Here is a 223608-nt window from a genome sequence, read left to right as displayed (position 1 = left end):
ACGTCACCTGACGGTCGTTGGAACCCATGGCGGTGGCCTCGTCTATGAGGCTATGATCGGCAGTACGGCGCGCAAGATCCTTGATGCGGTCCCGGGCGATGTCCTCCTCGTACCCGATCCCGCCAGGCGCAAGGTGAACCCGGCCGGATGACGCTGGCGATCGTTTCCAGCCTCATGGGGCTCGCCGCCCTGATCGCTGGTGCGGAGTGGCTGGTGAGGGGAGGCTCGGCGCTGGCCGCGCGGCTGGGCGTTTCGCCGCTGCTCATCGGCCTCACGATCGTGGCGCTGGGAACGAGCACGCCCGAACTCGCCGTCGGGATCGAGGCGGCGCTCCAGGGAAACGGCTCGCTCGCGGTTGGCAACATCGCCGGCACCAACACCGTCAACATCCTCCTTATCCTCGGCCTCAGCGCGATGCTGCAACCACTTGCCATTCGGATGCAGACGCTGCGTCTGGAACTGCCTGTCATCGTCATCGCGTCGGCCGCGCTACTCGTCTTTGCCTGGGACGGTGTGCTCTCGCGCCTTGAGGGGCTGTTTTTGATCACGATGGGAATGGCCTTCACGCTGACCGTCATTCGCGTCGCCCGGCGGGAAAGCATCACGGTGAAGCTGGAGTTCGCGCGGGAATTCGCGGCGCCGCGCTTTTCCCGCCGCCACGGTTTCTCCGCAATGGCGATGCTGGCCATCGGCCTCGTCGTGATCGTCGTGGGCGCCAACTGGCTGGTGGATGGTGCGGTCGCGCTTGCCCGGTTGTGGAACGTATCGGACGCCTTTATCGGACTGACGATCGTTGCGATCGGTACTTCCGCTCCTGAACTCGTTACGACGATCATTTCGACGATTCGTGGCGAGCGCGACATCGCGATCGGCAATCTGATCGGCAGCAGCGTTTACAATATTCTGGTGATTCTCGGCGCGGCCTGCCTGTTTCCGTCGAACGGGATCGAGGTCAGCGCGCAACTGATCCGGGTCGACATCCCGGTCATGTTGGGGGTCGCGCTGGCCTGCATTCCCGTATTCATCAGCGGACGCCAAATTTCGCGGTTCGAGGGTGGAATGTTTGTGAGTGCCTACTTGCTATATCTTGCCTATTTGATCAATGATCGGATTTAACCGATAAGGAAAGCGCGAGGGCATCTTTTGACAACGCCGCGATTTTCCCGCCTTTCGTCTATTATCCAGTGATTTTGGGTCGCAGGCGGTGGCTGCTGCTGTCAGGTTGCTAACGCGGGTCTTTCGATCCCGGTAGAACTTCGCACCCTTTCGATCGGAGCCTTCGCATTCGTGGACCCGCGATAGCGTAACGATTAGGGAAATCCCGGATAGACCCGAGCCCATCCGGGTCCCTCAATGGCGGCCATGATGAACATCGCGACCCTCACCCTGAACCCGACGATCGACGTCGCCTATGAAGTCGATCATGTCTACCACACCCGTAAAATGCGGACGAAGACAGAATTCTATTCGCCGGGTGGCGGGGGAATCAACGTGGCCCGTGTCTATGTCCGGCTCGGCGGGAACGCGCGGAGCTACTATCTTTCGGGCGGTGCAACCGGCCACGCGCTCGATGGTCTGCTCGACCTGCACCAGCTGGTGCGCAACCGTATCCCGATCAAGGGGCATACCAGGGTGGCCACCGCAGTGCTCGAGCGCGAAAGCGGGAAGGAATATCGCCTCGTTCCGTCCGGACCGATGGTCGAACCTGCAGAATGGCGGCAGTGCCTCAATCAGCTCCAGACGGCACAATGTGACTATCTGGTCGCGAGCGGTTCGCTCTCACCCGGCATTCCGGATGATTTCTATGGCCAGGTCGTCGCGATGATGACGGAACGCAATATACCGGTCGTGCTCGACAGTTCAGGCGCTGGCCTGCGCGGAGGCCTTGAGCAAGGCGGCGTCTTCCTCGTCAAGCCCAGCATTGGCGAGTTGCGCCAGTTCACCGGTCGGGATCTTCCCGACACGGAGTCGGTGGGACGGGCGGCCATGCAGATCGTCGGGGGCGGTCATGCGCAATATGTGGCGGTGACGATGGGGCACGAGGGCGCTCTCCTTGCCTCGGCCGAGCGCCAACTCCTGCTTCCCGCAGTGGACATCGAGGTCAGAAGCGCGGTCGGCGCGGGCGACAGTTTCCTTTCGGCGATGGTCTTTGCTATCTCCTCAGGCTGGGAGATCGAAGAAGCGTTCCGCTTCGGCATCGCGGCAGGCGCGGCGGCCGTGATGAATCCGGGGCACGATCTTGCGCGACCCGAAGACATCCGGCGGCTCTATTCGCAGGTCCGTGCAGCCTCCTGAACCTTGCGTTGAACTTGAGCGTACTCCACCGACCAGTTCATGATCGTGGTTCCCGGTCGCGAAATTCGCGACCGGTTCGGCGCACTGCCGGTCAAGTGTTCGGCTGTTTCGATTTCACGGCGTATTATTGTTTCGCTTGATCGGAGAACTGATCGAAGGCCTCGACCGCCTGCGCGGCATACATGAGGCTGGGGCCAGCGCCCATGTAGAGCGCCATGCCCATCGTCTCCATCACTTCATCGCGCGTGGCGCCATGCTTGACGGCGGCCTTCGAATGGAAGGCAACGCAGCCGTCGCAGCGGATGGCGACCGAGATGGCAAGAGCGATCAGTTCCTTGGTCTTGGCATCGAGCGCCCCGGCCTTGGTGGCCGCAGTCGCCATGGCGGAAAAGGCCTGCATCACGTCGGGCGTGCCGAGCCGCACTTCCTTGATGGCGCCATTCAGCTCGGTCGCCATTTTCGGCCAGTCCTTGTGCATATCGTCTCCTGTAAAGTTCAGCGTCCGAGAAGGGCAAGCAGTCGGTAAGCCGCGACGATGCGATCGCTTCGCGCGCGAGCTTCGCTGACCGCTGCGGCGGTTGCCTCGCGTTCGGCATCGAGCAGATCGAGCTGGGGCTTCATCCCCACGCGAACCTCGTGGCGCACGCTGTCGCGCGCCTGTCCGGCGGCAAGGGCTTGCTGGGAAGCAGCCGCTTCGACCAGGGCGGCCGAGCGCACCCCGGAAAAGGCGCTGATCGTCTGTTCATCGACGGCGGCGCGTGCGGCGCGCATACGCGCATCGGCGGCCCTGACCGCACTATCGGATTCGGTAATCTTGGCTGAGACTCGCCCGCCCGCGAATATCTGCCAGCGCGCCCGCACGCCGACCGTGGCGGCATCGGAGCGATAATCGGGAAAGAACTGGTCACGCACCGTCGAACCTTCGGCGAAGGCGCCGATCGTGGGCAGGCGTTCGGCCCGCGCGCCCCGCGCGCCGGCCTGGGCGGCATCCAATGCCGCTTCGGCTTGCGCCAGCGCCGGGTTGTTCCCGCGGGCGCTGTCGAGCGCTTCATCGAGCGAGGCAGGCAGGACCGGACTTGCCGGAATGGGCTGGAGATCCTGCGGGGCAAGGCCAGTGAGGTTGGTGAATCGCGCATCGGCCGAGATGGCAAAGCCGCGCGCGCCTTCAAGGGCTGCCTGTGCTTCGGCAAGGCGCGCCGCCGCCTGCGCAACATCGGTGCTGGGGCTTTCGCCTGCCTTGAAGCGGAGCCGGGCCTGGCGCTGGATCTCCTCCATCTGGCCGACCATCTGTTCATAGAGCGCTATCATTCGGTGCGTGGTCAGCACGTCGCCATAGGCTTGGACCGTCGCGACAACGATCTGGCTGCGGGTCATCGTTTCACCGGCGCGTGCTGCTTCGCTGCCCGCTTTCGCCTGTGCGATCCCGGCGCTGACCCTGCCGCCCATAAAGAGGGGCTGTTCGATAGTGAGCTGCGCCGCGCGCGGCGTGACGTTGGCCGCCGGAAGCCCGAAGAAACCCTGCGGATCGAGTCGTCCATAGCCGATCGTCCCGCTCAGCGTCGCGGTTGGCAGACCCTGGCCGCGTGCTTCCCTGATCCGGGCGTCGGCCGCATCGGCATCGGCCCCCGCCGCCTCGATTTCCGGCGCGTGGTTCACGGCGGCCGCAATGGCTTCTTCAAGCGTCGTTGCCTGCGCGGGCATGGCGACACTCGCCAGCAGGCCGGCGAGCAGGGGGAGGGGGATCGTCCGCCTGAGCGTCATTTGAAGGCGGTTCCCGGACGGACGCCGAACGCCTTGAACACCATCGCAGCCGGGCAGAAACCAGTGAAGCTTGCCTGAAGCATATTGAGGCCGGCAAAGGCGGTGAGCGCGATCCACCAGGGATGCACGGTCAGCGACAGGACGACGCCGAGCAGTACGACACAACCGGCGAACGCCATCACGGCACGATCGAGAGTCATCAGTCTCACTCCTTCGCTTGGGAAACCAGAAGCCGGGGCATCAGAAACGCAGCTTGCGGATGCCCATCGCGTGCATGGCGAGCTTTTCGTAGAAGGGCTCGCTCTCGCCCTTGCGGACCTTGCGCAGGAAATATTTCTCAAAGCCGACCTTGGCCAGATGGACCCATTTGCCGCTGGACGACCAGTTGACGTTGCGCGGCGGGATCTGCGGCTGGGCGACGAAGGCGACGCCTCCGTCGCCAAAATCGGCGAGACACACCGCGTTCCACGTCGCTTCCGCCGTCGGCTCCTGGCCGTCGAGAACCAGCGAGAGATTGGCGGCGATCGCCGTGACCATGGATTCGATCATGAAACCGGTCTTGGGCACGCCCACCGGAACCGGCGTCGGGCCGGTCGGCGGGATGGCGACACAGACACCGAGCGCGAATATCTCGGGGAAGGCCGGATTGCGCTGGTGCTTGTCGACGATGATGAAGCCGCGCGGATTGGCCAGCCCTTCGATATTGCTGACCGCGGGGACGCCCCGGAACGCAGGGAGCATCATCGAGAAGCCGAAGGGCAGGTCGTGCGTCTTCTTCACCGCGCCGTCCTCGCCGACTTCCTCGACGTGCATGACGCCGGGCTCGACCTTGGTGACGCGGGCGTTGGTGATCCATTTGATGTGGCGATCACGCAGCTCGCTCTCGAGCAGCGACTTGGTATCGCCGACGCCGTCGAGCCCAAGGTGGCCGATATAGGGTTCGGGCGTCACATAGATCATCGGCACCTTGTCGCGGATCTTGCGCTTGCGCAGTTCGGTGTCGAGGATCATCGCGAATTCGTAGGCCGGGCCGTAGCAGGACGCGCCCTGCACCGCGCCGACGACGATCGGGCCGGGATTTTGTGCAAAGGCATCGAACGCATCGGCGGCGGCTGAGGCGTGGGGCGTCTGGCAGATGGAGAGGGTATGGCCGCCATGCGGACCCAGCCCCTCGATCTCGTCGAACGCGAGTTCCGGGCCGGTAGCGATTACAAGATAATCGTAATTGATGGATGAGCCGTCATTGAGTTCGAGTCGCTTTTCGCCGGCATGCAGCCGCTTCGCGCCGACCGAGGTGAAGCCGATCTTCTTTTTGGCGAACACGGGAGGGAGGTGGACCTGGATGGCTTCAGGCTCGCGCCAGCGCACGGCGACCCAGGGATTGGACGGGATGAAGTTGTAGGTATCGCTATCGGATACCGTCATCACGTCGGCGCGGTCTTTGACGGCAGCCTTGATCTCATAGGAGGCGATCGTGCCTCCCAGACCCGCGCCCAGCACCACGATCAAAGGCTTGCCCATCTGCGATCCTTCCATGTCTCAATGGCATTGACGAATATCATCATTACACGTTATATGCAAATAACAAAGTTGAGGAAGCTGCCATGTTCGGATTCAAGAAACGTGATGCCCACCGTGAGATCGGCCCCGCCGAGCTGGACGCCATGCTGAAGGGCGGCAAGGCGCTCCTGATCGACGTGCGCGAGACAGGCGAGTTCGCCGCCGGCCACATACTGGGCGCAATAAACATGCCACTGTCGGGCTTTTCACCTCGTAACATCCCTGATCCCAAGGGCCGGACTGTCGTGCTGCAATGCGCGGGCGGAAAGCGCTCGGGCCAGGCACTCGATCAATGCGCGGCGGCGCAGAGCGCGATCGACACCCACCTCGCTGGCGGGATCGGTGCGTGGAAAGACGCCGGCTTCCCGGTCGTTGGTGATTGAGAGCCTGAAAGAGAACCAAAAAAGAGGGGTATCGGCGGCATGATGAGCGGCAGGGGCAAGTGGCTCTGGTTGGCGGGCGCCGCGCTGGCGCTGTCGGCATGCGGGAGCAAGCCGGAGCAGGAGCAGGCGGCGGCGACGCTACCCGCCGGGGAAACTCTGCGGCTCGCCGCAACCGAAATCCCGGACATGAAGGTAGTCGGCGCGGAGATCGCCACGCGCGACCAGGCCGAAGTGCTCGCCCGCATCCCCGGCATCCTCACGTCGCTTTCCGTCCGTGCCGGCGACACGGTGCAAAAGGGCCAGCGGATCGGCATGATCGTCGATTCGCGGCTCGGCTATGAGACAAGCGCCTATGGCGCCCAGACCGCCGCCGCCCAGGCCGAAGCCGCGCGGACCAATGCCGATCTCGCCCGCATTCGCGATCTCTATGGCCAAGGCGTCTATGCCAAGGCGCGCCTGGATCAGGCCGTTGCGGCCGCGCGCGCGGCCGATGCGCAGGTTGCTGCCGCTCGGGCGCAGCAGGGCGCAAGCGTCAGCGTCGCGGGGCAGGGGGCGGTGATCGCCCCGGCGAGCGGTCGGGTGCTTCGCGCCGATATTCCCGCCGGATCACCGGTGGCGCCGGGCATGTCGATCGCGACGGTTACCGCGGGGCCGCCGGTGCTGCGGTTGATGCTGCCGGAGTCGGTTGCCGGACAGGTCCATCCCGGTGCGCGCGTGATCGTCAATGAAGCGGATATGCCGTCCGGGCAGCGCGAAGGCAGTGTGGCGCAGGTCTATCCCGCGATCACTGGCGGCCAGGTCCGCGTCGATGCGACTTTGCCTGGGCTTTCCACCCAATTCATCGGCCGCCGCGTGAGCGCGTCGGTCGAGATCGGCACGCGCAAGGCGCTGGTCGTGCCGCGCTCCTTCATCACCACGCGCTATGGCATGGATCAGGTGCAGATCGTCGCGGAAGGCAAGCGGCTCAGCATGGTGCCGGTCCAGATCGCGCCGACGGCCGATCCCGCCCTGGTCGAGATATTGAGCGGTGCGGCCGCCGGCGACGTGCTGTTCGCCCCCGGTAAGCCGGCCAAGGCTCCGCGGCCATGAATCTCGGTGTTTCCGGTCGCCTCACCAGGGCCACTATCGCTTCCCCCCTGACGCCGCTGTTTCTGCTGGCGGCGATCGCTGTCGGTCTGCTGGCTCTTCTTTCCATCCCAAGGGAGGAGGAACCGCAGATCAGCGTGCCGATGGTGGACATTCAGGTGATGGCGCCCGGCCTGTCCGCCGCCGATGCGACCGAGCTGGTGGGCATTCCGCTCGAAACCATCGTCAAGAGCGTCGACGGGGTGGAGCATGTCTATACCCAGGCGCAGGACGATGGCGTAATGGTGACGGCGCGCTTCCTCGTCGGGTCGAACCCGGAGGATGCAGCGATCCGCATCGAGGAGAAGCTGCGCGCCAATTGGGATCGTAAGCCGGTCGGCATCCCCGATCCCAAGGTGACGGTGCGCGGCATTAACGACGTTCCCGCTGTCGTCCTGACCCTTGCCCCCAAGCCCGGCGCGGCAGGGCAGTGGAACGATGCCAGCCTCTACGAACTCGCCGCGAAGCTGCGCACCGAGATCGCCAAGGTCGACAATGTCGGGATCAGCTTCCTCGTCGGTGGCCGCCCCGAGGAAATCCGCATTGCGCCCGATCCGGCCAGGCTCCGCCAGTATGGCGTGCCGCTGGGGAGCGTGATCGAGGCCGCGAGCCAGGCCAATCGGTCCTTTCCGCTGGGTAATATCCGCGAGGACGGCAAGGCGGTCGGCGTCACGGCGGGCCGCACCCTGTCATCGGCGCAGGAGGTCGGACTTCTGACCGTGCGCTCTGCCTCCGGCTCGCCCGTCTATCTGCGCGACGTTGCCAGCGTAACGCAGGGGCCGCGCGAGGATCAGGCGCGGGCGTGGCGCTGGGCGAAGGAGGAAAACGGCAAGTGGCATAGCGCCCCCGCCGTCAGCATCGCCTTCGCCAAGCGCGCCGGCGCCAATGCCGTGGTGGTGTCCGATGCGATCCTCGAGCGCGTCGAGAGCCTGAAAGGCAAGCTCATCCCCGATGACGTCACGGTCGCCGTCACCCGCAACTATGGCGAGACGGCGAACGAGAAGGCCAACGAGCTGCTGTTCCATCTGGCGCTGGCGACCGTCTCCATCGTCGTGCTGATCGGCTTCGCGATCGGGTGGCGCGAGGCGGGCGTGACCGCCGTGGTCATTCCGACGACGATCCTGCTGACCATGTTCGCCTCGAACCTCATGGGCTACACCATCAACCGCGTCAGCCTGTTCGCGCTGATCTTCTCGATCGGCATCCTCGTCGACGACGCGATCGTCATGATCGAGAATATCGCGCGCCATTGGGCGATGGACGATGACCGCAACCGTACCCAGGCCGCGATCGAGGCGGTGGCGGAGGTCGGCAATCCCACGGTGGTCGCGACATTGACCGTGGTTGCGGCGCTGCTGCCGATGCTGTTCGTTTCCGGCCTGATGGGCCCCTACATGGCTCCCATCCCGGTCAATGCGTCGGCGGCGATGATCTTTTCCTTCTTCGTCGCCGTGGTCATTGCGCCGTGGCTGATGATCCGTTTTGCCCGCAAGACGCTCGGCTCTGGCCACGGCCATGACGAGAGCGGCGGCAAGCTGGGGCAGCTCTATGCCCGTGTCGCGCATCGCGTCATCGATACGAAGAAGTCCGCCCGCAATTTCCTGATCGCGGTGGGCGTGGCGACACTGGTCGCCTGCTCGATGTTCTATTTCAAGGCCGTTACCGTGAAGCTGCTGCCCTTCGACAACAAGTCGGAGGTTCAGGTCGTGGTCGATATGCCCGAAGGCACCGCGCTCGAAAACACGGGCCGCGTGCTGGAAGATGTTGCCGGCGTGGTGCGAGGCTTGCCCGAAGCGACGGCGATGGAGGCCTATGTCGGCACATCGGCGCCGTTCAACTTCAACGGCCTTGTCCGCCATTATTTCCTGCGCTCGCAGCCCGAGCAGGGCGATGTGATGGTGACGCTGCTGCCCAAGGGGGATCGCAGCCGGTCCAGCCATCAGATTGCGCTCGACCTGCGCCAGCGGCTGAAGGCGCTGCGCTTGCCCAATGGCGCATCTATCAAGGTGGTCGAGACGCCTCCAGGACCGCCCGTCCTCGCGACCCTGCTGGCCGAGGTCTATGGCCCCGACGAAGTCACGCGCCAGAAGACAGCGTCCGAGCTGGAAAAGATCTTCAAGTCCGTCCCCTTCATCGTCGACGTGGACAACAGCTTCGGCGAGGCGCGCCCGAAGCTCCGCCTCGACGTGCAGCGCGACCGGCTCGATTATTACGGCCTTTCCCAGCGGCAGGTCGCCGACAGCATCGGTATGCTCATGGGGAGCCAGACTGTCGGCTACGCGCCGCGCGGCGATGGCCGCAGCCCACTACCGATTACAATCGCGCTGGAACAGAAGGACCGCAGCTGGACGCAAGCCTTGTCGAGTATGCCTGTCGCACAGACGCCGGGCGGCCAGCTCATCGACCTTGGCGCGGTGGTCGAAGCGCGCACCGAGACGGGGAGTCCTGCGATCTTCCGCCGTGACGGTCGATATGCCGACATGGTCACGGCCGAGCTGGCCGGAGCCTATGAAGCGCCGATCTACGGCATGATCGAAGTGAACCGCGCGGTCGATGCCTATGACTGGGCGGCCAAGGGCCTCCAGAAGCCGGAAATCCGTCTCAACGGTCAGCCCGAGGATGAGAGCGTGCCGTCCCTGCTCTGGGATGGCGAATGGGAGATCACCTGGGTCACGTTCCGCGACATGGGCGGCGCCTTCATGGTCGCGCTGCTGGCGATCTACATCATCGTCGTCGCGCAGTTCAAAAGCTTCCGCCTGCCGCTCGTGATCCTGACGCCGGTGCCGCTCACGCTGGTCGGGATCGTCATTGGCCACATGCTGTTCCGTGCACCGTTTACGGCAACCTCGATGATAGGGTTCATCGCGCTCGCCGGTATCATCGTGCGCAACTCGATCCTGCTGGTCGACTTCATCCGCCATTCGGCCACGCCGGACAAATCGCTGCGCGACGTGCTGCTGGAAGCCGGCACGATCCGGTTCAAGCCGATCGTTCTCACGGCCGCCGCGGCGATGATTGGCGCGGCCGTGATCCTGACCGATCCGATCTTTCAGGGTTTGGCGATCTCGCTGCTGTTCGGCCTTGCGTCCTCGACGCTGCTGACCGTGCTGGTTATTCCGGCCATTTACATCGTGCTTCGAGATGATGGGAAACCCGCGACCAGATGATGCCGCTTGAGACGCCCCTTGCACAACTCGCCGAGCACGCCGCCCATGCGGCGAGCGTGCTGAAGCTGCTGGCCAATGAACAGCGTCTGCTGATCCTGTGCCGGCTGACCCAGGGCGAATTCTCCGTCGGGGAGATGGTGGAGTTGTGCGGGCAATCGCAATCCAGCGTGTCCCAGCATCTGGGGAAATTGCGAGAAGGGGGTCTGGTCAAGACCCGGCGCGAGGCGACGACGATCTACTACAGCCTTGCTGACAGCGACGTCCGCAAGTTGATCGACATGCTCTGCGATCGCTTCGGTCCCGGTGCTGGACAATCCTGAGAAATCCGATGCGACGCGCCGTCCTTCCGCTCCTGTCCATGGTCTCTCTCGGGGCTTGCGCCTCGAATGAGCCGCCGTCGGATCCGGCGGTGATGGTGCAGGAGGCACAAGCGCGCTCCGATATCCTGGCCGACCGCTTCCAGAAGGAATTATTGAGCGCGCTGACCGCCGCGATGGCGGCGGATGGTCCGCAAGGCGCGATCAGCGTCTGTTCGAGCATAGCGCCCGCGCTCGCCGCGCAGATCTCCGAGGAAAGCGGAGCGACCGTCCGGCGCACGGCGCTGCGCACGCGTAATCCCGCTGCCAGTCCTGACGCTACCGAACGCCGCGTCATGGAGAGCTGGGCCGCCGCGCCGTTTGGCGTCGACGGCAAGCCCAGGCGCTGGTCGGCGTATGAGGGCGGGCAATATCGCTATATGCGCGCCATACCGACCATGCCCATGTGCCTCGCTTGCCATGGCGAGAATGTCGCCCCGGAGGTGATGGCGGCGATCCGCGCGCATTATCCCGCAGATCAGGCGACGGGTTTTGCTTCCGGCCAGCTTCGGGGCGCCTTTTCGATCCGGTGGGAGGAGGCAGCCCTGGCGCGTGCGATCAAAGGCGGGGAGGGCGCGCAGCGAGGTCTGCACCCATGACGATCTTGCGCGCGCTTGCGCTGGCCCGATTTTACAGCGCTGCGGCAGCTGTCGCCTACCGCTCAGCGGCGCCGTGATCGCCAGAGTGCTTTGCCATCAGGTTCGGCCCGGCAGCATTCGGCGCAAGGTATCATCCTTGACGATGTAATGATGGAAGAGAGCGGCAAGGGCGTGAAAGCCGATCAGGAAATATCCGATGGTCCCGACTGTCTCGTGCCAATCCTTCATCTGTCCCGCCAGGGCTTTGCTCTGGCCGACAAGAGCCGGCAGTTCCAGACCGAAGAATGGAATCGGCTTGCCCGACGCACTCAGGATCACCCAGCCCGCCAAGGGCATCGCCAGCATGAACGCGTAGAGTGCGAGATGCGTCGCATTGGCTAAAAGCGTCTGCCATGACGGCGGTTCCGGCGTGATCGGGGGGGTGCGCTGGCTGAGGCGTGCCAGCAGGCGGATGATCGCCAGCGCCAGAACGGTGAGTCCGAGTATGAAATGCCAGGTTTTCAGCCCCTCGCGGATGTCGGTTCCCTTGGGATAGTTCTCCCGCAGGAGAATGGTAGCGTAAACGACCGAGATCAGCAGCACCATGAGCCAGTGCAGAGTGATCGACAGGGAAGAGAAGCGGTTACGGATATCGGTTGTACTCATGGCGAACCTCCCATCAATTTTCATATTGCCAGCGAGATGAGAAAAATGCCTTGATCCTTCTCAAGAAGCTTTGCGCCGAACAACCGCAATAACCGGTCAGCTGCGCTTGCGGACAAATTCCGCACGAAGCACCAAACCTTTGATGCCTTCATACCGGCAGTCGATTTCCTGCGGGTCATCCGTGAGGCGGATCGACTTTATCAGCGTTCCCCGCCTCAGAGTCTGGCCGGCGCCCTTGACGACCAGATCCTTGATCAACGTGACCTGGTCGCCGTCGGCAAGCAGGTTGCCCACGGCATCGCGGACTTCGATCCGGTCCGCGGTGGCGCGCCGTTCCTTCAGTTCGGATGCAGCCATCCATTCACCGGATTCTTCATCGTAGACATATTCATCTTCGCTCATGGAGTTCTCCATCGGTCAGGAATGTGCGTCAGGCACCGAACAGATCGCGTTCAATCAGCCAGGCGCGCATTGCCAGCAATGCGGCGACGAGGGCAGCCACGGCAAAGGCTCTGGCGTCGAGCGTGATCCACGCAACAGCGCCTGCAAGCCCGCCAATAAGGAAGACCAGCCAAAAGGATGCATGCAAGCCAAGCTGGCGATAGTTCGCGTGATGCCGTCCGCCGGCCAATGCCTCCCCGAACCGCACGACCTGCGTGGAGGGCGAAATAGCCTCCTGCAGGTCGGGATCATCCCTCTCAAAAGTGCAATGAGCACTACCCATGGCCATCGCGATCAGCACGGCCGGGATGATCGCCAGATGCGAGAGGAATGTCAGATAGGCGGCGGCCAACGCGATTGCGGTACAAACGAGCGCGATTGTGCGCCGGTACCGGCCTAGCCAGTGCGTAATCAAGGTCGTGAGGACCACACCCCCCACGAAGCTGAAGATCATTCCGCCCACAAATTTCGTGATACCAAAGCCACCGGGAAGGCTCGTGCCCAGAACAGTGGCGTTGGCCTCGGGCGAGGCAAGGAAGACGTGCCCGAATGCCAGAAAGCCGGCTGCATTGATCGCGCCGGCAAGGGCCGCCAGCATGGCGGCCAGTTGGACCAGCGCGCGCTGCGCTCTGCCGATATCCAGGGAGCTGGGCCGTCTGCCTGTCCGATCCGGTTCGCTCATGCTCGCCTCTTACGCATCCTGGCTCGGCAATCGCTCGATCACGAGTGCAATGCCTTGTCCGCCGCCAATGCACATGGTCACAAGCCCGTAGCGGCCGCCAATACGCTCGAGCTCGTAAAGCGCCTTGATGGTGATGATGGCGCCGGTTGCCCCGACGGGATGCCCAAGTCCAATGCCGCTGCCATTGGGATTGACCTTCTCGGGCGGGAAATCGAGCAGTTTGGCGACCGCGCAAGCCTGCGCGGCAAAAGCCTCGTTCGCCTCGATCACGTCGATGTCGTCAAGCGATAGTCCGGCCCGCTTGAGGGCGATGGGCACGGCTTCGACGGGACCGAGCCCCATCACTTCGGGGGCAACACCGGCATGTCCCCAGCTTACAACCCTGGCGCGGGGTGTCAGGCCGTGTCTCTCGGCGGCGGCGGCGGAAGCCAGCACCAGAGCCGCGCCAGCGTCGTTGATGCCGCTGGCGTTGCCCGCCGTTACGGTCCCGCCATCCTTGCGGAAGATGGGCGTGAGTGCGCCGAGGCCTTCGCTGGAAACGTCGGTGCGCACATGCTCGTCGGCCTCGAACATAAAGGTGCCGCTACGGCCCTTGACCTCGACGGAAACGATCTGCTCGCGAAAACGGTCTTCCTGCTGTGCTCTTGCTGCCCGGCGATGGCTTTCGGCCGCCAGCGCGTCCTGCTCGGCCCGGGTGATGCCATGACGTTCGGCAACGTTCTCGGCAGTGACCCCCATGTGACCTGCACCGAACGGATCGCTCAGCGTCGCGTTCATCGCGTCGATCATCATTTCATCGCCCATCCTGCGCCCCCAGCGCAGGCCCTTGAGAACGTGTGGGGATTGGCTCATGCTCTCGACACCGCCAGCAACGGCGATGTCACACTCGGCCAATGCGATCATTTGGGCGGCGGAAATAATCGCCTGCACACTCGATCCGCAAAGGCGGTTCAGGGTGAGCGCCGGGGTCCGATCGGGAATCCCCGCCGCGATAGCGGCAATTCGCGAGACATATGCATCGCTGGGTTCGCTTTGAATGACCTGGCCAAGGACAACATGCTCGACATGGCCTGGTTCGATTCCGGCCCGCTTGATGGCTTCGGCAATGACGATGCGGCCAAGCTCCCACGGCGCGACGTCCTTAAGGCTGCCTCCAAAATCCCCGATAGCGGTGCGCACACCCGACAGGATCACGACGTCGTTCAAATTTCCTTCCTTTCGACAATATGTTCGCCCGAACCGCAGCAGGGTGCGCCGATCAGTGCGGCTGAGTTTTGGGCGCTTCGAGCAAGCTGACCGCGAGCGACTGGGCGCTGGCGAAGTCCGCGGCATAGAAAAGCTTGTCCGAACCAGCTTCCAGGTGAACGCGCGCAAGCATCGACTTCGGTTGCGGCTGCACGCCGGACAACACGACCGTTGCGCCGGCGACGCGCGCTTGTTCGATGAACTGTTCGAGCGCCTGGACGCCGCTTGCATCGAGCAGGGGAACGAGCCGCATGCGCAGGATGATGACTTTGGGCGACTGACCGACGCGGCGCAGCGTATCGAGCAGTTCGCCTGCTACGCCGAAGAAGAACGGGCCGGTGATCCGGAACACCTCGACACCCTCCGGCAACGCGTCGCGCTGGTGAACGTCTTCGGAATCGAGATCGATGTCCTGCCGGCCGCTGCTGTCGACCTCGACAGCCTCGCTCATGCGGGCCATGAAGAGGAGCGAGGCCAGAGTTACGCCGACGCCGATTGCGACGGTGAGATCCACCAGTACCGTCAGGCCGAATGTCAGTAGCAGCACGGCCCGGTCGCTGTTGGGCATGTGCAGCAAGGCAATGAACCGCTCATATTCACTCATGCCCCAGGCGACCATGAACAGGATCGCGGCAAGCGCGGCCATGGGTACGAATGCCATCAGGTCCGTGGCGAACAGGATGAACAGAAGAAGGAACACGGCATGCATGATTCCGGCAACCGGGGTTCTGGCCCCGGAGCGGATATTGGTGGCGGTACGCGCAATCGCGCCCGTCGCGGGTAGCCCACCGAACAGGGCGGATCCGATATTGGCGACGCCCTGGCCGATCAATTCCTGGTTGGAGCGATGCCGCGTTCCGGCCATGCCATCGGCGACGACGGCCGACAGCAGGGCTTCGATGCCGGCGAGAAATGCAATGGTGAATGCCGAAGGCATCACCGCATTGATCTTGGCGAAGGTGAATTCCGGCAGGGACGGCATCGGCAGGCCGGAAGGAATGTCCGGGAAGCGGGAGCCGATAGTGTCGACCGGGAGCTTGAGCAGAGCGACGGCGAGGGAACTTACCACGACCGCGATCAGGAACCCGGGCAGTCTGGGCGCGAGTTTGCGCAGCACGATGATGGTCGCAAGTGCTCCGACCCCGACGCCTAGAGTTGCCCAACTGGTGCTCGGCAGAGCGGCGAGATAGGACTGCCATTTGGGCAGGAACTCAGCCGGGACCTCGGTCATCGAGAGCCCGAGGAAGTCCTTCACCTGACTCGAGGCAATGATAACGGCGATCCCCGCGGTGAATCCGGTGACGACCGGATGGGGGATGAATTTGATCATCTGCCCGAGGCGAAACGCACCGGCGGCAATGAGGATGATGCCTGCCAGGAGCGTCGCGATCAGCAGCCCATCATAGCCGTGCTGGGCGATAACATTGAAAATGACGACGACAAAGGCGCCCGTGGGTCCGCCGACCTGGACCCGCGATCCGCCGAGCGCGGAAATCAGGAACCCCGCCACCACGGCCGTGACAAGCCCCTTGTCGGGAGAAGCGCCGCTGGCGATGCCCAGGGCCATGGCAAGAGGCAGCGCGACGATCGCGACCGTCAGGCCCGCTATGGCGTCGGCGCGGAAGGTCTGAGCGGTGTACCCTTCGCGCAAGGTCGTGATGAGCTTGGGCGTATAGGCTTTCGCGCTCACCTGACCGGTTCCTCCGCCTTGTCATAGAGAAGCGACTGCCCCTGGCCGCCGGACTTTCCCGCGGTCGTTTCGCGCAGACGCACACCGCGGCCCACGCCCGTGCTGGGCGCATTCTCGCCCAGCAGTTCGATGCCTGCGCCTTCCAGCGCGGTGATCACCTTGACCAGCGTGTCGACCACACCGCGCACTTGGCCATCGGATGATTCCATGCGCTGGATGGTCGGCAGGGAGAGGCCGGCCAGCGCGGCGAGCTGGCGTTGATCAAGTCCGAGGAGGGCGCGCGCGGCGCGCATTTGCTGCGACGTGATCATGTTGGCTCCATGATGTTTAATACATCAAATATCACTCTTAACAAATTAGGAGGGAGTTGTATATGTGCATTGTACCGGATAATCGATCACACGCGCTTTGTCGGGGTGAGGTATTTCCGCGTCTGAGAAAGCCGATGGTCTTGAGGGCTGCGACCTTCGAGCCTCCAGATCGGAGATGAGCAAATGATCGTGGAGAAAAAGCACCGCCGCAAAGGTGCAGGTCGACAGGCGCCGCCATCGGATGCCCCGGCGGCGGCGAGTCCGGTGTCGCAACCCGATCGTCTTCGGCGCCCGAAGCTCAGGCTGAAACTTCCCGTCGGAACAGGTTCGGGCGACGCCCGATCCGCCTGCTTCCTTCCAACCCGATCCGAAAGGCCACACAGCAAAATCACGCAGATCCCCGCAGCTTTGGACATCACGGTCAAATCCGGTGGGACGCTTCACGAAAATCTCGATACGCCCGAACTCGTCGAGATCGCCTTGCGGCGCGGTGAAGGCCGCCTGTCCGAGCATGGCGCCTTCGTGGTTGAAACCGGAAAACATACCGGCCGTTCGGCCCAGGACAAATTCATCGTCCGTGATGAGGTCACCAGGGATGATGTCTGGTGGGGGGCTTCCAACAAGCCGATGTCGGAAGAAGCCTTCGCCAATCTGCGCGAGGATTTCCTCAAGCATCTTGCCGCACTCGACGACGTCTTCGTCCAGGATCTGTTCGGCGGCTCGCAGCCGGAATTCCGTGTCGGAGTCCGGGTCGTCACGGAACTGGCCTGGCACTCGCATTTCGTGCGCACCATGCTGGTTAGGCCGACGGCGGATGAACTCACGCATTTCACGGCGGATTACACCATCATCGACTTGCCCGGCTTCCGCGCCGATCCCGAACGCCATGGCTGCCGGTCGGAAACCATCATCGCGATCGATTTCACCCACCGGCTGATCCTGATCGGCGGCACCGGCTATGCCGGCGAGATGAAGAAGGCGGTGTTCTCGGTGCTGAACTATGTGCTGCCGCAAAAGGGCGTCATGCCGATGCATTGTTCGGCGAACATCGGTCCCGATGGCGACACCGCGATCTTCTTCGGCCTCTCGGGCACCGGCAAGACCACTTTGTCCGCTGATGTTTCGCGCACGCTGATCGGCGACGACGAGCATGGCTGGTCGGACAGCGCCGTCTTCAATTTCGAAGGCGGCTGCTACGCCAAGATGATCCGTCTCTCGGCCGAGGCGGAGCCTGAAATCCATGCGACCACCCGCCGCTTCGGTACGATCCTCGAGAATGTCGTCATGGATCCGGAAACCCGCGCACTCGACCTCGACGACGCCTCGCTCGCCGAGAACAGCAGGGGCGCCTATCCGATCCACTTCATCCCCAATGCCTCCGCCGAGAACATGGGGCCGGTGCCGAAGAACATCATCATGCTGACGGCCGATGCCTTCGGCGTGCTCCCGCCCATCGCGAAGCTAACGCCCGAACAGGCGATGTATCATTTCCTGTCCGGCTACACAGCCAAGGTCGCGGGCACCGAACTCGGTGTCACCGAACCCGAAGCGACGTTCTCGACCTGCTTTGGCGCGCCGTTCATGCCGCGGCATCCCAGCGTCTACGGCAATCTGCTTCGCAAGCGTATCGCCGCGGGGAATGTCGATTGCTGGCTGGTCAACACCGGCTGGACCGGCGGCCAATATGGAACGGGATCGCGGATGCCGATCAAGGTGACGCGCGCACTGCTCAATGCTGCGCTTTCCGGGACTCTCGAAGGCGCACAGTTCCGCACCGATCCCAACTTCGGCTTCGTGGTCCCCGTTGCTGTAGAGGGTGTGGATTCGAGTATTCTCGACCCGCGTTCCACCTGGGCTGATGGGGCCGCCTATGACGGCACGGCGCGTTCCCTGGTCGACCGCTTCAAGCGCAACTTCACGCAGTTTGTCGCTCATGTCGACGAAAGCATCCGCGCGGCGGCCCCTCCCGGATGGTTCGATGCCTGACCTCATCCGGTTCCCCTTTGACAAGTTTCACGAAAAGCCAGAATCCATGCCCGCTCATGAACAGGGATCGGTAACCGGCAAGCTTGTCTTGCCGGTCACAGGTTGGGCCGCGATCCTGCGCGGGTTGCGCGGGCGATGCCCCCGGTGCGGCGAGGCGCGCCTGTTCATGCGGTTCCTGAAACCGATCCCTCATTGCCCGCAATGCGGCCAGGACTGGACGCATCAGCAAGCTGATGATTTCCCGGCCTATGTCTCGATCTTCGTGACGGGGCATCTGATGGCGCCGCTCATTATCGCCGTGACCAGTCGCGCGGAAATGTCCGTGCCGATGTTGATGGCGATCCTGCTTCCGTTGGCGTTGCTCCTGATGGTCGGGCTGCTTCAGCCCGCCAAGGGAGCCATCATTGCCTTGCAGTGGTGGTTCGGCATGCATGGGTTTCGCAGGGAACGCCCGGGAGCAATTCCGGACGACGCCGATACATGATCTTCAGCTTCGGCCGTGGCCAGTCTCGAGATTGACCAGGGTATGAGGCTGTCGGGCCGATGCGCGACTTCTCAAATTCAACTTTTTGCCGGAGAACTTTGTCTTGCCTCAGAGCAAAGTCCTGACGCGTTACGTGAACGCCATTTCAACGGGTCAGCTGCGCCCTGACGACGCCCAGCGGCAGGTCGCTCTGCGTTTCGGCAAGGCGGTTGCGGAATTGGAAGCACAGGCGCGCCGTCAGGGCCTCCTGTCGCGTTTCGTCAGGCGCAAACCCGATCCCGTGCGGGGAGTCTATCTCTGGGGAGGGGTCGGCCGCGGCAAATCGATGCTGATGGATCTCTTCTTCGACTGCGTCGAGATCGCCGGGAAACGGCGCGTCCACTTCCACGAGTTCATGCAGGAGGTGCATGACCGGCTACGCTCCGAACGCGCCAAGGAGACCGGCGATCCGATATTGCCGGTCGCCGATGCCATCGCGGCCGAAGCGCGGCTGATCGCCTTCGACGAAATGATCGTAACCAATTCGGCTGACGCGATGATCCTGTCGAGGCTGTTTACCCGGATCATCGGACATGGCGTTACCGTGGTCGCTACATCCAACCGGCCGCCTCAGGACCTCTACAAGAACGGCCTCAACCGCGAACATTTTCTGCCATTCATCGCGCTCCTCAAGGATCGGCTCGATGTGCTCACCCTGGATGGGCCGACTGACTATCGCATGCAGCGCCTTGGAGGGTTCCAGACCTGGCACGTGCCCAATGGCGATGCGGCGACGGAAGCCCTGAGCCGGGCGTTCTTCCGGTTGACCGATTTTCCGGTCGAGGACCGGGAGCATGTTCCCTCCGAAACACTGGCAATCAAGGGCGGACGAGAACTGTTCGTGCCCAAGTCGCTGAAAGGCGTGGCCGTCTTCTCATTCAAGCGGCTATGCGGCGAACCGCGCGGCATTCCCGATTATCTTGCATTGGCCTACCGCTATCACACCGTGATCCTGGTCGGGATCCCCGTTCTCGACGCAAACCGGAAATCGGAAGCGGCGCGATTCAAGACACTGATCGACGCCTTCTATGAAAATGGCGTCAAGCTGCTGGCTTCCGCCGATCGCGAACCCGACGCGCTGTATTGCGCGGCAGACGACGCCTTCGAGTTCGAGCGGACGATCTCGCGCCTCAACGAAATGGGATCGCAGGACTATCTCGCCCGCGGTCATGGAGTGAGCGACGAGGTCGCGCTCGCCGAGGTTCAGCGTCCATCGAGAACACAAAGGCTTATGGAATGATTCCGAAACCGGATCTCAAGCCGGCAGTCCGAAACAGCGATGTCTATCTGAACAGACGTGATGTGTGCCTCGCCGAGGCGAAGGAAATGTACGAGAAAGCGCAGCTGTTCGAGGAACGCCAAAGGCGCTGACGCCGACAGGTCATGCCTCGCGCCCTCTGTCGATGCCATCCACCGTCGATTACGGATCCCAAAAGCAGCCTGTGCCTGAGTGATCGCGATTGAGGGAGGCCGTCACGAACGGCGATCGCGTTCCCGCTCCAGGCATTGCCTGAAAGCTGGAAGGTGGCGCTCGCGCGAGGCGGCCTGCAGGTTTTCCATCACCTGGCGCGCCGCGGGGTCGTCGACCATCGGGATCAGCCGGTCGTAAAGCGCGATATTCTCGATCTCGCCCTGGACCGCGCTTTCGCAAGCCTGCGCGAGAGAAGCTGGTGCCGCCACTTTCCCCGTCCATGGATCGGGCGGTACGTCGATGCCCAGCCGGGCAAGCTGGCGCTCAAGTGCGGCGGCATGGCGCTGTTCGGCCTCTATGATGTTGGAAAAGGGCCGGACAGGGCCGAACTTTTCGATCACGGCGGCATAGGTCGCCTCCGCCTTCCGCTCGTCTTCGAGCGCATCGAGGAGGATGTTTGCCAGCTTTGACGTAGCCAAGGTCTCGTCCTTTCAATGGCGGCAGTTCGCTAACGGCCCCGGCCTCGCAGAGATTGCGCGGCCGGGGCCAGTCGTTGAGCGTGTCTTACTCTTCGAGCAGGGCGCGCAGCATCCATGCGGCCTGCTCATGCACGCCGATCCGTTGGGTGAGCAGGTCCGCGGTCGGCTCGTCGCTCGCCTTCTCGACCAGAGGGAACAGCGTGCGCGCCGTGCGGGCGGCCGCTTCATGCCCCTTGGCGAGGATGTCGACCATGTCGAGCGCCTTCGGCGGCACTTCCGGCGCGTCGGGCAGGGAACTGAGTTTGGCGAACTGCGCGTAGGAACCGGGTGCGGGCTGTCCGAGCGAGCGGATGCGTTCGGCGATCGGGTCGATCGCGTTCCACAACTCGGTATATTGCGTCATGAACATGGCATGGAGGCTGTTGAACATCGGCCCGGTCACGTTCCAGTGAAAGTTGTGCGAGGTCAGATAGAGAGTGTAGGTGTCCGCCAGGAGGCGGCTCAGGCCTTCGCAAATCGCAACCCGATCTTCCTCGCCGATTCCAATATTCACTTGTCTGGTCATGGTCTTCTCCTTGATCGAAACTCTACTTCAGATCGCGTAGTCCCGCGAGCAGGGCGGCCCGCGAGATTTCACCGACATGGAGCGCACGGATCACGCCTTTGCTGTCGACGAACAGCGTCGCGGGAAGCCCGGCCGAGCCGGTCGCGGCAGCTATGCGCAGGTCGCGGTCGAGATGGACGTGCGCCGCTTCAAGGCGCTTGCTGTCCAGCCACGCACGTACGTTGTCTGCATCCTCGCCCTGATTGACAAGCAGGATCGGCACGGCCGAGTGTGCCGCTTCTACGACCATCATCGGCATTTCACGCTGGCACGGCGGGCACCAGGTTGCCCAGAGATTGACGACGAACGGCTTGCCCCGGCGATCGTCGAGCAGGCTCGTTCCGCTGTCCAGCGACTGGAGAACGATTCCTTGCGGTAGAGGTCGCTGCGCCGAGGCAAGGGCCGCTGCCGTGGCGCCGGATGTGACCGCGACGCAGCCCGCGAAGACGAGTGTCAAAGGTGCTAGGGCGCGAGATCGCCGTAGTGACACGCCCAGCACGATTGCGGCAGTCACCAGACCGGGGAGCGGCGAGAAACCTCCTTGCCAGACATAGAGGATGGTTGCGGGTTCGATGGCGAAGGCATGCCAGTTCTGCGCCACAAAACCCGCGCGAGCTGCAACGAGGCCAGCGAGCAATGCCCGCCACGCGGCCGTATCGCAATCCGCGCCGCGACGGCGGCCTATCCAGTTCGCCGCCGCCAGGAAGGCGATGATCCCGAGAATCGCGAACAGCCGTTCCAACGCGAGCGCGAGAGGGCCGATGGCAATCATGATCCGTCGCGGTCAGGCCGCAATGTCCTCATCGGGATCGGCGTGGAATTCATGCCACATGCCGTTGAGGATACCGAACCCGACGGCGAGGCCCACGCCCAGAATCCAACTGAAATACCACATGGAAAGTCGTCCTTTCAGTAATAGTCGGGGTTGGTGTCGACATCGCGCAGCGTGATGCGGCCGAACAGGACCTTGTAGACCCAGGCGGTGTAGAGCAGGATGATCGGCAGGAAGATCACCGTCACGGCCAGCATGATGAACAAAGTCACATGGCTGGACGAGGCGTTCCAGACCGTCAGGCTCGAGGCCGGGTCGATCGAACTGGGCAGGATGAACGGGAACATCGAGAGGCCCACGGTCGCGATGATGCCGATCGCGCCGATCGATGAGCCGCCAAAGGCCAGAACCTCGCGGCCCTTGCGGATGCCGATCCACGCCAGCAGCGGCCCCGCGAAGCCGAGGATCGGGGCGATCAGCATCCAGGGATGGGCGCCATAATTGTTGAGCCAGGCCCCCGGCGCCGCGACCGTTCCCGACAGCAGCGGATTGGACGGGCCGAGCGGATCGGCCGCATGGGTCAGGCGGAAGCCCATGCCCATTTTCGCGACCATGACCCCGCCCAGCGCGAACAGCAGGATCGACGCGACCGCCGCGACCTTGCCGAAGGCGCGCGCGCGGTCATGCACGACGCCGCGTTCGATCTTGATCGCAAGCCAGCTCGCGCCGTGCAGCACGATCATGGCGACCGAGAGCAGCCCGGCGACCAGCGAGAACGGATGGAACAGGCCGAGCAGGCTGCCCTCGTAGAAGGAGCGCAGATCGCTATCGAGCCGGAAGGGGATGCCGGTCAGGACATTGCCGACCGCGACGCCGAACACCAGCGCAGGCACGAACCCGCCGACGAACAGCGCCCAATCCCAGCGCGAGCGCCATGTGGCATCGGGCTTCTTCGAGCGGTATTTGAAGCCCACGGGCCGCAGGATGAGCGCGGCGAGGACGAGGAACATGGCCAGATAGAAGCCCGAGAAGCTGACCGCATAGACGAACGGCCAGGCCGCGAAGATCGCGCCGCCGCCGAGGATGAACCAGACCTGGTTGCCTTCCCAGGTCGCGCCGATCGAGTTGATGACGAGACGCCGTTCGGCGTCGGTCTTCGCGACGAAGGGCAGCAGCGCGGCGGTGCCGAGGTCGAAGCCGTCGGTGAGAGTGAAGCCGATCAGGAGGACGCCCATCAGCAGCCACCAGATCAGCCGGAGCGTTTCATAGTCGATGGGAGGTGCCATGACCTGTTCTCCTTATTCGGCAGGGATGGGCGCGTAGCCGCTGTGGGTTTCGGGGGATGGCGCCGGAGGCCGATGCTGGTCCGGTCCCTTGCGGATTGCCGCCAGCATCAGCCGCACTTCGATGACGGCGAGCGCGCCATAGATCACCGTGAACCCGATGATCGTCGTCCAGAGCTGCGCGACGGTCAGGCTCGAGGCGGCAAGGAACGTCGGCAGAACGCCATCGATCGCCCAGGGCTGGCGGCCGATCTCGGCCAGGATCCAGCCAAATTCGATGGCGATCCACGGCAGCGGGATGACCCAGACCGCCGCGCGCAGGAAGGTGCGGCAGAAGCGGCTGTCGCAGTTCAGCTTGCGGATCGAAGCCATCCAGAAGGCGGCGCCGAAGAAGGCGATGAAGAAGAAGCCGAGGCCGGCCATCACCCGGAACACCCAGAACATCACCGGGACATTGGGCACGGTCGACCATGCGGCCTTTTCGATGTCCTGGGGCGTGGCTTGCCGCGGATCGGCGACGAAGCGTTTCAGCAGCAGGGCATAGCCAAGATCGGCCTTGGCTTCCTCGAATGCCTCGCGCGCGACCATGTCCTTCTGGTCCACCTTCAGCTTTTCCACCGCATCATAGGCCTTGATGCCGTTCTCGATGCGGTCCTGCGCCCTGGCGACCAGTTCGAAGATGCCGGAGACTTCGCCCGTCAGGCTGCGCGTGGAGATGAGACCGAGCACATAGGGGATCTTGACCTCGAAATAGGTCTCGCGGTCGGCGACGCTGGGAAAGCCGACAACGGCAATGCCCGCGGGCGCGGGCTCAGTGTGCCACATGGCCTCGAGCGCGGCGAGCTTCATCTTCTGGTTATCGGTCAGCGCGTAGCCGCTTTCGTCGCCGAGCACGACGACCGACAGCGACGAGGCAAGGCCGAAGGCGGCGGCGACCGTGAAGCTGCGCCGCGCGACCGCGACCCACTTGCCCTTGAGCAGATACCAGGCCGAGACGCCCAGCACGAAAACGGAGGCGCAGACATAGCCCGCGCTCACCGTATGGACGAACTTCGCCTGCGCGACCGGATTGAACAGCACCGCCATGAAGTCGGAGACTTCCATCCGCATCGTTTCGGGATTGAAGCGCGATCCCACCGGATTCTGCATCCAGCCATTGGCGACGAGGATCCACAGCGCCGATAGGTTCGAGCCGAGAGCCACCATGAAGGTGGTGAGCAGATGCCCGACCCTGGACAGCTTGTCCCATCCGAAGAACATGAGGCCCACGAACGTCGCTTCGAGGAAGAAGGCCATCAGCCCTTCGATGGCGAGCGGCGCGCCGAAGATGTCGCCGACATAATGCGAATAGTAGGACCAGTTGGTGCCGAACTGGAATTCCATGGTAATGCCGGTAGCGACGCCCAGCACGAAGTTGATACCGAACAGCTTGCCCCAGAAGCGCGTGACGGTGCGCCAGATCTCACGGCCCGTCATCACATAGATGCTCTCCATGATGACGAGGATGAAGGAGAGGCCGAGCGTCAGGGGGACGAACAGGAAATGGTAGAGAGCCGTCAGGGCGAATTGGAGGCGTGAAAGCTCGATCACAGCCATGTCCATGGCAAGACTCCTTGCGTTCCGGCCCGGCTTCCATGGGTGTCCTGAGTCGGTTGAAAAGATTATGATTATTCGTTACTCGTAATTGAGTATATGAGCAACCCGTTAGATAGACAGGCTGCGGCCCTTTTCTGGATCGGCGACAGCGGCGCGGCGATCCTCATGGCGGCGGCGCTGGCCGGAGCCGTGGCATCAATGGAGCAAGGGGCGGGGCAGGGCCATCTTGCGCTTGCCGCGGGCGGACTGATAGCCGCCGCCCTGCTTCGCGCCGGGATGCAGATCGGTGCGACCAACGCCGGCGAAGCGGCTGCTATGCGCGTCAAGACGAACTGGCGCCAGCGGGTGTATCCAGGCATTCTCGTCGCCGCGCCGGGGGATCGCCGGATGCTGGGCGAGGCGGTCGCCGATGCCGTCGACCGGATCGAGGACCTGGGCGGCTTCCATGCCCGCTTCCTGCCGCTGCGCCGCGCCGCGGTCCTGTCCCCGCTCATAATCGCGATTGCTGCCGTATTTGGGAGCTGGGTCGCCGGCGTGATCATGCTCGCGACGCTGATTCCCTTTGCCATGGGCATGGCGCTCGCAGGAACGGCGGCCGCGCGGGCCGCCGCGCGCCAGCTCGATGCGCTGAGTCGCCTGTCGGGCCTGTTCGTCGACCGGGTGCGCGCGCTCCCGGTGATCGTCGCCTTCGCCGCGCAGGACCGTATCGGCCGCCACCTTGCCGACGCTACCCGCGAGGTCGCCGCGCGCACGATCGATGTGCTCAAGGTCGCCTTCGTGTCGAGCGCGATCATCGAGTTCTTCGCGGCGCTGTCGGTGGCGCTGGTCGCGCTCTATTGCGGCTTCAACCTGCTCGGCATCCTGCCCTTTCCGGCTCCCGAAAAGCTGACCCTGGGCCAAGCCCTGTTTGTTCTTGTCCTCGCGCCGGAATTCTATCTTCCCATGCGCCGCCTTGCCGCCGCCTATCACGACAAGCAGGTCGGGGAGGCTGCGGTGGAACGCCTTGAAGCGCTCGCGCCCGCTTCTCCGCCCGCGCCGAAACCCGCGATCGAAGGGCCGCCAGCGCTGCGCTTTGACGGCGTGGTGATCGACTATGGCGAGACGGCCATCGGTCCCTTCACGCTGGATATCCCGGCGGGCACCAGCCTTGCCCTGCGCGGAAGCACCGGGGTCGGCAAATCGAGCCTGCTCCATGCGCTGCTGGGGCTGGCCCCCATTGGTGGGGGACGGATTCTGGTTGACGGCCGGGATGCGGCCGAGGTTGCGCTTCCCGGCCATGTCGGCTGGGCGGGCCAGACGGTTGCGTTCGTCCCGGGCACGCTGGCCGACAATATCCGTCTTGCGCGTCCCGATGCCGACGATGCGGCAGTCGAAGCCGTGGCCCATCTGGCAGGCCTTGGGCCGATGATCGAAGCGCGCGGACAGGGATTGGCCTTGCCGCTCGATCATCGCGGGTCGGGCCTGTCCGGTGGGGAACGCCGGCGCGTCGGCATCGCGCGCGTGTTGCTCAAGGACGCGCCGCTCTGGCTGCTCGACGAACCGACCGCGGATCTCGACGCGGGATCGGCGGCCGACATCGCCGGGATACTGGCGTCCGCCGCAAAGGGCCGCACGGTCCTGATAGTGACGCACAGCGCCGAGCTGGCCGCGATCGCCACCAAAGAAATGGTGCTTTCATGAGCCGCGCGGATATGGACCTGCTGCTCGCTGAAGCTATCGGCCCCGAACGCCGCGCCTTCCGAATCGCGGGCTTGCTTGCCTCCGCTGCGACAATCGCCGCGGTCCTGCTGCTGGGCCTGTCTGGATGGTTCATCACCGGCGCGGCACTGGCCGGGCTGGGCGGCGTGTTGGCCGCGCAGGGTTTCAACTACCTGGTGCCGAGCGCGATGATCAGGCTGCTCGCGATCGTAAGGACGACGGCGCGTTACGGCGAACGGCTCTATGGCCACCGCGCGGCCTTGATGGCGCTCGCCGCGGTTCGCGCGCGCCTGTTCGACCGCATCCTGTCGGTGCGCGACGTGCGGGCCGTATCGGCGGGCGATGCCGTGACGCGGCTCGTGCAGGACATCGGCGCGCTGGAGGACAATCTGGTCCGTAAGCCGGCATTGCCCGCCGCGTTCGCCGGCGCTGCCATCGGCCTTGCCCTTGCGTGGCTGGCCAGCCCCTGGACGAGCCTTGCCTTGCTGGCGTTGCTTGCCGGTCTTGTCCTCTGGGCGCATCTGGCGACCCCCCGCCTGCTGGCGAGCGCCGCGACCGATATGGCGGAGGCGCTGGCGCGGCTCAAGGCGAGCATGGTGGACTATGCCGCCGCTTCGCCCGAAATCCTTGCCTACGATCTCGCTCCGGCGATCGGGCGAAGCCTCGCGGTCGAGACGGCCGAGTTGGACAGCGCGCGACCTCGGTTCGCGCGCGGCGAAGCGATCATCGATGCGGGCCTCGTGTTGGGTGGGGGCATCGCCATGGGCGCGATGCTGATCTTCTCCCATGCCTCCCTGCCGGTGACGGTCCTTGCCGTGCTGGCGGCGGCGGGCGCGATCGAAGCGCTTTCCGGCTATGTGCGCGGGGTGTCGCGCGGCGCGCTGGTCGCGGCCGCCCTCTCGCGATTGGAGGGCATGGCGGGTCAACCGTCTGCGCCTGTCCGAAAGGCGACGGCATCCATGGCGCCCGCGCGGACCATTGCCTTTGACCGGGACGGCATGAATATCCGGATCATGGCGGGCGAGCGCTTGGGGATTTCAGGCAAATCCGGCAGCGGCAAGACCAGCCTTCTGGAAACGCTCGCTGGTATTCGGCCCGCTGGCGAGCATTGCGGCATTGCTCTTGATGACCAGCTTCTTGCTTCCCTGCCGTCCGAGGACGTGCGAGCGGCATTCGCGCTCTCGCCCCAGGATGCCCAGCTCCTGTCGGGAACCATCCGCGACAATTTGCGTGTGGCGCGCCCCGGCCTCAGCGACGAACGGCTTTGGGCGGCGCTGGAAGTCGCCTGCCTCGCTGTCGATATTCGCGCGATGCCGCATGGGCTTGACCAATGGGTCGGCGACGGCGGAGCGCGGTTGTCGGGCGGCCAGCGCAAGCGGTTGTCGATCGCCCGCGCCTTGCTTGCCGGCAGGCCGTGGCTGCTGCTCGACGAGCCGAGCGAGGGGTTGGACATGGCGACGGAGGCGCGGCTTGCGGGCCACCTCGACGCGTGGCTTCGCGAGACAGGGACCGGAGTCGTGGTGGTGAGTCATCGACCGATTTTCTTGAGTCTCGTCGGCAAGGGTCGAACAATCAACTTGAAGGATCGCCGCTAATATAGGGATATCTGTAGCTGGCCTGGGGGCGGATCGATTTGGCGCGCGTAATCAAATCCATTCAATCCACGTCGCGCATAAGGAGGAGCCTATCTGCCGCGTTCATACTACCGTTCCCGATCGATTACCTTGCCGTGGAGTGATCATTTGATATCGCTTGATATGGAACTGCTTCGTTCGCTTGCTGCGGCGCTCGCGGTAGGCGTGCTGATCGGTATCGAGCGAGGCTGGCGGCAGCGCGAGGCAGCGGATGGCAGCCGGGTCAGCGGTTTGCGCACCTTTGGCCTGCTCGGTCTTGCCGGCGGCCTTGCCAGCCATATGCCCGAAAGCCTTGCGGCGGTAATCGGGCTGGCGGTCACTGCCAGCCTGGTTCTTGGATATCGCAGCGAACAAGCCCGCACGGCCAGCCTGTCCATCACCAATACGTTGGTCGGCATTATCACCTTCGCCTTGGGATATATGGCCGGGCAGGGCCTGGTGAGCGAGACGCTGGCCGTCGCGGCGGTAACCACCTTGATCCTGACGCTCAGGCAGCAATCCCACGCCATGCTCAAAGGGATGAGCCACAAGGAGGTCGAATCGATCGCCACGTTCGCGATCGTCGCGTTGGTCATCCTGCCGCTGCTGCCGGATGCGAGCTACGGCCCCTTTGAGGCCTGGAACCCGCGGCAAATCTGGATGGTCGTCGTCGTCGTGCTCGGACTCTCCTTCGCCGGCTATGTCGCCAGTCGTCGGCTCGGCGCGGACAAGGGGGTCATGATAACCGCTTTGTTCGGGGCATTGGTATCGTCCACGGCGGTCACTGTTGCCTATGCCCGGCGTTTGCGCGCCAATGATGGTCCGCAAGGCCCCTTGATTGCTGGTATTGCGCTCGCCTCGCTCGTGATGTTCGCGCGCGTCCAGATACTCTCTTTTACCCTCATCCCCTACGCCAGCACATCGCTCGCGCTTGCAATGGTTCCGGCTTTCGTCGTCGGCGGTCTGACAACCCTTCTGGCGCTACGCTCCAAGGTGGATGGTGATGGCGCCAGCGAGGTGAAGCTGGGCAATCCGCTGGATTTCGGGCCGGCGCTTCTGCTGGCGGGCGCGGTTGCGTTGATTGCTGTCCCGGCACGTTGGGCGCTCGCGCGGTTCGGCGATCAGGGCATTGTCGTTGTGCTTGGCCTTACGGGCATGTGGGATGTGGACGCAGCCGTACTCACGCTCGCGGGGCTGCCTGAGGATATGCTGAAACCCGACACGGCCGGACTGGTGCTTGCGGTGCCCGTGCTCGCCAACACGATGTGGAAGGCTGTACTCACGCTGGTACTGGCAGGGCCATCAAAGCAAGGCTGGAAGGCGTCCGGCCCACTCTTCGCATCAGTTCTGGCATCTGCTGCCGGTATCGCCGCGCTCATGGTGTTTCGCTAGGAGCGATGAGCGGGCAGCTCGTGACTGGTTCGAAGCTGGTTCAGGTCCATTCCTGAGCGGGGATGCGCGCTTTCGTTGCTGGCCGTGAATTTGTGGCGACGCAGAGCCATGGCCGGCTATTGTCGTAAGGGCCGAACGCGCGGCATCCGGCCCTTGGGCAGATCAGGCGGCCTGCGACAGGGCTTCGGCGATCTGATCCTTGATCGCGAGGCGGCGCTTGCGAAGTTCGGTCTCGTGATCTTGCGAGGTCGGTTCGATATTGGTTTCAGCCACGTGGATTTCGTCATTCACGACATCATAATCGAGAAGAAGCTGCGCGAAGCGAGAGTCCGAAGCCTTCAAGGCGTGAATCTTGTCCATCTGACCGGGGAATTCCTCGCTCAGGGTGTGGGGGGTATTCGACATAATTACTCCTTTGATGAAACTATGATATATAGCGAATTCGCGGGTGGCCGCACCCGTTTATGTCTGGGGCTGGTCACTTTGTTTTCGCCGATCAGCTCGATCGGCTCTTACGATGCTCGCGATAGGCCTGATAGGAATGCAGAATCTCGGCCATGCGGGCGAGTGCCTCGCGCCGGCCCGACGCGCTCTCGATATTCTGCAGTTCTTTTTTCAGATGGGTCGAAAAATCCGCATAGTCATTCTGCCAATCGCGGCCGACAGCCTCCTGTAGTTCCGGCTTTCCGGTCTTCAGGCGCTTGGACGGGGCGCGTGACGGCAGTGAATAGGTTTCCCCGATCTTCGGCGTGACAATCGATGCCGCGGCATCGTCCGCCTGCATCAGGCGGCGGAACGTCTCGATCGAGCCCTCTTCGCCGTGTCCCAGGAACAGGCTGCCATCGATCGGCTTCCGCGCCCTTATCCAGCGCTGCAGATCCTTCTGGTCGGCATGCGCCGAATAAGTGTCGATCCGCCGGATCTGCGCGCGCACCGCGACGTCCTGCCCCCAGATGCGCACGCGGTTCGCGCCATCGAGGATTGTCCGGCCAAGGGTGCCTGCGGCCTGGAAACCGACGAACAGGATCGTCGATTCACGGCGGCCGAGATTGTACCGCAGATGGTGACGGATGCGTCCCGCTTCGCACATGCCGGATGCCGCCATGATGATGGCTCCGGACATGTCGTTGAGCCGCATCGATTCCATCGTGCTGGCAGTGTAGTGGAACGAGGGGTGACGGAAGATTTCACCCGAGCCCATGTCTTCGAGTTCCCCGGCATGTTTGGCGAACACCTCTGTCGCGCGGGTCGCAAGTGGCGAATCGATGAACACCTGCGGATGCGCCAGGCGTCCGGTGTTGATCAGGGTCGCGATATCGAGGAGCAATTCCTGGGTGCGTTCGAGCGCGAAAACGGGAATGACGAGGTTGCCGCCGCGCGTAAGCGCTGCATTGATCTCGGCTTCCAGCAAAGTCCGGCGCTGCTCGATCGTCACGTCCTCGCGGACGCGGTCGCCATAGGTGCTCTCGCAGAACACATGATCGAGTCCTGCCGGACCCTCGGGATCGGCATGAAAGGCCTTGTGGTCTGGACCCAGGTCGCCGGAGAAGAGCAAGTGCACGCCACCGACCTCGATCTCCACGGATGTGGAACCCAGGATATGGCCCGCATTCCACAAGCGCGCCCGAAAACCGGCGGCAGGTGCGAACCAGTCGTGCAGCGCTACTGTCTCGACCTGTTCATAGGCCGCTTTGGAATCCGCTTCGGTATAGATCGGTTCGATCGGCTCCTCGTCCCGGCGATCCTGCCGTCGATTGCGGCGCTCCGCATCGCCCTCCTGAATTCGTCCGGCGTCGGGCAGCATGTAATACAGAAGGTCGCGGGTTTGCGGTGTCGCGAAGATCGGCCCGCGATACCCTTCCGCCGTGAGCCTGGGCAGCAGGCCGCTATGGTCGATATGCGCGTGCGTCAGGACAACGGCGTCGATCTTGCGCACGTCGAACGCGAAGGGGTCGCGATTGAGTGTTTCCAGCGTCCGGGATCCCTGGAACAAGCCGCAATCTATGAGGATCGTCTTTCCGCCATGGCGTAGTTCCATGCAGGAACCAGTGACTGTGCCGGCAGCGCCGTGGAAGGTTATGGTGGGTACGCTACTCATCGGTCCTCTCATTCTCTCGCCGGCGGTCCAATAGGCTGGTTATGCGCGGGTCGCAGGCCAATCATCTGTAAACTCGCCGATCTTCGTCTGTCCTTACGTATGGTTCCGAATTTGATCGGTGAAGCCCGGATCGATAGTGGCGCTGAGATTGATTCCATGGAGTTCTTGCAAGGACGTGGGCGACGTCCGCGAACTGGTTGAGCTCAAGCAGGGAAAATGGAGGACGATGCCGCCCTCGAAGGCCAGACCTCGCTTCTTGACCGCGAAATTGCTCCCATGAGCCGGGCGCTGGAGCGGATCAGGCGAGGCGCTTACGGCGAATGCTTGCAGTTATGGTATTCCACAAGCCTCGAAATGCTCTCTAACGTTGCAGCGATGATGTTCAGAACTTTCTTGGAAGACATCGTCCAGGACAATATCGTCACAAAATCTTGGCGAAGGTAGCGACCGATCCCTGGGGAAAAGGTCGCTTTGTTTTCGCGGCAGTGTCTCCTCTATTTATCGGAGTTCCCGCTAGAGCGCATAGCAATTTCGCTGTTCCCTCCATATTGGCCGATACGATGCTATAGAAAACGAGTTTCGCATCGCGGCGCGTCTGAACCAGTTCCGCCTTGCGCAAAATTGCGAGTTGTTGGGACAGGCCCGGTTGACCGATGCCGGTGAGGGCTTCGAGTTCGCCTACAGACTTCTCGCCATGTTCGAGGAGCGTCCGCAGGAGCTTCAGGCGGACGTCATGGGCGATCGCCTTGAGGACGCTGGCAGCCTCTTCAAGCTGCGTATCGGTGAAAGTCATCACTTGCCTGTCTTCCCATGCTTGTCGGGCTGCGTGCGGTGGAACCAGCAGCCATCGCCCGCCGCATCGAGCGCACCGTGCTGGTCCTGATAGGGCGGAAGAAGCACGTCATCGCCGGGATGCCAGCCTTCGGGGGTCACTATGTTGTCGTTGTCGACCCGTTGCAGCGCGGTCAGGACTCGAAGCAGCTCCTCCACCGATCGCCCGATGGTGGCTGGATAGCAGAGCTTGGCGCGGACAATGCCTTCGGGGTCGATGAAGAAGGTCGAGCGCAGCGTGGCCGCGTCGGGGGCGTTGTCCGCGAGCATTCCATAGGCGCGGCCGATCACCATCGAGGGATCTTCGACGATCGGGAAAGCGATGGTCACGCCGAAATGCTCGCGGATCGCCCTGATCCATCCGAGATGGGAATAGAGGCTGTCGACCGACACCGCGACCAGGTCGCAGCCGAGCGCCTTGAACCGATCGCTGGCGCGCGAGAGGGCGACGAATTCACTGGTGCAAACCGGCGTAAAATCGGCGGGATGAGAGAACAGCAGTACCCAGCGGCCGCGATGGCCGGACAGGGTCATGTCGCCCATCGTCGTGCGGGCGCGGAAATCAGGCGCGGGATCGCCGATCTGGATAGGGGAGCACACGGCATTGTCGTCTGCGTTCGAGTTCAACTTTCTCACTCCTGCAGAGAGGCAAGTCTTGAACCCTCTCCCTTACACGGTTACATCATGCGGGTAAACGATTAAGCGGTATTGGCGTTCCACAGGAGAGAAGCGCATGTCCGATGTCCCGCTGGTAGCCTGCCCGGTTTGCGCGAGCATCAACCGCGTTCCTGCAGCGAAGATCGGCGCGGCGCCAATTTGCGGGAAATGCGGAATGCCGCTTTTCCAGGGACAGCCGGTCGATGTCGACCAGGCGGCATTCGATCGGCATGTAGGTCGCGGAAGCCTGCCGGTTCTCGTCGATTTCTGGGCGAGTTGGTGCGGACCTTGCCGCGCCATGGCGCCGGCGTTCAAGGCGGCCGCTGCGGAGCTGGAGCCGCATGTCCGGCTCCTGAAGGTCGATACCGAAGCTGAGCAGGGTATTGCCGGGCGCTACCGCATTCAGTCGATTCCGACGCTGATCCTGTTCAGGGGTGGCCGCGAGGTCGCCCGACAGGCCGGGGCGATGGACCGTGCGCGACTCGTCGCCTGGACAAGGCAGGCGCTCGTCACCGCCTGATTCGGGGTGTGATGACCCCATACTTAGCATAAACGATGCTTTGACGTGTTCGCGCCTCTGGTCCCGTGCGCTGCGAATCCGGCCTAATTCGGCCGATTGCAGAAGTGATTGAAAAATCCGATCAAAGGAATTAGATTTATCGTGTTATCACGATTAATAGAAATGTGTATTCAATGTCTGTCACTCACTCAGTCATAGGAGACGATAAAATGACAGACCAGGTCACTCCCTCCATGCCGCGGATCAACGAACCGGCGCCTCCCTTCAAGGCCAAGACGACCCACGGCGAACGCTCGCTCGACGATTACAAGGGCAAGTGGCTCGTTCTCTTTTCCCACCCCGCCGACTTCACGCCGGTCTGCACGACCGAATTCATGGGCTTCGCCAAGGCCGCCGACCGCTTCAAGGCGCTCAACTGCGAGTTGCTGGGCCTCTCCATCGACTCGGTGCATTCGCACATCGCCTGGATGCGCAGCATCGAGGAGAAGTTCGGCGTCGAGATCCCGTTCCCGATTATCGACGATCTGTCGATGAACGTCGCCAAGGCCTTCGGCATGATCCATCCCGGTGCCTCGGACACCTCGGCCGTTCGCGCCACCTTCATCATCGACCCCGAAGGCATTGTCCGCGCGATGGTCTATTATCCGATGTCGAACGGCCGCTCGGTCGATGAATTCGTCCGCCTGCTCACCGCGCTCCAGACGTCCGACGCCAACAAGGTGGCGACGCCTGAAAACTGGCAGCCCGGCGAGCCGGTGATCGTGCCGCCGCCCGCGACGGCCGAAGCCGCCAGGGCCCGCAAGGACGAAGGCTACGACTACACCGATTGGTATTTCAGCAAGAAGACCCTCTGAGGCAGCTGGGCCGGCTTCGCGTCCCAAGTGCGAAGCCGGTACGCCGGGCCAGACAGGAAAGGACAAGGCCATGGCCGACCCGCAAATCCGTGAAGCCACCCGCATCGTCGAGGCCGCGAGCAATGCGCGGCCCGCCGTCATCCGCAGCTTCTTCGACGAGGACACGTTTACCGTGACCCACGTCATCTCAGATCCCGCCACGGCCAAGGCCGCGATCATCGATAGCGTGCTCGATTTCGATCCGGCTTCGGGGCGCACCTCCTTCGCGTCGGCCGACAAGGTGATCGACTATATCCGGAGCGAAGGGCTCGAGGTCGAATGGCTGCTGGAGACGCACGCCCATGCCGACCATCTGTCGGCCGCGCCCTATCTTCAGGAGAAGCTGGGCGGCACGCTGGCGATCGGTCGCCATATTCTCACCGTGCAGGAGGTCTTCGGCAAGATCTTCAACGAGGGAACGCGCTTTGCTCGCGACGGCTCGCAGTTCGACCGGCTGTTCGATGACGGCGACCGTTTCAGGGTCGGCTCGATCGAGGCGATCGCGCTGCATGTGCCGGGCCATACGCCCGCCGACATGACCTATGTGATCGGCGATGCGGCGTTCATCGGCGACACGCTGTTCATGCCCGACTACGGCACGGCCCGCGCCGACTTCCCGGGCGGCGATGCGCGCACGCTTTATCGGTCGATCCGCCGCCTGCTGTCGCTCCCCGATCAGACCGGCCTTCATCTTTGCCACGACTACAAGGCCCCCGGGCGCGACACCTATGCCTGGGAAACGTCGGTCGGCGAGGAGCGAGAGCATAATGTCCATGTTCGCGACGGGGTGAGCGAGGACCAGTTCGTCGCCATGCGCGAGGCGCGCGATGCGACGCTCGGGATGCCGCGCCTCATTCTGCCGTCCATCCAGGTCAACATGCGCGGCGGCCACCTGCCCGAGCCGGAAGACAATGGCATGCGCTACCTCAAGCTGCCGATAAACGCGCTGTAAGGCCATGGCACTCGAATCCATCCAATATCTGCTTGGTGCCGGATCGGGCTCGCTCGTCGGATTCACGCTGGGGCTGGTGGGCGGTGGGGGCTCAATCCTCGCCGTCCCGCTCATGGTCTATCTGGTCGGCGTCGCCTCGCCGCATGTCGCGATCGGCACCAGCGCGCTGGCGGTCGCCGCCAATGCCGGGGCCAATCTCGTTCCCCACGCGCGCCAGCGGACGATCAAATGGCGTTGCGCCGGCATGTTCGCCGCTGCTGGTGTCGCCGGCGCCTATGCCGGATCGACACTCGGTAAAGCGTTCGATGGACAGAAGCTGCTGTTCCTGTTCGCTCTGCTGATGGTCCTGGTTGGCGGGCTGATGCTAAAAAGCCGGGGCGATCCCGGCAATCCCGATGTCCAATGCCGGCGCGAGAATGCGCCCAAGGTGATCGGTTATGGGGCCGCCACTGGTCTCTTTTCCGGGTTCTTCGGCATCGGCGGGGGCTTCCTGATCGTGCCGGGACTGATGGCTTCGACCGGGATGCCGATGCGCAACGCCGTCGGATCGTCGCTGGTCGCCGTCACCGCTTTTGGTCTGACGGCCGCGCTCAACTATGCCCTTTCCGGCTTGGTTGATTGGGGGCTTGCTGCGGCGTTCATCGCCGGCGGCGTCATCGGCGGCCTTGTGGGCGCGGCGCTCTCTTGGCGGCTGTCGGCGCACAAGGGGGCGCTCAATACGATATTCGCACTGCTGATCTTTGCGGTTGCCGCCTACATGCTGTGGCAAAGTACCGCCGCGATCCTGGGCTGATTCTTGAAACGACGATGGGAGTACATCGATGAACGATGCTGGCGAGAACAGGGAAGGTTTGGCCGCGCACGATTGGGCCGGCCAGGCGGGCATGCGTTGGCTCGCCCAGCTCGACCGCTTCGAAAGCATGATCGAGCCGATCGGCAGGGCGTTGCTTGCCCAGGCCGCATACAACGCCGGCGAAACGGTGGTCGATGTCGGATGCGGCGGTGGCTGGACCACGCGGCAGATCGCCACGGCCGTCGGCAACACCGGATTTGCGCTCGGCCTCGACATCTCACCCGATCTGGTGGGGATGGCCAGGGAACGGGCACAGCGCGCGGGCCTTGCCAATATCCGCTTCGAGCAGGGCGATGCCGCGACGACGATGCTGGAGGAAGCGCCGTTCGATCGGCTGTTCTCGCGCTTCGGTTCGATGTTCTTCGCTGAGCCTTATCCCGCTTTCGCCAATCTGCGCCGGATGTTGCGCGATGGCGGGCGGCTCGACATCGCTGTCTGGGCGTCCATCGCTGACAATCCGTGGCAGCTTAGTGTCATGGGCATCATCAAGGAGCATATGGACCTGCCGACGCCGCAGTCGCGCGCGCCGGGACCATTCGCGCTCGGCGAGCAGGACTATGTGATCGACCTTCTCCAAAGCGCGGGTTTCTGCGAGGTCAGATTCGATGCCTGGACAGGTGAGCAGCGCGTGGGCGGCCCCGGCAGTGATCCCGAGAGCGCCGCTCGCTTCGTGCTTGAGGGGATGCAGATCGGCGATCTTGTTCGACAGAACGGGGCAGAGGTACGCAAGGCCATTCACCAGCATCTTGTCGAGCTGTTCGAGCGCCATTGCGATGAGAATGGCGTTCATATGGGGGCGAAGGCCTGGCTGGTGAGCGCACGGGCCTGAGAGCATTCAAGAAAAGGGTGATAATATGGCGCGCAAGAAGCTATCGCTTCGGCTTCCGGGGAAAGGTTCATCCGATGGTGACGCTGCCAATTCCGAGGAAATAGCGGCGGCGCTCGCACTGATCGAGACGCATGGGCAACGTGCCGGACAGGCTCTTGTCGATGAGGCGCAGGCTGCCATCAAGGCTCGCGACGATCACCGTGTTTTGTTTCTGGAACGTGTGCGCGTCGCCCTATTGACGATCGAGCCATCCTCGTCCGCCATGCGGCCTCAATGAAAGCTGAATGGTATCGTAAAGACCAACTGCTCGCTTTCCACGCCCATAGGCGGTGTTGGAAAAGGAGCAGCATTGCGCACCGTGCGGAGCGCCAGGCGATCGAGCGCGGCATTCCCGCTGCTGCCGGCCAGCTCGACGGCAATCAGCGCGCCGTCAGCCCCGACGATGAAGCGGACCGTTGCGACCCCGTCGAGGTGGATCCCCGCGGGCTTGCGCGCGGCTATTCGCGCCCAGAGCTGGCGCTGATAGGCCGCAAGCGCGGACTGTTTCTTATCATCCTGGGCTTGCGGCGGCGCGACCTCGGGTTCCGGCGCGGGCGGTCTGCTTACCGGCGCGACAGCGAACGGAGAGGCGATTGCTGGAGCAGCGGGTATAGGCGACGAAGCTGGTCCGCCTCTTTCTCCCGTCGTAGCCAGCTCGGGCGGGTGCGCAGGGCGCCGCTCCGGCGATAGGCGGGCCTCGTCTGTCCGCGATCGCGACAACGTTGAAGGCGGTGGTGACGGTGGCGACGGGGTAAACAACCGGAAGCGGCTCACCTGCACAGGCTGCGTCATTCGCAGCCGTCCCGATAGATTGGCATTGAGCGCCACTAGCACCAGCAGGCAGCATGACGCGGCGGCAAGGCCCGCGCCCAGGCGCTGCGACCAGGCCGAGGGCTGGCCATAGCCTGCCCTCGGCTCCTCGTTCATGTCGTGCGAGTTCGGGAGCATGGGCGCTCAAAACGCAATCGTGATCCCGGCGTTGACCGATCGCCCCCGGCCCGGAACCGGGCGGCGCACGCCGGTCGCCTTCAGATCGCCGAGCGACATGCCGCTAAGCGGAGCATAATAGGCCTTGTCGAACAGATTGTCGGCGCCGAGCGTCAGGCGAACCTTGTCGATGCGATAGGCGAGCTGGACATTGAGCAGCGCGTAGCTGCCCGTCCGCGGTTCGTTGCGGGTCGGATCGGCGCGATCCTTTTCCGTCACGATGTCGAGGTCAATCCGGGTTTCGAGGCCGCCGATCCGATGCTCGAGGCTCAGCGCCGCATTGAACGGCATCTGGTGATAGAGCGGTGCGTGGTCGGTCAGATTCTGGCCGTGCAGCCAGCTCGCGCGCGCGGTCAGACGCGCGGTGCCGGCCGACGACGATGACCATAGCGGCACGGCGCCCGATATGTCGATGCCGTAGATCTCTGCCTTCTGGTTGGCGAACTGCAATTGAACGAACCCGGTCGGACTGCCCATCATGTCGGTGAAGTCCGCCAGCTTAAAGGCGTCGATATATTCGTCGACATGGGTGTAATAGGGCGCGATCTTGAACGACCAGCCATCCTTGCCGCCTCCGGAAATGGCCAGGGCGGCGCTCAGCGTATCGGCCTTTTCGGGGCGAAGGTCGAGGTTGCCGACATAGCCGTTCCCGTCGCCGAACCACCCGATCATGCGGCTCGCCATGCTGCCCCGGCCCCAGCTATAGCGCTCGTAGATATTGGGCGAGCGAACCTTGCGGGCATAGCCGATCTCGATATCCGCCCCGTCCGAAAGCGCGTAGCGGACCAGCAGGCTGCCGCTCCAATTGCTGTCGTGGCGCTTGCGGTCGGCCTTGTTGAACGCCGCTGCCGCCATGACATCGGCCATCTGCATCATGCCGGTGCCATAGGGCGCGACCTTGCCGGTGTTCATCCAGACCTGATCGTTACGGATGCCGGCGATGAGGGAGAAACCGCTATCCCAGCGCGTTTCCCACTCGAGGAAGGTGCCGAGCCGATCGCGCTTGGCCCCGTTGACGTTGATGAACGCATTCGGCCCCATCATCATATTGCCCACAACGGGCGGCCAATAGTCGTTGAGCCATTGATGCTGGAATTCGCTGCCCAGGCGCAGCGTGCCGCCGCCGAGCAATATATCCGCCTGGACGGTATAGCTCGCGCTGTGGACCTCCGTGTTCATCGGCATCCCGCCGGTCGCGGTCCCGCCCTTGTCGGCGAGGAAGTTCATGACGTGGTCGGTGTCGCGCCAGCTCGCCCGCACATCGAGATTGCCCCAATCGAAGACGCCGGCATAATGGCCGTTCAGGAACCACGACTTGTTGGACGTCATGTCCATATATTGGTTCGGGAAACCCTCATAGGGCGCGAAATGATAGCCGCCTTTCAGCTCGATCAGGCCGTTGCTGACTTGCGCTGCGAGATTGAGGCTGTGGTCGGTCTTGGCATATTCGCTGGATCGCACGACGCCCAGCGAGCCGCCGCCCTTGAAATTGTCGGCTTGAGTGTAGGAGCCATTGTAAGTCAGGCTGACCTTGTCGCTCGCGGCCGTCACTGACAGGGCGCCGCCGAACCCGTCGCCATTGCTGCGATAGAAGGCCGAGGTTTCGCCGGTCAGCAGCGTTTCCCCTTGCTTAGCAAAGCGGGGCGGAGCGCTCTCGACGCGAATGATCCCGCCGATGCTGTCGCCGCCATAGCTGACTGGCGAAACGCCGGTAATGACGTCGATCGCGCTCACGGTTTGCGGATCGGTGTAGGACAGGGGCGGATTCATATCGTTCGGACAGGCCGAGGCAATCGCCACGCCGTCGACCAGCACGGTCAAGCGCTGCGCTTCAAGGCCCCGGATCACCGGCAAGGTCGAGAAGCCCCCGGCCCCATAGCCGCTGACGCCGGGTACGCTTTGCAGGATCGCTGCGGTATCGCTCGAGCCGACCTGAAGGTCGCGCAGGCGCGAGGGGGAAAGCCGCTCACCCGAAACCGTCGACCCCGCCTCGCTCGCCGAGCTAACGTCGACCTCTGGCAGCGGCGTCCCGTCCTGGGCGAAGGCTCGCGAGATGGGGGCGCCCGCCAGCACAGCGACGAGTGCGGGAAAAGCGAAGCTCCCGGCGAGGCGAACCTTGAAAGTTGGTTGCTTGCTGGTGGAGCGAGCGAAGGCAGGCATGGTGGTTGCCGCGCAATGCGCGGAATCAAGCATAATCGTCATGTCGGAATCCAGATTGAACTAACCCGCTGACGCGGGAGAAGTGCGGGTCTTGGCTGGAATGGCCTCCTGATGAGATGGTTTGGTTGCTTGACCAACCTTCAACCAGGAGACCATCCCATGACTGACGCCACAGCAGCGGTAAGCCCGCTGCGTCGTCGTATGATCGACGATATGAGCCTGCGCAACCTGTCGCCTGCAACGCAGCGATCCTACATTCACGCGGTCAAACGGTTCAGCCAGTATCACGGTCGTTCGCCGGATCGGCTTGGGCTGGAGGATGTCCGTGCATTTCAAGTCTATCTGGTGTCGCAAGGCGTTTCATGGGGCGCGCTCAACCAGACGGTCTGCGCGCTTCGTTTCTTTTATGGCGTGACGTTAGACCGAGCGGAGATCCCAGAGCGGATCGCTTATGCGCGCACACCGCGTAAGCTGCCGGCGATCCTGAGTGCCGATGAGGTGGTTCGCTTTCTCGAAGCGGTATCATCGCTGAAGGCGCGCGCTGCGCTGACGACGGCCTATGCCGCAGGCCTTCGTGCCTCGGAGGCGGTGAGTCTGAAGGTCGCGGATATCGACAGCGACCGGATGTTGATCCAGGTCCGCCATGGCAAGGGTGCCAAGGATCGCGCGGTCATGCTGTCGCCGCAGTTGCTGGGGGTTTTGCGGACTTACTGGCGACTGGCCCGTCCCGAAGAATGGCTGTTTCCCGGACGGGGCGACAAGCCGATTGATGTACAGGTCCTTCATGCAGCTTGCCGATCGGCGACCAAGGCCGCAGGCCTGATCAAGCGAGTCAGCGTGCATACGCTGCGCCACAGCTTTGCAACTCATCTACTCGAGAGCGGTACGGATATCCGGATTATCCAGGTTTTGCTGGGGCACGGCAACCTGTCGACGACGGCTCGCTACACCCATGTGGCGACAAGCACGATCGCAGGTACGCAGAGCCCGTTCGATCGCTTGACCCTTGAGGTGGTACCACCGGCCTGAGCTGCACGGTGCGCTCCAATCTGGAGGTGGCGGATATTTTCCGCCGCCATGGCCACGCTTATCGCGAAGCTCATGATGGTCATATCGGCCGCGTGGAACGCCGTGTCATGTCGGCGATCGAACTGTGCCGAACTGCTGCACTCGGTGGTCATGTCGAGACTTGCGAGGACTGCTCACATACCCGCGTCGCTTATAACTCCTGCCGTAATCGGCACTGCCCCAAGTGCCAGAGTGCAACGCGCGAACGGTGGCTTGCCGACCGCCAGGCCGATCTACTGCCGGTGCCATATTTCCATGTCGTGTTCACGGTGCCGGGCGAAGTCGCCGAGATCGCGTTCCATAACAAGGCTGTGGTTTATGCGATCCTGTTCGATGCCGTCGCGGCAACGCTCAAGACCATCTCTGCCGATCCCCGGCACCTTGGCGGCGAGATTGGGTTCCTGGCAATTCTGCACACTTGGGGTCAGGCGCTTACCCATCATCCGCATATTCATTGCCTTGTCCCTGGCGGCGCGCTTGCTTCGGATGGACGGTGGCTCGGTTGCAAGCCCAACTTCTTCCTGCCCATCCATGTTCTCTCACGCCTGTTCCGCCGACTGTTCCTCGAACGGCTTAAAGCGGCGTATATGGCCGGGCGGTTGCGCTTCTCCGGCAAGCTGGATGGGTTTGACGATGCCAAGACCTTCGCCACCGCAGTCCGCAGGCTGTGGCGCAAGAACTGGATCGTCTATGCCAAGCCTCCATTCGGATCGCCCGAACATGTCCTCGCCTATCTCGGTCGTTACACGCACCGAGTCGCGATTGCCAACAGCCGCCTAGTCAGCGTCGACGACACGAGCGTAACCTTCCGTTGGCGCGATTACCGTCATGGCAACGCATCCAGGCTAATGTCGCTCAGTCCATACGAGTTCATCCGCCGCTTCCTCATCCACAGCTTGCCGGATGGATTCCATCGCATCCGACACTATGGCTTTCTCGCCAATGGCTGCCGCCGCGTGCGTCTCGCCACGATCCGGAAGCTCTTGATCCTTACCGAACCGACCGTGCCGATCGCGGGCGAGGTCAGCAACACCACAGCGCGACTGCCACACTTTGACCCAACCCGGTGCCCTTGTTGTGGCGGCAATTTGCGCATTGCTGCCACGTTACCGCGCTTGCGTATCGGTGACCCGCAGCCCTGGCCCGATACATCATGATCACAAGAGATCGACAGAACATCAAACACAGCAGCGTTGCGGCAGCGGTGCCGACAAACGCCATGATCTCCTTTGTCCGGTATCTCACAAGCCAATCCGCCGGGCATATGCGTCGAGCTGAGGCCAGCTTATACTGCAGATCTGAGCGACGATCACCGCAACCTTTGCCGAGAATTAGGCGCTGCAACCACTGGCGCCAGGGCTTTGGACCATCCAAACCAAGACCGCAGCGTTCAGTGCTCTTCCACTAATCCCATAGGTTGCGCGCGCGTCAGCGGGTTAGCTCAATCCGGCTTCAATGAGGTCGCGCCGCTTCACGACGCCAGCGTTGCGCCTGCGCGACCTCACAGAAACCTCCAGATTCACATGCGGCGCCCCGGCGAGGGGCGCCCATCAACGGGGAATGTCGAAGGAATCAGGTGGTGGGAGGACCGATCGCCGGCGGGCGCAGATAGGTGCCGCGCCGGAGGACTAGGCGGTTTGGACGCCGAAAAACCGTTGCGAGGATGAAGGCGAGGGCGACGGCTAGGAGCAGCGCATCGACGGCCGCGAGCGATGGCGAGGACAGGCCGGTAAAGGCGCAAGGCGCTTCCGCCTTCTTGTGCTCGTCATGGTCCTGCTCGCCGCCTTTGCTCGGCAACTTGATTGCGATCTTCTGAGGCCCTTGCCCCGAGCACAGCTGGACCAGGATCACGCCATTCGAGACGACCGGCATGAAACCCGCCGGCACCAACGCCTTCACGAGCAGCGCAGCGCCTAGCAGGAGCGCGCACAGCCAATGGTGCCGGACAAGGAATTTGCGAGCTTCGGTCACGCAGCATCCTCTAAGTGCAGGCTCGTTTCATGTCGAGAATGTTTGCTTGCCGTATGTTAGCTAGTCGTGCCCCGCTTCATCTGGTGCCCAGATGCTGTGGGAATCGATCTGGATCTTGAGCAGAGCACGATCGGCTTCGGAGCGCGCCTCGATTTCCATTCGGCGCGCGTCATTGGCCTGCCGGCGGGCATAGAGCATATCGGAGAGGTCGATCTGCCCGAGTTGGTAACCGCGCACCGTCCTTTCGGCGGCGTCGCCGGCGCTGCGCGCCGAAGCGTCGGCATTGCGCCAGGCATCGAGCCGGGTGTGCGCGTTGGAAAGGTCGGCATTGGCGGTCGCCTCGATGCTGCGCTGCACGGCCGCGAGTTCCATGCGCGCGGCATTGGCCTCGGCTGACGCCTGATCGGCTGCGGCTCTGCGATAGCCACCGCCGAGCGGGATTAAAGCCACCACGCCCGCGCCGGCTTCCGCGCCGCCGCGCTCGCTGAACAGGCGGACGCCGAAGCTCGGGTCTGCGATGCGATCCGCTCGCACCCGACGCGAAGTCACGTTCAGACGCTGCGCTTCCTTGTCGGCGGCGCGGATCTCGTGACTGCGCTCGATTACCAGGTCGCGCATCGCTTCCAGCCCCTGGGCGGGCAGCATGGGGTCGGCCAGTTCTGGTGGTTCGGAGGGGAGCGGGATTTCCGGAAAGGACGCTGCGAAGGTCACGCGCGCCTGTTCGCGCAGCGAGAGTGACGATGCGGCCTGCGCGCGCGCCTGAGCCAGCGCCGCCTGCGCCTGGTCGAGGTCGAGTTGGGCGGCGTCTCGCAGCGTGACCCGCCGCTTTATGGCGGCGATTGCCTCCTCCAGCCCGCGGACGCTGTCGAGATCGTTGCGATAATGGCTTCCCGCAGTGAGCCAGTCGTGCCAATAGCCGGCCAGCAGCAGCGCGGTTTGATGGCGGACATCCTCCATCTGGTTTTCCGCGACCTCAATGCCGAGCGCACCGGCTTCGCGGTCGAGCGCGGCCTTGCCCGGCAGGCGGAATGGGCGGCTGATTGTCGTATCGAATTCGTCGAACCCGCCTTCGCGATCGACGGTTCGGCGAATGTAGCTGCCGCTCACCGTCACTTCGTGGGGGCCTTTGCGCAGCATATCGCCGCGTGCCCGTGCGGCTTCGACGCGCGCAATTGCGGCGGCGACGCTGGGGTGATTGTCGAGCGCTTCGTTGACCTTGTCGGCAGGCGGCAGATCGGTATGCTGGGCCAGGGCAGGCGCGGCCGTCAGAAGGCCGAGAGCGGCGAGTACGATCCGCATCAGGCGATCCTTCCATGATCGAGCAGGGGCGTCGTGCGCCACCGGACCGGCAGATCGCGCCGCGCGTCTTTTACGGTGCGGAGCAGGTCGGGCACCGCGTCCGCGCTCACGATCAGTTCGAGCGTCGAACGCTTCAATTCGCCCGACACGCGCTCGGCGGTTCCCGCATCGCCAAAATCGCGACCTCGCACAGCTTCCCCGCGGACATGGATTGGCGTGGGGGAGACGGCGCGGATCGCGTCCACGAGAAGCTCGGTATCGCGGGTGGCGCAATGGAGGGTGAACAGCAGGTCAGGCATTAGCGGCCTCCCCGGCGCTTTCCCCGAAGCGCTCGAACAGGATCGGCAGCAGGACCAGCGTCAGCAAAGTGGAGGTAATGAGGCCGCCGATCACCACGATCGCGAGCGGCCGCTGGATCTCGGACCCCGGCCCGCTGGCGAACAGCAGGGGGACGAGGCCGAAGGCCGTGATGCCGGCAGTCATCAGCACCGGTCGCAGCCGACGCTGCGCGCCCAGGCGCACGGTCTCGGCCATACCCACCCCGTCGGCGCGCAACTGGCGGAAATAGGCCACCAGCACCAACCCATTGAGCACGGCGATGCCGAGCAGGGCGATGAACCCCACCGACGCCGGGACCGAGAGATACTCGCCCGACAGCCACAGCGAGATCAGCCCGCCGACCATCGCGAAGGGGATGTTGGAGAGGATCAGCAGCGCGGCGCGCAATGAGCGCAGCGCCGCCAGCAGGACGAGGAAGATCAACACCAGCGCTACGGGCACCACCATCATCAGCCGGGCCGATGCGCGCTGCTGGTTCTCGAACTGACCGCCCCAGACGATGCTGTAGCCTGCCGGTAGCCGTACCTTGGCGGTGACCTGCGCCTTCGCCTCATCGACATAGCCGACCAGATCGCGGCCGGAGACGAAGGCCTGCACCAGCGCGAAGCGCGAGCCGTTCTCGTGATCGAGCTTCACCGGTCCCTGCGTGCGCTCCACCCGCGCCATGTCGCTGACACGCGCCAGCGTGCCATCGGGCGTGCGCAATTGCAGGTCGGCGAAACGGGCCGGATCGCTCCGGATGCCGTCGTCACCGCGAATGACGATCGGAATGCGTTTCTGACCTTCGGCCACGACCCCGGACCGCACGCCCTCGACCTGTCCGCGCAGCGCGTCCTGGAGCTGGTCGACCGGCATCCCGAACCGCCCCGCTGCCGCGCGGTCGATGTCGAGTTGGAGATAGTCCACATTGTCGTTGGCGACCGTCAGGACCTCCGATGAGCCGTGGATGCCGGACAGGATATGCTGGATCCGACCCGCGAGCTCGGCGAGCGTTGCGGTGTCAGGCCCGAAAATCTTGACCGCTAGATCGCCGCGCGCGCCGGTGAGCATCTCCGAGACGCGCATCTCGATCGGCTGGGTGAAACTCGATTGGATACCGGGCAGGCCGTCCAGCGCCTTGCGCATTTCCCCGACGACGAAATCCTTGTCCCCGCGCCATTGCGAGCGCGGCTTCAACTGGACGAAGCTGTCGGTCTCGTTCGGTCCCATCGGATCGAGACCGATCTCGTCGGAGCCGACGCGGGCGATCACGTCCTCCACCTCCGGCACGGTGCGGAGCGCGCGCTGCACCGCCATGTCGCCGGCCACCGATTGGTCCAGGCTGATCGAGGGCAGCTTGGTAAGCTGCACGATCACCGAGCCTTCGTCCATCGTCGGCATGAAGGTCTTCCCGGCCGCGCCATAAGCGAGGCCCGCCAGCACCAGCCCGGTGGCGGAGAGACCATAGACCAGCTTCTTGTGCGCGAACGCCGCGTCGAGCAGCGCCTGGTAGCGTGGGCCGATCTGCCGCATGATCCATGGCTCACCATGATGGCCGCTCCTGAGGCTGAAGGAGGCAAGGACCGGCACCAGCGTCAGGGCGAGCAGCAGGGAGCCCGCGAGCGCGAAGACGATGGTGAGCGCGACGGGCGCGAACAGCTTGCCCTCCAGCCCCTGCAGCGAAAGCAGGGGCAGGAACACGAGCGCGATGATGACGATGCCCGCCGACACCGGCACGATCACCTCGCTGGTTGCGCGGAATACGTGGTTGAGTCGGGGCGTGTCCTCGCCCTGGGCATGGCTCAGGCGCTCGACGACATTCTCGACCACCACCACCGCGCCGTCGACCAGCATCCCGATCGCGATGGCGAGCCCGCCGAGGCTCATGAGGTTCGCGGACAGCCCCATGCCGCGCATGAACAGGAAGGTGATGAGCGCGGCCATCGGCAGGGTCGCCGCGACGATCGTGGCCGCACGCCAGTCGCCGAGGAACAGGATCAGCAGCACGACGACCAGCACGGTCGCTTCCAGCAGCGCCTCCTCGACCGTGCCGACCGCGCGCCCGATCAGATCGGAGCGATCGTAGAAGACATGGATCTGCGTGCCTGCGGGCAAGCTGTGCTGAAGCCCGGCAAGCCGCGTCCGCACGCCATCGACCACCGCCCGCGCATCCGCGCCGCGCAGCGCGATCACCAGGCCCTCCACCGCCTCGGCCTTGCCGCCGCGCGTCACCGCCCCATAGCGGGTGAGGCTGCCGGTGCCGACTGTGGCGACGTCGCCCAGGCGGACGATGCGGCCGTCCCGGCTGGCGATGACCAGCGTTTGCAGATCCTCCACGCTGCGGATCGCGCCCACGGCTCGGACGATCAGCGATTCCTCGCCATCGGTCAGGCGCCCCGCGCCGTCATTGCGATTGCCGCTTTCGATCGCGGTGCGCAGATCGGAGATCGAGAGCTTCGCGCTCGCCAGCGCCACCGGATCAGGCCGGACCTCGAAGGTACGAACATAGCCGCCCAGCGCGTTCACGTCCGCGACGCCGGGCACTGTGCGCAGCGCCGGGCGGATCGTCCAGTCGAGCAGTTCGCGTTTCTGCTGGAGAGACAGCGGCCCTTCGATCGTGAACATGTAGACGTCGGACAGGGGCGTCGAGATCGGCGCGAGACCGCCGGTCACGGCAGCAGGCAGATCGCCCGTCACGCCCGCCAGCCGTTCGGCGACCTGTTGGCGCGCCCAGTAGATGTCGGTGCCGTCGGTAAAGTCGATGGTTATGTCGGCGATGGCATATTTGGCGCTCGAGCGCAGGATCGCCTGGTTGGGAATGCCGAGCATCTCCGTCTCGATCGGCGTGATGACGCGGCTCTCGACCTCCTCCGGCGTCATGCCGGGGGCTTTGAGGATCAGCTTCACCTGGGTCTGCGCGATGTTGGGATAGGCATCGACCGGCAAGTTGACAAAAGCCCAGACCCCGAGCCCGGCCGTGGCGGCGGCAAGGATCAGGACGAGCAGACGATAGGACAGCGCGGTGGCGACAAGCGAACGCAGCATCGGGAGAGCCTATTGCGCGGTGGCGAGCGCCTTGAGCGCGCTCGTACCGGAAACCACCACCTGTTCACCGGGCCTGATCCCGGAGAGCAGCACCGTGCGGCCATCACTGCCGCTGCCGCCGGTCACGGCGCGCACGGCAAAGCCGCCGCGCGCGGTCACGAACACAACCGGCTTGCCGTCGATCATGGTGACCGCCGTATCGGGCACGCTGACCGCGCCCGCCGGCGCCGGGCCGACGATGACGATGCTGGTTGCGCGCCCCGCGACAACACCGGGTCCGGCCGGAATCTCCGCCTTGAGGCCGGCCGAACGGGTCGCGGGATCGATGGCCGTTCCCACCGCGACGATCCGGCCGGTGAGGTTGGGAAGTAGCCGCACGCTCATGCCGGGGCGCACTTGCCCGATCAGCCGTTCGGGCAATTGGCCGACCACTTCATAGCGATCCGTCGCGTCGATCACATAGGGCGCGGTGGTGCCGTCCACCGGATTGCCGGTCTGGATGGAGGCGCTGGTGACGCGACCCGCGATAGGAGCCGTCAGCGTATAGGAGCCGCTGGCGCCATGACCGCCCACCATCGCCAGGATGCGCGACTTTTCCGAAACGTCGGCGCGAGCCTCGGCTGCGATGGCATTGGCTTCGTCAGCGCGCGCGCCTGCGATGATGCCTTCGCGGCTGAGCAGGGAGAGCCGCGCGGCATTGGCCTCGGCTACGCCACGCCGCGCGTTCGCGCGGCTGAGGTCCGCGCCGATCGTCAGCACGTCGCGGCTGGCGATGATCGCCAGCGGCTGGCCCCGCCGCACGCTGTCGCCCTCGACCACGAGAGTCCGCAACACGGTGCCGGGAAAGGTCGCGGCCACCGCCACCCGGGCGTTGGCGGGAGGCTCGATCATCGCGGGGATGGTGGCGAGCGCCGCATCCGCGGCTGCCGTCGCGGGCATAAGGCGGATACCCATCTGCGCGGCGCGGCGCGCATCCACCGCCAGGATCCCATCTGTCGGTTGGGCGTTGCTTGCCGGCGCGGAGTTGCCCGTCTCGACCGGTCGACTGGCGAACCACCACAGGCCTGATAGAATCAAGGCGATCGTCGCGGCGCCCGCAATGAGGGTGTATCGTCTGGACATGCGCTCGGGCTAGGGAGCGTTCCTGACCGAACCCTGACGGGATATGAGGATTGAAGATCAGGTCGCGGGAAAACGCAGCACCAGTTCACGGTCGGCCGGATCGGTCTCAAGCGTGCCGCCATGGGCCGCCATGATCCGGTCGACGATAGCGAGGCCGAGGCCGGCGCCATCCTTGCTCGCATGGTCGGCGCGGCGGTGGCGTTGCACAAGGTCGCGCAACCTTTCGAGCGCCAGCCCAGGGCCCTCGTCCCGCACGCCCAATAGCGCGTGGGGGCCGGCGAAGACCTGGATCGTGCCACCAGCCGGCGTCACGCGCGCGGCATTCTCGATCAGATTGCGCAGCGCTGCCGCAATCGCTTCGCGCCTGCCGTTCACGACCGCAGCCTGACCGCGGGTATCGAACGCGATCAGCTTGCCTTGTGCGATGATCCCCGGCGCCACGGCGCTGACGACCTCGCTCGCCACATCCGCGAGTGACACCTGTTCGGGAGCGGTCTGGGCGGCCTCCGCCGCGTCGATCTGCGCGAGCAGCATGAGTTGGTCGATCAGCCGGCGCATGGCCGCCACGTCTTCCTTGAGGCGCGCGGCGTCGTCATAGTCAAGCCGGTCGAGTTCGAGAGACAGGAGGGCGAGCGGCGTGCGCAACTCGTGCGCGACGTCGGCGGCGAACGCTTCCTGCCGCCGCGCGGCCTGATCGAGCCGCGCCAACAGATCGTTGACCGCATAGACGAAGGGTAGCGCCTCGGCGGGCATTTGCGACGCATCGATGCGGAACCCTCGTTCGTGGCCCTGTGCAGCCTCGATCCGGGCGGCGGCATCTTCCAGCGGTGCGAAGGCCTGGCGGATCACTCGGAGCACCATGATCGCGACGGGAACGAGCAGGACGACAAGCGGCAGAGCGACATGCTCAAGCATTTCCTTGATCGCGCGGATCATCGCCGCGCGTGCATCGAGATGTGTGAAGGTGACACTGTAGAAGAAGGCGACCGCCGCCAGCAGCAGAACGGTGCCCGCCACACCAATCAGGCCCAAACCGCGTTTGAGGCGCCGTGAGATGGAGCGCTGCACGGTCATGCCTTCCCGTCCTTCAGCATATAGCCGACACCCCGAACGGTATGGAGCGCGCCGGCCACGCCCGTGTCTTCGAGCTTGCGGCGCAGACGCGAAATGGCGGCTTCGACCGCATTGGGGGTCACCGGATCGTTGAAGCTGTAGAGCGCGTTCTCGATCACTTCGCGATGGACCACCGTGCCGGCTCGCCGCATCAGCAGTTCCAGAAGGTCCGCCTCGCGGCGCGAAAGGTCGATCTCGCGATCGCCAATGCTGGCAGAGCGGCTTGCCGTGTCGAAACGCAGCATGCCGACTTCGATGACGGGCTGGGTTCGAACGCCAGGCCGGCGCAGCAGGGCGCGGATGCGCGCGGCGAGCTCGTCGATCTCGAAGGGTTTGACGATATAATCGTCTGCGCCGGAATCGAGACCGGTGACGCGATCCTCCAGCGCCCCACGCGCGGTCTGGATGATGGCAGGCGGCATCTGCTGATATTTTCGGCGGCTCGCGAGCCAGTCGATCCCGTCGCCGTCGGGCAGGCCGAGGTCGAGTATGATGGCATCATAGCTCGCGCTGCCCATCGCAGCGTCGGCTTGTGCGAGATCATGGGCAACATCGCACACGAAGCCCCGGCGCTGAAGACCGTCGGCGATCAGTGCCGCCATTCGCTCATTATCTTCGACGATGAGAAGGCGCATGGGTTTAATGTAGACTTTCCACCAGGAACGAAAGGCAAGAAGGATTGAAGCTTTCTACCAGACCATCAACCGATGTTTTCAATCCCTTTCCTCGTGCGAACCGTGATGGGAATGGCGTTGCTGCGGCGCGAAGGCGGTCGGATCCACCATGACAATGGCGATGATTGCCAGAACGATCGCTGCGGCACCAAGTAGAGCCGCAAACAAGCCTGGTCCCCGAGCCTCACGCACATTCGGATAGAGGCTGTTCTTCTTGCGGCCGCTGATCATCGCGCGAACAAGGTTTTCGCCGGTGAGCAGCGACATCAACAGCACGGCGCCGACATGAAGCCCGATCAAAGCAAGCAGGCTGTAGGCGAGGGTTTCATGAAGGTCTTTGTCCATGCCGCCTGCCGCAACGCTGCTGCCGCTCCAGATGACGATTCCGGTCAATCCGATCAGCGCCACGACTGCGATCGCGCCCAGTGGATTATGACCCACGGAACGTCGAGGATGGCCAGCTAGAAGGTCGCGTGCATGGGTGGCGATTGCTGTTGGCCGAATGAAATTCACGAACCGGGCATGCTCGCCTCCGACGAAGCCCCAGATCAGACGGAACGCAAGCAAGGCAGCAGCAGACCATCCTGCGACCATATGCCACGATGCGATCGGACTATCGTCGTCGGAAGAGAGAAACGCGATCGAGATCGCTAGGACCAGCAGCCAATGGAATAGCCGTAGCGGCGTGTCCCAAACCTTGAATGTCCTTGTATATTCAGAATTTGTCATCACGTTCGCCTTTCCAGCTGGAAGGGCTACGGGTGTTCACTGACCGAATCCTGACGATGTGAGCAGCGTGGTTCAAACCACTGTTCCGAACAGCCTCCCGATGCCCGCGGTCGCAGCCAGGGCCAGCGCGCCCCAGAATGTGACCCGTAGGATTGATTTCATGGGGCGGGCGCCCCCGGCCCAGGCGCCAAGCGCGCCCAGCAGTGCGAGAAACAACAGGGTTGCCGCGACCTCGATTGCGACGAGGCTATCATGCGGAACGACGGCGACCAACAACAGGGGCATGAGGGCGCCTGTGCTGAAAGTTGCGGCGGATGTGAGCGCGGCCTGGATAGGGCGGGCGGTCACGACTTCGGAAATGCCGAGTTCGTCGCGGGCATGCGCGGCCAGCGCATCCTTTGCCATTAGTTCGTCGGCTACCTGCCGGGCCAGTTCCTCATTCAGACCGCGTTTGACATAGATGTCCGCCAGTTCCTGATGCTCGAGCACCGGTTGAACGGCGAGTTCACCTCTTTCCCGGGCGAGGTCGGCATTCTCCGTGTCCGCCTGAGAGCTGACCGAGACATATTCGCCGGCGGCCATCGACATGGCGCCTGCCACCAGCGCCGCCATCCCTGCGACCAGGATATTGGCCTTGCCCGCGCCGGAGGCTGCGACGCCGACGATGAGGCTCGCGGTCGAAACGATCCCATCATTGGCTCCCAGCACTGCCGCGCGTAGCCAGCCGATGCGTGACACCGCATGGCGTTCGGGATGGGATCTTAGTCGGCTCATGGTGTCCTTCGTAAAATGCCGTGAAAAAGTTCAACAGTCTTTCCTGACGAAACCCTGACGATGATTGGTAGCCGGCATAGCTCAGCAATCCCTACTTGAATCGGTCTACATTTGTCGCACCACGCTGAAATCGGCACTCGGTGAAGGGGCCGTCACGCTTGAATCCATAGAGATTGGAGAGACCCGGCCTAGTTCATGTGATCATGGCCTCCTGCAGGCGGCTCATGAGAGGCAGCGCCAATTCCAGATCATCCGGTTCGACGGCTGCCTCCAATATGGTTTCGACGTGCATGACGGCTATGTTCACAGCTTTGGCCTTCGCATGACCGCGGGGATCGATTTCGGAATCCGTCTTCTTGCGAAACTTCGGGGTGAAGAGACTGCAAAAATTACGTAACTCGCGATCGAATATGATCCAGCCCCCCGTTCGATACGGGTCGTCCACGTAATGCGAGTCCTGAACTAATCGCGACAGCGCGTGCGATTATGGGTGAGGATGCGGCCTATCAGGCCGCTTTGATCGCTGCGGAACGTCGCGTATGAGTGAGAGGCGCGTTAGAGGGGCTTACAAGCCGCATCAGCTTCCAGCCCAGGAAATAGCGGAACGGGAGCCGAACTGGGCAAGGATAACTTGCACTGCGTCGCTCAATAACTGCGGCAATCCCCATTCGGATAACGGAAACCGAGCGTATATTGCGAGATGAAGTGATACGGCCTTCCGCTCGAACATGATCGCCGTCGCTGGACAATGGAAGCCGTGGACCGAAAGGGAGGTCCACGAAATCGTAGCCCGATCACGGGAAAGGAATTATCTTTCCCGATTGCTGACCCACATGCTTGCCGTTTTTCGCTGGCGGATGATCGAACAAGATTGGCGGCGCCTCCTCTCGCTGCTTGCTCCGTCAAAGTGAGCGGTTTCGCGCGGGCATCGTCCCCAGTCTACCGTTTCGGCGCCTTTGGGCGCTGCGCGCGGATTTCCGCCAGCAGCACGCCAAGATATTTCTCAGCTTCGGCAGCTTCGCTTTCGGGATAGGCGGCCGTCATGCGTCCGCTCCAATAGCCATAGTCGACTGTCGTCAGGCTGGAACGCCATGGTTTGCCGTCGCGATAGCCGGTGAAAGTTCCGCGATAGGCCTTGAGGCGGCGATTGGTTGGGATCGTCGCCGGTCCTTCCGACACGATGGTCGGCGCGGCAAAATGGGACATCGTAGCCTGACGCATGATCATATAGTGGTCGCGTGGCGACATCTGGTCGATATGGACCACCGCCATCCGCACCACGATGCGATCGTCGCCGGTGCCGAGTGGCCGGTCGTAGCCGATGGCGATATACTCGCCGCCCGGATCGAATGCCCGTTCCCTGAGGCGGGTAAAGCCCTCGAATTCCTCCGGGAAGCGCAGGCCGCTGGCCACGTGGACAAGAGTTGTGCCGTCCGGCGCCAACTCAAATCCGTCGGGTACCGCGATTGCCGTGGCGTCGGCCGAAGGCGGCGCAGCGGGCGCGGTTTCAGCCAGTGACGGAGCCGCCGAGGACAGCCCCAGCAGGATGGCGGCGGCAAGGGAAACTGGAACGCGCAATGATCGGGACATCGAAGTCAAATCCTCTGGTGAGTATGTCGTAATTAGGCCGGTCTTCGCAATTATGGCAGGGGGCTGTTTGGAATCAGGCGGTAAGACGCTGCGATGGACGCGAAGTCGGGATTGCGCAACGTCATCGTTCGTTTGTATCCGCTTGGGCATCCTCGCCCGTGAGCACGGTCAGGGATGTGCCTGTACTCCCGCTTTCGAGGGTATCGGCCGTGACGATCAGCGTGCTTCCCGGTTTGAGCACCGACAGCAGGCCCCGTCTGAAGTCCTCGGGAAGGATTAGCCGCTCCCGGTCCTGCCGCGAGACTTCCCCCGTCTGTGCACCGCCAAATACAGGGAGGAACATCCAATGCGTCCCGTGTTCGTCGATGGAGGCGAGGTTGAAGGCCTGAAGGCCGGAGATCTTGCCGCGGATGGCGACAGGCGCCGAATCGATTTCGATGCCGTTTCGCAACACCACGGCGCGCTGGTCCGCCGCGCTGACGATTATGGAGATCGGCCCTGTGAGTGCTTTCTCTGGCTGCCAGACCGTCAAAAAGGCATTCCCGAACGACGAGCGCCGGGCCGTATCCTGCAGGATACGGGGAGCTGGGGCAAAGCGCGGAATCTCGCTTGCCTGCGTGATGATGACCGTCAGGCCAAGCTGCGTGACATCATAGAGGTGCTCGGCGAACGTCAGGGGAAACCGGATGCATCCGTGCGAGGCGGGATAGCCCGGAAGATTGCCGGCGTGCATGGCAATCCCGTCCCAGGTGAGGCGCTGCATGTAGGGCATCGGCGCGTCATTGTAGAGGTTCGATCTGTGCGCGACTTTCTTTTGGAGGATGGTGAAAACCCCGGTCGGCGTTTCGTGGCCGGCTGCGCCGGTGGAAACGGTCGAGATGCCGATCAGGACGCCGTTGCGATAGACATAGGCCCGCTGCCTGGCGAGGCTGACGATGATGACCACCGGACCATCGGGAGCCGCTTCGGGCGCCCACAGGAACTCTCCTGGCCGTAACGCTTCCACGCTCGCCGCGATCGATCCTGGATCAAGCGCCATAGCGCGGATCGGAGCGGCGGTCAGGCAGAGCGCGGCAGTCATGGTGCCGGCAAGAAGCGTTCGGCGCGAGAAGCGTGTCGATGGTGCGTGGGATGCGCCGGCCGTTGCCACGGCAGTGAGCGTCGGGGTTCGCAATATGATGTCTGGTGTTGTGATTTTATCCATCCTCTTCTGATCAGGCCATAATATCGGTCTGCTTCGCGACGGCCAGCGAATCCTTGCCGAAGAACATTTCTGTCCGTCCTGCAAATACACGGCGACACGTTCCTTGGTTGGCGGACCACTGCTGATATGTTGCGTCGATATGACCCCGCGAACGATTCTGTTTCCAACCGATTTTAGCGGTCGCTGCGACCGAGCCCGCGACCGCGCGATACAGCTGGCGAGCGAGTGGCGCGCACATCTGGTTCTTCTCCACGTTCAGAGGGATCCCGATCCCGCAGACATGCTCGACGGACTGCAGGCCGCCGAGAGTCGCCTTCATGCCCGCTTGCGGGCGGAGGTGGCGGACCCGGATATTCCGGTCGAGACACGCCTCGCCACCGGCGCCGTCTCGCAGGCGGTGCTGGAAGCGTCAACCGCATGCGGGGCGGATCTCATCGTGACCGGCATCTCGCGCCATGACGATATCGGGGATTTCCTGATCGGCACGACCGTGGAGCGCATGATACGCCATGCTCATGCGCCGGTGCTTATCGTGAAGGAAAAGACCCAGCACCACTATCGCCGGGTCTTGGTCGCAACCGATTTCTCCGGCTGCTCGGCCCAGGCGCTTCGCACGGCCATGGCCGCATTCCCCGCTGCCGAGATCACTCTCGTTCACGCCTATCACGTGCCGCTGGAGGCACTTCGGGGCCGGGAAGGGCCGGCAGCTGCGCTGCAGGCCAGGATAGCCTATGATCTGGATGCCTTTCTGGACAGGACCGATCTGCCCGCCGACGCACGCGACAGGCTGGATATCAATGTCGACTATGGCGAGGTTTGCGAGGTTGTCCGCAATCATGTGAAGCTGAGCGAAACCGACCTGGCCGTGATCGGAACGCACGGTCGATCGGCCCTGACGGTGGCGGTGCTCGGCAGCACGGCGCGGGCGCTGCTCAGCCGTCTCGATTGCGATGTCCTGCTCGTGCGCCAGCAGCCGCAGGCGGATGCTGCCGTCTGATCCGGATCGTCATCCTTGCCTGCCTGGGCTTCGTCGCGGCGTCGATGCTCGCGACTTGGGTCTACGGCCTGTTCGCCAGTCGCGCGCAGGGGGAGCCTTCCTACGCACTGTCGATCGAACGCGGCCGGACGCCGCTCGATCAGCGTATCGGCGCCACGACGGATGCGCACCCCGGTGAGAGCGGCCTGCTTTTGCTGGACGAGAATCTCGACGCCTTCGCGGCACGTGGATTGTCGGCGCGCAAGGTCGAGCGCTCGCTCGATCTGATGTATTACATCTGGCACGACGATCTGACCGGCCGCCTTCTTCTGGCCGAGGCCCTGTCCGCGGCCGATCGCGGCGTCAGGGTGCGGATCCTGATCGACGACATCGGCACCAGCCATACATCTGATGCGATGATCGCCATGGCGCATCATCCGCATATCGAGATCCGTATCTTCAACCCGACCCGGGCGCGGCAGGGCGGCTTGCGGCGCGGCATCGAAATGATGCTGCGCGCCTTCAGCGTGACCCGGCGCATGCACAACAAGGCCTGGATCGCTGATGGCCGCGTTGCCATCCTTGGCGGGCGCAATATCGGCGACGCCTATTTCGATGCCGCGACGCAAACCAATTTCCGCGACATGGACGTGCTGGTGATGGGGCCAGCCGTCGCCCAGACGGAGAAGATCTTCGACGATTACTGGAACAGCGGCCTGGCGTTGCCGGTCGATAGGCTTTCGCCCTTGAAAGATCCTGGCGCGGCGCTGACGCGGATCGCCGCCGAATTGAGCAACGCTGCCAATGAGGCTGCCGCGCGCCCCTATCTGGAGCGCATCGCCAAACGGCTCTCGCTTCTCGATCCCGAGACCACGCGGCCCGACTGGACTCGCGCCGCCCGCGTGATCGCCGATCCGCCGCGCAAGGTGCTGGGCAAGGAGGGCAAGAACTGGCTGATGCACGACCTGCTGCCGGTCTTCGATGCGGCGCGGGAAAGGCTTGAAATCACTTCGCCCTATTTCATCCCCGGCGAGGAAGGCACGGCGGCGCTCGCCGCGATTGCGGCAAAGGGGGTTTCGGTCTCGGTCCTGACCAATTCTCTTGCGGCAACCGATGTCGCCGCGGTCCATGGCGGTTATGCGCGCTACCGTGTTCCGCTGCTCGAGGCAGGGATCAAGCTCTGGGAATTGCGCCCCGAGCATCAGGAGCGGGACTTTTCCCTGCGAGGATCGAGCCGGGCAAGCCTGCACACCAAGGCTTTCACTGCCGACGGGCATATGGGGTTCATCGGCTCGATGAACCTGGATCCTCGTTCGGCTTCCCTCAACACGGAAATGGGCGTCCTCTTCGAGTCCGAGGCCCTGGCCCGGAAGATGGCTGCCATCTGGCAGCGCGATACCGCGCCCTCCCGCAGCTATGAGGTCTGTCTGACGTCGGATGGCGACGTGGCATGGGCCGGGAGCCGGAACGGCGTGCCCGTCCGATACGACCGGGAACCGGAAGCCTCGTTCTGGCGCAGACTAACCGCACAGGCCATTGGCCTTCTGCCGCTGGAATCGCAGCTTTGACCCAAGCAGGCTTTCGGCGCCGTCTTCAATTTTGCGTGTTGCCGACGAATGGACCGTCTGCGACGGGGACCTGTTTCCTTGAGATCATGCGCTTGAGCGCGGATCGTTGTCGGAGCGCAGAAATCTGCTCCAGTCGATCTGGGCGAGCGCAGCAAGCAGGATGATCATGCCGATCTGCATCGCGATGCCCCACGGACTGGTGAGGCGCTCGGTAAAGACGTCACCCAGGCTCGATTTGCGGATCACGCCTGCTGTCGCGGCATAGATCGAATAGGAGACGAGACGCCCGACGAAAAACGCTGCTGTGAACTTCCCCAGCCTGATACCCGCAAGGCCGGCCGCTTCGAACAGTTGCGCCGAGGGAAGCGGAGAGAGCGCGAACAACGCGAGCCCGAAAATCGCGCTTTTCGGTCGGTCCTCGACGACTTTTTTCGCTGCTTCGAGGTTGCGCTTTTGTTTCGCGGGCAAATAGTCCTTGAGAAATCGAAAGCCCCAGGCAAGCAGCAAACGTCCAAGAGCGGCCGCGAGCGCGCCAATGAACACGATCAAGGCGACAGGCAGATCGGTCGTCAGGCCATAGAGAACGATGATCGACCATGTCGGGGGACCGAACGCGGGCAACAGGTTGATACCAAGGACGATCAGGAAGAGAATCAGGCACGCGGTCATTTCGCCTTCGGCGTTATCGCATTTGCGCAGGGTCAGCGAGCCGGATGGGAGAGGTGTCTTTCAGCCTGTCAATCCATGCGTCTACTTCTCGACGCGCGTCCAGATCTGCGACCGGCACCCGATGCGCCCGACGAGGCAGCCGTTCGCCTCGAGCCTGTTGCTGTCGAGTACCGTGACGCGCCCGGTGAAGGTCCGGCCGATATCGGGCACGAAAACGCGGCCGCGCCACACGCCGGGCTGCTCCTGCTCGAAATCACGAAACAGCTGTGCGCCCACCAGAGGATCCGGGCTGCCCTTGCGCGCATCGGCTTTCGCCTTGTCGTTAGCCCAGACGACGACACCGCACATCCTGTCGTCGCACGGTTGCGCGCGGATATGCACACTGTTTGCAGGGTTGCGCCAGATAGTCCCGGAAATGCTCGATGCCGGAGCATTTCCGACCGTTGCCGCCAGGATGAGCAAGACCGAAAGCGGTTTGTATCCTCCGATCATCCTGGCGTTTCCTTTGTTGTTCGGGGCAGGGCACCCTTGCCGCACTAAGTCTATAGCTTACCGATGCGGCGCAGACCCATGGCGAGGATGATGAGGAAGGTTCCTCGCAGCAGGAAGCTCAGGCCGACCGCCAATGCCAGGAAGGCAAGTCCGGTCGCGGGATCGCTGAACAGGAGGAGACCGCCCAGAACAGTGTCGAGAACGCCGAGTAGCAGGCGCCAGCCCCGGTCATGCGCAGACTGGAATGCGCCGACGATTTCGAAAACGCCGATGATGAGCAACCAGGCGCCGATCAGCGCGACGAGCGTCAAGGCCCCGGCGAAGGGATTGAAGAAAGTGATGGCGGCCGCGACGAGGCTCAGCACGCCGAGGAGGATCTCGATCCAGCGTGCGCGCCGGGAGAGCGAGGACAACCCGGCCGCGATAGCCAGTATTCCGTATATGAGGAGCGCCACGGCAAGGAAAACACCTGTCGCGAAGCCCGTCGCGATTGGGTTGAGGAGCGCAAAAACGCCGATCAGGATCACGAGCAGCCCATAAGCCAGGACCCAGCCCCAACTGGTCTCCAATGCCGGGTCGGCCATACCATAGGGGCTGGAATAGCGCCTCGATTGTGACGGCATGTGAAGGGCTCCTTCTTGGTGACTCGGAACTTTTGCTGTGAGCGTGTCGACTATTGCCAGAGTGCAACCTCAAGTCGAGCAGGAAGCGCTGATGTCGCAGGAGGCGTCGCTCAAGTGCGTGATGTGCATGAAGGCGGGTTTCAACGCACCAGTGCCACGCCCAGACGAAAACGGGTCGTATGGCGATCATAGTCGAGCAGATTCTCGCCATAGCCGATGAAGCTCTGGCCGAAGAGATAGAAGTCGGGTCCCCCGCCCAATAGCCGCGAGAGCGGATAGGAAAAATCGGCGGCGAGTGCGCCTTTGCCGCTGGAGACGCTGAACCGCGTGGATGTCGTAAGGCGTAGGCCGTCATCTTTCCCGACTTCCAGGAAGAGCGAGCTATTGCCTCTGTAGCGGCGGATATCGGGATTGTCGGATTTGTCGCCGACAAGGAGGGAGAAGCGCGGAGCTACCGACAGGCGATAGCCGCCGCCGAGCGGGAAGGCGGCCATCGGCGCCACATAGAGCGTGTTGAGGCTGCGGGAATCGAGACCGGAGCGACCGTTGGATTCATGGCGAAAGCCGCCCTGTGCGCTCAGCGAGATGCCGCGTGTCAACGTAGCTGAAGGGGTCAGGTAGAAGAGTTCCGGCTGATAGTCGATGTTACGAAACGGCGAGGAATCCGCGCCAAGATCCCAGAACATGCGCTGGGTATAGGCAAAATGCAGTCCGTCGCGCCAGGAAAGTGGCAAGCCCTGGGCGCGTCTCGTTCCGAAAATCTGATATTTGAAGCTGATCTGGATGCGTGCGGCGCTGTCGGTGCCCGGACCATAGACAGCATAGATCGGTTCATAGGCCGACAGGTTGGCGAAAAAGGCGTTGCCCGCCGACCGGTCCGAGGGAGGCGGCACAGCCTTGTTTTCCAACCCCGGCGCGTTGGGAGGCCCGGATTGCGCGGAGGTGTTCGTGGCTATTTGCGCCCCTCGGTCCGCGGGCCGCAATGCCAGCGTGATCTGCCGCGTGCCCCATGCGGGAACGGAGATCGCGGCGCCTTCCAGCGACAGATTGGTCCTCCGCGCAAGCCGGTAGGTCGCGCGCGTGAAACCGCCAGGTGGAATGATCGGGTTTGGAGGCGTCGTCGCCATGCGCTCCAGCCAGGCGGTGCGAGAGACGCCGCTCTGCTCCACCTGCGCTTCGATGCGGTCCGGAAGGGCCATGCCCTGCGGATCGCCGCTGTCATTGAGCAGGCGCAGATCGACTAGGACAGCGCCGGTTTCGTCCTCCTGCCCGGCATCGCTGATCAGGATTTCGACGGGCGATGCGGCATGAGCCGCGGCAGGGACGGCAAGCGCGATGGTGGCAAGGCTTATCGCGCGCCTCATGATGGATTCTCCCCCAGCACGTGCAAGGTGTGGAGCGCGATCATCCGTTCCTCGTCGGTGGGAATGACGCGCACCGCGACATGGCTGCCGGGCGTGCTGACAAGCGGGGCGCCGGCAGCGTTCGCCTGTTCGTCGAGTTCCACGCCCAGCCATGCGAGGCGTGCGCAGATACGCTGGCGCATCGCGGCGTCGTTCTCTCCGATCCCGGCGGTGAAGACGATGCCGTCCAGCCCGCCCATCGACGAGGCGAGCGCGGCCGTCTCGCGCGCGGCGCGCCAGGCGAACAGCGCCATGGCTTCTTCCGCTTCCGGCGCATCGCTGGCCGCGAGCGCCCGCATGTCGCTCGACAGGCCGGACACGCCGAGCAGGCCGGACTGCCGGTAAAGCATGTCCTCCACATCGGCCGCGCTCATGCCCATGCGGAGCTGAAAGTGCAGGATCACGCCGGGATCGATAGTGCCGCAGCGCGTGCCCATCACCAGGCCGTCGAGCGCAGTGAAGCCCATGGTCGTATCGACGCTCCTGCAGTCCCGCATGGCGCAGAGGCTGGCCCCGTTGCCCAGGTGCGCCGCGACCACGCGGCCCGCGGCCAGCGCCGGGTCGATCTCCGCGAGACGCATTGCGACATATTCATAGGACAGGCCGTGAAAGCCGTAGCGGCGGATGCCCTGATCGTGGAACTTGCGCGGGATGGCCAGGCGCGAGGCGACGTCCGGCTTGTCGTGGTGGAAGGCCGTATCGAAGCAGGCGACCTGCGGCAGGTCGGGTTTCAGCTTCGCGATCGCGCGGATCGCCGCGAGGTTGTGCGGCTGATGCAGCGGGGCGAGGGGGCACAGCGTTTCCAGCCTGTCCAGCAGGTCGGCATCGACCAGGCGGGGCGTGACGAAGTCCAGGCCGCCATGCACCACGCGATGGCCGATGGCGATCACGTCCCGCCCTTCCAGCGGATGGTCTCCTGCCCAGGCGAAGAGGTCCATAAGCAGGTCGGCATGGCTGAGCGCGGCGCCGTCCGGCCAGTCCCGCTCGATGAGCGTTTCCCCCGTCGCGGAGCGGGCCCGCAGGCTGGGCGCGATGCCGATCTTCTCGATCTTGCCGCCTGCCGAGAGCGTCAGCCCGTCCCGGCCATCGAGCGTGAACAGCGAGAACTTGATGCTGGACGAACCGGAGTTGATGGCGACGACGGCTTTCATGCGCTCGCCGCTCCCGGCAGGCCGGGCGCGGCCTTGGTGGCGGCGCGCGCCATCAGCACCGCGACCGCGCAGGAGGCGAGGCGGGTGCGCAGGCTGTCGGCCCGGCTGGTGAGGATGATCGGCACGCGCGCGCCCATCACGATGCCCGCCGCGTCCGCGCCGCCCAGGAACGTCAACTGCTTGGCCAGCATATTGCCCGCTTCCAGGTTGGGCACGACGAGGATTTCGGCCTTGCCCGCCACCAGCGAGACGATGCCTTTCTCCTTGGCGGCGGCTTCGCTGATCGCGTTGTCGAAAGCCAGGGGCCCGTCCAGAATGCCGCCCGTGATCTGCCCGCGATCCGCCATCTTGCACAGGGCGGCAGCGTCCAGCGTGGATTGCATCGCGGGATTGACCGTCTCCACGGCGGAAAGGATCGCCACTTTCGGCTTCTCGATGCCGATGACATGGGCAAGGTCGATGGCGTTGCGGATGATGTCCGCCTTTTCATCGAGCGTCGGGGCGATGTTGATCGCGGCATCCGTGATGATGAGCGGCGTCGGATGGCCCGGCACGTCCATGATATAGGCATGGCTGATCCGCCGTTCGGTCCGCAGGCCCGTGGCGGAGCGCACGATGGCGCCCATCAGTTCGTCGGTATGGAGCGAGCCTTTCATCAACAGCTTCGCTTCGCCGCCGCGCACCAGGTCCACGGCCTTTGCCGCCGCTTCGTGGCTATGGGCGGCGGATACGATGCGGAAAGGCGAAATGTCCTTGCCGGCGTCTTCGGCCGCCTTGCGGATCTTCGCTTCCGGCCCGACCAGGATCGGCATGATGAGATTGGCTTCGGCGGCTTCAATCGCGGCCAGCATGGCGGCCGCGCTGCAGGGATGAGCCACCGCCGTCGGTTCCGGCACGCCATTGGCGGTCATCTCGATCAGCTTGCGGTAGCCGTCATGGTCGCGCAGGCTGACCTCCGGCAGCGCCGCACGGGGGCGGCGGACCTTCTCGGCCGGCGCCTTGACTTCGGCCTGGCCGCTGATGACTTCCTCGCCGTCCTGGTTGACGCAGCGGCAATCGAACAGGATATCATGGTGCGCGCGTTTTTCCGCCACCGTCACCGACGCCGTGATCGTGTCGCCAAGGCCTACCGGCCGCGTGAACTGCAGCGACTGGCTGAGATAGATCGCGCCGGGGCCGGGCAGTTCGGTGCCCAGCACGGCGGAGATGAGACCGCCGCCCCATAGTCCGTGCGCGATGACGCGGCGGAACATGTCGGTCGCGGCATAGTCGGCGTCCATATGCGCCGGGTTCACGTCGCCGGACACGAGCGCGAAAAGCTGGATGTCCTCTTCGGTCAGCGTGCGCGAGATACTGGCGGTATCGCCCACTTTTATCTCGTCGAAGGTGCGGTTCTCGATCATGGTTCCGTCAGTCATTGCTCAATGCTCCAGCACATAATGGCCGGGAGCATCGGCGATCGCCGCATAGCCCTTGTCCGCTGCGCCCATGGGCGGCGGCGCACCAGGTTCTCCCGAACGCGCGGCCAGCCATTCTCCCCACGCCGTCCACCATGAGCCTTGCTTTTGCTCGGCGCGGCTTGCCCATTCTTCGGGATCGTAGGAGGTGCCGTCGACCTCGCGGGTCAACACGCGGTAGCGGCGGCCCTTGTGGCCCGGTTCCGAAACGATGCCGGCATTGTGCCCGCCGCTGGTCAGGACGAAAGTGATCTCGGCCCCGGTCAGCAGGTGGATCTTGTGGACGGAATGCCACGGCGCGACATGATCGCGCTCGGTTCCGACCACGAACAGCGGTTTGCGGATGGAGGCAAGGTTGATGGTTCGCCCATCCACCCGGTATTTTCCTTCGGCCAGGTCGTCGTCGAGGAACAGGCGGCGCAGATACTGGCTGTGCATGGCATAGGGCATCCGTGTGCCGTCGGCGTTCCAGGCCATGAGGTCGTTCATCGGTTCGCGCTCGCCCATCAGGTAGGTGGCGAGCACACGCGACCAGACCAGGTCGTTGGAACGCAAGACCTGGAAGGCGCCGCCCATCTGGCTGCTGTCCAGATAGCCCCGGCTCCACATCATGTTCTCCAGCAGGTTGAGCTGGCCTTCGTCGATAAACAGGCCCAATTCCCCCGGCTCGCTGAATTCCGTCTGTGCGGCCAGCAGTGTGACGCTGGCGAGCCTGTCATCTCCGTCGCGCGCCATGGCCGCGGCCGCGATGGAAAGCAGCGTGCCGCCAAGGCAATAGCCCATGGCATGGATGCCCGTCGCGCCGGTGATCGCCGTCACCGCATCGAGCGCCGCCATCGGTCCGAGGTGCCGGTAGGCGTCCATGTCGAGGTCACGGTCGGCACTGCCGGGATTGTGCCACGAAATCATGAACACGGTGAAGCCTTGCGCCGTCAGCCAGCGGACCAGCGAGTTCTCGGGCGACAGGTCGAGAATATAGTATTTCATGATCCACGCGGGCACGATCAGGATTGGCTCGGGCCGCACGGTGTCCGTGGTCGGTTCATACTGGATCAGTTCGATCAGCTTGTTGCGGTAGACGACCTTGCCTTTGGCAGTGGCGACGTTTTCGCCCACGCGAAAGGCTTCGGCGCCGACCGGCGGCAGGCCGCGCGCCATGTGCTGCATGTCCTCGACCAGGTGCCGGAAGCCGTCGACCAGGCATTGGCCACCTGTTTCCGCGATCTTGTGTTGGAGAACGGGATTGGTGGCGAGAAAGTTGGTCGGCGCGAGCATGTCCAGCATCTGCCGTGCGGCGAATTCCACCATGTCTTCATGATGTTTCGAGACACCGCCAATGCCTGTCGTCGCGGCGTGCCACCATTGCTGGTTGAGCAGGAAGGCCTGAGCGACGAGATTGAAAGGTAATTCTTTCCAGGCGGGATCGGCGAAGCGCCGGTCCTGCGGCAATGGTTCGATGGCCGGTTCGGCCTCGCTGTCTTCCATGCGGCGCTGCAGATAGTCGAAAAGCCGGGCATGCTTGCGGATGGCCTTGGCGCCAAGCTGCATTTGTTTGCCCGGCGACGTGGCGAGATGAATCCCCCAATCGGCCATGGCAAGCAGGAGCGTGGCCGGCGAAAGGCCGAAAGTCGTCTGCGCGATGGCCGCCGATGCCGTGCGGTCGAGCGTTTCGCTGATTCCGTCCAGCGGATCGTCGGAAGGCGGAGGGGACGTGGCCATGACTATATACTCCGAGTTCCGCTGGAAGGTGCCTCGTCTCTCCGACAGGATTCCACAGCAGATGTTTGGGCCGCCCCTCCCGGTTCTTCTTATGCCGAACGGTACTGCATAGGTAAGATAGAATGCAAGCCGCACGGAGCTTGGTTGCGACCGGACGGCTGTCTGACGGCCAGTCGCAACCGCGGGCGCGGGGATATTCGGCCATGGCCTGCTGGAGAAAAAGGAGCCTCAATCATTGAGCGTAAAGCCACTAGGTATAGTTCACGATGGCGATGCATTGCCTGGAGATACAGTGTACGGCGGTCGTCATCCCGGGCAATTTTGCGGGAAATTGAAGGAGAATGGATGATCCGCGAGATCGCCATGATGGCAGCGGTTGCGCTGGTGCTGGCCGGCCGGGATGGAGACGCGTACTGACCCGGCTTTTGAGGGACCTTGGCGGAAATCTCGGGCATGATGCCCAACTCGTATCGCCGGCCGCGCGTTCGGAGAGCGAGCCGCTTGCGCCCGCGTCAATCGGACCGGTCGCAGTCGAGCGCGCGCCGACGGTTCTTTCGATCGCCGGGATCGAGAAGTCCTTTGGCAAGCGGAAGGTGCTTGACGATGTCGCGCTCGAAGTGCGGGCAGGCGAAATCGTGGGGCTTCTGGGGCCAAACGGGGCCGGCAAGACGCTCTGCTTCTATGCGATTGCCGGCCTGATGAGCGTGGATGCCGGCAGGATCGAGATTGGCGGTCAGGATGTCACCGCGCTTCCCATGGATCGAAGAGCGAAGCTGGGCCTCGGCTATCTTCCCCAGGAAGGATCGATCTTCCGCGGCATGACGGCTGCGGAGAATATCGCGGCCGTGCTCGAACTGCATATCGCCGATCGCGATGTAGCTGCCGCGCGGCTCGATGAACTTCTTGCCGAGTTCAATATCGCCCACATTCGCGACGTTCCCGCACAGCGGTTGTCCGGCGGGGAACGCAGGCGCTGCGAGATCGCCAGGGCCATGGCGGCAGCGCCCTCGGTCATCCTGCTCGATGAACCGTTCGCGGGCATCGATCCCATGTCGATCGCCGACGTCAAGGCGATGGTGCGAAAGCTCAAGCGAGAAGGCGTGGCGATCCTTCTGACCGACCACAATGTGCATGAGATGCTCGAACTGGTCGAGCGGGCCTATATCATCGATCAGGGCAGGATGCTGTTCGAGGGCGGCCCAGAAGCGGTACTCGACAACCCCGAAGTCCGGCATCGCTATCTTGGCGAGGGCTTCAGGATGTGAGGCGGTTACCGCGCCCTTCGTTCAGGAACGGAATGGCCTTTGCCATGAGGTCGAGCGCTCGCTCGATATAGGCAGCCTTTGTCCGGGTGGTGTTGTGCAGATCATGGCGCTGCAGGATGCGCTGGCGCGGCACGGTGACCAGCGCGTCGAAGAGAAAAGCAGCGAGGAACGGAAGATCGCCTGCTTCCTCGCTGTTCGGTTCGCTCGCCTCGGCAAGGATCGTCTGCATCAGATCGATGCCGAACTGGGTGCCGATCGCGGGCTGTGCCCGCATCATGCCCGGATTGTGGTTTGCCAGCCAGATGATGAGCGCTTCGATGCCCACGACATCGCCTTGAAGCGACAGGTCGAGCATCCTGCGAGCGATATAGGCGATTTTTTTGCGGGTGCTTCCTCGAGGGACCGATGCCGCGATCGGATCGAGATAGCGGGCAAGGCCGTGTTCCATGGCGGCGACGAGCAGGGCGAGCTTTGAGCCGAAGCGGGAATAGAGCGTTCGCTTCGATGTCTGTGCGGCGGCGGCGATAGCTTCCATACTCGTACCCTCGACGCCGCCGGCGATGAATTGGGCAAGCGCCGTCTCGAGGATATGATGTCCAAGCCGGGCTGCGACCTCCTGTGGCGGCCTTCCTCCCCTGGGATCGCGGGCAGGCAGACGCGAGCCGGTTCCCGATGCGGCGCCGTCATCTTTCATGAATCGCTCGCGGCCCATCGCTGCTTCATTCCAGCTTTCGCGCTTGATCAGCAAGTGATACCGGGCAATATCAAAACCACTAAGTGTAGATACTAATAGTCCGGAGAGGTGCTTGCCCATAGGCGTACCGCCTGTTTGAACCAGAATGGAACCGGACTAGATGGCTCGCCGCGCTCATATTACTGGCCGTTTATGCGGGTTCCGGGCCGTCATGGCGGCGATGATCGTGCCATCTTTCCTGTCCGGCTGTTCCTTCGCGCCGCCCAATGTCCGGCCGGCCCAGCCGGTGCCGCAGGACTATCCCGCGCCAGCCGCGCTGGGCGCGTCCATCGCGCGGATCGGTTGGCATGATTTCTTCCGGGAAGAGCATCTGCGTGCGCTGATCGCGGCCGCGCTGGAGAACAACCGCGATATCCGTATCGCCGCGGCCCGCGTCGATCAGGCGCGCGCGGCCTGGCGTATCGAGGGATCGGCGCTCTATCCCGAACTCAACGCCGTCGGCACCGGCACGCGGGGTCGTTCCATCATCAGCCTGCCGGGCGCAGGCACGCAGAGCTATGACATCAAGCAGGTCACCGCGCAGGTGAGCGCGAGCTGGGAAATCGATTTCTGGGGCCGTCTGCGCAACCTGAACGACGCCGCGCGCAATCGTTATCTGGCGACGGAAGAGGCGAAGCGCGCCGTTGCCACCGGCCTGATCGCGCAGGTCGCCAATGGCTATCTGCTGGAGCGCGAATATGAGGAACGCCTCGCGCTTGCCCGGCGGACGATCGTCACGCGCGAGGACTCGCTGCGGATCATGCGTCGCCGCTATGAAGTTGGTTCAGGTTCCAAACTGGAAATGACCCAGGCGCAGTTGCTGCTGGCGCAGGCGCAGGATGCGCTGCAAGCGCTTGAGCAGGACCGCGACGTGAACCGCAACGCGCTGGCGCTGCTGGTCGGGCGGCCCGTGGAGATCGTGCCTGGGCCCCTCGGTCTTGCCGAAACCGGACCGGATATCGCCCTTCCGCCGGGCTTGCCCTCCGACCTTCTGGTCAACCGGCCTGATATCGTGGCGGCGGAATATCAATTGCGGGCGGCCAACGCCGATATCGGCGCGGCGCGGGCGGCGTTCTTTCCCAATATCAGCCTGACGGGTGCCTTCGGCACGGCGAGTTCCGATCTCGACGGGCTGTTCGGCGACGGGAGCCGCGCGTGGAGCTTCACCCCGACGATCGCCCTGCCGCTGTTCAATGCGGGCCGCCTTTCCGGCAACCTCGATCTGGCGAAAGCGCGGCAGGTCGAAGCCGTGGCCAGCTATGAAAAGACCGTGCAGGGCGCGTTTCGTGATGTTTCCGACGCGCTGGTCCGGCGCCGGCAACTGGCGTTGCGGATCGACACCGCGCGCAGCTCGCTGGACGCCTTGCGCGAACGGGCTCGGCTGGCCGGGTTGCGGTTCGACAACGGGCGTTCGGCCTATCTGGAAGTGCTGGACGCGCAACGCGACCTTTTCGACACCGAACAGGCGCTGATCCAGTTGCGCCGCGCTCATCTGGCGAGCGGCATAGCCCTCTACGCGGCGCTTGGCGGGGGTCCCGCCGAAGTCGTCCACGACAGCAACGATCAAGGCGGAGAACACAGGTGATGACGGCGTCCCGGAAGACATGGCTCATCAGGGGCGGCATCGCGGCGGCGCTCGTCGTTGTAGCTCTGCTCCTTTGGCAGGTGCTCAAGCCCGGCGATTTGCCCGAAGGCATCGTCGGCGGTAACGGCCGGATCGAAGCGGTTGAAATCGACGTTTCCGCCAAATCGCCCGGCCGCATCCGCGAAATCCTGGTCGACGAAGGCGCGTTCGTGCAGGCGGGGCAAGTCGTCGCCCATATGGATACGGACGTGCTGAGTGCCCAGAGGGCCGAAGCCGAAGCGCAACTGGCGCAGGCGCTGAACGGCATCCAGATCGCGACCAGCCAGGTCGCGCAGCAGCAGAGCAACCGGGCGGCGGCTCTCGCCGGCGTCCGCCAGCGTGAGGCGGAGCTGAACGCGGCGCGCAAGCGGCTGGCGCGATCGGAAACGCTGGCGCGAGAAGGTGCGACCGCCGTGCAGGAACGGGATGACGATCAGGCCCGCGTCGAAGGCGCGGCGGCGGCAGTGGAGGCCGCTCGCGCCCAACTCGCGGCCGTCGACGCGGCGATCACGACGGCGCGCAACCAGGTGATCGGCGCGCGTTCGCAGGTCGATGCCGTGCGCGCCACCATCCAGCGGATCGAGGCCGATATCCGCGACAGCGACCTCAAGGCGCCGACGGCCGGCCGCGTGCAATATCGCGTCGCCCAGCCGGGCGAAGTCGTGGGTGGCGGCGGGCGCGTGCTCAACCTGGTCAATCTGGGCGACGTCTACATGACCTTCTTCCTGCCGGAAACGGTCGCGGGCAAGGTGGCGCTGGGCAGCGATGTACGCATCGTGCTCGATGCGCTTCCGGATCGTGCGATCCCTGCGAAAGTCAGCTTCGTTGCCGATGTGGCCCAGTTCACGCCCAAGACGGTGGAGACGCAAAGCGAGCGCCAGAAACTGATGTTCCGCGTGAAGGCGCAGATCGATCGCAAGTTGCTCGATCGCTATATCACCCAGGTCAAGACCGGCCTTCCGGGCATGGCCTATGTGCGGATCGATCCGAAATCCGAATGGCCCGCGAAACTGACCGTCAACGTGCCGCAATGACGGAAGCTGTCGCCCGCGTTTCGGGCGTGAGCCTGCATTACGGCAAGGTGCTGGCGCTCGATGATGTGAATCTTGAAATCCCCGCCGGGCGCATGGTGGCGATGATCGGCCCGGACGGCGTCGGCAAGTCCAGCCTGTTTTCCCTGATCGCGGGCGCGCGAGCCATCCAGGAGGGCCGGGTCGAGGTGCTGGGCGGCGACATGGCCGAGGCCCGCCACCGCAACGCCGTGTGTCCGCGCATCGCCTATATGCCGCAGGGGCTGGGCAAGAACCTCTATCCTACGCTCTCCATCGACGAAAATCTCGAATTCTTCGGGCGGTTGTTCGGGCAGGACGCGGCCGAACGCGAGCGCCGCATTGCCGACCTCACCGAAAGCACGGGCCTCGCGCCGTTCCGCAAGCGCCCGGCGGGCAAGCTTTCGGGCGGCATGAAGCAGAAGCTCGGCTTGTGCTGCGCGCTCATCCACGATCCCGATTTCCTGCTGCTGGATGAGCCGACAACCGGCGTCGATCCCATGTCGCGCGCGCAATTCTGGGATCTGATCGACCGCATCCGCGCGAACCGCCCGCACATGAGCGTGCTGGTCGCCACGGCCTATATGGAAGAGGCCGAACGCTTCGACTGGCTGATCGCGATGGACGCGGGAAAGGTGCTGGCCACCGGCACCGCAGCCGACTTCTATGCACGCACCGGCGAACAGTCGCTGGAACAGGCGTTTATCTCGATGCTTCCCGAGGAGCGCCGCCGCGGGCACAAGCCGGTGGAAATTCCGCCGCGCAGCGACGGCGGCGAGGCCGAGATCGCCATCGAGGCGCAGGGGCTCACCATGCGTTTCGGCGATTTCACGGCAGTCGATCATGTCGATTTTCGCATCGAGCGCGGCGAGATCTTTGGATTCCTCGGCTCCAACGGCTGCGGCAAGTCAACCACCATGAAGATGCTGACCGGCCTGCTGAAAGCCAGCGAAGGCCAGGCCTGGCTGTTCGGCCGCGAGGTCGAGAATGACGACATGGCGACGCGCCGGCGCGTCGGCTATATGAGCCAGGCCTTCTCGCTCTACTCGGAACTGACGGTCCGGCAGAACCTCGAGCTGCATGCCCAGCTCTTCCATGTTCCCGCCGAAGACGTGCCGGCCCGCGTGAGGGAAATGGCGCAGCGGTTCGGCCTGGATGGCATCATGGATGCGTTGCCCGGCGCCTTGCCGCTGGGCCAGCGCCAGCGGCTCAGCCTAGCCGTCGCCATGATCCACAAGCCGGAAATGCTGATCCTCGATGAACCGACGTCCGGCGTCGATCCGATCGCGCGGGACCAGTTCTGGCAGATGATGATCGACCTGTCCCGGCGCGACAAGGTGACGATCTTCATTTCCACGCACTTCATGAACGAAGCGGAGCGGTGCGACCGCATATCGCTGATGCATGCGGGCAAGGTGCTGGTCAGCGACACTCCCGCCGCCATTGTCGAGAACCGCGGCGCGGCGGACCTGGAAGAAGCGTTCATCGCCTATCTTCAGGATGCGAGCGGCGAGACGCCGACAGAAAAGAGGGACGATCCGGTTCCTGCGGGCGCGCCTGCCGCGGCCGATCAGGACATTTCGGCTGCACCGGCCCGCTCCCCATGGTTCATGCGGCGCCGGATGATGAGCTATGCCCGGCGCGAAGGGCTGGAATTGCGCCGTGATCCCATCCGCGCCACTCTGGCTCTGCTCGGCAGCGTCATCCTGATGTTCATCATGGGCTATGGCATCAGCATGGACGTGGAGGACTTGCCGTTCGCCGTGCTGGACCGCGACGGCACGACCACCAGCGAGAACTACGTCCTCAACCTGGCCGGATCGCGCTATTTCATCGAACGGCCGCCGATCACCGACTATAGCCAGTTGGACCGGCGGATGCGCTCGGGCGAACTGAGCGTGGCCCTGGAGATTCCGCCCAATTTCGCGCGCGACCTGCGCCGGGGCGTGCCGGTGCAGATCGGTGTATGGGTCGATGGCGCCATGCCGCAGCGGGCTGAGACCGTGCAAGGCTATGTCCAGGCCCTGCATGCCCACTGGCTCAGTGAAATGGCCGTGCAGGAAACAGGTGCGCGGCCATCGATGGGTCTCGTCAATATCGAGCTGCGCTATCGTTACAATCCGGACGTGAAAAGCCTTGTGGCCATCGCGCCGGCCGTGATTCCGATGATGCTGCTCTTGTTCCCGGCGATGCTGACGGCTTTGAGCGTGGTGCGGGAAAAGGAGCTGGGATCCATCGTCAATTTCTACGTGACGCCGATCAGCAAGGTGGAATTCCTGCTGGGCAAGCAGCTTCCCTATGTCGCGCTCGCCATGCTGAACTATGTCCTGCTGGTGTTCCTCGCCGTCACGATGTTCGGCGTGCCGTTGACGGGCAGTTTCCTCGCGATGACGCTGGGCGCTCTCTTCTATACGCTGTCGGCGACGGCCATCGGCCTGCTGTTCTCCATCTTCATGCGCAGCCAGATTGCCGCGATGTTCGCCACCGCCATCGGCACGATCCTGCCCGCCGTGCAGTTTTCCGGCCTGATCAACCCGGTGTCCTCGCTCGAGGGGGCGGGCGCGGTGATCGGATCGATATATCCCGCGACCTGGTTCGTCACCATCTGCCGCGGCGTCTTTTCCAAGGGGCTGGGGTTCGCCGACCTCTGGCCCGACCTTCTCGTGCTGTTCGCGACGTTTCCCGTCATCCTGGCGCTGTGTGTCGCGTTGCTGCGCAAGCAGGAGAGCTGATATGCGCCACGCGGCCAACATCTACCGGCTCGGCATCAAGGAACTGCGCAGCCTGTGGCGCGATCCGATGATGCTGTTCCTGATCCTCTATTCGTTCTCGGTGGGGATCTACGTCGCGGCAACCGCCATGCCGGAAACGCTGCACAAGGCGCCTATCGCGATCGTCGATGAAGACCAGTCGCAGCTTTCCAGCCGGATAACCGGCGCCTTTTATCCGCCGCACTTCACGCCCCCTTCGATCGTGGGACTGAACGAAGTGGACAAGGGGCTGGATGCCGGGCGCTATACGTTCGCTCTCGACATCCCGCCCGATTTTCAGCGAGACGTACTTGCGGGACGCCAACCCGGCTTGCAGCTCAACGTTGACGCTACGCGGATGAGCCAGGCTTTCACGGGCGGCGGCTACATCCAGCAGATCGTGCAGGGCGAAGTTGCCGAATTCATGAAAGGCACGCGTGCGAGCACGCCGGTCCCGGTCGAGCTGGCGCTGCGCGTGCGGTTCAATCCTACGCTGGCGCAAAGCTGGTTCGGCGCGGTCATGGAAATCATCAACAGCGTCACCATGCTGTCGATCGTGCTGACGGGCGCGGCCCTGATCCGCGAGCGCGAGCACGGCACGATCGAACATTTGCTGGTGATGCCGGTGACGCCATTCGAGATCATGGCCAGCAAGGTCTGGGCCATGGGGCTCGTTGTCCTGGTCGCCTGCGCTTTCGCGCTTTTCGCGATGGTGGAAGGGGTACTGTCCGTTCCCGTCGAAGGGTCGATCGCGCTGTTCCTCGCCGGAGCGGGGCTGCACCTGTTCGCCACGACCTCCATCGGCATCTTCATGGGGACGATCGCGCGCTCCATGCCGCAGTTCGGCTTGTTGCTGATGCTGGTGCTGCTGCCGTTGCAGATGTTGTCCGGCGGTTCGACGCCGCGCGAAAGCATGCCTGAGTTCGTCCAGACGGTCATGTTGGCCGCGCCCACCACCCATTTCGTGAAGATGGCGCAGGCCATCCTTTACCGGGGCGCGGGCTTTGACGTGGTCTGGCCCCAGTTCCTGGCTATCATTGCTATCGGCGCGATCTTCTTCGCCATTGCGTTGGCGAGGTTCCGGCGAACCATCGGCACGATGGCGTGAGGAGGCAGTCGAATGTCAGAACACCAAATTGCGTGGGGCATCGTAACGATGCTTCAGACTAACGATTGCCGAACGGTTCCGCGCAGGTTTCGCAGGAGAATAATACCGGCGGCGGTGTCACGGATCCTGAGCCAGGTTTTCGAAACAGCGAATCCACGATTGCCCTAGCAGCCTCACGCGTCAGCCATAGCGCTGGCTGACGGCTGTGAATGCCCCCTATCTCCCATAGGTATCACAACGGCTTCTTCTGGCACGTTTGCCGGTGCACGGCCAACACAACCCAAGGAGGATGCCATGTATGTCAATGCCAGACTGCGTGAGACACTCTCACGCTTCAATGTCGCTTCTTCAATGGAAGCGCTGCTCGCCGCCTTAGCTGATGCCGCCACGAAAATGGGCTTCCCCTATGTCGCGATGATCCAACATGGCGGCCTCCCACGCTTGGTCGAACGGGCGCTGGTTATTACCAACTATCCGGCGGAGTTCGTGCGTTTCTACACCGAGAGCCACGCGTACGTCATCGATCCAGTCTATGAGGTGAGCCAGTTGCTGGACCGCCCGTTCAGCTGGGACGAGATTCCCGGTTATGTCGATCTCACAGGCACACAATCAGCCCTGTTCGAAGAAGCGCGGCTGCATGGTCTCGTCCACGGTGTCACCGTGCCGCTCCACATACCGAGCGAATCCCATGCGTCTTGCACTTTCGCACGCGCGGAGCCGATCATGGCTTCGCCATCGCTACTGACGACGCTCCACATCGTCGCTGCCTTCGGGTTCAAGGCGGGCCTCAGACTACATCATGCCTCGCGCGGACATGACGTACCCAGGCTCACGCGCCGCGAAGCTCAATGCACGGCATTGTGGACTTGTAACGGTTTTGTGCCGGTCACCTATCTCATTATGCCACCTTGGCTTCGAACGCGAGCGGGCTGATGCCGCCTAGATATGAATGGCGGCGACGGGTGTTGTAGAAGCCATTGATGTACTGAAAGATGGCGGCTTCTGCCTGACGCCGCGTCGGCCAGCTCTGCCGCCAGATGAGTTCCGCCTTCAGGGATTTGAAGAAGGTCTCGACGGACGCATTGTCGTAGCAATTTCCCTTGCCGCTCATTGATGGACGCAGGCCATAGGCCTGCAGCTTTTTCTGATAGTCGTAGGAGCAATATTGGCTACCGCGATCCGAATGGAAAAGGCAGCCCTCGGGAGGCTGGCGCAGGCGCACCGCCATATCCAGCGCCCTGATCGCCAGGTCTTTCTTCATCCTGTCGCTGACTGCCCAGCCTACGACGCGACGGCTATGCAGATCGAGAATGACGGCAAGGTAGAGCCAGCCTTCGGACGTCCAGATATAGGTGATGTCGCCGGCCCATTTACGGTTGGGCGCATCTGCGGCAAAATCGCCGTCCAGCCAGTTCGCTGCGACACCCAGGCGATGGTGGCTGTCAGTCGTAACCTTGTGCTTGCGCGTGCGGACTGGCTTGATCCCGTTGATCTTCATCAGCCGCCCGACCCGGCGCTCGCCAACATCGAGCCCTACCTCCTTCAACTCCATCGTCATGCGAGGACGGCCGTAGCTGCCAAGGCTCAGCCTGTACTGTTCCCGGATATGGGCCAGCACTTTCATATCTGTCCGCTCCCGCCTGCTGATCGGGCGCGAGCGCCAGGAACGATAGCCGCGTTCACTGACATCCATGACACGGCAGAGCAGTTCAACGGGCCACCGGTGCCGCCAGCTATGCACAAATGCGAACTTCACGGCCTTTGGCTCGCGAAGAACTGCGTGGCCTTTTTTAGCACTTCCCTCTCCTCCCGCAGCACACGGTTCTCAAGGCGAAGGCGTTCATTCTCACGCGCCAGATCTGCCTGCGGCGCTGAAACCAGATCACTGGGCCGATACTGCGATACCCACTTGCCCAGCGTCGACTTCCCTATCCCCAAATCCGATGCAACCCGATCGCGCGGCAACCCGCTGGTCAGCGCGATCCGTACCGCCTCTTGCTTGAACTCTTCTGTATGCTTGATCATCTCGTCGGTCTCCTGTTGCGAGCTCTAATCGCTCAGGTGACCGGCGCAAAACCGTTACAAGTCCATCCACTCGTTCGCGGTGGACATGGTGGCAAGGCCGGACGAGACGACCGCGCGATTGGCCATGACGCGCGCGGCGGTGGCGGGGCTATCCTCGAACAATACGTCGCCCACCGTGCTGCCGAGCATCACGTTGGTCAGGAATTGCTGGAGCGAGAGCGGCGTATCCATCATCATCTGGCCGAGTTCGCCGATGTTGGACCGGCAGCGCTGAAGCTGGGTCGCATTGCCGATGTCGTAGCCGGTGCGGGTGCAGACCTGCGCGACATAATTGTCGAACAGCGCGGGCTCCGAAAGGCGTGTCGAGATATGCTCCCAGGCCTCATTGCAGCTCACGGTCGTGCCGCCCTTGTCGGTAGCGGTGAACACGGTGCTGAAGGTCGCCGGTCCGGCCATTGCCGCAAAGGCGCCAGGAAGATCGGTCGCCGTGCGGAACAGCTGATCGTCGTCGACCCCATAGGCCGGTGAAACCCGCGCGACCGGATAGCATTGCCGGACATAGTCCTTGATCGTCGCATCGAGGAAGGTGTCGGTCATCGGCCCGCGCGGGGATGCGGCATTGAGGAACAGGTCGAAACTGTGCCCGCCCGCGCCAAATTCCAGCTTGGCATGCGGATCGGTGGTGTTGTCGTCGATCACCTCCGCGAGCGCGCGTTCCATCATGTTGGTCATGCCCGCGACCAGCACGATGAGGTTCGGCACATCGCCGACCGGCTGATAGGCGTTGCGGACGCGGTCATAGACATGGACCGTGCCGGTAGTCGCGACCAGGCCGACGAACAGCCCGACGCCGATCAGCATCTGGAACCCGAAGGTGACGATACCCATGCCTTGCCCGCGGATGCTCGCGAGCAGCACGCCGACCGCGATGCCCACCACCGCGACGATCAGCACCAATGTCTCGTAACGCGAGTCACCGAAGATCATCGAGACGAGGCGGAAGGCATCCACCGTCTCGGCAAAGCCGTCATAGGTGTGGAAACTCGCATCGATCGCCAGGGCGGGACTGGCCGCGAAGAGAGCGATCAGGACCGAGAGAGCGCGAACGAGGCGATGCATGACGCGGCCCTCCGTCAGCGGTTGCGGTTGGCGGCGGCGCCGGCGGCGTCGCGCGCATCGCGGTCGCGCTGGCGCACGACCCCGGCATAGTTGGCCGAGAGGTTCGCCTGGTTGAGAGCGGCCATGTAGGATTGGCGCATCTGCGCGCGCTGGCGCAGCACCTCGTCGCGCAGCCCGCTCAATTGCTCGATGCCCTTGGCGAGGATGCGAGTCTGGCAGATCCTGGCGCTGCCGGCATCGGCCGCACCGGCGGCGGTCACGCCACGTTCGGCATTGGACACGGCAAAATCTATGCTGCGCGTGAGGTCGTTGAGCATCTGGTATGCGAGCGTCAACGCGACCAGTTCGTCGGTATCGCCGATCACGCTCTCGACCAGCCCCTGGCGCACGCCCCATTCCAGAAGACGATAGACGGGGAGGGTGCGCACATTGGCGACGAACTGCCGCTCCTCTGCCGTCAACGCCGCGCGCGTGCGAATCTTGACCGCGATCGACTCCATCCGGCCGCGTGCGAGCACCAGTGCGCCCTTGCCGCTGCCGTCGGTCGAGCAATCGGCCGCGGTCGGCGGCACTGCGATCGCGCGGGTCTGGACCTTGCCGGTCAGGAAATCGTCGACACTCTCGGTGTCCTGCCGTGCGCAGGCGGGGATGGCGGTGAACAGCGGAACCTTGTCCGCCGGGTCCCAGCGCATATAGACGTCGCCAACGCGGGCGCGCATGACGCCGGCCCAGTCGGACGCGCCGACACGCGCGGCGGCGTGGGCTAGCAGCGAGCCGGTCTTGAAGATATCCGTGACTTCCGCCGGGCAGTTTTCCAGCGCGTCGCGCAAATCCTCGGTCGGATTGCCCTGGTTCGCCTGGATCTTCTCGCGGCTCTGCTGATAGCTCTTGGAAAAGCCCTCCCGCACGCTCTTATAGCCGGTCATTTCCTCGATGATGCCCGACATATTGTCATCGCCCTTGGCGATCTGCACCATGCGGTTGGCGAGGCGGCAATCGTTGACCTGGATCGAGTTCAGGAAATTGGTGGCGGCCTCCATCTTCGAGATGATGTTACCCATCTTCTCGTCGAGCGTTTCCAGCAGATACTGGAAAGCGACCGCCGGGGCAGCCTGAAGGATGCTTTCGAGCTTCTGGACGAGATAGTCGGGGTCGAGGAACGACATGCCGCCCAAAAACATATCGATCCCTCCGCAGCCCGCGCGGACCTTGGGCAGCGTGACGCTCATCAGATAGTCGTTATGGACGTCGATCCGGCCCGACATACCGCCCGCGGTGATATAGCCGCGGGTCTGATCCTCGAAAGAGCCCGGGCTGGTGTAGGTCACATTGTCGAACCAGCTCTCGGCCCAGCTTTGCGCGGAAGCCGGGGTGGCAAAGGAAAGGCATGCCAGCAGAGGGAGGGTGAGCAGGGGCAGGCGGCGACGCGGCGAAGTCATGGCAGAGAGCCTTCGATGATGTGGGCGAGGAAGCGGCTCTCCATGTCAGTTCCTCGCCCGGTTGGAGGAGAGACGCGTGGCCGCGGCCACGATCCCGGTGAACTTCGCCATGCCGCGCACGCCGACAGCGGGCTTCACCCCGGTCAGCATCTTGGCGGCGAGGTAGAGATTGCGCGCGAGGTTGGGCTCATGATCGGTGCCGATCGCGACGGGAATGATGCGATTGGAATCGGCGACAGGGCGGACCCAGGCGACGGGATGCCCCACCCAGGGCAGGCCGAGACGCCCGGAGCGCAGCATCGCTTCCTGGCTGCCGATGGTGCGGACTTTCCAGCCATAGCGTTGCCCCAGGGTTCCAAGCCGGGCCCAGAGATCGGCGCAGGGGATGCAACCGGGTGCCGTGCTCATCTCGACGATGAACGCGGGGGGCTGGCCTTTCATGGTTTCGGCGAAGTCGGGCGGCCAGTCGCGGGTCACCGGAACGCGGGCGAGCCACTGGCGCATCTCCGCGTCGGTCGAGATGGGGTGGATTGCCGCGCGCATCGCCTGTTCGCGCGTCGGCGCCTGCGCGTGAGTGGGCGCACTGGCCATGACCAGCGCCACAAACAGGATGGCGACGAAGCGGATCATGGCCGGGGCTCCATCCGAACGTCCACCAGATCGCCGCCCAGCACGCGCGGATCGGTGGCCGACACCGGGCCGTTGGCGAGCGCGTCGAAGAAGCCGTCTTCTTCGCCCGCGCCGGTCAGGAACTGTTCGGGCCGGATATCGCCCGCGAGCAGCCGGACCGCCTGGTAGGCCATCTGGATGAGGTTGGGATAGGCCTCGACCCCGCTGGCGATCACCATGCGCTGCTGGCTGCCCCGCCGGATCACCATCGTCGTGGGCGTGACCTCGACCCCGAAACGCTGCGCGAGTTCGGGCTTGCGGTCGATGTCCTGCAGCGTGACCTGCCAGCCCATCTCGTCCTGGAAGCGCTGGACGATCGGCCACTGGACGCGGCAGTAGCCGCAGGTCGAGCGCGAGAACATGACGAGCGCAAACTCGTTGGCGCGGCTGCGCAGATACTGCCGCCGGACCTGATCCTTCTGCGCGGAAAGCTGATCGCGCGCCTCGCCGACCATCGGGTTCGCCGATTTAGCGTTGAGTTCGGGATTTTGCAGCATGGCGATCTGGGTGACGCCGGCGAAGGCGCGGGCCTTGCGCCGGGCGAAGTCCTGCAGGCGCCAGAAATCGCTCACCGCATCGACCGTCAGCACGGTCGCCGCGTAATCCCGTTGTTCCTCGATCAGCTTCCTGATCTTCGGCGGCGTCCAGGTCGCCAGCTCGACCATCGGCGGGATCGCGGGCTTTTTGAGCGCGTCGGGATCGGGTTCATCGTCGGCGGGTTTGGGCGGCGCCTGATACCACCAGTAGCCGGTGCGCTGATCGCCGGTCTGCGCATGGACAGGCAGGATCGGCAGGAGCACCGCCACGATGAGGAGGGCGACGCGGATCACAGCAGCTTCTCCATGCGCTTCAGCCGCTCGATTGCGACCGGGCCGTAGTAGCGGCTGTCGAACCCGCTGGCGTGCGACGAGCCGACATAGATCATGCCCGCCGGGATCGTCGGATAGAACGGCCGCCAGTGCTCGAGCTTCTGGCCGTTATGCCCATAGGGCTTGCTGATCCCGAGCAGCTTGCCGTTGCAGAAGTACCAGCCATCCCATTCGCCGGGATGGATGGGCCCAGATGCAGACGACGGCTTCTCGATCCAGTCGATGCGGTCGCCCGGCAGGCACAGCGCCATCTTGGTGACATCGACCGGCTTGGGACCGGCGAGCGGATGCGACAGGGTAAACGATACGAAGTCGCCGCGGTTGATCGGCCCTGGCGCCTTGCGGACGAGCCAGGCGTCGATCGACGGGCTCATCACGATGGTCGCCTGGGGAATGGCCCACCAGGCCAGTAGGCCGACCGGCAGGACGATCCCGAACGCCTTCCATAGCTGTTTGGGCCGGGGTGGCTGGCCGAGGCCGGAACTGCCGAGCGCGACCGCGGCCTTGAGCGGCAGCAGCTTCAGTTCGGCCCAGCCGGATCTAGCGGCCCTGAAGGCGAGTCTGAGCATCGCGGACCTCCTGCTTGCCGCCGAGGCGGGCATATTCTTCGAGAAGTCCGGAAAGCGCCGCGTCGCCGTAGATGACATGCGCGGCGCGCGGGGCATCATCCTCGCGCTCGCAATAGGGGAGCGCCGGATCGCCCGGCACCATGGCGAGCGCGGGCACGCGGGTGACGCCCTGCTGGCGGAAAATCAGCGGATCGACGATCAGCTGCACGTCGCGCATCGCGCAGGCCGGGCCTTCGCATCCGGGATCATGGCGCAGGATTTCCGCCGAGAGTTTCGCCATCGGCGCGACCCTGGTGAGACCGCCGGGCATTCCCCGGAACGCCAGCACGCCGCCAACCCGTTCGAGTTGCCCGGCATAGGTGCGCAATGTCGTCACCGGCATCGAGGACGAGACGAACAAGACGGGCACCCAGCCTTTGGCATCCAGTGGCGTGGTCGCGCCCGCCACCGCCGCCATGTCGGGCGCATCGAGACCGAGTGCCTGGCCGAGCCGTTTGGCCATGGCGTCGCGCTCGGCGGCCATCGCTTGCTTGCCCTTGTCGAGCGCGGTGCGCGCCCGCGCGTCCATCGCCGGCGACGGGGCGCGTTTGCGCAGCCCCTCGAAGGCGCGGCGGCGGCTCTCTTCGGACGGGGTTGGCAGCGCCGTCGGGCCACGCGCTTCCGCTTCGGCCTTGCGCGCGGCCGTGGCGCGTTCGAGCCGGTCCATCGCCGCGCCGCCTTGCTCTTGCGCGTGTTCCCTGGCGTTCACCGGCGGCGCGGCGTCCTGCGCGTGGGACGGCGCGGAAGTGGAAAGCAGCAGGGCGAGCGCGGTGAGGACGCGCGCGTTACTGGCCGATAACCCGCATATACGCATCGATCTTGTCCTTCATGTCGATCTGGATGTCGGCCTGGGCGCGGGCCTCGATCTCGGAATAATATTCGGAAAGGTCCATTTTGGAGAAATCCAGCGCCTGGAACTCTTCGGGGGTGAAGCCGCGGCAGTAGGGGTTCTTCGGCGTGCCCCAGCCAAGCCTATTGAAGCTCTTGAGCTGCGGGCGGCCCTGCTCCTGGATGATGCGGCCCAATTTGGTGTTGAAGCAGCAGTGGCCCTTCGACTTCTGCACGCAGATGCCGAGGATCTTGGAAGAGCAGTAGGTGCCGACCTCATGGCACATGCCCGAGCCCCGGAGCATGCCCACTTCCATGTCCTGGCTGTCACAGCCGGACAGGAGGAAATCCATCATGAAGTTGATCGCGAGACTGATGGCTATCGAGGTCGGATCGATCCCGGCGATGATCGCGTTCGCGCCCGAGCTTGCGGCCTGGCCGGCGGTCGCGCCCGCCTTGAACGCGCCGTAGGCGGCCTTCATGCCGGTGAACACGCCCTTGGCCACCGCGATCTTGGTGCCGATCGACGAAATGGACGAGCCCATGCCGTCCTTGACGATTTTCCCCTTGTCCTTGCAGCAATTGGAGAAGGTGGTCTTGAGGCCCGCCGGGCGGCAGCGCACCGCGCGTCCCGCGAATATCTCGATATTGCCGAGGCAATGCCCTTCGGCGTCGACTTCGCCATCAGCAGGCGCGCCGGGATCGTCGACGATGGGATCGTCCTCAATTCCGGCACCATCGCTGCCGGTGCAGGCATTGGGCGAGCACATCGGCGTGCCGCCGCCGACCGGCGTCAGGCATGGGTGCTGGCTGCCGAGCGGGCAGCTATAGGCGCCCTCGGCATCGGCTACGCACATCGTCTGCTGCATCGGACAGAGCCAGGCATCATCCGCCATGATGGTGCAGTTCGCGACCTCGCCGGGATCACCGGCATCGCCATTGCCGTTGAGATCGACCGCGCAGACTGGGAGTGTTTGCGCCTGTGCCGGGGTGACGTGCGCCGCGAGCAGGAAGCCGGACAGGCCGAGCGCGAACAACGCCGCGCGCTTCGGCCAGGAAAGGCGGCGCCCGATCATCGCACTTCTCCCGTGCAGACCATGTCGGCCCCGCCGAGGCGGACGGTCTGCATCATCACTACCGCTTCGGGAAAATCGTCGAGGCAGCCGCAGGGCGAGACGATCTCCTCGCCCGGACCCACAGGGCAGACATCGCCGCCGCTTGCCGCCGTGCAGGCATGGTAGAAGGTGTCCCACCCGACAGGCGCATTCTGTTTGGCGCCGACCACCCCGTCGATCGCCGCCGCCGTGTTGCGCGCGGGCGCGCGGGTCTTGCAGACCGGCTCGCAGGCCGGAACCGAACCGCGATCGGGCAGCGCGAACGAGCGCGACGAGGTGGAGTAGCCGCCGTCGGCTGTCCTGACGCGGTCGGCCAGCATCGTCTCGGTCGAATGGTCGATGATCCAGGCGCCGCGGCCCAGATCCGGTTCCGGCATCGATCCGGTATCGACGGTGCAGCGGTAGCGCCGTTGCCGCTCGAACCATGGCCGCGCGAGACGGAGCGAACAGGCGCCGCTCTCGAACAGGCGCGTCTGCGGCAAGGGCGTGAGCCCGGTTCCGACGCCGCTGCGGAACGTGTCCACGCCATCGACGTTCTCGTCATGGAGCGCGCAATTGGCGTCGCCGGCATAGCCCGAACAGAGATCGATGATGCGCTCGCTCACATCGCAGGCGGTGTCGGCCTGGATTTCAACGACGACATAGCCCCAGTTGCCGCCGCCACCGCCGCGCACCCGCGCCGACACGGTGGCGGCGCCGGCCTTCAACTGGGTGGTGATGTCGATCGGCGCATGGTTGTACCAGGCGCTGCCGCTGATCCGGCAATCGCCCGACGGGATGCCGTCGTGCATCCACACGCGCTTGCCCGCATAGCCGACCGCGACGCCGTTGACGCGGGCCTGCACCCAGTCGTCGGCGCCCATTTCGACGATGCGCGCGGAGGTGATCCGCTCCGGCGCTTGCGTGCTGAAGATGGCGGAATAGACCGGCGGATTGCTGCCGCAGGCGCCTGCGCCGCGGATCTGGTAGCGGCGGCAGCCATCGCCGCAACTCCAGCTCGACGTGATGCCGCCGCTCGCTGAGACGATGTCGTCGAACTGCCAGGGCTTGATACTGATCTCCCGCGTGATCGTGCAGGACCGGATCTGATCGGCCTTGCCGACCCCGGCGGGCGATGCTTTCAGCGCCTGAAAAATGCTGTTCGATGCGGCGACGCTCGCGGCATCGCCCTGGATCGTAGCGGGACTGGCGCGATAGGCCGTCTGCGGGAGCGCGGGGTCGGGCGAGCAGGCCGTGCTTTGCGCGCCGGTATAGCGGATGGCCGGGCCGTCGATCACCGCCTGCGCGACGCCGACGCGTGGATCGGCGGTGGTGAGCGCACCGATCACGCCGCCGCCCAGGTCCTTCAGCACCGAGGCCATATTGCCCCAGACAAGATTGCTGCCGCAGCTATTGTTGACACAGTAGCAGCCGGCGAGATCGGTCAGCTCGACTTGCGCGAGCTTGAGATCGCCGCCAGACGCGACGTCCCATTTGAAGCTCTTGCACTGGTTCCAGGTGCCGGGCTGACAGGAGACCACGCCATTGGCGCAAATGCCCGATACCGGCACCGGCAGGGTCAATGTCTGGTCGACCGTGCCGTCGAGATCCTTGTCGCGCGATATCCGCAGCGTGCCGATATCGCCGGTCGCCGCCGGCTGCGCGATCAGCTCGAGCAGCGTTGCGGTCTTCTGGCAGGCGATGTTGGGGTTGAACGTCTGGCTGTTGTCGACCGTCGAGATCGGCTGTCCGGCAAGACCCGGCGTCAGGTAATTCTGCTGGATCGCATCGCTGTCCGAGGTCTTCGCGCGGGATACTTCGGCGGCGGCGCGGGCGCGGTCCTCGACCGTCTGCGCCGAAACAGGAGACGCCATCAGCGCGGTGGCTGCGAGGAGGAATATGCCGCGCCTCACCATGGCGTCCTCGCGCGGGTGGTCCGCGAGCCATAGGCAAAGCGCAGCACGTCTCCCGCCCGGAACGCGGCGGAACCGGGCGAGAGTACCTTAAAGACGGCCTGTCCCTCAAAAATGGTCAGCGCGGCCGCCACCGGGGACACGGCGGGAGGGGGTATTGCCGGCCCCGGCGGGGGGCTTTCGGCCGCGCTGACCGAGGGGGGAGCGGCGGCGGAAAGGGACACCGCCGCTCCTTCCGCGCGCCCGCTCACGGTGGGGAGCGTTCCGTGACGAGCGGGGCAGCTACCCGTGCGTGGCGCACGGTTTGGGGGAAGCGATCGGCTCACGGCGTGGAAATCCCCGCGCAGCAAATCGCCTTTTCGAACAACATGAATTGGGCGTTGTCCTTTCCGGGCGCGTGCTTGCCGGAAGTCCAGAGCGCGCCGGGGCGGCCGATATTGACGCATTTCCCGCCCTTGACGGGCTCCATGATCTGCATCTTGTAGCGGCTCTTGGTCCAGATCGGCTGCGGCTTGAACGAGCAGCCGTCCGCCGAGTGGATCGTGAGGGCGCCCAAACGCCCCATTATGAAGGTCGAGCGTGCGGCGAGCCCGGCCCAGGCTTCGACCCGGTCGCCCATGTGGATGTCCCCGGCCACCGGATAGGTCGCGCCCCAGGACCCCATGCACCAGAATAAAGGGTCAATCGTCTTGCCCGCGGCGGCCGCGGCACTGTCGGCCATGCAGGCAAGCCCGGCGGCGGGATTGCCGAACAATATGCCTTCAGGCTGGATGATCGCGCCGAGCGTTCCCGACTGCCAGGTGGGCAGGACCTCGGTGATCATCGCGACGTCGAAGCCGTCATCCTCGATACAGGGCAGGTCGGTGAACATGTCGAGCATCTTCCAGACCGGCGAGATATAATAGTGTGCTTGGGCGAACAGCTTGGTGGTGTTGGTGCCATCTGAGATCGACGACTGGCTGCCCTGCAGCTTGCCGCCCGTCGGCATGAGATCGACGCCGAGCGCCATCATGCAGCCCGGCTCGGTCACGACGTCGACCATGCGGTTGGGCGACCAGAAGCTGACCTTGACCCCGAACCAGAAGGTCGCGCCCTTGCGGCACGCGCACAGGGGTTTGGACGCCGACTGCGCGTCGAGTTCCTTGTCGAGCTTGTCGTAGGAGCCGACCCGAACCCCGCCGATGGTGATCGGGAAGATGCAGTTCCAGCGGACCTTCGTGATCGGATTGAAGACGGTGCCCGCCTCGCATTTCGAAGCGTGCGCAGGCGCGGCGGGCGCGAGCAGCGCCAATGCGAGGGCGGCTGCGGTGGCGCGGAGGGTGGATGCGATGCGGCTCATGGGTTTGGCCTGCCCTTGGGTTCGAGACGAATTTCGCGAAGCTCGAGGCGCTGGCCGACCTGCCGGACGATGACCGGCGCGACCGTGAGACCGAGGCGGTCCTTCACCCGCTCTTCGAGCACGAACAGCGCGCGGCCGTGGCGTTCGCCGAGCGATAGCGCATCGTCCTTGGGGGCGCCGCCTCCCGTCAGGATGATCCAGTCGGTGAGCGCGGCGGTCTTCAGCGCCCAGCCCAGATCGCGGGGATGCACGACCACCAGTTTCTGCGGCAGCGACACATAGGTCAGCGGGTTGAAGGTGAAGCCGGCCGGATAGAGCAGCTTGCCGTCCGGCAGCCGGATTTCCCGATCGAGCGTGTAGAACGGCACAACGCTGCGAACTTGTGTCTGGCGCGCGACGCCGAGCATCGCGCCCTTCAATGCGCTCCAGCCCGAACGTGGTCCGAACTTTTCCGCCATATTGGGCGGCTGCTTTGCGGCGCGCGCCTCGATCTCGGCCATCGCGTCGAGCTCGGCGACTGGCCAGGTGCGCCCGATGGTCGATGTCTCGGCGTGGGCCACGCCCGCGACGATCAGCGCGCCGGCCAGACACCCGGTGATGAGCGCCGACTGGATGGCGACGACATGCCAGCCCTGGGGAACACGTCTATCGGCCACGGCGGCGCTCCCTCCAGGGAACGGCAGGTGTGCGGCTCTCGCCGCAGACCGCGCAGATGAACGCGGTGACGCCCAGGAACAGGGTGAGCCAGATCAACGCCTGGCCGCCGCCGAGATCGGGAGCCGACCAAAGCACCAGCGAGGACTGGAGTATCAACAGCAGATGCGTGCCGACCAGCAGGCGAATGGATGACGGACAAGGCGCGCCGGAGAAGATGCCGTTCATCGGCCCCACCTTTCGGCATGTCGGGCGAGGGCATTTGCCATCCTCGACGCGCGGTACAGGAACCACAGCCCTCCAAGCACAAGCGCGATCGGCGTCAGGACAAGAATGGCCGCCCGCATGAACAGGGGCATTTCCGGGACGAGCAGGAACAGGCCGACGATGATCGAGGCCGCCATCGCTTCGAGGCCCATGATCTGCCGAAAGCGCAGAGCCGCGATCCTCTCGTCCCGACCGGACGTATATTCCATGGCAAGCGCGGCGCGGGCCATGATCAGGAGCGCGGCTTCATTCGAGCGATGCAGGCGTTCGACGTAGGCTTCCTGCGTTTCGCCCGGCAGGTGCGGCGCCATCCCTGGACGGATCAAAAGATCCTCCGGCCGTTTTCCGGGACGAGGAGGGATTTCGTCGATCCCGCCGTCGATCTGCCGGGCAAGCCAGCGGATCATGTCGCCGACCAGCGGGCGGATCGACGACGGGTCGGGCGAGCCGGAGAAGCTGCCGTTCATGCCCATCTCCGTGCCCTCCGCGCGACCAGCCAATTCGGGATGCTGTCGATGATGCGGGCGATGCCGATCGCCAGCGCGGCGCCGGCAAGTCCGGCACAGGCGATCAGCCCGGCCATAAGCGGCACTGGCACGCTGTCCGCGGCCCCGCACAAGCCAAGACCAGCGGAGGCCAGGGCAGCGATGACCGGCCCGGTGAAGGTCAGCAGCAGGCTGCGCCGCCGCCAGCGCTGGCGTTCCATTCCAAGGATGGTCCATTGCGCGTCGCGAACGGACGCGAGGAACCGGACCCGGTCGCCCAGTTCCCACTGGCAGCGGACCAGATAGTCGTAAAGGGATTCGTCGGGCCTGCGCACGACGAGGGTCAGGCGCTCATTGCCGCCACTGGGCGGGAGCATATCCAGCATCATCTTTTCCTCCTGAGTTTTGCGAGCAGACGGCCCGCGGCCCCGGTCAGGCCGATGAGGATGAGCCCGGTCAGGAAACAGCCGCCCCCGACGATTGCCGCGCCGCGAAGAACGATGCCGGCGGGCTGTTCGAGCACCAGCCCGGCCGCGAGCACGAGCGATGCGATCATCACGGACTCGATGACCACCAGGCGGAAGCGCCAGCGCAATGCGTCGGCTTCCGCCCGTGCGGCGACGCGCGCCTCGATGATCCGCTCGATATCCTCATCCGGGCTCTCCACGAGCCGGAGCGGCAACTGGTCCGGAGAGGGGGAGCGCCGCGTCATGACAGCGCACTCCGCTTCAGCGGCGCGACGTCAGCGAAGGACGTGCCGATTATCCCGGCGGGGTCGACCCCGGCGAGGTCGCACACCGCCTCGAGGGGCGAGCGTCCGGCGCGGACCAGCGCCTCGAACGCGGCCACGTCTTCGGGCGCGGAGGTGTTGATCCAATAGCTGAACGGGTCGACGACGAGCCGGGCGATGCCGAGGCCGAGCGGGCTGTCGATGAAGACTTCCGAATAATTCGGCTTGTTGTTGCGGACCGATTTCAGGAGGTCGAGGATGAAACCCGAATAGTCGAGGATCTTGTTTTCGACCGCCTTGTCATAGGTCGATCCTTGCAGGAGGAAGCGCGTCGCGGCATTTTCCAGGATCACCTGTCCCGTGCCGCCGAACAGCAGCAGATCGTTCATGCTCTGGAGAATGATGCCGAAGCTGCCGCGATATTTGCGGGCGCGGCGATAGCCCTGGCTGATCGCTTCGGCGAGGCGGGACAGGTCCTGGCCCTCTTCGCGGGTCATGAACTGCGCGGCTTCGTCGCACAGCACGAAGCGAGGGCGATCGCGGGCGGACAGGTAGAGTTCCTGCGTTACCGCGTTGATCACCACCATGACGACCACGTTGAACAGGTCGGGCATGGCCTTCAGGCGCTCGAGTTCGAGCACCACGAATTCATCGTTCGAGATGTCGAAAGTGGACGGCCCGTTGAAATAGTGGCCGTAAGCGCCGTCCGACCCGAAATCACGCAGGTTGAAGGCCAATTCGCGCGCCGTGGGCACCAGGTGGTCGACCCGGTCGAGATCGGAGACGGTGTTGGCCGGATAGGAGCCGAGCCATTCGCGCACCGCATCGATGCCCGCTTCCGCGCGGCCGCTCTCGATCGCCCATTGCACGGCGGACTTGAGCAGGTTCCATTCGGACGTCGTGACGGGCTTGCGCGTCCCGGCGTTGGCCATCTCCGCGACGATCGACACCGCCATCGAGATCGCGGACTCGCGATCGTCGCCGTCGAGAGCCAGCCCCAGGTCGAAGGGATTGAGGACGAGGTGCTCTTCGCCGAGATCGATGTAACGGCCCGAGCAGAGCGTGCAGAGCTTCCTGTAGCTGCCGCCGATATCGACGATGCGGATGAGGGCGTTTTGCGCGAAATATTGCTGGCACAGGTTATTGAGCAGGAAGCTCTTGCCCGCGCCCGATTCCGCTGAGACGATAAAATTGTAGTTGTTGATGCGCGGATCGAAGAGGTCGAGCGTGATGAGCTGTCCCTTGCGCCCTGTATAGAGCAGCGCCGGCCGCCCGCCGCCCCGGAAATCGGTCTGGATCGGCGACATCAGCACGCCCGCGCGCACCGGCACGCGGAAATCGCGCTGGAGCATGCCGATCGTGCGGCGTTCGGGGTACAGGCCGAAGGGCAGGCTTGCCGCCAGCAGGATCGGATTGAGGTAGCTTTCCTCCTGGACCATCCAGGGCAGCGGCTCGCTCTCCCACAGCCGCTTGGCGCGGGCCGCCATCTCGCGGGCCTGGTGCCGGTCGCGGCCGAACACCCACATGGTCGGGATCACCGAGACGAACCGGGTGTTTCCGGCCTCGTCCAGGATCCAGCCTATCTCTTCGATCTGCTTGCCGACTTCGACCGCGAAGCTGCCTGCCGCCTTCTGCGCCGAGAGAATCTGCGCGCGCTTGTGGATTTCGAAGGCCGAGTGATCGAAAAGGACATTGAGCGTATAGAGGAACGGCCCGCCGATCTGGTCGCTGTCCTCGGCCGACCCGCGCATGCCGCCGGTCAGGCGATTGGCGCGTTCAGCCGTGATCCGGCGCGGCGGCGACTTGGGCGTCAGGCAGCGCGCCACCTGGTTGCCCAGATACACTTCCGGTCCGTCGAAGCGGAGCGCGGGCCCGGCATCGATGATCTGGCGGCGCAGCGGCACATCGGCGGTCTGGGTGAAGACGCCGGGCGCGGGCGCATGGACGCCGTTGAATATGCGGCGATAGAGCGAGATGATCTCGCTCGGCGCCATCGGGCGGATGCCGAGCTTGGCGAGCTGCTCCTCGATCTGGCGCTTGAGGTCGCTGTCCATCGGCGCGCGCGTCTTGACCGACAGGAAGGTGCGGAAATCGCGGATGGGAATGCCATGCAGGGCTTTCAGGCCCATGGTGCCGGCGCGCAGATAGTCGAAGGTGCGCCGCGCCGAGGCCTGGATCAGCGGATCGGGCCGGGTCTTGAGGTCGAGGAAGGCATCCAGCGCATCGTCGATCAGCGGGTCGGCGAAACTCTGAAGCTGGAGGATCGTGCCTTCGGGAAAATTGACGTTGAGCAGCCCCAGCAGCGCCTCATGGACATGCGCGAACATGTAGGGGGAGGGGACCAGTTCCCAGCTATACCCCCAGCCATCGTCGATGGTGAGGAAGGCCTGTTCTTCCTCGACCCAGGCGGCGAGCGGCAGGAAATCGGAATAGCTGTCGCGCTCGACGCTGCGGCGCAGCCGCGCCAGCGTCATGCCCGATTGATAGCTGGTCATGGCCGTGGCCCCGCATCGTTCGGCCCGTCGTCCGGGCGGTCCCGGACCTGTTCGAGCACGTTCGCGCGGGACGCGGGCGAAACCGGGGCGACGAGATAGTCGCCGACGACCCATTGCGGGCGCTCGACCAGCGAATAGACATAGCGCGGCATGTAGAGCCGGTCGGGCCGCTGGCGGTCGGCATAGGGCAGGATCAGCGTGCGGACCGAACGCGAGGGCTTGAGCATCGGCGTGACCGGCTGCTCGATCAGCCCCTGAAGCTCGCGATAGACGCTGTCGCGATAGCCGGCGAAGGCGCCCGATGCCGCTCTGCCCGAGCCTGATCCGCCCGAACCGCGCGCAGGCTTGCTGTCCCTGATCAGTTTCCTGTCCCTGGTGACCGCCGGATCGGACTTCGACGCGACGCCCGCAACGGCATCGGCATAGGCCTTCTCAGGGTGGATGCACTGGCCGTGATCGTTATTTTTGCAACTGAACTTCTCGCTATAGGGCGACATGACCGAACCCAGCGTCGCGCAGCCGCTCAGCATGAAGGCGGCGCAGACCGGAAGAAGCGGGGAGAGGGCGCGCGATCGGCGCGCGGGCGATAGAGGCCGCATGGGCGATACTCCCTGTTGGATGAGAGGCCGGCGCATCAGAACTTGCTTCCGGCGGTCGGCTTGATTTCGAGGGTGACGCCCTCCTGGATCACGACCACGACGTCCTTCGCCGCGCCGACCTCGACGATCGGCCCCGCCTGGCGCGCGAGATCTAGATAGAAATCGGTGAGCTTCTCGGACGATCGCGACAGGCCGCCGGCGATGCCGGCCTTGGCGGCGTCGCCCGCATCGAGCGTGCGCACCGAACCCAGCGCCGAGGTCGAGACGTCGCCGATCGTGTTCTGGACGGTATCGGCGACCCCGGTGATGGTCCCGGCGATGAACGCGCGGGCAAGCGCCGCGCCGGCGCGGGTCACGACCTTGCCGGAGAGGCCCTTCTTGCCGTCGGCGTCGACGAAGAAGCCCTTGATGGGCTGGTCGACGACCGAGCGTTCGTCGAAATCGACGCAGGAGAGACTGACCAACTGGATCTCGACCCGTTCCTTCGCGAGCGACCCGGTGGCGTTGCCGATGACGAAGCAGCCGGCGAGGTTGGCCTTGACGTCATTGGGCAGGACGGCGGGGGCTTGCACCCGCGCGATCAACGGCTCGGGATTGTTGGTCGCATCCCGGCTCGCCAGCGCATCGATCCCGGTGAGGAGCCGCGCCTTCATGAAACCAGGTGGCAAATAGATGGTCCGCGTCTTTTTTTTAGCGGCCTGTGCCCCATCGGCGGCCGCGACCGGACTGGTTGCGGCGCCGATCGCGCCCACGGTCTTCTCGACCGGCGGGGCCGGAGGCGCGGGCGGAGCGGCAGGCGGCGCGGGCGGCTTCGCGACGGACGGATCGATGTCACCGGTCGCGGGCGGTTCGGGAAAATCGGGAACCGCGCCGGGGATCGCCGGAGGCAGATCGCCGTCCAGCGCATGGGGCGGCGTGCCGGAACCGGGTACGACCTTGCCTTCCTCGATGGCGGTGACGCGATCGCCGAGCAATTGCTGGCCGTCGAGGATCTTCTGGAGGTCGCCGCGCAGCTTGACCTCGAGGCTGTCGCCGCGAAGGCCTGCGCCCATGTCGAGCTTCGAGCTGGGCGATGGCGCGGCCTGCTCGGTCTTGTCGCCGCTCGCCGTGTAGAGGCCGAGCCCCAGCACGCCGATCGCACCGGCAACGCCAAGCTGCCTCAACCGCAGCTGCTGACGAGCCGTCAGCGTCTGCCACCGCGTCTTGAGATCGAGCAGCGCGGGGCCACGCGGAGTCTCGCCGGGACGAGGGCGGTCCGCCTGATAGCCGTCGAGGTCGAGTTCCTCCGCGCGATCGTCAGGACCGCGCCCGCGGGGACCGCGACTACCGCGAGAGTCTCCGCCGCTCATTGCCCGGCTCCCCGGCGAACGACGATCAGCCGCGCGGCTTCCCCGGCCTCGATATTGCCCCGGTCGAGCGTGATCGCGAAGATGTTGGCGCCGAGCGCGCCGTCGAGAAAGCCGCGTTCGTCGAGCTGCGCGCCGCCGGCGGCCGAGACCAGATATTCCGATGCCGAGAGCCCGGACCCGTCGATCTCGATGCGCCGCCGTTCCTCCAGCGTGGCGCCCGGCAGTGCCCGGAGCCGGATCGGCCCGGATCGGGGCGCGACGCTGGTGAAGCTCGCCGGGATCCGGTCCTGGAGCATCGAGAGCGTGATCGAGACCGCCCGTTCTTCTTCGACCAGAGGCCCCAGCAATTCCTCATTGGCGCGGGCGCGCTGGGGAGCGCCGGGCTGAAGCATTACCGTCTGCGCCGGAATATCCGACGGCTCGGCATAGAGCGCATAGACCGCGCCGTTGCAGGTGATGAAGAACTCGGACGGCACGGTGACGAAGCTGCGCGTAACCATCCCTGCATCGTCGATTTCGCGAACGAGGAACTTGATCCACGCGTCGGAACCGGCGCGCTCGACGGCGATCGCCTTTTCGGCCGAGAACCTGACGTCCTCGATCTCGCCGCCGGCACAGACGACATGGTTGATGTCGCGATTGGACAGGCGGATCGTGCTGGTCTGATCGGGCAGCGCGGTGACGGTCTGCGCGATTGAGGGCAATGGCGCGGCCAGGAGGGCGAGCGCCAACGCCCGCTTAACGGGGGTTCGCATCGAAATTTTCCTCGGTGAGGGCGGTCAGCCAGAAACGGCCATTGTCGATCACGTAGCGAATCCGCAGATTGCCCCGGAATTTGCGGATCACGCCGCCGATCACGCGGACCTTCTCGACCGGCACGAGTATCTCGGTCCGGGTCCAGGTCACGGGCTGATCGGGACGGATATAGGTCGCGATCGAGAGCGTGGGGTTGTTGGCCAACTCGTCGAGCAGCCGGTTGAGGCTGTCGCGCAGGCTGTTGTAGGTCGAGGGGTGCGTGATGCTGAGCAGTTCCTGGAACTGCCGGTCGGCAGAATAGGCCGAGTAGGTGCCCGAGAGCGACACGACATTGCGGGTCATCGAGCGCAGATAGGCCTCGGACGGCTCGCCGCCCGTGACATAGAGGTCGCCGCCCGCGCCGAAGGGGACGATGACCGTCCGGGTGTTCTGGTTGGAGGTGTAGATCACCATGCCCAGCACCGCCGTGATCCCGAACAGGCCGATGACGGCGAGCTTCAGCAGCCGGTTCTCCTCGAACAGGTTGCTCGCCCCCTGCAGGTAGCGGTGGATGCCATAGCTGCCGGGCCTGCCGATCAGCGGATCGCGTGGGGGTGTGCCGGGGGATTTGCGTCCGAACATGGCCCGCCTCATTCGTAGAACCGGGTCTGGGTCGGACCCGGATAGTTGGACCAGCGGACGAGGCCCCAGCGCCAGGCCATGTGCGGGATGAAGCCGCGCGGCTTGGTGCGGAGCCAGGGTACGAAAAGGAGAAGACCCGCGACGAGCGCCCAACCGAGCATCCCGCCCACGATCACGGCGACGAAGATCACCGTGATCACGAGCACGAACTCGTCCGATCCGAACCACAGGATCTGGACGGGTTTGTGCAGATATTGGGGTAGCCGCTCGTCCACGAGCCTTCTCCTCCTTGCGTCGTGACCTCCCTGCGAAGCTGGTTGAACTTCGGGGGGTGTCCCGCCAGCGCGCCTCATGCGCCCTGGCCCGTTGAGGTCCGCCGGCCGCGCCCAGGCGCGGCGGCGGACCAATCCGTCAGATGACCATTCCGAATGTCTGGAGGATCGAGTCCGCCTTGATCAGGCAGACGGCCGCCACGATGGTCGGGATGCCGATCATGATGTTCGAGAAGAGCCTGCTCACGCCGAACAGGAAGGCCGCGACGCCGCCGACGAAGCCGAGCGGGCCTTTGACCCCTTGATTGACCACGATATCGTAGATGTCGTAGCCGAGGTCGCCGGCAGCCGGCGCCGAGAAGGCGTGAGCCCCGCCGGCTCCGAGCAGCGCGAGGAGGGTAACGGGAATACCGACATTGGCGATGTCGGCGGTTTGTCTGCGAAGAGTCTTCAACATGCACTTGCTCCAGTGAAGATGGGCCGCTCCGGGGACTGCTTGCCGGCATCGATTGGGATCGCTGTCGGCCGACGGCGAGGCTGGACGGCCCGGTTCGGGTCCCGCCGCCGGCATTGGGATTTGCGCGGCGGCGCCGACCTGCCGGACGGCAGAAGCGATGCGCCGCGCGTTCGCGATGGTGGGGGTCAGGAGGCGATCAGCGGCCGGCATTCGCGAGCGCCTTCTTGCCGTCGAGGAACGCCTCGATCTCGGCCTGCCGGAACCCGGAAATCATCTGTCCGTCCGCGATCAGGGTCGGCGTGCCGGTGATGCCGGTCTTGCCGACGATTCCGGCATGCGCCTCGACCCTGGCCTTGCCCTCCGCGCATGTGCGCAGAGGTGTCGGCGCGGCTCCGGCGTAGATCGCCTTGAACGCCGCTTCCTTGTCCGGCGAGCAAAGGACATGCTCCGCCTTGGCGGCGGCCTCGGCGTGGATGCCGGAGACGAAGAAGATCAGGCGCCGTACCGGCTTGCCTTCAGCGGCCTTCGCGGCCCAGAAACGGTCGAGCGCGCGGCAGTAGGGGCAGTCGGGATCGGTGAATTCGACAACCGTGGGCGCGCCCGCCGGACCGATCGCTAGCGCCTTGTCAATGTCGATCCCGGCGAGTTTCTTCGCTGAAGCGGCGTTCTGCGCCAGCGCGGTAAGGTTCTGGCCGTTGCGGTCGTAGATCTCCGCGAACAGCAGATGCTCGCTGTCAGGCGCATAATAGATGATGCGGCCGCCTGCCGTCGCCTGGTAGATCGGGCCCTTGACGGGCGCCGGCCCGAAATCCTCGAATTGCAGATTGACGAAGGTCTGCCGCAATTCGTTTTCGGCATCGCGCGCCGTGGCCGTAAGCGGGTCGGCGGCTTGCGCGAACGCTGCGCCCTGGGCGGCCAGCAGCAGGGGCAGGGCGGGGACGCTCGCCCCGAGCGAGGCGGCGAACTTACGGATGCGCATGCGAAGTCTCCTGAAGAGTGCTGGCAGGGCGGGAGAGCAGGCGCGCATCGATATGCGTGCCCGAGCCCACCGGGATGTGATTGGCAGTGAAGGATGCGGGCGCCGGCTCCGTCCGGTTCGTCGCGGCGACGCGCAGAACGAACCCATCGACCGTCGCCACCACGATGCGCGGCCGTTCGGCGGTCGGCGTGATACTGGCCTGTCGGCCATGTCCGCCGGGTCCGGCACAGGCTGTCGTCGTGGCGATCAGTGTGCCCAGGGCAGCCGTCATCGCTTTGGCAATCGGCATCATGCACGACTCCATGTTGGCGCCCCGCGCCATGGTTGATGAATATTTACCAGTCCGAAGTATCAGGTCCGATTCGACTTGAATCCTCGGAACCCGATCTGAGTGATTTGAAACGAAGGGGATTGCAACAGGCCCCGGCAGCAGGGTGCCTGAAATGGCGATATTAGCCGTAAATATACGAACTTAGCCTTATAAGTTCGCTTTCGGGATCACATGGCCTGATCCGGTGCCGGTTCGGCAATAAAGTTCCTGAATGATCCGATATGGAGGAAAAGGAAAATTATCTGCCCATTACGCGCGTCAGAAAATAAATATGCACGCGCATCCGTTGCAAATGAGCAGAAATATTCCTCTAAAATCATCGGCATCTATTCTTGATGCCGACCGCTTCGCGATTCTACCTTCGCCGGATAACCCACAGAGCCCGACGGGCCGAACCGGGGAGGAAGGACATATGGCATCCGATGGAAAATTCGCCGACGTCGACCTGTCGATCTTCAAGGAACTCAAGAAGCTCTCCGGCGAAAAGATCAGGCAGGCGCGAAAGGCGCTCGGTTTCACGCAACTGGAGGTCGCCACCGAAATGGGCGGAAGCCTGCGCTGGTATCGCGCGATCGAGTCCGGCGATCCGGGGATAAGGCTGGAGGATCATCTGATCGCAATGCTCCGGCTCGGTGCATCGACCGCGCATATCGCGCTGCCCGTCCTCTATGCGGGCCAACGCATGCGGTTCCCGCGGCAACTGATCCACGGCGACCTCGCCTACATCGAGCGCAAGTGCATCGAGGCGATCTCGGACGCGGTGATCACCGGATTGAAACAGGACCTCTCGCCCGAATGGTCGCGGGACGACGGGAAGGACCAGTCATGAAAATTGACGGTCCGGTTCGGGCGTGACGCCGGGACAGGAGGAAAAGATGGCGATCTTTCATTTCCATGTGGATATCATCAGCCGCGGCGCCGGGCGCAGCATCGTCGCGGCCGCGGCATGGCAAAACAGCTGCCGCCTGTACGATGAGCGCTACGGCCGGTTTTCCAATTTCGCGAACAAGCGGGCGGTTGCCTGGTCGGCGCTGATACTGCCGTCCGGGGCCCCCGCGCAGTGGGAGGATCGCGAGTGTTTCTGGAACGCATTGGAAGCAGCCGAAATCCGCAAGGATGCGCAACTCGCCAAGCAGTTCGATGTCGCGCTGCCCGATGAACTGGACCTGCCGGCGTCGATCGAGGTTCTGCGGCGTTTCGCCAGCGAGATATTTTGCGTCGCGGACTTTGCCGCCGATCTGACGCTGATCGAGATGGGCGATACGCCCAGGGGCAAGCGCCATCATGGCTATCTGCTGATACCGACCCGTCCGATCGTCGACGGGCTGTTCGGCCAGAAACCGCGCGAATGGAACAGCCGCGGGAAGCTGCTCGAAATCCGTGCCGCCTGGGCGAGGGTCCTGAACGACACGTTTGCGGCGCCGGGATATGATGTCCGCGTCGATCATCGATCCAACGAAGAGCGCGGCATCGAAGCTGCGCCGGTCAAGCATATCGGCATGGCCCGCAAGCGTATCGCGGCGCGCGCCCGGCAAGCACCCTGACAACGCCTCTCGCTGATGAACATCGACCGCACCACCATGGCTTGGCCGATCGCCACTTCCAGGGCAGCACTCAATTCGTTTCAGTTGCCGTTTGCCGATGCGTTACCGACCGCCTTGTTGAGCGCGGCATAGCGGGTTCCGAGGCGCCCATTGCTGTCCGCCAGATCGCGCGACGCCTGCAGCATCGTGCGCTGGCTGTCGATCACATCAAGCCAGGTAATGACCCCGCCCCGATAGCGCGCCGAGGCGAGGTCGAACGCGGCCCGCGCGCACCACGCCATCGACCGGCGCGCGCAGCACGCCCTGGTCGATCCGGTGCTGGAGCAGCGCTACTTGCGCCTGCGCGGCCTTCACCTGCGCTTCGCCGCCCGCGACATCTTCGGCCCGCGGGCCACGCCGGGCGAGACGGAGCGCTTCGGCCTGCTCGCGCGCCCTGGCGCGCGCCGCCAGGGCCGTCTTGCTGGCATGATCGACATCCTGTGCGCTGACGCCGCGCCCCTGGGTCGAGGCGGCGATCCCGCGCAGACGCGTCAGGTCACCCTCGGCACGCGCTGCCTCGGCTTCCGCCGACGTCAGGCGCGCCTGGGCCTGGGCAATTTCCTCGGGCCGCGAGCCATTGCGCAGGCGCAACAGATTCTGCCGCTGCACCTCGCCCTGTGCTCTGGCTTCCTCTGCCTGCAGGTTGAGCGACACGGTATCGAGCGTGGCTAGGATGCTTCCCGCCTTCACGCTGTCCCCTTCCTCCGCCCGCACTTGCGCGACGCGGCCGCTGTCCTCGAACGCGAGCGAGACCTGCCGCACATCGACATTGCCCTGAAGGACAAGCTCGGTCTTGCCGGCATCTTTCCCGCCACACCCACTCAGCGCCAGTGCGGCCATGCCGAGGATACCAAGGGTGCGATTGTGCATGTGACGACTCCGGACGGTGAGGACTGCGGCGAAAAGAATCTTAGTCTAAATCAGATTTAATGTTCGACTTGTCCTACAATCCGATCCGGTTCAAGAGCAAATCATGAATGGCAAACCCCTCCGAGGCCCCCGGTCGGACGGTGCGGCGACCCGCGCGCGTATATTGGAAAGCGCTGGCACATTGTTCGCATCGCAAGGGCTGGCCTCGACCACGAGCAAGGCAATCGCCGCGAAGGCGGAAGTCGATCTTGCCTCGATCAACTATCATTTCGGCAACCGCGATGGCCTCTACCGGACCGTGCTGGTCGAGGCGCATCGACGGTTTGTACGGCTTGAGGAACTCGAGCAGATATCTGCAAGCCAGGCGATGCCCGAAGAAAAGCTTGGCACGCTGCTCGATGCCATCGTCGGCCGCCTCGCCGGGTCCTCGCATTGGAGTACTGCCGTGCTGGTTCGGGAACTTGCGGCGCCGTCCGCGCATTTTTCGGTCCTGCGCGACGAGGAAGCGCCGCCCAAGCTTCGGGTCGCGCTGCGGATATTGAGCGACGTGAGCGGGATACCCATCGGCGCGCCGGAACTGCTCTGCTGCCTGATCAGCGTGGCCGCACCATGCGCCATGCTGCTTGTCGCCGGGAACAATCTACCCGCGCCCGGCAGGGACATATTGCGGATCAATCGCCGGACGCTGGCGGACCATCTGCATCGCTTCGCGCTCGCTGGCCTGCACGCCGCCGGGCAGGACTATCGCGCACGCCATGAGGAAGATCATGCCCAATTGCCAGTCTGACGCGCGACAGCGCCAATCCGAGCGGACAATCACATCCCTGCGTAGCACTGTTGTCCTCTCCCTTGCGCCGCTGCTCCTCGCAGTGCCCGGCACGGCCATGGCTGCCGGCATGGAGGTCCTGCTGCGCGGAACCACGAGTAAGGAGGGGCAAGCTGACACCCTGGTGGAACTGCGCCTCCTAAATCCCGACGATACCGAGGACAGCATCACGCTTCCCGACCGAACCGAGGCACGAATCGATGGCTCCGAGGGCGAGAGAACGATCATCCTGATGCGATCCGCCGATACACCCGCGAACATCACAGTCGCCGCCCACGGATTTGCGGAGGCGCGCTATCGCATGCCGCCCGGCGAAGTCCGGGAAGACGCCTTGCTCTCTGTTCCGGCATGGTCGACGCAGGCCGTGCGTCTGACGCGGTCGGACACGGTTCGATTGGCCGACCAGGAAGCAACAGGCGTTCCATCCCCCGAAAGCCCGCCTGCAGCGCCGCCCACGGACAAGGCGGCCGGCAACGCCTTCCTCGCCAACCTGGCAGCCTACGAGCCCATCTATGCGGTGTATGGCCCCGGCACCAACAGCGACGCGCGCATCCAGATCAGCTTCAAATACAAGCTGTTCGGTTCCCGCGCAGCCGGCAGGGAGCCCGAGGGCCTGCACTTCGCCTATACCCAGAGAATGTTCTGGGATCTCGGTGGACGTTCCTCGCCGTTCCGCAATATCGATTTTCAGCCAGAAATCATCTACATCACGCCATCCACCAGGCTCGACAACGGGATCACGCTGGCAGCGCAGGTGGGCATTCGTCACGAGTCCAACGGGCGAGACGGCCTGGAATCGCGCAGCATCAATAGCCTCTATGTGGCGCCGATGGCGGCGGTGTCGCTTGGTGGCGGGTATCGGCTGAGCGTGGCGCCACGGCTCTCTGTCTATATCGGCGACAAGTCCGATAATCCTGATATCGTGCGCTATCGTGGACATACCGGGCTGTTCGTCGAACTCGGGAAGGATGACGGACTTCGGCTGTCCACGGCCACGCGGTTCAATCCCCGGTCGGGCAAGGCCGCGCTCAACGCTGATCTGTCCTATCCATTGCCGCGCCTGTGGAACGGCGGCCCGGATTTCTACCTCTTTGCGCAGTCCTTCGTCGGCTATGGCGAGAATCTGCTCGACTATGACCGCCATGCGACGCGTCTCAGGATCGGCGTGGCTTTAGTGCGGTAGTGTGCCGGTATTGGGCGCAACATCTCAGGAAAATTACTGCTGAAGGCATCAGGAAGACAGAAATTTGAATATCCGGCAAATCGATGCCTGAAAGTGCGATTTTGGCTCCTTTGGGTGCCGCCCCGGAAATGCTAGACTGACGTCGCGTCATGGCCTGCTTGCGCTGCCCAACGGGTCAGCGATCCATGCGCCATTTCTGTGAGAACTATCCAGACCCGCGTTCGCGAGCGCCTGCCGAGCTTGGTCGGCCGACTATGCGGTCATCGCAGATCGGCCGGAAGGGAAGGGAGGGGGAGGAGAGAGGAAGCAGCGGACGGTTAGCTGTCCGTGGCTTCCTCTCCTCAACCGCAGCACTGTCATGACGGGCACGCGCTATGTGCGCATCAAGCGCTTCGCCGAACTGACCGGCTACACCGAGAAGGCGGTCTATCGAAAGATCGCCGACGGCGTGTGGATACAGGGCCGCGAATATCGCCGCGCTCCCGATGGCAGCATCTGCATCGACCTCGAAGGCTTCCAAAAATGGGTAGAAAACGGCCAGGGACTGGCGTCGAGCCGCTGAAAAGCTGTATTCGCGTCCGCTTCCGCTGGAATGGGCGGCTCTATCGCGAAACGCTTCAGCTCCAGCCCACATCCGCAAATATCAAGGCGACCGAGCGCTTGATGGCCCGTGTCCATCAGGAAATCGATCTCGGCGTCTTCGATTATGAAAGCACGTTCCCCAAGGGTAATGCCAAACCTGACCGGAACAAATATGCGGGATTCAAGACTTACGCGAAAGAGTGGCTCGGAACGCTCGTAGTCGAGAAATCGACGATGTCCGACTATGTGTCGGCGATCAACAATGTCTGGTCCCCGGCCTTCGGTGATCGACAACTCAAGAGCATCAAGCCGAGCGAGATCAAGAAGATCATCGCCGATCGCGCGAAACATGTCAGCGGCAAGACGATCAACAACAACGTCATCCCGCTGCGCGGTATCTTCGAGATGGCGCTGGATGACGAATTGATCGACCGTTCGCCGCTGGAGCGGATCAAGAGCCAGAAGCATCAGAAACGCGAGCCGGACCCGTTCGACCGGGAAGAAACCGAACACATCCTCACCTATATGCACGAGCGTTACGACGAGCAGGTCTGGAACTGGTATGAGTTCGCTTTCGGGACCGGCATGCGCCCCAGCGAGCAGATTGTCGTCCAGTGGCGCGATGTCGACTGGAAACGCCAGTCTATCCGGGTCGAGCGCGCCCGCGTCCGGGCTGTGGAGAAATCGACCAAGACAAGGACCGTGCGCGACGTCGATCTCACTCCGCGAATGATGGCCGTGCTGCGACGCCAGAAGGCACACAGCTTCATGCGGGGCCTCGATTCGCCGATCTTCATCAACCCCGTCACAAACGCGCCGTGGCCGGATGTGCAGGATCAGCGAAAACTCTATTTCCATCCCGCGCTGCGTGCGCTTGGCATCCGCAGCCGCGATGCCTATCAAACGCGCCACACTTACGCGACGACAGCGCTGATGGGCGGGGTGAACCCGGCCTATATCGCCCGCCAGCTTGGCCACAAGAGTGCGGCGATGCTGTTCCGATACTACTCGAAATGGATCGATCACGCGGACTATGGCCGCGAAGCAGCCAAGCTCAATCAGATATACGGTTCCTGATGCGGACGTCTGGTTGGGCTGTGGGAAGGGTCTGCCTGTCGGTGGCGGCTGCCGCGACCGAATCCCTAGTCTGCTAGGCAGTTTTTAAGGTGATCGGAAAAGGGCCGGAAACGGGGGCTGGGCTGGCCCCGAAAAACGCCAAATGTGCCACAAAAGTGCCACGGGAACCGCATTCTCGCGATTCCGCCTAACAATTTCAACCACTTAGGTGGTGACCCCTACGGGAATCGAACCCGTGTTTCAGCCGTGAAAGGGCCGCGTCCTAGACCGCTAGACGAAGGGGCCACGGTAGCAGTTTGGACTGCATTGCCAGAGGCGAGGGCGGCATTAGGGGCTTGGGCCAAGACGGTCAACCCCCGACACGCCATGAAATGACGTTAGGCCATCGTCATTGGCAACCGCACCTATTTAGTTGATCCAGGCCGCGTCCTCTAGATGTAGTTCCGCCGCTGGCCGGGCACCCCAATCATCGATTTTGGCGCGTCCCGCGACCCACAGCCGCCGGTCAGGCCCTGCGCCCAGCAATGCTTGACCCAGCGGCGTTTCTGACTGGCGGAAAGCAATGGCCTTGATTGATCGGCCATCATCGCCCGACAGGATGACCCGGACATGGCCATTACCCACAATGTCCGCTTTGATGATCCGCATTGGGCCGGCCGCGATGCGCGGCGCCGGCCAGCCAGTGCCATAGGGACCGCCTTCGTCGATGGCGTGGACGAAATCGGGGTTGATCCCGCCTGGGTTCAGCACTGCGTCGATCAGCAGCGCGCGGCCTTCAGCGGCTTTCGCAACGTCGTACGCCAGCCGTTCGTCGAGAAAATCGGCAAGCGCGTCCACCTTGTCTGCCGCGACCGTTAGTCCCGCAGCCATGCTATGGCCGCCACCCGCCGTCAGAAGCCCGCTCTCCTTGGCGGCGAGCACCGCTGCGCCAAGATCGACGCCTGTAACAGAGCGGCCAGACCCTTTGCCTATGCCATCAGAATCGAGAGCGATGACGATGGCTGGGCGGCCGAGTTTTTCTTTCATGCGCCCGGCGACAATGCCAATGACGCCGGGATGCCAGCCTTCACCGGCGATTACCGCCACGGCTCGGTTATGCTGGGCGGCGGACAGGGCCTCCGCGTCCGCCTGCACCTGTCCCTCGATCGCGCGCCGCTCCTCATTCAGCCGGTCAAGTTCCTCGGCGATCTCACGCGCTTCGCCGGGATCTTCCGTGGTCAGCAGGCGGACGCCGAGGTCGGACTTCCCTACGCGCCCGCCAGCATTTATTCTTGGTCCCAGAGCGAAACCAAGATCGTGGCATAGGGGGGCGCGATTGAGACGGCTTGCCTCGATCAGCGCAGACAAGCCAATATTGCGCCGCTGCGCCATTACCTTCAGTCCCTGCGCCACGAAAGCGCGGTTGAGGCCGCGGAGCTGCGCCACGTCCGCCACCGTGCCCAGCGCCACGAGATCGAGCAAGTCTATTAGCCGCGGCTCTGGGCGATTGTTGAACCATCCCCGTTGCCTCAATGTCCGGATTAGCGCCGCGCCCAACAGGAAGGCCACGCCTACAGCCGCCAGATGACCATGTGCCGCGCCTTCGTTGCTTTCGTCGAGCCGATTTGGATTGACCAGCGCATAGGCGGATGGAAGGGTTGCCGCGCATTTGTGATGATCGACGACCACCACATCCAGCCCGGCGGTATGCGCCATTTCCAGCGCCTCGAAAGCCTGCGCGCCGCAATCCACCGTCACGACCAGCGTCGATCCTTCAGAAGCGAGCCTGACCAGCGCCTCGCCTGACGGGCCATAGCCCTCCATCAGGCGATCGGGGATGTAGCTGCGCGCTGAAAGACCCAGTTCACGAAGGAGTCTGATCAGCAGTGCCGCGCTTGTTGCGCCATCGACATCATAGTCTCCAAAGATCGTGACGGTCTCGCCCGCCTGCACAGCGTCTGCCACCCGCTCGGCAGCGCGATCCATGTCTTGGAAAATGGCGGGATCGGGCATAAATGCCCGGATGGTGGGGCTTCGATACTGGTCGATCGCGTCCCTGGGGCAGCCACGGGCCAGCAGCAATTGGGTGATCAAGTCGTCGGGCTGGAAACCGGGGTCGCGCCCATCGGCTCCGCCGCCCCGCCAGTGCCAGGGCTGCCCAAGGATGGACCGTGCGACGTTCAATATGGGGGTCATCGTTTCTCGTTAGCGGGTTTCTGCGCGGCAGGGAATCACCGCATTTTTTGCGAAGGGTAACGCGCCATTTACCTGCGCCGTGCAACATGGCTGTCACGTCATTCAAACTGGACAAGCCAACGCTTCGAACGAAGATGTCTCATCCCGTCTACCCTATCAAACGCCGGACGAGGCCCAAGAATATCCTTTCCCGGACATTGCCGGATTCCGGGCCGTTGGCTCCTACTGGCAAAGGCAAGGCGACAGATAATCTTATACGCCGTTTAGCTCAGGCCGCAGCGGTTGCGCAGGAGGATGCCCGCGTCGCGCGTGAGGCGCTCGCCGACGCGCAGCGCCGGTTTGACGTCACTTTCTCCCAGGCACCCGTGGGTATTGCCCATGTTAGGCCGGATGGCGGCTTCCTTACCGTCAATGACCAGTTCGCACGTATCACCGGATATAGCCGGGAGGAATTGCTGAAGGACGGTTTTCAGAAAATCACGCACCCCGACGATATCGATGCCGACCTCATCCATTTCCGCCGGCTCCTCAAGGGCGATATCGACCGTTATGTGATGGAGAAGCGCTATCTTCGTCCGGATGGCAGCGTAGTGTGGGTCAACCTGACCGTCGCGCTGGTGCGTGATGCAGCGGGCGAACCTGACTTCTGCGTTTCCGTGATTGAGGATCTATCGGAAATTCGGAAGGCGCATGCCGATGCGATGCGCGATCCGCTCACCGGTCTTCTTAATCGCCGAGGTTTTGTTGAGCGAGTAAGCCGCGAGATTGCGCGCGCGTCCAAGGCAGGGAGATCGCTCGGCACGGCTTATCTCGACTTGGACGGATTCAAGCGAATCAACGACGTTCAGGGGCATCCGGTGGGCGATGCCTGTCTAATTGAAGTCGCGCGACTGTTGGAAACCACGATCCGTCCGGGCGATGTGGTGGCGCGCCTTGGCGGCGACGAATTTGCCATTCTTATGCCCAGTCTCGGAACGGATCATGCGCGCGCGGCAGTCGAGCGCATCCGGGCGGCCCTGGTCGATCTGGGTAAGCTTAAAGAATGGCCCGTCACTGGTAGCTTGGGCGTTCTTACGCTTATGCCGACCAACGATACGACGCCGGATCAGTTGATCGCCGGGGCCGACGCAGCGATGTTCCGGGCGAAGCGCGGCGGCAAGAATTGCGTGCGCATGACCGCCGCCTGACGGATGGAAAGCCTATCAGATCGCTAGGGGCAGATCCGGGTTCGCGCGCAGCTTGCTCATGTCGCGTATCGGCGGTGCACCGAATGTGCGGCTATATTCCCGGCTGAACTGGGAAGGGCTGTCATAGCCCACCCGGAATCCGGCGTCCGCTGCGTCGATATGACCAGATAGCATCAGTCGGCGGGCCTCCTGCAGCCGGAGCTGCTTCTGATATTGCAACGGGCTCATTGCAGTCATCGCCTTGAAATGCTGGTGAAAGCTGCTCAAGCTCATTCCGGCCTGTCCTGCGAGGTGATTGGCGCTGAACGGCTCATTGAAATGCTGTTTCAGCCAGCCGATGACCCGTCCGATCTGTCCGATCCGGCTGTCGGGGGACGCGATCGCGTGCATCTGCTGTCCCTGTGATCCGATGAGAAGCCGATACAGCAGTTCTCTTTCCACCAGCGGCGCCAATACTGCTGCGTCCTGCTCCTGTCCCAGCAGCATGACCAGCCGCGTAGCGCAGTCCGCCATTTCCGGCGCGATGGCGTGCAGAGACAGCGCCGGGCCGTCTTCCGCCGCATCGTTTCGTGAGGGAAGAGTGAGAAGAATGTCCGACAGAAGCGCCGGATCGAGATAGAGGCAGAAGCACAGATAGGGTTCCGCCTCATCGGCTTGCGTAACCATGCCCGTGATCGGCACATCAAGCGCCGCGACCAGATAGGCGTCAGGTCCATAGGTCAGCAGCGCGTCGCCAGAGATCACCTGTTTACGGCCTTGGGCTATGATGCAGACGGCGGGCCGCTGAAGCATGTGGATCGGCTCCCCGGTGCGTGACCAGCGGATCAACGTCAGGCGCGGGATAGCGGTGTCGTGGATGCCATCCATCCTGGCAAATTGTGTAATCGCTTCTGCAAGCTGAATGTGGGTCATTGATCGATCGTTCCTGAAATCCTTGCTCAAGCCTATGCCATTTTAACTTCCTTGTCAGCTTTGCGCGTCTTGATCTGGAGGATTGTGCAATCATTTCGTACGACCTTTCTACCGCTCATTCCCCTTACCGCCACATTGAACAGACATTGGGCCGATCGGCGGTCCGGCTTTATGAACGGGAGAATTCCGATGCAGGATATTCGGGGAAAGGTGATCGCCATCAGCGGTGCGAGCAGCGGGATCGGCGAAGGTGCGGCGCGACTGCTGGCAGTGCAGGGCGCGAAGCTGATGTTGGGCGCCCGCCGTACGGATCGGTTGGAAAAGCTGGTGGCGGAGATTGAGGCGGCAGGTGGTACTGCCCGCTTTCAGGCGCTCGATGTCACCGACCGGATCGATTTTGAACGCTTTGTCGCCGCCGCCGTAGAGGCGTTTGGCAGGATCGATGTGCTGGTCAACAATGCGGGTGTCATGCCGCTCTCCCCTTACATCGCGCTGAAGGTTGAGGAATGGGACCGGATGATTGACGTCAATATCAAGGGCGTCCTTTACGGCATTGCCGCCGCCCTGCCGCGCATGAAGGCGCAAGGGGCTGGTCAATTCGTGAACCTGTCGTCCATCGGCGGTCATCGCGTCTGGCAGAATTGTGGCGTCTATTCGGCCACCAAGTTTGCGGTTCGCGCTTTGTCGGAGGGGTTGCGACTGGAACATGACGACATTCGCGTGACGATCATCTCGCCTGGCGTCGTGGAATCGGAGTTGGCGGATACGATTACCGATGGCGGCGCAGCGGCCGCGATGGTTGATTATCGCGCTATCGCCATCAAACCGGACGCTATTGCCCGCTCTATCGCCTTTGCCATTGGCCAGCCGGCCGATGTTGATGTGAACGAGCTGATCGTTCGGCCTACCCGCACCGTTGATTGATATCGCATCTGGCAACAGGGCAGGGTGACCGACGCTCCTTGCCCTGTTGCAATGCTGCGGCGCAATCCTACGTTTGCGTCTTAGCGACAGGGGGTACGCCGCGTGGCATCCATCATAACAGTATCAGGTCTTACAAAAAGCTACGCATCGGGGCACGTCGCCCTTAAGCATGTCGATCTGGAGATAGAGGAGGGGGAGATATTCGCCCTGCTTGGCCCCAATGGCGCGGGCAAGACGACGATGATCTCCATCATTTGCGGCAATGTAAATCCCAGCGGCGGCATGGTGACGGTTGCAGGCCATGATATCGTACAGGACTATCGGGGATCGCGCTCCGCAATTGGCCTGGTGCCGCAGGAATTGTTCACAGACGCATTCGAGCGGGTGATCGATACCGTCACTTTCAGCCGTGGCCTGTTCGGCAAGCCCCGCAACGATGCCTTCATCGAGAAGGTGCTGCGTGACCTGTCTCTTTGGGACAAGCGGCATTCGAAGATATTGGAGCTTTCCGGCGGTATGAAACGCCGGGTAATGATCGCCAAGGCCCTATCCCACGAGCCGCGCGTCCTCTTCCTCGACGAGCCGACTGCTGGCGTCGATGTCGAACTGCGGCGGGACATGTGGCAACTGGTCCGCGAACTGCGGGAGACAGGTGTCACCATCATCCTCACCACTCACTATATCGAGGAGGCGGAGGAGATGGCCGATCGCGTCGGCGTTATCAACAAAGGGGAATTGATACTGGTCGAGGAAAAAACGGCTCTAATGAAGAAACTGGGTAAAAAGACCCTGACCATCGTTCTTGCCGACCCACTCGATACGGTTCCCGTTGAGCTGGCCGGATGGGACGTCACGCTGAAAGCGGACGGGCAGGAGATTGAATATATTTTCGACACGCAGGCGGAAAGAACCGGCGTCTCCTCCCTGCTGCGCACGCTCGGAGACCTGGGCATTGCCTACAAGGATCTCAACACGCAGCAGAGCAGCTTGGAGGACATCTTCGTAAGCCTCGTGCATCAGGAGAAAGCGGCATGAGCGGCCTTAACCTCCACGCGATCAAATCGATCTACCTCTTTGAACTCAATCGCTTTCGCCGGACCTTACTGACTGGCCTGATGGTGCCTGTCATCACCACTTCACTCTATTTCGTGGTGTTCGGCGGCGCGATTGGATCGCGCATGACGCAGATCGACGGCATCCCTTATGCCGCCTTCATCGTGCCTGGTATGATCATGTTGGCCATGTTCACGGAAAGCATCTTTAACGCCAGTTTCGGCATCTACATGCCCAAATTCACCGGTACGATATACGAACTGCTTTCCGCTCCCGTCTCGGCCGTGGAAACGGTTATCGCCTATGTCGGCGCGGCGGCGACCAAGTCTCTGATCGTCGGGTTCATTATCTTCGCGACAGCGCATCTGTTTGTGGATGTCCAGGTGGCCCACCCGCTGGCGATGGTCGCCTTCATGATGCTGATCGCGATCAGCTTCTGCCTTTTCGGTTTCATCCTCGGCGTCTGGGCGCAGAGCTTCGAACAGCTTCAGGTCATCCCCCTGCTTGTTATTATGCCAATGACTTTTCTGGGTGGAGCCTTCTATTCCATCCACATGCTGGCCGAGCCTTGGCGGACGATCACATTATTCAACCCGATCGTCTATTTGATTAGCGGGTTCCGATGGACTTTCTTCGGCAGAGGCGATGTCGGGATCGAATTCAGCTTACTGTTCATTGCTGGCATGCTGACGATCTGCCTGGGAATAATTGGCTGGATGTTCCGTACGGGATACCGGCTGAAAAAATAGGGATCGCTTTCCCTTCTATTTCTCCTGCGTAATTATTCGTTGCGACATTGATTCAGATTATGAATCAATGGGACATTTCAGTGTTTTCTGCCTTCGCGGTCGCGAAAAACATTGATTGCCGCCGGGAACTGATTTCTTTCTCGCGCATCCTGTCTGCAGGTGGCGCGCAGTTGCGCTCTCTTGCCTGACATCTGGTGTGAGGGGACCGTTCAACAGTGCCGGATCGAAAACCATCGGGGGGCCGTGCCCCTGACCATAATCCGCGCTGGACCGATGAAGCTATGCTGCGGGACAGGCTGGCCGAGCTTTCTTCACCGCCTTCTTGCGCCATTCTGGATTTTGATGAGACCCTTTGGTTACGCAATTCGACCGAGGAATTTCTCCACGCGGTCCGGCCCAACATTATCGCAGCTATCGTGCTGCAGATATTGGGACAGTTGAAGCCATGGCGTCTGATCTCCCGCCAGCACCCGGAATATTATCGTGACTGGATACGGATAGCTGCCGTTCTGGTCCTGGCGCCATGGAGCTACTTCACTTGGCGGCGGGTGGCGGCTCGGATGGGGCCACAATATGTAAACACGGTCCTCTTGAAGGCGATACGCGATGCCCGACCCGGCAAGATATTCGTCGCCAGCTATGGCTTCGGCTTCATCATCCGTCCGCTGCTCAAGGCCATAGACCGGGACATGGAATTGGTCGCATCCGCTTCGCTACGCCGGGGTGCGGCTCTGCGGCGTATCGGCAAGGGCAGGGCGCTGACCAGCCTGCTCGGTGCAGACATGGTGAAGAACAGCATCGTTGTGACCGACAATTTCGTCGATCGCGACCTTTGTATGCTCAGTGACCATGGGATCTACATACAATGGCGCGATGCCGTATACAGGCAGGCGGGCCTCTCGCCCATGCTTCCGCTCAGCTACACGGCGCGCATAAAACGTCCCACGGAGCGCTACGTGCTGCATGGTATATTGGGATATGATTATGCGGTGTTGTGGCTGGCCTATGCGCTGCTTAGTCCCTCCATGATCGCGACCTCCATCGCCATCGGCTTTTATCTGCTCGCCTTCTTCGCGGTGTATGAGATCGGCTATTATGAAAATGACCGCGTTGGCCTAGCGCGAGAAAAAAAGCCCGTTGTCAGCGCGGAGTTTGCTGAGCTTGGCCACAATTTCAAACCGGCATGGGCATGGATTTTCGGCATCGTTCTGGCCGCTATCGGTGCTGCCGTGCAGACATTCGGCCAGCCTGCAGTCACAACCCGCATAGGCGATCTCAGTGGGGTCAACCTGTTCGCCTGGTATTGGTGCATGGCGATGACGTTGCTTATCGCGACCCGGCTGACTTTTATGTGGTTCAATTCTCTGACGCCGCGCCTGCGGATCGTCCCAATGCTGATTCTTCAGGTGGAGCGGACGCTCGGCTATGCGTTGATGCTGGCCATCGACGTGGCTGGAGCAGTGTTGTGCGTCAGTCACGCGATAGGCCGCTGGGTTCCCTATGTGATTTATCGTTTCGGGGGCGACCGCCGGGATTTTCCGGCGCATATCGCCACCCTTGTCGTGTTCATGGTCTGCCTGCCGATGGTTGCGATCATCGACCGGTTGCCCATCACCAGTAATTTCACGATCGAATTTTTCGTGATCACGACCTATCTGGTCGCACGCGCGGCCAAGGATCTACAGAAATACCGGCGAACCATGAAAGCAGCGGCCCAATAGGGCCTTACTTCGCGCGCATTGCATGGATATTGGGGGCTGTCAGCGATTGACCGCCGATAGCCTGCTGGCCCCGCTCGACATAATATCTTGGACCTCTGTTTTCGACTGTCCCTTCTTCTCCGCTTTGACGACATAGCGTGGATAGACACTTGCAATGCCGACCGAATAAATGCGGCGCTTTGTCGCGCATCCTCCTTAGAGGGTCTAGGAAAGGTCTGGCTCCTGGCTATCTATGCCGACCTAGGAGCCGATGCACATCGCGTGGTGGGTATCGATCAGGCCGCTGCCGTGACTGGATGGAGGAAGGCTGCGTACCTCCCTCCACCCGTCCCCCCATTAGGCCGTATGGTAGTAGTTCGAATATTTCTTTGAATGATGGTAGGCGCCGATCGCCTTCGCCTTTGGATCGACCCGCGTGTAGACGACGCCAATCAGATTTGCTCCGTCCGCCCGCAACCATGTCAGCGCTTCGCTGACCGCGGGCGCGAGCGTAGATGCCCAACGCACAACAAGGACCGTCGCGTCGGCCTGTTGGCTCAGAAAGCGCGCGTCAGCGACGCCCAGCATCGGCGGCAGATCCAGCACGATGAACTGATAGGTCTTACGGAATTGCTCGACCAGCGCTTCCATCTTGCCATTGCCGAAATAATTGGTCCCGCTGAAATCCGGAGCGCGCATCAGGATCATGTCCAGACCCTCGATGTCATCGGTCGTGATGGCGTGAACAGGGTTTGCCTTTCCGGTGAGCACGTCGGTCAGGCCAGGCTTGCGATCAGCCGAAACCAGATAGCGGAGCGAGGCGCGGCGCACGTCGCAGTCAATCAGCAGCGTCTTGGCTCCGCCGATCGCCAGGACGCGGGCGAAGGACAGGGCGGTCGTCGTCTTGCCTTCTTCCGGCACGGCTGAGGTCAGGGCGACGACGCGGCATGGCTCGGCCGGACAAGCGGCCTCTACTGACACCTGCAGATTGCGGAGCGACTCCGCGAACATGGATGCCGGATAACGGATCAGGCTGTCGGCGGGCGACCGGTCGCTGCCATATTCGCTTTCCTCCAGATTGGGGACAGAGGTCAGCAGCGCTACGCCAGACATTCCTTCTATGTCGCCCACACTTCGGAAATTTGGCTTTATCGATCGCAACATCTCCGTACTCAGAAAACCAGCGCCGGCCCCTGCCATGCCCGCGAGCAGCAGGAGCAAGCCCTTCTGCGGCCACGCGGCCTCCGCCGGTGGCTCGGCGATATCCACGACTTCGGCATGAGCGATGGAGTCCCGCGCAAGTTGCGTGCTCTCCAGCGAAAGCTGCGCCAGCCGGTCATAAGCCGCCCGCTTGCTCTCCGCTTCCCGTAACAGGCTCTCTGCCACAGGAGAGTTGCGGGTATAGTTGGCTTGCCTGCCTTCCAGATTGCGCATGGCGGAGCGAAGGCTGGATGCCTGCGCATCGGCGGAACTTGCCTGCGCCGTCAATGTGCTGAGCGCTCGTTGCGCCTCGTCCCTGATTTGCGCGTCGATAGCCGCCAATTGTTTGCGCACCATTACCGTTTCGGGGTGATTTTCGCCGCTGCGGCCGACAATTTCGTTCATCCGCTCGACGATTTCGGCGCGCTGGCGACGGAGGTCTGCCGTAACCTGAGATGCGCCGGCAGCCGACACAGCGTCCAGTCCGCCGCTCATCGCTTCATTGCGGGCCGCCGTCAGGTTAGAGCGCGCCGCCGCTGCCGCTGCTTCCGCTGTCGCCAACTCGGTTGACAGCGGAGCAAGCTGCTCGTTGCTCACCGATCCGTCGGCGCCCATGCCGAGACCTGACCGGGAGCGATAGGAGGAAAGGCGCGCATCGGCTGCCCGAACCTCTGCTTCAAGTTCAACGAGGCGTTGTTTGAACCATGCGGACTGACGTCCCGATGTCCGCATCAACGATCCGACGCGGGCATCAAGATAAACCTGCGCAATCATGTTCACGATCTTTGCGGACTTTACCGGATCGCGGGAGCGGAACGTGGCCTCCAGAATATAGCTGGTGCTTTCACGCTGCACCGTCAGGCGGTGGACGATGCGCTCCGCAACCGCGTTGATCAGGGCCGGGTCCGATGTCTGCCGCAACTGGTCGCGGCTCGAAACCAGCTCCAGAAATTCCGGATCTGCCTGAAGGCGCAACCGCCTGACCGTTTCCCTGGCGACGTCCTGAGACCGTAATATGCTGATTTCCGTATCCATTGCCGGATCGCCAAGTTCGGGACCGCGGCCATTCTGCTCAACGGCAAGAGGGTTACGGCTTGGATCGATCTGTATCCGTGTGGTGGCGTCATATTTCGGCGTAATTACGAAGAAGATGAGGGCGGCAAGGATCGCGAATACGCCAAGCGCCACAGAAATCATTAGGGGAAAATTTCTTCCTGACCGAAAGAAGGACGTAGGTTGGTTTGCGGGGCCGGAACTTGCTGTTGAACTCGGATACAGCATACCTTCCCTTTCTTGATGAAGGGGTGCAGCTTGCCTACCCCCATTTTCACTCGCGGAAACTTTCCAGCAAAGAGAACATCAAATATCGATCATGTCTATTTCGGGAATCGCAGACGGAATGACTGTATCAAAATGGTGCACAGGGCGCAGTTCATCGCAAAATTGCTTGGAAATGCCAGGGCCTGGAGCGCCACATGATTGCAGTGCGGCAATTTTTGCCATCACGCGGCGGAAATCCGACAACGCCGCCCGACATTGATATGAAGATGGAGGCCCGAGCCGGAATCGAACCGGCGTGCAAGGATTTGCAGTCCTCTGCGTAACCACTCCGCCATCGGGCCATCCGTGGTCGGGGTGTGGCCAATGTGCGGCTTTGGCTCCAAAGTCAAGCGGCGGCCGGGGCACAGCCTGCAAGTTTATCGCATCCGCAGCGCAATCCCGCTTGGCGCGCGCGCGCATGTGATTTAGACGACCAGAAGATGATTTACTGTATTGTATTGGCAATACAGTTGTGCCAAGCGGGAACATGATGGCTACGGAACAGACATATTCGTCCATGCGCAGCGCGATGGTGGACAGCCAACTTCGCACCAGCGACGTCAATGATGCGGGTGTTATCGCGGCAATGGCCGCTGTGCCGCGGGAAGCCTTCCTGCCGGAGGAACGCCAATCCATGGCCTATATTGACCGGCCGGTCCGGCTTGGCGGAGGCAGGGCGCTGAATCCGCCACTTGCAACGGGCAGGTTGTTGACCGAGGCTGGCGTGAAGGCGGGCGACAAAGTGCTGTTGATCGGCGCGGCGACGGGATATGCGGCGGCCCTTCTTCAGAAGATCGGTGCCGTGGTGACGGCGGTTGAGGAAGACGCAGCGCTCGCCGCAAAGGCGACATCGGCCGGTATCGCAATTACTATCACGCCGCTTTCGGCCGGTTCGCCGGATGGCGCTCCCTATGACATCATTGTTGTGGATGGTGCGGTGGAGGAGTTACCCGCGGCGCTCGTTGGACAGCTTGCGGAAGGGGGACGGCTGGTTACCGGTCTGGTCGAACGTGGCGTCACCCGGCTGTGCGCGGGGCGCAAGAGCGGGTCAGCATTCGGGCTAGCGAGTCTGGTCGACATGGAGATGGTGGTCCTGCCCGGTTTCGCAAAGCCGGAAGGATTCGTGTTCTAAAGGTAAATGGAATGACCGTGCGACGCCTTCTTTCCGCTTCGGTGGCTCTATTCGCGTTGGCGGCCCCCGTTTCTGCTTATGCGGGCACTTTGAGGGAAGCCCTGCTCAAAGCCTATCAGACTAACCCGACATTGACGGGCGCGCGTGCGGGGCAGCGGGCGACTGACGAGAATGTTCCCATTCAGAAGTCTGCGGGTCGGCCCAATATCGTGATCGGCGGCGATTATAACGAAGCGATTCTGCGTTCCAACAGCTTCCAGGCCAGACGGAGCGTCTCTGCAGATGGCACGGTGAGTGTCCCCGTCTATTCTGGCGGTGCAGTAAGAAACGGCGTGAAGGCGGCCAAGCGACGCGTGGAGGCGGGGCAGGCGAACTTGCGCGGCACGGAAGCATCCATGTTCAGCCAGGTCGTCGCTGCTTATATGGATGTCATCCGTGACAGCGCCATCGTGTCCTTGAATAAGTCCAATGTGCGGGCGCTGGACGTCAATCTGCAAGCGACCAATGATCGCTTCGAGGTGGGTGACCTCACCCGCACCGACATCGCTCAGTCCGAGTCGCGACTCGCGCTCGCCCGCAGCGACCTGCAACAGGCCGAGGCGAATCTGATCGCCAGCCGTGAAAATTACATTGCCCTCGTCGGCGAAGCGCCTGTGGATCTGGAGACGCCACCTGCATTGCCGGGACTGCCCGCGTCGCCGGATGCCGCGGTGTCGGTCGCGCTAACCGACAACCCGGATATTCTTGCCGCAAAGAAGGATCGGGAGGCTGCGCTGTACGATGTCCGCGTTTCGCGCGCGAGCCGGCTTCCGACGCTGTCCGCTTTTGCCCAGGGTAGCTATTCCGACAATCTCGGATCGCTTCCGAACACCATTCCGGGGGTGGTGAATCAATCCGTGCATCAGGCGGCCGTTGGCGCAAGCCTTTCGATCCCTCTTTATCAGGGAGGGCGGCCCAGCGCGTTGATCCGGCAAAGCCAAGCTCTTGAATCGCAAGCGATAGAACGAGAAATCGCGGTTGAGCGGGGTGTTATCGCCCAAGCGCGCGCGGCCTATGCGAGCTGGCAGGCTTCCTTGCAGACGATTGAATCGAGCCGGAAAGCGGTGGACGCAACCGCACTCTCGCTGGAGGGCGTGCGCGCAGAGAATACTGTCGGAAGCCGCACCATTCTGGACATTCTTAATGCAGAGCAGGAAGCTCTCATTTCGAAGGTGGAACTGGTCTCGGCGGAGCGTAACGCCTATGTCGCCGGCTTTACCCTATTGGCCGCGATGGGCCATGCGGAAGCCGAGGATTTGGCCCTTGAAGGAGGGGCGCTTTACGACCCGATGGTTAATTATAACCGGGTAAAAAATAAGCTTAGCGATTGGGATGCAGACCCCCGGCCACAGCCGGTATCCACACGAACCGTTGACTCGCCCGCCCAAAATGCCAATGTTGATGCTGCGGGTGCGCAGTAGCGCATAAGGGGACTGGTTAACATTATGGGTGACATGAGCAAGGAACCTTCGATGGAGGAGATCCTGTCCTCCATCAAGCGCATCATCGCGGAGGAGGGCGAGGAGTCCACGCCTCGTGGTCCGCGTCGCGGCCGGCTTGAGGTTGTTCCGACTGAAACTGAGGCCGTGGAGGCGGAAGTTCTGGATGATGACATCCTGGAACTGACACCGCCGGACGAGGTTCACGCGGAAGCGCCCACTGAAATTGAGGCGGAAGCCGAAGCGCCTGTCGAGGAAATTGCTGAACAGGCCGAACCCGAATCAATGGTTGACGCATTCGAGCAAGCTGATGCGGTGATTGAGCTGGAAGCTCCAATAGTTGAAGAGCCGGCGCTCGTTGAGGAGGCTGTCGACCCCGTAGAGGAAATCGCTGCGGCTGATTCGATCGAAGTGCAGCCGGACGATTCTGAACCGGAAGCTTTTGAAATGGCCGATGCTCCAGAGGAGTCGGTCGCCGAAATCGTCGAGCCCGAAGCCGCAGCCCCTGCGGCCGAAGTCCTCGAACTCACCCAAGAGATTAATAGGGAGGAAACTGTGACCTCATCCAATGCCGCCCTGTCGGGTGCAGAATCCATGATATCGGTCGAGAGCGAAGTTGCAGCGCGTCATTCGCTGTCGGCGCTTTCCTCGATGATTGTCGTACCGGAAAGCGGTGAAGGCAATACGCTGGAAGATATGGTCAAGGCCATGCTCAAGCCGATGCTGAAGGAATGGCTGGATGCCAAGCTCCCCGAACTGGTGGAGGGCATGGTAGCCAAGGAAATCAGCCGTATTACCGGCGGCGTTCGTTAAGGAATATTGGGCGGGACGTCAGCCCCGCGCCTCTCCTGCGAAATCCCATGACTATTCGGCCCGCTATGGGCTTTCGGCGCCGCCGCATATATTGCGGGGCGTCGAACTCGTTTCCGGCAATGTCACGCTTTGGCATTCCCGGTTGATCCCGTCTCCGCACCCGTTAAAGCCGCCCTATCATGACAGAATTGCCCAAAACCTTCGACCCTGCAGAGATTGAAAACCGGTGGTACGCCCATTGGGAGCAGAATGGCCTGTTTCGCCCGGAACGGCCGCGCGCGCAGCCTTTCACGATCGTCAATCCTCCCCCCAACGTCACCGGATCGCTGCATATCGGCCATGCGCTCGACAATACGTTGCAGGATATCATCGTCCGTTATGAGCGTCTGCGGGGCAAGGATGCCTTATGGGTGGTCGGCACTGACCATGCCGGCATCGCAACGCAAATGGTGGTCGAGCGGCAGCTTAATGCCCAGCAGCAAAAGCGCACCGATTTCACCCGTGACGAATTCATTGCCAAGGTGTGGGAATGGAAGACCGAAAGCGGCGGCGCCATTACACGCCAGTTGCGGCGGCTGGGCTGTTCGATGGACTGGGCCAACGAACGCTTCACAATGGACGAAGGCTTCTCGAAGGCCGTCATCAAGGTGTTTGTCGAATTACACAGGCGGGGTTTGCTCTATCGCGACAAGCGGTTGGTAAACTGGGATCCGGGCCTGCGCACAGCGATTTCCGATCTTGAAGTGGAAACGCGAGAGATCAACGGCAAATTTTGGCACTTCAGCTATCCGTTGGAGGATGGATCGGGAATGATCTCGGTCGCTACGACGCGGCCGGAGACGATGCTGGCCGATATGGCTGTTGCAGTGAACCCGGAAGATGCGCGTTATACAGCGCTGATCGGAAAGAAGGTGCGTCTGCCGATCACGGGCCGCCTGATCCCGATCGTCGCGGACGAACATGCTGACCCGGAATTGGGTTCTGGTGCGGTCAAGATAACGCCGGGACATGATTTCAACGACTTCGAAGTCGGCAAGCGAGCGGGCTTCAAGGCGGCGGACATGCTCAACATGCTGGATACCGATGCGAAGGTCGTTCAGGTTGCCGATGGCCTTATCCCGGATGCGTATCTCGGCCTTGATCGCTTCGATGCGCGCAAGCAGGTGGTCGCGGCGATCGAAGCCGCAGGCTTGCTTGAGAAAGTCGAAGACCGCGTTATTCAGACGCCTTATGGCGACCGGTCTGGCGTTGTCATCGAACCTTGGCTCACTGACCAATGGTATGTCGATGCCGAGACCCTGGCAAAGCCAGCGATCGAGGCGGTAAAGTCCGGCAAGATCGACGTTGTACCAAAGACTTGGGAAAAGACTTATTTCAACTGGATGGAGAATATCCAGCCCTGGTGCGTGTCCCGTCAGCTTTGGTGGGGCCATCAAATTCCGGCATGGTACGACGAAGACGGCAAAGCCTATGTGGCCGAGGATGAGGCCGGAGCGCAGGCGCTTGCCGGGAATAAGCCGCTGGTGCGCGACAATGATGTGCTCGACACATGGTTTTCTTCTGCGCTCTGGCCGTTCGGAACGCTCGGATGGCCCGATGACAGCCCCATGGTCGCTCGCCACTATCCCAATGACCTGTTGATATCGGGATTTGATATCCTGTTCTTCTGGGATGCGCGCATGGCGATGCAGGGGCTGGAGTTCATGGGTGATGTCCCATGGCGCAAGCTTTACCTGCACGGGCTGGTGCGGGCGGCGGACGGGCAGAAAATGTCTAAGTCGAAGGGCAATGTGGTCGACCCGCTTGGCCTGATCGACCAATATGGCGCAGACGCGCTGCGCTTCTTCATGGCGGCCATGGAAAGCCAGGGCCGCGACGTGAAGATGGATGAGAAACGCGTCGAGGGATATCGCAACTTTGCAACGAAGTTGTGGAATGCCGGACGTTTCCTCCAGTCCAATGGAATTGGCGCTTCCTCCACCTTGGACGCTCCCTCCGCGGAACTGGCGGTGAATCGGTGGATCATAGCGGAGACGGTGGCGACCGCGCAGGCGATTGAACTGGCCTTCGCCGATCTCCGCTTCGACGCGGCCGCGAATGCGATCTATCATTTCGTCTGGGATCAGTTTTGCGATTGGTACCTGGAACTGATCAAGGTGCAGATTGAAGACGAAACCAGGTCGGTCGCGGGCTGGGCTTTCGATCAGATATTGGTGATGCTGCACCCCTTTATGCCGTTTATCACCGAAGAACTCTGGCACGCGATGGGCAATCGGCAGGCTGACCTGATCGTCTCTCACTGGCCGCAGGCCGATGCTGGGTCGCTGGACAAGGCCGCCAGCGAGGAGATTGAATGGCTGATCCGTCTTATATCGGCGATCCGCGCAGCACGGACGGAACTGAACATTCCGCCTGGCGCCAAGATGCGCGCTTTCGTTCGTGACGCGAGCGAGGGCAGCAAGGCGCGTCTTGGTCGGCAGCAGGCAGCGCTTGCCCGGGTTGCCCGCATAGAAAGCCTGTCGTTCGGGCCTGTGTCCGAGGCTGGAGCCGCTCAGATCGTGGCGGAGGAAGCGACCTTCATCCTTCCGCTTGAGGGCGTGATCGATCTGGCGGCGGAGAAGGCGCGACTGACCAAGGCCAAAGAAGCTGCGGAGAAAGAGCGGGACACGCTTGCGGGCCGCCTCGCCAACGCGAGCTTCGTCGAACGCGCCAAGCCGGAGGCGGTCGCAAAGGCGCGTGAGGATCATGCGGAAAAGGCTGCGGAGGTCGAACGGTTGGGGGTTGCGCTGGCGCGGCTGGGCTAAGGGCGCGCTGGACCAGAAAAGAGGGAAGGCAATGAGCGGCATGGGCGGATCATCCAGGCCCGACCTGACCGTGGGGCCGATCGGCAGAACATTGCTGATGTTCACGGTGCCAACCTTGGCATCCAATATCCTGCAATCGCTCAACGGATCGATCAATGCCGTGTGGGTGGGCCGTTTTCTGGGCGAAAATGCGCTGGCGGCTACTGCGAATGCGAACATCATCATGTTCCTGATGTTCTCGATCATTTTCGGTTTCGGCATGGCTGCGACGGTGTTGATCGGTCAGGCCGTAGGAGCGCGCGATATAGATTCCGCTAGGCGCGCATTTGGTTCGGCGGTCGGTTTCTGCTTCTGTCTATCGATGGTCGTGGCGATCGGGGGGTGGATTGGCGCGCCCGCGCTGCTGAAAATCCTCGCGACGCCTGCGCCTGCTTATCCGTTGGCCCTGGATTATATCCGCGTCATCTTCGTTGCCATGCCCGCGACGTTTTTGGGCGTCATGATGATGATGGGTCTGCGGGGTGCTGGCGATGCGGTCACGCCGTTGCGCTTCATGATACTCAGCGTACTGCTTGACGCGGGTCTCAACCCTCTGTTCATTCTCGGTCTCGGCCCCATTCCTGCAATGGGGATCGCGGGCTCCGCCGCGGCGACAGCCTTCGCCGGGTTTGTCAGCTTCATTGCGCTGGTATTCTACATGTATCGCAAGGACCTGCCGCTTCGCCTGCGTGGTCCGGAGCTCGCCTATCTCCGCCCGGAATTGGCGCAGTTGAAGGTGCTTGCGGGTAAGGGGCTACCCATGGGGCTACAGATGATTGTCATGTCGGCATCCGGCCTCGTGATGATCGGCCTGGTCAATCGTGAGGGATTGCTGATCACAGCGGCTTATGGCGCCGCTCAGCAATTATGGACTTATCTGCAGATGCCGGCCATGGCCATCGGTGCGGGCGTGAGCGCCATGGCTGCGCAGAATATCGGTGCAGGGCGATGGGATCGCGTAAGCCGCATTACCGGAAGCGGGCTGCTGTTCAATCTCGTGATCACAGGCGGCATGATCATCATTCTGTTGCTTTTTGACCGCCCGGCGCTTGCGCTGTTCCTGGGAGGGCACAGCCCGGCGATCGACGCAGCGCGCCATATGCAATATCTAGCAAGCTGGAGTTTCCTGCTGTTCGGCATGACGATGGCTTTGTTTGGTACGATGCGGGCCAATGGCGTGGTCGTCGGCCCGCTGATCATCCTGCTGATCGCGCTATATCCGGTCCGTCTCGGCTTCTATCACTGGATGTACCCAATGATTGGCGCGGACGCATTGTGGATCAGTTTCCCGGTCGGGTCATTGACCTCATTCGCTCTGGCGGGCGCACTCTATATGCATGGCGGGTGGAGGAAAGTCAGGCTGGTTACACCCCCGCACGAGGAGGAATGCCGGGAAACCCTGAACGCGGATGCAGAACCGGCGGGCCGCATGAGCCCGACCGGCTAAAGCCTTTACCGTCCCTGGTTACGCCACCGCGTGATTGTGCGTTCCAGAATATCCGGCTCGTTGCCTATCTGCTGCCACAGGTCGCCGAAGCTCAGATCGTTCGATGCCGGACGCCTATGTTCTTCCAGATTGTCCAGAGCGACGCGGATCGGGATCGACACGCCTTCGCCGCAGATGATGCATTCGCGGTTTCGAAGCGCGGGAATGGATTCCACGAAGCCTCTCGAACCTTCCGGCATCGCGGCGCTGACGAATGCGCGGTCGCGATCGTTATTCAAACGCATGGAGATGATTGTGCCGCATTGCGACAGCACACCCTCGGCCAAATCCGACGGTCGTTGCGTAATCAGGCCCAAAGAAACGCCATATTTACGGCCTTCCTTCGCGATGCGCTCCAGTATTTTGCGCACGGCCTGACCGCTGCCCGTGGTAGTCGCGGGGATATAACGATGCGCTTCCTCGCATACCAGCAGGATCGGCCGTTGCGGTTCATCCCGCGCCCAGATGGCATAGTCAAATACAAGCCGTGCAAGCACCGACACCACAACCGACGTAATGTCGGAGGGCATGGCGGACACGTCGATGATGGAGATCGGCTTGCCTTCTGCGGGCAGACGGAAAATCTTGGTCAGGAACGCCTGCATGCTGTCCGCTACCAACATGCCGGAGAACATGAAGGAATAACGCGGGTCGGCCTTGATCTCGTCGATCTTCGACTTTAGGCGCATATAGGGAAGTGTTCCGGTTCCCTTGTCCAGTTTCCCCATTTCATTGCTGAGGATCGTGGTCAGGTCGGAAAGCAGATAGGGGATCGGCGAATCGACGGTGAGCCGGGCCATGCCCTCAGCCAGGCGATTGCGTGCGCGGGCGGCCAGCAGGCATTTGGCGAGAATGTCGCGATCCTGCGTCTTTTCCGCTCCTTCGGATGTGACGAAAACCTCGCAATGTTCCTCAAAATTCATCAGCCAATAAGGCAGGGCGAGATTGGTGGCGTCGTGGATGGCGCCATTATTCCGAAAGGACGCAGCATATTCGCCGTGCGGATCGACCATAACGATATGGCCCTGCGGCGATTGGTCGCAGATGCGGTGCAGGATCAACGCCGCCGATGTGGATTTACCGGTGCCGGTTGAACCCAGAAGCGCGAAGTGCTTGCCCAGCAGGGCATCCACATACAATGCGGCGCGGGTATCTTTGGTGGGATATACGGTGCCAATCTGGACGTGCGCCCGGTCGTCGGCCGCATAGATCTGCCGCATGTCGGCGCTCGACACAGGAAAGATTTCCGTGTTCGGCGTGGGATAGCGGGTTACGCCACGACGGAAGCGGTAGATTTTACCGGTCAAGCGCTCCTCATCCCCTTCGCCCAGAAAGTCGATATCGGCAATGATCGTGCCGGGGTCCCTGCGGTCGAGCGTCATGGAGCGGATGTTTGCGACAAGCCAAACCGCGCCGACCCGCATTTTCACTTGGCTGCCGACCTGACCCGCCATTGCGATGCAGGGATCGGGATCATGGGCGAAATTTGCCAGCCTGCCCGCATCAATCAGGATCTGTGAACTTGACCCGGCGATCTGGAAGACCCAGCCCATCGCCTCTCCCAGTACGGGATGTGTCTGCATGTTATGCGCCTGAGCGAACTGGGTCGCGGCTGGGATGTCGTTCATACGGCACTCGATCAAGTCGAAGCCGGCAAAGCCGCCGACGGACCAGCCCGGATTAAAGGCGACTGGTTAACATTGAATTGATCGCCTTCTATCGAACGCCGGGTCTTAAATCCTGCGCGCAACCGCTCCTGCCGCCCACCCAAGACCCACAGCAAGGGCCACTGCGGTAAGGCCATAAAGGAATGACCAGTTCTGTGCGGCAAGGGCGATGAATCTTTCAAAGCCGGACTTTCGGATTGTTACGTCACGTACCGCTGCGGCTACCACGCGCCCATCCTGTACCAGAAAGGTCTCGGCGGTATAGTCGCCTACGATGACGCGCGCAGACAGAGGCAGGCGGGCGCGATACAGGACGCCGTCAGTGATCTCCACGGTTCCCGGCCGCTCGACGAACAAGCCGGTCTTTCGCCGCAGATCGACAAGGCCGGTCTGAAACCGCTGGATCTCGTCGCTGTCATTCAAGGAAGCGGGAGAAAGCTGAAGCTTGTCGACGCCAAGTTCGTAAATGGCGGCGGTGCGTTCATCGACGATCCGGTCTATCGGCCGGGACGACGCCATTGCGTAGAAGCTGGGTGCGGAGCGGAATTGAGCGCTGTCCGCATTGACCCATATGCCGGCAACCTTCTGCTTTTCGCGCATCGTGATCGATTGATCCGGCCCTTTCAGAACAACAACGATATCGGCTGGCTTTTGCGGCGCCTTGCCATCGGGATAGACGATCGCGCCGAACAGCAGCAATTCCGCGCCGGTGAAGCTGTATTGGATTTCCACTTCACGCTGGGAAACGTCCGGAACCAGCATCGGTGCACGAGCGGCCAGCATGAGAGGCGCAAACGCGACCAGCAGGAGGCGCGCCATCCTCACTGAATCTGCACCGTATATATCTCGTCCGGCCGATAGCCGAGGCCGAGCGCCATGCGAATGGCGACGACCAGCACGATGAAGGCCAGTATCATGCGCAGATATTCAGGCCGGACGGTCATGGAGATGCGCGCACCGACCTGTGCGCCGACCACGCTGCCGATAAGGAGGAGCAGGGCGAGGACAAGGTCCACAGCCTTTGTCGTCATGCTGTGCATCATGGTCGTGGCGATCGTCACGAACAGGATCTGAAACAGGGAGGTTCCGACGACAACCTGCGTGGTCATGCCCAGAAGGTAGAGCATGGCTGGAACCATGATAAATCCACCGCCGACGCCCAGCAGCATCGTCAGTATGCCGGTCGTCACGCCTAGCAGAAACGGCGCTAGCGGCGAAATATAAAGGCCCGAACGATAGAAACGCCAGCGCATGGGAAGGGCGGCGATCAACGGATGATGACGGCGCTTTTTCGCCGTCGGCCGGACACCACTGCGCAGAGCGACGATGGATTGTATGGATTCTTTGGCCATCAGCATGCCGATAGAACCCAGCATCAGGACGTACAGGATCGCAATGGCGGTATCGATTTGTCCGAGCGTTTGGAGAAGCCGGAAAAGGACGGTGCCAATCAGCGCGCCGACGATGCCGCCCACCACCATGACTATGCCCATGTCGATATCGACGGTTTTGCGGGACAGATGGGTGAAGACGCCAGAGACGCTGGCTCCTGTGACCTGTGACGCAGCAGATGCCGCTGCGACGGTCGGGGGAATGCCGTAGAAGATCAGCAATGGCGTTGTGAGGAACCCTCCGCCCACACCGAACATGCCCGACAGCAAACCGACCACGCCGCCCAGCCCGATAATGACGAAGGCGTTCACCGACAGATTCGCAATGGGCAGGTAGAGATCCATGCCAAACGGGCCTAGTCCCAAAGCGCGGCGATATAAAGGCATCTGTCGCGCTAATATGGGAGCCTTGGCGCTCCCGTATGATTTAGAAGCCGGCGACCAGCGTTACCGCGGGGCCGGACCCAGGTTGCGCCCGCCCCGTTATCCGCTGGCGCCATTCAGCAGCCATGCGCGATTGAATCCTGCCGTTGGAAAAGCGCATCTGGACCTGTGGTCCGATGTCGAAGCGCGTCAGATTAGGCTGTGCGCCGCCAGAAGTGCTCATTCCCAGCGCAATTCTGTCGTCAATGATATATGTGCGGAGCGAGAATTTACCGTCGGCGAAGGCATCCCGATTGCGGAAACCGACAATGCCACCCTGTGCATAGCCTTCCGCTTCCAGGCCGAAGGGCATGGTGGCGGGGCCAAATCCGGTCGATGCGACGATGGCGAATGCATCGCGCGCTCCCATACCCAGTGCGACGCGCCGCTCGACACCGATGTCGAAAGGAAATGACCTGACCGGGCGGTAGCCGATGCCGAAGGCTGCTTCTGGCGCCGCGGGATGCGCCAGGGCGCTGGTGATGCGAGCATAGGGCGCCACGCGGCTCCTGCTGCCCGGAGTCAGATCATACTGAACGCGGACTCCTGCCTGGGAGCTGCCCAACTGACCATAGCTGGCCAGATTGAAGTGGGAGCTTCCATTCCGAATGAGCATCCAAGCGTCGAGAGACCAGCGGCTAATCGTATTGGACAGGGTGTTTGCAGGGCGCGTTCCGGACACAGGCTCAGGAAATAATGTAGCTTCCGATGATGACGCTGCATATTGGTGGCCTTCCATCGCTACTGGAGCGCCGGTAGCTGCCGGCGTCTTGGACGTGGTGTCATCCGTATCCAGGATGGGCGTCCGGAGGATTTTACCCGGCGTTGCCGCAAATCGCACGGATTTCAGTTCGACTGCCTGGCGTTGATCTTCGAAGGATGATCCCGCCGGAATGGCGAAGGTGAGCCGGCCATATAAGGGCTGTTCCGCCGCCCATGCCGAGGGTTGGCTGGCCGCCCAGGGGCCGGCTATCGCCATGCGGCAACCCGTCCAGCCAAGCAACAGTAGCGTCAAGGCGCGGAGAGGACGTCCGCCCGTCACCGTCAATAATATCCCAGTCGATCGGCGGGGAAGCGATGCTGCGTCTTGTCCCAGACCAGGGGTTGTCCGCGCAACATGCCGATATAAATCCGCACCGCCCGCGCTGCCGCGAGAATGGCGATAAAATTCGCGAAGATTGTGCGGGGTATCGATCTCAGCCCTTGCTCGACGCCGTAGAAACGGATGACGAACAGGGCGCGCATGGCAACCCGCCACGCCATCAGCACTCCGTTAAACCAAAGCAAATCCACCAACAAAGGCGATACCGGCCTGGCGCTGTAAAGCCCCAACCACCCCGCGGCAGTAAGAAATATCCACAGGATGAATGCCAAATAGGCCGCGAATAATATCAGCGCCGCCAGTGCGGACCGCCGATCACGCAGGCGCATCCAGAGTTCAGCAATGCCGCCCTTCCAGCCCAGCCTGTCCCATCCCGACAGGGAGATGCCGATCATCCATCGCGCCTTCTGATGAATGGCGGCCGACAGCGTTTCCGGGAAATGTTCGCGCGTACAGACTGGTTTCCTGCGGTTGTCGAGCATTCGGACGAAAATGCCGCGCCCGCCATTTTCCGCAATGCGCAGCCCGATCTCATAATCTTCGGTCAGCGAGGCGGGATCGAATGGAAGCCCGTCTTGCGCCTTGGCCAGTTTCGCCAGCGCTTTTCGGGAGAAGGCGCAACCTACGCCGGCGGAGGGCACCGCCGCGCCTATCGCCTCCCGAACCGTCAGATATTTGCCGTGAGATTCAGCAAACTCGTCACAATAATGCCCGGCGATCCATTGGGATTGCTGGCTGACAAGGGGCAGCACGGGCAATTGAACCAGATCGAACCTGTCCGTCAGCCTGTCCAACACGCGCAGGGAGTCATGATGTACGACATCCTCTGCATCATGCAGGACGATCGCCTTGAATTGTTGTCCGCGATGGCTTTCCTGCTCCAGCATCTCGCGCCAGAGGGCGTTGAGGCAATCGGCCTTGGTTGTTGGCCCGTCGGTCCGCGTGACGGCGGTAATTATCCTGGGGTCCTGAGAGGCGTCAGAAACCGCTGCCGATGTGGCGGGGTCGTTGGGATAGACGCCGACGAAAATGCAGTAATCGCCCTTACCCCATCTTCGCAGCGACGTGCGGAGCATGGGGCCGATGACATCGGCTTCCTGCCATGCGGGAATAAAGACAGCGAGACCGCCGGGCACTGCCGGCAGCGGGATGCGCGTGGCGTTCATGGGCCGATGCCGGGTGTAAACAGTTAGACGTCGCCATCCATGGCGCACGAAAAACAGCATATCGACGATCAGGTCGTCAATTCCGCCTAGAGCTACCCCGACCGCAGCGAACAGCATGATTTCATGCTGCGCCGCAGATAGGATTCCCAAAAGGATCGAGTCCCATGCGATCGTTCTGCCCCCACAGAATCGGTTGATCAGGAGTTTCATAAACCCGCCCGGCGCACAAGGTGAACCGCCTGTTATCCCCAATCTGGGCACGTTTCCTTTTGGGACATGCCCCCTTGCGCATGGCCCGGCTATGCGCTCTGAGACTAATTATGAGCAATTCCAAACCCCTCTCCGCTTTACGGTCTTTTCTCGCCAGCGAAGCGGGGGGAGGCGTGATCCTGATCTTTGCCGCGGCGATGGCGCTTGTCGCCGCGAATATCTCCGAAAACAGCGCCCATCTGTATCATGCGTTGATCCATGCCGACGTCGGCCCGGTCCTGACGCGGCAGCTTGGCAGCATGACGGTGCATCTTTGGATCAACGATGGGTTGATGGCGCTGTTCTTCCTGCTCGTTGGGCTGGAGATCAAGAGAGAGATCGTGGATGGCCGCCTCTCCTCATGGGAGCGGCGGTTGCTCCCTGCCGTGGCCGCAGCGAGCGGCATGGCTGTACCCGCGATCATATATTTGTGGATCGCCGGCGGAAATGCCGCCCTTGCAAATGGCTGGGCGATCCCGGCGGCTACGGATATCGCGTTCGCCATTGGTGTGATGGCATTGCTTGGATCACGGGCGCCCATGTCCCTTAAGCTATTCTTGGTCACGGTTGCCATCGTGGATGACATGGGAGCGGTGGTGGTCATCGCCCTTTTCTACACGCAGGGCCTGAGCATCGCCGCAATCGGGGCCGCCCTGCTGATCCTGATTGTCATGTATGGTATGAACAGGATGGGCGTGCGATCGCTGACGCCATATCTGCTGGCCTTTACAGTCCTGTGGTATGCCATCCTGGTGTCGGGCGTGCATGCGACTATCGCCGGGGTTCTTGCCGCATTGACGATACCGATCCGCCGGACTCCGGGAACGCCCGATGCGGAGGACAGTCCCCTTCATCGCCTTGAGCACGCCCTCCATCCATGGAGCGCCTATCTCATCGTGCCGCTTTTCGGCTTTGCCAATGCGGGGCTGAATCTCGGCGATGTGACTGTGGCGGCGTTTCTCGCGCCATTGCCCCTGGGCATTTGCTTGGCGCTGTTCCTTGGCAAGCAGATCGGCATTTTCGGATCGGTATGGACGAGCGTTCGCCTGGGCCTTGCGACAAAGCCGCGCGGCGCCACCTGGGCGCAGATTTATGGGGTCGCCCTGTTGTGTGGGATAGGCTTCACGATGAGTCTGTTCATCGGTGGGCTGGCCTTTCCGGGCGCGCCGGAGATGGTGGAAAAAGCCAAGCTGGGGATACTTGCCGGATCGCTGCTGTCGGCTCTGGCGGGCTTTGCGGTGCTGAGATTTGCTCCGCTACATCCTGATCATGCAGCGATTGAAGCGCAATTGTCCGGCGAGATCGACGGGGATGGCGACATTCGGAGTTGAAAGAAAAAGGCCCCGGCATCGCTGCCGGGGCCTTTGGATCGTCCGAGGTGCTCAGAGCTTCCCGGTCAGTTCCGGGACGACCTTAAAGAGATCGCCGACAAGACCGATGTCCGCGACCTGGAAGATCGGCGCATCCTCATCCTTGTTGATGGCGATGATGGTCTTGCTGTCCTTCATGCCGGCGAGATGCTGGATCGCGCCGGAGATGCCGACGGCGACATAGACTTCCGGGGCAACGATCTTGCCGGTCTGGCCAACCTGATAGTCGTTGGGGACATAGCCCGCATCGACCGCCGCGCGGCTCGCGCCGACAGCCGCGCCGAGCTTGTCGGCGAGCGGCATGATCAGTTCCTCAAAGGTCGGCCCGTCCTTCAGCGCACGGCCGCCCGATACGATGATCTTGGCGGAGGTGAGTTCGGGACGTTCCAGCTTGGCGATCTCTGCGCCGACGAAGGAGGAGAGGCCCTTGTCGCCCGTGGACGAAACAGCCTCGACCGCGCCGGAGCCGCCTTCCTTGGCGGCCTTTTCGAAGGCAGTTCCGCGAACGGTGATGACCTTCCTGGCGTCCTTGGTCTTGACCGTTGCAATCGCGTTGCCCGCATAGGTCGGCCGAGTGAAGGTATCCTCGCTCTCGACCGACAGGATGTCGCTGATCTGCATGACGTCCAGCAGGGCTGCGACGCGCGGAGCGATATTCTTGCCGTTCGAGGTCGCCGGAGCGACGAAAGCGTCATGGCTGCCCATCAGGTCGACGATCAGAGGCGCGACATTTTCGGCCAGTGCATGGTCGAACGCGGTATCGTCGGCGACATGAACCTTGCCAACGCCAGCGATCTTGGCCGCTTCGGCGGCAACGCCGTCGACACCCTTGCCGGCGACGATCAGATGGACTTCCCCCAGCTTCGAGGCTGCGGTGACGGCGGAAAGGGTGGCATCCTTGAGGGCGCCGCCCTCATGCTCGACCCAGACAAGAGCCTTTGTCATGCTGCAACTCCCAGAGCCTTGAGTTTCGCGACCAGTTCATCGACATCGGCGACCTTGACGCCCGCCGACCGCTTGGGCGGTTCGGATACCTTGAGCGTTTCCAGACGCGGGCTGATATCGACGCCATAATCCGCAGGCGTCTTGGTCGCGAGCGGCTTGGACTTCGCCTTCATGATATTGGGCAGCGAAGCATAGCGCGGTTCGTTCAGGCGCAGGTCGGTGGTGATGATTGCCGGTGTCTTGAGGCCGACCGTCTCCAGTCCGCCATCGACTTCACGGGTGACGTTGACCGTATCGCCGGCAACTTCGACCTTGGAAGCGAAGGTGCCCTGGCCCCAGCCCAGTAACGCGGCAAGCATCTGGCCGGTCTGATTGCTGTCGTCGTCAATGGCCTGCTTGCCCAGGATCACCAGACCCGGCTGTTCTTCCTCGACGATCTTGGCCAGCAGCTTGGCGACGCCCAGCGGCTCGACCTCATCATCGGTCTGGACCAGGATCGCCCGGTCCGCGCCCATGGCAAGCGAGGTGCGGAGCGTTTCCTGCGCCTTCGCAACGCCGATGGATACAGCCACGATCTCAGTCGCCACGCCCTTTTCCTTCAGGCGGATGGCTTCCTCGACCGCGATCTCGTCGAACGGGTTCATCGACATCTTTACGTTCGCCAGATCGACGCCCGTGCCGTCCGCTTTCACCCGCGGCTTCACATTATAATCTATCACCCGTTTTACGGGCACGAGGATCTTCATAGTATGACCTCCGGTCTAAACCTCTACCTGGGGATATGTTTTGTTCGGCTTCAGGCCGCCTGTTTGACTTCCGCCACGATCTTGCGTGCAGCATCGCCCAGATCGTCGGCCGGTACGATGGCGAGACCGGAGCCTGCCAATATGTCCTTGCCCTGCTGAACATTCGTGCCTTCGAGACGGACGACCAGCGGCACGGACAGATTCACTTCCTTCGCGGCGGCGACGATGCCCTCGGCAATGATGTCGCACTTCATGATGCCGCCGAAGATGTTGACCAGAATGCCCTTCACATTGGGATCGGCCAGAATGATCTTGAACGCCGCCGTCACCTTCTCCTTGCTCGCGCCGCCGCCGACGTCGAGGAAGTTTGCGGGGAACATGCCGTTGAGCTTGATGATGTCCATCGTCGCCATGGCGAGGCCGGCGCCGTTGACCATGCAGCCGATGTCGCCATCCAGCTTGATATAGGCCAGGTCATATTTGGAAGCTTCCAGCTCGGCCGGATCCTCCTCGGTTTCGTCGCGCAGTTCCATCAAGTCCTTGTGACGGAACAGGGCGTTGCCATCGAAGCCAACCTTGGCGTCAAGCACCAGAAGATTGCCCTGCTCGGTCAGCGCCAGCGGGTTGATCTCAATCTGCGCCGCGTCCGTGCCAAGGAAGGCATTGTAAAGTGATTCCGCAACCTTCGCAGCCTGCTTCGCCTGATCGCCGCTCAGGCCCAGAGCCGCAGCGACAGTGCGGCCATGATGGGGCATGAAGCCGGTCGCGGGGTCGACGGAGAAGGTGTGGATCTTCTCCGGCGTCGAGTGGGCGACCTCCTCAATGTCCATGCCGCCTTCGGTCGATACGACGAAAGCGACTTCGCTGCTGGTGCGATCCACCAGAAGGGCCAGATAAAATTCCTTGGCGATGTCAGCGCCGTCGGTGACATACAGACGGTTGACCTGCTTGCCTGCATCACCCGTCTGGATCGTCACCAGCGTATTGCCGAGCATGTCCGACGCATGAGCCTTCACCTCGTCGAGATTGAAGGCGAGGCGGACGCCGCCCTTGGCTTCGGGGGCGAGTTCCTTGAACTTGCCCTTGCCGCGGCCACCGGCATGGATTTGCGATTTCACGACATATAGCGGCCCAGGAAGCTTCTTTGCGGCGTCCACCGCCTCATCCACGGTGAAAGCGGCGTACCCGGCAGCGATGGGGGCACCATATTTCGCAAGGAGTTCCTTGGCCTGATATTCGTGAATGTTCATGGGTGCAGCCTGCCCTTTTTTCCTGAGGGGATAACTAAGTCAGGCTGCTTAAGCACAGGGGAAATGGGAACGCCAGCCCTACTTCGCAGAATCATTTTGCAAAATTGCAAAACTTTTGCGGCCATTTTCCGGGATGACTTGCGAAGTGACGCTGGGTCAGCCTGCTATTGCACAACTCAGCGCGGCGCGGCTGGTGACGGAGAAAATCTCCGGGTCGTCGAGCGCGCGCAGCTTGTAGAGGAAACGGTCCACCGTCATGTCCCGCATGTCGGCGTTCCGCACCGAGGCGAAGGATTTGAGCTGGCGTAGCTGATTGATGCTCAGCCGGTCGACCATCCGTTCCGCCATGCACCCGGCCATGCGGGGAGACAGCCCCGCCTCGATCAGATTGGCGCGGACTCTCGCCTCTGGAGAGACGGTCGCACATCCGGCGAGAAGCAGGGCGGGAACTGCGGCGAGCGCGGCGATGCGGGGGAGTGAAACGGCCATGGCCATGCTATGCCACAGCCAAGCTGAACAGGGCTTTTACGGATGCGCCGCGGATGGCGGCGTCGAGAGAAGGAATGGGCATGGACCGGATTTTCGCAGAATTTTCCCATAAGGTGGCGAGCTGGGCGGGGCGGCCGGGCGCGTTCATGGTGGCGCTGGCCGTTGTGCTGATCTGGGGCTGCACCGGGCCGCTTTTCCATTATTCCGACACCTGGCAACTGGTCATCAACACCGGCACGACGATTGTCACCTTCCTGATGGTGTTCCTGATCCAGAACGCCCAGAACCGGGATGCTGCGGCGATCCAGGCGAAGCTGGACGAGCTGATCCGGGCCAGCCGCAGCGCCCGCAACGGCTTTATCGGCATAGAGCATCTGACCGAGGCGCAGCTTCAACAGATCAGCGCCGCGCTGGAGAAGAATAATGACGACGATGCAAAGCACAGCAAATTGCTGCTGGACCGGGTGATCCAGCGGCGGTGAGGGATCAAGCGGCGGCGGCCTGACGGTTGAGTTGCCGATAGGCCCGGACCTTTGCGGTATATTCCCTGGCCAGCCCCTCATGAGCGGCCCGGCTTTCAGGGCTGTCGGCGATCGCAGCGCGGAGCAAAGACATCTGCTGACGATGCAGAAGATAGTTCACGTCCAACATGTTCGGCCTCCTCCTAACGCAGATTCGGAATTGAGGTCTTGGGCCGGTGGTCCGGCTCCCTGTCATTGGAGATGGCCGCGACACCATCCTGCTGCGAAGTCTAGCATGGGGAATATGGTTAACGCGAGTCACGTTCATCCCGGACTCGGTGCAACCCAACCCGGCATTTATGGGAAAAATGCGTTAACCAAGCGATTTCAACGGCAAAGCGGCCGAACCGGACAGCGTTTCTGATCCCCCTGCGGCGAGCGACTCGGCCATGACCGGGCGGCATGGGAATGATATCCCGCCGACTCGGCGGGGCCGGAGAGTTGCGGGCGGGCGCGGATAGGGCGCGGGCAGGGCGATGGGGGCGGTGTTTCGCCCGCCCCCGATGCCGGTCCAATCCGCCATTCCGGCCATAGATTCCGTCCATAGATTCCCGGCCGCGCATTCCGGCGCGCATTCGGGCGCGCATTCCGGCCAGTCCGCATCCTACTCGCAGCGTATATCGTTCTTGTCGATCGCACGGCCGGCAATCGCGCCGCCCGCGCCGCCCAGGATGGTGCCCAGCGTCTTGCTGCCGCCCGGCGCGATGACATTACCGAGCACGCCGCCGGCGATCGCGCCGACGATGGTGCCGGTGGTGCCGTCATCCCGCTTGCAATAATAGCTGCCGTCATTGCCGCGATAGATCTGGTCATTGTCGCGCAGATAGCGGGGCGGGCGGCCGTCCCGGTCCCGCCTGTCGCCCCGATAGCCGTCGCCCCGGTAGCGGTCGCCGCGATGATCGCCCCGGTCCCGGTCCCGATAGCCATAGTCGCCGCGCGGCCGGTCATTATAGCCGTCCGAGACGCAGGCGGTGAGGGGCAGGGCCGCGACGATGGCGGCGGCAAGGATGGGGGCGCGCATGACATGCTCTCCGTTGAAATGGTGCCGGTAAAATCCGGCAGCCCGAAATGGCGGCCGGAGGAAAATGGTGGGCGGGAGGCGGCGGAGGCGGAGAAGCCCGGCGGACGGGGCGGCTGGATCGCCGCGCCCCCTGCCGCGCCTCTTGTCCGCCGCTCCCTCGCCCGCTGCGCCGGTCAGACCGTTGGCGCGGTGGGCGGCGCGCGGTTGGGGACGGGCGCGGGGGCGGGAGCCGGCGCGGTGGCCGGGTTGTTCGCGATGTGCGCGTCGCTGAGGCGGCTCTTAAGATCGTCGGTGAAGCCCTTGAGCGCGCCCGATTCATAAAGCTTCTTGCCCGCGAAACCGATAAGGGCGCCGGCGATAATGGTTCTGAGCATCTGTATCGCTCCTATGTGCGAGGGGGTTGAGGCCGATGGGGTGTGGAACCGATGGGCTGTGGACAGGGGGGTAACGGTCCGGGGCGGCGGGGGTTCCGTGGGGGCGGGGTCTTGTGCAGCTTCCTCCGTTCGGCCCTTCGACAGGCTCAGGGCGAACGGCAAATCGCTATGCAACCGCCCGGCGCAGCATGGTTCCGGCCAGAACGAGAAACGCGATGCCGCCCCTAATCGATGAGGGTTTCGAACCAGGGCGTTTTCATCCACTTCGCCCGCAGCGCCTCATCCTGTTCCCGCTGCGCCGCGATCTGCGCATCCACGCCGGCCTCCAGCACGGCCATTTCCTCGTCCGTCAGCGTGCGCTCATAATCGAGATGATACCAATATTCGCCAAATTCCTCCCCGTCGAAGCCGGGCGGCGGCGGGAAACGGGTGCGCCACTCATCGGCCTTCGCGTCACGCCAGACAGGCTCGTCCCGCGGCCCGGCGCCCCGCCATATGGCCGGTTCCTTCCAGATCTCATCGTCGCATTCCAGCCCCAGCGCCGCCCGGACGGCATTGGGAAGTTGCGGAAGTTGCGGGTTGCCATCGTCATCATCTTCGTCCGTTTCCGGCTCCGGCTCCGGCTCTGGGGCGATCCGGACAAGGCCGGACGCCTCCGCCCGTTGCCATTGCTCGCCGGTCCAGTCCTTCCGCCGGTCGACGTCCAGGTCGGATATGTCGACCTCCGCCGCCATCGCCGCGCCGGTGCGCACGAAGCGGTCGGCGCGGGCGAGGGCGACGACGGGGGCGAGGTCCGGCGTGACGCCGGCGGCATTCGCCTCCGCCCGGCCATAAAGGAACAGGGCGGCGCGGGCCGGGCTGTCGCTGTCCAGCACGGACAGGAAGGCGTCGAATTCCTGCGCGACCATGCGGGCGGCCTGGTGCGTCCCCTCCCGCGCCTGCGCATCGGCCAGCCGGTCAAGCCGGGTCAGCATGGCGGTGGCGAGGCGATTGTCATAGCGGTGCCGCTCCACCACGTCGCCATTGGCGCGGGTGATCGTCTCGGTCTGCCCCTCGATCGCGCGGACCATCAGCGTGTCGGCGAGCTTCTGCCGCGCGAGCAGCAGCGCCGCGTCCCAGCCAAGCGCGAAGGCGGTCCCGGTGGCGCGGCGGCGGAAATTATAGGCGGACTGATGCGTCATGCCGACGATGCGGCAGGCGGCCTCCACGCTGTGTCCCTCCGCCAAGGATTCCAGGAAGCTGCGCTGGCGGGCGGCGGTCCAGCCGTCGGCGCGGGTTGGGGTGGTGGCGTCGGGTGGCGGGGATGCGGCGCCGGAGGGGGCAGCGGCGGGAGATGGCGCGTGGGGAGGTGACGCGGCGGGCGATGAGACGTGCGACGATGCGGCGGCCGGTATGTCTGAGGCAGGGGCGGGCGGGGCGGCGGAGTCCGTGCCGGGAGGCGCTGCGCGGGAGTGGGTTTTAGCGGGGGAGGTTTTGCTGGGCTTGGTTTTGCCGGAGGGGGTTTTGCCGGAGAGGGTTTTGCCGGGTGCTGCTTTGCCGGATTGGGCGGGGGGATAAGGAGCGGGCGGGACGCGATGCGCTTCCTCCTCCGCTGCTTGCTCTGCGGCGCGCCGGGCCTGGAAAGCGGCCTCTGCCTCCGCAAATTCGGCGTCGCTGTCATAGTCCCAGGGCACGGGGCCGTTCGCCATGACGGCGGCGCGCTCCTCATCGGTCAGATCATTCCAATAGGCCGGGGGCCGGTGGGCAGGGGGATTAGGCATGGCTGTCCTCTCTGATCGCAAAGACGCAGGTGGACAGGATAGGTATGCGATTTTTGGGGGTGTAGGACAGGGGGTGGGAGGCGTCAGGGGTATTGCTGGCGGGTGTGTTTGACGGCGAGTATTTCTATGGCGTGGGCGGCAACGCGATAGACGAGAATATAATTGGGCGTGACGAGGGCTTCGCGTGTGCCGGGCACGCGGCCTGTGCGATACATATAGGGATGGTTGGGTAGCTGGCCGGCAGTATGGCGGATGGCCTCTCCGATCCGCCCGGCGGCGGACGGGTTCTGAACCTCTATGAAGTCTAGTATGTTCTCAAGATCATCGAGCGCCTCCGGGTGCCAGATGAGCGCCAGCATCAGAGCTGTTTTCGCCGGTCAATGATGGCCTGCATCCGCGCCATAACTTCGTCATGGGGGATGCCCGGCTTGTCCGACGCCATCCGCGCCTCGACAGTGGCCCGGAACCACGCGTCATAGGCTTCCGCTTCCTCGGTCGTCGCGAATTCGGACTCGATGGAGGTAAGCTTGGTCATGGAGTGACAATATCAGTTGAGGGAAGGCATGCCAATATTGAGTCGCGAGTGAAGCATGCAAACTAAAAATAGGTCCATTTGCGGCGTTTCTGGAGTTGGTGGAGTTGAGAATATCAGCGAGATTGACGTTGAGACGCGCAATCCGTGGGGGCGAGCATGTCAATTAAAGCTGAACTTCGATTCACAGGTGGTGAATCCGATAAAGGGAAGATTGAATTTTATGATGTGGCTCAAGCGTTAATTGGCTTTGAGCGCTCCTTAGCAATAACTGCTCACGCTGTCCTCAATGGAGAGGTGATCACCCAGGCGCCTAGCTTGCGCGGCGCTCGTCTACTTGTGGAACCTCCTGAAGCTGGAAGTTGGAAGATTGTTGCTGGAATTGTCGGCACTGTCTGGGCTGCGGGCCAAGCATCACATGATTCCGTTGTTGGTCACATTATGTATTCTGCATACGACTACGTAATATCAGGATCGCTAGGTGTCCATGTCGACTTTGATAAGAGTCTCGGGCAATTAATCGAGGAATCCAAAGAAAAAAATATTGGCATTCCAGAATTAAATGAAAATAGACTGGATAGTGTTATTGAAAAATGTGAAGTTGCTATCAAAAATTTACATAGACCAATGGTGCAGTCTCAGAGTGCTGATCAGGCAGATGTAAAATTTATAGTACCACGTGGTACTATGATGTTATCGACAATACTAGATAGAGGAACCTATGACTATATATCTCAAACAAAAGAAATACCCGAATCTGTAGAAATATCCGGATTTGTGACGAGCTATAATTCTAATACTTATAAAGGAAGAATTTTCACTGTTGAGGATCAACGGCCAATCCCGTTTGAACTTTCCGAAGAAGCTCAAATTTATGAAAGTATCAATCTTGTTACTGCAAGTCTGAGATCTAATGCATTGGCTCGATCTCGAGGAGAAGCTAAAATATACATGATCGCTAGAAAACTAGTCAGTCCCTCAGGCGTAATAAAAAAATACATAGCTTACAGTGTAAGTAACAGCAGTATGTCCGGGTCTATATGACTGTAGCTTCACTCCGCCGCCACACTCTCCAACCCCAGCAGCGGCGCGAGGTAGTGCCCGGTGAATGACCGCGGCTCCTTCGCCACCTTTTCCGGCGTCCCTTCCGCAACAACTTCGCCGCCCTTCACTCCGCCCTCCGGTCCCATGTCGATGATCCAGTCGGCGGTCTTGATGACGTCGAGATTATGTTCGATCACGACCACGCTGTTGCCCTGTTCGACGAGGGCGTGGAGGACTTCGAGCAGCTTGCGGACATCCTCGAAATGCAGGCCGGTGGTGGGTTCGTCGAGGATGTAGAGCGTGTTGCCGGTGGCTCTCCGGCTCAGTTCCTTGGCGAGTTTCACGCGCTGGGCCTCGCCGCCCGACAGGGTCGTCGCCTGCTGGCCGACCTTGACGTAGCCCAGGCCCACTTCGGCCAGCATCGCCATCTTGTCGCGGATCGGCGGGACGGCCTTGAAGAATTCCACCGCGTCCTCGACCGTCATGTCCAGCACGTCGGCGATGCTCTTGCCCTTGAACTTCACCTCCAGCGTCTCGCGGTTGTAGCGCGCGCCGTGGCACACGTCGCAGGTGACGTAGACGTCAGGGAGGAAGTGCATCTCTATCTTCAGCACGCCGTCGCCCTGGCACGCCTCGCACCGGCCGCCCTTCACGTTGAAGCTGAAGCGGCCGGGCTTGTAGCCGCGCGCCTGCGCTTCGGGGAGGCCCGCGAACCAGTCGCGGATGTTGGTGAAGGCGCCGGTGTAGGTGGCGGGGTTGGAGCGCGGGGTGCGGCCAATGGGCGACTGGTCGATGTCGATCACCTTGTCGCAATGTTCCAGGCCCGTCACCTTGTCATGCGCGCCGGCGATGATGCGCGCGCCGTTCAGCGCACGGGCCGACGCGGCGTAAAGCGTGTCGATTGTGAAGCTGGACTTGCCCGATCCGCTGACGCCGGTGATGCAGGTGAAGGTGCCGAGCGGGATGCTGGCCGTGACGCCGCGCAGATTGTTGGCGCGGGCGTTGTGGACGGTGAGCTTCTTGCCGGAGCCCTTGCGGCGCTTGGGCGGCACGTCGATGCGGCGGGTGCCGTTCAGATAATCGGCGGTGACGCTGTCCTTGTGCGCCAGCAGTTCGGGCAGGGTGCCCTGCGCGACGATGCTGCCGCCGTGGACGCCCGCGCCCGGCCCCATGTCGACGATATAGTCGGCGGTGCGGATCGCATCCTCGTCATGCTCGACGACGATGACGGTGTTGCCGAGGTCGCGCAGGCGCTTGAGGGTGATGAGCAGCCGGTCATTGTCCCGCTGGTGCAGGCCGATGCTGGGCTCGTCGAGCACGTAGAGCACGCCGGAGAGGCCGGAGCCGATCTGCGACGCGAGGCGGATGCGCTGGCTCTCGCCGCCCGACAGGGTGCCGGATGTGCGGTCGAGGTTCAGATAGTCGAGGCCGACATTGTTGAGGAAGCCGAGCCGCTCGACGATTTCCTTGAGGATGGCCTTGGCGATCTGGTTCTGCTGATCGTTCAAATGCGCGGGGAGGGTCGAGAAGAAGCCGAGCGCGTCCACCACCGAGCGGCGGGTGGAGATGGAGATGTCCTCGCCCGCGATCTTGACCGCGCGGGCCTCCGGCTTCAGGCGCGCGCCCTCGCAGGTCTCGCAGGGCTGGGCGGTCTGATATTTGCCAAGCTCCTCGCGCATCCAGGCGCTCTCGGTCTGGAGCATGCGGCGGTTGAGATTGCCGATGACGCCCTCGAACGGCTTCTTCACCTCATAGGACTTCTTGCCGTCGACGAAGCGCAGGGTGACGGGCTTGCCGCCGGTGCCGTGCAGGATGATGAGCTGAACCTCGCCGGGCAGGTCCTTCCACGGCGTGTCGAGGGAGAAGCCGAACTCCTTCGCCAGCGAGGCGAGCACCTGCATATAATAGGGGCTGGGCGGGTTGGACTTGGCCCAGGGGACGATCGCGCCCTTCTTGAGCGAAAGGTCCTCATTGGGGACGACGAGCTGCTGGTCGAACTCCAGCTTCTCGCCGAGGCCATCGCAGGCGGGGCAGGCGCCCTGGGGGGCGTTGAAGGAGAAGAGGCGGGGCTCGATCTCCGGAATGGTGAAGCCGGAGACGGGGCAGGCGAATTTTTCGGAAAAGACGATGCGGTTGGCGGGGATGCCGGCGTTTTTCATGCCTTTCTTAAGCCCCTCCCCTTCAGGGGAGGGGTTTGGGGTTGGGGGTGTCCCCAAACGCTGCGTCTCCTCGACAGGCCCCACCCCCGGCCCCTCCCCTGAAGGGGAGGGGAGTTTGAGGTCCGCAACCGTCCCATCGGCCAGATCCACATAAGCCAACCCATCGGCCAGCTTCAGCGCCGCCTCGAAGCTCTCGGCCAGGCGCGTCGCCATGTCGGCCTTCACCGCCAGGCGGTCGACGACCACCTCGATGTCATGCTTGTATTTCTTGTCGAGGGCGGGGGCGTCCTCGATCGGGTAGAGTTCGCCGTCGATGCGGACGCGGGTGAAGCCCGCCTTCTGCCATTCGGCCAGTTCCTTGCGATATTCGCCCTTCCGCCCGCGCACCACGGGGGCGAGCAGGTAGAAGCGCGTCCCTTCCGGCAGGGTCATCACGCGGTCGACCATCTGGCTGACCGTCTGCGCGCTGATGGGGAGGCCCGTGACGGGCGAATAGGGGATGCCGACCCGCGCCCATAGCAGGCGCATATAGTCGTAAATCTCGGTCACGGTGGCGACGGTGGAGCGCGGATTGCGGCTGGTCGTCTTTTGCTCGATGCTGATCGCCGGGGACAGGCCGTCAATATGCTCGACGTCCGGCTTCTGCATCATCTCCAGAAACTGGCGCGCATAGGCGGAGAGGGACTCCACATAGCGCCGCTGCCCCTCGGCATAGATGGTGTCGAAGGCGAGCGACGACTTGCCCGACCCCGAAAGCCCGGTGATCACGATCAGGCTGTCGCGGGGCAGATCGACATCCACGCCCTTAAGGTTGTGCTCGCGCGCCCCGCGCACGGAAATATGAGTCAGCATTCGGAACACCGATGCTTTTTGATATGAGTCAGCATGTAGGAGCTTGTTCCAGATTTGTTCTATCGGGGCAAGGGGGTTGCAACGGCATATGGGTGGCATTCGCCGCAGGCGCAATGCGCCGCGCCGCGATCCGGTGCGGCGGGGGTTTTACTGATGCCGGGCGTAGCGCGCACCGAGGGCGTGGCGGCGCGACAAATGGTGCCGTCAATCACCGCACCATGCGGAAGCAGGTCCTGATTTCCTCGACGAAGCTGGCGGGTTGTTCGAAGGCGGCGAAGTGGCCGCCCTTTGCCGGTTCGCTCCAGTGGATGAGGTTGCGGTGCAGGCGCTCCACCCAGCGGCGGGAGGGGCGGAGCACTTCCTTGGGATAAAGGGTGACGCCGGCGGGAAGGCTGGTGACGCCGAGCGTGGCGGCGTCCAGCATGCTTTCCCAATAGAGCCGGGCGGCCGATGCGCCGGTGCCTGGCAGCCAGTAGAGCATGATATTGTCGAGGATTTCGTCGCGGGTCAGCACCGCACCGATGTCGCCGTCCACCCATGCGGTCAGCTTCTCGTAAATCCAGGCGGCCTGGAACAGCGGGGAGTCGACAAGGCCGTAGCCGACCGTCTGGGGCCGGGTGCGCTGGAGCATGGAATAGCCCGACCCGTCGGCTATGAAATGGTCGAAGGCGGCGGCGCTGGCGGCTTCCTCCCTGGTCCAGTCCGCCTGCTCCTGCGGGTTGGGGAAGGCGAGCGGCATGTTCAGGTGGATCGCCAGGCATTCCGGCGGATGGATGACCCCGATGGCCGTGGTGACGAGCGACCCCCAGTCCCCGCCCTGCGCGACGAAACGGTCATAGCCGAGCCGCTTCATGAGGGCGATCCAGCAGCGGGCGATGCGTTGCACGCCCCATCCCGCCTTTTCCGGAATGCCGGAGAAGCCGTGTCCGGGCAGGGAGGGAATGACGACATGAAAGGCATCGGCCGCATCGCCGCCATGCGCGACAGGATCAGTCAGCGGGCCGATGACTTTCAGAAATTCGATGACCGATCCCGGCCAGCCATGCGTCAGGATGAGCGGCATGGCGCCGGGGTGCGGCGATTTCACATGCAGGAAATGGATGTCGAGATCGTCTATCCGCGTGCGATATTGGCCGAGGGCGTTGAGCCGCGCCTCGCACCGGCGCCAGTCATAGCCATCGGCCCAATAGGCGCACAGGCTCTGCAGATCGTCGCGCTGAACGCCCTGGGAGGCATCGCCGACCGTCTCGCGCTCCGGCCAGCGCGCGTTGCGCAGGCGGGCGCGCAGATCGTCCAGCGCGCTTTCGGGGATGGCGAGGCGGTACGGCTCTATGGCGGGCATGACAGTCGTTCAGCCTTATTTGCATGCAATATTGCGATTTACTGCCGGTAATTTCGACTAAGCGCAATATTTTTTGGATGTGTGCATGCATGTTCGTGAGGCGACATGCGCCCTGCAACGGTTCGCCCCTTCCTTAAAGAAAAAAGCAGCAAAGTTGATTGTTTTCCAAAGAGGATAACGCATACTCCGATTCGGATTCTCGCTTTGTATGGCGGGTATCGGGTTGAGCTTGAAAAGAGCCGACTGTGACAGGAGAGGTGAGTGTGAAAAGCGCGTCAATACAGCATGACAATGGACATTCTCGCCGGCGCTGGGCGCTTGCGGCCGCGTCGGCCCTCGCCATGGCCGGCATGGCGCTTACGGCATGTACGCCCGGACCGGCCACGGAAAAGCAGGCTGTAGCGGAACCCGGTCACTGGGCCGAACAGTTGATCGAGGGACTGGATCACCCCTGGGCGATGACATGGCTGCCCAATGGCGACATGCTGATCACCGAGCGGCCGGGGCGGCTGCGCGTCGTGCGCAACGGCGTGCTGGACCCCAAGCCGATCGAGGGCACGCCCGAAGTGCTGAACACAAGCATCTTCGACGGGCTGCTGGATGTGAAGCCGGACCCGGACTTCGCGTCCAACCAGACGCTGTTCTTCACCTTCGTCACCGGCACCGACAGCGCCCGCACCGGATCCATCCTGAAAGCGCGGCTGGATGGCCACACGCTGGTCGACCAGAAAGTGATCTTCAGCACGTCCGCGCCAGCCCCTCCGGGCGGCCCCAGCATCATGCGCATCCTGTTCATGCCGGACAAGACGATGCTGGTCGGCGTCGGGTCGGGCGGTCAGGGCAGCCGCGGCATGGTCCAGCGGCTGGACAATCAGTCGGGCAAGATCATTCACCTGAACCGGGATGGCAGCGCGGTCGCCAATGGGCCGTTCAGCAAGGAGGCGGGCGCCCGGCCGGAGCTGTGGGCCATCGGCTTCCGCAATTCGGCGGGCATCGCGCTCGGCTCCGACGGCAATGTCTGGACAATCGACATCGGGCCGAAGGGCGGCGACGAGCTTAATCTGGTCAAGCCGGGCGGCAATTATGGCTGGCCGCTGGTAAGCTGGGGCTTCGATTATTCCGGCCGGGCGATGTCCGACATGCAGGACGGGCCGGATTTCGTCGATCCCGTGGCGGTCTGGTCGCCCTCGCGCGCGCCGGGCGACCTGATGGAATATAGCGGCGACCGCTTCCCGCAATGGCGCGGCGACTTTTTCGCCAGCGAACTGATGGGCCATGTGCTGCGCCGCCTGCGCGTGCAGGACGGCAAGGTGGTGCAGGAGGAGGCGCTGCTCAGCGACCTGCGCGAGCGCATCCGGTCCGCCGCGATGGGGCCGGACGGCTATATCTACGTCATCACCGATTCCGCCAAGGGCCGGTTGCTGCGCCTGCGCCCCGGCAAGCCGGACAAGGCGGAAAGCGGCCGGGTCGCCAAGCCCTACGCCCTGCCCAGCGGCGGCAATATGGTCGAGGATTTCGCGCGGCGCGGCGTGTATCAGGAGAAATATACGCAGGTGCTGTTCGCCTTCAAATATGACGAGGCGAAGGCCAAGACGCTGTTCGGCCAGAATTGCTCAAGCTGTCACAGCGCGGGCAGCTTCACGACCGGCGAGATCGGGCCGGACCTGAACGGCGTCGCCAAGCGCCGGTCAGGCTCCCTGCCGGGCTTCGCCTATTCGGCCGCGCTGCGCGACCCCAAGACGGCGGTCCAGTGGGATCATGACAGCCTGGTCGCGTTCATAGCGAACCCGCAATCCTATTATCCGGGGACGAAGATGATGACCGCGCCGATCGACGATCTGGAAACGCTGCTGCAGATCACGGCGTTCCTGGAAAAGACCGAGCCGGGCAAGGCGGGGCGCTGACCGGGGAATAGCCTCAGGCGATCTGCAGCGCCTGGGGCAGTTCCCGGCGGAGCGCCTCCACCAGTCCGGTGATCTTGGGCAGCATGTGGCGGCGCTGGGGATAGACGGCCCAGATCGGCTCGTCGTCCGCCCGGTGATCGTCCAGCACAAGCGTCAGGCGGCCGCTGGCGAGGTGGGGCAGGATGTAAAATTCGGGAAGCTGGCACAGGCCCATGCCCGCCAGCGCCGCGTCCACCACGGCCGCGCCGCTGTTGCAGCGCCAGCGGCCCCTGGGCCTGTGCGTGCTCCTGCGCCCGCGATGGGTGAAGTGCCAGGTGGTCGACGTGCCCGCAAGGCACTGGTGCCGGTCGAGATCGGCCAGGCTGACCGGGGTGCCGTGCGCGGCGAGATAGTCCGGCGAGGCGCAGGTATAGAGGGTGCGCGAGGCGATGCGGGTGGCGATGAGGCGGCTGTCGGGCAGGTGGCCGGTGCGGATGGCGACGTCATAGCCCTCCGCCACCAGATCGACGAGGCGGTTGGTGAGTTCCAGCGTCACGTTGAGGCGGGGATTGGCGATCGCGAAAGCGCGCAGGATGGGCGCGACGAACCGCTCGCCCATGGCATTGGAGCAAGTGACGCGCAGGTCGCCCTGCGGCTCGTCCTGCTCGTTCATCAGGGCAATGACCTCATCCCGCTCCTGGATCATCCGGGTGCAGTGATCGAGGAATATGCGGCCCGCGTCGGTCAGGCGGACGGAGCGGGTGGTGCGGTGGAAAAGCTGCGCCTGCATCCGGTTTTCAAGGCGGGCGACGGCGCGGCTCATATGCGAGGTGGACACGCCCATCACCGCCGCGCCGCCGGAGAAGGTCCCGGCGGCGGCGACCGCGGCGAATTCGTCGAAACCGTCCCATGCGGCCATGCCCGGATTATCCCTGTACGGTTATAATGAATTGCAGATTCCGCCCTTTATCACCTTCTGTGCAACAGCTACAAACCCGCCCACATCGATTTGGAGTAGCCCCATGAAAACCCGCGCCGCCGTAGCCTTCGAAGCGAAAAAGCCCCTGGAGATCGTCGAGGTCGACCTGGAGGGACCGAAGGCGGGCGAGGTGCTGGTGGAGATCATGGCGACGGGCATCTGCCACACCGACGCCTATACGCTGGACGGCTTTGACAGCGAGGGCATCTTCCCCTCGATCCTGGGGCATGAGGGCGCGGGGATCGTGCGCGAGGTGGGCGCGGGTGTGACCAGCGTGACGCCGGGCGACCATGTGATCCCGCTCTACACGCCGGAATGCCGCCAGTGTAAGTCCTGCCTGTCGGGCAAGACCAACCTGTGCACCGCGATCCGCGCGACGCAGGGCAAGGGGCTGATGCCCGACGGGACGAGCCGCTTTTCCTACAAGGGGCAGACGATCTTTCACTATATGGGCTGCTCCACCTTCTCCAACTTCACGGTGCTGCCGGAGATCGCGGTGGCGAAGATCCGCGAGGACGCACCGTTCAAGACGAGCTGCTATATCGGCTGCGGCGTGACGACCGGCGTCGGCGCGGTCGTCAACACCGCCAAGGTGCAGGTGGGCGACAATGTGGTGGTGTTCGGGCTGGGCGGCATCGGCCTGAACGTCATCCAGGGCGCGCGCCTCGCGGGCGCGGGCAAGATTGTGGGCGTGGACATTAACCCCGACCGCGAGGAATGGGGCCGCAAGTTCGGCATGACCGACTTCCTGAACAGCAAGGGTATGTCGCGCGAGGATGTCGTCGCGAAGGTCGTGGAGATGACCGATGGCGGCGCGGACTACACGTTCGACGCGACCGGCAATACCGAGGTCATGCGCACCGCGCTGGAAGCCTGCCATCGCGGCTGGGGCACATCGATCATCATCGGCGTGGCGGAAGCGGGCAAGGAGATTTCCACCCGCCCGTTCCAGCTCGTCACCGGCCGCAACTGGCGCGGCACGGCGTTCGGCGGGGCGAAGGGGCGGACGGACGTGCCCAAGATCGTCGACATGTATATGACCGGCAAGATCGAGATCGACCCGATGATCACCCATGTCATGGGCCTGGAGGATATCAACAAGGGTTTCGACTTGATGCACGAAGGCAAGAGCATCAGAAGCGTGGTGTTGTTCTGACAACCTTACTCTGAATCGACAGCGAGAGGAGATATCCGATGTTCAGCCATGTGGTGCTTGGCGCCAATGATCTTGAGAAATCCAAGACATTCTATGACGCAGTGATCGGCGCGCTGGGCGGCGGGCCGGCCATACCCGTCGATGAAAACCGCTTCATGTATATGCATAATGGCGGGATGCTGATGATCACCAAGCCGGTGAACGGCGAGCCGGCATGCCATGCGAATGGCGGCACGCTGGGCTTCGCCATGGCGTCGGCCGAACAGACGGATGCGTGGCACGCGGCCGGGATAGCGGCGGGCGGCTCCACCTGCGAGGACCCGCCGGGCGTGCGCGAGGGCAGCTTCGGGCCGATGTATCTCGCCTATATGCGGGACCCGGCCGGCAACAAGCTGTGCGCCATATATCGGGACGCCTGAGCTGATGGGGCTGGAAAGCGTATCGACGAACAAGGCGTTCGGCGGGGTGCAGGGCGTATATCGCCACGCCTCCGCCGCGACGGGCACGGACATGACCTTTTCCGTGTTCGTGCCCGACCATGCGCCGGGGGCCAAGCTGCCGGTCGTGTGGTATCTTTCCGGCCTTACCTGCACCCACGCCAATGTAACGGAGAAGGGCGAGTTTCGCCGCGCCTGCGCCGAACATGGCCTGATCTTCGTTGCGCCCGACACTTCGCCGCGGGGCCCCGACCTGAACGGGAACGCCGTGGCGGACGATGCGGAAGGGGCCTATGACTTTGGCCTTGGCGCGGGTTTCTATGTCGATGCGACGCAGGACCCGTTCGCGCGGCATTACAAGATGTGGTCCTATGTGACGGAGGAGCTTCCCGCGCTGATCGGCGAGGCGTTTCCGGCCGATATGACGCGGCAGTCGATCATGGGCCATTCGATGGGCGGGCATGGCGCGCTGACCATCGGTCTGTCCTTCCCGGAGCGGTTCCGGGCAGTGTCCGCCTTCGCGCCGATCGTCGCGCCGGGGCAGGTTCCCTGGGGGCAGAAGGCGCTGGGCGGCTATCTGGGCGATGACAAGGCGGCATGGCGCAGGCATGATGCCGTGGCGCTGATCGAGGATGGCGCGCGCGTCCCCGCGCTGCTGGTCGATCAGGGCGGGGCGGACCAGTTTCTGGAGAAGGAATTGCGGCCCGAATTGCTGGAGGCGGCGTGCGCGAAGGCGGGGATAGAGCTGCGCCTGACCATTCAGCCGGGCTATGACCACAGCTATTATTTCATCTCCACCTTCATGCCCGCGCATCTGCAATGGCATGCGGAGCGGCTGAAAGGGTGATCGGATGAGCGCGGCGTTGCTGGAAACCTATTATTCGGCGTTCAATGCGGGCGACAAGGCGGCGATGCTGGCGACCCTCGCCCCCGACGTGCTGCACGAGCCGAGCCAGGGACAGGCGCGGGTCGGGATCGCCGCGTTCGGCGACTTCTGGGACCATATGGCGCGCTGTTACCGGGAGGCGGTGGTCGATCCGGTGTTCATGGTGTCCGCCGACGGCGCGCATGGTTCGGCGGAGTTCAAGCTGACCGGCACCTATCTGGAGACCGATGGCGACCTGCCCGCGGCGCGCGGGCAGGACTATGCGCTGCGCGTGGGGGCCTTCTTCGATTTCGCCGACGGGAAGATCGCGCGGGTGAGCAACCATTATAATCTGAACGATTGGCTGGGGCAGGTCGAGTAGGGGAGGGGGCGGATATAGGGCGGGAGGACCGCCCGGCCTTTCCGTTCAGACGTTCAGGGTTTTTCAGGCTCAGGGCTTTTCAGGCTCAGGGCTTTTCAGGCAGGGCAAACCGGACCATCGCCGTCTGCACGGATTCCACCGCCGCGCCATTGGCGTCCCTGGCGGGTTCGGGCCGGTACGATCCCGGCAACTGCGTGCAGGATATGTCGCCCAGAGCCTTCATGACATGGGCCGGTTGTGCAGCATCATGCTGCATCGGCGCGCAGCGCAGAATGTCGCCGGCGGGGCCGACCAGCAATCCCACCTGGGAATAGGAGGGGTTGGCCGCGCCTTCCGGCAGGCTGTCCACCGTCAGCGTCATGACGCTTCTGTTCGGCCGGGGCGGCATGTTCCGGTTCTTCACCCGGAAGGCGATCATCCCTTCGTAGACACCGAAGGTTGGCCGCCCCTGTTCATCGGTCGCCGGTTGAAACTGCGCCCGCGCCTGCAACGCCGCGCATATGGCGCTGTCGATGGCCGACCGCCCCCGCGTGGTGCAGCGGACAACGGTCCCCTGAGGGGAGACGACAAGCCGGTACAGCGCATAACCGCGCTCATTGGATGCCGCCGCCTTTTCCGGATAATCCCTAGCCGTGATCTGCAGCGAATTGGCGACGGGTTGCGCGGCGGCCATGGCGGACGCCATCAGCGCGAGACCCAGCATGGCGATCATCTCCCATCATGTGCAAGCGGCGGCTTCGTCCGACTGATGGACAGGCGGCGGGCCGGGGGCAATCCCATTTGCGGGAGAAATGTCGATAATGGGGGGGAGATGCCATTGCTCACCGCAATAGACTGCCGTCATCCCGGACTTGATCCGGGATCCAAGAGCGCAAGCTTTCGCGCAGTCATGCTTCGGAGAGCCAGTGGATCCCGCATCAGGTGCGGGATGACGGAACAGGGTGGGAAGCGGACTGCGGGTTTTTCGAAGACGCCGTGTTCCTGCGAACGCAGGAACCCAGGGTGCAGTAGTGCGACATAACCCTAGGCTCCTGCTTTCGCAGGAGCACAAAGCTATTCAAAAGGTCCGCTTATGGTCGAAGATGGCGCCGTTATTCGTCATCCCGGCGAAAGCCGGGACCCATCTCGCCTTCGACGGGCGGCTGGCGAGGGGGAGATATGGGTCCCGGCTTTCGCCGGGATGACGGCCAATAGCAGAGCGGGACTTTGCACTTTTGGTCGTTCGCCGACATTTTCAATTTGCCGCTGCGGGGGAACCGGGGTCCTGCCTCTTGCCTGACTGGCGGGGCAACAGGATCGCGGATCACGTCCGGGATGACGATGGCGGCGTATGTGGCGTGTTCGGGCGATTGATGGCGCGAAAAAGGGCGGCCCTTTCGGGACCGCCCTTTCGCTTGTCCGGTGAACCGGAAGAAAGCTTACTTGAGCTCGACGGTCGCGCCGGCTTCTTCAAGCTGCTTCTTGACCTTCTCGGCCTCGTCCTTGCTGACGCCTTCCTTGATCGCCTTCGGAGCCGATTCCACGAGGGTCTTGGCTTCGGTCAGGCCCAGGCCGGTGATGGCGCGGACTTCCTTGATGACGTTGATCTTCTTGCCGCCGTCGCCGGTCAGGATGACGTCGAATTCGGTCTGCTCTTCAGCAGCCGGGGCAGCGGCGCCACCGGCAGCGGCCGGGCCGGCTACGGCGACGGCAGCGGCGGCGGAAACGCCCCACTTCTCTTCCAGAGCCTTGGAAAGCTCAGCGGCTTCGAGGACGGTCAGGGCCGAGAGCTGGTCGACCAGTGCATTGATGTCTGCCATTTTCATATTCCTAATGTCTGCGGGGGCGGACCCCCAGGATTACAACTGAACGATAGGGCGCTTATGCGGCTTCTTTTTCCGCATAGGCGTTGAATACCCGCGCGAGCTGCGCAGCCGGCGCCTGGGTGACGGTCGCGAGCTTGGTCGCCGGGGCCACAAGCAGGCCGACGATCTTCGCACGCAGTTCATCCAGCGACGGCATCGATGCGAGCGCCTTCACGCCGTTCGCATCGAGCAGCACTTCGCCCATCGCGCCGCCAACGATCTCAAGCTTGTCGTTGGTCTTGGCGAAATCGATCGCAACCTTGGCGGCGGCGACCGGATCGGACGAAGAAGCAAGACCCACAGGGCCGGTCAGCATAGAGCCGATGGCGGCGTAAGGGGTGCCCTCGATCGCGATCTTGGCGAGGCGGTTCTTCGTAACCTTGTAGGACGCGCCCGCTTCCCGCATCTTCTGGCGCAGGACGGTCGACTGTGCGACGGTCATGCCGAGATTGCGCGTCACGATGACGACGCCCATCTCGCTCAGATTGGCGTTCAGCGCGGAAACGACCTCAGCTTTCTGATTACGATCCATGCCATTCTCCACTTCATGCCCCCCCGGAACAGCCCGGAGGGCGGCAAAACCCGCACGGCAGCGCACGCGCCGCCAGGCGGGGACTTAAAGTCCGAAGGGGAGAGGTTGACGGCCCATATCGTCCGCAAGGGAACGGCAGGCAGACCCGGACGGCAAAAGCGCGCCCGGCGAAGAACTTTTCCCCGTCTAGGCTGGACATTAAGAAGGGCAGATTCCCTTCACCAACTGTCTCGGACGGACGCACCCCGAAGGATGCGGTGGCGGGCCTTTAGCGGGATGAGGGCGGTTTGTCACGTGTTTTGTGGGGGTATCGTCAGCCGGGGATGAGGAATGCGGCACACTATCGTCACCCCGGGCTTGACCCGGGGTCCCGCTGCTCTGTCAGTTGATGCGTTCGAACATATCACGCCAGTCCGGGTTGCCACGCTCAATCAGATCAAACTTCCATTGGCGCCGCCAGCGTTTGATGCGCTTCTCATGCGCTATACATTCCACAATATTGTCACCGCGTTCTGCCCAAACCAACCGTAGCAGCCCATATCTGGCGCAGAAATCGGAACCGGATCCAGAGCGATGCTGGTGAATGCGGGAGGGAAGATCGGAAGTAACGCCGACATACATAGCACCGCGATACCGATCGGCCATGATATAGACCCATCCGCCCTGCTGCGTTTTTGCCATTTCACGAGTTTCAGAAAAGCGGGACCCCGGGTCAAGCCCGGGGTGACGAAGAGTGGGAGATGCGTTTTCTATTGCAGACGTTCGCCCAAAGCTTTCCGGCGCACTGGAAAGTCATCGCGGGGCCGCCTAAGAAAAAGGCCCCATCCTTGCGGACGGGGCCTTTTCATGTCTGGTCATGAGCCGGCGGCTCAGCGCATCGGATCAGGCCGAGGCGACTTCCGATACGTCGACCTTCACGCCCGGACCCATGGAGGAGGACAGGGCGATCTTGCGGACATACTTGCCCTTCGAGCCGGTCGGCTTCGCCTTCACGATCGCGTCGACGAAGGCGTCGAAATTCTTGCGCAGGTCAGCGGCCGAGAAGCTCGCCTTGCCCAGACCGGCGTGGATGATGCCGGCCTTTTCGACGCGGAATTCGATCTGACCGCCCTTGGCGGCCTTCACGGCTTCGGCGACGTTCGGGGTCACGGTGCCCAGCTTCGGGTTCGGCATCAGGCCCTTGGGACCCAGCACCTTGCCGAGACGGCCGACCAGGCCCATCATGTCCGGCGTCGCGATGACGCGCTGGAAATCGATGTTGCCGGCCTGGATGCTCTCCAGCAGGTCTTCCGCGCCAACCACGTCAGCGCCGGCGGCGGTCGCCGCATCGGCCTTGTCGCCACGGGCGAACACGGCGACGCGCACGGTCTTGCCGGTGCCGGCGGGCAGGGTGACGACGCCGCGGACCATCTGGTCGGCGTGGCGGGGATCGACGCCCAGGTTGATCGCCACCTCGACGCTCTCGTCGAACTTGGCGGTCGCGTGGGTCTTGATCAGCGCCAGCGCCTCATCGACGCCGTGCAGCTTGTCCTTGTCGATGGCGGCTGCGAGGGCCTTTGCCTTCTTCGTGATCTTCGCCATGTCTTAGCCCTCCACCACTTCGAGGCCCATCGCGCGGGCGGAGCCTTCGATGATCTTCGTCGCCGCGTCGATGTCGTTCGCGTTCAGGTCGGCCATCTTGGCCTGCGCGATTTCGGCGAGCTGCGACCGCTTGATCTTGCCAGCGACGACCTTGCCGGGTTCCTTCGAACCGGACTTCAGGTTCATCGCCTTCTTGATCAGATAGGTCGCGGGCGGCTGCTTGGTGGTGAAAGAGAAGCTGCGGTCGGCATAGACGGTGATGATGGTCGGCAGCGGGGTGCCCTTTTCCATCTTTTCCGTCGACGCGTTGAACGCCTTGCAGAATTCCATGATGTTCACACCGCGCTGACCCAGCGCCGGGCCGATCGGCGGCGAGGGGTTGGCGGCTCCAGCGGGCACCTGGAGCTTGATATAGCCCGTAATCTTCTTGGCCATCTTTACTCACTCTGTTGCTGGGAGAGACGCGAACGCCGCTCCCGGTTCAAGTTTAGCGGTCAAGCGGCGGTCCGGAGATCGCCTTCCGCGGTTTGCATCCTCTCCTGGGGGAGAGGATACGGACGCTTGGCGGCGTGCCGCCTAGCGGTAGTTGGAGAGGGGGTGGACGCTTTCGATAGCGCGGAACCCCTCACCATTGCGACTAGGCAGCAAGCTGCCAAGTCTCATTGCCTCTCCCGGCGGGAGAGGCGAACCTTCTTACTTCGCCAATTCCACCTGTTCGAAGTCCAGCTCGACCGGGGTCGCGCGGCCGAAGATCGAGACGGAGACCTTTACGCGGCTCTTTTCGAAATCCAGTTCCTCGACCGTGCCGTTGAAGCTGGCGAACGGGCCGTCCAACACCTTGACGCTGTCGCCAATCTCGTAATTGACGTTGATCTTGTGTTTGGGCGCTGCGGCGGCTTCCTCCTTGGTGTTAAGGATGCGCGCGGCCTCCGCCTCGCTGATCGCCTGCGGCTTGCCGGAGGAGCCGAGGAAGCCCGTCACCTTCGGCGTGTTCTTGACGAGGTGATAGACATCGTCGTTCATCGACAGCTTGGCGAGGACGTAGCCGGGGAAGAATTTCCGCTCCGACTGGATCTTCTTGCCGCGGCGCACCTCGGTCACGGTCTCGGTCGGCACCTCGACGGATTCGACGAGCTGGGCGAGGCCCAGGCGCTCGGCATCGGCCACGATCTGGTCGCGGACCTTGTTCTCGAAGCCTGAATAAGCGTGGATGATGTACCAGCGCGCCATGTTAATCCTTCAAATGTTCCCTACCGCGTTCAGGCTTGCCCTGCGGCGAAGCTGAGCAGCCACTTCACGATCGCCCCGAAAAAGGTGTCGATGCCGAAGAAGAAGATGCCGAGAATCGACGTCATGATCACCACCATCACGGTCGTCATCATCGTTTCCCGCCGCGTCGGCCACACGATCTTGCCGGCCTCTGCGCGCACCTGATTGACGAATTCGCCCGGAGAAGTCTTTGCCATCTTTCGTGCTCAACCCGTTCAAAACAAACGCCAAACCGCGAAGCAATACGCCGCCCTCCGGGCCTCGCCGCTTTTTCGGCGCCCCGGATGCGGCCACTGCTTCGCGACCAATTCCCGCGAGCCCATAAACCCATGCCGTTTCCGGCGCAAGGCCAGCGCAAAGGTTCGTGGCAGGAGTGGAGGGACTCGAACCCCCGGCATTCGGTTTTGGAGACCGACGCTCTACCAGCTGAGCTACACTCCTGTATCCCGCGAGAGGGGCGCTTTAGACAAGGGGCGGGGGAGGGCAAGGGGAGAATGGGATGGCGGGAAAGACCCTGCCAGATGTGTAAATAGCGTTCGGGCTGAGCCTGTCGAAGCCCTGCGCTTTCGGGAGTGAAGGACAGCCCTTCGACAGGCTCAGGGCGAACGGCATTTGATGCCCGCAATTGGCACCATGGTTTGGGGAATCCCGATGTGGGATCGTACCGGTCCCATAGATCAAGACCATGCATTGACACCTCAGCCCGCTTTATGTTTCTCTCTGTTTCTCCGTTGGACCCGGCATGCCGGGTGGCTAGTCCGGGCGCCTAACCCCCGGTAACCGTTTGTCATTCGTCCCAGTTTCCCAAGACTGCGACCGAGTAACGGTAATGGCCGTCCAACATTTTCGCGCTACGCCCGGAATCCCTTTCGCAGCCCCATCGCGGGCTGGCGATGCCGCACATCCGCCAAAGGCCGGCGTCATTGTCCTTCCGGCGACCGCAGCGCGCGTCCGGGGCCGTCCGCACGGCCTCTCATCCTGTCGTTTCTTCCATCAGGAGCATTGCGCATGAGGAAAATCATCAAGAAGCTGGCCCGTATCGCCGGTCTGGAAAAGCCCGCACATGCGGCGTGGATGACGCTGAAGGCCAAGGGGCTGACGCCGTGGGTGCCTCTGGTGCCGGAGGATGATTTCCGCCGCTGCGTGCAGGCCGCCATTCGCAGCCTGGACCTGAGCGGCGATCCGGCGGCCTTTGGCGACTATCTGGAGTTCGGGGTCAGCCGGGGCAGCTCGCTCGCCTGCGTTCACAAGGTCCTGTCCGAAGCGGGGATGACGCAGGCCCGGCTGATCGGGTTCGATTCCTTTGAGGGGATGCCGTCGGGATCGGAAGCGGAAGGCTGGACCGAGGGCGACTTCCGGTCGACGCTGCCCGCCACCAAACGGCATCTGGCGAGCAAGGGCGTGAACCTGAGCCGCGTCGAACTGGTCAAGGGATGGTTTGACGATACGTTGAACGATGGCACGCGCGACCGGCTGAACCTGTCCCGCGCGGGCCTGATCATGATCGATTGCGACATCTATTCGGCGTCCAAACAGGCGCTGGAGTTCTGCGAACCGTTCATCGGGGAGCAGGCGATCATCATGTTTGATGACTGGGGATGGGCCGAGCAGATGGGCAAAGCCGGGCAGAAGGAGGCGTTCGCCGAGTTCCTGGCGGCGCACCCGTCTTTGAAGGCGAACGAGATCATGGGCTATAATGCCTCGTCACGCGTTTTCCATGTGCGGCGCGAGGCGGTCGCCGCAAAAACGCGCAGGCGGACGAGAAAGGCCATGCCGGCCTGCGTGCTGGCGATGGCCATTCCGATGGCGGCCGGGGCGGAATTGCTGGAGGCGTTGCCGGTCTGAGGGACCAGCGCGCGCCTCCCATGCCGCCCCCCACGCCGCCCCCACGCCGTCCGCCCGGCGAGGGGTGAGGCGGCCGCCCGATAGGGCGACGCTTTTCTGTTCCCGCATGCCAACCGACATGCTTTAAGGCAGGGAAGATGACGATCGACCCGCTCCTGTTGCTGCAGGCCTATGCCATCGGTGTGTTCCCGATGTCCGACGACCGGGATGCGGAGGAAATCTACTGGGTGGAGCCGAAGCAGCGGGCGATATTGCCGCTGGACGGGTTCCGCCTGTCGCACTCGCTGGCCAAGACGGTGCGGCGGGAGCGGTTCCGGGTCACGGTGAACGCCGATTTCGCCGGAGTCGTCGCCAAATGCGCCGAGGTGGCGGAGGACCGGCCGTCGACCTGGATCAACCGGCAGATCGAGGCGGCCTATGGCAATCTGCATGGGCTGGGTTTCGCGCATTCGGTGGAATGCTGGGACGGCGAGGAGCTGGTCGGCGGGCTTTACGGCGTGGCGCTGGGCCGGGCGTTCTTCGGGGAGAGCATGTTTTCCCGCAGGACGGATGCGTCGAAGGTCGCGCTCGCCTGGCTGGTGGGGCATATGCGGGCGGGGGGCTTCACCCTGCTCGACTGCCAGTTCATGACCGATCACCTCCGCTCGCTGGGTGCGGTGGAGATCAGCCAGAAAGCCTATCTGGTGTTGCTGGGCGAGGCGGTGGAAGGCGTGCCGTTCGCGGCCGGGCGCGGCCTGCTGGGCGCGGGTGCGGCCGGCGCGGCGTCGGCATTGTTCCCGGTGGCGGCGTCGGCGGCATCACCGGACGCGCTGCGGCGTGACCCGCCCTTGTCGCCGAGCTTCACCGTGTCGGGACCGGTTTCCGGCCATTCCATCGTGCAGCTCTTGACCCAGACGTCATAGATGGGGTGCTGAACCACATTGCGTTCCGGGCGGTTCCTGAACAGCCAGCCGGAAAAGACGCGCCGCCACTTGTCGTCTGCGGCGCTGCGCACGTCGAGCTGAACGAAGGCGCCGGTTTCGGGGGTGTTTTCCCATGGCGCGGTCTGCTCACACGCCTGGAGCCGCACGATGGCGTCGCCGACGCGCAATGCCTCGCCGGGCTTCATCTTCAGGTCGCGGGTCAGGCCATTGCGCTTGTTGAGCAGGCCGACAATGGCGACCCGCTCCTTCATCGGCGTGCCCAGCAGTTCCGCGTCGCGGCTGACCGTGACCTTGCCGCCCTCGACCCGCACCGGGCCGGACTGATTGGCTTGCGGAAGCTCGTCTCCACTGCCGCAGCCGGCAAGGAGGAGCAGGAGCGGCAGGGTCGCCCCCGCCGTCAGCCGGATCATGATGCGTCGGGGCTCCATGCCTCATAGTCGCCGGTCGCGGCGGCGCGGCGGCCGCCCATCTCGATCGATCCGCTGGGGCGATAGGCCGTGGCGAGACCGGTCTGGTTCGGCGTGAATTCCTTTTCCCAGATGCGGGGCGGGGGCAGGAAGCTTTCCGGCGCGCCCTCAATGCTGTGGTGCAGCCAGCCATGCCATTCGGCGGGCACGCGGCTGGCGTCGTTCGGGCCGTTATAGATCACCCAGCGGCGGGTGCGGCCCATCACGTCGACGCCGCCCTCATAATAGACATTGCCGGCATGGTCCTCACCCACCTTCGATCCCTTGCGGGAGGTGTAGAAAGAGGTGCCGATGGTGGCGCCGTCCCACCAGGTGAAGATTTTCGCGAGGATTCCCATGAGGGATGCGCTTAGCCGTTCGCGGCCCGCCTTGGCAACAGCCTATTCAGCGAGACGCCATGAACCGCGCGGCGGACGACAAGCGCGAACAAGGCGGCGAGCAGGAAGGGCGCGACGGGGATGTGGAGGCCGATGGCGATGCTGCGGCCGACGAGCGGGAGCAGGAAGGCGGCGGCCATGACGAGCTTTTCATAAGGCAGGAAGCCGGTGCGCCGCCCCTCCACCAGCAGCCAGCCGAGCGGCAGGGCGATCCAGGTCAGGTCATAGTCGAACACGAAAGGCGTCGCGAGGATGGCGGCGAGGGCGAAGGCGGCGTTCTGCGCCATGGCGGGCGCGCGCAGGCGGGCGAGGGCGGCAAGGGTGAGCGCGACGGCGATTCCGGCGGCGGCCTGCGCGGCGTAAGCCTGAGTCAGCGATCCTCCCGCGACCCGCACGGCGGCGAAGGCGCTCTGCATCTTGGCGGGATCGACCAGCCCCTGTTCGAGCGTCTGACGGGCAAGGGCGCTGTCGGCGAGGAAGCCATGCCATGCCTCCGGCCCGAAGGCGAGGAAGGACAGGGCGGCCCAGAGGATTGCGCCAAGGCCGGTGGCGAGGAAGGCGCGCCACTCGCCGCGCGCCGCAAGGGCGAGGGGGAGGAGGATCGCCAGATGCGGCTTGATGACCAGCGCGCCGAGCAGCAGGCCCGCCAGCCAGGGGCGCTTGCGATCCATCAGGATCAGGCCGCCACCGACAAGCGCGGCGGTCAGGAAGCCGTTCTGGCCATGCCCTGCATTGATGAGCGTCGCCGGGAAGGCGAGCATGGTGATCCAGATATGGGGATCATCGGTCCAGGCGCGCAGCATCTTGAGATAGGCGAGGCCGGTGAGCGCGATCCATGCCGCCAGCGCCGCGGCATAGGGCAGCAGGGCGAGCGGCAGGCAGGCCAGCAGATAGGGGGGCGGGTAGAAGAAGGCGAAATAGCCGGGGTCCCAGCCCATGACCGCGATCTGCGCGGCGTGGTGGGCGGACGGGTCATAGGGCGCGGCGGGATTTCCCGCGAGGGCGAGTTGGGAGGCTGTCCAGAAGCTGAGGAAATCCGTGCCGAGCGGTTCGCCGTTTGGGGATTTCCCGCTGAGCGAGGCGAGGGTCCAGAGCAGGGCGGCGAGAGGGAACAGGATGGCGAGGAGGCGCGCATAGCCGCGTGCGCGGCTGTCGTTCAGCCATTGCGCCTCGATGACGATGTTCCGGAAGATGCCGCGTCCCATGGGCGGGATATAGCTAATGGGGCGTTCATATTTGGTTAGCGGGGTGGGGTTCCGAATTATTTGCCGTTCGTCCTGAGCGAAGTCGAAGGACCCGGCCGAACGGAGTGAGGCGCTTCGCTCCGCTCAGCAGAGGGCTTCGACTTCGCTCAGCCCGAACGGTGGTTGGGTTCGGAGCATAAGCTCTACGGCTGGAAGCTCTACGCCCGGAGAGAAAGGAAGGGGTGGAAATGCGGCGTGCTCCTGCGACCCGAAGGGCGGCGAAGCCAACGCAGGAGCCCAGTTCAGACGGCGGGACTGGACTCCTGCCTGCGCAGGAGTACGGCGCTTATCTTCTAGCGCCCGTTCGCCGGACAGAAATTCAAACTGTCCCATGCCTCGTCGGGGCGGGCGGGGGCGGCGCAGTTGCCCCATTGGACGGTCGCCTTGTCGTCGATGCCGAGTTCGGCTGCGCGGCCGCCCGCCAGTTCGACGATGCCCGCCACCGGCACGCCCGCCGACACCGGCTCCCGCGAATAGGGTTTCGTGTTCGCGGCGAGCATGGCGATGGTGCCGTCCGTGCGCACGAAGATCATGTCGAGCGGGATGAAGGTGTTCTCCATCCAGAAACTCGCGGTGCGCGGCGGCGACATCGGGAACACCATGCCGCCATCGGGGGCGAGGGATTTGCGGAACATCAGGCCCTTGGCCTGTTCTTCCTTCGTCAGCGCGATCTCGACGTCGAAGCGGTGCGCCTTGCCATTGGCGGTGATGATGAGAGGGATGGTCGCCGGGCGGGCTGCTGTGGCTGCCCCGGTGCTGGCGTTGTCCTGCTTGTCGGCCGTGGCGGAGCAGGCGGCGAGGAGGGCGAGCGGGGCGAGGAGAGGGAAGCGCATGGGGGTTTCGTAAAGAAAGTTGCGGCCTGCTAAAAGCCCTCTCCCGCAAGCGGGAGAGGGCTTTTTCGTCATCCTTCGGCATCACCCCTCCTCCGGCATTTCTCCCGGTTCCGCGTTTACCCACGCCCGCGCGGTCGCGAAGTCGTGGCCTGCGCGCAGGAAGGCGGCGATCTGTTTTTCGCGGATGTCGCGGTCGGCGGGTTCCCGTGCGAAGGGGCCGATGCGCTTGCGGCGGGCGAAGGCCTGCGCGGTGGCCCATTTGCCGGACGCCGCTTCGTCCTCCGCCTCCGCGCGGTCGGGTTCCTCGACCCCGGCGGCGCGCAGCGCTTCTCCGATCCGCCTTGCGCCATAGCCGCGCCTGCCCAGCGCAGCGCCCTTCATCACGGCAAAGCCAGCATCGTCGACATAGCGCAGCTCCGCCATGCGCGCGACGATCGCCTCCGGGTCGGCGGGGCGGTCTCCGGCCCAGCCCCGTTCGCGCAATTTCCGGTGAAGATAGGCCGCCAGCTTCGCCCGCGTGGTGGCGTAGCGCCCGACATAGCGTAAAGCCATTTCGTTCAGCCGCGCGTCATCGAGGGGCGGTATGGGCCGTTTTTCGCGGGTTTTCGCTGAGTTTTGGGTCACGCGCCATCTTTGTGCCACAGTCGGGCCGGAATTTGAACGCGCCTTGTGGGCTAGAAGCGCAGGCTGGAGTGCAGTATGCGGTTCCATCCGGTAACAATAAAATAGCCGGGGGCACCAGAAACCTTATGGATAGTGACATTGGGTGAAACCAGTATGACGGGTTCGCGGACCAACCTGATTGCCACACCGACGCAGGACGAATTGCCGCGTCGCTTTTCGGATTTCGCTACGCTTGGCGAGGCGCTGGATTATGCCGCACGCGGAAAACGCGGGCTGAATTTCCACGATCCGCGCGGCAATCTGGCGCAGGCCTACAGCTATGCCGAGTTGCGCAGCGACGCCATCGAATGCGCCTATCGCCTGATCGCGCACGGCGTGCGGCCGCATGACCGCATCGCCCTGATCGCCGAGACCGGGCCGGAATTCGCGCAGATGTTCTTCGGCATCGTCTATGCGGGCGCATGGCCGGTGCCTTTGCCGCTGCCGACCAGCTTCGGCGGCAAGGAAAGCTATATCGACCAGCTCGTCGTCCAGCTTTCAAGCTGCGATCCCAAGGCGCTGTTCTTCCCCGACGAACTGTCCGACATGGCGGCGGAGGCCGCGCGGCAGAAGGGCGTGGAGCCGATATCCTATCAGGCGTTCATCGCCACCGAGGCGCGGCAGTGCCCGCTGCCCCAGGCGGCGAGCGAGGATATTGCCTATCTGCAATATAGCAGCGGATCGACCCGCTTCCCGCATGGCGTCGCCGTCACTCACCATGCGCTGCTGAGCAACCTGTCGGCGCATAGTCACGGCATGGAATTGCAGGACAGCGACCGCTGCATAAGCTGGCTGCCCTGGTATCATGACATGGGGCTGGTCGGCTGCTTCCTGTCCGTCGTCGCCAACCAGGTGTCGACCGACTATATGAAAACCGAGGATTTCGCCCGCCGTCCGCTGGCGTGGCTGGACCTGATCAGCCGCAACGAAGGCACCTCGATCAGCTATTCGCCGACTTTCGGCTACGACATCTGCGCGCGGCGCATGTCCAGCCAGACCAAGGCGGCCGACCGGTTCGACCTGTCCCGCTGGCGGCTGGCGGGCAATGGCGCCGACATGATCCGCCCGGACGTGATGCAGAGCTTCGTCGATGCATTCGGCGATGCGGGCTTCGCGCCGACCGCCTTCCTGCCCAGCTATGGCCTGGCTGAGGCGACGCTGGCCGTCACCATCATGCCGCCGGGCGAGGGCATTGTCGTCGAGCTGGTCGAGGAAACCGACCTTTCGGGCGGCGACGCGCTGGAGGGCCGCCCGCAGCGGTTCCGCGCCATCGTCAATTGCGGCAAGCCCGCCAAGGACATGATCGTCGAAATCCGCGACGAGGACGGCTCCGTGCTGGCCGACCGGCGCATCGGCAAGGTGTGGACCACCGGGCCGAGCCTGATGGTCGGTTATTTCCGCGATCAGGAGGCGACCGACGCCTGCATGGTCGACGGATGGCTGGACACCGGCGACATGGGCTATCTGGGCGACGGCTATCTCTACATTGTCGGCCGCGCCAAGGACATGATCATCATCAACGGCAAGAACCACTGGCCGCAGGATATCGAATGGGCGGTGGAGCAGCTTCCCGGCTTCAAGCAGGGCGATATCGCCGCCTTTGCGATCACCACGCCGGGCGGCGAGGAAGCGCCCGCCGTGCTGGTGCATTGCCGCACGTCCGACAATGAGGAGCGTTCGCGCCTGCGCGACCAGATCCGCGAGCGGGTGCGGGCCATCACCGGCATGAACTGCGTCGTGGAGCTGGTGCCGCCGCGCACGCTGCCCCGGACAAGCTCAGGCAAACTCAGCCGGTCGAAGGCGCGGAACCTGTATCTTTCCGGCGAAATCCGGCCTTACGACATCGCTGCCTGACGAAATTAACCCATTTCGGGCACTTTTTCGCAGAAATACGACGAATTGGGGGCTTGCGCTTACCGGTTGCTAACCTTGGGTCGTCTAGACCGCAGGCGTGACGTCGGAAATCAAGCACTCCCAATCCGGGCCCGCCCCCGAAAAGCTCCCGCTGCTCGTGCTTGCGGGGTTCATGAAGCCGCGCGCGGTCGATGCCGAGAAGCTGTACCGCGCTCAGCTCTGGTCCTCCGACCGGCTGATGATGCTGCGGGTGGTGCTGTATCTTTCCGCCCTGGTGTTCGTCTGGAGCATATTCTACGCCACCGCCGATATCCGCGCGCTGCTCGGCTGGACGGCGTTTGCGATGCTGTTCATCCTTCTGCCCGCGCGCCAGAGCCGCGAGCGAATCCGGCACGAATATGCCGGGGTGACTGGCCGGTCCGTCATCGTCCACGGCCTGACCGCCATGGGGCAGGGCCTGTCCTGGACCGCGGCGATGCTGATGCTGGGGCGGGATGCGGATGCGGCGCAGGTCGTTGCGATCTGGACATTGACAAGTTGCCTGATGGTGGGCGCGGCGGTCGCTTTCGCGGCCTTGCCCTTCGCCACGATCGGTTTCCTGCTGCCCACCGGGGTCGGCAGCATCCTGCTGTTCTGGGACATGAAGCAGTTGCCCGCGCTGGTCGCCTGCTACGCGCTGGTCCTGCTGATCGCGAGCCTCAAGCATGCGCGGGAGTTCGGCAAGCAACTGAGCACCAGCACCGAGCTGGAGGAAAAGAGCGCGGTCGTCAGCCTGCTGCTGCGCGAATATGAGGATACCGGGTCCGACTGGCTGTGGCAGACCGACGCCGCCCGGCGGATCAACGGCGTGTCGTCGCGCTTCGCCAGCATCATGGGCGTCGAGCCGGCCGAGCTGGAAGGCAAGCCGCTGGTGCAGATCCTTGCGGGCAGCGCATGGGAAAGCGGCAAGTTCGCCGCCGCCCTGCACGACCTGGCCGAGAAGCTGAAACGGCGCGAGAGCTTCAGCAACATCATCATTCCGGTCGAGATCGCCGGCGAAATCCGCTGGTGGGAATTGTCCGCCTCTCCGCGCGTGGACGAGAAGGGCGCCTATCTGGGGTTCCGCGGCGTCGGCTCCGACGTGACGGTGCAGCGCGAATCGGCCGACAAGATCGCGCAGCTCGCCCGTTTCGACGCGCTGACCGACCTGCCCAACCGTCTGCAACTGTCCGACGCGCTGCAGAGCGCGCTGGAGGGCGTTGAGCGGTGGAACAGCCGCTGCGCCTTCCTGATGATCGACCTCGACCGGTTCAAGGCGGTGAACGATACGCTGGGCCATCAGATCGGCGACCGGCTGTTGCAGCGGGTCGCGGAGCGGCTCCGCCAGGTCTGTTCCAGCAACGAGCTGTGCGGGCGCATCGGCGGCGACGAGTTCGCCATCGTCATCCGCGAAGTGGTGGACACCCATTATGTCGATCAGGTCGCGGAAGCGACGATCGAGCTGCTGTCGCGCCCCTATGAGGTCGATCAGCATACGCTCTATATCGGCGCGAGCATCGGGTCGGCCCTCGCCCCGCGCGACGGGCGCACGACCGAGACGCTGATCCGCAGCGCCGACCTTGCGCTGTATCGCGCCAAGGAGGAAGGCGGCGGCAAGCATTGCCATTATGAGCCGAGGTTGCACCTGCATGCCGAGGAGCGCCGCACGCTGGAGGTCGCGCTGCGCGAGGCGCTGGAGAAGCAGCAGCTCAGCGTCGTCTATCAGCCGGTGGTGAGCGCCAAGACGGGCGCGGTCGAAGGGTTCGAATCGCTGATCCGCTGGACCCACCCGGAAATGGGGCCGATCTCGCCAGCCAAGTTCATCCCGGTGGCCGAGGATGCGCGCCTGATCGCGCCGATCGGCGAATGGGTGCTGCGCACCGCCTGCCATGAAGCGATGCACTGGCCCGCCAATGTCCGCGTCGCCGTGAATGTCTCCGCCGAGCAATTAAGCCATCCCAGCTTCGTATCGACGGTGATGTCGGCCCTGGCCCAGTCCGGCCTGCCCGCGCACCGGCTGGAGCTGGAAGTGACCGAGAGCGTATTCATGCGCGACGACACCAGCGCGACGCAGGTGCTGGAGCAGATATTGGCGTTGGGCATCAAGCTGTCGCTCGACGATTTCGGCACCGGCTATTCCTCGCTCGGCTATCTCAGCCGCACGCGGTTCAGCACGATCAAGGTGGACCGCAGCTTCGTGGTCGGCGCATCGCGGAACGTGCCCGAAAGCCTGGCCATCGTCCGCGCCGTGGTGGCGCTGGCCGAAAGCCTGGGCATGGCGACGACCGCGGAAGGCGTGGAGACCGAGAGCGAGGTCGAGATGGTCAACCGGCTGGGATGCACCAAGATTCAGGGCTATTATTTCGGCCGCCCGATGCCGGCGGAGGAAGCCCGGTCGCTGTTCGGCAGGGGCGGCATCAGCGCGGTGGCGTGAGATAGGGCCCTCACTTTCTCCCGTTCGGGCTGAGCTTGTCGAAGCCCTCGTCTGAGCGGAGGCGAAGGCACCTCACTGCGTTCGGCAAAGCCCTTCGACTGCCTGCTTGCCGCAGTCGCTCAGGACAGGCTTCGACTTCGCTCAGGGCGAACGGATTAAGACGGGACGTTGCGACGTTCAAACTACCCCTTGGCCAGCCGCCGCTCAATTCCGGTCCACAGAGTGGCGAACTCCCGCGCGGCGGGACTTGTCGGCGCGAACTCGCCCAGCGGCTTGTGCTTCACCGTCATCTGCTCGACGGCGCTGGCCATGGGCATGACCGGCCAGCTCGGCTGTTCCTCCAGCGCCGCGCGGTGCAGGCCGCGGCGGCGGTCGACCATTGAAAAGACCGGCAGGATCGGCGCATGCCGTCCGCCGCGCTGCACCAGATAGCGCGCAACCTCGCCCAGCGCGCGCTGAGAGAGCGGGGCGGGGATCACCGGCACGATCACAAGATCGGCGGCGCGCAGCACCTGTTCGCTGGTTTCGGTGAGGCCCGGCGGGCAATCGAGGATGATCCGGTCATATTCCTTGCCCAGCGTCTCGATAAGCTTCGCCAGGCGCTTCTTCTTGCCCAGGTCGAACAGCAGGCGGTCCAGGCCGCGCAGGGACGTGTCGGCGGCGATCAGGTCTATGCCGGGCACGGTGGACGGGCGGATCAGCGAGCGGACGTCGACATCCTTGCTGAAGATCGCCTGCGCCGCGTCGCGGCCGGACCGGTCGGCGGACAGCAGCCATGTGGCGGCCGCTTGCGGATCAAGATCCCACAGCAGCGTGCGGCGTTTCGAGATGACGGCCGACGCCCAGGACAGGTTGATCGCGAAGGTCGTCTTACCGACGCCCCCCTTCAGGCTGTAGACCGCGATCGTGGCCAAATCGACGTCCTTGCTCATGACGGCAAGGCTATGCCCGCGCGCCTTCTTTGGGAAGGCTAAACATGGGATTTGTTACGGATTGGAGACGGGGCGAAGCGACTCTGTGCACCGTCCGCATTGTTTCGTCACCCCGGGCCTGACCCGGGGTCCCGCTGAACTTCCGTTTTTTTAAGAAAGCGGGATCCCGGATCAAGTCCGGGATGACGAGGGTTGAGGGCGGTCGCGAATCCGTCAGAGGATTTCGAGCATCGTCTTGCGCAGAGGCAAGCCCCTCACCCTCCCGTCGCTACGCGACAGGCCCCTCCCTCTCCCGCAAGCGGGAGAGGGGTGATCGTCAGAGGATTTCGCGGATGGCTTCCGGCGGGCGGCCGATGCGGACGCCTTTTTCCGTGATGACCAGCGGGCGCTCGATCAGGATCGGGTGCTGCGCCATGGCGTCGAGGATGGCGTCGTCGCTGGCATTGGCAAGGCCAAGCTCCTTCGCGATATCCTCGCCTTTGCGCAGGCCATCGCGCGGGGCGATGCCGGCGCGGGCGTAGGTGGCGGCAAGGTCCGCGCGGCTGGGCGGGGTCTTGAGATATTCGACGATCTCGACTTCGACGCCCGGTGTGTCCTCAAGGATCGCCAGCGCCTGACGCGACTTGGAGCAGCGCGGGTTATGCCAGATGGTCGCTTTCATGCCGTCTCCGTTATGTCTCCCACTCTCCGTTCGCTTCGAGCGAAGTCGAGAAGCCTCGCGCTATTGTATCTCGACTTCGCTCGATACGAACGGAGGTGGTGAAATGCCTCAGTTGGACGTATCGCCGTCCCGATCCAAATGGCTAGTTCTACTCCTCACGATCCAGCCATTCTTCCAGCCACTTGATCGTATAGTCGCCGTTCTGGAATTCCGGGTCGCGGAGCAGTTTCTGGTGGAGGGGGATCGTGGTTTTCATGCCCTCGATCACATATTCCTCCAGCGCGCGCTTCAGGCGCATGATGCAGCCTTCGCGGGTGCGGCCGTAGACGATCAGCTTGCCGATCATGCTGTCATAATAAGGCGGCACCCTGTAGCCCTGATAGAGACCGCTATCGACGCGGACGTGCATGCCGCCGGGGACATGGTAGCTGGTCACCGTGCCGGGCGAGGGCGCGAAGGTCTTGGGGTCCTCCGCATTGATGCGGCATTCGATGGCGTGGCCGGTGAAGCGCAAATCTTCCTGCTCGACGGACAGCGGACGGCCCTCCGCGACGCGGATCTGCTCACGGACCAGATCGACGCCGGTGATCATCTCGGTCACGGGATGCTCGACCTGGAGCCGGGTGTTCATCTCGATGAAGTAGAATTCGCCATCCTCATAGAGAAACTCGATGGTGCCCGCGCCGCGATAGCCCATATCGGCCATCGCCTTGCGCACGACCTCGCCCATGCTGTTGCGGACTTCGGACGAGATGACGGGGGAGGGGGCCTCCTCCAGCACTTTCTGGTGGCGGCGCTGGAGCGAGCAGTCGCGCTCGCCAAGGTGGATGGCGTTGCCCTTGCCGTCGCCGAACACCTGAAATTCGATGTGGCGGGGATTGCCGAGATATTTTTCGAGATAGACGGTCGCGTCGCCAAATGCGGCTTTCGCTTCGCTGCCCGCCTGGAGCATCAGGGTTTCGAGCTGGTCTTCGGACTCGCACACCTTCATGCCGCGCCCGCCGCCGCCCGAGGCGGCCTTGATGATGACGGGATAGCCGATCTTCTTCGCGATCGCCTTGGCTTCCCCAATGTCGCTGATCGCGCCGTCCGAGCCGGGGACGAGCGGCAGGCCGAGCGCGCCGGCGGTGCGCTTCGCCTCCACCTTGTCGCCCATGATGCGGATATGCTCCGGCTTCGGGCCGACGAAGGCGATGCCGTGCGCCTCGACAATCTCCGCGAACTGCGCGTTTTCGGAGAGGAAGCCGTAGCCGGGGTGGATCGCGTCCGCGCCGGAGATTTCGGCGGCGGAAATGATGTTGGCGATGTTGAGATAGCTGTCCTTGGCGGCGGGCGGCCCGATGCAGATCGCCTCGTCCGCCAGGCGGACATGCATGGCGTCGGCGTCGGCTGTGGAGTGGACCGCCACCGTCTTGATGCCCATTTCATGGCAGGCGCGATGGATGCGCAGCGCTATTTCGCCGCGATTGGCGATCAACAGCTTCTCGATGCTCATGGTCGGCTTACTCAATGACGACGAGCGGCTGGTCAAATTCGACCGGCTGCCCGTTTTCGACGAGAATGGCCTTCACCGTGCCGGCGGCGGGCGCGGAAATCTGGTTCATGACCTTCATCGCCTCGACGATCAGCAGCGTGTCGCCGGACTTCACCTGCGCGCCGACGCGGATGAAGGGCGGCGCATCGGGATCGGCGGCGAGATAGGCGGTGCCGACCATCGGGGATTTGACCGCATTGGCGGCGGCGGGGGCCGCGGACGGCGCTGCCTCCACAGGGGCGGCGGCCGCAGCGACGGGCGCGGCGACCGGGGCGGCGTAGACCGGCGCAGCAGCGGCGGCCGTCACGGTGCGCGCGACCCGGATCTTCCGGTCGCCATCCTCAACCTCAATCTCCGTGAGGTTGGTGGTGTCGAGCATTTCCGCCAGTTCGCGGATAAGGCCCACGTCCACCCGCATTTCGCTCTTGTCCTGCTTGTCGTTCATTTCTGACCCTTCGGAAGGCTTATTCTTCGCTTGTGGGGGATGCGCCTATTGCGGTTTTTCCCGAAGCGCAACCGTTGGCGAACCTAAAGCTCCAGCGCGGCTTCCAGCGCGAGCATGTAGGAAAGCGCCCCGAAACCGGCGATGGTTCCCTTCGCCGCCATGCCGACATAGCTTTTGTGGCGGAAGGTTTCGCGGGTGTGCGGGTTGGACAGATGCACCTCTATCACCGGCACTTTCACGGCCTTTATGGCGTCATGCAGGGCGACGGACGTGTGGGTGAAGGCCCCGGCGTTGAGCAGCACGGCATGGGCGCTTTCCTCATTCGCCTCATGCAGCCAGTCGACCAGATGTCCTTCATGATTGGACTGGCGGAAATCCAGTTCCACATGCGCGCGCTGGGCGGCGTCCTCCAGCCGGTCGGCAATGTCGTCCAGCGTGTCATAGCCGTAGATTTCCGGTTCCCGCGTGCCCAGCAGATTGAGGTTGGGACCGTTGAGGACGAATATCTTGCGCGTATCCGACATGGCCTTCTGTCCCCGTTTGCCTGTTGCGGGATCGCCGCATCCATCCCTATATGCCCGCCAGCGGCTTGCCCCTCTTAGCCGCTCATATCGGTAAGTCGATACAGGTTTCGCGAAGGGACAGCAGCTTGAGCGTAGACGGCACCATCTCCATCCATGTCAATGGCGAGCATCGCCGGGTGCGGCAGGGCATGACCATCGCCGATCTGGCGAACGAACTGGGACTGGCGCCGGAGAAAGTGGCGGTCGAGCGCAATCTGGAGATCGTGCCGCGCTCCACGCTGGGCCAGGTGCTGGTCGAGGATGGCGACGAGCTGGAGATCGTGCACTTTGTTGGTGGAGGCGATGTGAGCGCGCCGGTGGACGAGGATAGCTGGACCGTGGCGGGCCAGACGTTCCGCTCCCGCCTGATCGTCGGCACCGGCAAATATAAGAGCTTCGAGCAGAATGCGGCGGCGCTGGCGGCGTCGGGCGCGGAGATCGTCACCGTGGCGGTGCGGCGCGTCAATGTGTCGGACCCCAAGGCGCCGATGCTGACCGACTATATCGATCCGAAGAAAGTCACCTATCTGCCGAACACGGCCGGTTGCTTCACGGGCGAGGACGCCGTGCGGACGCTGAGGCTGGCGCGCGAGGCGGGCGGATGGGATCTGGTCAAGCTGGAGGTGCTGGGCGAGGCGCGTACGCTTTATCCGGACATGCACGAGACGCTGCGCGCGACGGAGATACTGGCCAAGGAAGGCTTCAAGCCGATGGTCTATTGCGTCGACGATCCCATTGCGGCGAAGCGGCTGGAGAATGCGGGCGCGGTCGCCATCATGCCGCTGGGCGCGCCGATCGGATCGGGCCTGGGCATCCAGAACAAGGTGACGATCCGCCTGATCGTGGAGGGCACCAAGCTGCCGGTGCTGGTCGATGCGGGCGTGGGCACCGCGTCCGACGCCGCCGTGGCGATGGAGCTTGGCTGCACCGGCGTCCTGATGAACACCGCCATTGCCGAGGCGGGCGACCCGATCATGATGGCGGGCGCGATGAAAAGGGCGGTCGAATCGGGCCGCCTGGCCTATCGCGCCGGGCGCATGGGGCGGCGCATGTATGCCGACCCCTCCAGCCCGCTGGCCGGGCTTATTTGATCCAACCCTTAATTCATTAGTCTAAAGCCGCGCCGGTCCGGCTGGATTAGCAGGATTTTGGAAACCATTATGCCCCCTCATCCGGATGGGTCTACCGGGAGGTCGCATATGAGTTTGGAAATGAGAGAATGGAGCCGCGGTTCGGATACGGCCGGACGCGACGATAACTGGCCGTTCATCGGATCGGGCATCAAGACGTCCGCGGGCACGCGGATGCAGGGCGATTCCCGCCAGATTTTGGCCGAAAAGGTGCAGCGTTTCTGCGCCCTGCGGCAAGACGGTTTCGACGGCATCATCCATGACGCGCCGTTCAACCTGCTGATCGACATGTTCCTGAGCGAGTGCAAGGGGCGCCGGGTGTCGGTGGGCGACGCCTGCCTCGCCTCCCGCGCGCCGCAGACGACTGCGCTGCGGGCGATCCAGATGCTGGTCGATGACGGGACGATCGAACGGGTCGGTGACGCCAGCGACAATCGCCGCAAGCTGCTCCTCCTGACGGCGAAGGGCCGTGAGCAGATCGTGCGCTTTATCGACCGTTTTGCTGCGCTGGGCGGTTTCTAAACATTTTGTAACATTAAGGATCGGGAACGGTCCGGCCCGTGAGACATTGGTGTATATGAGCGAGCGCAGGACGCGCATCGCCATGTAAATCAAGGAGATTCATCATGGGCGAACTGATCGACAAGGCGAAGGGTTACGCCAATGAGGCGGCCGGCAACGCCAAGCAGGCCGCGGGTGAAGCGCGCAACGACCCGGACCAGAAGGCCGAAGGCAAGGGCCAGGAGCTGAAAGGCAAGGCCCAGAAACTGGCCGGCAGCATCAAGGGCGCGCTGGGCGACAAGGTTTAAACATTGCTGCAATCATATGAGCGCCCCGATATTGCCGGGGCGCTCCTTGTCCATTCGTCACCCCGGACTTGATCGGGGATTATATACATGACAAAGCGAACAGAATGTGCTGAAAAGTCAAGCGACAGGCTGGCGCTTATTACTGCTGATACTTTTGAGAAGGCTTATTGCGTTTGGCGCGAGCAACTCGCGCAGGATTGTTGGCCCGATTTGCCGATGGCACCTTGGTCGTCGGATTCTTTATTTCAAATTCTCCGGTCGCAATCGCAAGATTAAATGCTTGGCTTAAATCCATATAGAAATGATTGAACCACGTTCCCCATCCCAGTAGTTGCTCGGGCATAATTGTAATTGGCGGGTTTGACGGGGCCGGATTGTCCATTCCCAATTCTTTCCAAGGAAGGGAGGCGATCGAGGACGCGTAGTATCGCTGTGGCCCGGACTCGGCGTGTGTCAATGAACTATGGGCAAGGCGATTTCTAATCGGACGAGCCTTTTCGTCCATGTATTTAAGGCGAGCGTCGAGATTTTTCCCTATTTTTGACGTTGCGTTGACGCACTTACGCAAACGTTCAATCTTTACCCGGCAGTCCATTCCCCCACACAATATATCGAATTTGATCAAATCTCTCGAGCCTGACGCCACCGCTAGCAATGCGGTTATGCCTAGTTCGGCGACGGAATACCAAGTAATGAAATAACCAACGTCATGGAACATTTCTGACTGGCGTTTTGGCAGCTCGTTTGTCCGTATATGTTGAATATTCTCAGGAGTAAGTTCGATCATGTCAGACACCGACCAGCAGATAGAAGATGACGTACTCCGCCGTATGCTGAGTACGCCACCTAAGCCGCACAAACCGGAGAAAGAGTCGAGTCCGAAAGAAAAGCCGGGGAATGATCAGCGCAAGTAACGCTTTCGCTTTTCGCCGCGCTTGGTCGGATGTCCGATTTTCTCAGGCGACGACTTGAGCAGACCGCCGATAGGTCAAACGGCGACCAGTGATGCCCTTGAGGGCCGTCATGCAGCGCTCGAAATCCGTGCCCTTGCGCGTGTTATAGCGGAAGTCGAACTCGACACAGTAGCGGTGCAGATGCTCAGCGCTCAGATGGTAATAGGTGCCAGTGATGCCGCGCTTGAGGATCGAGAAGAAACCCTCAACGGTGTTCGTGTGCGCCTTGCCGCGCACATACTCGTCCTTGCCATGATTCACGACTTCATGGCGGAAGTCGCGGTTCATGTGGCGATACTGGCCTGCGTCATCGGTGTAGAGCATTGTAGCTTTGTCCACTTGGCTGACGAGGATCGGGCGAAGATTGGCAGCGGTCACGCTCTGGACGTGGGTTGAACGGACCTTGCCGTCGCGCTCGACCAGCGTGAACACGGTCTCCTTGCCCCAGCTACCGCCCATCCGTTTCACGGCGCGCTTGCTCTTGTGGCGGTTCTTCTCCTTGCCGCCGATGAAGGTCTCGTCCGCCTCAACGGCTTTGCCTTCGCCGCCGAGCGGGCCTTCGCCTTCCGTGGGGCGCATAGCCTCGCGGATACGGTGCGACATGAACCACGCCGTTTTCTGCGTCACGCCGAGCATTCGGGCGAGCTGGTGGCTCGACATGCCGCGCTTGGACGAACACAGCAGGAAGGTCGCCAGAACCCACTTGTGGAGCGCGATCTTGCTCCTTTCGAACACCGTGCCGACCGTCACCGAATACTGCTGGCGGCAATCGTTGCACTGGATCACGCCAGCGCGGATCGCGCCTTCCGGGTGAGCCTTCGTAGGACGACCACGCTGCGCCGGGAGCCGCGTCGCCGCAAACGATCCACAGTGCGGGCAATACGGACCTTCCGGCCAACGCAGAGCCTCAAGATGCTCGCGGGCGGTGGTCTCGTCGGTGAAGCGGGGTGCGGTGATATCCATGCACCCTGACTACGGGATGAGGACTGCTTTGTCAAGTATATCATTACCGACTTGATCCGGGGTCCCGCTTTTCTTCAGGTGCGGCACAAGGCAGCGGGACCCCGGGTCAAGCCCGGGGTGACGGTTGGCGGATTTGCACTTTCCGCCTCCTCCCTCCTGCAGAATTTGACCGCCGCCGGGTGCAAATCTATGTCCGCCTCTACGGTCAGCAGGAGGCGATCATGATGAAACCCCACCGGAAAGCGGGATGGATCGCGGGCCTGATGCCTGCAATGGCGCTGGCCGCCTGCACGTCTGCGACGCCGCCTGCCGCGATGCCTGCGCCACCGGCAAATCCGCCCGCAAACATGCAGTATCTTTACGGATCGGGGGAGGCCGGGGCGGTTTCGATCCAGGCGTTCCGGGCGCTGCTGAACTATGCGGGGGAGCAAGTGAAGGCGCGTCCGGTGGACAGCGTGGTGCTGGCGCAGGGCGCGAGTCTGGACGCGCCCGCATTCGCGCCGTGCGGGCAAAAACCGTTCGCGGCGATATTCGATGTCGATGAGACGCTGGTGCTCAATCTGGGCTTCGAATATTTCGACGCGCGCACGGGGCAGGGGTTCAACGACGCCATCTGGGACCAGTGGGAAAAGACCGGGGCGGGACAGGTCAGCCCGGTCCCCGGCGCGGTCTACGCCGTGGATGCGCTGCGCAGCATGGGCGTGACGGTGATTTTCAACACCAACCGCGCGGCCGCCAATGCCGATGCGACGGCGCAGGCCATCGCCAATGCCGGGCTGGGCAAGGCGGTGCATGGCGAGACGCTGTTCCTGAAAGGGGACGATGCGACGGGATCGAAGAAGGACGGCCGCCGCTGGACGATCGCCGGGAAATATTGCGTGATCGCGCTGGGCGGCGACCAGCTTGGCGATTTTTCCGACCTGTTCAACCAGATCGCGTCCGTGCCGGAACGGCGGCAGGCGGCGATCCGGGGCATGGCGGCGAAGATGTGGGGCAATGGCTGGTTCGCGCTGCCCAACCCCGTCTATGGCAGCGGCCTGAAGGGCGGGTTCGAGGAAGTGTTTCCGGCTGGCAAGAGATGGGACCCGCCCGCCGCGACGGACGGCAAGTGAGGCGCGGGGCCGTCAAGGCGAAGCGTAGTTGAGATCGGGAATACAGGCATGCGGATACTTCTGACCGGATCGTCGGGCTGGCTGGGCCGCTATCTGGCGCCGCGCCTGCGCGATGCGGGGCATGATGTCGTCGGGCTGGACGTTGCGCAGGGCGTCGATACGCATGTCGTGGGCAGCGTTGCCGACCGGGCGCTGATCGACCGGACCTTCGCCGACCATGGCATAGAAGCGGTGATCCATGCGGGCGCGCTGCACAAGCCGGACATCATACGCTATCCGGCGCAGGCGTTCGTGGAGGTGAACGTCACCGGCACGCTCAACCTGCTGGAAGCGGCGGTTGCGGCGGGGCATGACCGTTTCATCTTCACCTCCACAACGTCGCTGATGATCAGCAAGGCCATTCGCGCCGGGAAATCGGGCGGCGCGCGCAGTGCGGCCTGGCTGGACGAGACGAGCGGCCCGCTGGAGCCGCGCAACATCTATGGCGTGACGAAGCTGGCGGCCGAGCATCTGTGCCGCCTTCATCATCTGGAGCATGGCATCAACGTCGCGATCCTGCGCACCGGGCGTTTCTTCCCGGAGGATGACGATATGGCGCATGAGATCGCCCATGACGGCCCCAACACTAAGGCGAACGAGTTCCTCAACCGCCGCCTGACGGTGGAGGATGCGGCGGAAGCGCATCTTGCCGCGCTGGACCATGCGCCGGGCCTGGGATGCGAGACGTTCGTCCTGTCCGCGCCCACGCCCTTTTCGCGGGAGGATGCGGAGCAATTGGTCGCCGACGCGCCTGCGGTGATCGCCCGGCATTTCCCCGATGCGGCGGCCCTCTATGCGAAGGCCGGATGGTCGCTGCCCGCGCATATCGACCGGATTTATGATGCGGCGAAGGCGGAGCGGTTGATCGGGTTCCGCTGCCGCACGGACTTCCGGTCGATCCTCGACGCCTTGCGGGATGGCGCGCCGCCGCCGTTCGATCATGATCCCGGCTATGTCTCGCCCAAGGAACGCGCGGGCGTATCATAAGCGGCGCTTGTCAAGCCGCGCGGATTTTCATTTGCCGCGCGCCTGGACGCGGCCCTAAGCGGCGCGGGAGGGAGACTGAGCATGGCCTATACGCTGATCACCGCGAACCGGAACTATTCGAGCTGGTCGCTGCGCCCCTGGGTGCTGATGAAGGCGCTGGGCATTGCCTTCACCGACCGGGTCGAACCCTTCACCAAGCCGGTCAATTATGAGGATTTCCGCAGCTTTTCCCCGACCGGGCAGGTGCCGCTGCTGATCGACGGAGAGCGCAGCATCTGGGATTCGCTGGGCATCGCCCTCTATCTCGCCGACCGTCATGACGGCGTGTGGCCGCAGGATGAGGCCGCCCGCGCATGGGCGCAATGCGCGGTGGCGGAGATGCACAGCGGATTTTCCACCTTGCGCAACGACTGCACCATGAATGTCGGCGTGCGGGTAAAGCCCAAGGCGATGTCGGCGGCGCTGCAAAAGGATGTCGGGCGGCTGGCCGAATTGTGGGCGCAGGGGCTGGACAGCTTTGGCGGGCCATGGCTGGCCGGGCCGGATTTCAGCGCCGTGGATGCGTTTTTCGCGCCGGTGGCGTTCCGGGTGAGAACCTATGGCCTGGAGGTTGGCGCGGCCGGGCAGGCATGGGTCGATCGCATGCTCGCGCACCCCGCCATGCAGCAATGGGAGGCCGAAGCGCTGGCCGAGGATTGGCGCGAGGCAAGCCATGAGGCGGAGCTTGCGGCGTGCGGGGCGGTTCTGGCCGACTATCGCACAGCGTAAGAAAATTCCGCTCCAGGGTGGAATCACCCCCTTTTACCATCGGCGCGATGGGTTTAGGGGGCTGTCATGACAAAGCCGCGCACACTGTATGAAAAAATCTGGGACGCCCATGTCGTCGAGCGTAAGGACGATGGCACCTGCTTGATCTATATCGACCGGCATCTGGTCCATGAAGTGACCAGCCCGCAGGCGTTCGAGGGGCTTCGCATGGCCGGGCGCAAGGTGCGCAGGCCGGACCTGACGCTGGCGGTGCCGGATCACAACCTGCCGACGACGGCGCGCGTGGACGCGCAGGGCAAGCGCATCCCCATCGCCGATGCGGAGGGCGCGGAACAGCTTGCGGCGCTGGAGCGCAATGTGGCGGAGTTCGGCGTCCCCTATATCGGCCCGACCGACGAGAAGCAGGGGATTGTGCATGTCATCGGTCCCGAACAGGGCTTCACCCTGCCGGGCACGACGATGGTGTGCGGCGACAGCCATACCGCGGCGCATGGCGCGCTGGGCGCGATCGCGTTCGGCATCGGCACCAGCGAGGTCGAGCATGTGCTGGCGACGCAGACGCTGTTGCTCAAGCAATCCAAGACGATGGAAGTCCGGGTCGAGGGGACGCTGGGTTTCGGCGTGACGCCCAAGGATGTCGTGCTGGAGATTATCGGCCGCACGGGTACGGCGGGCGGCACCGGCCATGTCATCGAATATCGCGGCTCCACCTTCCGCGACATGTCGATCGAGGGACGGCTGACCGTCGCCAACATGGCGATCGAGGGCGGCGCGCGGTCCGGCCTGTTCGCGCCGGACGAAAAGACCTTCGCTTACCTCAAGGGCCGCCCGATGGCGCCGAAGGGCGCGGAATGGGATGCGGCGGTCGCCTGGTGGAAATCGCTCGTCACTGACGAAGGCGCGGTTTTCGACAAGTCGCTGTTCATCGACGCCGCCGACATCGCGCCCAACGTCACCTGGGGCACCAGCCCGGAGGATGTGGTGTCGATCACCGGCAGCGTGCCCGATCCCGAAAGCTTCAGCGATGCGTCGAAGCGCGCCGCGGCGGAAAAGGCCCTGGAATATATGGGGCTGACGAAGGGGCAGCGGATGCAGGACGTGTCCGTCGAGCATATCTTCATCGGCAGTTGCACCAACAGCCGGATCGAGGATCTGCGCGCCGCCGCCTCCGTGATCGAGGGACGCCATATCGCGGGCAGCATCAAGCAGGCGCTGGTCGTGCCGGGGTCCGGCCTGGTGAAACGCCAGGCGGAGGCCGAAGGGCTGGACCGCATCTTCACCGAAGCCGGTTTCGAATGGCGCGAACCGGGCTGTTCGGCATGCCTGGGCATGAACCCGGACAAGGTGCCGAGCGGCGAGCGCTGCGCGTCCACGTCCAACCGCAATTTCATGGGACGGCAGGGTCCGGGCGCGCGCACGCATCTGGTGTCGCCGGTTATGGCGGCGGCGGCGGCGGTGACGGGCCACCTGGCCGATGTTCGCGAATTAATGAGCCGATAATGGTGGGAGTGGTCGCATGAAGAAGGCATTCTGGCTGCTGGCGCTGGGCGCGCTGGCCAGCGCGGTGATGGCCGCCAGCCTGGGGCGCGCTGCAGATGCGCCGCAGGAGATGCGCGCTGTTCGGGGTAAGTAATGGATAAAGTCAGTATTGTTGAAGGCGGCGCCTATCCGCTGGGCGTCAAGAATGTCGACACCGACATGATCATCGCGGCCAAGTGGCTCAAGACGATCAGCCGTGCGGGCCTGGGCAAAGGCGCTTTCGAGGCGATGCGCCAGGACCCGGCCAATGTGTTCGACGATCCCGCCCATGCCGGAAGCCCGATCCTGATCGCGGGCGACAATTTCGGGTGCGGGTCCAGCCGCGAGCACGCCGCCTGGGCGCTGAACGACATGGGCGTGAAGGCCGTGATCGCGCCGAGCTTTTCGGACATCTTCTCCGGCAACGCCTTCAAGAACGGCATACTGACCGTGGTGCTGCCGCAGGAGGCCATCGACCGCCTGATGGACGTGGCCAAGACCGACCCCATCCATATCGACCTGGATGCGCAGAGCGTGACGACGCCCTTCCAGGATCGCTTCTCCTTCGAGATTGATCCGTTCCGCAAGACCTGCCTGATGGGCGGGCTGGACGAGATCGGCCTGACGCTGGCCGAGGCGGACAGGATCGGCGCCTATGAGGCGAAGGTGAAGGCGGACAGGCCGTGGGTTTCTGCCGCCGTTGCCTAACGCGGCCGCGCGCCTTATGGCAGTCGGGAACGACACGCACAGAAAACAGGGCCATATTCAATGACCACTTTTGACGACCGCGAACGGGCTTTCGAGAATCAGTTCGCGCATGATCAGGAAATCCAGTTCCGCATCACCGCCCGCCGCAACCGCCTGCTGGGCGAATGGGCGGCCGTGAAGATGGGCCTGACCGCCGAGGAAACCGACGCCTACGCCAAGGCCGTCGTCCAGGCGGATTTCGAGGAAGCGGGCGACGAGGATGTGATCCGCAAGCTGGTCGGCGATCTGACCTCCGCCGGGGTCGATGTGGACGAGCCGACCGTGCGCGCCGCGCTGGAGGAGCAGACGGCGATCGCCCGCCGCCAGTTCATGGAGCCGAAATAAGCCATGCCCATGGCGGCCGACGATATTGCGGGCATGATCCGCGCGGCCATTCCCGACGCGGAGGTCGAGATTACCGATCTGGCCGGGGATGGCGACCATTATGCCGCGCGCGTCGTGTCCGAAAGCTTTCGCGGCGTGAGCCGGGTGAAGCAGCATCAGGCCGTCTATGCGGCGCTGGGCGGGCGGATGGGCGGCGTGCTGCATGCCTTGCAACTGACAACCGCCGTTCCCAACTAACCGGCAACGAAACGCAATCATCGTGACAGAATGGACCCAAGCCAATGACTGATGCCGTACATGCGCGTATCGCCGCCATCGTGGGAGCGTCCGACGTCGTGCTGTTCATGAAGGGCACGCCGCTTTTCCCGCAATGCGGTTTTTCGAGCCGCGCCGTGGCCATATTGGAGCATCTGGGCGTCGCCTATGACAGTGTGGACGTGCTTCAGGATCAGGCGGTGCGCCAGGGCATCAAGGAATTTTCCGACTGGCCGACCATCCCGCAGCTCTATGTGAAGGGCGAATTTGTCGGCGGCAGCGACATCATGATGGAAATGTATGAGGCTGGCGAACTGAGCCAGTTGATGGCCGACGAGGGCGTCGCCAAGGCGGAGTGAACAGTGCTGGACAGGGAAGGTGCCGTCTCTCCGGGTGGAGGGGCGGCCTTTTTTATCTTTGTCCGCCTGCCTACCGTTCGCCCTGAGCTTGTCGAAGGGCTGCACTCCTTTTCAAGTGAAGGACAGGGCTTCGACAAGGCTCTCCTGAGCGCCTGCCTTGCAGGCAGTCGAAGGGCTCAGCCCAAACGGACGTCGTGCGTTGTTGAGGTCACCCGGGGCGGGGATGCGGCGCGGAGACCTGCGCCACATCCCCTTTATTCTACGGGTAGGAACAGCCCCAACCACGCATGGCGCGTGCCAGATGCCGCTGGCCGCGGAAAAGCGGGGTTGCAGTGGTTAACGCCCGCATGCCGGTCGCACGATCTGTAAACTGCATCGACAATTTCTTGACCGATTACAATTGTAGTCGTATTCGATTACACATGTAGTCGATAACGAGTCGGGCGCACGCATATGCATGAGAAGATCAGCGAAGCCGAACATGCGGTCATGGAGGCGCTGTGGGAGCAGTCGCCCCTGACCGCCGCCGATGTCGCGGAGCGGCTGGCGGCGGGGCGTGGATGGAGCATCCAGACCGTCAAGACATTGCTGTCGCGCCTGCTGGCCAAGGAGATCATCGCGGCGGAACAGGATGGGCGGCGGTTCCTCTACCGGCCGCTGGTCGGGCGCGACGTCTATGTCGCCGGGGAATCCGGCAAGCTGCTCGACCGGCTGTTCGGGGGGCGGCTCAGCCCGCTGGTCGCGCAACTGGCGAAGCAGGACAGGCTGTCCGCCGACGACATTGCCGAGATTGAGGCGCTGCTGAAGGAGCTGAAGGCATGACGGGCTGGATGGTCGAGGCGCTGGCCGCCTCCGCGTTGCTGATGGCGCTGGTCATGATGCTGCGCAGACCGGCGGCGCATCTGTTCGGGGCGCGGGCGGCCTATCTGCTCTGGGCGCTGCCCGTGCTGCGCATGCTGTTGCCGCCCTTGCCGACGGGCGGCGTGGTGCCGACCGCGCTGCCGCAGGGATTGGGGCAGAGTTTGGGGCAGGGCTTGAGCCAGGGCTTGGGGCAGGGCGCGCTGGTCGTCTTTCACCAGCAAGCCGGAACGCCGGGCGGCGATGCCGGATTGCCGTGGGTCGAAATGGCGATCGCGCTCTGGATGGCCGGGGCCATAGTATTCGCCGGGTTCCAGATCGCCGGATATATCCGGTTCCGCCGGCGGCTGCTGTCCGATGGCGAGGTGATCGGCCGGGAAGGGCGAGTGACGATCATCGAAAGCGCCCATGCGTCCGGGCCGCTCGCCTTTGGCGTGTTCCGCAAATATGTCGTGCTGCCCATTGATTTTGCCGACCATTATGATGCGGAGGAGCGGGCGTTCGCCCTGGCGCATGAATGCGCGCATCACGACCGGGGCGACCTGGCGGCGAATATGGCGGCGCTGGCCCTGCTGGCGCTGCACTGGTGCAATCCGCTGGCGTGGATCGCCTATCGCGCATTCCGGGCGGATCAGGAACTGGCCTGCGACGCGCTGGTGCTGGCCCGGCATGCGGGCGCAAACCCGGCCGTCTATGGCCGCGCAATATTGAAGGCCGCGAGCGGACGGCATTTCGCCGCCGCCTGCCATTTAAGGACAGTGGACAATCTGAAAGGGAGATTGAAGATGCTGGCATCCCATAGCGTGTCGCTCCGCCGGATAAGCTGGGGCATGGCCGTCATGGCCGCGATCACCGTGACCGGGCTTGCGCTGACGGCTTCGGGCAGCGGCGCGGCGCGGCAGATGGCCGAGGTTTCGCAGACGGTGCGGGAGTCGCGGCTGGCGAAGATGGCGTCTTTCATGCCCCTGGCCGGCGGGGAAAAGGCGACGGGGAATGCGACGGTATCCGCGCCTGCGAATGCGGCTGCGGGTGGGGCTATGCGCGATGACGCCGTGGCCGCTGTCGAAGCCGCGCCCGCAGCGCCCGCCGCCCCCGCAGCGCCGGTTGCGCCGAAGGCAGTGACGGGCATGTCCCCGCCCGCCCCGGTGATAGCGCCCGTGCCGCCCATGGCCCCCATTGCGCCGACGCCGCCGGACCTTAGCGGCATCCCGACGGCCAGGGAGATTGCGGCGATGATCCCCCGGATCGACGTCGTGCCGGGCTGCGGCGCGGACGGGCCGGTCACGACGCGGACGACCACCGGCGCGAATGGCCGGGCCGAACATGTGCAGATCATGATCTGCCGCCGGGCGGTCGCCGACGCCCGCCGTGAAGCGCGGATGGCGCAGGCCGAGGCGCGGCGCGGCGAGGTGGAAGGGCGTCAGGCGGCTCTGGCCGGTCTGCGCAAGGCCCGCGAAGGCGTGGCGCGGGCGCAGGGATCAAGCGACCGGGCGATGAGCGCGGCGATCCGGGCGCAGGTCGTCGCTGATCTGGACAAGGAGATCGCGCGGCTGCAGGCCGGGATCGATTGACGGGACAGATTGACGGGGGATGGAGAAAGGGAGAAAATAATTTCTGCGGCGCTCCTTGTTGAAGGAAGCGGCATTTATATATGATGACCATCATCTAATCCGAACAGGGAGACAGGTTATGAGCATCACACAGGCCGCCGCAGGCACCATCCTGATCACGGGCGCATCCACAGGGATCGGCGCGACCTATGCCGACAGGTTCGCCAAGCGCGGCAACGACCTTATCCTTGTCGCGCGCAACGCGGCCAAGCTGACCGCGCTGGCGGAACGGCTGCGGGCCGAGACCGGCGTCAAGGTGGACGTGCTGGCCGCAGACCTCACCAACAAGGCGGATCTGGCCAAGGTGGAGGCCCGGCTGCGCGAGGATGAAACCATCACCACGCTGGTCAACAATGCGGGCGCAGCAACCGGCGTCGGCATATTGGATGGCGACCCCGACGCCTATGACCGGTTGATCCAGTTGAACGTCGTTGCGCCCACCCGCCTTGCCGCTGTTGCTGCGCCGGGGCTTGCGGCGCGGGGCGGGGCGATCATCAATGTCGCATCGGTCCTGGCCCTGGCGCCGGAGATGTTCGGCGGCGTCTATAGCGGGACCAAGGCGTTCATCCTGAACCTCTCCCAATCCATGGCCAATGAGCTGGAGCCGAAGGGCGTGCGGGTGCAGGCCGTGCTGCCCGGCGCGACGCGCACCGAAATCTGGGAAAGCGCCGGGACGAGCGCCGACGACCTGCCCCCCGAAATGGTGATGGGCGTCGATGAACTGGTCGATGCCGCGCTGACGGGATTCGACCGGGGCGAGACGGTGACCATTCCGCCGCTGGAGGAGATTGAGGAGTTTGACGCGCTGACCGAAATCCGGTTGGGCCTGGCCATGAAACTGTCCCGCAATCGCGCCGCGAACCGTTACCGGACCAGCGAAACCGCCTGACCGCGAATGCCTCCATTTCGGCGGCGCTTGAAATCCGCCGCCGAAATGGCACATGGGGACTATGACACTGCCCTTCGAAACGGCCGAACTGCCGACCGGCATCCTTGCGCAGCTTTCTCCGCTCGTCGGGCGCGTATTGGCCCCCAATCCATCCGCCTTCACCTATACCGGGACAGAGACCTATCTGATCGGCACGACGGAGCTGGCGGTGATCGATCCCGGTCCCGATATTCCCGAACATCTGGAGGCGCTGGAACGCGCGATCGGCGGGCGGCCGGTGAAGGCGATCCTGTGCACCCACACCCATCGCGACCATAGCCCGGCGGCGCGGCCGCTGGCGGAGGCGACGGGCGGGCGGATCATCGGCTGCGCGCCGCTGACCCTGATGGACGACGGGCCGCGCGCGGATGCTGCGTTCGACGCCGACTATCGCCCGGACCGGGTGCTGACGGATGGCGAACAGATTTCCGGCGAAGGCTGGACATTGGAGGCGCTGGCGACGCCGGGGCACACGTCCAACCATCTGTGCTTTGCCCTGCTGGAAGAAAATGCGCTGTTCACCGGCGACCATATCATGGGCTGGTCGACCACGGTGGTTTCGCCGCCCGATGGCGATATGGCTGACTATATGCGCTCCATGCAGCGGCTCGTGGAGCGGGACGACGCCGTTTATTATCCGGCGCATGGCGATCAGGTCGATAATCCCCAGCGGCTGGCGCGGGGCATGATGGGCCATCGCAAGCATCGCGAGGGGCAGATCGTCCGCCACCTGCGCGAACCGGGCGGCGCGGCGATCCCCGATATGGTCAAGGAAATGTACAAGGGCGTCGATCCGCGGCTGCACCCGGCGGCGGGGCGGTCGGTGCTGGCGCATCTGCTGGACCTGAAAGCCCGCGGCGTCGTGCGCGAGCAAAACGGCCTTTGGGAGACCGTCGCCGCATGAAAACGATCATCGGCCTGCTGGTCGTCATTCTGGTCGTCTTTGGAATCGCCTTTGGCGGCGCCTATTATTTCCAGAAGGGCGTCGAGGATAAGATGGACGGCAAGGTGGAGAGCATCGCCACCGCCAGCCTGCTGGGCCTGCGCGAACAGGCGCGGCTGACTGCCTTCATGGCGAGCTTCGTCGCGGTCGTGACATCGACGCAGGAGCGGCTGGGCCTGAAGGCGGAAAAGACCATGATCATGCCGGGCACCGTCCGGTACGAGATCGACCTCAACAAGCTGCAGCCCAAGGATGTGAAGTGGGACAAGGAGAGCAATGTCCTGACCGTCAACTTGCCGCCGCTGATACTGGCCGGGCCGGAGGTCGATATTGACGGGATCAAGCAATATGACGGCGGCGGCATATTGATGGCGCTGACGGACGCGGGCGAGACGCTGGACGCGGCCAACCGCAAGCGCGGGCAGGACGAACTGATGAAACAGGCAAAGGGCGAGGTGCCGATGCGGCTGGCGCGGGACGCGACCCGTTCGGCGATCGAGCGCAGCTTCGCCATGCCGCTGAAAGCAGCGGGCGTAAAGGCGACAGTGGTTGCCAAGTTCGCCGACGAAGCGCAGGAGGCGGCTTCGGAAGAGCAGGACCATGGACAGGCGGACAATGCGCAGGTCCAGAATGCCCATCAGGAACCAGAAGGCGGCGCCCACACGCCGGCCGAACAAGGGACTCACGAATAATGGACGCACGAGGCGGAATAGGCGGCAGCCTGAAAGGGCTTGACCTGCGCGCGGAGATCGACCGGCTGCGCAAGGAGCGCAACGCCGTCATCCTGGGCCATTATTACCAGAAGCCGGAAATTCAGGACCTGTCCGATTTCGTCGGGGATTCGCTGGAACTGTCGCGCAAGGCGGCGGAGACGGACGCGGACGTCATCGCCTTTTGCGGCGTGCGCTTCATGGCGGAGACGGCCAAAATCTTGTCGCCGCAGAAGATCGTGGTGCTGCCGGACATGGACGCCGGATGCAGCCTGGAGGATAGTTGCCCGCCCGCCCAGTTCAAGGCGTTCCGGGAGGCGCATCCCGACCATATCGCGCTGAGCTACATCAACTGTTCGGCCGAGGTGAAGGCGCTGTCCGACATCATCGTCACCAGCTCGTCCGCCGAGAAGATCCTGTCGCAGATTCCGAAGGAGCAGAAGATCATCTTCGGCCCCGACAAGCATCTGGGCGGGTATCTGAAGCGCAAGCTGGGCCGCGACATGCTGTTGTGGCCGGGCGTGTGCATCGTGCATGAATCCTTCAGCGAGACGGAACTGCTGAAGCTGAAGGCGCAGCATCCCGACGCGCCGGTCGCCGCGCACCCCGAATGCCCGCCCTATATCGTCGACCATGCCGACTATGTCGGGTCGACCAGCGGCATCCTGGACTTTTCCAAGACGATGCCGGGCGACACGCTGATCGTTGCGACCGAACCGCACATCATCCACCAGATGCAGAAGGCGGTGCCGGACAAGAATTTCATCGGCGCGCCGGGTGCGGACGGCAACTGCAACTGCAACATCTGCCCCTATATGGCGCTCAACACGATGGAGAAGCTCTATATCGCGCTGCGCGATCTGGAGCCGCGCATCGAGATGGAGGAGGGGCTGCGTTTGCAGGCAAAGAAGAGCCTCGACCGGATGCTGGAGATGGCGAGCGGCACTGTGGGGCAGGGGGATATCGGCGCGCGGCAATAGGGCGCCATAAAGGTACGACAATGGTACACCCCCCGGCATCGGGGGGATTGACTAAAATCCGTTAACTGTGGCTGTCTTCCAACGGGGTTGTTGGGGGACAGATGATGGACGATTCGCGTGTCTGGAGCGTCGATCGGCTGGCGGCGAAGCAGTTGCTGGCCGGATTGGCGTTGGAATATACCGGCGATATGGAAGATGTGGTGGCGCAGCATTTCGCCCGGCACCGGCGAAGCTGTTCGACCTGGGCCGCCGAGCGGGTGCATTCGAACGTCCTGCGAAAGCTGGAGGACGGGTCGGCCATCTATTTCCAGCGCGAATGCGACAAATGGACCGACGGCTTCCGCTTCGCCGAGCAACAATTGATGGCGGTCGACCCGGAGGAGTTGCTGGAAACCACGCCGGTCGAGACATGGACCAAGGGCCAGTATCTGCGTGCGATGGTGCGTCAGGCGCGCAATAGCTGAGAAGGGTGGTCCCGAATAAGGCCCCGTTCGCCCTGAGCGAAGTCGAAGGGCTAGGCCGAACGGAGTGAGGCGCTTCGCTGCGCTCAGCGGAGGGCTTCGACTTCGCTCAGCCCGAACGGCGCGAGATCGGCGCGCTTCAGCCGCCCGGAAACAGTTGCACGATGCGGGCGAGGGCGGGGCGCAGCGCCATGCGTTCCTCCGATGTCGAAACGCCCAGGCGGACGACGGTCAGGCCCTGACGCGGCGAGACCAGGATATATTGGCCATTATGGCCGACGCAGCCGAACAGGCTTGCCGGACCCTGGCCGGGGAACAGCACATTGTCCGCGCCCTCCCGGTTCAGCCAGATATGCCCGCCATAGCCGCCATTGCGCGCGGACGGGGTGGTCATGAAATCGATCCAGCGTTCCGACAATATCTGCCGCCCGTTGGCGCGGCCGCGTTCGCGCAGGAACTCGCCGAAGCGGGCATAGTCGCGCGCGGTCATGTGCATGATGCTGCCGCCGATCATCGTGCCGCGCGCGTCGAACTCCGGCGTCAGGCTGGACAGGCCCACAGGCTCCTTCAATCGCCCGTCGATGAAGCGCATCATCGCCGCGCGCCGGGTTTCGGGATCGGGGCTGTCGGTCAGCATGCGGGTCAGCACGTCGCTCAGGATCACGCTCGTCACGCTGCTGTAGTTGAAGGCGCTGCCGGGGCGGTCTGCGATCGGCTTCGCCTCGCCATAGGCGGCCATGTCCTGCGCACCGTCGGTGAACAGCATGCGGATGGTGTCGGCCGAAGCGATGGGATCGCCATCCTCCACATGGTCGAGGCCCGACGACATGGTGAGCAGTTGGCGCAGGGTGATGGCGCCGCGCGGGTCGCCGGGTTCGCTCCAGGCGGGGACGGGGGCGGGGGCATCCAGCGCCAGCCGCCCGTCCGACACCATCAGGCCCGTCAGCACCGCCGTCACCGTCTTGGCCATCGACCAGGAGAGCAGCTTGCTGTCCGGCCCATAGCCCGGCGCATAGCGTTCCGCGACGATGCGGCCATTATGCAGGATCAGCAACGCGCGGGTCTCGCCAACGTCCGACGCGAACACCGGATCGATGGCGGCGCGCAGGGCGTCGCCACCCACCGCCGCATCGGGGGCGACGGTGTAGCGCAGCGGCGCTTGCGAGATTCCGCTGCTCGCCGAACCCAGAAACAGGGCAGCCGCGATGGCAAGGCTTGTGCGAAGGCGGCTTTTGCTGTTCATCGCGCCTCCTTAGAGGGAAAATTCGCCGGGTGGAATCTCCCGTCGAATCGAAAAGCGCCGTTTCGAAAGCGCCTTGGGGGGGCTGGCTATGCCGGAAAATAAGATCATTCGCCCAAGGGGAATGGGGGCCGGAGCAGGGCGGCGGCCGCTATGGACCTATGTCGCGGGCGCGGCGGCGATATTGCTTGTCGCTTTGTTCGCGTGGAAGTGGAGCCTGTGGCAGGCGCGGGCGGCGGTCGGCGCGGCCTATGGCGCGCGCATGACCTGCTCCTGCCGCTATGTCGAGGGGCGGACGGCGGAAAGCTGCAAGGGCGATACGGAGCCGGGCATGGAGATCGTCACCATTTCGGATGATCCGGACGGCAAGGCGGTGACGGGCAGCGTGCCGATGATGGCGAAGCGCACGGCGCGGTACAGGGCGGGGTTTGGGTGTTTGCTCGACCCAGTGGGGTGAGGGGGCCGGGAGGGTTGTTAGGGGACGGTCTGCTTGTTCTACGTCATCCCAGCGGACGCTGGGGTGACGGATTGGGAAAAGATGCTCCCCTCCCTCATGGGGAGGGGCTGGGGGTGGGTCGCGAACGAAGTGAGCATCCGAGCCATCCCGAAGAACGCCGCTTACGCGGCGCATCCACCCCCGACCCCTCCCTATGAGGGAGGGGAGTGTACGGCGGGAGTGGGTGGGAAGCCGACTGGCAGGTTTGGCGACGCAAACGCAGGCAGCAAACCTAAAGCCGCTCTTTTCTTCGTCGCTTCCGGGCCTGTTTTTCTTGCCAGTCAGTCCGGCTATACCCGGAAAACCAGCGATAGCCAGACCAGCCCATGAGCATCAAGCTCAATGCCATCCCTACCGGCAAGCCCCAATCATAAAGAACATCGCCCGGCTCTGCGCCGAATAAATACCCGACGAGGCCAATAGCAAGGACGGGAACGCACCATATCAGTCGTTGACCGAACGCAAATATGGGGTTGTAGCCTCGCCGCGTCCAGTCTCGATCTAGCCATGCGGAAAATGCTTTGAGCTGCTTCATTACTGCCAGATAGCAGGGTCGAAAGCCGTCAGCTATTGAGTAGTAAAATCGCAGATGAGAATGGCCACAATTGGTCGAATGATGGCGCCGTTATTCGTCATCCCGGCGAAAGCCGGTACCCATCTCGCTTTAGGCAGGCGGCTGGCAAGGGGGAGATATGGGTCCCGGCTTTCGCCGGGATGACGGTCGATAGCAGAGTGGGACTTTGCACTTTCGGTCGCTAACTGCCGTCTGTCATAATTCAACGCCTAGACGCGGCAGCACTCGACCTCTCCCTCAGCGCCACGCTGCCGAACATCACGCCGGTTCCAGTTCCGCCGCTTCCGTCTGCGCGATCCAGCCGCCGCCGAGCACGCGGTCGCCGTCGTAGAGCACCGCCGCCTGGCCGGGGGCGACGCCATATTCGGGACTGTCGAAAAGCAGACGGCCGCCGTCCAGTCGCGCAGGAACGGGCTTCGCCATCGATCGGACCTTGGCCAGCACCGGCCCGGATAGATCGTCCGTCAGCCAGTTGGCGTCCTCTATCACCGCAGCGCGCACCGCCAGCGCCCGTTTCGGCCCGACGATCACCTGCCGCGCCGCGCCGTCGAGGCGGACGACATAGAGCGGTTCGGCCTGGCCGCCGATCTCCAGCCCCTTGCGCTGGCCGACGGTGTAGTGGATCAGCCCCTTGTGCCGGCCCATCACCCGGCCATCGACATGCACGATGTCTCCGCCGTCATCGGCGTCGGGGCGCACCTTGCGGACGATGGCGGCATAGTCGCCGTCCGGCACGAAGCAGATGTCCTGGCTGTCAGGCTTCAGCGCGACGGACAGGCCGAGCGAGGCGGCGATCTCCCGCACCTGCGGCTTGGGCAGGCCGCCGAGCGGAAAGCGCAGATAGTCGAGCTGCGCCTGCGTCGTCGCGAACAGGAAATAGCTCTGGTCGCGGGCCGGGTCGGCGGCGCGATGAAGCTCCGCGCCCTGCGGCCCCAGCACCCGGCGGACATAGTGGCCGGTGGCGAGGCAATCCGCGCCCAGATCGCGGGCAAGGGCAAACAGGTCGGTGAACTTCACGCCCATATTGCACTTCACGCAGGGGATGGGGGTCCGCCCGGCCATATATTCGTCGGCGAAATCGTTGATGACCGTGTCGCGGAAGCGGCTTTCATGGTCGAACACATAATGGGCGATGCCGAGCCGGTCGGCGACGGCGCGGGCGTCGCGAATATCCTGCCCGGCGCAGCAACTGCCCGTCCGCCCGGTCGCCGCGCCATGATCGTAAAGCTGCAGGGTGACGCCGATTGTTTCCGCTCCGGTTTGGACGGCAAGCGCCGCAACGACGCTCGAATCCACCCCGCCGGACATCGCAACCACGATCCTGCGGGCCGAAAATGGCGGCTCAATCTGAAATTCTCCTTGCATGACAGCGGCATATAGGCCGGAAATCCGCCATTTTCCAGCCGCCTTAATCAAGCCTTCACCCGCCCTAACGGTCTGTGACCATGGGATTTACCGGCCTTTATCCTTTGCCGCCTACTAAGGCTTTCATGGATTTGAGTTTTTCCCGGATGCAGGAGCGCACGGCGGCGGAGGCAACCCCTCTGCTGTCGCTCGATCTGCCCGTGCTGCTGGCGGCCTGCGCCGCTTCGCAATCGGCCAGCCCGACCGTGCGCGCCGTCGAGTCCCTGGAGCATGAAAATGCCCCGGAGGGCGACCGCATTGCGGTCCTGACGGAAGTCTTTGCACCGCGCGGGGGCGCGGCGCAGGATCTTTCTGTCCTGGGAGGAGCATTCAACATCCTGATTTCTGAGCAATTAATGGTGGGGAAGTAAAAATGAAGACAGCGTTTACCGTGGCGCTTTAGCCGATGTTCAATGCTGTCATGGAATAGGTGGACCGACCACAGGCCGAAAGGCCCCCGTGCCGTTATTTGAGGTGAGAATGATCGAGAATCACAAGATTCGCCCTGCCCAGGTGGTAGGACCGCTGGGAGAGCCGCTGACACTCGACAGCCTGCCCCCGCCCACGACCACCCGCTGGGTGGTCCGGCGCAAGGCGGAGGTCGTCGCTGCCGTCAATGGCGGGCTGCTGAGCGTGGACGAGGCGTGCGAACGCTATTCGCTGACGCTGGAGGAATTCGCCGGATGGCAGCGCGCCGTCGACCGGTCCGGCATGCCGGGCCTGCGCGTCACGCGCATCCAGCACTATAAATCGCTGTACGAGCGTCAGCAGAAATACTGACGCGCGCAGCCGGCGTTACAGCCGCGACAAAGGCCGCCTGTCCATCGCGACCGGCGGCCTTTTCCTTTGCGCGGCGTCTGCAAGCCGGAAACGCGCCCGCCGATGGTTGCTTAACCGAAATATAATCATGGCGTCTGGGAACACAGAACGCCGTGCGCGGTTATATCCCCAACAGGACATCCTGGCGTGGGGAAGCTCGGAAGGAGTAACATATCATGGGAATCATTCTCTGGCTGATCATTGGCGGCGTTGTTGGCTGGCTTGCGAGCCTGATCATGCGCACTGACGCGCAACAAGGCATTTTGCTGAACATCGTTGTCGGTATTGTCGGCGCATTTATCGGCGGGCTGATCTTCAACGGCGGTACGATCAATCAGGTGCTGACCGTGAATTCCTTCATAGTGTCGCTGGTCGGCGCGGTCATCCTGCTGGCGATCGTCAATCTGGTCCGTCGCGGTTCGCTCCGCTAGACCGACCAGAATATGAGAAATGGGCCGGTCCTCGCAGGAGGACCGGCTTTTTTCATATCGGCTTCATGACCGCCGCATGAGCAGGCGATAGACGAACAGGATGAGGACGGCGCCCAGGATCGCGGCGAAGAAGCCCGCCCTTTCCCCTTCCTGATAGAAGCCGGCGACGCGGCCCAGATACCCGGCGAGAAGCGCGCCGGCGATGCCGAGCAGGATCGTCACGATGCAGCCGCCCGGATCGCGGCCGGGCATGATGAACTTGGCGATGGCCCCGGCCACAAGACCAAGGAATATCCAGCCCATCAATTCCATCCGCCACCCCGTTTCCCGCAGTTCGTTGCGTGGGCGGCATAATGGCCGTTGCCGCGGCGATTGCAATCTGTTCCTTGCCTGCAACATTCCTCCGGAATCGATACGCCTGACCCATGCGCATACTTGCATATCGTCCGTTCTGCGGGCATCTCCTGCGCCAAGGGCCGCCATAAAAGCACGCGAGAGCGCCAGCCGTTTTTGGCTTGAGCGCGGTGATATATTCATATAACACAGTCGGGAAGCGGCAGGCGCCGCTTGGGAAATGAGTGCAGGGCAATGAATTTCGAAACTCAGCTTGCGGGTGATGCGGCCATGGCCGAATTCGACGACGAAATGGCCCGTCGGCGCAAGCGGCGGATGTTGCTGCTGTTCGCTGCGATTGTGGTGGCCCTGATCATCGCTGCGCTGGTCGTACGCGGCCGTGGCGGCGATGCGGCCGGAACGCCCGCCGATGGCGCAGCCGCCGTCGCGCCCGTGGTGACGGTCGTGGTGCCGGGCCAGTCGTCCGTCCAGCGGACCGTGAGCGCCACCGGGTCGCTCGCCGCGCGGGTCGAAATGCCGGTCGCTGTCGTGGGCGAGGGCGGACAGGTGGTCAGCGTGCTGGTGCAGCCGGGCGACTGGGCGCGCGCGGGACAGACGCTGGCGGTGATCGAACGGTCCGTGCAGTCGGAGCAAATCCGCTCGCTCGCCGCGCAGGTCGAGGTAGCGCGCGCCGACGCGAAGCTGGCGCAGGCCGAGCTGGAACGCGCCAAGGCGCTGGTCGGCCGCGGCTTCATTTCCAAGGCCGACATTGATCGCCGCACGGCGACGCGCGACGCCGCCGATGCGCGGGTGAATGTCGCCATCGCGCAACTGGGCGAACAGCGGGCGCGCACCGGACGCCTGGATATTCGCGCGCCCGCCGCGGGCCTGGTGCTGACGCGGACCGTGGAGCCGGGCCAGGTGGTCGCCGCCGGTACGGGCGTATTGTTCCGCATGGCCAAGGGCGGCGAGATGGAAATGCTGGCGCAGGTCAGCGAGGGCGACCTTGCGCGATTGAAGGTCGGCATTCCCGCAACGGTCACGCCGGTCGGCGGCGCGAAAAGCTTCACCGGCCATGTCTGGCAGATTTCGCCGGTCGTCGATCCGCTGAACCGGCAGGGCATCGCCCGCGTCGCGCTGAAGTTCGATCCGGCGCTGCGCCCCGGCGGTTTCGCCGGCGTCAGCATCGTCAGCGGATCGGGCGATGCGCCGCTACTGCCGGAATCGGCGGTGCAGAGCGATGACAAGGGCAATTATGTCTATGTCGTCGACGGCGCGAACAAGGCGCGCAGGCAGGATGTGACGATCGGCCAGGTGTCCAGCGCGGGGGTGGCGATCACGTCCGGCCTGACCGGGCGCGAGAAAGTGGTTGTTTCGGCCGGCGCGTTCCTGAATCCGGGGCAGTTGGTGAAACCGGAATTGCAGAAGGTCGTAAAGTAGGCGCGTAAAGGCGCAGCGCGGGCAGAAGAGGCGAGCACAGTGAATTTTCGCAACATTTCGGCCTGGGCCATCCGCAATCCGGTGACGCCGATCGTCATCTTCGCCGCGCTGCTGCTGGCGGGACTGGTGGCGTTCAGCCGCATGGACATCAATCAGAATCCCGACGTCAGCTTCCCGGCGGTCCAGGTTCAGGTGGTGCAGCCCGGCGCTGCGCCGACGGAGCTGGAAACGCAAGTCACGCAGCGCATCGAGGCCGCCGTGCGCGGCATCAGCGGCGTTGACGAGATTACCTCCATTTCACGCGAGGGAAGCACCCTCACCTTCGTCCAGTTCGCGATCGGCACGCCGGTCGATCGCGCCGTCAATGACGTGAAGAATGCGGTGGACCAGATCCGAAGCGACCTGCCCGATGGCATCCTGGAGCCGCAGGTCACCCGCGTCGATATCGACGGCGGGCCGATCGCCTATTTCAGCGCCGAAGCCACCGACATGACGCTGGAGCAGCTAAGCTGGTATATCGACAATACGGTCGCCAAGCAGTTGCTGGCCGTGCCCGGCATGGCGGCGGTGAAGCGCAGCGGCGGCGTGAGCCGGGAAATCCGGGTGATACTGGACCCTGCAAAGCTGCAGGCGCAGGGCATCACGGCGGCGCAAGTCAATGACCAGTTGCGGCTGGTCAACCTGAACGCGGCGGGCGGTCGGGCGGAGATAGCCGGCGCGGAGCAATCGCTGCGCGTGCTGGGCAATGCGCAGGACGCCTACACGCTGGGCCAAACGCAGATACGGATCAGCGGTAACCGCACGGTGAAGCTGGCCGACATTGCGGTCGTGAAGGACATGTACGCCGAGCAGCGCTCTCTGGCCCTGATGAACGGGCGGCAGGTGACCAGCTTCAGCCTGGAGAAAGCGAAGGGATCGTCGGACGTCACGGTATTCGACGAATCCCAGAAAGTGCTGGAGAAGCTGCAGAAGGAGAACCCGAAGGTTCATTTTAAGCAGCTTTTCGCCAGCGTCGACTACACCAAGGATCAGTATCATTCGGCGATGGCCGCAATGGTCGAGGGCGCTGTGCTGGCGGTGGTCATCGTGTTCCTGTTCCTGCGCGACTGGCGCGCGACGATCATTTCCGCCCTGGCCATTCCGCTGTCGGCCATTCCGGCCTTCTGGTTCATGGATATGATGGGCTTCACGTTGAACGGCATTTCGCTGCTGGCGCTCAGCCTCGTCGCAGGCGTGCTGGTCGACGATGCGATCGTGGAGATCGAGAATATCGTCCGGCATATGCGCATGGGCAAGACCGCCTATCAGGCGTCGATCGACGCTGCGGATGAAATCGGCCTGGCGGTGCTGGCCACCACCTCCGCGATCGTGGCGGTGTTCCTGCCCGTGGCCCTGATGCCGGGACTTTCGGGCCAGTTCTTCATCCAGTTCGGCATGACCGTGGTGGTGGCGGTGCTGATGAGCCTTGCGGTCGCGCGCCTGATCACGCCGATGATCGCCGCCTATTTCCTGAAGGCGCATGGCGAGGAAAGCCATGGCGAGGGATGGATGATGGATCGCTATATGGCGATCCTGAAATGGTCGCTGGACAAGGACCGCTATGAACGCGCGGTCGCCGGCGCGCATGGGTGGTGGGGACGGCGCTTCGCCCGCTTCTTCGACCATCGCGTCTGGACGGTCGGGATCGCTGTGCTGGCCTTCCTTGCGACGATCGTCGCCTTCGCGACCCTGCCGATGACGTTCCAGCCGACGATCAACCAGGATTCCAGCCAGATCCAGGTGGAGATGGTGCCCGGCAGCACACTGGAGCAGACGCGCAAGGTGGCGCAGAATGTCGCCGACATGCTGTCCGCCGACACCAAAGTCGTCGATACCGCCTTTGCCGACATCGAACAGCCAGGGCAGGCGCAAATCTATCTGACGCTGAAAAAGGATCGCGGCATTTCCAGCGTGGACTGGGAGCGCAGCGTTGCGCCCAAGTTCCGCCAGATCGCTGACGCGCGAGTCAATTTTCAGTCGCAGTCCGGCGGCAATTTCGGCCGCGACATCATCATCATGTTCGGTAGCGACGACCCGGAGCTACTGGAAAAGACCGCCAACCAGATCGTCAGCGAGATTGCCCAGTTGAAGGAAGTGCACGACGCGCGCGTCCAAGGCGACATGCAGCGGCCGGAAATCGTCATCCATCCGCATATGGACCTGGCCGCCAGCATGGGCGTGACGACCCAGGCGCTCAGCCAGACGATCCGCATCGCGACGATTGGCGACATCGACCAGAACAGCGCGAAATTCTCTCTTTCCGACCGGCAGATTCCGATCCGCGTGTCGATCGCCGAGGATTCCCGCCGGGATATTTCGACCATAGAAAATCTGCCGGTGCCGACATCATCGGGCGGTTTCGTGCCGCTGAAGGTGGTGGCGGACGTCAAGTTCGGCGCGGGTCCGACGCAGATCCGCCGCTATAACCAGATCCGCCGCATCGTCGTGGGCGCGGACCTTGCCCCCGGCTTCGTGACCAGCCAGGCGATGGCCAAGATCAACGCCCTGCCGACCATGAGCAAGGTGCTGAACGGGCAGGTTCTGGGCGTGCAGAAGCTGAACACCGGCGACAGCAAGTGGCAGGCGGAGATGATCAACAATTTCCTGATCGCCGTCGTGTCGGGGATCATGCTGGTCTTTGCGGTGCTTGTCCTGCTCTACAAGCGGGTCATGCCGCCGTTCGTGAACATGGGGTCGCTGCTGCTGGCGCCGCTGGGCGGGGCGCTGGCCCTGCATATCGCCGGACAGCCCGTGTCTATGCCGGTCTTTATCGGCCTGCTGATGCTGCTGGGCATTGTGGCGAAAAACTCCATCCTGCTGGTTGATTTCGCGCTGGAGGAAATAGAGAAGGGCGTCCCCAAATGGGAAGCGATCGTCGATGCCGGGCATAAGCGCGCGCAGCCGATCGTGATGACCACCGTCGCGATGATCGCGGGCATGGTGCCGACCGCCATATCCCTGTCCGGCGACGGCGCGTGGCGCGCGCCGATGGGCATCACGGTGATCGGGGGCCTGATCCTGTCCACCGTGCTGACGCTCATTATCGTGCCGGCGACCTTCAGCCTGGCGATGGGTCTGGAAGGCTGGATCGGTCCACGGTTGAGCCGCAGCCTGCTCACCTACAAGAAGGGCGACGAGGTCGCGGCGGGGACTGTCACGCATCCGGCGGAATGATGTCCTGCCTGAGAAGGCCCTGCTGAGAAAGCCCTGCTGAGAAAGCTCTGTCCCGGAAAGCCTGCTTCCAGAAAGCATGGCCCGAGAAAGCATTGCCCAGGAAAGCATGGCTTCGCGCCAAAAATCCGCTTTGACTGAACGAAACGGCGGCGTAACCGTTTTGCGGTGATGAGGATGCTTCGACCGTTATGGCAACCGCCCTCGCTTCCCGCCGGTGGGGTGCGGCAGATGCGGATCGTCGCGACGGGGATGCTGATCGCCATGGCGGCGCTGTTCATCGCCGCGCGCGCCATTGGCGACGTTCATCCGGCGGTGCCCTTCATCCAGTCCTTTGCGGAGGCGGCGATGGTCGGCGGGCTGGCCGACTGGTTCGCCGTGACGGCGCTGTTCCGGCACCCGCTCGGCCTGCCGATCCCGCATACGGCGATCATCCCCCGCAACAAGGATAGGATCGGCGATACGCTGGCGATCTTCCTGCGCGACAATTTCCTGACGCCGGTGGTGGTTGCGCGGCGGATGCGCCGCCTGGACGTCGCGTCCGCAGCGGGCCGGTTTCTCAGCCAGCCGGGCGGCGGGGACGGGCGGTTGCGCCTGGGCGCATCACGCCTGGCGGCAGACCTGCTGGAAGGGTTGGATCAGGAACGGCTGGGCGGCATGGCCAAGGCGGCGCTGGCGCAGCGGTTGCGCGCGCTGAACATAGGCCCGCTGGCGGGGCAGGCGCTGGACGCGGCGATGCGCGACGGCAGGCATGCGCCGGTTCTGGACGGCATCGTCAAATGGGCGGGGCGCACGCTGGAGGCGAATGATCATCTGATCCGCCAGATGGTGCATGATCGCGCGGGCAGCATCATGCGCTGGACCGGGCTGGACGAGCGGCTGTCCAACGCCATTATCGACGGTCTGCAGAAGCTGCTCGATGAAATGGCGGACGATCCGGGCCATCCGCTGCGCGCAAAGGCGGAGGAGGGCCTCCGCACGCTGGCCCATGACCTGCAGTTCGACAAGACCATGCAGGCAAAAGTCGCGCGGGTGCGCGACGAGATTATCGACAATCCGGCGATGCAGCGGTGGATAGACGGCCTGTGGGAACAGGCGCGGTCCGGCCTGTTGCGCGCGGCGCGCGACCCGCAGGCGGCGGTCGCCGGACGATTGGGCGAGGCGCTGCAGCAACTGGGCGAAACGCTGCAGGGCGACCGGCGGCTGAAGGCGATGATCAACCGTTTCACCCGCCGCGCGGCGGTGGGCGCGGCCGCCAGCTATGGCGACGGCATCGTCAAGCTGGTGAGCGAAACAGTGCGCGGATGGGATGCGCGAACCGTGACCAGCCGGCTGGAAAATGCCGTCGGCCGCGACCTGCAATATATCCGCATCAACGGTACGCTGGTGGGCGGGCTGGTCGGCCTCGCCATCCACACCATAGACATTTTGCTATGATATCAGTCATATACGGTAAGCGCCTTATTTTTTGGGGAACCCGCGACGCTATCGGGCATTCAGCTAATCGAAATTTTGCGGAAAAGGTGATGACGAAGCGCGTTTTAATTGTTGAGGACGAGATTTTCGTCGCCTTGGAGATAGAGCATATCGTTCGCGCCGTGGGGATGGAGGTCAGTGCCATAGCGGCGGACCGCAAGGACGCCCTGGCGGCCGCGCCGGACAGCGACATCGCGCTGGTGGACCTCAATCTTCGCGACGGTCCGACCGGTCCGCTGATCGGACAGGCGCTGGCCGAGCGCCATGGCGTCCGCGTGATCTATGTGACCGCAAATCCGGCGCAGATCGGCGCGTCCGCCGCCAACGCCCTGGGCGTGATCACAAAGCCTTTCCGGGAAACGACGATCCGCGCGGCGCTGATGGCGGCGGCGGAGGAGAAGCCGGATTTATCCAGCCTCGCCATTTCAGGCTTCATTCCGTTTTCAGGGCCTTCCGGTTCATTGACCGGAGCGGAATATCAAGGCTGACGGACAGTCCGTCCTTCGCCCAGTCCCGGCTGATCGTTCCGCCAAGCTGCCGTTCCGCACTGAGCGAAATGAGGCGCGTGCCGAAGCTTTCCGCACCCGCCGCCGCGATTTCCGGCCCGCCCCGTTCCCGCCACAGGAAATGGCAGCTATCGCCGGATTTCTCGACATGCAGGGTGATCGTCCCCTCTGGCCGTGAGAGCGCGCCATATTTCGCCGCGTTGGTCGCCAGTTCGTGGAACAGCAGAGCCAGCGGCGTGGCGGAGCGGTCATCGATTTCCACGTCATCGCCGGTAATGACGACACGCGCGTCGCCCGCCAGAATATAGGGCGCGAATATCTCCGTCAGGATGCCGAGCAAGCTGTTCTGGCCCAGGTTCGATGCGGACTGGCTGCTATGGGGGCGCACATAGTCATGCGCCCGGCCGAGCGACATGACGCGCTCCCGCAATTCCTCTGCAACGGCCCCGATTTCCGGGTGCTCCCGCGCGGAAAGGCCGATCAGCCCTGCGATCACCGAAAAGATGTTCTTGATGCGGTGGGACAGCTCGTGGGAGACGATTTCCCGCTGCTCCGCCATCTGCCTTTGTTCGTGGATGTCCGTGCAGGTGCCGAACCAGCGGGTGATCCGCCCCGCCGCATCACGCAGCGGCATCGCCCGGCCAAGCGTCCAGCGATAGGCGCCGCTATGATGGCGCAGGCGATATTCGATCTCATAGGGTTCGCCGGTCTCCAGCGACTGACGCCAGCGTCCCCAGGCCCGGTCCTGATCATCCGGGTGGAACATGCCGTTCCAGCCTTCGCCATCGGTCGATCCCTCCGGCATGCCGGTAAATTCATACCAGCGCGCATTATAATAATCATGATAGCCGTCGGGCAGGGTGGACCACACCATCTGCGGCATCGCATCCGCCAGCGTGCGGAACTTGGTTTCGCTGTCGGACAGGGCGATAGCGTGATCCTGCGCCCAGGACGACACATGATGTTCGCGGCGGCGAGCCTCTAATTGGGCGACGACCTGTTTCGCCAGCACCATCAGGCCCTGAACCTGCAGCGGGGTCAGGCCGTCGCGCGGCTTGCTGTCGATCACGCACAGGGCGCCCAACGGAACGCCCTCATGCGATATGAGCGGCGCACCGGCGTAGAAGCGGATATGCGGCGCGGCCGTCACCAGGGCGTTGTCGGCGAACCTAGGGTCAAGCGTCGCATCGGGAATGACGAAAGCGCCCTCGCCCAGCATGGCATGGGCGCAGAAGGACATGCTGCGCGGCGTTTCGGTCGCCTCCAGCCCCTTGCGCGCCAGAAAGCGCTGCCGCTCCGTTTCGACGATGCTGACAAGCGCAATGGGGGTCTCGCACAGCGCGGCGGCAAAATCGGTGATCTCGTCGAGCGCCCCGAAACCCTCGGCATCCAGATCGTACAGGGCGAGGATGGCCGCCCTGTCGGTCTCATTGCCGCAAAAATCAGCCATCGCTGACCCGCTCTATGTCCGCGCCCACGGCGGAGAGCTTTTCCTCCAGCCGCTCATAGCCGCGATCGAGATGATAGACGCGGTTGACCTGCGTCTCTCCCTCGGCCGCCAGACCCGCCAGGATCAGGCTCATGGAGGCGCGCAGGTCGGTCGCCATCACTGGCGCGCCGGTCAGCTTCTCCACGCCCCGCACCACGGCCGTACGCCCGTTGACGGATATGTCCGCGCCCATGCGCGCCAGTTCGGGCACATGCATGTAGCGGTTTTCGAAGATCGTCTCGGTCAGCACGCTTGCGCCGTCCGCCAGGGTCAGCATGGCCATGAACTGCGCCTGCATGTCCGTGGGGAAGGCGGGGAAAGGCGCGGTGGAAATGGACAGCGGACGCAGCTTGCCATGCGACGCGATCTTGATCCCGGTCTTGCTTGTGGTGACCTCCACGCCGGTTTCGCGCAGGGCGGCCAATATCGCCTGCATATCCTCCGCGTCCGCGCCCACAAGCTCCAGCTCGCCGCCGGTGATCGCCGCGGCGCAGGCATAGCTGCCCGCCTCGATCCGGTCGGGCATGACGCTGTAAGTCGCGCCATGCAGCCGGTCCTTGCCATGGATGGTGATGCGGTCGGTGCCGATGCCCTCAATATCCGCGCCCATCGCCACCAGCAGATTGCACAGGTCGACGATTTCCGGCTCCCGCGCCGCATTGTTGAGCGTGCAGGTTCCGCTGGCGAGGACAGCCGCCATCACCGCATTTTCAGTCGCACCGACGGACACCACGGGGAAGGTGTAGCTGCCGCCCGGAAGGCCGCCATCCGGGGCGCTGGCCCGGACATAGCCCGCCGCAATCTCTATCACTGCGCCGAACGCCTCAAGCGCCTTCAGATGCAGGTCGATCGGGCGGTTGCCGATGGCGCAGCCGCCGGGCAGCGATACCGTCGCCTCTCCGGCGCGGGCGAGCAGGGGGCCGAGCACCAGAATGGAGGCGCGCATCTTGCGCACGATGTCATAGGGCGCCTCGGTCGAGGTGACCCGTCCGGCGCGCAATGTCATCACCCGGCCGAAATCCTCGGGCCGCGCGCCCTCGATCATCGTCGAGACGCCGAGCTGGTTCAGCAGATGGCCGAAGCTGTCGACATCGGCGAGGCGCGGCAAATTGCGCAGCGTCACCGGCTCGTCTGTCAAAAGCGCGCAGGGGAGCAGCGTCAACGCTGCATTTTTCGCGCCGGAGATCGGCAGCCGCCCCTTCAGGGCGTGGCCACCGCGAATGTGAATGCGATCCATTTAGCCGCTTCATAAAGCCTCCAGCGGCGCTTGCAAGGCGCGCGAAGGCCGGAAAAAACTTGCACAAATATATTTCCTCCAAGTCTTTGAAGGAAAAAAGAGAATCCGATCGGCGTGCTTAATCGAAATTAATGCAAATCCCGTGGATGCAGCCAAAAGGCCGAAGGGGCGTTTTACCTCCGTAACGAAACCTTGTTTTGAAAAGGCTGTCGCGTGAGTGGAAGTTGTTTTGCGGATAGGTTGGAGAAGCATCTGAACCTCACCGAGCGTGAGCGCACAGCGCTTGCCCGGCTTGAGGAAAACCAACGGAAAGTGAAGCGCGGCGCGATGATCCAGCGCGCCAATGAGACGATCACTGAACTGTTCGTGCTGCGCGCCGGGCGGGTGATGAGTTATGTCATATTGCCCGACGGCAGCCGCCAGATCTTGCGGGTGTATTTCGCCGGCGATTTCATCGGCTCCGCCAGCACCGTCTACAGCAAGTCACCGGAATCCCTGGTCGCCCTGTCCGATTCCGTGCTGTGCCCGTTCGACAAGCATGCGCTGCGCGTTCTGCTGGAGGAGCATCCGCGCGTCGCCGCGCTGATGTTCGTTTTATCACAGATGGAGCGGGTATCGCTGACCGACCGTCTGGCTTCGCTCGGCCGCTCGTCGGCGCGGGCGCGGGTCGCTTCCTTCCTGCTCGACATCATCGACCGGCTGCGCCTGATGGACGATGGCATCACCGACAGTTTCGACCTGAAGCTGACGCAGGAGGAAATCGGCGATGCGGTCGGCCTGACATCCGTGCACGTCAATCGCATGATCCGGCAGATGGAGGCGGACGGGCTGATTTCGCGATCGAACGGCAGGATCACCCTGCTGAACGAGAAGGCGCTGGAGGAAATCGGCCACTACACCAACCGCTACACCGATCTCGACCTTGACTGGCTGCCCAACAGTTAGAGCAGTTATTGATCCGACTGCGTCGGCTCAACTGCTCTAAGTTTCTGCTTTGTCGCGTTTTCCGAGTCATCAGGTGTTCCCACCTGATTAGAAAACGCTCTAAGCCAGCAGTTCCACATCCCAGTAGAGCCAGTCGTGCCAACTGGCGTGCAGATAGTTGGGCGGGAAGGCGCGCCCATTTTCCTGCAGGTGCCATGTGGTCGGGCGAATGGGCTGGATATGCAGACGCATGCCCGCCTCCTTCGGCGTGCGCCCGCCCTTGCGCAGATTGCAGGGGGAACAGGCCGTCGCGACATTCTCCCAGGTCGTGCGCCCGCCCGCGCGGCGCGGGATCACATGATCGAAGGTCAGGTCGCGTTCCGACCCGCAATATTGGCAGGAGAAACGATCTCGCAGGAACAGGTTGAACCGGGTAAAGGCCGGATGCTCCGATGGCCGCACATATTGCTTCAGCGCGATCACGGAGGGGATCTTCATCTGGAAGCTCGGCGAATGCACTTCCCGCTCATAGGTGGAAACAATGTCTACCCGGTCGAGAAACACCGCCTTGATCGCGGTCTGCCAGGGCCACAGGCTGAGCGGATAATAGCTGAGCGGCGTATAGTCCGCGTTCAACACCAGCGCCGGGCAATTTTCCGGGTGCCGTATCAGGTCGGGATGGTACATAGAAAAACTCTACCCCCTTGGCTGCCACGCCTTTATCGCGAAAAGCGTGACGGGAGCATGACAGCATTAACCATCATAGCGCGTCAAGAGGCTGTATGACGGTGACAGGCCGCCCACAGCATATAGTGACCCGCTTTGCGCCAAGCCCCACTGGCCGGTTGCATATCGGCCATGCCTGGTCGGCGCTGATGGCGCATGACGCCGCCCGCGCCTGCGGAGGGACTTTCCGCCTGCGGATTGAGGATATTGACGGCGCGCGGAGCCGGGAGGAGCATGTCGCCGGCATCGTCGAGGATATGGCGTGGCTGGGCATCGGCTGGGACGGCGATCTGGTGCGGCAGTCGGAAAGATTGCCGCTTTACCAGTCCGCTCTCGACAGGCTGAAGGCGATGGGCCTCGCCTATCCCTGTTTCTGCACCCGCGCGGAAATCGCCGCGGAGGTCGCGGCCAGCGCATCCGCGCCGCATGGTCCCGACGGCGCGCTGTATCCGGGAACCTGCCGGGCGCTGCCGGAGCAGGCGCGGGGGGAGCGCATGGCGGCGGAACCCCATGCCTGGCGCATCGATATGGCGAAGGCGGTTGCGCTGACCGGCCCCTTGCACTGGATGGATGAGGCGCGGGGGCAGATGGCGGCCGACCCGCTGTCGGCGGGGGACGTTGTGCTTGCCCGCAAGGATGCGCCGACCAGCTATCATCTGGCGGCGACGGTCGACGATGCGGACATGGGCGTCAATTTCGTGCTGCGCGGAGAGGATTTGCTGGCGGCGACAGGTATCCACCGGCTGTTGCAGGCGCTGCTGGGGTTGCCCACGCCGCTCTACAGGCATCACCCCCTTCTGGCGGGGCCGGACGGAAAGCGGCTGGCGAAGCGGACCGGCGGCATCGCCTTGGCCGAATTGCGGGCGGCGGGCGCCGATCCGCTGGCGCTGGCGCGCGATCTGCGCGCCGGGGTCTTTCCGGTTGGCATTTCGCTGGCGGGGGCCTAGATTGGCGGCATGAACACTTTCCTGGTCCTGCTCATCATTGCCGCCGCCATCGCGACCGTCGTCATGCTGGTTCGCGGCATCATCGCCTTCCTGCAGACGACGAAGGAAGAACTGAACTCGACCGACACAGGTCCCAGCGCGTCCAGCCTGAAACAGAATAAGATGATGTTCGCCCGCATCGGCTTTCAGGCGGTCGCCGTGTTGCTGGTGGCGCTGCTGCTGTTGATGAACGGCGGAAATCGATAGGCGCTGCGGCCGTTGGTCAAGCTCAACAAAATCTACACGCGCACGGGCGACGGCGGAACGACCGGGCTGGTCGACGGGTCCCGCATAGCCAAATATGATCCGCGCATGATGGCGGTCGGCGATGTCGACGAAGCCAACAGCGCCATCGGCCTCGCCGTGCTGGCGCTGGGCGACAGTCCGGAGGCGGGCTGGCTGCGGATGATTCAGAACGACATGTTCGACCTCGGCGCCGATTTGGCGACGCCTCTGGTCGAAGGCGACGAGCCGGCATGGGCGCTGCGCATCGTCGCGTCGCAGGTGGAGCGGCTGGAGCGCGAGATCGACATGATGAATGCGGAGCTGAAACCGCTCGACAGCTTCATCCTGCCCGGCGGGTCCCCGGCGGCGTCCGCCATCCATCTCGCCCGCGCGATCGCACGCCGGGCGGAGCGCAGCGCCGCGGCCGCCGCAGCGCATGTGGCGCTGAACCCGGTGGCGCTGGCCTATATCAACCGGCTGTCCGATCATCTGTTCGTCATGGCGCGCCGCCTGAACGGCAATGGCGCGGACGACATCAAATGGGTCCCCGGCGCGTCGCGTTGAAGCGTCACGCGTTCATCATTATATCCGCGTAACAACAATTTCTTCGGATTGGGAGAACCCAATCCGGCTTTCGCGCGCTTGTTGTGCATGGAGAGCGGACAGACCGCATTTGAAAGGGGCCGAATGCCGATATCGGGCCGAATATCGTCACCACCCCTGCGCCAGCAAAGCTATGGCGCAATACGCGCGCTGACGCAGGCGCTGGCGTCTCCTTTGTCCGATGCGGATGCGACCGTACAGGCGATGGACGATGCATCCCCGGCGAAATGGCATCTCGCCCATGTGACATGGTTCTTCGAAACCTTCATCCTGCGCGACCATGTGCCGGGATACCGGCCGTTCGACGAGAATTTCGCCTATCTGTTCAACAGCTATTATGAGGCGGAAGGGCCGCGCCATATGCGCGCGCATCGCGGCATGCTGACCCGCCCGTCCCTGCGCGAAATCCTGAATTACCGCGCGCATGTCGACGCCGCGCTGATGGATGCGTTCGATGGCCTGCCGGAGCATGCGCGCGATCTGGTGACGCTTGGCCTGCATCATGAGCAACAGCATCAGGAATTGCTGCTGACCGACATTCTTTATCTTTTCGCGCAGAATCCGATGCAGCCGGCGATGTGGGCGACGCCCAGCGCCATGCCCGCGCCCATGCCCGATCCGATCCGCTGGATCGCGGGCGAGGCGGGCGTCGTCGAGATCGGCCATGACGGCAAGGGGTTCGCCTTCGATTGCGAAGGGCCTGTGCATCAGGCGATCCTGAGGCCGCATGCGCTGGCGCACCGGCCCGTCACCAATGGCGAATGGCTGGAGTTCATGGCGGACGGCGGCTATCGCGAGGCGCGGCACTGGCTGTCGGACGGCTGGGCGTGGGTGCAGGCCGAGGGCGTGGAGGCCCCGCTTTACTGGCGGCATCAGGACAATGCGGGCTGGACCCGGTTCGGCCATGACGGCCGCCATCCCGTCAATCCTGCGGCGCCGGTCACGCATATCAGCCTGTTCGAAGCGGACGCCTATGCCAGTTGGGCGGGCGCGCGCCTGCCGACCGAGGTGGAATGGGAAAGCGCGGCGAAAGGTCTGGACCCCGATAGCGGGACGCAGCTTGATCGCGCCGCAACCCCGCGTCCGCGCGCCTGCGAAAGCGCCGACGGCCTGGCGCAGATGTTCGGCGATGTGTGGGAATGGACCGGCAGCGCCTATCGCCCCTATCCGGGTTTCCGCGCGGCCGAAGGCGCGGTGGGCGAATATAATGGCAAGTTCATGTCCGGTCAGTTCGTGCTGCGCGGCGGCAGTTGCGCGACCCCGCGCGGACATATGCGCGCCAGCTACCGCAATTTCTTCTATCCCCATCAACGCTGGCAGTTCACCGGCGTCCGGCTCGCGAGGGACATCTGATGCTGCTAGAACTCGACCGCGACGCGCCGCAGCCGACAGCCGATCCCGCCTTCCGCCGCGATATCATCGAGGGCTTTTCCCGCTTCCCCAAATCAACGCCGCCCATCTGGTTCTATGACCGGAGGGGATCGGAATTGTTCGAGGAGATTACGCGCCTCCCGGAATATTATCCGACGCGCGTGGAAACCGCGATGCTGTCCGCCCATTGCGGGGAGGTGGGCGCGGTGACGGGGCCGGGACGGGCGGTCGTGGAATTTGGCGCGGGAAGCGCGATCAAGACGCCGCACCTGCTGTCCGCCATTGCGCCCGCCGCCTATGTGCCGGTCGATATAAGCGGCGACTTTCTGCGGGAAAGCAGCGCGGTGTTGGCGGCCCAATTCCCGGACTTGCCGGTCGTGCCGGTGGAGGCCGACTTCACCAAGGCCGTCGCGCTGCCCAAGGGCATCGCCGCCATGCCGAAGCTGGGATTTTTCCCGGGATCGACGATCGGCAACATGACGGCGGCGGAGGCGGTCGACCTGCTTCGCACGATGCGATCGTCGCTCGGCGAGGGCGCGATGCTGCTGATCGGCATGGACCGGGTGAAAGATATCGGCGTGCTGGTTTCGGCCTATGACGATGCGGCCGGCGTGACTGCGGCGTTCAACCTGAACCTGCTGGCGCGCATCAACCGGGAACTGGGCGGAACCATTCCCGTAGAAGCCTTTGCGCACCGCGCCATCTGGAATGACGACGCCGCGCGCATCGAAATGCATCTGGAGGCGCGCCGGGATGTCGATTTCACAATCGACAATATCCGCTTCTCGATGTGTGCGGGTGAGACGATCCATACAGAAAACAGCCATAAATATGGCCCGCGCGACGCCCGCCTGCTGCTGCGCGCGGGCGGCTGGGAGCCGCTGAGGGAATGGATCGCCCCCGATGACATGTTCGCGATGATCCTCGCGAAAGCCTGATGAGCATTAGAGCCGGATGCCGAAACGCGGCCCGGCCCAGATCATCATCAGATAAAGGGCTATGGTCAGTGCGCACCCTGCCGCCAGCGCCAGCCAGAAGGATATGCCCGAACGAAGCATGGCAGGGATCAGGAGAAACATGGGCAGGGAAGGAGTGACGTACCAGAAGGTCGCTTCGCTATGCGCCGCCATTCGGGTTGCGTCGCCCGTATCCTTCCATAACCATATCATGCCAAGCAGCGATACCAGCGGCAGGGAGGCCACAAGCGCGCCGAAACCGGGGCTGCGTTTGGCGATTTCCGAGATTGCCGCGATCAACAGTCCCGACACCAGCGCTTTGATGAAAAGGTAGAGCATGGACAATCATTGCACTCCATCGAGGCATGATCCAGCCCCCTCATTTTTGCCAATGGCGCGATATCTGTCCACAGGTTAGGGGAGGGCAGTGATTTCAAGAGGAAAAGGAACCAACATGCAGTCAGTGGGAGTTATCGGCGCGGGGCAAATGGGCGCGGGCATCGCGCAGGTTTCCGCGCAGGCGGGATATGATGTGTTCCTTTCCGACGTCGATCTGGCCCGCGCGCAGAAGGGCAAGGACGGCATCGCCAAGCAGATCAACCGGCTGGTCGAGAAGGGCAAGCTGGACGCCGCCGCCGCCGAAGCCGCCATCGGCCGGATTACGCCGGTGGACAGCTATGCGCCCATGTCGGCCGCCGGCCTGATCATCGAGGCGGCGACCGAGCGCGAGGACATCAAGCGCATCATCTTTGCCGAAGCGTCTAAGGTGCTGGGCGAGGGCGCGGTATTGGCGACCAACACCTCCTCCATCTCCATCACGCGCCTGTCGCAGTCGGTGGCCGACCCGTCCCGTTTCGTCGGCATCCATTTCTTCAACCCGGTTCCGTTGATGGGCCTGGTGGAAGTGATCCGCGGCCTGGCCACCAGCGACGCCACCGTCGCCGTCGCCAGCGACTATGCGAAGAAGATCGGCAAGGAAGCGGTTCTCGCCAAGGATTCGCCCTGCTTCGTCGTCAACCGCATCTTCCTGCCGCTGATCAACGAAGCCTTCTTTGCGCTGGGCGAGGGCGCGGCCTCCGCGCAGGACATCGACAAGGGCGTGAAGCTGGGTCTTGGCCATCCCATGGGGCCGCTGACGCTGGCCGATATGATCGGCCTGGACACCATCGTCGAGATTTTGAAGGTGCTGCAGCAGGACTTTGGCGACCCCAAATATCGCGCCGCGCCGCTGCTGATGAAATATGTCGAGGCGGGCTGGTATGGCCGCAAGACCGGCAAGGGCGTCTACGACTATTCCGGGCCGGAGCCGGTTCCTTCGCTCTGACGTACTCTGGCATGGCTATCCTGCTGCCCTATATGTCCTTCAGGACGAGGATTGCAGGAGGATAGCCATGTTTATCGCCATGAACCGGTTTCAGGTTATTCCCGGCGAAGAAGACGCGTTCGAACATGTCTGGCTGTCCCGCGACACGCATCTGGACCGGGTGCCGGGCTTCGTCGAATTCCACCTGCTGCGTGGGGAGACGCAGGAGGATCATACGCTGTTCTCCTCCCACACCGTGTGGAAATCGCGCGAGGATTTCGAGGCGTGGACGCGATCGGAGGCCTTCCGGCAGGCGCATCGCAATGCGGGCGACAATAAGCCGCTCTATCTGGGGCACCCCCGGTTCGAGGGGTTTGAGGTGATCCAGACGGTGAAGCCTTGATCACAGGGACTATAGCTGCCGTTCGCCCTGAGCTTGTCGAAGGGCTGCCCTTCTTAAGAAAGTGCAGGGCTTCGACAAGCTCAGCCCGAACGGAATGGGTTAGTCGGAGCGCACCCTTCAGATCGACAGCATCAACCCCGCCAGCGCCGCGCTCATCAGGTTGGCGAGCGATCCCGCCACCAGCGCCTTGATGCCCAGCTTCGCGATCATCGGGCGTTGATTGGGGGCGAGATTGCCCGTCACCGCCATCTGGATCGCGATGGAGCTGAAATTGGCGAAGCCGCAGAGCGCGAAGGTGACGATCGCGATCGTCGTCGCCGACAGGTTCGCCTGCACCTGACCCAGCTCGATATAGGCGACAAATTCGTTCAGCACGACCTTGGTGCCAAACAGGCCGCCCGCGATCTGCGCCTCATGCCAGGGCACGTTGAGCAGGAAGGTGACCGGCGCAAACACATAGCCCAGCAATTGCTGAAAACTGAGCGTGGGATAGCCGAACCATGCTCCAACCCCGCCCAGCAGGCCGTTCGCCAGCGCGACCAGCGCGACGAAGGCCAGCACCATCGCGCCGACGGCCACCGCCAGCTTTACGCCGGTCTGCGCGCCCTGCGCCGCGGCCATGATGATATTCGCCGGGCGTTCCTCGTCATGCGAGGCTTCCGGTATGACAACCGGGTCGATTTCCGGGTCCTCCGGGTTGTCGGGCATCATGATCTTGGCCATCAGCAGCCCGCCGGGCGCGGCCATGAAGCTGGCGGCGAGCAGATAGTCGATCTTGATCCCCATCGAAGCATAGGCAGCCAGGATCGTGCCCGCGACGCCCGCCATGCCGGACGTCATCACGGCAAAAAGCTGCGGCGGGGTCAGCGCTGCGAGATAGAGGCGGATGACAAGCGGGCTTTCGCTCTGCCCCACGAAGATATTGGCGGCGGCGCACAGCGATTCCACCTTGGATACGCCCGTCACCTTCTGAATGGCGCCGCCGACCCATTGGACGATGAGCTGCATGATGCCGAGATAATAGAGGATCGACACCAGGCTGGCGAAGAAGATGATGACGGGCAGTGCGGCGATGGCGAAACTTGCGCCGCCGATTTCCGGCTTCGCCAGCGGCCCGAAGATGAAGTCCGTGCCCGCCTGCGCATAGCCAAGCAGATTGGCGACGCCATGCGACATGCCCGCGATCACCCGCTTGCCCGCGGGCACATAGAGGACCAGCAGCGCGATGCCCGCCTGCATCGCGAAAGCCGCGCCGACCACTCGCAATTTTATGGCGCGCCTGTTCGATGACAGGGCCACGGCGATGAGCAGGAGCAAGGCGATGCCGGCAACGCCGATCAGGAATTTCATGCGGCCCTTTCAGCATGACGAAGGTCGTCCGACAAAACCGGGCGACCAAACCGGGCGGTTATACACTGTGCGCACAGAGGGGCTAGGGGGAGGGGCTGGGGGGCCTGCCTTTTTTATGGGGGTGGGCAGCCCTTCATCTTGTTCTTTGGTGCATCGCACTTAAATTTGTCCTGGCGACCCGTGGCGTCCTGCCCATTCCCGCCCAAAACAGCATTATTCCGGAGACTCCCCATGACGACAGCCCGTGGCTTTGCCGCGCAGTCCGGCGATACGCCGCTTGCGCCCTTCACTTTCGAACGCCGCGCCCCCCGCGCCAATGATGTGGCGATAGACATATTGCATTGCGGCGTATGCCATTCCGACCTGCATACGGCGCGCGCCGAATGGGGCGGCACCCTGTTTCCCTGCGTTCCGGGCCATGAAATCGTTGGCAAGGTCACGGCCGTCGGCGCGGACGTCACGAAGTTTGCGGCCGGCGACGTCGTTGGCGTGGGATGTCTGGTGGATAGCTGCCAGCATTGCCCGGCCTGCGACGAGGGGCTGGAGCAATATTGCGAGAATGGCCTTGTCGGCACCTATAACGGCCCCGACGCCGATTTCGGCCACACCTTCGGCGGTTATTCCGACCATATCGTTGTGCGTGAGGAGTTTGTGCTGAAGGTCAGCCATGCCGAAAAGGATCTGGCCGCCGTCGCGCCGCTGCTCTGCGCGGGCATCACCACCTGGTCGCCGTTGCGCCACTGGAAGGTCGGGCCGGGCATGAAGGTCGGCATCGTCGGCATTGGCGGCCTCGGCCATATGGGCGTGAAGCTCGCCCATGCGCTGGGCGCGCACGTCGTCGCCTTCACCACCAGCGAATCGAAGCGGCAGGATGCGTTGGCGCTTGGCGCTGACGAGGTTGTCGTCTCGCGCGATCAGGCGCAGATGGACGCGCATGTGAACAGCTTCGACTTCATCCTGAACACCGTGGCGGCGTCGCATGATCTGGATGCGTTCATGGTCCTGCTGAAGCGCGATGGCACGATGACGCTGGTGGGCGTGCCGGAACATGCGCATCCGTCGCCCAATGTGGCGAACCTGATATTCCGCCGGAAAACGCTGGCGGGATCGCTGATCGGCGGCATTGCGGAAACGCAGGAGATGCTGGATTTCTGCGCCGAGCATGGCATCGTTTCCGATATCGAGGCGATCTCCATTCAGGACATCAACACCGCGTTCGACCGGATGGTGAAAAGCGACGTCAAATATCGCTTCGTCATCGACATGGAGACGGTGAAGGCCGCCGCCTGATCCCATGCGCCCGGCGGGACGCAATGCGCCTTTCCCGCCGGGCGGAATGCCGATAAGGCATGGGGATGCCCGACACGCCCCAGCCCGCCATAACCCGGTCGCTTTTCCTTTTCTCGGTTCTCTATGGCGGCATGGTCTGCATCGCCGGCGTGCTGGGGGTGAAGCAGGTGGCGCTTGGCCCGCTGGCGGTCGAGGCGGGGATCTTCGCCTTCCTTCTGCTCGTCATCCTGTCCAGCGCGGTCGCGGAATTGCATGGGCAGCGGACGGCGACCACGCTGGTCCGCTTCGGCTTCGTGCCGCTGATCGCCTCCGCGCTGCTCATCCAGTTCGTCATCGCCTTGCCGGAAGATGCGGGCATGTATCCGCCCGCGATAGAGGCCTTCCCCATCGTCGTGGGGCAGGGCGCGCGGATGATGATCGCCGGGCTGATCTCCTATGGCACGTCGCAGACGCTTAACGTGTTCATCTTCTCGAAGATGGCGCGGGGCGAGGGCAGGCTGCTCTGGCTGCGCGCGATGGTGGCCAGCGTGATATCCCAGATTGTCGACACCATCCTGTTCATCACCATATCCTTCCTGGGCGAGCGGGAGATTTGGGGACTGATGGCCGGACAGATGCTGACCAAGGTGATCCTGTCGATCATCCTGGTCCCGCCGCTGATCTCCGCGACCGTGGCGCTGGGGCGGCGGTTGGACAGGTAGCAAGTGATCGTTTTCTTCCGTTCACCCTGAGCGAAGTCGAAGGGGCAGACTGAACGAAGTGAAGGCACTTCGCTGACGCTCAGTAGAAGGCTTCGACTTCGCTCAGCCCGAACGGGTCTGAGACGCCAAGGCCCCTTAGTCCCAACCCTGCTTGCAGCGCCCGCCCAATGGTCCTATGCGCGCGCCCATGACGAGCAAGCATGATCCCGATCCCGCCCTGCTGGCAAAAGCGGAAACGCTGACCGAGGCGCTGCCCTATATGCAGCGCTATGCGGGCAAGACCTTCGTGGTGAAATATGGCGGCCATGCGATGGGAGACCCGGAGCTGGCCCGCGATTTTGCCGAGGATGTCGTGCTGATGAAGGCGGTCGGCATCAATCCGGTCGTGGTGCATGGCGGCGGGCCGCAGATCGGCGCGATGCTCAAGCAGCTTGGTGTGGAGAGCAGCTTCGTCGACGGGCTGCGCGTGACCGATGCGGAAACCGCCAAGGTCGCCGAGATGGTGCTGTCCGGCGCGATCAACAAGGAACTGGTCAACTGGATCGGCCAGGCGGGCGGCCGCGCCGTCGGCATATCGGGCAAGGATGACGGCTTCGTCACCGCGACCAAGGTGCTGCGGACCCGGAAAGACCCGGACAGCAATATCGAACAGGCGGTGGACCTGGGCTTCGTCGGCGAACCCTCCAAGGTCGACCGGACCCTGCTGGACACGATCAGCGCGGCGGGCATGATCCCGGTCATCGCGCCGATCGCGATTGGCGAGGACGGCAGCACCTATAATATCAACGCCGACACGATGGCGGGCGCCATTGCCGCGGCGCTGGGCGCGGCGCGCCTGTTCCTGCTGACCGATGTGCCGGGCGTGCTGGACAAGAGCGGCGAGCTGCTGACCGACCTCGACCCGGCGAAGATCGTCGGGCTGCAGGCGGACGGCACCATCTCCGGCGGAATGATCCCGAAGCTGGAGACTTGCCTCAACGCCGTGCAGGGCGGGGTGGACGCCGCCGTCATTCTGGACGGCCGGGTGCCGCATGCGATGCTGCTGGAAATCTTCACCCGGCGCGGCGCGGGTACGCTGGTGCGGCTGTAACGGGCGTTCACAGAAAATCACAGGCCCCGCGCTTGTCCCTGCGCCTTCTGCTCGGTTAAAGAGGGGCGAAGCAGAGCCGGACGGTTCGCTAATCGGAGTTCGCATGGCTTACGCGCTGTACCAGATCATTGTCATCCTGCTGGACGTCCTGTGGTGGATCATCATCATTCAGGCGATCCTGAGCTGGCTGATCGCGTTCAATGTGATCAACACCTATAATGATTTCGTGCGCAACGTGATGTACGCGCTGGATCGGATGACGCAGCCGATATACCGGCCGATCCGGCGGATCATGCCCGATCTGGGCGCGCTGGACCTGTCGCCCATGGTGGTCTTGCTGGCGATCCTGATCATCCGGCAGGCGATATTGCCGCCGCTATTCTCCTCGCTGGTGTGAAACGGCCATGGCGGCGGGACGGCGACGACCTGCTGCTGACCATTCGCCTGACCCCCGGCGCGGCGCGGGAGGGCGTAGGCGGGATATGGACCGACGAGAAGGACGGGGTCTGGCTGATGGCGCAGGTTCGCGCCGCGCCGGAGAAGGGCAAGGCCAATGCCGCGCTCATCAAGCTGCTGGCGAAGGGGCTTGGCCATCCAGCGACCAAATTTTCGCTGGAAACCGGTGACACCCACCGTCTAAAGCGCCTGCGGATCGCAGGAGCGGGCGATGCGTTGACAGCCCGGCTGGAAACATTGACGGATATGCTATGACCATCGGCAAGATCATTGACGGGAAGCTGTTCGCCGCAGGGCTGCGCGCGCAGGTGGCCGAAGGGGTCGCCGCCTTTGCCGACGCCGCCGGGCGCAAGCCGGGCCTTGCCGTCGTGCTGGTGGGCGAGGACCCGGCCAGCGCCGTCTATGTCCGCAGCAAGGGCAAGATGACGGTCGAGGCGGGCATGGAAAGCTTCGAGTTCAAGCGGCCGGACTCGATCGGGCAGGAGGATCTGCTCGACCTGATCGAAGAACTGAACGAGGACGACCGGGTCGACGGTATTCTTGTCCAGTTGCCGCTGCCCGCGCATATCAACGAAGCCGCCGTCATCGCCGCCATCGATCCCGCCAAGGATGTCGACGGTTTCCACATCGCCAATGCCGGAAAGCTGGCGGTGGGCGAGAAGGCGCTGGTGCCCTGCACGCCGCTTGGTTGCCTGATGCTGCTGAAGGATGAGTTGGGCGACCTGTCGGGGCTGGAAGCGGTCGTCATCGGCCGCTCCAACATCGTCGGCAAGCCGATGGCGCAACTGCTGCTGCAGGAAAGCTGCACCGTCACCGTCGCGCACAGCCGCACCAAGGACCTGGCCTCTGTCGTGCACCGCGCCGACATCGTGGTCGCCGCCGTGGGACGGCCGGAGATGGTGAAGGGCGAATGGATCAAGCCCGGCGCGACCGTCATTGATGTCGGCATCAACCGCGTTCCCGCGCTGGAGGAGGGCAAGACCCGTCTGGTCGGCGACGTCGCAACGGCGGAAGCGATCAGCCATGTCCGCGCGATCACGCCGGTTCCGGGCGGGGTGGGGCCGATGACCATCGCCGTCCTTCTGCGCAACACGCTGGTCGCGGCATGTGCCCGCAGGGGCATTGCGGCCCCCGATGGCCTGTAGGCGCGCGCCTTGATCGAACTGTTCATCTCGGCCTTCGTCACCCTGTTCGTGGTGATCGATCCGCCCGGTTGCGCGCCGATCTACGCCAGCATGACCACGGGCGCGTCCGACGCGCAGCGCCGGGCGATGGCGATCCGCGCGGTGGTGATCGCAACCTTCATCCTGCTGATCTTCGCGCTCTGGGGCAAGCAGGTGCTGGGCGTGCTGGGCATCCAGCTCGACAGTTTCCGCATCGCGGGCGGCATCATGCTGTTCCTGATCGCGATGGATATGGTGTTCGAAAAGCGCACCCAGCGCCGCGAGGACCGGGCGCAGAAAATCGCCGAGACGCCGCAGGTCGAGGATGTTTCCGTCTTTCCCATGGCGATGCCGATGATTGCGGGGCCTGGCTCCATCGCCACGGTCATGCTGCTGATGGCGCGGGCCGATGGCCTGCCCCAGCGCCTCGCCGTCATCGCCGCGCTGGCCGCTGTGCTGGTGCTGATGATGGGCGCGCTGCTTGCCGCCGGGCCGCTGATGAAGCTGCTCGGCCAGCGCATAGAGGCAGTGATCACCCGGCTTCTGGGTGTCCTCCTTGCCGCGCTGGCCGCCCAGTTCGTGATCGACGGGCTGAAGGCGAGCTTCTGAGGGCTGTCCTTCCCGGACGATAGGGCGCCCGTATAATCCTACGAAGTTGCGGAAGTTGCGGGTTGCGAGCGGTTTTGAAAATCCGCGCGCGCAGATGGCTTGTGTCTGCGTAAACGCGCAGTTTCTTCGGGAATTCCGGGTGAGCGCCATCGCTGCGGAATAGCGTTGGCCGGATCGTGTAGGACAGAAATATCCCCGTTCGTTTCGCGATCATCGAGAAAGCGGTGCGAGGCTTCTCGACTTCGCTCGAAGCGAACGGGGGTGGGGCGAAAATCTTAGACACACCACCCCCGTTCGGGCTGAGTTTATCGAAGCCCTGTCCTCCTCTGGGGCGCTTGAAAAAGAACAGCCCCCTGCCACTGTCTGTCATGGCAGACGTTCAGGACAGCCCTTCGACAAGCTCAGGGCGAACGGTTCATATTTTAGGCGGTTTGCTAAAGATCATCCCCGCAAATCGCCTTCCGTCACCGGCACGATCTTGATTTCCACGCGGCGGTTCGCGGCCTTGCCCGCCTCCGTTGCATTGGTCGCGATCGGCTGCGTTTCGCCATAGCCGCGGGTCGCCATGCGGGCGGACTGCACGCCATGCTGGTTCAGATAGGTGGAGACCGCCTGCGCGCGCCGTTCCGAAAGCATCTGGTTGTAGGAATCCGAGCCGTCGCTGTCGGTATGGCCGTAAATGTCGATATAGGTTTTGGGGAACTCGGCCAGCGTCGCGGCGACCTCGTTCAAGGTCGGCTGGAACTGCGGCATGACGTCGGCCTTGTCATAGGCGAAGGTGATGCCGGACGGCATGCGCAGCAACAGATTGTCGCCGTCCCGCTCCACATCGACGCCGGTGCCCGCCGTCCGTTCGCGCAGCTTGCGTTCCTGCGCGTCCATGTACGATCCGATGCCCGCGCCAGCGACTGCACCGATGCCGGCGCCCAATATCTTCTCCGTCCGGTCCCGCTTGCCGCCGACCAGATCGCCGAGCAGATAGCCGCCAAGCGCGCCGCCGATGCCGCCGATCGCCGCTTTCGACACCTGCCGCTCACCGGTTTCCGGGTCCGTGGTGCAGGCGGCGGTCGCGAACAGCGTTCCGATGCACAGCGCCCCGACCAGTTTCTGACGCGCTTTCATACCATATCTCCCATGTTTCATAATCACTTGGCTCCGCTAGGACCCTTCAGCCAAAGCGTGCTCCGCAACAGTTTGTTCCACAGCCGAATTGAATGAGCGATGATTGAGCTGTTGTGAAATTGACAGATTCCCGGCATGAGGGACGCGACCGCCATGGCCGAACCTCCTCCATTGACCCCATTTCCCTGGGTTGACCTGCTGATCATTCTGGCATTGGTCGCTCTGAACGGCGTGTTCGCCATGTCCGAACTCGCCATCGTTTCCGCACGCAAGCCGCGCCTGCAGGCGATGGAGAAAGCGGGCAAGCGCGGCGCAAAGGCGGCGCTGGCGCTGGGGGCGGACCCCGGCAAATTCCTGTCGACCGTGCAGATCGGCATCACCCTGATCGGCATCGTCGCGGGCGCCTATTCAGGCGCGAGCCTGGGCGGACCGACGGCGGAGCGGCTGCAGCGGCTGGGCCTGGAGCCAAATCTGGCGGAGAATATCGGCTTCGCGATTGTCATCGGCCTGACCACCTATGCGTCGCTGATCATCGGCGAGTTGGTGCCCAAGCAGTTCGCGCTGCGCTCGCCTGAGCCGATCGCCACGCTCGTCGCCCTGCCGATGCAGTGGATTGCGCGTTTTACCGCGCCGCTCGGCTGGCTGCTGGATAATTCCAGCGCCCTGGTCTTCAAGCTGCTGCACCTCGACCGGGAATCCGAGCAGCATGTGACGGCCGAGGAGCTGCATCTGATCGTTGCGGAGGCGAGCAAGTCCGGCGTGATCGAGGAGAGCGAGCGCGCGATCATCTCCGGTGTCGTGCGCCTGGCCGACCGCCCGGTTCGCGAGGTGATGACGCAGCGCATGGATGTCGACTGGATCGACGTGAATGCCGATGCGGAGGCGATCCGCCAGTTCCTGCTGGCGACGCCGCACACCCGCCTGCCGGTGGGGCAGGGATCGGTCGAGGATATTATCGGCATCGTCCAGGCGCGCGACATCATGTCCGCGCTGTTCCGGGGCGAGGCGCTGGACCTGCGCGCGCTGATGCGCAAGGTGGCGGTGGTTCCCGATCAGGTCGACGCCATGGACGCGCTGGAGGTGCTGCGCCAGGCGGAAGTGCCGATGGTGATGGTGCATGACGAATATGGTCATTTCGAAGGGATCGTGACGCCCGCCGACCTGCTGTCCGCCATTGCCGGTGAATTCGCGTCCGACAGGGATTTGTATGAGGAGCCGGATGTCGTCGAGCGCGAGGATGGCAGCCTGATCGTATCAGGCCAGATGCCCATTGATATGCTGGCCGAGCGGATATGCATCAACCTGCCGGAGGACCGGGATTACGCGACCGTCGCGGGCCATGCGCTATGGGTGCTCAAGCATCTGCCGGAGGTTGGCGAGCATTTCGACGATCAGGGATGGCGATTCGAGATTGTCGATATGGATGGGCGGAAGATCGACAAGCTGCTGGTGGCGGAGCGTTAGAGAATAACTCCGTTCGGGCTGAGCGAAGTCGAAGCCCTCCACTGAGCGTAGCGAAGTGCCTCACTGCGTTCGGCAGAACCCTTCGACTTCGCTCAGGGCGAACGGATGTTGGTGTTTGGCCTTACCCCTATTCCCGCCCAGCCCGGATCGCCGCGCCCGCGGCAAAGGGGGTGATCGCCACCAGCAGCAGCGATACGGCGGCGAGGAATTTGAACGCCGATCCGCTGCCGTCGCCAAGCGACCCCGCGCCGAAGATCAGTAGGGGCACGGCGAGGGGGAAGGCGAGCAAACCGGCAAGCGCGCCGCTGGACCGCAGGCCCGCCGTGAGCGCCGCCACCAGCACGCCGAGCGCCGCCAGAGCAGGCGTGCCAAGCGCGAGGCCGATTTCCAGCTTCACGATGATGTCGCTCTCCAGCTTCAGCAGCGCGGCGGCGGGGAGCGCGGCCAGCATCAGGGGCGGGCCGAAGCCGATCCAGTGGGCGATCAGCTTGGCGAGCGCGATCATCTCATCGCCTATGCCGCGCAGCGCCAGTTGATCGAGGACGCCCGCATCCCGGTCCGGCGCGACAAGCCGGTCGACCGGCAGCAATCCGGCGAGCAGCGCCGCGATCCACAGCATGCCGCCGCCGGTCCGGCTGAGCAGCGCCGCGTCGGGTCCGACGGCGAAGGGGAACAAGGCCGCGACCAGCAGCAGGAAGGCGACCGGCAGCCACAGGCCGCCCGACCGCCACGCCTGCGCCGCGTCGCGCGCGATGAGGGCGGGCAGGATCATGCCTGCGCCTCCTGCGGCAGATGAGCGGACAGATCGATCTCCAGCGCGCCGGGCAGCGGCAGGTCCTGATGCGATGCGGCCAGGATGACGCCGCCGCCCGCCAGATGCCGCCCGATCAGCGCGCCCAGCATCGCCACCGATGCGCTGTCCAGCCCGTTGGCCGGTTCGTCGAGCAACCAGATGGGCGCGCCGCTCGCCGCCACGCGGGCCAGCATTGCCCGCTTGCGCTGGCCGGTGGACAGCATCCTGACCGGGATATCGGCGAGGGCGGAGAGGCCGAGGGCGGACAATGCGTCCGCGACGGCGGCGGCCGGAACGCCATCCATCCGCGCCCAGAAACCGAGCGCGCCGGCCAGGGTCCGGTCACGGTCAAGCGCCAGCGATTCATCGCTCAGCGCGACCTTTCCATACCGTTCGACTGTCCCGCCAAAGGCGGGGAGCAGTCCGGCGGCGAGGCGGATCAGGCTGGACTTGCCCATGCCGTTGGGGCCGCGCAGCAGCGCCGATTGTCCCGGCGCCAATGTCAGGTCGATGCCGCGCAGCAGCAGCCGTCCGCCGCGCATACAGGCGACACCGGACAGGCGCAGCAGCGCATCGCTCATTCGGCGACCATGTCTTCCAATGCGTGCATGTCCGCGTCCGACAGGCCGAAATGATGGCCGACCTCATGCACCACGACATGCGCAATCAACGCCTCCAGCGACACGCCGGTCTCCACCCATTCGTCGAGCAGCGGGCGGCGGTAGAGGTGGATGCTGGGCGGCATGTCGCCGGTCTGCGCCTCCTGCCCGAAGGGGCGGCCATTATAGATGCCGGTCAGGTCGAACGGGTCGCTGACATTCAGGTCGCGCAGCACCGCCTCGGTCGCAAATTCCTCAATGAACAGGACCACATTGTGCAGGTAGCGCGTAAAAGGTTCCGGCAGGCGGGATAAAGCGGCCAGCGCCAGCGTTTCAATGTCCTGCGCGCTTGGCGCGAAGCTCTGCGATTGACCTTGCTCTGTCATCGCTGCGACATAGGCGATAGGGCGCGCATGCGCCAGTGAGGAAGGGTGACTGATATGTCGGAGCATGCGGCGAGAAATCGCATCCGTCGTGTGTGAGCAATGACACCCATTTACATCCGTTCGGGCTGAGCGAAGTCGAAGCCTTCCGCCGAACGCAGTGAGGCGTCTTCGCCTCCGCTCAGACAAAGGCTTCGACTTCGCTCAGCCCGAACGGGTAATGATTCGATATAAATACGAGTAGGCTTAAAGGCCGGAAGGAATGTGCATGATCGAGAAGCTGAATGATGAGGAACGGGCGGTTGCGCTGGCGGGATTGCCGGAGTGGGGCGGCGTCGCGGAGCCGGATGGGATCAGCCGGTCCTTTTCCTTCGGCAATTTCGTGGAGGCGTTCGGCTTCATGACGAAAGTGGCGTTGCTGGCGGAGAAGGCGGACCATCATCCCGAATGGTCGAACGTCTATGGGCGGGTGGAGATCATGCTGACCACCCATGACGCCGGCGGCCTGTCGCAGCGGGACATCGACCTGGCCACCGCGATCAACGCGCTGGCCGCCTGACATTATGCCGCAGCCCGCGATCCGCTTTACCGGCGTTCGCAAGGCTTTCGGGTCGTCCGTCGCGGTTGCGGACGTCTCGCTGGACGTGGCGGCGGGGCAGTTCGTGGCGCTCGTGGGCGCATCGGGATCGGGCAAGTCCACGCTGCTGAGGACGGTGAACCGGCTGGTCGAACCCGATGCGGGGCGTGTGCTGCTGGCGGGGGAGGATGTTGCCGATGTCTCTCTGCCTCAACTCCGCAGGCGCATTGGCTATGTGTTCCAGCATATCGGTCTGTTTCCGCACATGGATGTGGCGGGCAATATCGGGCTGGCGCTGCGGCTTGCCGGGCGGGATGCCGACGGCCGGGTGGGGGAACTGCTCGACCTGATCGGCCTTCCGCGCGATTTTGCGTCGCGCATGCCCGCCGGACTGTCGGGCGGACAGGCGCAGAGGGTCGGCGTCGCGCGGGCGCTGGCCGCCGGGCCGTCGATCATGCTGATGGACGAACCGTTCGGCGCGCTCGACCCGGTGACGCGCGACGGGCTTGGCCGCGCCTATCGCGCACTGCACGACCGGCTGGGCATGACGACCATGATGGTGACGCATGACATGGCGGAGGCATTACTGATGGCCGATCGCATCGTCGTGATGGACAGGGGCGCGATCGTCGCCGATCTGCCCCCCGCCGCCCTGCTGGCCGGGGAGGGCGGAGAGGTTGCGCAGGCGCTGGTGGCCGTGCCGCGCGATCAGGCGGAGCGGCTGCGCGCGCTGGAGGCGGGCGGATGAGCGAGGCGCTGGCGCGGTTGCCCGGCCTGCTCGCGGCGCATGTGCAGCTAAGCGTTGCGGCGCTTGTCTGTGCGCTGGTTATAGGGTTGCCGCTCGCGGTGATTGCGGCGCGGCGGCCCGCGCTGGCGCGGGTCGCGCTCGGCTTTGCGAGCCTGGTGCAGACCATTCCCGCGCTTGCCCTGCTGGCGCTTTTCTATCCGCTGCTGCTGGCGCTCTCCGCGCTGATCGGCGGAGGCATCCCGGCGCTGGGGTTTCTGCCTGCGCTGCTGGCGCTGACCCTCTATGCGTTGCTGCCGATCCTGCGCAACGCCGTGACGGGGCTGGCCGGGATCGATCCGGCGGTGATCGAGGCGGCGGACGGCATGGGCATGACGCCGGGCCAGCGGCTGCGGCTGGTGGAAGCGCCGCTCGCCCTGCCGGTGGCGATGGCGGGCATCCGCACGGCGGCGGTATGGACGATCGGCGCGGCGACGCTGGCGACCACCGTGGGGCAGCCCTGTCTTGGCGACCTGATCTTCGCGGGGTTGCAAACGCAGGATTGGCCTCTTGTGCTGACCGGATGCGCGGCCGCTGCTTCACTGGCGTTGCTGGCGGACGGATTGCTGGGCGCGGCGGAGTGGGGCGTGCGGACGCGGCGGCGCTGGCCGGTCTGGAGGAGCGGGCTGGCGGTGCTGGCGTGCGGGCTGCTGCTGTCCCTTGCGCCGCTGGCGCGCAGCCATGGGCCGGTGGTGACGATCGGCGCGAAGAATTTTTCTGAACAGTTCATCCTGGCGCGCCTGATCGGCAACCGGCTGGAGGCGGCGGGATATCAGGTGCGATACCGGGAGGGGCTGGGATCGGCAGTGATCTTCAAGGCGCTGGAGGCAGGCGATATCGACATCTATGTCGATTATGCCGGGACGATCTGGACCAACGAAATGCGCCGTTCCGATGTCCCGCCGCGCGGACGCATGGTCGCGGACATCGGGGCGTGGATGAAAGGCGGTGGCAAGGGCGCGCTGATCGGCCCGCTGGGGTTCGAGAATAGCTACGCCTTCGCCATGCGGGCGACGGACCAGCGCCGCCTGGGCATCCGCACGCTGGGCGAACTGGCCGCGCGGTCGCCCGCATTGCGGCTGGGCACCGACATCGAATTTCTGGAGCGGCCCGAATGGAGGATGGTGAAGGCCGCTTACTCCATGCGCTTTGCCGAGGCGCGGCCATTTCAGCCGACGATGATGTATAATGCGCTGGCGTCCGGCCGTGTCGACGTCATCACCGCCTTTTCCTCCGACGGACGGATCGCCTCAGATGGGCTGGTCACGCTGGCGGATGTGAAGGGGGCGATCCCATCCTATGACGCCCTGCTGCTGGCGAGCCGGGCGCGCGCCGGAGACGAGCGGTTCATTGCCGCGCTGGCGCCGCTGATCGATCATGTGCCGGTGGCGCTGATGCGCGAGGCCAATTACCGGGTGGACCGGCCCGACGCCAAGGAAAGCCCGGCGCAGGCCGCGGCGTGGCTGGACAGCCGGATCGGACGATAGCGACTTAGGGCTGAATGCCGATTGGCCCTCGTTTCAGATCGGCCGCTCCGGGTCCGGCCACAGCCGTTCCAGCCGGGAACCGTACATCATCAGCACGGACGCCGGATAGCCCGCATCCGCGGCCTTGCGCGCCGTTTCCACCGCCATTTCGGTGGCCTCCTCAATGGTTTCGAAGGGGCCGTAATAGCGGTTGTCGAGATTGATCTTCCACTCGCCATCATGCTGCATGATGATGTAGCGCGCGGGAGGGAGCTTCATTGTAACGGGCCTTTGACGGAAACTGCTGCGCGACCCTAATCCGCCAAAAGCCCGGCCGGTGCAAGGCCGGAGGAAAATGCCATCCCCGTGCGATTCGCGGGAACGCGGCGATCGGCGGCATCATCCGGAACGCCGCTGCGACGATACGCCCCGCACATGCGGCGCGTGTCAAAACGGGACGCCCGCCCGGTCAGGGAATGGCGTCCGCCCCCACATGGCGGTGGTGCCAGGAAAAGATCGCGGCGGCGCTCCGGTGCGGCCGCCAGCCCTCGGCCAGCGCGCGAACCGCCTTCTCATCCGGCCGGTCGGGAAGCCCCATGATCCTGCCAACCTCCACCTGCACGGCAAGATCGCCCGCCGGCCAAATGTCCGTGCGACCCTCCGCAAAAAGCAGATAGATTTCCGCAGACCAGCGTCCAATGCCCTTGATCTGAACGAGCTGGGCAATCGCCTCCTCATCATCCGTCGGGAGATTGTGGAGGTTCAGGACGCCGGAAACCACCAGTTCCGCAAGGCTTCTGGCATAGCCCTGCTTCTGACGGGAAAGGCCGCAGGCGCGCAGCGCATCGAAATCGCGGGAGAGGAGGGCGTCCGGCGCGCAGCCAGCGCCCAGCTCCTTTTCCAGCTTTGCCCAGACCGATGCGGCGGCGGCGATGCTCACCTGTTGCCCGACAATGGTGCGAAGCAGGGTCTCATAGCCCGGCTCCCGGACGCGGGGCGCAGGATAGCCGATGCGCGCGACGGCGCTGGCGAACAGCGGCTCTATCACGCCAAGCGCGTCCAGACTGGCGCGCAGGCTTTCGGGCGTCGTCACCATCGCTGCTTTTTCGTGCAAATGCTTGATTTCATCTGCGTCATCCCTAATAGCGGCGGAGAGTTCCAAGGGGAGTTGCGTATATGCCGAAGCTGATCGTGGTCAACCGCGCTGGCGAAGAACAGGCCGTCGACGGAGATAGCGGTCTGTCGGTCATGGAAGTCATCCGTGACAACGGGTTCGACGAATTGCTGGCGCTGTGCGGCGGCTGCTGCTCCTGCGCGACCTGCCATGTCTATGTCGACCCCGCCTTCGCCGATCAGTTGCCGGAGATGAGCGAGGACGAGAACGACCTGCTCGACAGTTCCGACCATCGCAATGAGACCAGCCGGCTGTCCTGCCAGCTTTTCATGAGCGACGAGATCGAGAATCTGAAGGTCACGATCGCGCCGGAGGACTGAGTCCGGGAAGCCGGGCCTATTTGGCCGGGAATTTGATGACGGCCATCGGCGCTTCCGTCGTCAGCGGATCGACCTTCCAGACTATGGTGTGACCCTGGGGCGAGGAGGCAGGGCCTTCTTCCTGGTTCTGGCTGACGATCATGGCGTTGGTCGTGAGCGTGAAACTGCCGTCCAGCGCCTGCGCCGCCTTCTCCTCCGCCGGGCTGCGGCCCATCGGGTTCTGCGACCTGTTGTCGTCATTCGCAAAGCCGGGCGCCTTCACGCGGACCCGGTCGTCCCCGCGCAGCTCCACGGCGACGAAGGGGAATATGATCTTCGCATCGACATTGAACGGAAAGACGAAGGCATGATCGAGCGTGCCGGCAATGGCATAGTCGATTTCGAACTTGCCATCGCCAAGATAGCGCGCCGTGCGGAACCCCTTTTCCCGTGAGAGCGCGGCAGCGATGGCCAGCATCTTCTGCTTGCTGTCCTTGCCGTCGCTGAAATCATCGTCCGGCGCGGCGGGCTTTGGTGTCTTGCCGGGTTTCGCCGCCGCGTCCCGGAGCGCAATGTCGCGATAGACGCTCTCCTCGCCGGACGGGGCGCCGACATCGTTGCCGATGGCGTCGCTGGCGTTCATGGCGCTGTCCATATCGACAGCGATGACCTCGCCCTTATAGGTGAAGGCGAAGCTGCGGTCGGCGCGGATGTCGAGCGTGGAGGTGAACTTGCCCGGCGTCAGGAAGCATGCCGAAAGCAGCAGGGATGAAGCCAGCACCAGCGCCGCGCGTGTGAAATATCCCATATCACCCCGTTTCCGCCCGGCGGCCGGCCGCCTATCGGCAGGCGGCGGCGTAAAGGGCGATGGCCGCGGCGTTGGAGACGTTGAGGCTTTCCATCCGCGGGCTGATCGGCAGTTTAGCCAATATGTCGCAATGCGCCATGCTATTATGCCGCAACCCTTCGCCTTCGGCCCCAAGGACCAGCGCGACGCGGGAATCGCCGATCGCCTCGCCCAGCGTCACATTGGCGGTTCCGTCGAGGCCGATACGCCAATAGTTGGCCTCCGCAATCTCATCGAGCGCGCGGGCGAGGTTCACGACGCGCACCCAGGGCACGATTTCCAGCGCGCCGGAGGCCGCGCGCGCGAGCGCGCCCGATTCGGGCGGCGCATGCCTGTCCTGCGTGACGATGCACAGCGCATCGAAGGCGGCGGCGGACCGCAGGATCGCGCCGACATTGTGCGGATCAGTCACCTGGTCGAGGACAAGCACAGGCCGCTTGTCATTCTGCCCGGCCTCCAGCGCGTCGCCCAGCCAGACATCCTCCAGCGCCTCAACCTCCGCCACTATGCCCTGATGCGGGGCATCGCCCGGCACCATGCGGCCAAGGTCCGCGCCGTCGGCGTAAACGATAGGCAGGACGGGCGGCAATTCCATGGCGTTCAGCGTTTCGCGCGTGCCCCATATCTTGCGGATCACCCTGTCGGGATTGGCGAGCGCGGCCGTGACGGCGTGACGCCCATAGAGCCGCGGATAACCGCCTTTCGGCGTGCCGGTACGATGTCCTCTTTTCATCGCCCGCTCATTTCATGGGAAGCATTGACAGGCAAGCCTCCATTCGCCATTGGACGCCCCTCCCGCCGGGATATCGGTCAACGATATGCATGGCGGTGTGGACAGGTGGCCGAGTGGTTAAAGGCAGCAGACTGTAAATCTGCCCGGGTTTCCCGTACGCTGGTTCGAATCCAGCCCTGTCCACCATATTGATTTCAAAACACTTTTTTACCTTTTTTAGCTTGCCTTGCGCGGAGCCTCATTTGGAGCCGTGTGTAATTCGTGTGTAACCGCGTCAGAGGTGTCGATGTCGATCGCGAAGATGGCGTCGTCGATATGCTCGCCGTGGATATGAACGTAATGCAGGACCATTGCGGGCGTTTTATGCCCGCTGATCTTTTGGATCGTGGGAATGTCGGCCTTGGCTTTCACTAGCTGAGTGATGGCCGTGTGCCGCATGATGTGCGGCGTGCACTGCTTTGGATCCAGGCCAGCCCGTTTGACGATGCGGATGAACGCTTCGCGCATATCTGGTCTGTGCTCGGTCTTGGTGTCTTTGCGGACTGAGGGAAATATCCACCCTTGCGAATCCGCCTCCATTGCCTGCTGCCGCTTGAGGGCGGCACAGAGGGCAGGAGTAATGGGCTGCTCGCGTTCCCCAGCCTTCGCTTTGTCGATCCAGATGCGGGAGTTTTCGAAGTCTATCTCATCATAGCGGCGGCGGACGATCTCGCCGTGTCGCATTGACGCATTTAGGCCGAACATCACGAACAGCCATGCTCTGCCGTCCTGATCAGCCACAGCGGCATCTAGTAGCCTTCTGCGCTGATCGGCTGAAAGGATGCGTATCTTCTTCCGCTGTTCCTTCTCCTTGGGAATTTCAGGGATGTCCTCCAGCTTGATCCATTTCCAGGCCTTGGAGGCGGCTCGGCGCATCAGGTGCGATAAGGTGGCCATCTCGCGATTTACGGTCGCGGATGTGACACCCTCGCCGATCCGTTTCTTCCGATACTGCTTCAGTCGAAATTCGGTGATTTTGTCCAGCCGTTCCTTCCCC

Annotated in this window: 234 protein-coding genes, 4 tRNA genes, 3 pseudogenes and 1 other annotated feature (2 of these 242 cut by a window edge); of the genes and pseudogenes, 107 read left to right on the top strand and 134 right to left on the bottom strand. The window is 63.6% G+C overall.

Annotated features, from left to right (window positions below; all coding sequences use genetic code 11):
* From KFK14_RS20935 to KFK14_RS20925, 3 genes are all read left to right on the top strand, one after another.
* On the top strand, positions 1-151 hold the final stretch of the coding sequence (locus KFK14_RS20935) for a universal stress protein (protein ID WP_021246219.1). 761 nt of this gene lie to the left of the window's left edge; the window shows 151 of its 912 coding nt (coding positions 762-912); the start codon falls outside the window, past its left edge; its stop codon occupies positions 149-151.
* Positions 148-1116 (top strand): calcium/sodium antiporter, encoded by a 969-nt coding sequence (locus KFK14_RS20930; RefSeq protein ID WP_030090329.1) that lies wholly within the window; start codon positions 148-150, stop codon positions 1114-1116. The genes KFK14_RS20935 and KFK14_RS20930 overlap by 4 nt, the downstream gene beginning before the upstream one ends.
* A 246-nt stretch (positions 1117-1362) precedes the next feature.
* The gene (locus KFK14_RS20925) at positions 1363-2295 is read left to right on the top strand and encodes a 1-phosphofructokinase family hexose kinase (RefSeq protein ID WP_030090330.1); all 933 of its coding nucleotides are present in this window, start codon (positions 1363-1365) and stop codon (positions 2293-2295) included.
* Between the two features lie 124 nt (positions 2296-2419).
* Here the strand turns inward: KFK14_RS20925 and KFK14_RS20920 are convergent, their stop codons facing one another.
* Genes KFK14_RS20920 through KFK14_RS20905 form a run of 4 tightly spaced genes read right to left on the bottom strand, consistent with a single transcriptional unit; the run spans position 2420 to position 5577 of the window.
* Positions 2420-2752 (bottom strand): carboxymuconolactone decarboxylase family protein, encoded by a 333-nt coding sequence (locus KFK14_RS20920; protein ID WP_231746297.1) that lies wholly within the window; start codon positions 2750-2752, stop codon positions 2420-2422.
* A gap of 38 nt (positions 2753-2790) precedes the next feature.
* A complete protein-coding gene (locus KFK14_RS20915; RefSeq protein ID WP_030090332.1) occupies positions 2791-4056 on the bottom strand; it encodes a TolC family outer membrane protein in 1266 nt (421 codons plus the stop codon).
* The gene (locus KFK14_RS20910; protein ID WP_021246224.1) at positions 4053-4256 is read right to left on the bottom strand and encodes a YgaP family membrane protein; all 204 of its coding nucleotides are present in this window, start codon (positions 4254-4256) and stop codon (positions 4053-4055) included. The genes KFK14_RS20915 and KFK14_RS20910 overlap by 4 nt, the downstream gene beginning before the upstream one ends.
* A gap of 40 nt (positions 4257-4296) precedes the next feature.
* Positions 4297-5577: an NAD(P)/FAD-dependent oxidoreductase gene (locus tag KFK14_RS20905; RefSeq protein WP_030090333.1), complete on the bottom strand. Its 1281-nt coding sequence runs from the start codon at positions 5575-5577 to the stop codon at positions 4297-4299.
* 83 nt (positions 5578-5660) lie between these two features.
* Between KFK14_RS20905 and KFK14_RS20900 the strand changes: the two genes are divergently transcribed.
* From KFK14_RS20900 to KFK14_RS20880, 5 genes are read left to right on the top strand one after another with little or no spacing between them, the layout of a single operon-like run.
* Positions 5661-5999, top strand: coding sequence for a rhodanese-like domain-containing protein (locus KFK14_RS20900; protein ID WP_021246226.1), 339 nt, complete (start codon positions 5661-5663; stop codon positions 5997-5999).
* Positions 6000-6038: 39 nt separating this feature from the next.
* A complete protein-coding gene (locus tag KFK14_RS20895; protein WP_030090334.1) occupies positions 6039-7088 on the top strand; it encodes an efflux RND transporter periplasmic adaptor subunit in 1050 nt (349 codons plus the stop codon).
* Entirely contained in the window at positions 7085-10291 is a 3207-nt protein-coding gene (locus tag KFK14_RS20890; RefSeq protein ID WP_030090335.1) for an efflux RND transporter permease subunit, read from the top strand. Before KFK14_RS20895 ends, KFK14_RS20890 begins: the two co-directional genes overlap by 4 nt.
* Positions 10288-10611 (top strand): ArsR/SmtB family transcription factor, encoded by a 324-nt coding sequence (locus KFK14_RS20885; RefSeq protein ID WP_030090336.1) that lies wholly within the window; start codon positions 10288-10290, stop codon positions 10609-10611. Before KFK14_RS20890 ends, KFK14_RS20885 begins: the two co-directional genes overlap by 4 nt.
* Positions 10612-10619: 8 nt before the next feature.
* Entirely contained in the window at positions 10620-11246 is a 627-nt protein-coding gene (locus KFK14_RS20880; RefSeq protein WP_030090337.1) for a Tll0287-like domain-containing protein, read from the top strand.
* 96 nt (positions 11247-11342) lie between these two features.
* On the opposite strand, the gene KFK14_RS20875 is transcribed toward KFK14_RS20880, so the two are convergent.
* The 6 genes from KFK14_RS20875 to KFK14_RS20850 all read right to left on the bottom strand — a co-directional run bounded on the left by KFK14_RS20875 (position 11343) and on the right by KFK14_RS20850 (position 16260).
* Positions 11343-11891 carry a cytochrome b gene (locus KFK14_RS20875; RefSeq protein ID WP_030090338.1) on the bottom strand — a complete coding sequence of 183 codons (549 nt, stop codon included), beginning with the start codon at positions 11889-11891 and terminating at the stop codon, positions 11343-11345.
* A 96-nt stretch (positions 11892-11987) separates the two neighbouring features.
* Positions 11988-12293 (bottom strand): alkylphosphonate utilization protein, encoded by a 306-nt coding sequence (locus KFK14_RS20870; RefSeq protein WP_030090339.1) that lies wholly within the window; start codon positions 12291-12293, stop codon positions 11988-11990.
* 28 nt (positions 12294-12321) lie between these two features.
* Positions 12322-13014, bottom strand: coding sequence for a DUF1275 family protein (locus KFK14_RS20865; protein ID WP_030090340.1), 693 nt, complete (start codon positions 13012-13014; stop codon positions 12322-12324).
* A gap of 9 nt (positions 13015-13023) precedes the next feature.
* Positions 13024-14220 (bottom strand): beta-ketothiolase BktB, encoded by a 1197-nt coding sequence (gene bktB, locus KFK14_RS20860; protein ID WP_030090341.1) that lies wholly within the window; start codon positions 14218-14220, stop codon positions 13024-13026.
* Positions 14221-14272: 52 nt separating this feature from the next.
* Positions 14273-15949, bottom strand: coding sequence for a SulP family inorganic anion transporter (locus KFK14_RS20855; protein WP_037446394.1), 1677 nt, complete (start codon positions 15947-15949; stop codon positions 14273-14275).
* Positions 15946-16260, bottom strand: a complete 315-nt coding sequence (locus KFK14_RS20850; protein WP_030091389.1) for a helix-turn-helix domain-containing protein — start codon at positions 16258-16260, stop codon at positions 15946-15948. Before KFK14_RS20850 ends, KFK14_RS20855 begins: the two co-directional genes overlap by 4 nt.
* 408 nt (positions 16261-16668) lie before the next feature.
* Here KFK14_RS20850 and KFK14_RS20845 point away from each other — a divergent pair, with 408 nt between their 5' ends.
* The 3 genes from KFK14_RS20845 to zapE all read left to right on the top strand — a co-directional run bounded on the left by KFK14_RS20845 (position 16669) and on the right by zapE (position 20009).
* Complete coding sequence (locus tag KFK14_RS20845; RefSeq protein ID WP_030091390.1) at positions 16669-18246, top strand: phosphoenolpyruvate carboxykinase; 1578 nt, start codon at positions 16669-16671, stop codon at positions 18244-18246.
* A gap of 46 nt (positions 18247-18292) precedes the next feature.
* The gene (locus KFK14_RS20840; protein ID WP_051743820.1) at positions 18293-18730 is read left to right on the top strand and encodes a DUF983 domain-containing protein; all 438 of its coding nucleotides are present in this window, start codon (positions 18293-18295) and stop codon (positions 18728-18730) included.
* Between the two features lie 103 nt (positions 18731-18833).
* Entirely contained in the window at positions 18834-20009 is a 1176-nt protein-coding gene (gene zapE, locus KFK14_RS20835; protein WP_051743818.1) for a cell division protein ZapE, read from the top strand.
* A gap of 233 nt (positions 20010-20242) precedes the next feature.
* On the opposite strand, the gene KFK14_RS20830 is transcribed toward zapE, so the two are convergent.
* From KFK14_RS20830 to KFK14_RS20805, 6 genes are all read right to left on the bottom strand, one after another.
* On the bottom strand, positions 20243-20659 hold the full coding sequence (locus KFK14_RS20830; RefSeq protein ID WP_030091393.1) for a ferritin-like domain-containing protein: 417 nt from the start codon (positions 20657-20659) through the stop codon (positions 20243-20245).
* An 85-nt stretch (positions 20660-20744) separates the two neighbouring features.
* Positions 20745-21224, bottom strand: a complete 480-nt coding sequence (locus KFK14_RS20825; RefSeq protein WP_021246237.1) for a Dps family protein — start codon at positions 21222-21224, stop codon at positions 20745-20747.
* A 22-nt stretch (positions 21225-21246) separates the two neighbouring features.
* Positions 21247-22035 (bottom strand): TlpA disulfide reductase family protein, encoded by a 789-nt coding sequence (locus KFK14_RS20820; RefSeq protein WP_212608987.1) that lies wholly within the window; start codon positions 22033-22035, stop codon positions 21247-21249.
* Between the two features lie 12 nt (positions 22036-22047).
* Positions 22048-22158: a cytochrome bd-I oxidase subunit CydX gene (cydX, locus tag KFK14_RS20815; protein ID WP_030091395.1), complete on the bottom strand. Its 111-nt coding sequence runs from the start codon at positions 22156-22158 to the stop codon at positions 22048-22050.
* A gap of 14 nt (positions 22159-22172) precedes the next feature.
* Positions 22173-23321 (bottom strand): cytochrome d ubiquinol oxidase subunit II, encoded by a 1149-nt coding sequence (gene cydB, locus KFK14_RS20810; RefSeq protein ID WP_030091396.1) that lies wholly within the window; start codon positions 23319-23321, stop codon positions 22173-22175.
* Between the two features lie 12 nt (positions 23322-23333).
* The gene (locus tag KFK14_RS20805; RefSeq protein WP_030091397.1) at positions 23334-24920 is read right to left on the bottom strand and encodes a cytochrome ubiquinol oxidase subunit I; all 1587 of its coding nucleotides are present in this window, start codon (positions 24918-24920) and stop codon (positions 23334-23336) included.
* Between the two features lie 90 nt (positions 24921-25010).
* Here KFK14_RS20805 and cydD point away from each other — a divergent pair, with 90 nt between their 5' ends.
* From cydD to KFK14_RS20790, 3 genes are all read left to right on the top strand, one after another.
* On the top strand, positions 25011-26594 hold the full coding sequence (gene cydD, locus KFK14_RS20800) for a thiol reductant ABC exporter subunit CydD (RefSeq protein WP_030091398.1): 1584 nt from the start codon (positions 25011-25013) through the stop codon (positions 26592-26594).
* Positions 26591-28207: an amino acid ABC transporter ATP-binding/permease protein gene (locus KFK14_RS20795; protein ID WP_030091399.1), complete on the top strand. Its 1617-nt coding sequence runs from the start codon at positions 26591-26593 to the stop codon at positions 28205-28207. The genes cydD and KFK14_RS20795 overlap by 4 nt, the downstream gene beginning before the upstream one ends.
* A 147-nt stretch (positions 28208-28354) precedes the next feature.
* Entirely contained in the window at positions 28355-29617 is a 1263-nt protein-coding gene (locus KFK14_RS20790) for an MgtC/SapB family protein (RefSeq protein WP_210766563.1), read from the top strand.
* Between the two features lie 162 nt (positions 29618-29779).
* On the opposite strand, the gene KFK14_RS20785 is transcribed toward KFK14_RS20790, so the two are convergent.
* The gene (locus KFK14_RS20785) at positions 29780-30022 is read right to left on the bottom strand and encodes an HP1242/YdcH family protein (RefSeq protein WP_030091400.1); all 243 of its coding nucleotides are present in this window, start codon (positions 30020-30022) and stop codon (positions 29780-29782) included.
* Positions 30023-30113: 91 nt separating this feature from the next.
* Positions 30114-31715 (bottom strand): MBL fold metallo-hydrolase, encoded by a 1602-nt coding sequence (locus tag KFK14_RS20780; RefSeq protein ID WP_030091401.1) that lies wholly within the window; start codon positions 31713-31715, stop codon positions 30114-30116.
* Between the two features lie 216 nt (positions 31716-31931).
* Between KFK14_RS20780 and KFK14_RS20775 the strand changes: the two genes are divergently transcribed.
* Positions 31932-32159: a hypothetical protein gene (locus KFK14_RS20775; RefSeq protein WP_030091402.1), complete on the top strand. Its 228-nt coding sequence runs from the start codon at positions 31932-31934 to the stop codon at positions 32157-32159.
* On the opposite strand, the gene KFK14_RS20770 is transcribed toward KFK14_RS20775, so the two are convergent.
* Positions 32137-32511: an ArsR/SmtB family transcription factor gene (locus tag KFK14_RS20770; protein ID WP_030091403.1), complete on the bottom strand. Its 375-nt coding sequence runs from the start codon at positions 32509-32511 to the stop codon at positions 32137-32139. The two genes, KFK14_RS20775 and KFK14_RS20770, sit on opposite strands and share 23 nt — an antisense overlap.
* The gene (locus KFK14_RS20765; protein ID WP_030091404.1) at positions 32508-33173 is read right to left on the bottom strand and encodes a peroxiredoxin; all 666 of its coding nucleotides are present in this window, start codon (positions 33171-33173) and stop codon (positions 32508-32510) included. Before KFK14_RS20765 ends, KFK14_RS20770 begins: the two co-directional genes overlap by 4 nt.
* 106 nt (positions 33174-33279) lie before the next feature.
* On the opposite strand from KFK14_RS20765, the gene trxC reads away from it, so the two are divergent.
* From trxC to KFK14_RS20735, 6 genes are all read left to right on the top strand, one after another.
* Positions 33280-33723, top strand: coding sequence for a thioredoxin TrxC (trxC, locus tag KFK14_RS20760; RefSeq protein ID WP_021246250.1), 444 nt, complete (start codon positions 33280-33282; stop codon positions 33721-33723).
* A 209-nt stretch (positions 33724-33932) separates the two neighbouring features.
* Positions 33933-34577, top strand: coding sequence for a peroxiredoxin (locus KFK14_RS20755; RefSeq protein WP_030091405.1), 645 nt, complete (start codon positions 33933-33935; stop codon positions 34575-34577).
* A 70-nt stretch (positions 34578-34647) separates the two neighbouring features.
* A complete protein-coding gene (locus tag KFK14_RS20750; protein ID WP_021246252.1) occupies positions 34648-35568 on the top strand; it encodes an MBL fold metallo-hydrolase in 921 nt (306 codons plus the stop codon).
* Positions 35569-35572: 4 nt separating this feature from the next.
* Positions 35573-36361, top strand: coding sequence for a sulfite exporter TauE/SafE family protein (locus KFK14_RS20745; protein ID WP_062066093.1), 789 nt, complete (start codon positions 35573-35575; stop codon positions 36359-36361).
* Between the two features lie 28 nt (positions 36362-36389).
* Positions 36390-37250 carry a class I SAM-dependent methyltransferase gene (locus KFK14_RS20740; protein ID WP_030091407.1) on the top strand — a complete coding sequence of 287 codons (861 nt, stop codon included), beginning with the start codon at positions 36390-36392 and terminating at the stop codon, positions 37248-37250.
* A 25-nt stretch (positions 37251-37275) separates the two neighbouring features.
* Positions 37276-37527 carry a hypothetical protein gene (locus KFK14_RS20735; RefSeq protein ID WP_030538178.1) on the top strand — a complete coding sequence of 84 codons (252 nt, stop codon included), beginning with the start codon at positions 37276-37278 and terminating at the stop codon, positions 37525-37527.
* Here KFK14_RS20735 and KFK14_RS20730 read toward each other — a convergent pair.
* Together KFK14_RS20730 and KFK14_RS20725 are read right to left on the bottom strand one after the other, a co-directional pair.
* Complete coding sequence (locus tag KFK14_RS20730) at positions 37521-38237, bottom strand: energy transducer TonB family protein (RefSeq protein ID WP_021690801.1); 717 nt, start codon at positions 38235-38237, stop codon at positions 37521-37523. The genes KFK14_RS20735 and KFK14_RS20730 overlap by 7 nt on opposite strands.
* Positions 38238-38243: 6 nt before the next feature.
* Positions 38244-40436: a TonB-dependent receptor gene (locus tag KFK14_RS20725; RefSeq protein ID WP_119035245.1), complete on the bottom strand. Its 2193-nt coding sequence runs from the start codon at positions 40434-40436 to the stop codon at positions 38244-38246.
* A gap of 159 nt (positions 40437-40595) precedes the next feature.
* On the opposite strand from KFK14_RS20725, the gene KFK14_RS20720 reads away from it, so the two are divergent.
* Positions 40596-41465, top strand: coding sequence for a tyrosine-type recombinase/integrase (locus tag KFK14_RS20720; protein ID WP_073978021.1), 870 nt, complete (start codon positions 40596-40598; stop codon positions 41463-41465).
* An 8-nt stretch (positions 41466-41473) separates the two neighbouring features.
* Positions 41474-42661, top strand: a complete 1188-nt coding sequence (locus KFK14_RS20715; protein ID WP_212608986.1) for an IS91 family transposase — start codon at positions 41474-41476, stop codon at positions 42659-42661.
* A gap of 415 nt (positions 42662-43076) precedes the next feature.
* Here the strand turns inward: KFK14_RS20715 and KFK14_RS20710 are convergent, their stop codons facing one another.
* The 10 genes from KFK14_RS20710 to KFK14_RS20665 form a co-directional block, all read right to left on the bottom strand.
* A complete protein-coding gene (locus tag KFK14_RS20710; protein ID WP_231746293.1) occupies positions 43077-43475 on the bottom strand; it encodes a DUF2946 family protein in 399 nt (132 codons plus the stop codon).
* 60 nt (positions 43476-43535) lie between these two features.
* Positions 43536-44774, bottom strand: a complete 1239-nt coding sequence (locus KFK14_RS20705; RefSeq protein WP_021246259.1) for a TolC family protein — start codon at positions 44772-44774, stop codon at positions 43536-43538.
* A complete protein-coding gene (locus tag KFK14_RS20700; RefSeq protein WP_021246260.1) occupies positions 44774-45073 on the bottom strand; it encodes a DUF3240 family protein in 300 nt (99 codons plus the stop codon). The genes KFK14_RS20705 and KFK14_RS20700 overlap by 1 nt, the downstream gene beginning before the upstream one ends.
* Positions 45066-48137 (bottom strand): efflux RND transporter permease subunit, encoded by a 3072-nt coding sequence (locus KFK14_RS20695; RefSeq protein WP_030538175.1) that lies wholly within the window; start codon positions 48135-48137, stop codon positions 45066-45068. Before KFK14_RS20695 ends, KFK14_RS20700 begins: the two co-directional genes overlap by 8 nt.
* A gap of 9 nt (positions 48138-48146) precedes the next feature.
* Positions 48147-49259 carry an efflux RND transporter periplasmic adaptor subunit gene (locus KFK14_RS20690; protein WP_030093018.1) on the bottom strand — a complete coding sequence of 371 codons (1113 nt, stop codon included), beginning with the start codon at positions 49257-49259 and terminating at the stop codon, positions 48147-48149.
* 57 nt (positions 49260-49316) lie between these two features.
* A complete protein-coding gene (locus KFK14_RS20685) occupies positions 49317-50333 on the bottom strand; it encodes a sensor histidine kinase (RefSeq protein WP_021246263.1) in 1017 nt (338 codons plus the stop codon).
* Positions 50330-51007, bottom strand: coding sequence for a response regulator (locus tag KFK14_RS20680; protein ID WP_021246264.1), 678 nt, complete (start codon positions 51005-51007; stop codon positions 50330-50332). Before KFK14_RS20680 ends, KFK14_RS20685 begins: the two co-directional genes overlap by 4 nt.
* Positions 51008-51085: 78 nt before the next feature.
* On the bottom strand, positions 51086-51775 hold the full coding sequence (locus KFK14_RS20675) for a cytochrome b/b6 domain-containing protein (protein WP_030538173.1): 690 nt from the start codon (positions 51773-51775) through the stop codon (positions 51086-51088).
* Positions 51776-51847: 72 nt separating this feature from the next.
* The gene (locus KFK14_RS20670; protein ID WP_030538172.1) at positions 51848-52549 is read right to left on the bottom strand and encodes a VIT1/CCC1 transporter family protein; all 702 of its coding nucleotides are present in this window, start codon (positions 52547-52549) and stop codon (positions 51848-51850) included.
* Between the two features lie 193 nt (positions 52550-52742).
* Positions 52743-52994 carry a hypothetical protein gene (locus tag KFK14_RS20665; RefSeq protein WP_021246267.1) on the bottom strand — a complete coding sequence of 84 codons (252 nt, stop codon included), beginning with the start codon at positions 52992-52994 and terminating at the stop codon, positions 52743-52745.
* A 280-nt stretch (positions 52995-53274) separates the two neighbouring features.
* On the opposite strand from KFK14_RS20665, the pseudogene KFK14_RS24395 reads away from it, so the two are divergent.
* Positions 53275-53460, top strand: a pseudogene (locus KFK14_RS24395) (DUF7079 family protein); the annotation flags it as partial.
* Between the two features lie 28 nt (positions 53461-53488).
* On the opposite strand, the gene KFK14_RS20660 reads toward KFK14_RS24395, so the two are convergent.
* The 3 genes from KFK14_RS20660 to KFK14_RS20650 form a co-directional block, all read right to left on the bottom strand.
* On the bottom strand, positions 53489-54139 hold the full coding sequence (locus tag KFK14_RS20660) for a hypothetical protein (RefSeq protein ID WP_051749579.1): 651 nt from the start codon (positions 54137-54139) through the stop codon (positions 53489-53491).
* A gap of 121 nt (positions 54140-54260) precedes the next feature.
* A complete protein-coding gene (locus tag KFK14_RS20655) occupies positions 54261-55313 on the bottom strand; it encodes a L,D-transpeptidase (RefSeq protein ID WP_246524721.1) in 1053 nt (350 codons plus the stop codon).
* A gap of 40 nt (positions 55314-55353) precedes the next feature.
* Positions 55354-55596, bottom strand: a complete 243-nt coding sequence (locus tag KFK14_RS20650) for a hypothetical protein (protein ID WP_162180676.1) — start codon at positions 55594-55596, stop codon at positions 55354-55356.
* On the opposite strand from KFK14_RS20650, the gene KFK14_RS20645 reads away from it, so the two are divergent.
* Together KFK14_RS20645 and KFK14_RS20640 are read left to right on the top strand one after the other, a co-directional pair.
* Positions 55483-56340: a universal stress protein gene (locus KFK14_RS20645; RefSeq protein ID WP_021690797.1), complete on the top strand. Its 858-nt coding sequence runs from the start codon at positions 55483-55485 to the stop codon at positions 56338-56340. The genes KFK14_RS20650 and KFK14_RS20645 overlap by 114 nt on opposite strands.
* Before the next feature lie 44 nt (positions 56341-56384).
* The gene (locus KFK14_RS20640; protein ID WP_051743722.1) at positions 56385-57887 is read left to right on the top strand and encodes a phospholipase D family protein; all 1503 of its coding nucleotides are present in this window, start codon (positions 56385-56387) and stop codon (positions 57885-57887) included.
* Positions 57888-57971: 84 nt separating this feature from the next.
* On the opposite strand, the gene KFK14_RS20635 is transcribed toward KFK14_RS20640, so the two are convergent.
* The 7 genes from KFK14_RS20635 to KFK14_RS20605 all read right to left on the bottom strand — a co-directional run bounded on the left by KFK14_RS20635 (position 57972) and on the right by KFK14_RS20605 (position 65401).
* Complete coding sequence (locus KFK14_RS20635) at positions 57972-58430, bottom strand: hypothetical protein (protein WP_246525072.1); 459 nt, start codon at positions 58428-58430, stop codon at positions 57972-57974.
* A 207-nt stretch (positions 58431-58637) separates the two neighbouring features.
* A complete protein-coding gene (locus KFK14_RS20630; RefSeq protein ID WP_021246273.1) occupies positions 58638-59048 on the bottom strand; it encodes a DUF2147 domain-containing protein in 411 nt (136 codons plus the stop codon).
* Between the two features lie 50 nt (positions 59049-59098).
* Positions 59099-59671 (bottom strand): HdeD family acid-resistance protein, encoded by a 573-nt coding sequence (locus KFK14_RS20625; RefSeq protein ID WP_021246274.1) that lies wholly within the window; start codon positions 59669-59671, stop codon positions 59099-59101.
* Positions 59672-59811: 140 nt separating this feature from the next.
* Entirely contained in the window at positions 59812-61035 is a 1224-nt protein-coding gene (locus KFK14_RS20620) for a phospholipase A (RefSeq protein ID WP_030090399.1), read from the bottom strand.
* Positions 61032-62225, bottom strand: coding sequence for an acetate/propionate family kinase (locus KFK14_RS20615; protein WP_030090400.1), 1194 nt, complete (start codon positions 62223-62225; stop codon positions 61032-61034). Before KFK14_RS20615 ends, KFK14_RS20620 begins: the two co-directional genes overlap by 4 nt.
* Positions 62222-63643: a bifunctional enoyl-CoA hydratase/phosphate acetyltransferase gene (locus KFK14_RS20610; RefSeq protein ID WP_030090401.1), complete on the bottom strand. Its 1422-nt coding sequence runs from the start codon at positions 63641-63643 to the stop codon at positions 62222-62224. The genes KFK14_RS20615 and KFK14_RS20610 overlap by 4 nt, the downstream gene beginning before the upstream one ends.
* A gap of 3 nt (positions 63644-63646) precedes the next feature.
* Positions 63647-65401: a PHA/PHB synthase family protein gene (locus KFK14_RS20605; protein ID WP_030090402.1), complete on the bottom strand. Its 1755-nt coding sequence runs from the start codon at positions 65399-65401 to the stop codon at positions 63647-63649.
* Between the two features lie 341 nt (positions 65402-65742).
* Here KFK14_RS20605 and lptB point away from each other — a divergent pair, with 341 nt between their 5' ends.
* The gene (gene lptB / locus KFK14_RS20600) at positions 65743-66666 is read left to right on the top strand and encodes an LPS export ABC transporter ATP-binding protein (protein ID WP_062066091.1); all 924 of its coding nucleotides are present in this window, start codon (positions 65743-65745) and stop codon (positions 66664-66666) included.
* Here the strand turns inward: lptB and KFK14_RS20595 are convergent.
* The gene (locus KFK14_RS20595; protein ID WP_081873244.1) at positions 66656-67360 is read right to left on the bottom strand and encodes a TetR/AcrR family transcriptional regulator; all 705 of its coding nucleotides are present in this window, start codon (positions 67358-67360) and stop codon (positions 66656-66658) included. The genes lptB and KFK14_RS20595 overlap by 11 nt on opposite strands.
* A gap of 160 nt (positions 67361-67520) precedes the next feature.
* On the opposite strand from KFK14_RS20595, the gene KFK14_RS20590 reads away from it, so the two are divergent.
* The 5 genes from KFK14_RS20590 (at position 67521) to KFK14_RS20570 (ending at position 74863) form a co-directional block, all read left to right on the top strand.
* On the top strand, positions 67521-68984 hold the full coding sequence (locus KFK14_RS20590) for an efflux transporter outer membrane subunit (RefSeq protein WP_231746291.1): 1464 nt from the start codon (positions 67521-67523) through the stop codon (positions 68982-68984).
* Positions 68984-70057 (top strand): HlyD family secretion protein, encoded by a 1074-nt coding sequence (locus tag KFK14_RS20585; RefSeq protein ID WP_021246282.1) that lies wholly within the window; start codon positions 68984-68986, stop codon positions 70055-70057. The genes KFK14_RS20590 and KFK14_RS20585 overlap by 1 nt, the downstream gene beginning before the upstream one ends.
* Entirely contained in the window at positions 70021-72804 is a 2784-nt protein-coding gene (gene rbbA, locus KFK14_RS20580; protein WP_404950392.1) for a ribosome-associated ATPase/putative transporter RbbA, read from the top strand. The genes KFK14_RS20585 and rbbA overlap by 37 nt, the downstream gene beginning before the upstream one ends.
* A gap of 1 nt (position 72805) precedes the next feature.
* On the top strand, positions 72806-73930 hold the full coding sequence (locus KFK14_RS20575; RefSeq protein WP_030090407.1) for an ABC transporter permease: 1125 nt from the start codon (positions 72806-72808) through the stop codon (positions 73928-73930).
* A 294-nt stretch (positions 73931-74224) separates the two neighbouring features.
* The gene (locus KFK14_RS20570; RefSeq protein ID WP_212608985.1) at positions 74225-74863 is read left to right on the top strand and encodes an autoinducer binding domain-containing protein; all 639 of its coding nucleotides are present in this window, start codon (positions 74225-74227) and stop codon (positions 74861-74863) included.
* On the opposite strand, the gene KFK14_RS20565 is transcribed toward KFK14_RS20570, so the two are convergent.
* The 25 genes and pseudogenes from KFK14_RS20565 to KFK14_RS20445 all read right to left on the bottom strand — a co-directional run bounded on the left by KFK14_RS20565 (position 74829) and on the right by KFK14_RS20445 (position 95789).
* Positions 74829-75955 (bottom strand): IS3 family transposase gene (locus KFK14_RS20565; protein WP_115288562.1). Its coding sequence is split into 2 segments (ribosomal slippage): positions 74829-75724 and positions 75724-75955, totalling 1128 coding nucleotides; the frame shifts between segments, so codons are not numbered across the junction. The genes KFK14_RS20570 and KFK14_RS20565 overlap by 35 nt on opposite strands.
* A gap of 63 nt (positions 75956-76018) precedes the next feature.
* Positions 76019-77074: pseudogene (locus KFK14_RS20560) on the bottom strand (conjugal transfer protein TraG N-terminal domain-containing protein); the annotation flags it as partial.
* A gap of 14 nt (positions 77075-77088) precedes the next feature.
* On the bottom strand, positions 77089-78513 hold the full coding sequence (locus KFK14_RS20555) for a conjugal transfer protein TraH (RefSeq protein WP_062066081.1): 1425 nt from the start codon (positions 78511-78513) through the stop codon (positions 77089-77091).
* 45 nt (positions 78514-78558) lie between these two features.
* Positions 78559-79143: a hypothetical protein gene (locus tag KFK14_RS20550; protein WP_062066079.1), complete on the bottom strand. Its 585-nt coding sequence runs from the start codon at positions 79141-79143 to the stop codon at positions 78559-78561.
* Entirely contained in the window at positions 79140-80012 is an 873-nt protein-coding gene (locus KFK14_RS20545; RefSeq protein WP_062066077.1) for a conjugal transfer protein TraF, read from the bottom strand. Before KFK14_RS20545 ends, KFK14_RS20550 begins: the two co-directional genes overlap by 4 nt.
* Complete coding sequence (locus KFK14_RS20540) at positions 80009-80620, bottom strand: S26 family signal peptidase (RefSeq protein ID WP_062066075.1); 612 nt, start codon at positions 80618-80620, stop codon at positions 80009-80011. The genes KFK14_RS20545 and KFK14_RS20540 overlap by 4 nt, the downstream gene beginning before the upstream one ends.
* Positions 80592-81473 (bottom strand): type-F conjugative transfer system pilin assembly protein TrbC, encoded by an 882-nt coding sequence (locus KFK14_RS20535; protein WP_062066072.1) that lies wholly within the window; start codon positions 81471-81473, stop codon positions 80592-80594. The genes KFK14_RS20540 and KFK14_RS20535 overlap by 29 nt, the downstream gene beginning before the upstream one ends.
* Positions 81445-82563 (bottom strand): conjugal transfer protein TraN, encoded by a 1119-nt coding sequence (gene traN, locus KFK14_RS20530; protein WP_148650786.1) that lies wholly within the window; start codon positions 82561-82563, stop codon positions 81445-81447. The genes KFK14_RS20535 and traN overlap by 29 nt, the downstream gene beginning before the upstream one ends.
* Positions 82560-84497 carry a hypothetical protein gene (locus KFK14_RS20525; RefSeq protein WP_062066070.1) on the bottom strand — a complete coding sequence of 646 codons (1938 nt, stop codon included), beginning with the start codon at positions 84495-84497 and terminating at the stop codon, positions 82560-82562. Before KFK14_RS20525 ends, traN begins: the two co-directional genes overlap by 4 nt.
* A complete protein-coding gene (locus KFK14_RS20520) occupies positions 84491-84718 on the bottom strand; it encodes a hypothetical protein (RefSeq protein ID WP_156415290.1) in 228 nt (75 codons plus the stop codon). Before KFK14_RS20520 ends, KFK14_RS20525 begins: the two co-directional genes overlap by 7 nt.
* 98 nt (positions 84719-84816) lie before the next feature.
* A complete protein-coding gene (locus KFK14_RS20515) occupies positions 84817-85833 on the bottom strand; it encodes a TraU family protein (protein WP_062066068.1) in 1017 nt (338 codons plus the stop codon).
* A complete protein-coding gene (locus tag KFK14_RS20510; RefSeq protein ID WP_062066066.1) occupies positions 85830-86489 on the bottom strand; it encodes a hypothetical protein in 660 nt (219 codons plus the stop codon). The genes KFK14_RS20515 and KFK14_RS20510 overlap by 4 nt, the downstream gene beginning before the upstream one ends.
* A complete protein-coding gene (locus KFK14_RS20505) occupies positions 86479-86715 on the bottom strand; it encodes a hypothetical protein (protein WP_062066063.1) in 237 nt (78 codons plus the stop codon). Before KFK14_RS20505 ends, KFK14_RS20510 begins: the two co-directional genes overlap by 11 nt.
* Positions 86712-87221: a hypothetical protein gene (locus KFK14_RS20500; RefSeq protein ID WP_062066061.1), complete on the bottom strand. Its 510-nt coding sequence runs from the start codon at positions 87219-87221 to the stop codon at positions 86712-86714. The genes KFK14_RS20505 and KFK14_RS20500 overlap by 4 nt, the downstream gene beginning before the upstream one ends.
* Entirely contained in the window at positions 87218-87628 is a 411-nt protein-coding gene (locus KFK14_RS20495) for a hypothetical protein (RefSeq protein ID WP_062066059.1), read from the bottom strand. Before KFK14_RS20495 ends, KFK14_RS20500 begins: the two co-directional genes overlap by 4 nt.
* Positions 87625-87951 carry a hypothetical protein gene (locus KFK14_RS20490; protein WP_013846825.1) on the bottom strand — a complete coding sequence of 109 codons (327 nt, stop codon included), beginning with the start codon at positions 87949-87951 and terminating at the stop codon, positions 87625-87627. The genes KFK14_RS20495 and KFK14_RS20490 overlap by 4 nt, the downstream gene beginning before the upstream one ends.
* Positions 87948-90464 carry a TraC family protein gene (locus KFK14_RS20485; RefSeq protein WP_062066057.1) on the bottom strand — a complete coding sequence of 839 codons (2517 nt, stop codon included), beginning with the start codon at positions 90462-90464 and terminating at the stop codon, positions 87948-87950. Before KFK14_RS20485 ends, KFK14_RS20490 begins: the two co-directional genes overlap by 4 nt.
* The gene (locus KFK14_RS20480) at positions 90461-91063 is read right to left on the bottom strand and encodes a TraV family lipoprotein (RefSeq protein WP_062066055.1); all 603 of its coding nucleotides are present in this window, start codon (positions 91061-91063) and stop codon (positions 90461-90463) included. The genes KFK14_RS20485 and KFK14_RS20480 overlap by 4 nt, the downstream gene beginning before the upstream one ends.
* A 35-nt stretch (positions 91064-91098) precedes the next feature.
* Positions 91099-92412, bottom strand: a complete 1314-nt coding sequence (locus KFK14_RS20475; protein ID WP_062066053.1) for a TraB/VirB10 family protein — start codon at positions 92410-92412, stop codon at positions 91099-91101.
* The gene (locus tag KFK14_RS20470; RefSeq protein ID WP_062066050.1) at positions 92409-93167 is read right to left on the bottom strand and encodes a type-F conjugative transfer system secretin TraK; all 759 of its coding nucleotides are present in this window, start codon (positions 93165-93167) and stop codon (positions 92409-92411) included. Before KFK14_RS20470 ends, KFK14_RS20475 begins: the two co-directional genes overlap by 4 nt.
* The gene (locus KFK14_RS20465) at positions 93151-93789 is read right to left on the bottom strand and encodes a TraE/TraK family type IV conjugative transfer system protein (RefSeq protein WP_148650787.1); all 639 of its coding nucleotides are present in this window, start codon (positions 93787-93789) and stop codon (positions 93151-93153) included. Before KFK14_RS20465 ends, KFK14_RS20470 begins: the two co-directional genes overlap by 17 nt.
* A gap of 8 nt (positions 93790-93797) precedes the next feature.
* Positions 93798-94064 (bottom strand): type IV conjugative transfer system protein TraL, encoded by a 267-nt coding sequence (locus KFK14_RS20460; protein ID WP_013846819.1) that lies wholly within the window; start codon positions 94062-94064, stop codon positions 93798-93800.
* A gap of 136 nt (positions 94065-94200) precedes the next feature.
* Positions 94201-94518 (bottom strand): hypothetical protein, encoded by a 318-nt coding sequence (locus KFK14_RS20455; RefSeq protein ID WP_188073445.1) that lies wholly within the window; start codon positions 94516-94518, stop codon positions 94201-94203.
* A gap of 196 nt (positions 94519-94714) precedes the next feature.
* Complete coding sequence (locus tag KFK14_RS20450) at positions 94715-95497, bottom strand: DsbC family protein (RefSeq protein ID WP_062066044.1); 783 nt, start codon at positions 95495-95497, stop codon at positions 94715-94717.
* Positions 95484-95789 carry a hypothetical protein gene (locus KFK14_RS20445; protein ID WP_062066041.1) on the bottom strand — a complete coding sequence of 102 codons (306 nt, stop codon included), beginning with the start codon at positions 95787-95789 and terminating at the stop codon, positions 95484-95486. Before KFK14_RS20445 ends, KFK14_RS20450 begins: the two co-directional genes overlap by 14 nt.
* Before the next feature lie 451 nt (positions 95790-96240).
* Here KFK14_RS20445 and KFK14_RS20440 point away from each other — a divergent pair, with 451 nt between their 5' ends.
* Together KFK14_RS20440 and KFK14_RS20435 are read left to right on the top strand one after the other, a co-directional pair.
* Complete coding sequence (locus KFK14_RS20440; protein ID WP_062066039.1) at positions 96241-96657, top strand: helix-turn-helix domain-containing protein; 417 nt, start codon at positions 96241-96243, stop codon at positions 96655-96657.
* A 46-nt stretch (positions 96658-96703) separates the two neighbouring features.
* Positions 96704-97372, top strand: coding sequence for a MobA/MobL family protein (locus tag KFK14_RS20435; protein WP_062066036.1), 669 nt, complete (start codon positions 96704-96706; stop codon positions 97370-97372).
* A gap of 80 nt (positions 97373-97452) precedes the next feature.
* On the opposite strand, the gene KFK14_RS24285 is transcribed toward KFK14_RS20435, so the two are convergent.
* The gene (locus KFK14_RS24285) at positions 97453-97578 is read right to left on the bottom strand and encodes a hypothetical protein (RefSeq protein WP_257720647.1); all 126 of its coding nucleotides are present in this window, start codon (positions 97576-97578) and stop codon (positions 97453-97455) included.
* 1 nt (position 97579) lies between these two features.
* Positions 97580-98281, bottom strand: coding sequence for an HlyD family secretion protein (locus KFK14_RS20430; protein ID WP_231746290.1), 702 nt, complete (start codon positions 98279-98281; stop codon positions 97580-97582).
* A gap of 103 nt (positions 98282-98384) precedes the next feature.
* Between KFK14_RS20430 and KFK14_RS20425 the strand changes: the two genes are divergently transcribed.
* The 4 genes from KFK14_RS20425 (at position 98385) to KFK14_RS20410 (ending at position 101949) form a co-directional block, all read left to right on the top strand.
* Positions 98385-99068, top strand: coding sequence for a TetR/AcrR family transcriptional regulator (locus KFK14_RS20425; protein WP_062066034.1), 684 nt, complete (start codon positions 98385-98387; stop codon positions 99066-99068).
* A gap of 97 nt (positions 99069-99165) precedes the next feature.
* Positions 99166-100290 carry a phospholipase A gene (locus KFK14_RS20420; protein ID WP_148650788.1) on the top strand — a complete coding sequence of 375 codons (1125 nt, stop codon included), beginning with the start codon at positions 99166-99168 and terminating at the stop codon, positions 100288-100290.
* A 358-nt stretch (positions 100291-100648) separates the two neighbouring features.
* Positions 100649-100852, top strand: a complete 204-nt coding sequence (locus tag KFK14_RS20415; protein WP_062066025.1) for a hypothetical protein — start codon at positions 100649-100651, stop codon at positions 100850-100852.
* Entirely contained in the window at positions 100813-101949 is a 1137-nt protein-coding gene (locus KFK14_RS20410) for an Arm DNA-binding domain-containing protein (protein WP_062066023.1), read from the top strand. Before KFK14_RS20415 ends, KFK14_RS20410 begins: the two co-directional genes overlap by 40 nt.
* Positions 101950-102158: 209 nt before the next feature.
* Here KFK14_RS20410 and KFK14_RS20405 read toward each other — a convergent pair.
* Positions 102159-102234, bottom strand: a tRNA-Glu gene (locus KFK14_RS20405).
* Positions 102235-102357: 123 nt separating this feature from the next.
* Positions 102358-104124, bottom strand: coding sequence for a single-stranded-DNA-specific exonuclease RecJ (recJ, locus tag KFK14_RS20400; RefSeq protein WP_212608984.1), 1767 nt, complete (start codon positions 104122-104124; stop codon positions 102358-102360).
* Positions 104125-104339: 215 nt separating this feature from the next.
* On the opposite strand from recJ, the gene KFK14_RS20395 reads away from it, so the two are divergent.
* Positions 104340-105311 carry a sensor domain-containing diguanylate cyclase gene (locus KFK14_RS20395; RefSeq protein WP_246524720.1) on the top strand — a complete coding sequence of 324 codons (972 nt, stop codon included), beginning with the start codon at positions 104340-104342 and terminating at the stop codon, positions 105309-105311.
* Between the two features lie 15 nt (positions 105312-105326).
* Here KFK14_RS20395 and KFK14_RS20390 read toward each other — a convergent pair whose 3' ends face one another.
* Positions 105327-106223 carry an AraC family transcriptional regulator gene (locus tag KFK14_RS20390; protein ID WP_212608983.1) on the bottom strand — a complete coding sequence of 299 codons (897 nt, stop codon included), beginning with the start codon at positions 106221-106223 and terminating at the stop codon, positions 105327-105329.
* A gap of 189 nt (positions 106224-106412) precedes the next feature.
* Between KFK14_RS20390 and KFK14_RS20385 the strand changes: the two genes are divergently transcribed.
* The 4 genes from KFK14_RS20385 to KFK14_RS20370 all read left to right on the top strand — a co-directional run bounded on the left by KFK14_RS20385 (position 106413) and on the right by KFK14_RS20370 (position 110670).
* Positions 106413-107147, top strand: a complete 735-nt coding sequence (locus KFK14_RS20385; protein ID WP_212608982.1) for an SDR family oxidoreductase — start codon at positions 106413-106415, stop codon at positions 107145-107147.
* Between the two features lie 102 nt (positions 107148-107249).
* On the top strand, positions 107250-108182 hold the full coding sequence (locus tag KFK14_RS20380; RefSeq protein ID WP_212608981.1) for an ABC transporter ATP-binding protein: 933 nt from the start codon (positions 107250-107252) through the stop codon (positions 108180-108182).
* Positions 108179-108949, top strand: a complete 771-nt coding sequence (locus KFK14_RS20375; RefSeq protein ID WP_212608980.1) for an ABC transporter permease — start codon at positions 108179-108181, stop codon at positions 108947-108949. Before KFK14_RS20380 ends, KFK14_RS20375 begins: the two co-directional genes overlap by 4 nt.
* A 281-nt stretch (positions 108950-109230) precedes the next feature.
* Entirely contained in the window at positions 109231-110670 is a 1440-nt protein-coding gene (locus KFK14_RS20370; RefSeq protein WP_212608979.1) for a hypothetical protein, read from the top strand.
* Positions 110671-110709: 39 nt separating this feature from the next.
* Here KFK14_RS20370 and KFK14_RS24390 read toward each other — a convergent pair whose 3' ends face one another.
* The 4 genes from KFK14_RS24390 to KFK14_RS20350 form a co-directional block, all read right to left on the bottom strand.
* A complete protein-coding gene (locus KFK14_RS24390; RefSeq protein ID WP_212611249.1) occupies positions 110710-110841 on the bottom strand; it encodes a DUF2200 family protein in 132 nt (43 codons plus the stop codon).
* Positions 110842-111006: 165 nt separating this feature from the next.
* Positions 111007-113046 (bottom strand): GumC family protein, encoded by a 2040-nt coding sequence (locus KFK14_RS20360; protein WP_212608978.1) that lies wholly within the window; start codon positions 113044-113046, stop codon positions 111007-111009.
* Between the two features lie 162 nt (positions 113047-113208).
* Entirely contained in the window at positions 113209-113352 is a 144-nt protein-coding gene (locus tag KFK14_RS20355) for a hypothetical protein (protein ID WP_212608977.1), read from the bottom strand.
* Positions 113353-113397: 45 nt separating this feature from the next.
* Positions 113398-113471 (bottom strand) — tRNA-Cys (locus tag KFK14_RS20350).
* Positions 113472-113656: 185 nt separating this feature from the next.
* Here KFK14_RS20350 and KFK14_RS20345 point away from each other — a divergent pair.
* The 5 genes from KFK14_RS20345 (at position 113657) to KFK14_RS20320 (ending at position 120882) form a co-directional block, all read left to right on the top strand.
* Positions 113657-114301 (top strand): protein-L-isoaspartate O-methyltransferase family protein, encoded by a 645-nt coding sequence (locus KFK14_RS20345; RefSeq protein WP_212608976.1) that lies wholly within the window; start codon positions 113657-113659, stop codon positions 114299-114301.
* 11 nt (positions 114302-114312) lie between these two features.
* Positions 114313-115761 carry a TolC family outer membrane protein gene (locus tag KFK14_RS20340; RefSeq protein ID WP_212611248.1) on the top strand — a complete coding sequence of 483 codons (1449 nt, stop codon included), beginning with the start codon at positions 114313-114315 and terminating at the stop codon, positions 115759-115761.
* Positions 115762-115812: 51 nt separating this feature from the next.
* A complete protein-coding gene (locus tag KFK14_RS24385; protein ID WP_425516634.1) occupies positions 115813-116592 on the top strand; it encodes a DUF2497 domain-containing protein in 780 nt (259 codons plus the stop codon).
* Positions 116593-116771: 179 nt separating this feature from the next.
* Positions 116772-119396: a valine--tRNA ligase gene (locus tag KFK14_RS20325; protein ID WP_212608975.1), complete on the top strand. Its 2625-nt coding sequence runs from the start codon at positions 116772-116774 to the stop codon at positions 119394-119396.
* 31 nt (positions 119397-119427) lie between these two features.
* Positions 119428-120882 (top strand): MATE family efflux transporter, encoded by a 1455-nt coding sequence (locus tag KFK14_RS20320; RefSeq protein ID WP_246524719.1) that lies wholly within the window; start codon positions 119428-119430, stop codon positions 120880-120882.
* A gap of 5 nt (positions 120883-120887) precedes the next feature.
* On the opposite strand, the gene KFK14_RS20315 is transcribed toward KFK14_RS20320, so the two are convergent.
* The 5 genes from KFK14_RS20315 to KFK14_RS20295 form a co-directional block, all read right to left on the bottom strand.
* On the bottom strand, positions 120888-122504 hold the full coding sequence (locus KFK14_RS20315; protein WP_246524718.1) for an ATP-binding protein: 1617 nt from the start codon (positions 122502-122504) through the stop codon (positions 120888-120890).
* 150 nt (positions 122505-122654) lie between these two features.
* Positions 122655-123407 (bottom strand): TIGR02186 family protein, encoded by a 753-nt coding sequence (locus KFK14_RS20310; protein WP_212608973.1) that lies wholly within the window; start codon positions 123405-123407, stop codon positions 122655-122657.
* A gap of 2 nt (positions 123408-123409) precedes the next feature.
* Positions 123410-124324, bottom strand: coding sequence for a sulfite exporter TauE/SafE family protein (locus KFK14_RS20305; RefSeq protein WP_212608972.1), 915 nt, complete (start codon positions 124322-124324; stop codon positions 123410-123412).
* A gap of 82 nt (positions 124325-124406) precedes the next feature.
* Positions 124407-125381, bottom strand: a complete 975-nt coding sequence (locus tag KFK14_RS20300; protein WP_212608971.1) for a hypothetical protein — start codon at positions 125379-125381, stop codon at positions 124407-124409.
* Between the two features lie 65 nt (positions 125382-125446).
* On the bottom strand, positions 125447-126826 hold the full coding sequence (locus KFK14_RS20295) for a glycosyl transferase family protein (RefSeq protein WP_281417194.1): 1380 nt from the start codon (positions 126824-126826) through the stop codon (positions 125447-125449).
* 164 nt (positions 126827-126990) lie between these two features.
* On the opposite strand from KFK14_RS20295, the gene nhaA reads away from it, so the two are divergent.
* Positions 126991-128250 carry a Na+/H+ antiporter NhaA gene (gene nhaA, locus KFK14_RS20290; RefSeq protein ID WP_212608969.1) on the top strand — a complete coding sequence of 420 codons (1260 nt, stop codon included), beginning with the start codon at positions 126991-126993 and terminating at the stop codon, positions 128248-128250.
* Between the two features lie 51 nt (positions 128251-128301).
* Here nhaA and KFK14_RS20285 read toward each other — a convergent pair whose 3' ends face one another.
* The 4 genes from KFK14_RS20285 to KFK14_RS20270 form a co-directional block, all read right to left on the bottom strand.
* Complete coding sequence (locus KFK14_RS20285) at positions 128302-129234, bottom strand: electron transfer flavoprotein subunit alpha/FixB family protein (RefSeq protein ID WP_212608968.1); 933 nt, start codon at positions 129232-129234, stop codon at positions 128302-128304.
* Positions 129231-129980: an electron transfer flavoprotein subunit beta/FixA family protein gene (locus KFK14_RS20280; RefSeq protein WP_070156985.1), complete on the bottom strand. Its 750-nt coding sequence runs from the start codon at positions 129978-129980 to the stop codon at positions 129231-129233. The genes KFK14_RS20285 and KFK14_RS20280 overlap by 4 nt, the downstream gene beginning before the upstream one ends.
* A 50-nt stretch (positions 129981-130030) precedes the next feature.
* Positions 130031-131230 carry an ADP-forming succinate--CoA ligase subunit beta gene (sucC, locus tag KFK14_RS20275; RefSeq protein WP_070156986.1) on the bottom strand — a complete coding sequence of 400 codons (1200 nt, stop codon included), beginning with the start codon at positions 131228-131230 and terminating at the stop codon, positions 130031-130033.
* Between the two features lie 156 nt (positions 131231-131386).
* Positions 131387-131719, bottom strand: coding sequence for a hypothetical protein (locus KFK14_RS20270; RefSeq protein ID WP_070156987.1), 333 nt, complete (start codon positions 131717-131719; stop codon positions 131387-131389).
* Positions 131720-131799: 80 nt separating this feature from the next.
* Here KFK14_RS20270 and KFK14_RS20265 point away from each other — a divergent pair, with 80 nt between their 5' ends.
* A complete protein-coding gene (locus KFK14_RS20265) occupies positions 131800-132201 on the top strand; it encodes a low affinity iron permease family protein (protein ID WP_212608967.1) in 402 nt (133 codons plus the stop codon).
* A gap of 4 nt (positions 132202-132205) precedes the next feature.
* Here the strand turns inward: KFK14_RS20265 and KFK14_RS20260 are convergent, their stop codons facing one another.
* The 6 genes from KFK14_RS20260 to relB form a co-directional block, all read right to left on the bottom strand.
* Positions 132206-132370 (bottom strand): hypothetical protein, encoded by a 165-nt coding sequence (locus KFK14_RS20260; RefSeq protein ID WP_171905887.1) that lies wholly within the window; start codon positions 132368-132370, stop codon positions 132206-132208.
* Positions 132371-132844: 474 nt separating this feature from the next.
* Positions 132845-133261 carry a glycine zipper 2TM domain-containing protein gene (locus KFK14_RS20255; protein WP_212608966.1) on the bottom strand — a complete coding sequence of 139 codons (417 nt, stop codon included), beginning with the start codon at positions 133259-133261 and terminating at the stop codon, positions 132845-132847.
* 173 nt (positions 133262-133434) lie between these two features.
* Positions 133435-133635, bottom strand: coding sequence for a hypothetical protein (locus KFK14_RS20250; RefSeq protein WP_212608965.1), 201 nt, complete (start codon positions 133633-133635; stop codon positions 133435-133437).
* A 224-nt stretch (positions 133636-133859) separates the two neighbouring features.
* The gene (locus tag KFK14_RS20245) at positions 133860-135395 is read right to left on the bottom strand and encodes a hypothetical protein (RefSeq protein ID WP_212608964.1); all 1536 of its coding nucleotides are present in this window, start codon (positions 135393-135395) and stop codon (positions 133860-133862) included.
* An 83-nt stretch (positions 135396-135478) separates the two neighbouring features.
* Positions 135479-135754, bottom strand: coding sequence for a type II toxin-antitoxin system RelE/ParE family toxin (locus tag KFK14_RS20240; protein ID WP_139139438.1), 276 nt, complete (start codon positions 135752-135754; stop codon positions 135479-135481).
* Positions 135754-135930: a type II toxin-antitoxin system RelB family antitoxin gene (gene relB, locus KFK14_RS20235; RefSeq protein ID WP_212608963.1), complete on the bottom strand. Its 177-nt coding sequence runs from the start codon at positions 135928-135930 to the stop codon at positions 135754-135756. The genes KFK14_RS20240 and relB overlap by 1 nt, the downstream gene beginning before the upstream one ends.
* Positions 135931-136086: 156 nt before the next feature.
* Between relB and KFK14_RS20230 the strand changes: the two genes are divergently transcribed.
* The gene (locus KFK14_RS20230; RefSeq protein ID WP_212608962.1) at positions 136087-136971 is read left to right on the top strand and encodes a DUF7946 domain-containing protein; all 885 of its coding nucleotides are present in this window, start codon (positions 136087-136089) and stop codon (positions 136969-136971) included.
* An 8-nt stretch (positions 136972-136979) separates the two neighbouring features.
* Here KFK14_RS20230 and uvrA read toward each other — a convergent pair whose 3' ends face one another.
* Together uvrA and KFK14_RS20220 are read right to left on the bottom strand one after the other, a co-directional pair.
* Positions 136980-139982, bottom strand: coding sequence for an excinuclease ABC subunit UvrA (gene uvrA / locus KFK14_RS20225; protein WP_212608961.1), 3003 nt, complete (start codon positions 139980-139982; stop codon positions 136980-136982).
* A 208-nt stretch (positions 139983-140190) separates the two neighbouring features.
* The gene (locus KFK14_RS20220; RefSeq protein ID WP_212608960.1) at positions 140191-141324 is read right to left on the bottom strand and encodes an epoxide hydrolase family protein; all 1134 of its coding nucleotides are present in this window, start codon (positions 141322-141324) and stop codon (positions 140191-140193) included.
* Positions 141325-141587: 263 nt separating this feature from the next.
* Between KFK14_RS20220 and KFK14_RS20215 the strand changes: the two genes are divergently transcribed.
* Positions 141588-143228, top strand: a complete 1641-nt coding sequence (locus KFK14_RS20215) for a PQQ-dependent sugar dehydrogenase (RefSeq protein WP_212608959.1) — start codon at positions 141588-141590, stop codon at positions 143226-143228.
* A 13-nt stretch (positions 143229-143241) separates the two neighbouring features.
* Here the strand turns inward: KFK14_RS20215 and KFK14_RS20210 are convergent, their stop codons facing one another.
* Entirely contained in the window at positions 143242-144126 is an 885-nt protein-coding gene (locus KFK14_RS20210; protein WP_212608958.1) for a LysR family transcriptional regulator, read from the bottom strand.
* Positions 144127-144229: 103 nt separating this feature from the next.
* On the opposite strand from KFK14_RS20210, the gene KFK14_RS20205 reads away from it, so the two are divergent.
* The 4 genes from KFK14_RS20205 to KFK14_RS20190 are packed head-to-tail and all read left to right on the top strand — an operon-like array spanning position 144230 to position 147026.
* Positions 144230-145342, top strand: coding sequence for an S-(hydroxymethyl)glutathione dehydrogenase/class III alcohol dehydrogenase (locus tag KFK14_RS20205; RefSeq protein ID WP_212608957.1), 1113 nt, complete (start codon positions 144230-144232; stop codon positions 145340-145342).
* 38 nt (positions 145343-145380) lie between these two features.
* Positions 145381-145761 carry a VOC family protein gene (locus KFK14_RS20200; RefSeq protein ID WP_070158199.1) on the top strand — a complete coding sequence of 127 codons (381 nt, stop codon included), beginning with the start codon at positions 145381-145383 and terminating at the stop codon, positions 145759-145761.
* Positions 145762-145771: 10 nt separating this feature from the next.
* Positions 145772-146626 carry an S-formylglutathione hydrolase gene (gene fghA, locus KFK14_RS20195; protein ID WP_212611245.1) on the top strand — a complete coding sequence of 285 codons (855 nt, stop codon included), beginning with the start codon at positions 145772-145774 and terminating at the stop codon, positions 146624-146626.
* Between the two features lie 4 nt (positions 146627-146630).
* Positions 146631-147026, top strand: a complete 396-nt coding sequence (locus KFK14_RS20190) for a nuclear transport factor 2 family protein (RefSeq protein WP_212608956.1) — start codon at positions 146631-146633, stop codon at positions 147024-147026.
* Positions 147027-147111: 85 nt separating this feature from the next.
* Here KFK14_RS20190 and KFK14_RS20185 read toward each other — a convergent pair whose 3' ends face one another.
* From KFK14_RS20185 to KFK14_RS20145, 9 genes are all read right to left on the bottom strand, one after another.
* The gene (locus KFK14_RS20185) at positions 147112-147738 is read right to left on the bottom strand and encodes an energy transducer TonB (protein WP_212608955.1); all 627 of its coding nucleotides are present in this window, start codon (positions 147736-147738) and stop codon (positions 147112-147114) included.
* Positions 147739-148444: 706 nt separating this feature from the next.
* A complete protein-coding gene (gene rplL, locus KFK14_RS20180; RefSeq protein ID WP_070157190.1) occupies positions 148445-148825 on the bottom strand; it encodes a 50S ribosomal protein L7/L12 in 381 nt (126 codons plus the stop codon).
* Positions 148826-148886: 61 nt separating this feature from the next.
* Complete coding sequence (gene rplJ / locus KFK14_RS20175) at positions 148887-149402, bottom strand: 50S ribosomal protein L10 (protein WP_212608954.1); 516 nt, start codon at positions 149400-149402, stop codon at positions 148887-148889.
* A 381-nt stretch (positions 149403-149783) separates the two neighbouring features.
* Positions 149784-150083 carry a GIY-YIG nuclease family protein gene (locus KFK14_RS20170; protein ID WP_212608953.1) on the bottom strand — a complete coding sequence of 100 codons (300 nt, stop codon included), beginning with the start codon at positions 150081-150083 and terminating at the stop codon, positions 149784-149786.
* Positions 150084-150284: 201 nt separating this feature from the next.
* On the bottom strand, positions 150285-150983 hold the full coding sequence (gene rplA, locus KFK14_RS20165) for a 50S ribosomal protein L1 (protein WP_212608952.1): 699 nt from the start codon (positions 150981-150983) through the stop codon (positions 150285-150287).
* 3 nt (positions 150984-150986) lie between these two features.
* Entirely contained in the window at positions 150987-151418 is a 432-nt protein-coding gene (gene rplK, locus KFK14_RS20160; protein WP_070157183.1) for a 50S ribosomal protein L11, read from the bottom strand.
* A gap of 258 nt (positions 151419-151676) precedes the next feature.
* Complete coding sequence (gene nusG, locus KFK14_RS20155; RefSeq protein ID WP_070157181.1) at positions 151677-152213, bottom strand: transcription termination/antitermination protein NusG; 537 nt, start codon at positions 152211-152213, stop codon at positions 151677-151679.
* Positions 152214-152242: 29 nt separating this feature from the next.
* Positions 152243-152449: a preprotein translocase subunit SecE gene (secE, locus tag KFK14_RS20150; protein WP_070157180.1), complete on the bottom strand. Its 207-nt coding sequence runs from the start codon at positions 152447-152449 to the stop codon at positions 152243-152245.
* 168 nt (positions 152450-152617) lie between these two features.
* Positions 152618-152693, bottom strand: a tRNA-Trp gene (locus KFK14_RS20145).
* Between the two features lie 289 nt (positions 152694-152982).
* Positions 152983-153035: a sequence feature (sul1 is cis-regulatory element that is thought to sense ions involved in sulfur or methionine metabolism; They are found in Alphaproteobacteria), on the top strand.
* Between the two features lie 225 nt (positions 153036-153260).
* Between KFK14_RS20145 and KFK14_RS20140 the strand changes: the two genes are divergently transcribed.
* Together KFK14_RS20140 and aat are read left to right on the top strand one after the other, a co-directional pair.
* A complete protein-coding gene (locus KFK14_RS20140) occupies positions 153261-154097 on the top strand; it encodes a TylF/MycF/NovP-related O-methyltransferase (protein WP_212608951.1) in 837 nt (278 codons plus the stop codon).
* Positions 154098-154234: 137 nt separating this feature from the next.
* Positions 154235-154999 (top strand): leucyl/phenylalanyl-tRNA--protein transferase, encoded by a 765-nt coding sequence (gene aat / locus KFK14_RS20135; RefSeq protein WP_212608950.1) that lies wholly within the window; start codon positions 154235-154237, stop codon positions 154997-154999.
* Positions 155000-155034: 35 nt separating this feature from the next.
* Here aat and KFK14_RS24130 read toward each other — a convergent pair.
* The 5 genes and pseudogenes from KFK14_RS24130 to KFK14_RS20110 all read right to left on the bottom strand — a co-directional run.
* Positions 155035-155205, bottom strand: a pseudogene (locus KFK14_RS24130) (DUF2155 domain-containing protein); the annotation flags it as partial.
* Between the two features lie 221 nt (positions 155206-155426).
* Positions 155427-155825, bottom strand: coding sequence for an NADH:ubiquinone oxidoreductase subunit NDUFA12 (locus KFK14_RS20125; RefSeq protein ID WP_070157173.1), 399 nt, complete (start codon positions 155823-155825; stop codon positions 155427-155429).
* Positions 155826-155836: 11 nt separating this feature from the next.
* Positions 155837-157069 (bottom strand): glycosyltransferase family 87 protein, encoded by a 1233-nt coding sequence (locus KFK14_RS20120; protein ID WP_212608949.1) that lies wholly within the window; start codon positions 157067-157069, stop codon positions 155837-155839.
* A gap of 332 nt (positions 157070-157401) precedes the next feature.
* Positions 157402-157941, bottom strand: a complete 540-nt coding sequence (locus KFK14_RS20115; protein WP_212608948.1) for a DUF192 domain-containing protein — start codon at positions 157939-157941, stop codon at positions 157402-157404.
* Positions 157942-158022: 81 nt separating this feature from the next.
* Positions 158023-158493 carry a regulatory protein RecX gene (locus KFK14_RS20110; protein WP_246525071.1) on the bottom strand — a complete coding sequence of 157 codons (471 nt, stop codon included), beginning with the start codon at positions 158491-158493 and terminating at the stop codon, positions 158023-158025.
* A 225-nt stretch (positions 158494-158718) separates the two neighbouring features.
* Between KFK14_RS20110 and KFK14_RS20105 the strand changes: the two genes are divergently transcribed.
* Together KFK14_RS20105 and KFK14_RS20100 are read left to right on the top strand one after the other, a co-directional pair.
* On the top strand, positions 158719-160458 hold the full coding sequence (locus KFK14_RS20105; protein ID WP_212608946.1) for a fatty acyl-AMP ligase: 1740 nt from the start codon (positions 158719-158721) through the stop codon (positions 160456-160458).
* A 172-nt stretch (positions 160459-160630) separates the two neighbouring features.
* Positions 160631-162910 carry a putative bifunctional diguanylate cyclase/phosphodiesterase gene (locus KFK14_RS20100; protein ID WP_212608945.1) on the top strand — a complete coding sequence of 760 codons (2280 nt, stop codon included), beginning with the start codon at positions 160631-160633 and terminating at the stop codon, positions 162908-162910.
* Positions 162911-163092: 182 nt separating this feature from the next.
* Here KFK14_RS20100 and KFK14_RS20095 read toward each other — a convergent pair whose 3' ends face one another.
* From KFK14_RS20095 to aroQ, 5 genes are all read right to left on the bottom strand, one after another.
* A complete protein-coding gene (locus KFK14_RS20095) occupies positions 163093-163842 on the bottom strand; it encodes a ParA family protein (protein ID WP_212608944.1) in 750 nt (249 codons plus the stop codon).
* A gap of 316 nt (positions 163843-164158) precedes the next feature.
* Positions 164159-164503, bottom strand: a complete 345-nt coding sequence (gene arsC / locus KFK14_RS20090) for an arsenate reductase (glutaredoxin) (RefSeq protein ID WP_212608943.1) — start codon at positions 164501-164503, stop codon at positions 164159-164161.
* Between the two features lie 148 nt (positions 164504-164651).
* A complete protein-coding gene (accC, locus tag KFK14_RS20085; RefSeq protein ID WP_212608942.1) occupies positions 164652-165998 on the bottom strand; it encodes an acetyl-CoA carboxylase biotin carboxylase subunit in 1347 nt (448 codons plus the stop codon).
* Between the two features lie 7 nt (positions 165999-166005).
* Positions 166006-166482, bottom strand: a complete 477-nt coding sequence (gene accB, locus KFK14_RS20080; protein WP_212608941.1) for an acetyl-CoA carboxylase biotin carboxyl carrier protein — start codon at positions 166480-166482, stop codon at positions 166006-166008.
* Positions 166483-166565: 83 nt separating this feature from the next.
* Positions 166566-167006: a type II 3-dehydroquinate dehydratase gene (gene aroQ, locus KFK14_RS20075; protein WP_070157154.1), complete on the bottom strand. Its 441-nt coding sequence runs from the start codon at positions 167004-167006 to the stop codon at positions 166566-166568.
* Between the two features lie 125 nt (positions 167007-167131).
* Between aroQ and thiS the strand changes: the two genes are divergently transcribed.
* The 3 genes from thiS to KFK14_RS20060 all read left to right on the top strand — a co-directional run bounded on the left by thiS (position 167132) and on the right by KFK14_RS20060 (position 168984).
* Positions 167132-168136, top strand: a complete 1005-nt coding sequence (gene thiS / locus KFK14_RS20070; protein WP_212608940.1) for a sulfur carrier protein ThiS — start codon at positions 167132-167134, stop codon at positions 168134-168136.
* Between the two features lie 108 nt (positions 168137-168244).
* On the top strand, positions 168245-168697 hold the full coding sequence (locus KFK14_RS20065; RefSeq protein WP_070157153.1) for a MarR family winged helix-turn-helix transcriptional regulator: 453 nt from the start codon (positions 168245-168247) through the stop codon (positions 168695-168697).
* Positions 168698-168801: 104 nt separating this feature from the next.
* On the top strand, positions 168802-168984 hold the full coding sequence (locus KFK14_RS20060) for a CsbD family protein (RefSeq protein ID WP_070157152.1): 183 nt from the start codon (positions 168802-168804) through the stop codon (positions 168982-168984).
* Between the two features lie 139 nt (positions 168985-169123).
* Here the strand turns inward: KFK14_RS20060 and KFK14_RS20055 are convergent, their stop codons facing one another.
* Both KFK14_RS20055 and KFK14_RS20050 read right to left on the bottom strand, forming a co-directional pair.
* Complete coding sequence (locus tag KFK14_RS20055) at positions 169124-169771, bottom strand: hypothetical protein (RefSeq protein WP_212608939.1); 648 nt, start codon at positions 169769-169771, stop codon at positions 169124-169126.
* A 169-nt stretch (positions 169772-169940) separates the two neighbouring features.
* A complete protein-coding gene (locus KFK14_RS20050; protein ID WP_212608938.1) occupies positions 169941-170900 on the bottom strand; it encodes an IS1595 family transposase in 960 nt (319 codons plus the stop codon).
* A gap of 221 nt (positions 170901-171121) precedes the next feature.
* Here KFK14_RS20050 and KFK14_RS20045 point away from each other — a divergent pair, with 221 nt between their 5' ends.
* The 15 genes from KFK14_RS20045 to KFK14_RS19975 all read left to right on the top strand — a co-directional run bounded on the left by KFK14_RS20045 (position 171122) and on the right by KFK14_RS19975 (position 183523).
* A complete protein-coding gene (locus KFK14_RS20045) occupies positions 171122-172012 on the top strand; it encodes an HAD family acid phosphatase (protein WP_425516633.1) in 891 nt (296 codons plus the stop codon).
* Between the two features lie 48 nt (positions 172013-172060).
* Entirely contained in the window at positions 172061-173038 is a 978-nt protein-coding gene (locus KFK14_RS20040; RefSeq protein ID WP_212608937.1) for an NAD-dependent epimerase/dehydratase family protein, read from the top strand.
* Positions 173039-173119: 81 nt separating this feature from the next.
* A complete protein-coding gene (locus tag KFK14_RS20035; protein ID WP_212608936.1) occupies positions 173120-173806 on the top strand; it encodes a glutathione S-transferase family protein in 687 nt (228 codons plus the stop codon).
* Between the two features lie 66 nt (positions 173807-173872).
* Complete coding sequence (leuC, locus tag KFK14_RS20030; protein ID WP_070157149.1) at positions 173873-175306, top strand: 3-isopropylmalate dehydratase large subunit; 1434 nt, start codon at positions 173873-173875, stop codon at positions 175304-175306.
* A gap of 132 nt (positions 175307-175438) precedes the next feature.
* Positions 175439-176032: a 3-isopropylmalate dehydratase small subunit gene (gene leuD / locus KFK14_RS20025; protein ID WP_212608935.1), complete on the top strand. Its 594-nt coding sequence runs from the start codon at positions 175439-175441 to the stop codon at positions 176030-176032.
* 60 nt (positions 176033-176092) lie between these two features.
* A complete protein-coding gene (locus tag KFK14_RS20020) occupies positions 176093-176416 on the top strand; it encodes a DUF1476 domain-containing protein (protein WP_070157147.1) in 324 nt (107 codons plus the stop codon).
* A 3-nt stretch (positions 176417-176419) separates the two neighbouring features.
* Positions 176420-176653 (top strand): BolA family protein, encoded by a 234-nt coding sequence (locus tag KFK14_RS20015; protein ID WP_070157146.1) that lies wholly within the window; start codon positions 176420-176422, stop codon positions 176651-176653.
* A 44-nt stretch (positions 176654-176697) separates the two neighbouring features.
* Positions 176698-177030 (top strand): Grx4 family monothiol glutaredoxin, encoded by a 333-nt coding sequence (gene grxD, locus KFK14_RS20010; RefSeq protein ID WP_070157145.1) that lies wholly within the window; start codon positions 176698-176700, stop codon positions 177028-177030.
* 453 nt (positions 177031-177483) lie between these two features.
* On the top strand, positions 177484-177852 hold the full coding sequence (locus KFK14_RS20005; RefSeq protein ID WP_070157144.1) for a BlaI/MecI/CopY family transcriptional regulator: 369 nt from the start codon (positions 177484-177486) through the stop codon (positions 177850-177852).
* Complete coding sequence (locus tag KFK14_RS20000; protein ID WP_212608934.1) at positions 177849-179459, top strand: M56 family metallopeptidase; 1611 nt, start codon at positions 177849-177851, stop codon at positions 179457-179459. The genes KFK14_RS20005 and KFK14_RS20000 overlap by 4 nt, the downstream gene beginning before the upstream one ends.
* 118 nt (positions 179460-179577) lie before the next feature.
* Entirely contained in the window at positions 179578-180387 is an 810-nt protein-coding gene (locus KFK14_RS19995) for an SDR family NAD(P)-dependent oxidoreductase (protein ID WP_212608933.1), read from the top strand.
* A 61-nt stretch (positions 180388-180448) separates the two neighbouring features.
* On the top strand, positions 180449-181330 hold the full coding sequence (locus KFK14_RS19990; RefSeq protein ID WP_212608932.1) for an MBL fold metallo-hydrolase: 882 nt from the start codon (positions 180449-180451) through the stop codon (positions 181328-181330).
* Complete coding sequence (locus tag KFK14_RS19985; RefSeq protein WP_212608931.1) at positions 181327-182061, top strand: DUF4230 domain-containing protein; 735 nt, start codon at positions 181327-181329, stop codon at positions 182059-182061. Before KFK14_RS19990 ends, KFK14_RS19985 begins: the two co-directional genes overlap by 4 nt.
* A complete protein-coding gene (gene nadA / locus KFK14_RS19980) occupies positions 182061-183059 on the top strand; it encodes a quinolinate synthase NadA (RefSeq protein WP_212608930.1) in 999 nt (332 codons plus the stop codon). Before KFK14_RS19985 ends, nadA begins: the two co-directional genes overlap by 1 nt.
* 101 nt (positions 183060-183160) lie before the next feature.
* Complete coding sequence (locus KFK14_RS19975; RefSeq protein WP_212608929.1) at positions 183161-183523, top strand: hypothetical protein; 363 nt, start codon at positions 183161-183163, stop codon at positions 183521-183523.
* Between the two features lie 136 nt (positions 183524-183659).
* Here KFK14_RS19975 and KFK14_RS19970 read toward each other — a convergent pair whose 3' ends face one another.
* Positions 183660-184763 carry a serine hydrolase domain-containing protein gene (locus KFK14_RS19970; RefSeq protein ID WP_212608928.1) on the bottom strand — a complete coding sequence of 368 codons (1104 nt, stop codon included), beginning with the start codon at positions 184761-184763 and terminating at the stop codon, positions 183660-183662.
* A gap of 88 nt (positions 184764-184851) precedes the next feature.
* Between KFK14_RS19970 and KFK14_RS19965 the strand changes: the two genes are divergently transcribed.
* On the top strand, positions 184852-185217 hold the full coding sequence (locus KFK14_RS19965; RefSeq protein ID WP_246524716.1) for a hypothetical protein: 366 nt from the start codon (positions 184852-184854) through the stop codon (positions 185215-185217).
* Positions 185218-185488: 271 nt separating this feature from the next.
* Here the strand turns inward: KFK14_RS19965 and KFK14_RS19960 are convergent, their stop codons facing one another.
* Positions 185489-185791, bottom strand: coding sequence for a hypothetical protein (locus KFK14_RS19960; RefSeq protein ID WP_212608927.1), 303 nt, complete (start codon positions 185789-185791; stop codon positions 185489-185491).
* A gap of 297 nt (positions 185792-186088) precedes the next feature.
* Positions 186089-187195 (bottom strand): tRNA 2-thiouridine(34) synthase MnmA, encoded by a 1107-nt coding sequence (gene mnmA / locus KFK14_RS19955; RefSeq protein WP_212608926.1) that lies wholly within the window; start codon positions 187193-187195, stop codon positions 186089-186091.
* 80 nt (positions 187196-187275) lie between these two features.
* On the opposite strand from mnmA, the gene KFK14_RS19950 reads away from it, so the two are divergent.
* The 3 genes from KFK14_RS19950 (at position 187276) to KFK14_RS19940 (ending at position 188484) form a co-directional block, all read left to right on the top strand.
* Positions 187276-187605 (top strand): hypothetical protein, encoded by a 330-nt coding sequence (locus KFK14_RS19950; protein WP_212608925.1) that lies wholly within the window; start codon positions 187276-187278, stop codon positions 187603-187605.
* A 109-nt stretch (positions 187606-187714) separates the two neighbouring features.
* Positions 187715-188014, top strand: a complete 300-nt coding sequence (gene sciP / locus KFK14_RS19945) for a CtrA inhibitor SciP (RefSeq protein ID WP_070158253.1) — start codon at positions 187715-187717, stop codon at positions 188012-188014.
* A gap of 215 nt (positions 188015-188229) precedes the next feature.
* Entirely contained in the window at positions 188230-188484 is a 255-nt protein-coding gene (locus tag KFK14_RS19940) for a GlsB/YeaQ/YmgE family stress response membrane protein (RefSeq protein WP_070158252.1), read from the top strand.
* Positions 188485-188547: 63 nt separating this feature from the next.
* Here KFK14_RS19940 and KFK14_RS19935 read toward each other — a convergent pair whose 3' ends face one another.
* Positions 188548-188796 (bottom strand): GlsB/YeaQ/YmgE family stress response membrane protein, encoded by a 249-nt coding sequence (locus KFK14_RS19935; RefSeq protein WP_212608924.1) that lies wholly within the window; start codon positions 188794-188796, stop codon positions 188548-188550.
* Between the two features lie 276 nt (positions 188797-189072).
* Here KFK14_RS19935 and KFK14_RS19930 point away from each other — a divergent pair, with 276 nt between their 5' ends.
* The 4 genes from KFK14_RS19930 (at position 189073) to KFK14_RS19915 (ending at position 195431) form a co-directional block, all read left to right on the top strand.
* On the top strand, positions 189073-190257 hold the full coding sequence (locus KFK14_RS19930) for an efflux RND transporter periplasmic adaptor subunit (protein WP_212608923.1): 1185 nt from the start codon (positions 189073-189075) through the stop codon (positions 190255-190257).
* A 39-nt stretch (positions 190258-190296) separates the two neighbouring features.
* Entirely contained in the window at positions 190297-193470 is a 3174-nt protein-coding gene (locus KFK14_RS19925) for an efflux RND transporter permease subunit (protein ID WP_212608922.1), read from the top strand.
* Positions 193471-193638: 168 nt separating this feature from the next.
* Positions 193639-194904 carry a DUF445 domain-containing protein gene (locus KFK14_RS19920; RefSeq protein WP_212608921.1) on the top strand — a complete coding sequence of 422 codons (1266 nt, stop codon included), beginning with the start codon at positions 193639-193641 and terminating at the stop codon, positions 194902-194904.
* On the top strand, positions 194901-195431 hold the full coding sequence (locus KFK14_RS19915; protein WP_212608920.1) for a response regulator: 531 nt from the start codon (positions 194901-194903) through the stop codon (positions 195429-195431). Before KFK14_RS19920 ends, KFK14_RS19915 begins: the two co-directional genes overlap by 4 nt.
* On the opposite strand, the gene KFK14_RS19910 is transcribed toward KFK14_RS19915, so the two are convergent.
* Positions 195376-196899 carry a sensor histidine kinase gene (locus tag KFK14_RS19910; RefSeq protein WP_212608919.1) on the bottom strand — a complete coding sequence of 508 codons (1524 nt, stop codon included), beginning with the start codon at positions 196897-196899 and terminating at the stop codon, positions 195376-195378. The genes KFK14_RS19915 and KFK14_RS19910 overlap by 56 nt on opposite strands.
* Complete coding sequence (murA, locus tag KFK14_RS19905) at positions 196892-198175, bottom strand: UDP-N-acetylglucosamine 1-carboxyvinyltransferase (protein ID WP_212608918.1); 1284 nt, start codon at positions 198173-198175, stop codon at positions 196892-196894. Before murA ends, KFK14_RS19910 begins: the two co-directional genes overlap by 8 nt.
* A 213-nt stretch (positions 198176-198388) precedes the next feature.
* Here murA and KFK14_RS19900 point away from each other — a divergent pair, with 213 nt between their 5' ends.
* The gene (locus KFK14_RS19900; protein WP_246524714.1) at positions 198389-199120 is read left to right on the top strand and encodes a Crp/Fnr family transcriptional regulator; all 732 of its coding nucleotides are present in this window, start codon (positions 198389-198391) and stop codon (positions 199118-199120) included.
* 99 nt (positions 199121-199219) lie between these two features.
* On the opposite strand, the gene KFK14_RS19895 is transcribed toward KFK14_RS19900, so the two are convergent.
* Positions 199220-199786 carry an HNH endonuclease gene (locus tag KFK14_RS19895; protein ID WP_070157390.1) on the bottom strand — a complete coding sequence of 189 codons (567 nt, stop codon included), beginning with the start codon at positions 199784-199786 and terminating at the stop codon, positions 199220-199222.
* 95 nt (positions 199787-199881) lie between these two features.
* On the opposite strand from KFK14_RS19895, the gene gluQRS reads away from it, so the two are divergent.
* The 5 genes from gluQRS to egtD all read left to right on the top strand — a co-directional run bounded on the left by gluQRS (position 199882) and on the right by egtD (position 203948).
* Positions 199882-200772 carry a tRNA glutamyl-Q(34) synthetase GluQRS gene (gene gluQRS / locus KFK14_RS19890; protein WP_212608916.1) on the top strand — a complete coding sequence of 297 codons (891 nt, stop codon included), beginning with the start codon at positions 199882-199884 and terminating at the stop codon, positions 200770-200772.
* A 9-nt stretch (positions 200773-200781) separates the two neighbouring features.
* Positions 200782-201018: a twin transmembrane helix small protein gene (locus tag KFK14_RS19885; protein ID WP_070157394.1), complete on the top strand. Its 237-nt coding sequence runs from the start codon at positions 200782-200784 to the stop codon at positions 201016-201018.
* 12 nt (positions 201019-201030) lie between these two features.
* On the top strand, positions 201031-201600 hold the full coding sequence (locus KFK14_RS19880) for a cob(I)yrinic acid a,c-diamide adenosyltransferase (RefSeq protein WP_212608915.1): 570 nt from the start codon (positions 201031-201033) through the stop codon (positions 201598-201600).
* Between the two features lie 123 nt (positions 201601-201723).
* Entirely contained in the window at positions 201724-202992 is a 1269-nt protein-coding gene (gene egtB / locus KFK14_RS19875; RefSeq protein ID WP_212608914.1) for an ergothioneine biosynthesis protein EgtB, read from the top strand.
* Positions 202992-203948, top strand: coding sequence for an L-histidine N(alpha)-methyltransferase (gene egtD, locus KFK14_RS19870; protein WP_212608913.1), 957 nt, complete (start codon positions 202992-202994; stop codon positions 203946-203948). Before egtB ends, egtD begins: the two co-directional genes overlap by 1 nt.
* A gap of 6 nt (positions 203949-203954) precedes the next feature.
* Here egtD and KFK14_RS19865 read toward each other — a convergent pair whose 3' ends face one another.
* Positions 203955-204305: a DUF3147 family protein gene (locus KFK14_RS19865; protein ID WP_212608912.1), complete on the bottom strand. Its 351-nt coding sequence runs from the start codon at positions 204303-204305 to the stop codon at positions 203955-203957.
* Between the two features lie 115 nt (positions 204306-204420).
* Between KFK14_RS19865 and KFK14_RS19860 the strand changes: the two genes are divergently transcribed.
* Positions 204421-205290 carry a 3-hydroxyacyl-CoA dehydrogenase family protein gene (locus KFK14_RS19860; protein ID WP_070157405.1) on the top strand — a complete coding sequence of 290 codons (870 nt, stop codon included), beginning with the start codon at positions 204421-204423 and terminating at the stop codon, positions 205288-205290.
* 67 nt (positions 205291-205357) lie between these two features.
* Complete coding sequence (gene hmuQ, locus KFK14_RS19855) at positions 205358-205672, top strand: heme-degrading protein HmuQ (protein ID WP_070157407.1); 315 nt, start codon at positions 205358-205360, stop codon at positions 205670-205672.
* Positions 205673-205789: 117 nt separating this feature from the next.
* Here hmuQ and KFK14_RS19850 read toward each other — a convergent pair whose 3' ends face one another.
* Positions 205790-207022 (bottom strand): NupC/NupG family nucleoside CNT transporter, encoded by a 1233-nt coding sequence (locus tag KFK14_RS19850; protein WP_212608911.1) that lies wholly within the window; start codon positions 207020-207022, stop codon positions 205790-205792.
* Between the two features lie 231 nt (positions 207023-207253).
* Between KFK14_RS19850 and KFK14_RS19845 the strand changes: the two genes are divergently transcribed.
* From KFK14_RS19845 to KFK14_RS19815, 7 genes are all read left to right on the top strand, one after another.
* Entirely contained in the window at positions 207254-208312 is a 1059-nt protein-coding gene (locus tag KFK14_RS19845; protein WP_212608910.1) for an NAD(P)-dependent alcohol dehydrogenase, read from the top strand.
* A gap of 65 nt (positions 208313-208377) precedes the next feature.
* A complete protein-coding gene (locus KFK14_RS19840; protein WP_212608909.1) occupies positions 208378-209013 on the top strand; it encodes a queuosine precursor transporter in 636 nt (211 codons plus the stop codon).
* Between the two features lie 187 nt (positions 209014-209200).
* Positions 209201-210103, top strand: coding sequence for an acetylglutamate kinase (argB, locus tag KFK14_RS19835; protein WP_212608908.1), 903 nt, complete (start codon positions 209201-209203; stop codon positions 210101-210103).
* A 103-nt stretch (positions 210104-210206) separates the two neighbouring features.
* Positions 210207-210500, top strand: coding sequence for a YggT family protein (locus tag KFK14_RS19830; protein WP_212608907.1), 294 nt, complete (start codon positions 210207-210209; stop codon positions 210498-210500).
* Complete coding sequence (locus KFK14_RS19825; RefSeq protein WP_212608906.1) at positions 210497-210814, top strand: DUF167 family protein; 318 nt, start codon at positions 210497-210499, stop codon at positions 210812-210814. Before KFK14_RS19830 ends, KFK14_RS19825 begins: the two co-directional genes overlap by 4 nt.
* Complete coding sequence (gene folD, locus KFK14_RS19820; protein ID WP_212608905.1) at positions 210811-211704, top strand: bifunctional methylenetetrahydrofolate dehydrogenase/methenyltetrahydrofolate cyclohydrolase FolD; 894 nt, start codon at positions 210811-210813, stop codon at positions 211702-211704. The genes KFK14_RS19825 and folD overlap by 4 nt, the downstream gene beginning before the upstream one ends.
* Positions 211705-211713: 9 nt before the next feature.
* Entirely contained in the window at positions 211714-212331 is a 618-nt protein-coding gene (locus tag KFK14_RS19815; protein ID WP_212608904.1) for a MarC family protein, read from the top strand.
* A gap of 441 nt (positions 212332-212772) precedes the next feature.
* Here the strand turns inward: KFK14_RS19815 and KFK14_RS19810 are convergent, their stop codons facing one another.
* The gene (locus KFK14_RS19810; RefSeq protein WP_070157416.1) at positions 212773-213453 is read right to left on the bottom strand and encodes a YiaD family glycine zipper/OmpA-like lipoprotein; all 681 of its coding nucleotides are present in this window, start codon (positions 213451-213453) and stop codon (positions 212773-212775) included.
* A gap of 153 nt (positions 213454-213606) precedes the next feature.
* On the opposite strand from KFK14_RS19810, the gene KFK14_RS19805 reads away from it, so the two are divergent.
* Positions 213607-214917 carry a hemolysin family protein gene (locus tag KFK14_RS19805; protein ID WP_212608903.1) on the top strand — a complete coding sequence of 437 codons (1311 nt, stop codon included), beginning with the start codon at positions 213607-213609 and terminating at the stop codon, positions 214915-214917.
* A gap of 127 nt (positions 214918-215044) precedes the next feature.
* Here KFK14_RS19805 and KFK14_RS19800 read toward each other — a convergent pair whose 3' ends face one another.
* Genes KFK14_RS19800 through KFK14_RS19790 form a run of 3 tightly spaced genes read right to left on the bottom strand, consistent with a single transcriptional unit; the run spans position 215045 to position 216695 of the window.
* Positions 215045-215689, bottom strand: coding sequence for a heme exporter protein CcmB (locus KFK14_RS19800; protein WP_212608902.1), 645 nt, complete (start codon positions 215687-215689; stop codon positions 215045-215047).
* Positions 215686-216291, bottom strand: coding sequence for a heme ABC exporter ATP-binding protein CcmA (gene ccmA / locus KFK14_RS19795; protein ID WP_212608901.1), 606 nt, complete (start codon positions 216289-216291; stop codon positions 215686-215688). The genes KFK14_RS19800 and ccmA overlap by 4 nt, the downstream gene beginning before the upstream one ends.
* On the bottom strand, positions 216288-216695 hold the full coding sequence (locus KFK14_RS19790) for a metallopeptidase family protein (protein ID WP_212611243.1): 408 nt from the start codon (positions 216693-216695) through the stop codon (positions 216288-216290). Before KFK14_RS19790 ends, ccmA begins: the two co-directional genes overlap by 4 nt.
* Positions 216696-216960: 265 nt before the next feature.
* On the opposite strand from KFK14_RS19790, the gene KFK14_RS19785 reads away from it, so the two are divergent.
* The 3 genes from KFK14_RS19785 to KFK14_RS19775 are packed head-to-tail and all read left to right on the top strand — an operon-like array spanning position 216961 to position 219540.
* On the top strand, positions 216961-217251 hold the full coding sequence (locus KFK14_RS19785; RefSeq protein WP_070158294.1) for a 4a-hydroxytetrahydrobiopterin dehydratase: 291 nt from the start codon (positions 216961-216963) through the stop codon (positions 217249-217251).
* A 4-nt stretch (positions 217252-217255) separates the two neighbouring features.
* The gene (locus KFK14_RS19780) at positions 217256-218017 is read left to right on the top strand and encodes an ATP-binding cassette domain-containing protein (RefSeq protein WP_212608900.1); all 762 of its coding nucleotides are present in this window, start codon (positions 217256-217258) and stop codon (positions 218015-218017) included.
* A complete protein-coding gene (locus KFK14_RS19775) occupies positions 218014-219540 on the top strand; it encodes an ABC transporter permease/substrate-binding protein (protein WP_212608899.1) in 1527 nt (508 codons plus the stop codon). Before KFK14_RS19780 ends, KFK14_RS19775 begins: the two co-directional genes overlap by 4 nt.
* A gap of 33 nt (positions 219541-219573) precedes the next feature.
* On the opposite strand, the gene KFK14_RS19770 is transcribed toward KFK14_RS19775, so the two are convergent.
* Both KFK14_RS19770 and KFK14_RS19765 read right to left on the bottom strand, forming a co-directional pair.
* Positions 219574-219798: a DUF2188 domain-containing protein gene (locus tag KFK14_RS19770; RefSeq protein ID WP_070158066.1), complete on the bottom strand. Its 225-nt coding sequence runs from the start codon at positions 219796-219798 to the stop codon at positions 219574-219576.
* A gap of 190 nt (positions 219799-219988) precedes the next feature.
* Positions 219989-220615, bottom strand: coding sequence for a DNA-3-methyladenine glycosylase family protein (locus tag KFK14_RS19765; protein ID WP_212611242.1), 627 nt, complete (start codon positions 220613-220615; stop codon positions 219989-219991).
* 80 nt (positions 220616-220695) lie between these two features.
* Between KFK14_RS19765 and KFK14_RS19760 the strand changes: the two genes are divergently transcribed.
* Positions 220696-221013 (top strand): 2Fe-2S iron-sulfur cluster-binding protein, encoded by a 318-nt coding sequence (locus KFK14_RS19760; RefSeq protein ID WP_212608898.1) that lies wholly within the window; start codon positions 220696-220698, stop codon positions 221011-221013.
* Between the two features lie 16 nt (positions 221014-221029).
* Here KFK14_RS19760 and KFK14_RS19755 read toward each other — a convergent pair whose 3' ends face one another.
* Positions 221030-221800, bottom strand: coding sequence for a hypothetical protein (locus tag KFK14_RS19755; RefSeq protein ID WP_212608897.1), 771 nt, complete (start codon positions 221798-221800; stop codon positions 221030-221032).
* Between the two features lie 31 nt (positions 221801-221831).
* Complete coding sequence (locus KFK14_RS19750) at positions 221832-222572, bottom strand: TrmH family RNA methyltransferase (RefSeq protein ID WP_212608896.1); 741 nt, start codon at positions 222570-222572, stop codon at positions 221832-221834.
* Between the two features lie 99 nt (positions 222573-222671).
* Here KFK14_RS19750 and KFK14_RS19745 point away from each other — a divergent pair.
* A tRNA-Tyr gene (locus KFK14_RS19745) sits at positions 222672-222758 on the top strand.
* 30 nt (positions 222759-222788) lie between these two features.
* Here KFK14_RS19745 and KFK14_RS19740 read toward each other — a convergent pair.
* Positions 222789-223608, bottom strand: partial view of a tyrosine-type recombinase/integrase gene (locus KFK14_RS19740; RefSeq protein WP_212608895.1) — the 3' portion only. It continues 383 nt past the right edge of the window; the window shows 820 of its 1203 coding nt (coding positions 384-1203); its start codon lies beyond the right edge, outside the window — the gene reads right to left on this strand; its stop codon occupies positions 222789-222791.

Source organism: Sphingobium phenoxybenzoativorans (assembly GCF_018286635.1).
GTDB classification, from domain to species: domain Bacteria; phylum Pseudomonadota; class Alphaproteobacteria; order Sphingomonadales; family Sphingomonadaceae; genus Sphingobium; species Sphingobium phenoxybenzoativorans.
This window is presented reverse-complemented; position numbering and strand designations above follow the sequence as displayed.

Coding starts and splice junctions, on each gene's coding strand:
- KFK14_RS20930 (WP_030090329.1), top strand. CDS start 148: ATGACGCTGGCGATCGTTTCCAGCCTCATGGGGCTCGCCGCCCTGATC.
- KFK14_RS20925 (WP_030090330.1), top strand. CDS start 1,363: ATGATGAACATCGCGACCCTCACCCTGAACCCGACGATCGACGTCGCC.
- KFK14_RS20920 (WP_231746297.1), bottom strand. CDS start 2,752: ATGGCGACCGAGCTGAATGGCGCCATCAAGGAAGTGCGGCTCGGCACG.
- KFK14_RS20915 (WP_030090332.1), bottom strand. CDS start 4,056: ATGACGCTCAGGCGGACGATCCCCCTCCCCCTGCTCGCCGGCCTGCTG.
- KFK14_RS20910 (WP_021246224.1), bottom strand. CDS start 4,256: ATGACTCTCGATCGTGCCGTGATGGCGTTCGCCGGTTGTGTCGTACTG.
- KFK14_RS20905 (WP_030090333.1), bottom strand. CDS start 5,577: ATGGGCAAGCCTTTGATCGTGGTGCTGGGCGCGGGTCTGGGAGGCACG.
- KFK14_RS20900 (WP_021246226.1), top strand. CDS start 5,661: ATGTTCGGATTCAAGAAACGTGATGCCCACCGTGAGATCGGCCCCGCC.
- KFK14_RS20895 (WP_030090334.1), top strand. CDS start 6,039: ATGATGAGCGGCAGGGGCAAGTGGCTCTGGTTGGCGGGCGCCGCGCTG.
- KFK14_RS20890 (WP_030090335.1), top strand. CDS start 7,085: ATGAATCTCGGTGTTTCCGGTCGCCTCACCAGGGCCACTATCGCTTCC.
- KFK14_RS20885 (WP_030090336.1), top strand. CDS start 10,288: ATGATGCCGCTTGAGACGCCCCTTGCACAACTCGCCGAGCACGCCGCC.
- KFK14_RS20880 (WP_030090337.1), top strand. CDS start 10,620: ATGCGACGCGCCGTCCTTCCGCTCCTGTCCATGGTCTCTCTCGGGGCT.
- KFK14_RS20875 (WP_030090338.1), bottom strand. CDS start 11,891: ATGAGTACAACCGATATCCGTAACCGCTTCTCTTCCCTGTCGATCACT.
- KFK14_RS20870 (WP_030090339.1), bottom strand. CDS start 12,293: ATGAGCGAAGATGAATATGTCTACGATGAAGAATCCGGTGAATGGATG.
- KFK14_RS20865 (WP_030090340.1), bottom strand. CDS start 13,014: ATGAGCGAACCGGATCGGACAGGCAGACGGCCCAGCTCCCTGGATATC.
- KFK14_RS20850 (WP_030091389.1), bottom strand. CDS start 16,260: ATGATCACGTCGCAGCAAATGCGCGCCGCGCGCGCCCTCCTCGGACTT.
- KFK14_RS20840 (WP_051743820.1), top strand. CDS start 18,293: ATGCCCGCTCATGAACAGGGATCGGTAACCGGCAAGCTTGTCTTGCCG.
- KFK14_RS20825 (WP_021246237.1), bottom strand. CDS start 21,224: ATGACCAGACAAGTGAATATTGGAATCGGCGAGGAAGATCGGGTTGCG.
- KFK14_RS20820 (WP_212608987.1), bottom strand. CDS start 22,035: ATGATTGCCATCGGCCCTCTCGCGCTCGCGTTGGAACGGCTGTTCGCG.
- cydX (WP_030091395.1), bottom strand. CDS start 22,158: ATGTGGTATTTCAGTTGGATTCTGGGCGTGGGCCTCGCCGTCGGGTTC.
- cydB (WP_030091396.1), bottom strand. CDS start 23,321: ATGGCACCTCCCATCGACTATGAAACGCTCCGGCTGATCTGGTGGCTG.
- KFK14_RS20805 (WP_030091397.1), bottom strand. CDS start 24,920: ATGGACATGGCTGTGATCGAGCTTTCACGCCTCCAATTCGCCCTGACG.
- cydD (WP_030091398.1), top strand. CDS start 25,011: ATGAGCAACCCGTTAGATAGACAGGCTGCGGCCCTTTTCTGGATCGGC.
- KFK14_RS20795 (WP_030091399.1), top strand. CDS start 26,591: ATGAGCCGCGCGGATATGGACCTGCTGCTCGCTGAAGCTATCGGCCCC.
- KFK14_RS20785 (WP_030091400.1), bottom strand. CDS start 30,022: ATGTCGAATACCCCCCACACCCTGAGCGAGGAATTCCCCGGTCAGATG.
- KFK14_RS20780 (WP_030091401.1), bottom strand. CDS start 31,715: ATGAGTAGCGTACCCACCATAACCTTCCACGGCGCTGCCGGCACAGTC.
- KFK14_RS20775 (WP_030091402.1), top strand. CDS start 31,932: ATGGAGGACGATGCCGCCCTCGAAGGCCAGACCTCGCTTCTTGACCGC.
- trxC (WP_021246250.1), top strand. CDS start 33,280: ATGTCCGATGTCCCGCTGGTAGCCTGCCCGGTTTGCGCGAGCATCAAC.
- KFK14_RS20755 (WP_030091405.1), top strand. CDS start 33,933: ATGACAGACCAGGTCACTCCCTCCATGCCGCGGATCAACGAACCGGCG.
- KFK14_RS20750 (WP_021246252.1), top strand. CDS start 34,648: ATGGCCGACCCGCAAATCCGTGAAGCCACCCGCATCGTCGAGGCCGCG.
- KFK14_RS20745 (WP_062066093.1), top strand. CDS start 35,573: ATGGCACTCGAATCCATCCAATATCTGCTTGGTGCCGGATCGGGCTCG.
- KFK14_RS20740 (WP_030091407.1), top strand. CDS start 36,390: ATGAACGATGCTGGCGAGAACAGGGAAGGTTTGGCCGCGCACGATTGG.
- KFK14_RS20735 (WP_030538178.1), top strand. CDS start 37,276: ATGGCGCGCAAGAAGCTATCGCTTCGGCTTCCGGGGAAAGGTTCATCC.
- KFK14_RS20730 (WP_021690801.1), bottom strand. CDS start 38,237: ATGCTCCCGAACTCGCACGACATGAACGAGGAGCCGAGGGCAGGCTAT.
- KFK14_RS20725 (WP_119035245.1), bottom strand. CDS start 40,436: ATGCCTGCCTTCGCTCGCTCCACCAGCAAGCAACCAACTTTCAAGGTT.
- KFK14_RS20720 (WP_073978021.1), top strand. CDS start 40,596: ATGACTGACGCCACAGCAGCGGTAAGCCCGCTGCGTCGTCGTATGATC.
- KFK14_RS20705 (WP_021246259.1), bottom strand. CDS start 44,774: ATGCGGATCGTACTCGCCGCTCTCGGCCTTCTGACGGCCGCGCCTGCC.
- KFK14_RS20700 (WP_021246260.1), bottom strand. CDS start 45,073: ATGCCTGACCTGCTGTTCACCCTCCATTGCGCCACCCGCGATACCGAG.
- KFK14_RS20695 (WP_030538175.1), bottom strand. CDS start 48,137: ATGCTGCGTTCGCTTGTCGCCACCGCGCTGTCCTATCGTCTGCTCGTC.
- KFK14_RS20690 (WP_030093018.1), bottom strand. CDS start 49,259: ATGTCCAGACGATACACCCTCATTGCGGGCGCCGCGACGATCGCCTTG.
- KFK14_RS20685 (WP_021246263.1), bottom strand. CDS start 50,333: ATGACCGTGCAGCGCTCCATCTCACGGCGCCTCAAACGCGGTTTGGGC.
- KFK14_RS20680 (WP_021246264.1), bottom strand. CDS start 51,007: ATGCGCCTTCTCATCGTCGAAGATAATGAGCGAATGGCGGCACTGATC.
- KFK14_RS20675 (WP_030538173.1), bottom strand. CDS start 51,775: ATGACAAATTCTGAATATACAAGGACATTCAAGGTTTGGGACACGCCG.
- KFK14_RS20670 (WP_030538172.1), bottom strand. CDS start 52,549: ATGAGCCGACTAAGATCCCATCCCGAACGCCATGCGGTGTCACGCATC.
- KFK14_RS20660 (WP_051749579.1), bottom strand. CDS start 54,139: ATGTCCCGATCATTGCGCGTTCCAGTTTCCCTTGCCGCCGCCATCCTG.
- KFK14_RS20645 (WP_021690797.1), top strand. CDS start 55,483: ATGACCCCGCGAACGATTCTGTTTCCAACCGATTTTAGCGGTCGCTGC.
- KFK14_RS20640 (WP_051743722.1), top strand. CDS start 56,385: ATGCTCGCGACTTGGGTCTACGGCCTGTTCGCCAGTCGCGCGCAGGGG.
- KFK14_RS20630 (WP_021246273.1), bottom strand. CDS start 59,048: ATGATCGGAGGATACAAACCGCTTTCGGTCTTGCTCATCCTGGCGGCA.
- KFK14_RS20625 (WP_021246274.1), bottom strand. CDS start 59,671: ATGCCGTCACAATCGAGGCGCTATTCCAGCCCCTATGGTATGGCCGAC.
- KFK14_RS20620 (WP_030090399.1), bottom strand. CDS start 61,035: ATGAGGCGCGCGATAAGCCTTGCCACCATCGCGCTTGCCGTCCCTGCC.
- KFK14_RS20615 (WP_030090400.1), bottom strand. CDS start 62,225: ATGAAAGCCGTCGTCGCCATCAACTCCGGTTCGTCCAGCATCAAGTTC.
- KFK14_RS20610 (WP_030090401.1), bottom strand. CDS start 63,643: ATGACTGACGGAACCATGATCGAGAACCGCACCTTCGACGAGATAAAA.
- KFK14_RS20605 (WP_030090402.1), bottom strand. CDS start 65,401: ATGGCCACGTCCCCTCCGCCTTCCGACGATCCGCTGGACGGAATCAGC.
- lptB (WP_062066091.1), top strand. CDS start 65,743: ATGGATGATCCGCGAGATCGCCATGATGGCAGCGGTTGCGCTGGTGCT.
- KFK14_RS20595 (WP_081873244.1), bottom strand. CDS start 67,360: ATGAAAGATGACGGCGCCGCATCGGGAACCGGCTCGCGTCTGCCTGCC.
- KFK14_RS20590 (WP_231746291.1), top strand. CDS start 67,521: ATGGCTCGCCGCGCTCATATTACTGGCCGTTTATGCGGGTTCCGGGCC.
- KFK14_RS20585 (WP_021246282.1), top strand. CDS start 68,984: ATGACGGCGTCCCGGAAGACATGGCTCATCAGGGGCGGCATCGCGGCG.
- rbbA (WP_404950392.1), top strand. CDS start 70,021: ATGGCCCGCGAAACTGACCGTCAACGTGCCGCAATGACGGAAGCTGTC.
- KFK14_RS20575 (WP_030090407.1), top strand. CDS start 72,806: ATGCGCCACGCGGCCAACATCTACCGGCTCGGCATCAAGGAACTGCGC.
- KFK14_RS20570 (WP_212608985.1), top strand. CDS start 74,225: ATGTATGTCAATGCCAGACTGCGTGAGACACTCTCACGCTTCAATGTC.
- KFK14_RS20555 (WP_062066081.1), bottom strand. CDS start 78,513: ATGACTTCGCCGCGTCGCCGCCTGCCCCTGCTCACCCTCCCTCTGCTG.
- KFK14_RS20550 (WP_062066079.1), bottom strand. CDS start 79,143: ATGATCCGCTTCGTCGCCATCCTGTTTGTGGCGCTGGTCATGGCCAGT.
- KFK14_RS20540 (WP_062066075.1), bottom strand. CDS start 80,620: ATGCTCAGACTCGCCTTCAGGGCCGCTAGATCCGGCTGGGCCGAACTG.
- KFK14_RS20535 (WP_062066072.1), bottom strand. CDS start 81,473: ATGCGTATATGCGGGTTATCGGCCAGTAACGCGCGCGTCCTCACCGCG.
- traN (WP_148650786.1), bottom strand. CDS start 82,563: ATGATCGGGCGCCGCCTTTCCTGGCCGAAGCGCGCGGCGTTGTTCGCG.
- KFK14_RS20525 (WP_062066070.1), bottom strand. CDS start 84,497: ATGGTGAGGCGCGGCATATTCCTCCTCGCAGCCACCGCGCTGATGGCG.
- KFK14_RS20515 (WP_062066068.1), bottom strand. CDS start 85,833: ATGAGCCGCATCGCATCCACCCTCCGCGCCACCGCAGCCGCCCTCGCA.
- KFK14_RS20505 (WP_062066063.1), bottom strand. CDS start 86,715: ATGAACGGCATCTTCTCCGGCGCGCCTTGTCCGTCATCCATTCGCCTG.
- KFK14_RS20500 (WP_062066061.1), bottom strand. CDS start 87,221: ATGAACGGCAGCTTCTCCGGCTCGCCCGACCCGTCGTCGATCCGCCCG.
- KFK14_RS20495 (WP_062066059.1), bottom strand. CDS start 87,628: ATGATGCTGGATATGCTCCCGCCCAGTGGCGGCAATGAGCGCCTGACC.
- KFK14_RS20490 (WP_013846825.1), bottom strand. CDS start 87,951: ATGACGCGGCGCTCCCCCTCTCCGGACCAGTTGCCGCTCCGGCTCGTG.
- KFK14_RS20485 (WP_062066057.1), bottom strand. CDS start 90,464: ATGACCAGCTATCAATCGGGCATGACGCTGGCGCGGCTGCGCCGCAGC.
- KFK14_RS20480 (WP_062066055.1), bottom strand. CDS start 91,063: ATGCGGCCTCTATCGCCCGCGCGCCGATCGCGCGCCCTCTCCCCGCTT.
- KFK14_RS20475 (WP_062066053.1), bottom strand. CDS start 92,412: ATGAGCGGCGGAGACTCTCGCGGTAGTCGCGGTCCCCGCGGGCGCGGT.
- KFK14_RS20470 (WP_062066050.1), bottom strand. CDS start 93,167: ATGCGAACCCCCGTTAAGCGGGCGTTGGCGCTCGCCCTCCTGGCCGCG.
- KFK14_RS20465 (WP_148650787.1), bottom strand. CDS start 93,789: ATGTTCGGACGCAAATCCCCCGGCACACCCCCACGCGATCCGCTGATC.
- KFK14_RS20455 (WP_188073445.1), bottom strand. CDS start 94,518: ATGTTGAAGACTCTTCGCAGACAAACCGCCGACATCGCCAATGTCGGT.
- KFK14_RS20450 (WP_062066044.1), bottom strand. CDS start 95,497: ATGCGCATCCGTAAGTTCGCCGCCTCGCTCGGGGCGAGCGTCCCCGCC.
- KFK14_RS20445 (WP_062066041.1), bottom strand. CDS start 95,789: ATGATGCCGATTGCCAAAGCGATGACGGCTGCCCTGGGCACACTGATC.
- KFK14_RS20440 (WP_062066039.1), top strand. CDS start 96,241: ATGGCATCCGATGGAAAATTCGCCGACGTCGACCTGTCGATCTTCAAG.
- KFK14_RS20435 (WP_062066036.1), top strand. CDS start 96,704: ATGGCGATCTTTCATTTCCATGTGGATATCATCAGCCGCGGCGCCGGG.
- KFK14_RS20430 (WP_231746290.1), bottom strand. CDS start 98,281: ATGCACAATCGCACCCTTGGTATCCTCGGCATGGCCGCACTGGCGCTG.
- KFK14_RS20425 (WP_062066034.1), top strand. CDS start 98,385: ATGAATGGCAAACCCCTCCGAGGCCCCCGGTCGGACGGTGCGGCGACC.
- KFK14_RS20420 (WP_148650788.1), top strand. CDS start 99,166: ATGGCTGCCGGCATGGAGGTCCTGCTGCGCGGAACCACGAGTAAGGAG.
- KFK14_RS20415 (WP_062066025.1), top strand. CDS start 100,649: ATGACGGGCACGCGCTATGTGCGCATCAAGCGCTTCGCCGAACTGACC.
- KFK14_RS20410 (WP_062066023.1), top strand. CDS start 100,813: ATGGGTAGAAAACGGCCAGGGACTGGCGTCGAGCCGCTGAAAAGCTGT.
- recJ (WP_212608984.1), bottom strand. CDS start 104,124: ATGACCCCCATATTGAACGTCGCACGGTCCATCCTTGGGCAGCCCTGG.
- KFK14_RS20390 (WP_212608983.1), bottom strand. CDS start 106,223: ATGACCCACATTCAGCTTGCAGAAGCGATTACACAATTTGCCAGGATG.
- KFK14_RS20385 (WP_212608982.1), top strand. CDS start 106,413: ATGCAGGATATTCGGGGAAAGGTGATCGCCATCAGCGGTGCGAGCAGC.
- KFK14_RS20375 (WP_212608980.1), top strand. CDS start 108,179: ATGAGCGGCCTTAACCTCCACGCGATCAAATCGATCTACCTCTTTGAA.
- KFK14_RS20370 (WP_212608979.1), top strand. CDS start 109,231: ATGCTGCGGGACAGGCTGGCCGAGCTTTCTTCACCGCCTTCTTGCGCC.
- KFK14_RS20360 (WP_212608978.1), bottom strand. CDS start 113,046: ATGATTTCTGTGGCGCTTGGCGTATTCGCGATCCTTGCCGCCCTCATC.
- KFK14_RS20355 (WP_212608977.1), bottom strand. CDS start 113,352: ATGGCAAAAATTGCCGCACTGCAATCATGTGGCGCTCCAGGCCCTGGC.
- KFK14_RS20345 (WP_212608976.1), top strand. CDS start 113,657: ATGATGGCTACGGAACAGACATATTCGTCCATGCGCAGCGCGATGGTG.
- KFK14_RS20340 (WP_212611248.1), top strand. CDS start 114,313: ATGACCGTGCGACGCCTTCTTTCCGCTTCGGTGGCTCTATTCGCGTTG.
- KFK14_RS24385 (WP_425516634.1), top strand. CDS start 115,813: ATGGAGGAGATCCTGTCCTCCATCAAGCGCATCATCGCGGAGGAGGGC.
- KFK14_RS20325 (WP_212608975.1), top strand. CDS start 116,772: ATGACAGAATTGCCCAAAACCTTCGACCCTGCAGAGATTGAAAACCGG.
- KFK14_RS20320 (WP_246524719.1), top strand. CDS start 119,428: ATGAGCGGCATGGGCGGATCATCCAGGCCCGACCTGACCGTGGGGCCG.
- KFK14_RS20315 (WP_246524718.1), bottom strand. CDS start 122,504: ATGCAGACACATCCCGTACTGGGAGAGGCGATGGGCTGGGTCTTCCAG.
- KFK14_RS20310 (WP_212608973.1), bottom strand. CDS start 123,407: ATGGCGCGCCTCCTGCTGGTCGCGTTTGCGCCTCTCATGCTGGCCGCT.
- KFK14_RS20305 (WP_212608972.1), bottom strand. CDS start 124,324: ATGGATCTCTACCTGCCCATTGCGAATCTGTCGGTGAACGCCTTCGTC.
- KFK14_RS20300 (WP_212608971.1), bottom strand. CDS start 125,381: ATGGCGATAGCCGGCCCCTGGGCGGCCAGCCAACCCTCGGCATGGGCG.
- nhaA (WP_212608969.1), top strand. CDS start 126,991: ATGAGCAATTCCAAACCCCTCTCCGCTTTACGGTCTTTTCTCGCCAGC.
- KFK14_RS20285 (WP_212608968.1), bottom strand. CDS start 129,234: ATGACAAAGGCTCTTGTCTGGGTCGAGCATGAGGGCGGCGCCCTCAAG.
- KFK14_RS20280 (WP_070156985.1), bottom strand. CDS start 129,980: ATGAAGATCCTCGTGCCCGTAAAACGGGTGATAGATTATAATGTGAAG.
- sucC (WP_070156986.1), bottom strand. CDS start 131,230: ATGAACATTCACGAATATCAGGCCAAGGAACTCCTTGCGAAATATGGT.
- KFK14_RS20270 (WP_070156987.1), bottom strand. CDS start 131,719: ATGGCCGTTTCACTCCCCCGCATCGCCGCGCTCGCCGCAGTTCCCGCC.
- KFK14_RS20265 (WP_212608967.1), top strand. CDS start 131,800: ATGGACCGGATTTTCGCAGAATTTTCCCATAAGGTGGCGAGCTGGGCG.
- KFK14_RS20260 (WP_171905887.1), bottom strand. CDS start 132,370: ATGTTGGACGTGAACTATCTTCTGCATCGTCAGCAGATGTCTTTGCTC.
- KFK14_RS20255 (WP_212608966.1), bottom strand. CDS start 133,261: ATGCGCGCCCCCATCCTTGCCGCCGCCATCGTCGCGGCCCTGCCCCTC.
- KFK14_RS20250 (WP_212608965.1), bottom strand. CDS start 133,635: ATGCTCAGAACCATTATCGCCGGCGCCCTTATCGGTTTCGCGGGCAAG.
- KFK14_RS20245 (WP_212608964.1), bottom strand. CDS start 135,395: ATGCCTAATCCCCCTGCCCACCGGCCCCCGGCCTATTGGAATGATCTG.
- KFK14_RS20240 (WP_139139438.1), bottom strand. CDS start 135,754: ATGCTGGCGCTCATCTGGCACCCGGAGGCGCTCGATGATCTTGAGAAC.
- relB (WP_212608963.1), bottom strand. CDS start 135,930: ATGACCAAGCTTACCTCCATCGAGTCCGAATTCGCGACGACCGAGGAA.
- KFK14_RS20230 (WP_212608962.1), top strand. CDS start 136,087: ATGTCAATTAAAGCTGAACTTCGATTCACAGGTGGTGAATCCGATAAA.
- uvrA (WP_212608961.1), bottom strand. CDS start 139,982: ATGCTGACTCATATTTCCGTGCGCGGGGCGCGCGAGCACAACCTTAAG.
- KFK14_RS20220 (WP_212608960.1), bottom strand. CDS start 141,324: ATGCCCGCCATAGAGCCGTACCGCCTCGCCATCCCCGAAAGCGCGCTG.
- KFK14_RS20210 (WP_212608958.1), bottom strand. CDS start 144,126: ATGGCCGCATGGGACGGTTTCGACGAATTCGCCGCGGTCGCCGCCGCC.
- KFK14_RS20205 (WP_212608957.1), top strand. CDS start 144,230: ATGAAAACCCGCGCCGCCGTAGCCTTCGAAGCGAAAAAGCCCCTGGAG.
- KFK14_RS20200 (WP_070158199.1), top strand. CDS start 145,381: ATGTTCAGCCATGTGGTGCTTGGCGCCAATGATCTTGAGAAATCCAAG.
- KFK14_RS20190 (WP_212608956.1), top strand. CDS start 146,631: ATGAGCGCGGCGTTGCTGGAAACCTATTATTCGGCGTTCAATGCGGGC.
- KFK14_RS20185 (WP_212608955.1), bottom strand. CDS start 147,738: ATGATCGCCATGCTGGGTCTCGCGCTGATGGCGTCCGCCATGGCCGCC.
- rplL (WP_070157190.1), bottom strand. CDS start 148,825: ATGGCAGACATCAATGCACTGGTCGACCAGCTCTCGGCCCTGACCGTC.
- rplJ (WP_212608954.1), bottom strand. CDS start 149,402: ATGGATCGTAATCAGAAAGCTGAGGTCGTTTCCGCGCTGAACGCCAAT.
- KFK14_RS20170 (WP_212608953.1), bottom strand. CDS start 150,083: ATGGCAAAAACGCAGCAGGGCGGATGGGTCTATATCATGGCCGATCGG.
- rplA (WP_212608952.1), bottom strand. CDS start 150,983: ATGGCGAAGATCACGAAGAAGGCAAAGGCCCTCGCAGCCGCCATCGAC.
- rplK (WP_070157183.1), bottom strand. CDS start 151,418: ATGGCCAAGAAGATTACGGGCTATATCAAGCTCCAGGTGCCCGCTGGA.
- nusG (WP_070157181.1), bottom strand. CDS start 152,213: ATGGCGCGCTGGTACATCATCCACGCTTATTCAGGCTTCGAGAACAAG.
- secE (WP_070157180.1), bottom strand. CDS start 152,449: ATGGCAAAGACTTCTCCGGGCGAATTCGTCAATCAGGTGCGCGCAGAG.
- KFK14_RS20140 (WP_212608951.1), top strand. CDS start 153,261: ATGAGGAAAATCATCAAGAAGCTGGCCCGTATCGCCGGTCTGGAAAAG.
- aat (WP_212608950.1), top strand. CDS start 154,235: ATGACGATCGACCCGCTCCTGTTGCTGCAGGCCTATGCCATCGGTGTG.
- KFK14_RS20125 (WP_070157173.1), bottom strand. CDS start 155,825: ATGGGAATCCTCGCGAAAATCTTCACCTGGTGGGACGGCGCCACCATC.
- KFK14_RS20120 (WP_212608949.1), bottom strand. CDS start 157,069: ATGGGACGCGGCATCTTCCGGAACATCGTCATCGAGGCGCAATGGCTG.
- KFK14_RS20115 (WP_212608948.1), bottom strand. CDS start 157,941: ATGCGCTTCCCTCTCCTCGCCCCGCTCGCCCTCCTCGCCGCCTGCTCC.
- KFK14_RS20110 (WP_246525071.1), bottom strand. CDS start 158,493: ATGGCTTTACGCTATGTCGGGCGCTACGCCACCACGCGGGCGAAGCTG.
- KFK14_RS20105 (WP_212608946.1), top strand. CDS start 158,719: ATGACGGGTTCGCGGACCAACCTGATTGCCACACCGACGCAGGACGAA.
- KFK14_RS20100 (WP_212608945.1), top strand. CDS start 160,631: ATGAAGCCGCGCGCGGTCGATGCCGAGAAGCTGTACCGCGCTCAGCTC.
- KFK14_RS20095 (WP_212608944.1), bottom strand. CDS start 163,842: ATGAGCAAGGACGTCGATTTGGCCACGATCGCGGTCTACAGCCTGAAG.
- arsC (WP_212608943.1), bottom strand. CDS start 164,503: ATGAAAGCGACCATCTGGCATAACCCGCGCTGCTCCAAGTCGCGTCAG.
- accC (WP_212608942.1), bottom strand. CDS start 165,998: ATGAGCATCGAGAAGCTGTTGATCGCCAATCGCGGCGAAATAGCGCTG.
- accB (WP_212608941.1), bottom strand. CDS start 166,482: ATGAACGACAAGCAGGACAAGAGCGAAATGCGGGTGGACGTGGGCCTT.
- aroQ (WP_070157154.1), bottom strand. CDS start 167,006: ATGTCGGATACGCGCAAGATATTCGTCCTCAACGGTCCCAACCTCAAT.
- KFK14_RS20065 (WP_070157153.1), top strand. CDS start 168,245: ATGAGTTTGGAAATGAGAGAATGGAGCCGCGGTTCGGATACGGCCGGA.
- KFK14_RS20060 (WP_070157152.1), top strand. CDS start 168,802: ATGGGCGAACTGATCGACAAGGCGAAGGGTTACGCCAATGAGGCGGCC.
- KFK14_RS20055 (WP_212608939.1), bottom strand. CDS start 169,771: ATGATCGAACTTACTCCTGAGAATATTCAACATATACGGACAAACGAG.
- KFK14_RS20050 (WP_212608938.1), bottom strand. CDS start 170,900: ATGGATATCACCGCACCCCGCTTCACCGACGAGACCACCGCCCGCGAG.
- KFK14_RS20045 (WP_425516633.1), top strand. CDS start 171,122: ATGATGAAACCCCACCGGAAAGCGGGATGGATCGCGGGCCTGATGCCT.
- KFK14_RS20040 (WP_212608937.1), top strand. CDS start 172,061: ATGCGGATACTTCTGACCGGATCGTCGGGCTGGCTGGGCCGCTATCTG.
- KFK14_RS20035 (WP_212608936.1), top strand. CDS start 173,120: ATGGCCTATACGCTGATCACCGCGAACCGGAACTATTCGAGCTGGTCG.
- leuC (WP_070157149.1), top strand. CDS start 173,873: ATGACAAAGCCGCGCACACTGTATGAAAAAATCTGGGACGCCCATGTC.
- leuD (WP_212608935.1), top strand. CDS start 175,439: ATGGATAAAGTCAGTATTGTTGAAGGCGGCGCCTATCCGCTGGGCGTC.
- KFK14_RS20020 (WP_070157147.1), top strand. CDS start 176,093: ATGACCACTTTTGACGACCGCGAACGGGCTTTCGAGAATCAGTTCGCG.
- KFK14_RS20015 (WP_070157146.1), top strand. CDS start 176,420: ATGCCCATGGCGGCCGACGATATTGCGGGCATGATCCGCGCGGCCATT.
- grxD (WP_070157145.1), top strand. CDS start 176,698: ATGACTGATGCCGTACATGCGCGTATCGCCGCCATCGTGGGAGCGTCC.
- KFK14_RS20005 (WP_070157144.1), top strand. CDS start 177,484: ATGCATGAGAAGATCAGCGAAGCCGAACATGCGGTCATGGAGGCGCTG.
- KFK14_RS20000 (WP_212608934.1), top strand. CDS start 177,849: ATGACGGGCTGGATGGTCGAGGCGCTGGCCGCCTCCGCGTTGCTGATG.
- KFK14_RS19995 (WP_212608933.1), top strand. CDS start 179,578: ATGAGCATCACACAGGCCGCCGCAGGCACCATCCTGATCACGGGCGCA.
- KFK14_RS19990 (WP_212608932.1), top strand. CDS start 180,449: ATGACACTGCCCTTCGAAACGGCCGAACTGCCGACCGGCATCCTTGCG.
- KFK14_RS19985 (WP_212608931.1), top strand. CDS start 181,327: ATGAAAACGATCATCGGCCTGCTGGTCGTCATTCTGGTCGTCTTTGGA.
- nadA (WP_212608930.1), top strand. CDS start 182,061: ATGGACGCACGAGGCGGAATAGGCGGCAGCCTGAAAGGGCTTGACCTG.
- KFK14_RS19975 (WP_212608929.1), top strand. CDS start 183,161: ATGATGGACGATTCGCGTGTCTGGAGCGTCGATCGGCTGGCGGCGAAG.
- KFK14_RS19970 (WP_212608928.1), bottom strand. CDS start 184,763: ATGAACAGCAAAAGCCGCCTTCGCACAAGCCTTGCCATCGCGGCTGCC.
- KFK14_RS19965 (WP_246524716.1), top strand. CDS start 184,852: ATGCCGGAAAATAAGATCATTCGCCCAAGGGGAATGGGGGCCGGAGCA.
- KFK14_RS19960 (WP_212608927.1), bottom strand. CDS start 185,791: ATGAAGCAGCTCAAAGCATTTTCCGCATGGCTAGATCGAGACTGGACG.
- mnmA (WP_212608926.1), bottom strand. CDS start 187,195: ATGCAAGGAGAATTTCAGATTGAGCCGCCATTTTCGGCCCGCAGGATC.
- KFK14_RS19950 (WP_212608925.1), top strand. CDS start 187,276: ATGGGATTTACCGGCCTTTATCCTTTGCCGCCTACTAAGGCTTTCATG.
- sciP (WP_070158253.1), top strand. CDS start 187,715: ATGATCGAGAATCACAAGATTCGCCCTGCCCAGGTGGTAGGACCGCTG.
- KFK14_RS19940 (WP_070158252.1), top strand. CDS start 188,230: ATGGGAATCATTCTCTGGCTGATCATTGGCGGCGTTGTTGGCTGGCTT.
- KFK14_RS19935 (WP_212608924.1), bottom strand. CDS start 188,796: ATGGAATTGATGGGCTGGATATTCCTTGGTCTTGTGGCCGGGGCCATC.
- KFK14_RS19930 (WP_212608923.1), top strand. CDS start 189,073: ATGAATTTCGAAACTCAGCTTGCGGGTGATGCGGCCATGGCCGAATTC.
- KFK14_RS19920 (WP_212608921.1), top strand. CDS start 193,639: ATGAGGATGCTTCGACCGTTATGGCAACCGCCCTCGCTTCCCGCCGGT.
- KFK14_RS19915 (WP_212608920.1), top strand. CDS start 194,901: ATGATATCAGTCATATACGGTAAGCGCCTTATTTTTTGGGGAACCCGC.
- KFK14_RS19910 (WP_212608919.1), bottom strand. CDS start 196,899: ATGGCTGATTTTTGCGGCAATGAGACCGACAGGGCGGCCATCCTCGCC.
- murA (WP_212608918.1), bottom strand. CDS start 198,175: ATGGATCGCATTCACATTCGCGGTGGCCACGCCCTGAAGGGGCGGCTG.
- KFK14_RS19895 (WP_070157390.1), bottom strand. CDS start 199,786: ATGTACCATCCCGACCTGATACGGCACCCGGAAAATTGCCCGGCGCTG.
- gluQRS (WP_212608916.1), top strand. CDS start 199,882: ATGACGGTGACAGGCCGCCCACAGCATATAGTGACCCGCTTTGCGCCA.
- KFK14_RS19885 (WP_070157394.1), top strand. CDS start 200,782: ATGAACACTTTCCTGGTCCTGCTCATCATTGCCGCCGCCATCGCGACC.
- egtB (WP_212608914.1), top strand. CDS start 201,724: ATGCCGATATCGGGCCGAATATCGTCACCACCCCTGCGCCAGCAAAGC.
- egtD (WP_212608913.1), top strand. CDS start 202,992: ATGCTGCTAGAACTCGACCGCGACGCGCCGCAGCCGACAGCCGATCCC.
- KFK14_RS19865 (WP_212608912.1), bottom strand. CDS start 204,305: ATGCTCTACCTTTTCATCAAAGCGCTGGTGTCGGGACTGTTGATCGCG.
- KFK14_RS19860 (WP_070157405.1), top strand. CDS start 204,421: ATGCAGTCAGTGGGAGTTATCGGCGCGGGGCAAATGGGCGCGGGCATC.
- hmuQ (WP_070157407.1), top strand. CDS start 205,358: ATGTTTATCGCCATGAACCGGTTTCAGGTTATTCCCGGCGAAGAAGAC.
- KFK14_RS19850 (WP_212608911.1), bottom strand. CDS start 207,022: ATGAAATTCCTGATCGGCGTTGCCGGCATCGCCTTGCTCCTGCTCATC.
- KFK14_RS19845 (WP_212608910.1), top strand. CDS start 207,254: ATGACGACAGCCCGTGGCTTTGCCGCGCAGTCCGGCGATACGCCGCTT.
- KFK14_RS19840 (WP_212608909.1), top strand. CDS start 208,378: ATGCCCGACACGCCCCAGCCCGCCATAACCCGGTCGCTTTTCCTTTTC.
- argB (WP_212608908.1), top strand. CDS start 209,201: ATGACGAGCAAGCATGATCCCGATCCCGCCCTGCTGGCAAAAGCGGAA.
- KFK14_RS19830 (WP_212608907.1), top strand. CDS start 210,207: ATGGCTTACGCGCTGTACCAGATCATTGTCATCCTGCTGGACGTCCTG.
- folD (WP_212608905.1), top strand. CDS start 210,811: ATGACCATCGGCAAGATCATTGACGGGAAGCTGTTCGCCGCAGGGCTG.
- KFK14_RS19810 (WP_070157416.1), bottom strand. CDS start 213,453: ATGAAAGCGCGTCAGAAACTGGTCGGGGCGCTGTGCATCGGAACGCTG.
- KFK14_RS19805 (WP_212608903.1), top strand. CDS start 213,607: ATGGCCGAACCTCCTCCATTGACCCCATTTCCCTGGGTTGACCTGCTG.
- KFK14_RS19800 (WP_212608902.1), bottom strand. CDS start 215,689: ATGATCCTGCCCGCCCTCATCGCGCGCGACGCGGCGCAGGCGTGGCGG.
- ccmA (WP_212608901.1), bottom strand. CDS start 216,291: ATGAGCGATGCGCTGCTGCGCCTGTCCGGTGTCGCCTGTATGCGCGGC.
- KFK14_RS19790 (WP_212611243.1), bottom strand. CDS start 216,695: ATGACAGAGCAAGGTCAATCGCAGAGCTTCGCGCCAAGCGCGCAGGAC.
- KFK14_RS19785 (WP_070158294.1), top strand. CDS start 216,961: ATGATCGAGAAGCTGAATGATGAGGAACGGGCGGTTGCGCTGGCGGGA.
- KFK14_RS19780 (WP_212608900.1), top strand. CDS start 217,256: ATGCCGCAGCCCGCGATCCGCTTTACCGGCGTTCGCAAGGCTTTCGGG.
- KFK14_RS19775 (WP_212608899.1), top strand. CDS start 218,014: ATGAGCGAGGCGCTGGCGCGGTTGCCCGGCCTGCTCGCGGCGCATGTG.
- KFK14_RS19770 (WP_070158066.1), bottom strand. CDS start 219,798: ATGAAGCTCCCTCCCGCGCGCTACATCATCATGCAGCATGATGGCGAG.
- KFK14_RS19765 (WP_212611242.1), bottom strand. CDS start 220,615: ATGGTGACGACGCCCGAAAGCCTGCGCGCCAGTCTGGACGCGCTTGGC.
- KFK14_RS19760 (WP_212608898.1), top strand. CDS start 220,696: ATGCCGAAGCTGATCGTGGTCAACCGCGCTGGCGAAGAACAGGCCGTC.
- KFK14_RS19755 (WP_212608897.1), bottom strand. CDS start 221,800: ATGGGATATTTCACACGCGCGGCGCTGGTGCTGGCTTCATCCCTGCTG.
- KFK14_RS19750 (WP_212608896.1), bottom strand. CDS start 222,572: ATGAAAAGAGGACATCGTACCGGCACGCCGAAAGGCGGTTATCCGCGG.